General features: G+C 33.8%; 234 protein-coding genes, 12 pseudogenes and 4 other annotated features (2 of these 250 only partly in view). Of the genes and pseudogenes, 67 read left to right on the top strand and 179 right to left on the bottom strand.

What is annotated here, in order from left to right; translation table 11 throughout:
* From AC22L0_RS10230 to AC22L0_RS10270, 9 genes and pseudogenes are all read right to left on the bottom strand, one after another.
* A protein-coding gene (locus tag AC22L0_RS10230) for a class I SAM-dependent methyltransferase (protein WP_487272257.1) crosses the window boundary here: on the bottom strand, nucleotides 1–329 show its start. It extends 379 nt beyond the left edge of the window; 329 of the gene's 708 nt are visible here — the first part of the coding sequence; the start codon lies at nucleotides 327–329; its stop codon lies beyond the left edge, outside the window.
* A 21-nt stretch (nucleotides 330–350) separates the two neighbouring features.
* Nucleotides 351–704, bottom strand: coding sequence for an MmcQ/YjbR family DNA-binding protein (locus AC22L0_RS10235; RefSeq protein WP_000994622.1), 354 nt, complete (start codon nucleotides 702–704; stop codon nucleotides 351–353).
* A 15-nt stretch (nucleotides 705–719) separates the two neighbouring features.
* Nucleotides 720–1,124 carry a GNAT family N-acetyltransferase gene (locus AC22L0_RS10240; RefSeq protein ID WP_000288970.1) on the bottom strand — a complete coding sequence of 135 codons (405 nt, stop codon included), beginning with the start codon at nucleotides 1,122–1,124 and terminating at the stop codon, nucleotides 720–722.
* 35 nt (nucleotides 1,125–1,159) lie between these two features.
* Entirely contained in the window at nucleotides 1,160–1,576 is a 417-nt protein-coding gene (locus AC22L0_RS10245; protein WP_000680418.1) for a GNAT family N-acetyltransferase, read from the bottom strand.
* A gap of 28 nt (nucleotides 1,577–1,604) precedes the next feature.
* A complete protein-coding gene (locus AC22L0_RS10250) occupies nucleotides 1,605–1,976 on the bottom strand; it encodes a hypothetical protein (RefSeq protein WP_000827981.1) in 372 nt (123 codons plus the stop codon).
* A pseudogene (locus AC22L0_RS10255) lies at nucleotides 1,973–2,754 on the bottom strand (serine hydrolase). The gene AC22L0_RS10250 and the pseudogene AC22L0_RS10255 overlap by 4 nt, the downstream one beginning before the upstream one ends.
* A gap of 127 nt (nucleotides 2,755–2,881) precedes the next feature.
* Nucleotides 2,882–3,394 carry a GNAT family N-acetyltransferase gene (locus AC22L0_RS10260; RefSeq protein WP_000617511.1) on the bottom strand — a complete coding sequence of 171 codons (513 nt, stop codon included), beginning with the start codon at nucleotides 3,392–3,394 and terminating at the stop codon, nucleotides 2,882–2,884.
* Nucleotides 3,395–3,474: 80 nt separating this feature from the next.
* Nucleotides 3,475–4,476, bottom strand: coding sequence for an HAAS signaling domain-containing protein (locus AC22L0_RS10265; protein ID WP_487272258.1), 1,002 nt, complete (start codon nucleotides 4,474–4,476; stop codon nucleotides 3,475–3,477).
* On the bottom strand, nucleotides 4,463–4,810 hold the full coding sequence (locus AC22L0_RS10270) for a PadR family transcriptional regulator (protein WP_000380301.1): 348 nt from the start codon (nucleotides 4,808–4,810) through the stop codon (nucleotides 4,463–4,465). Before AC22L0_RS10270 ends, AC22L0_RS10265 begins: the two co-directional genes overlap by 14 nt.
* A gap of 886 nt (nucleotides 4,811–5,696) precedes the next feature.
* Here AC22L0_RS10270 and AC22L0_RS10275 point away from each other — a divergent pair.
* Together AC22L0_RS10275 and AC22L0_RS10280 are read left to right on the top strand one after the other, a co-directional pair.
* Entirely contained in the window at nucleotides 5,697–6,425 is a 729-nt protein-coding gene (locus AC22L0_RS10275) for a hypothetical protein (protein ID WP_000360495.1), read from the top strand.
* Between the two features lie 221 nt (nucleotides 6,426–6,646).
* Nucleotides 6,647–7,207 carry a GNAT family N-acetyltransferase gene (locus AC22L0_RS10280; RefSeq protein ID WP_000337114.1) on the top strand — a complete coding sequence of 187 codons (561 nt, stop codon included), beginning with the start codon at nucleotides 6,647–6,649 and terminating at the stop codon, nucleotides 7,205–7,207.
* Between the two features lie 137 nt (nucleotides 7,208–7,344).
* Here AC22L0_RS10280 and AC22L0_RS10285 read toward each other — a convergent pair whose 3' ends face one another.
* Nucleotides 7,345–9,420, bottom strand: coding sequence for a HelD family protein (locus tag AC22L0_RS10285; protein ID WP_000065177.1), 2,076 nt, complete (start codon nucleotides 9,418–9,420; stop codon nucleotides 7,345–7,347).
* 334 nt (nucleotides 9,421–9,754) lie between these two features.
* Between AC22L0_RS10285 and AC22L0_RS10290 the strand changes: the two are divergent.
* A pseudogene (locus tag AC22L0_RS10290) lies at nucleotides 9,755–10,063 on the top strand (CPBP family intramembrane glutamate endopeptidase); the annotation flags it as partial.
* Nucleotides 10,064–10,117: 54 nt separating this feature from the next.
* On the opposite strand, the gene AC22L0_RS10295 reads toward AC22L0_RS10290, so the two are convergent.
* Together AC22L0_RS10295 and recQ are read right to left on the bottom strand one after the other, a co-directional pair.
* Nucleotides 10,118–10,498 carry a gamma-glutamylcyclotransferase family protein gene (locus AC22L0_RS10295; protein WP_087967022.1) on the bottom strand — a complete coding sequence of 127 codons (381 nt, stop codon included), beginning with the start codon at nucleotides 10,496–10,498 and terminating at the stop codon, nucleotides 10,118–10,120.
* A gap of 25 nt (nucleotides 10,499–10,523) precedes the next feature.
* A complete protein-coding gene (recQ, locus tag AC22L0_RS10300) occupies nucleotides 10,524–12,641 on the bottom strand; it encodes a DNA helicase RecQ (RefSeq protein WP_087967020.1) in 2,118 nt (705 codons plus the stop codon).
* A 1,123-nt stretch (nucleotides 12,642–13,764) separates the two neighbouring features.
* Between recQ and AC22L0_RS10305 the strand changes: the two genes are divergently transcribed.
* From AC22L0_RS10305 to AC22L0_RS10315, 3 genes are all read left to right on the top strand, one after another.
* Nucleotides 13,765–14,388, top strand: coding sequence for a hypothetical protein (locus tag AC22L0_RS10305; RefSeq protein WP_000287725.1), 624 nt, complete (start codon nucleotides 13,765–13,767; stop codon nucleotides 14,386–14,388).
* A 164-nt stretch (nucleotides 14,389–14,552) separates the two neighbouring features.
* The gene (locus AC22L0_RS10310) at nucleotides 14,553–14,909 is read left to right on the top strand and encodes a hypothetical protein (protein ID WP_000606231.1); all 357 of its coding nucleotides are present in this window, start codon (nucleotides 14,553–14,555) and stop codon (nucleotides 14,907–14,909) included.
* A gap of 135 nt (nucleotides 14,910–15,044) precedes the next feature.
* Nucleotides 15,045–15,497: a hypothetical protein gene (locus tag AC22L0_RS10315; protein ID WP_000877571.1), complete on the top strand. Its 453-nt coding sequence runs from the start codon at nucleotides 15,045–15,047 to the stop codon at nucleotides 15,495–15,497.
* On the opposite strand, the gene AC22L0_RS10320 is transcribed toward AC22L0_RS10315, so the two are convergent.
* The 4 genes from AC22L0_RS10320 to AC22L0_RS10335 form a co-directional block, all read right to left on the bottom strand.
* A complete protein-coding gene (locus AC22L0_RS10320) occupies nucleotides 15,498–15,671 on the bottom strand; it encodes a hypothetical protein (RefSeq protein ID WP_000503011.1) in 174 nt (57 codons plus the stop codon).
* A gap of 216 nt (nucleotides 15,672–15,887) precedes the next feature.
* Nucleotides 15,888–16,718, bottom strand: coding sequence for a GH25 family lysozyme (locus AC22L0_RS10325; protein ID WP_000540612.1), 831 nt, complete (start codon nucleotides 16,716–16,718; stop codon nucleotides 15,888–15,890).
* A 428-nt stretch (nucleotides 16,719–17,146) separates the two neighbouring features.
* The gene (locus AC22L0_RS10330; protein ID WP_000135280.1) at nucleotides 17,147–17,881 is read right to left on the bottom strand and encodes an N-acetylmuramoyl-L-alanine amidase; all 735 of its coding nucleotides are present in this window, start codon (nucleotides 17,879–17,881) and stop codon (nucleotides 17,147–17,149) included.
* Between the two features lie 289 nt (nucleotides 17,882–18,170).
* A complete protein-coding gene (locus tag AC22L0_RS10335) occupies nucleotides 18,171–18,620 on the bottom strand; it encodes a DUF6884 domain-containing protein (RefSeq protein ID WP_000824872.1) in 450 nt (149 codons plus the stop codon).
* A 241-nt stretch (nucleotides 18,621–18,861) separates the two neighbouring features.
* Between AC22L0_RS10335 and AC22L0_RS10340 the strand changes: the two genes are divergently transcribed.
* Nucleotides 18,862–19,050 carry a DUF4017 family protein gene (locus AC22L0_RS10340; protein WP_000789486.1) on the top strand — a complete coding sequence of 63 codons (189 nt, stop codon included), beginning with the start codon at nucleotides 18,862–18,864 and terminating at the stop codon, nucleotides 19,048–19,050.
* Between the two features lie 318 nt (nucleotides 19,051–19,368).
* Here AC22L0_RS10340 and ppaC read toward each other — a convergent pair whose 3' ends face one another.
* From ppaC to AC22L0_RS10355, 3 genes are all read right to left on the bottom strand, one after another.
* Nucleotides 19,369–20,298, bottom strand: coding sequence for a manganese-dependent inorganic pyrophosphatase (ppaC, locus tag AC22L0_RS10345; protein ID WP_000416865.1), 930 nt, complete (start codon nucleotides 20,296–20,298; stop codon nucleotides 19,369–19,371).
* A 160-nt stretch (nucleotides 20,299–20,458) separates the two neighbouring features.
* A complete protein-coding gene (locus tag AC22L0_RS10350; protein WP_000742279.1) occupies nucleotides 20,459–21,124 on the bottom strand; it encodes a lytic polysaccharide monooxygenase in 666 nt (221 codons plus the stop codon).
* 246 nt (nucleotides 21,125–21,370) lie between these two features.
* On the bottom strand, nucleotides 21,371–21,874 hold the full coding sequence (locus AC22L0_RS10355; protein WP_001245250.1) for a GNAT family N-acetyltransferase: 504 nt from the start codon (nucleotides 21,872–21,874) through the stop codon (nucleotides 21,371–21,373).
* A gap of 106 nt (nucleotides 21,875–21,980) precedes the next feature.
* Between AC22L0_RS10355 and AC22L0_RS10360 the strand changes: the two genes are divergently transcribed.
* Both AC22L0_RS10360 and AC22L0_RS10365 read left to right on the top strand, forming a co-directional pair.
* Nucleotides 21,981–22,622, top strand: a complete 642-nt coding sequence (locus tag AC22L0_RS10360; RefSeq protein ID WP_000874102.1) for an HD domain-containing protein — start codon at nucleotides 21,981–21,983, stop codon at nucleotides 22,620–22,622.
* 61 nt (nucleotides 22,623–22,683) lie between these two features.
* Nucleotides 22,684–22,980, top strand: coding sequence for a P-loop NTPase family protein (locus AC22L0_RS10365; RefSeq protein WP_000398282.1), 297 nt, complete (start codon nucleotides 22,684–22,686; stop codon nucleotides 22,978–22,980).
* 156 nt (nucleotides 22,981–23,136) lie between these two features.
* On the opposite strand, the gene AC22L0_RS10370 is transcribed toward AC22L0_RS10365, so the two are convergent.
* The 7 genes from AC22L0_RS10370 to AC22L0_RS10400 form a co-directional block, all read right to left on the bottom strand.
* Entirely contained in the window at nucleotides 23,137–23,529 is a 393-nt protein-coding gene (locus AC22L0_RS10370) for a carboxymuconolactone decarboxylase family protein (protein ID WP_002005224.1), read from the bottom strand.
* A gap of 72 nt (nucleotides 23,530–23,601) precedes the next feature.
* On the bottom strand, nucleotides 23,602–25,092 hold the full coding sequence (locus AC22L0_RS10375) for an alanine/glycine:cation symporter family protein (protein ID WP_487272259.1): 1,491 nt from the start codon (nucleotides 25,090–25,092) through the stop codon (nucleotides 23,602–23,604).
* Between the two features lie 131 nt (nucleotides 25,093–25,223).
* Entirely contained in the window at nucleotides 25,224–26,708 is a 1,485-nt protein-coding gene (locus AC22L0_RS10380) for an aldehyde dehydrogenase family protein (RefSeq protein WP_000920982.1), read from the bottom strand.
* Between the two features lie 17 nt (nucleotides 26,709–26,725).
* Nucleotides 26,726–27,622 carry a 4-hydroxy-tetrahydrodipicolinate synthase gene (gene dapA / locus AC22L0_RS10385; RefSeq protein ID WP_001169459.1) on the bottom strand — a complete coding sequence of 299 codons (897 nt, stop codon included), beginning with the start codon at nucleotides 27,620–27,622 and terminating at the stop codon, nucleotides 26,726–26,728.
* Nucleotides 27,623–27,644: 22 nt separating this feature from the next.
* Nucleotides 27,645–28,586 carry a proline racemase family protein gene (locus tag AC22L0_RS10390; RefSeq protein ID WP_016110140.1) on the bottom strand — a complete coding sequence of 314 codons (942 nt, stop codon included), beginning with the start codon at nucleotides 28,584–28,586 and terminating at the stop codon, nucleotides 27,645–27,647.
* Complete coding sequence (locus AC22L0_RS10395; protein WP_001257540.1) at nucleotides 28,583–29,620, bottom strand: proline racemase family protein; 1,038 nt, start codon at nucleotides 29,618–29,620, stop codon at nucleotides 28,583–28,585. The genes AC22L0_RS10390 and AC22L0_RS10395 overlap by 4 nt, the downstream gene beginning before the upstream one ends.
* Nucleotides 29,617–30,792 (bottom strand): NAD(P)/FAD-dependent oxidoreductase, encoded by a 1,176-nt coding sequence (locus AC22L0_RS10400; RefSeq protein ID WP_087967018.1) that lies wholly within the window; start codon nucleotides 30,790–30,792, stop codon nucleotides 29,617–29,619. Before AC22L0_RS10400 ends, AC22L0_RS10395 begins: the two co-directional genes overlap by 4 nt.
* Nucleotides 30,793–30,972: 180 nt before the next feature.
* Here AC22L0_RS10400 and AC22L0_RS10405 point away from each other — a divergent pair, with 180 nt between their 5' ends.
* The 4 genes from AC22L0_RS10405 to AC22L0_RS10420 all read left to right on the top strand — a co-directional run bounded on the left by AC22L0_RS10405 (nucleotide 30,973) and on the right by AC22L0_RS10420 (nucleotide 34,577).
* Nucleotides 30,973–32,634 (top strand): sigma-54 interaction domain-containing protein, encoded by a 1,662-nt coding sequence (locus AC22L0_RS10405; RefSeq protein ID WP_000395824.1) that lies wholly within the window; start codon nucleotides 30,973–30,975, stop codon nucleotides 32,632–32,634.
* A 109-nt stretch (nucleotides 32,635–32,743) separates the two neighbouring features.
* Nucleotides 32,744–33,016 (top strand): (2Fe-2S)-binding protein, encoded by a 273-nt coding sequence (locus tag AC22L0_RS10410; protein WP_000182619.1) that lies wholly within the window; start codon nucleotides 32,744–32,746, stop codon nucleotides 33,014–33,016.
* The gene (locus AC22L0_RS10415) at nucleotides 33,013–33,345 is read left to right on the top strand and encodes a (2Fe-2S)-binding protein (protein ID WP_016110142.1); all 333 of its coding nucleotides are present in this window, start codon (nucleotides 33,013–33,015) and stop codon (nucleotides 33,343–33,345) included. Before AC22L0_RS10410 ends, AC22L0_RS10415 begins: the two co-directional genes overlap by 4 nt.
* Nucleotides 33,342–34,577, top strand: a complete 1,236-nt coding sequence (locus AC22L0_RS10420) for an NAD(P)/FAD-dependent oxidoreductase (protein ID WP_087967016.1) — start codon at nucleotides 33,342–33,344, stop codon at nucleotides 34,575–34,577. The genes AC22L0_RS10415 and AC22L0_RS10420 overlap by 4 nt, the downstream gene beginning before the upstream one ends.
* 24 nt (nucleotides 34,578–34,601) lie before the next feature.
* On the opposite strand, the gene AC22L0_RS10425 is transcribed toward AC22L0_RS10420, so the two are convergent.
* Nucleotides 34,602–34,910: a YxcD family protein gene (locus tag AC22L0_RS10425; RefSeq protein ID WP_000447747.1), complete on the bottom strand. Its 309-nt coding sequence runs from the start codon at nucleotides 34,908–34,910 to the stop codon at nucleotides 34,602–34,604.
* Nucleotides 34,898–35,347 carry a hypothetical protein gene (locus AC22L0_RS10430; protein ID WP_487272260.1) on the bottom strand — a complete coding sequence of 150 codons (450 nt, stop codon included), beginning with the start codon at nucleotides 35,345–35,347 and terminating at the stop codon, nucleotides 34,898–34,900. The genes AC22L0_RS10425 and AC22L0_RS10430 overlap by 13 nt, the downstream gene beginning before the upstream one ends.
* A 258-nt stretch (nucleotides 35,348–35,605) precedes the next feature.
* Between AC22L0_RS10430 and AC22L0_RS10435 the strand changes: the two genes are divergently transcribed.
* The 3 genes and pseudogenes from AC22L0_RS10435 to AC22L0_RS10445 all read left to right on the top strand — a co-directional run bounded on the left by AC22L0_RS10435 (nucleotide 35,606) and on the right by AC22L0_RS10445 (nucleotide 37,590).
* Nucleotides 35,606–36,370: a DUF1836 domain-containing protein gene (locus AC22L0_RS10435; protein ID WP_000447231.1), complete on the top strand. Its 765-nt coding sequence runs from the start codon at nucleotides 35,606–35,608 to the stop codon at nucleotides 36,368–36,370.
* A 233-nt stretch (nucleotides 36,371–36,603) separates the two neighbouring features.
* Nucleotides 36,604–37,209, top strand: coding sequence for an undecaprenyl phosphate transporter UptA (uptA, locus tag AC22L0_RS10440; RefSeq protein ID WP_000952913.1), 606 nt, complete (start codon nucleotides 36,604–36,606; stop codon nucleotides 37,207–37,209).
* Nucleotides 37,210–37,366: 157 nt separating this feature from the next.
* Nucleotides 37,367–37,590: pseudogene (locus AC22L0_RS10445) on the top strand (hypothetical protein).
* Nucleotides 37,591–37,630: 40 nt separating this feature from the next.
* Here AC22L0_RS10445 and dltD read toward each other — a convergent pair.
* The 7 genes from dltD to AC22L0_RS10480 all read right to left on the bottom strand — a co-directional run bounded on the left by dltD (nucleotide 37,631) and on the right by AC22L0_RS10480 (nucleotide 44,639).
* Nucleotides 37,631–38,812, bottom strand: a complete 1,182-nt coding sequence (dltD, locus tag AC22L0_RS10450; RefSeq protein ID WP_000782305.1) for a D-alanyl-lipoteichoic acid biosynthesis protein DltD — start codon at nucleotides 38,810–38,812, stop codon at nucleotides 37,631–37,633.
* A 268-nt stretch (nucleotides 38,813–39,080) separates the two neighbouring features.
* Entirely contained in the window at nucleotides 39,081–39,614 is a 534-nt protein-coding gene (locus tag AC22L0_RS10455) for a GNAT family N-acetyltransferase (RefSeq protein WP_000061613.1), read from the bottom strand.
* Nucleotides 39,615–39,729: 115 nt separating this feature from the next.
* On the bottom strand, nucleotides 39,730–41,352 hold the full coding sequence (locus AC22L0_RS10460) for a peptide ABC transporter substrate-binding protein (RefSeq protein WP_000758258.1): 1,623 nt from the start codon (nucleotides 41,350–41,352) through the stop codon (nucleotides 39,730–39,732).
* Nucleotides 41,353–41,371: 19 nt separating this feature from the next.
* A complete protein-coding gene (locus tag AC22L0_RS10465) occupies nucleotides 41,372–42,373 on the bottom strand; it encodes a C40 family peptidase (RefSeq protein ID WP_000755430.1) in 1,002 nt (333 codons plus the stop codon).
* A 39-nt stretch (nucleotides 42,374–42,412) separates the two neighbouring features.
* Complete coding sequence (locus AC22L0_RS10470; RefSeq protein WP_001038457.1) at nucleotides 42,413–43,474, bottom strand: dipeptide epimerase; 1,062 nt, start codon at nucleotides 43,472–43,474, stop codon at nucleotides 42,413–42,415.
* Nucleotides 43,475–43,660: 186 nt separating this feature from the next.
* A complete protein-coding gene (locus tag AC22L0_RS10475) occupies nucleotides 43,661–43,987 on the bottom strand; it encodes a DUF3870 domain-containing protein (protein WP_000271312.1) in 327 nt (108 codons plus the stop codon).
* Nucleotides 43,988–44,282: 295 nt separating this feature from the next.
* Nucleotides 44,283–44,639 (bottom strand): FtsB family cell division protein, encoded by a 357-nt coding sequence (locus AC22L0_RS10480; protein ID WP_001228371.1) that lies wholly within the window; start codon nucleotides 44,637–44,639, stop codon nucleotides 44,283–44,285.
* 284 nt (nucleotides 44,640–44,923) lie between these two features.
* Here AC22L0_RS10480 and AC22L0_RS10485 point away from each other — a divergent pair, with 284 nt between their 5' ends.
* Nucleotides 44,924–45,850, top strand: a complete 927-nt coding sequence (locus tag AC22L0_RS10485) for an aldo/keto reductase (RefSeq protein ID WP_016110146.1) — start codon at nucleotides 44,924–44,926, stop codon at nucleotides 45,848–45,850.
* A gap of 19 nt (nucleotides 45,851–45,869) precedes the next feature.
* Here AC22L0_RS10485 and AC22L0_RS10490 read toward each other — a convergent pair whose 3' ends face one another.
* From AC22L0_RS10490 to AC22L0_RS10535, 10 genes are all read right to left on the bottom strand, one after another.
* Nucleotides 45,870–46,466, bottom strand: coding sequence for a DJ-1/PfpI family protein (locus AC22L0_RS10490; protein WP_000981432.1), 597 nt, complete (start codon nucleotides 46,464–46,466; stop codon nucleotides 45,870–45,872).
* On the bottom strand, nucleotides 46,463–46,954 hold the full coding sequence (locus AC22L0_RS10495) for an ankyrin repeat domain-containing protein (RefSeq protein WP_000400681.1): 492 nt from the start codon (nucleotides 46,952–46,954) through the stop codon (nucleotides 46,463–46,465). Before AC22L0_RS10495 ends, AC22L0_RS10490 begins: the two co-directional genes overlap by 4 nt.
* Before the next feature lie 537 nt (nucleotides 46,955–47,491).
* Nucleotides 47,492–47,722: a hypothetical protein gene (locus AC22L0_RS10500; protein WP_000789031.1), complete on the bottom strand. Its 231-nt coding sequence runs from the start codon at nucleotides 47,720–47,722 to the stop codon at nucleotides 47,492–47,494.
* Between the two features lie 370 nt (nucleotides 47,723–48,092).
* On the bottom strand, nucleotides 48,093–48,356 hold the full coding sequence (locus AC22L0_RS10505; protein ID WP_000432429.1) for a hypothetical protein: 264 nt from the start codon (nucleotides 48,354–48,356) through the stop codon (nucleotides 48,093–48,095).
* Between the two features lie 143 nt (nucleotides 48,357–48,499).
* Nucleotides 48,500–49,060, bottom strand: coding sequence for an AAA family ATPase (locus AC22L0_RS10510; RefSeq protein WP_000767061.1), 561 nt, complete (start codon nucleotides 49,058–49,060; stop codon nucleotides 48,500–48,502).
* 101 nt (nucleotides 49,061–49,161) lie between these two features.
* Nucleotides 49,162–49,923: a class I SAM-dependent methyltransferase gene (locus AC22L0_RS10515; RefSeq protein ID WP_000490928.1), complete on the bottom strand. Its 762-nt coding sequence runs from the start codon at nucleotides 49,921–49,923 to the stop codon at nucleotides 49,162–49,164.
* A gap of 227 nt (nucleotides 49,924–50,150) precedes the next feature.
* Complete coding sequence (locus AC22L0_RS10520; protein ID WP_000038300.1) at nucleotides 50,151–51,890, bottom strand: Xaa-Pro dipeptidyl-peptidase; 1,740 nt, start codon at nucleotides 51,888–51,890, stop codon at nucleotides 50,151–50,153.
* 321 nt (nucleotides 51,891–52,211) lie between these two features.
* Nucleotides 52,212–53,054 (bottom strand): peptidylprolyl isomerase PrsA, encoded by an 843-nt coding sequence (locus AC22L0_RS10525; RefSeq protein WP_002101055.1) that lies wholly within the window; start codon nucleotides 53,052–53,054, stop codon nucleotides 52,212–52,214.
* A 189-nt stretch (nucleotides 53,055–53,243) separates the two neighbouring features.
* A complete protein-coding gene (locus AC22L0_RS10530) occupies nucleotides 53,244–54,620 on the bottom strand; it encodes a sensor histidine kinase (RefSeq protein WP_053514321.1) in 1,377 nt (458 codons plus the stop codon).
* Nucleotides 54,613–55,260, bottom strand: a complete 648-nt coding sequence (locus AC22L0_RS10535; RefSeq protein ID WP_000865984.1) for a response regulator transcription factor — start codon at nucleotides 55,258–55,260, stop codon at nucleotides 54,613–54,615. The genes AC22L0_RS10530 and AC22L0_RS10535 overlap by 8 nt, the downstream gene beginning before the upstream one ends.
* 121 nt (nucleotides 55,261–55,381) lie before the next feature.
* Between AC22L0_RS10535 and AC22L0_RS10540 the strand changes: the two genes are divergently transcribed.
* The gene (locus tag AC22L0_RS10540; RefSeq protein WP_000591772.1) at nucleotides 55,382–55,798 is read left to right on the top strand and encodes a hypothetical protein; all 417 of its coding nucleotides are present in this window, start codon (nucleotides 55,382–55,384) and stop codon (nucleotides 55,796–55,798) included.
* Nucleotides 55,799–55,994: 196 nt separating this feature from the next.
* On the opposite strand, the gene AC22L0_RS10545 is transcribed toward AC22L0_RS10540, so the two are convergent.
* From AC22L0_RS10545 to AC22L0_RS10595, 11 genes are all read right to left on the bottom strand, one after another.
* Complete coding sequence (locus AC22L0_RS10545) at nucleotides 55,995–56,489, bottom strand: GNAT family N-acetyltransferase (protein ID WP_002103229.1); 495 nt, start codon at nucleotides 56,487–56,489, stop codon at nucleotides 55,995–55,997.
* Nucleotides 56,490–56,777: 288 nt separating this feature from the next.
* Entirely contained in the window at nucleotides 56,778–57,482 is a 705-nt protein-coding gene (locus AC22L0_RS10550) for an alpha/beta hydrolase (protein WP_000594616.1), read from the bottom strand.
* A 52-nt stretch (nucleotides 57,483–57,534) separates the two neighbouring features.
* Nucleotides 57,535–58,194 carry an HAD family hydrolase gene (locus AC22L0_RS10555; protein WP_087967014.1) on the bottom strand — a complete coding sequence of 220 codons (660 nt, stop codon included), beginning with the start codon at nucleotides 58,192–58,194 and terminating at the stop codon, nucleotides 57,535–57,537.
* A gap of 2 nt (nucleotides 58,195–58,196) precedes the next feature.
* Complete coding sequence (locus AC22L0_RS10560; RefSeq protein ID WP_001079723.1) at nucleotides 58,197–58,910, bottom strand: 5'-methylthioadenosine/adenosylhomocysteine nucleosidase; 714 nt, start codon at nucleotides 58,908–58,910, stop codon at nucleotides 58,197–58,199.
* A 20-nt stretch (nucleotides 58,911–58,930) separates the two neighbouring features.
* The gene (locus tag AC22L0_RS10565) at nucleotides 58,931–59,929 is read right to left on the bottom strand and encodes a phosphotransferase (RefSeq protein WP_087967013.1); all 999 of its coding nucleotides are present in this window, start codon (nucleotides 59,927–59,929) and stop codon (nucleotides 58,931–58,933) included.
* A 15-nt stretch (nucleotides 59,930–59,944) separates the two neighbouring features.
* The gene (locus AC22L0_RS10570; RefSeq protein WP_000372652.1) at nucleotides 59,945–60,697 is read right to left on the bottom strand and encodes a WecB/TagA/CpsF family glycosyltransferase; all 753 of its coding nucleotides are present in this window, start codon (nucleotides 60,695–60,697) and stop codon (nucleotides 59,945–59,947) included.
* Nucleotides 60,698–60,709: 12 nt separating this feature from the next.
* On the bottom strand, nucleotides 60,710–62,293 hold the full coding sequence (locus AC22L0_RS10575; RefSeq protein ID WP_001155356.1) for a M3 family metallopeptidase: 1,584 nt from the start codon (nucleotides 62,291–62,293) through the stop codon (nucleotides 60,710–60,712).
* Between the two features lie 287 nt (nucleotides 62,294–62,580).
* Nucleotides 62,581–63,441 carry a DegV family protein gene (locus AC22L0_RS10580; protein ID WP_000111645.1) on the bottom strand — a complete coding sequence of 287 codons (861 nt, stop codon included), beginning with the start codon at nucleotides 63,439–63,441 and terminating at the stop codon, nucleotides 62,581–62,583.
* 478 nt (nucleotides 63,442–63,919) lie between these two features.
* Nucleotides 63,920–64,372, bottom strand: coding sequence for a spore coat protein (locus tag AC22L0_RS10585; protein ID WP_000750486.1), 453 nt, complete (start codon nucleotides 64,370–64,372; stop codon nucleotides 63,920–63,922).
* Nucleotides 64,373–64,386: 14 nt separating this feature from the next.
* Nucleotides 64,387–64,587 (bottom strand): spore coat protein W, encoded by a 201-nt coding sequence (locus AC22L0_RS10590; RefSeq protein WP_000342253.1) that lies wholly within the window; start codon nucleotides 64,585–64,587, stop codon nucleotides 64,387–64,389.
* A 367-nt stretch (nucleotides 64,588–64,954) separates the two neighbouring features.
* Complete coding sequence (locus AC22L0_RS10595) at nucleotides 64,955–65,440, bottom strand: spore coat protein (RefSeq protein ID WP_000332786.1); 486 nt, start codon at nucleotides 65,438–65,440, stop codon at nucleotides 64,955–64,957.
* Between the two features lie 671 nt (nucleotides 65,441–66,111).
* Between AC22L0_RS10595 and AC22L0_RS10600 the strand changes: the two genes are divergently transcribed.
* Nucleotides 66,112–66,543: a GNAT family N-acetyltransferase gene (locus AC22L0_RS10600; protein WP_000027150.1), complete on the top strand. Its 432-nt coding sequence runs from the start codon at nucleotides 66,112–66,114 to the stop codon at nucleotides 66,541–66,543.
* Nucleotides 66,544–66,895: 352 nt separating this feature from the next.
* On the opposite strand, the gene AC22L0_RS10605 is transcribed toward AC22L0_RS10600, so the two are convergent.
* Both AC22L0_RS10605 and AC22L0_RS10610 read right to left on the bottom strand, forming a co-directional pair.
* Nucleotides 66,896–67,666 carry a GNAT family N-acetyltransferase gene (locus tag AC22L0_RS10605; RefSeq protein WP_000638734.1) on the bottom strand — a complete coding sequence of 257 codons (771 nt, stop codon included), beginning with the start codon at nucleotides 67,664–67,666 and terminating at the stop codon, nucleotides 66,896–66,898.
* A gap of 310 nt (nucleotides 67,667–67,976) precedes the next feature.
* A pseudogene (locus tag AC22L0_RS10610) lies at nucleotides 67,977–68,302 on the bottom strand (BC_2878 family exosporium-associated protein); the annotation flags it as partial.
* 261 nt (nucleotides 68,303–68,563) lie between these two features.
* Here AC22L0_RS10610 and AC22L0_RS10615 point away from each other — a divergent pair.
* Nucleotides 68,564–68,884 (top strand): hypothetical protein, encoded by a 321-nt coding sequence (locus AC22L0_RS10615; protein WP_001062727.1) that lies wholly within the window; start codon nucleotides 68,564–68,566, stop codon nucleotides 68,882–68,884.
* Between the two features lie 54 nt (nucleotides 68,885–68,938).
* On the opposite strand, the gene AC22L0_RS10620 is transcribed toward AC22L0_RS10615, so the two are convergent.
* The 5 genes from AC22L0_RS10620 to AC22L0_RS10640 form a co-directional block, all read right to left on the bottom strand.
* Nucleotides 68,939–70,471 (bottom strand): MDR family MFS transporter, encoded by a 1,533-nt coding sequence (locus tag AC22L0_RS10620; protein WP_000229619.1) that lies wholly within the window; start codon nucleotides 70,469–70,471, stop codon nucleotides 68,939–68,941.
* 24 nt (nucleotides 70,472–70,495) lie between these two features.
* Nucleotides 70,496–71,203 carry a hypothetical protein gene (locus AC22L0_RS10625; protein ID WP_000400911.1) on the bottom strand — a complete coding sequence of 236 codons (708 nt, stop codon included), beginning with the start codon at nucleotides 71,201–71,203 and terminating at the stop codon, nucleotides 70,496–70,498.
* An 18-nt stretch (nucleotides 71,204–71,221) separates the two neighbouring features.
* On the bottom strand, nucleotides 71,222–71,932 hold the full coding sequence (locus AC22L0_RS10630; protein WP_001258384.1) for a bactofilin family protein: 711 nt from the start codon (nucleotides 71,930–71,932) through the stop codon (nucleotides 71,222–71,224).
* Nucleotides 71,933–71,945: 13 nt separating this feature from the next.
* Complete coding sequence (locus AC22L0_RS10635) at nucleotides 71,946–72,569, bottom strand: YhbD family protein (RefSeq protein WP_000102238.1); 624 nt, start codon at nucleotides 72,567–72,569, stop codon at nucleotides 71,946–71,948.
* A gap of 159 nt (nucleotides 72,570–72,728) precedes the next feature.
* On the bottom strand, nucleotides 72,729–74,465 hold the full coding sequence (locus AC22L0_RS10640) for an ABC transporter substrate-binding protein (RefSeq protein WP_048567582.1): 1,737 nt from the start codon (nucleotides 74,463–74,465) through the stop codon (nucleotides 72,729–72,731).
* A gap of 101 nt (nucleotides 74,466–74,566) precedes the next feature.
* On the opposite strand from AC22L0_RS10640, the gene AC22L0_RS10645 reads away from it, so the two are divergent.
* On the top strand, nucleotides 74,567–75,781 hold the full coding sequence (locus AC22L0_RS10645) for an MDR family MFS transporter (protein WP_001108454.1): 1,215 nt from the start codon (nucleotides 74,567–74,569) through the stop codon (nucleotides 75,779–75,781).
* Between the two features lie 170 nt (nucleotides 75,782–75,951).
* On the opposite strand, the gene AC22L0_RS10650 is transcribed toward AC22L0_RS10645, so the two are convergent.
* From AC22L0_RS10650 to AC22L0_RS10690, 9 genes and pseudogenes are all read right to left on the bottom strand, one after another.
* Complete coding sequence (locus AC22L0_RS10650) at nucleotides 75,952–76,623, bottom strand: YjgB family protein (RefSeq protein ID WP_002103234.1); 672 nt, start codon at nucleotides 76,621–76,623, stop codon at nucleotides 75,952–75,954.
* A gap of 23 nt (nucleotides 76,624–76,646) precedes the next feature.
* Nucleotides 76,647–76,817, bottom strand: a pseudogene (locus tag AC22L0_RS10655) (aminopeptidase); the annotation flags it as partial.
* Between the two features lie 139 nt (nucleotides 76,818–76,956).
* A complete protein-coding gene (locus AC22L0_RS10660) occupies nucleotides 76,957–77,103 on the bottom strand; it encodes a hypothetical protein (RefSeq protein WP_000959548.1) in 147 nt (48 codons plus the stop codon).
* A 320-nt stretch (nucleotides 77,104–77,423) separates the two neighbouring features.
* Nucleotides 77,424–77,819: a hypothetical protein gene (locus AC22L0_RS10665; RefSeq protein WP_000847587.1), complete on the bottom strand. Its 396-nt coding sequence runs from the start codon at nucleotides 77,817–77,819 to the stop codon at nucleotides 77,424–77,426.
* Nucleotides 77,820–77,896: 77 nt separating this feature from the next.
* Nucleotides 77,897–78,139, bottom strand: coding sequence for a GlsB/YeaQ/YmgE family stress response membrane protein (locus AC22L0_RS10670; RefSeq protein ID WP_000638306.1), 243 nt, complete (start codon nucleotides 78,137–78,139; stop codon nucleotides 77,897–77,899).
* Nucleotides 78,140–78,319: 180 nt separating this feature from the next.
* Nucleotides 78,320–79,285: a nucleoside hydrolase gene (locus AC22L0_RS10675; RefSeq protein ID WP_087967011.1), complete on the bottom strand. Its 966-nt coding sequence runs from the start codon at nucleotides 79,283–79,285 to the stop codon at nucleotides 78,320–78,322.
* A 77-nt stretch (nucleotides 79,286–79,362) separates the two neighbouring features.
* Nucleotides 79,363–79,551, bottom strand: a complete 189-nt coding sequence (locus AC22L0_RS10680) for a DUF3970 family protein (protein WP_000621885.1) — start codon at nucleotides 79,549–79,551, stop codon at nucleotides 79,363–79,365.
* Between the two features lie 69 nt (nucleotides 79,552–79,620).
* Entirely contained in the window at nucleotides 79,621–80,406 is a 786-nt protein-coding gene (locus tag AC22L0_RS10685) for a class I SAM-dependent methyltransferase (protein WP_087967009.1), read from the bottom strand.
* 196 nt (nucleotides 80,407–80,602) lie between these two features.
* On the bottom strand, nucleotides 80,603–80,971 hold the full coding sequence (locus AC22L0_RS10690; RefSeq protein ID WP_000071478.1) for a hypothetical protein: 369 nt from the start codon (nucleotides 80,969–80,971) through the stop codon (nucleotides 80,603–80,605).
* A gap of 477 nt (nucleotides 80,972–81,448) precedes the next feature.
* On the opposite strand from AC22L0_RS10690, the gene AC22L0_RS10695 reads away from it, so the two are divergent.
* The 8 genes from AC22L0_RS10695 (at nucleotide 81,449) to coaW (ending at nucleotide 87,590) form a co-directional block, all read left to right on the top strand.
* Entirely contained in the window at nucleotides 81,449–81,601 is a 153-nt protein-coding gene (locus AC22L0_RS10695) for a YqbF domain-containing protein (protein WP_000291905.1), read from the top strand.
* A gap of 168 nt (nucleotides 81,602–81,769) precedes the next feature.
* Nucleotides 81,770–82,204: an exosporium protein ExsC gene (gene exsC, locus AC22L0_RS10700; protein WP_000148797.1), complete on the top strand. Its 435-nt coding sequence runs from the start codon at nucleotides 81,770–81,772 to the stop codon at nucleotides 82,202–82,204.
* 295 nt (nucleotides 82,205–82,499) lie between these two features.
* Nucleotides 82,500–83,702, top strand: a complete 1,203-nt coding sequence (locus AC22L0_RS10705; RefSeq protein ID WP_000269261.1) for an MFS transporter — start codon at nucleotides 82,500–82,502, stop codon at nucleotides 83,700–83,702.
* Between the two features lie 153 nt (nucleotides 83,703–83,855).
* Nucleotides 83,856–84,155, top strand: coding sequence for a hypothetical protein (locus tag AC22L0_RS10710; protein ID WP_001279464.1), 300 nt, complete (start codon nucleotides 83,856–83,858; stop codon nucleotides 84,153–84,155).
* A gap of 169 nt (nucleotides 84,156–84,324) precedes the next feature.
* Nucleotides 84,325–84,687 (top strand): hypothetical protein, encoded by a 363-nt coding sequence (locus AC22L0_RS10715; RefSeq protein ID WP_087967007.1) that lies wholly within the window; start codon nucleotides 84,325–84,327, stop codon nucleotides 84,685–84,687.
* A gap of 342 nt (nucleotides 84,688–85,029) precedes the next feature.
* Complete coding sequence (locus AC22L0_RS10720) at nucleotides 85,030–86,229, top strand: LL-diaminopimelate aminotransferase (protein ID WP_000222700.1); 1,200 nt, start codon at nucleotides 85,030–85,032, stop codon at nucleotides 86,227–86,229.
* A gap of 56 nt (nucleotides 86,230–86,285) precedes the next feature.
* Entirely contained in the window at nucleotides 86,286–86,684 is a 399-nt protein-coding gene (locus AC22L0_RS10725) for a 3-hydroxyacyl-ACP dehydratase FabZ family protein (RefSeq protein ID WP_000547659.1), read from the top strand.
* 84 nt (nucleotides 86,685–86,768) lie between these two features.
* A complete protein-coding gene (gene coaW / locus AC22L0_RS10730) occupies nucleotides 86,769–87,590 on the top strand; it encodes a type II pantothenate kinase (RefSeq protein WP_000442493.1) in 822 nt (273 codons plus the stop codon).
* A gap of 14 nt (nucleotides 87,591–87,604) precedes the next feature.
* Here coaW and AC22L0_RS10735 read toward each other — a convergent pair whose 3' ends face one another.
* The 7 genes from AC22L0_RS10735 to AC22L0_RS10765 all read right to left on the bottom strand — a co-directional run bounded on the left by AC22L0_RS10735 (nucleotide 87,605) and on the right by AC22L0_RS10765 (nucleotide 91,881).
* Complete coding sequence (locus AC22L0_RS10735) at nucleotides 87,605–88,114, bottom strand: 2'-5' RNA ligase family protein (protein WP_044584563.1); 510 nt, start codon at nucleotides 88,112–88,114, stop codon at nucleotides 87,605–87,607.
* A 117-nt stretch (nucleotides 88,115–88,231) separates the two neighbouring features.
* Nucleotides 88,232–88,711, bottom strand: coding sequence for a CcdC family protein (locus AC22L0_RS10740; RefSeq protein WP_000502975.1), 480 nt, complete (start codon nucleotides 88,709–88,711; stop codon nucleotides 88,232–88,234).
* Between the two features lie 32 nt (nucleotides 88,712–88,743).
* Nucleotides 88,744–89,415, bottom strand: a complete 672-nt coding sequence (locus AC22L0_RS10745; RefSeq protein WP_000178179.1) for a DUF4052 family protein — start codon at nucleotides 89,413–89,415, stop codon at nucleotides 88,744–88,746.
* Nucleotides 89,412–90,284, bottom strand: a complete 873-nt coding sequence (locus tag AC22L0_RS10750) for an ATP-binding cassette domain-containing protein (protein WP_000560916.1) — start codon at nucleotides 90,282–90,284, stop codon at nucleotides 89,412–89,414. Before AC22L0_RS10750 ends, AC22L0_RS10745 begins: the two co-directional genes overlap by 4 nt.
* Nucleotides 90,281–90,661 carry a GntR family transcriptional regulator gene (locus tag AC22L0_RS10755; protein WP_000805199.1) on the bottom strand — a complete coding sequence of 127 codons (381 nt, stop codon included), beginning with the start codon at nucleotides 90,659–90,661 and terminating at the stop codon, nucleotides 90,281–90,283. The genes AC22L0_RS10750 and AC22L0_RS10755 overlap by 4 nt, the downstream gene beginning before the upstream one ends.
* A gap of 124 nt (nucleotides 90,662–90,785) precedes the next feature.
* Nucleotides 90,786–91,274 (bottom strand): hypothetical protein, encoded by a 489-nt coding sequence (locus AC22L0_RS10760; RefSeq protein ID WP_048567574.1) that lies wholly within the window; start codon nucleotides 91,272–91,274, stop codon nucleotides 90,786–90,788.
* A 13-nt stretch (nucleotides 91,275–91,287) separates the two neighbouring features.
* A complete protein-coding gene (locus AC22L0_RS10765) occupies nucleotides 91,288–91,881 on the bottom strand; it encodes a DUF4825 domain-containing protein (protein WP_000876536.1) in 594 nt (197 codons plus the stop codon).
* 440 nt (nucleotides 91,882–92,321) lie between these two features.
* On the opposite strand from AC22L0_RS10765, the gene AC22L0_RS10770 reads away from it, so the two are divergent.
* Genes AC22L0_RS10770 through AC22L0_RS10795 form a run of 6 tightly spaced genes read left to right on the top strand, consistent with a single transcriptional unit; the run spans nucleotide 92,322 to nucleotide 93,332 of the window.
* Complete coding sequence (locus tag AC22L0_RS10770; RefSeq protein WP_000156177.1) at nucleotides 92,322–92,462, top strand: YrzI family small protein; 141 nt, start codon at nucleotides 92,322–92,324, stop codon at nucleotides 92,460–92,462.
* 27 nt (nucleotides 92,463–92,489) lie between these two features.
* Nucleotides 92,490–92,633 (top strand): YrzI family small protein, encoded by a 144-nt coding sequence (locus AC22L0_RS10775; protein ID WP_000142714.1) that lies wholly within the window; start codon nucleotides 92,490–92,492, stop codon nucleotides 92,631–92,633.
* Between the two features lie 28 nt (nucleotides 92,634–92,661).
* Nucleotides 92,662–92,805 carry a YrzI family small protein gene (locus AC22L0_RS10780; RefSeq protein ID WP_000668963.1) on the top strand — a complete coding sequence of 48 codons (144 nt, stop codon included), beginning with the start codon at nucleotides 92,662–92,664 and terminating at the stop codon, nucleotides 92,803–92,805.
* 26 nt (nucleotides 92,806–92,831) lie between these two features.
* Nucleotides 92,832–92,972: a YrzI family small protein gene (locus tag AC22L0_RS10785; protein WP_000669805.1), complete on the top strand. Its 141-nt coding sequence runs from the start codon at nucleotides 92,832–92,834 to the stop codon at nucleotides 92,970–92,972.
* 51 nt (nucleotides 92,973–93,023) lie between these two features.
* The gene (locus AC22L0_RS10790) at nucleotides 93,024–93,164 is read left to right on the top strand and encodes a YrzI family small protein (RefSeq protein ID WP_000669805.1); all 141 of its coding nucleotides are present in this window, start codon (nucleotides 93,024–93,026) and stop codon (nucleotides 93,162–93,164) included.
* Nucleotides 93,165–93,191: 27 nt separating this feature from the next.
* Nucleotides 93,192–93,332, top strand: coding sequence for a YrzI family small protein (locus AC22L0_RS10795; RefSeq protein ID WP_000668497.1), 141 nt, complete (start codon nucleotides 93,192–93,194; stop codon nucleotides 93,330–93,332).
* A 240-nt stretch (nucleotides 93,333–93,572) separates the two neighbouring features.
* Here AC22L0_RS10795 and AC22L0_RS10800 read toward each other — a convergent pair whose 3' ends face one another.
* Nucleotides 93,573–94,658 carry an AI-2E family transporter gene (locus AC22L0_RS10800; RefSeq protein ID WP_000837892.1) on the bottom strand — a complete coding sequence of 362 codons (1,086 nt, stop codon included), beginning with the start codon at nucleotides 94,656–94,658 and terminating at the stop codon, nucleotides 93,573–93,575.
* Nucleotides 94,659–94,807: 149 nt separating this feature from the next.
* Between AC22L0_RS10800 and AC22L0_RS10805 the strand changes: the two genes are divergently transcribed.
* Nucleotides 94,808–95,629, top strand: coding sequence for an HNH endonuclease (locus AC22L0_RS10805; protein WP_000189710.1), 822 nt, complete (start codon nucleotides 94,808–94,810; stop codon nucleotides 95,627–95,629).
* A gap of 228 nt (nucleotides 95,630–95,857) precedes the next feature.
* Here the strand turns inward: AC22L0_RS10805 and AC22L0_RS10810 are convergent, their stop codons facing one another.
* The 20 genes and pseudogenes from AC22L0_RS10810 to AC22L0_RS10905 form a co-directional block, all read right to left on the bottom strand.
* The gene (locus tag AC22L0_RS10810) at nucleotides 95,858–95,950 is read right to left on the bottom strand and encodes a putative holin-like toxin (RefSeq protein ID WP_001289320.1); all 93 of its coding nucleotides are present in this window, start codon (nucleotides 95,948–95,950) and stop codon (nucleotides 95,858–95,860) included.
* A gap of 195 nt (nucleotides 95,951–96,145) precedes the next feature.
* Nucleotides 96,146–97,258, bottom strand: coding sequence for an FMNH2-dependent alkanesulfonate monooxygenase (gene ssuD / locus AC22L0_RS10815; RefSeq protein WP_000422258.1), 1,113 nt, complete (start codon nucleotides 97,256–97,258; stop codon nucleotides 96,146–96,148).
* A 76-nt stretch (nucleotides 97,259–97,334) separates the two neighbouring features.
* A complete protein-coding gene (locus AC22L0_RS10820) occupies nucleotides 97,335–98,183 on the bottom strand; it encodes an ABC transporter permease (RefSeq protein WP_087967005.1) in 849 nt (282 codons plus the stop codon).
* Nucleotides 98,184–98,199: 16 nt separating this feature from the next.
* Complete coding sequence (locus AC22L0_RS10825) at nucleotides 98,200–99,186, bottom strand: aliphatic sulfonate ABC transporter substrate-binding protein (RefSeq protein ID WP_000277087.1); 987 nt, start codon at nucleotides 99,184–99,186, stop codon at nucleotides 98,200–98,202.
* A 17-nt stretch (nucleotides 99,187–99,203) separates the two neighbouring features.
* Nucleotides 99,204–99,959: an ABC transporter ATP-binding protein gene (locus AC22L0_RS10830; protein WP_000218580.1), complete on the bottom strand. Its 756-nt coding sequence runs from the start codon at nucleotides 99,957–99,959 to the stop codon at nucleotides 99,204–99,206.
* Nucleotides 99,960–100,410: 451 nt separating this feature from the next.
* Nucleotides 100,411–100,920 carry a ribonuclease FAU-1 family protein gene (locus AC22L0_RS10835; protein WP_087967004.1) on the bottom strand — a complete coding sequence of 170 codons (510 nt, stop codon included), beginning with the start codon at nucleotides 100,918–100,920 and terminating at the stop codon, nucleotides 100,411–100,413.
* A 205-nt stretch (nucleotides 100,921–101,125) separates the two neighbouring features.
* Nucleotides 101,126–102,181: a hypothetical protein gene (locus AC22L0_RS10840; RefSeq protein WP_000454146.1), complete on the bottom strand. Its 1,056-nt coding sequence runs from the start codon at nucleotides 102,179–102,181 to the stop codon at nucleotides 101,126–101,128.
* Nucleotides 102,182–102,193: 12 nt separating this feature from the next.
* Nucleotides 102,194–102,667 carry a tetratricopeptide repeat protein gene (locus AC22L0_RS10845; RefSeq protein WP_487272262.1) on the bottom strand — a complete coding sequence of 158 codons (474 nt, stop codon included), beginning with the start codon at nucleotides 102,665–102,667 and terminating at the stop codon, nucleotides 102,194–102,196.
* Nucleotides 102,668–102,808: 141 nt separating this feature from the next.
* On the bottom strand, nucleotides 102,809–103,498 hold the full coding sequence (locus AC22L0_RS10850) for a phosphopantothenoylcysteine decarboxylase domain-containing protein (RefSeq protein WP_000676724.1): 690 nt from the start codon (nucleotides 103,496–103,498) through the stop codon (nucleotides 102,809–102,811).
* A gap of 15 nt (nucleotides 103,499–103,513) precedes the next feature.
* On the bottom strand, nucleotides 103,514–104,317 hold the full coding sequence (locus AC22L0_RS10855) for an AAC(3) family N-acetyltransferase (protein WP_000783344.1): 804 nt from the start codon (nucleotides 104,315–104,317) through the stop codon (nucleotides 103,514–103,516).
* Between the two features lie 250 nt (nucleotides 104,318–104,567).
* Nucleotides 104,568–105,815 carry a glutathionylspermidine synthase family protein gene (locus AC22L0_RS10860; protein WP_000287883.1) on the bottom strand — a complete coding sequence of 416 codons (1,248 nt, stop codon included), beginning with the start codon at nucleotides 105,813–105,815 and terminating at the stop codon, nucleotides 104,568–104,570.
* Between the two features lie 20 nt (nucleotides 105,816–105,835).
* Nucleotides 105,836–106,444 (bottom strand): hypothetical protein, encoded by a 609-nt coding sequence (locus tag AC22L0_RS10865; protein WP_487272263.1) that lies wholly within the window; start codon nucleotides 106,442–106,444, stop codon nucleotides 105,836–105,838.
* A 112-nt stretch (nucleotides 106,445–106,556) separates the two neighbouring features.
* Complete coding sequence (locus tag AC22L0_RS10870) at nucleotides 106,557–106,958, bottom strand: GNAT family N-acetyltransferase (RefSeq protein WP_001053321.1); 402 nt, start codon at nucleotides 106,956–106,958, stop codon at nucleotides 106,557–106,559.
* A 57-nt stretch (nucleotides 106,959–107,015) separates the two neighbouring features.
* Nucleotides 107,016–107,954 (bottom strand): DMT family transporter, encoded by a 939-nt coding sequence (locus AC22L0_RS10875; protein ID WP_087967001.1) that lies wholly within the window; start codon nucleotides 107,952–107,954, stop codon nucleotides 107,016–107,018.
* A gap of 402 nt (nucleotides 107,955–108,356) precedes the next feature.
* Nucleotides 108,357–108,503 (bottom strand): annotated as a pseudogene (locus AC22L0_RS10880) (DinB family protein); the annotation flags it as partial.
* Complete coding sequence (locus tag AC22L0_RS10885) at nucleotides 108,500–109,000, bottom strand: GNAT family N-acetyltransferase (RefSeq protein ID WP_000620316.1); 501 nt, start codon at nucleotides 108,998–109,000, stop codon at nucleotides 108,500–108,502. The pseudogene AC22L0_RS10880 and the gene AC22L0_RS10885, both read right to left, overlap by 4 nt.
* A gap of 40 nt (nucleotides 109,001–109,040) precedes the next feature.
* On the bottom strand, nucleotides 109,041–109,577 hold the full coding sequence (locus tag AC22L0_RS10890) for a GNAT family N-acetyltransferase (RefSeq protein WP_001102495.1): 537 nt from the start codon (nucleotides 109,575–109,577) through the stop codon (nucleotides 109,041–109,043).
* Complete coding sequence (locus tag AC22L0_RS10895) at nucleotides 109,534–110,199, bottom strand: nucleotidyltransferase domain-containing protein (protein WP_000643681.1); 666 nt, start codon at nucleotides 110,197–110,199, stop codon at nucleotides 109,534–109,536. Before AC22L0_RS10895 ends, AC22L0_RS10890 begins: the two co-directional genes overlap by 44 nt.
* A 16-nt stretch (nucleotides 110,200–110,215) precedes the next feature.
* Nucleotides 110,216–110,899 (bottom strand): DNA alkylation repair protein, encoded by a 684-nt coding sequence (locus AC22L0_RS10900; protein ID WP_000923455.1) that lies wholly within the window; start codon nucleotides 110,897–110,899, stop codon nucleotides 110,216–110,218.
* 450 nt (nucleotides 110,900–111,349) lie between these two features.
* Nucleotides 111,350–111,739: a VOC family protein gene (locus AC22L0_RS10905; protein WP_000800670.1), complete on the bottom strand. Its 390-nt coding sequence runs from the start codon at nucleotides 111,737–111,739 to the stop codon at nucleotides 111,350–111,352.
* Between the two features lie 582 nt (nucleotides 111,740–112,321).
* On the opposite strand from AC22L0_RS10905, the gene AC22L0_RS10910 reads away from it, so the two are divergent.
* The gene (locus AC22L0_RS10910) at nucleotides 112,322–113,149 is read left to right on the top strand and encodes a peptidoglycan-N-acetylglucosamine deacetylase (protein WP_000551443.1); all 828 of its coding nucleotides are present in this window, start codon (nucleotides 112,322–112,324) and stop codon (nucleotides 113,147–113,149) included.
* Between the two features lie 392 nt (nucleotides 113,150–113,541).
* Nucleotides 113,542–114,216, top strand: a complete 675-nt coding sequence (locus AC22L0_RS10915; RefSeq protein WP_000346944.1) for a TerC family protein — start codon at nucleotides 113,542–113,544, stop codon at nucleotides 114,214–114,216.
* A 56-nt stretch (nucleotides 114,217–114,272) separates the two neighbouring features.
* Here AC22L0_RS10915 and ltaS read toward each other — a convergent pair whose 3' ends face one another.
* From ltaS to AC22L0_RS10970, 11 genes are all read right to left on the bottom strand, one after another.
* The gene (gene ltaS, locus AC22L0_RS10920; RefSeq protein ID WP_000808774.1) at nucleotides 114,273–116,246 is read right to left on the bottom strand and encodes a lipoteichoic acid synthase; all 1,974 of its coding nucleotides are present in this window, start codon (nucleotides 116,244–116,246) and stop codon (nucleotides 114,273–114,275) included.
* A gap of 527 nt (nucleotides 116,247–116,773) precedes the next feature.
* Complete coding sequence (locus AC22L0_RS10925) at nucleotides 116,774–118,399, bottom strand: ABC-F family ATP-binding cassette domain-containing protein (RefSeq protein ID WP_000633864.1); 1,626 nt, start codon at nucleotides 118,397–118,399, stop codon at nucleotides 116,774–116,776.
* Nucleotides 118,400–118,711: 312 nt separating this feature from the next.
* A complete protein-coding gene (locus AC22L0_RS10930) occupies nucleotides 118,712–121,828 on the bottom strand; it encodes an MMPL family transporter (RefSeq protein WP_139894532.1) in 3,117 nt (1,038 codons plus the stop codon).
* Between the two features lie 211 nt (nucleotides 121,829–122,039).
* A complete protein-coding gene (locus AC22L0_RS10935; protein ID WP_061666510.1) occupies nucleotides 122,040–122,606 on the bottom strand; it encodes a TetR/AcrR family transcriptional regulator in 567 nt (188 codons plus the stop codon).
* A gap of 288 nt (nucleotides 122,607–122,894) precedes the next feature.
* The gene (locus AC22L0_RS10940) at nucleotides 122,895–124,055 is read right to left on the bottom strand and encodes a GNAT family N-acetyltransferase (RefSeq protein WP_118414618.1); all 1,161 of its coding nucleotides are present in this window, start codon (nucleotides 124,053–124,055) and stop codon (nucleotides 122,895–122,897) included.
* 125 nt (nucleotides 124,056–124,180) lie between these two features.
* The gene (aroA, locus tag AC22L0_RS10945; protein WP_000664630.1) at nucleotides 124,181–125,470 is read right to left on the bottom strand and encodes a 3-phosphoshikimate 1-carboxyvinyltransferase; all 1,290 of its coding nucleotides are present in this window, start codon (nucleotides 125,468–125,470) and stop codon (nucleotides 124,181–124,183) included.
* Between the two features lie 17 nt (nucleotides 125,471–125,487).
* Nucleotides 125,488–126,588, bottom strand: coding sequence for a prephenate dehydrogenase (gene tyrA, locus AC22L0_RS10950; RefSeq protein WP_087966999.1), 1,101 nt, complete (start codon nucleotides 126,586–126,588; stop codon nucleotides 125,488–125,490).
* Nucleotides 126,581–127,681 carry a histidinol-phosphate transaminase gene (hisC, locus tag AC22L0_RS10955; protein WP_087966997.1) on the bottom strand — a complete coding sequence of 367 codons (1,101 nt, stop codon included), beginning with the start codon at nucleotides 127,679–127,681 and terminating at the stop codon, nucleotides 126,581–126,583. The genes tyrA and hisC overlap by 8 nt, the downstream gene beginning before the upstream one ends.
* 18 nt (nucleotides 127,682–127,699) lie before the next feature.
* Entirely contained in the window at nucleotides 127,700–128,872 is a 1,173-nt protein-coding gene (gene aroC / locus AC22L0_RS10960; RefSeq protein WP_001269429.1) for a chorismate synthase, read from the bottom strand.
* A gap of 53 nt (nucleotides 128,873–128,925) precedes the next feature.
* Nucleotides 128,926–129,145, bottom strand: a binding site (T-box leader).
* Nucleotides 129,146–129,154: 9 nt separating this feature from the next.
* Nucleotides 129,155–130,231, bottom strand: coding sequence for a bifunctional 3-deoxy-7-phosphoheptulonate synthase/chorismate mutase (locus tag AC22L0_RS10965; RefSeq protein ID WP_001273575.1), 1,077 nt, complete (start codon nucleotides 130,229–130,231; stop codon nucleotides 129,155–129,157).
* 194 nt (nucleotides 130,232–130,425) lie between these two features.
* Nucleotides 130,426–130,661 (bottom strand) — a binding site (T-box leader).
* Nucleotides 130,662–130,715: 54 nt separating this feature from the next.
* Nucleotides 130,716–130,951 (bottom strand) — a binding site (T-box leader).
* A gap of 107 nt (nucleotides 130,952–131,058) precedes the next feature.
* A complete protein-coding gene (locus AC22L0_RS10970) occupies nucleotides 131,059–134,541 on the bottom strand; it encodes a DUF4020 domain-containing protein (RefSeq protein ID WP_140160741.1) in 3,483 nt (1,160 codons plus the stop codon).
* A 181-nt stretch (nucleotides 134,542–134,722) separates the two neighbouring features.
* Between AC22L0_RS10970 and AC22L0_RS10975 the strand changes: the two genes are divergently transcribed.
* Complete coding sequence (locus tag AC22L0_RS10975; RefSeq protein WP_000997702.1) at nucleotides 134,723–135,160, top strand: YndM family protein; 438 nt, start codon at nucleotides 134,723–134,725, stop codon at nucleotides 135,158–135,160.
* A gap of 148 nt (nucleotides 135,161–135,308) precedes the next feature.
* On the opposite strand, the gene AC22L0_RS10980 is transcribed toward AC22L0_RS10975, so the two are convergent.
* From AC22L0_RS10980 to AC22L0_RS10995, 4 genes and pseudogenes are all read right to left on the bottom strand, one after another.
* The gene (locus AC22L0_RS10980) at nucleotides 135,309–135,839 is read right to left on the bottom strand and encodes a cysteine hydrolase family protein (protein ID WP_000709540.1); all 531 of its coding nucleotides are present in this window, start codon (nucleotides 135,837–135,839) and stop codon (nucleotides 135,309–135,311) included.
* 34 nt (nucleotides 135,840–135,873) lie between these two features.
* Nucleotides 135,874–136,410, bottom strand: coding sequence for a GNAT family N-acetyltransferase (locus AC22L0_RS10985; RefSeq protein ID WP_000898772.1), 537 nt, complete (start codon nucleotides 136,408–136,410; stop codon nucleotides 135,874–135,876).
* A gap of 12 nt (nucleotides 136,411–136,422) precedes the next feature.
* Nucleotides 136,423–136,641: pseudogene (locus tag AC22L0_RS10990) on the bottom strand (YfzA family protein); the annotation flags it as partial.
* 155 nt (nucleotides 136,642–136,796) lie between these two features.
* A pseudogene (locus AC22L0_RS10995) lies at nucleotides 136,797–136,880 on the bottom strand (YfzA family protein); the annotation flags it as partial.
* Between the two features lie 101 nt (nucleotides 136,881–136,981).
* Here AC22L0_RS10995 and AC22L0_RS11000 point away from each other — a divergent pair.
* Nucleotides 136,982–137,506 (top strand): kinase, encoded by a 525-nt coding sequence (locus tag AC22L0_RS11000; RefSeq protein ID WP_000070079.1) that lies wholly within the window; start codon nucleotides 136,982–136,984, stop codon nucleotides 137,504–137,506.
* Nucleotides 137,507–137,524: 18 nt separating this feature from the next.
* On the opposite strand, the pseudogene AC22L0_RS11005 reads toward AC22L0_RS11000, so the two are convergent.
* The 3 genes and pseudogenes from AC22L0_RS11005 to AC22L0_RS11015 all read right to left on the bottom strand — a co-directional run.
* A pseudogene (locus AC22L0_RS11005) lies at nucleotides 137,525–138,055 on the bottom strand (hypothetical protein); the annotation flags it as partial.
* A 124-nt stretch (nucleotides 138,056–138,179) separates the two neighbouring features.
* Nucleotides 138,180–139,682, bottom strand: coding sequence for a cell wall-binding protein EntB (gene entB / locus AC22L0_RS11010; RefSeq protein ID WP_487272264.1), 1,503 nt, complete (start codon nucleotides 139,680–139,682; stop codon nucleotides 138,180–138,182).
* Nucleotides 139,683–139,895: 213 nt separating this feature from the next.
* On the bottom strand, nucleotides 139,896–140,387 hold the full coding sequence (locus tag AC22L0_RS11015) for a hypothetical protein (protein ID WP_001071234.1): 492 nt from the start codon (nucleotides 140,385–140,387) through the stop codon (nucleotides 139,896–139,898).
* 180 nt (nucleotides 140,388–140,567) lie between these two features.
* Here AC22L0_RS11015 and AC22L0_RS11020 point away from each other — a divergent pair, with 180 nt between their 5' ends.
* The 4 genes from AC22L0_RS11020 (at nucleotide 140,568) to AC22L0_RS11035 (ending at nucleotide 142,605) form a co-directional block, all read left to right on the top strand.
* Nucleotides 140,568–140,948, top strand: a complete 381-nt coding sequence (locus AC22L0_RS11020) for a VOC family protein (protein WP_000687533.1) — start codon at nucleotides 140,568–140,570, stop codon at nucleotides 140,946–140,948.
* A 58-nt stretch (nucleotides 140,949–141,006) separates the two neighbouring features.
* On the top strand, nucleotides 141,007–141,315 hold the full coding sequence (locus AC22L0_RS11025) for a BBE domain-containing protein (protein WP_002196612.1): 309 nt from the start codon (nucleotides 141,007–141,009) through the stop codon (nucleotides 141,313–141,315).
* A gap of 318 nt (nucleotides 141,316–141,633) precedes the next feature.
* Nucleotides 141,634–142,116, top strand: coding sequence for a hypothetical protein (locus AC22L0_RS11030; RefSeq protein WP_070757957.1), 483 nt, complete (start codon nucleotides 141,634–141,636; stop codon nucleotides 142,114–142,116).
* A gap of 138 nt (nucleotides 142,117–142,254) precedes the next feature.
* Nucleotides 142,255–142,605: a hypothetical protein gene (locus AC22L0_RS11035; RefSeq protein ID WP_002152719.1), complete on the top strand. Its 351-nt coding sequence runs from the start codon at nucleotides 142,255–142,257 to the stop codon at nucleotides 142,603–142,605.
* Between the two features lie 133 nt (nucleotides 142,606–142,738).
* Here AC22L0_RS11035 and AC22L0_RS11040 read toward each other — a convergent pair whose 3' ends face one another.
* Nucleotides 142,739–143,785 (bottom strand): DUF2332 domain-containing protein, encoded by a 1,047-nt coding sequence (locus tag AC22L0_RS11040; protein ID WP_087966992.1) that lies wholly within the window; start codon nucleotides 143,783–143,785, stop codon nucleotides 142,739–142,741.
* Nucleotides 143,786–144,165: 380 nt separating this feature from the next.
* Here AC22L0_RS11040 and AC22L0_RS11045 point away from each other — a divergent pair, with 380 nt between their 5' ends.
* Nucleotides 144,166–145,668: a malate:quinone oxidoreductase gene (locus AC22L0_RS11045; protein ID WP_000069138.1), complete on the top strand. Its 1,503-nt coding sequence runs from the start codon at nucleotides 144,166–144,168 to the stop codon at nucleotides 145,666–145,668.
* A 47-nt stretch (nucleotides 145,669–145,715) separates the two neighbouring features.
* On the opposite strand, the gene lsrB is transcribed toward AC22L0_RS11045, so the two are convergent.
* Genes lsrB through AC22L0_RS11065 form a run of 4 tightly spaced genes read right to left on the bottom strand, consistent with a single transcriptional unit; the run spans nucleotide 145,716 to nucleotide 150,173 of the window.
* Nucleotides 145,716–146,759 (bottom strand): autoinducer 2 ABC transporter substrate-binding protein LsrB, encoded by a 1,044-nt coding sequence (gene lsrB, locus AC22L0_RS11050; protein ID WP_087966990.1) that lies wholly within the window; start codon nucleotides 146,757–146,759, stop codon nucleotides 145,716–145,718.
* Complete coding sequence (locus AC22L0_RS11055; protein WP_139894536.1) at nucleotides 146,756–147,745, bottom strand: ABC transporter permease; 990 nt, start codon at nucleotides 147,743–147,745, stop codon at nucleotides 146,756–146,758. Before AC22L0_RS11055 ends, lsrB begins: the two co-directional genes overlap by 4 nt.
* Entirely contained in the window at nucleotides 147,742–148,695 is a 954-nt protein-coding gene (locus tag AC22L0_RS11060; RefSeq protein WP_048656543.1) for an ABC transporter permease subunit, read from the bottom strand. The genes AC22L0_RS11055 and AC22L0_RS11060 overlap by 4 nt, the downstream gene beginning before the upstream one ends.
* Nucleotides 148,692–150,173 carry a sugar ABC transporter ATP-binding protein gene (locus AC22L0_RS11065; protein ID WP_139894537.1) on the bottom strand — a complete coding sequence of 494 codons (1,482 nt, stop codon included), beginning with the start codon at nucleotides 150,171–150,173 and terminating at the stop codon, nucleotides 148,692–148,694. Before AC22L0_RS11065 ends, AC22L0_RS11060 begins: the two co-directional genes overlap by 4 nt.
* A gap of 179 nt (nucleotides 150,174–150,352) precedes the next feature.
* Between AC22L0_RS11065 and AC22L0_RS11070 the strand changes: the two genes are divergently transcribed.
* Genes AC22L0_RS11070 through lsrF form a run of 4 tightly spaced genes read left to right on the top strand, consistent with a single transcriptional unit; the run spans nucleotide 150,353 to nucleotide 154,042 of the window.
* A complete protein-coding gene (locus AC22L0_RS11070) occupies nucleotides 150,353–151,303 on the top strand; it encodes a sugar-binding transcriptional regulator (RefSeq protein WP_134995477.1) in 951 nt (316 codons plus the stop codon).
* Nucleotides 151,303–152,865, top strand: coding sequence for an autoinducer-2 kinase (gene lsrK, locus AC22L0_RS11075; protein ID WP_087966987.1), 1,563 nt, complete (start codon nucleotides 151,303–151,305; stop codon nucleotides 152,863–152,865). Before AC22L0_RS11070 ends, lsrK begins: the two co-directional genes overlap by 1 nt.
* A gap of 25 nt (nucleotides 152,866–152,890) precedes the next feature.
* On the top strand, nucleotides 152,891–153,253 hold the full coding sequence (locus tag AC22L0_RS11080; RefSeq protein WP_000909986.1) for a cupin domain-containing protein: 363 nt from the start codon (nucleotides 152,891–152,893) through the stop codon (nucleotides 153,251–153,253).
* A 6-nt stretch (nucleotides 153,254–153,259) separates the two neighbouring features.
* Nucleotides 153,260–154,042 carry a 3-hydroxy-5-phosphonooxypentane-2,4-dione thiolase gene (lsrF, locus tag AC22L0_RS11085; RefSeq protein WP_000219782.1) on the top strand — a complete coding sequence of 261 codons (783 nt, stop codon included), beginning with the start codon at nucleotides 153,260–153,262 and terminating at the stop codon, nucleotides 154,040–154,042.
* 109 nt (nucleotides 154,043–154,151) lie between these two features.
* Here lsrF and AC22L0_RS11090 read toward each other — a convergent pair whose 3' ends face one another.
* The 4 genes from AC22L0_RS11090 to AC22L0_RS11105 form a co-directional block, all read right to left on the bottom strand.
* Nucleotides 154,152–154,571: a VOC family protein gene (locus AC22L0_RS11090; RefSeq protein ID WP_000773085.1), complete on the bottom strand. Its 420-nt coding sequence runs from the start codon at nucleotides 154,569–154,571 to the stop codon at nucleotides 154,152–154,154.
* A gap of 234 nt (nucleotides 154,572–154,805) precedes the next feature.
* The gene (gene hmoA, locus AC22L0_RS11095) at nucleotides 154,806–155,132 is read right to left on the bottom strand and encodes a heme-degrading monooxygenase HmoA (protein ID WP_000469498.1); all 327 of its coding nucleotides are present in this window, start codon (nucleotides 155,130–155,132) and stop codon (nucleotides 154,806–154,808) included.
* Between the two features lie 96 nt (nucleotides 155,133–155,228).
* Nucleotides 155,229–156,449, bottom strand: coding sequence for an MFS transporter (locus AC22L0_RS11100; RefSeq protein WP_087966984.1), 1,221 nt, complete (start codon nucleotides 156,447–156,449; stop codon nucleotides 155,229–155,231).
* A 51-nt stretch (nucleotides 156,450–156,500) separates the two neighbouring features.
* On the bottom strand, nucleotides 156,501–157,544 hold the full coding sequence (locus tag AC22L0_RS11105; RefSeq protein WP_087966982.1) for an ArsR/SmtB family transcription factor: 1,044 nt from the start codon (nucleotides 157,542–157,544) through the stop codon (nucleotides 156,501–156,503).
* A gap of 258 nt (nucleotides 157,545–157,802) precedes the next feature.
* Between AC22L0_RS11105 and AC22L0_RS11110 the strand changes: the two are divergent.
* Nucleotides 157,803–158,003: pseudogene (locus AC22L0_RS11110) on the top strand (DinB family protein); the annotation flags it as partial.
* A gap of 332 nt (nucleotides 158,004–158,335) precedes the next feature.
* Nucleotides 158,336–159,529 carry a NupC/NupG family nucleoside CNT transporter gene (locus tag AC22L0_RS11115; RefSeq protein WP_000545484.1) on the top strand — a complete coding sequence of 398 codons (1,194 nt, stop codon included), beginning with the start codon at nucleotides 158,336–158,338 and terminating at the stop codon, nucleotides 159,527–159,529.
* A 49-nt stretch (nucleotides 159,530–159,578) separates the two neighbouring features.
* Here the strand turns inward: AC22L0_RS11115 and AC22L0_RS11120 are convergent, their stop codons facing one another.
* Both AC22L0_RS11120 and proB read right to left on the bottom strand, forming a co-directional pair.
* Nucleotides 159,579–160,826, bottom strand: a complete 1,248-nt coding sequence (locus AC22L0_RS11120; protein ID WP_001006620.1) for a glutamate-5-semialdehyde dehydrogenase — start codon at nucleotides 160,824–160,826, stop codon at nucleotides 159,579–159,581.
* 16 nt (nucleotides 160,827–160,842) lie between these two features.
* The gene (gene proB, locus AC22L0_RS11125) at nucleotides 160,843–161,946 is read right to left on the bottom strand and encodes a glutamate 5-kinase (RefSeq protein ID WP_000744736.1); all 1,104 of its coding nucleotides are present in this window, start codon (nucleotides 161,944–161,946) and stop codon (nucleotides 160,843–160,845) included.
* 140 nt (nucleotides 161,947–162,086) lie between these two features.
* Nucleotides 162,087–162,297: a binding site (T-box leader), on the bottom strand.
* A gap of 340 nt (nucleotides 162,298–162,637) precedes the next feature.
* On the opposite strand from proB, the gene proC reads away from it, so the two are divergent.
* Nucleotides 162,638–163,456 carry a pyrroline-5-carboxylate reductase gene (gene proC, locus AC22L0_RS11130; protein WP_000360729.1) on the top strand — a complete coding sequence of 273 codons (819 nt, stop codon included), beginning with the start codon at nucleotides 162,638–162,640 and terminating at the stop codon, nucleotides 163,454–163,456.
* A gap of 179 nt (nucleotides 163,457–163,635) precedes the next feature.
* Here proC and AC22L0_RS11135 read toward each other — a convergent pair whose 3' ends face one another.
* Both AC22L0_RS11135 and AC22L0_RS11140 read right to left on the bottom strand, forming a co-directional pair.
* Nucleotides 163,636–165,300, bottom strand: coding sequence for a M20/M25/M40 family metallo-hydrolase (locus tag AC22L0_RS11135; protein WP_139894539.1), 1,665 nt, complete (start codon nucleotides 165,298–165,300; stop codon nucleotides 163,636–163,638).
* A gap of 51 nt (nucleotides 165,301–165,351) precedes the next feature.
* A complete protein-coding gene (locus AC22L0_RS11140; protein ID WP_087966978.1) occupies nucleotides 165,352–166,101 on the bottom strand; it encodes an IclR family transcriptional regulator in 750 nt (249 codons plus the stop codon).
* A 267-nt stretch (nucleotides 166,102–166,368) separates the two neighbouring features.
* On the opposite strand from AC22L0_RS11140, the gene AC22L0_RS11145 reads away from it, so the two are divergent.
* Nucleotides 166,369–167,793 (top strand): amino acid permease, encoded by a 1,425-nt coding sequence (locus tag AC22L0_RS11145; protein WP_000079967.1) that lies wholly within the window; start codon nucleotides 166,369–166,371, stop codon nucleotides 167,791–167,793.
* A 272-nt stretch (nucleotides 167,794–168,065) separates the two neighbouring features.
* The gene (locus AC22L0_RS11150; RefSeq protein WP_087966976.1) at nucleotides 168,066–168,524 is read left to right on the top strand and encodes a VOC family protein; all 459 of its coding nucleotides are present in this window, start codon (nucleotides 168,066–168,068) and stop codon (nucleotides 168,522–168,524) included.
* A gap of 301 nt (nucleotides 168,525–168,825) precedes the next feature.
* Here the strand turns inward: AC22L0_RS11150 and desA are convergent, their stop codons facing one another.
* From desA to AC22L0_RS11170, 4 genes are all read right to left on the bottom strand, one after another.
* Nucleotides 168,826–169,857 carry a Delta(5) desaturase DesA gene (gene desA, locus AC22L0_RS11155; RefSeq protein WP_000171499.1) on the bottom strand — a complete coding sequence of 344 codons (1,032 nt, stop codon included), beginning with the start codon at nucleotides 169,855–169,857 and terminating at the stop codon, nucleotides 168,826–168,828.
* 306 nt (nucleotides 169,858–170,163) lie between these two features.
* A complete protein-coding gene (locus tag AC22L0_RS11160; protein WP_000727451.1) occupies nucleotides 170,164–172,551 on the bottom strand; it encodes an immune inhibitor A domain-containing protein in 2,388 nt (795 codons plus the stop codon).
* Between the two features lie 290 nt (nucleotides 172,552–172,841).
* The gene (locus tag AC22L0_RS11165) at nucleotides 172,842–173,672 is read right to left on the bottom strand and encodes a VanW family protein (protein ID WP_087966974.1); all 831 of its coding nucleotides are present in this window, start codon (nucleotides 173,670–173,672) and stop codon (nucleotides 172,842–172,844) included.
* 472 nt (nucleotides 173,673–174,144) lie between these two features.
* Nucleotides 174,145–175,818: an alkaline phosphatase gene (locus AC22L0_RS11170; protein ID WP_087966971.1), complete on the bottom strand. Its 1,674-nt coding sequence runs from the start codon at nucleotides 175,816–175,818 to the stop codon at nucleotides 174,145–174,147.
* Between the two features lie 293 nt (nucleotides 175,819–176,111).
* On the opposite strand from AC22L0_RS11170, the gene AC22L0_RS11175 reads away from it, so the two are divergent.
* Both AC22L0_RS11175 and AC22L0_RS11180 read left to right on the top strand, forming a co-directional pair.
* Nucleotides 176,112–176,594: a DUF2975 domain-containing protein gene (locus tag AC22L0_RS11175; protein ID WP_487272265.1), complete on the top strand. Its 483-nt coding sequence runs from the start codon at nucleotides 176,112–176,114 to the stop codon at nucleotides 176,592–176,594.
* 10 nt (nucleotides 176,595–176,604) lie between these two features.
* Entirely contained in the window at nucleotides 176,605–176,820 is a 216-nt protein-coding gene (locus tag AC22L0_RS11180; protein WP_000974619.1) for a helix-turn-helix domain-containing protein, read from the top strand.
* A gap of 40 nt (nucleotides 176,821–176,860) precedes the next feature.
* On the opposite strand, the gene AC22L0_RS11185 is transcribed toward AC22L0_RS11180, so the two are convergent.
* The 5 genes from AC22L0_RS11185 to AC22L0_RS11205 all read right to left on the bottom strand — a co-directional run bounded on the left by AC22L0_RS11185 (nucleotide 176,861) and on the right by AC22L0_RS11205 (nucleotide 179,593).
* A complete protein-coding gene (locus AC22L0_RS11185) occupies nucleotides 176,861–177,172 on the bottom strand; it encodes a hypothetical protein (protein WP_000845560.1) in 312 nt (103 codons plus the stop codon).
* A gap of 297 nt (nucleotides 177,173–177,469) precedes the next feature.
* On the bottom strand, nucleotides 177,470–178,048 hold the full coding sequence (locus AC22L0_RS11190; protein WP_001024221.1) for an HAD-IA family hydrolase: 579 nt from the start codon (nucleotides 178,046–178,048) through the stop codon (nucleotides 177,470–177,472).
* A gap of 23 nt (nucleotides 178,049–178,071) precedes the next feature.
* Nucleotides 178,072–178,653: a kinase gene (locus tag AC22L0_RS11195; RefSeq protein ID WP_000106112.1), complete on the bottom strand. Its 582-nt coding sequence runs from the start codon at nucleotides 178,651–178,653 to the stop codon at nucleotides 178,072–178,074.
* Nucleotides 178,653–179,195, bottom strand: a complete 543-nt coding sequence (locus AC22L0_RS11200) for a GNAT family N-acetyltransferase (RefSeq protein WP_000506676.1) — start codon at nucleotides 179,193–179,195, stop codon at nucleotides 178,653–178,655. Before AC22L0_RS11200 ends, AC22L0_RS11195 begins: the two co-directional genes overlap by 1 nt.
* 14 nt (nucleotides 179,196–179,209) lie before the next feature.
* Nucleotides 179,210–179,593, bottom strand: coding sequence for a VOC family protein (locus AC22L0_RS11205; protein ID WP_001049847.1), 384 nt, complete (start codon nucleotides 179,591–179,593; stop codon nucleotides 179,210–179,212).
* A gap of 281 nt (nucleotides 179,594–179,874) precedes the next feature.
* Between AC22L0_RS11205 and AC22L0_RS11210 the strand changes: the two genes are divergently transcribed.
* A complete protein-coding gene (locus AC22L0_RS11210) occupies nucleotides 179,875–180,120 on the top strand; it encodes a hypothetical protein (protein ID WP_000433609.1) in 246 nt (81 codons plus the stop codon).
* A 386-nt stretch (nucleotides 180,121–180,506) separates the two neighbouring features.
* On the opposite strand, the gene AC22L0_RS11215 is transcribed toward AC22L0_RS11210, so the two are convergent.
* Complete coding sequence (locus AC22L0_RS11215) at nucleotides 180,507–181,043, bottom strand: DUF2812 domain-containing protein (protein WP_000448684.1); 537 nt, start codon at nucleotides 181,041–181,043, stop codon at nucleotides 180,507–180,509.
* A gap of 7 nt (nucleotides 181,044–181,050) precedes the next feature.
* Nucleotides 181,051–181,368 (bottom strand): PadR family transcriptional regulator, encoded by a 318-nt coding sequence (locus tag AC22L0_RS11220; RefSeq protein ID WP_001013435.1) that lies wholly within the window; start codon nucleotides 181,366–181,368, stop codon nucleotides 181,051–181,053.
* 206 nt (nucleotides 181,369–181,574) lie between these two features.
* On the opposite strand from AC22L0_RS11220, the gene AC22L0_RS11225 reads away from it, so the two are divergent.
* From AC22L0_RS11225 to AC22L0_RS11235, 3 genes are read left to right on the top strand one after another with little or no spacing between them, the layout of a single operon-like run.
* Nucleotides 181,575–182,504, top strand: a complete 930-nt coding sequence (locus AC22L0_RS11225) for an AAA family ATPase (protein ID WP_047386390.1) — start codon at nucleotides 181,575–181,577, stop codon at nucleotides 182,502–182,504.
* Entirely contained in the window at nucleotides 182,501–183,667 is a 1,167-nt protein-coding gene (locus AC22L0_RS11230) for a DUF58 domain-containing protein (RefSeq protein ID WP_087947752.1), read from the top strand. Before AC22L0_RS11225 ends, AC22L0_RS11230 begins: the two co-directional genes overlap by 4 nt.
* Entirely contained in the window at nucleotides 183,639–184,748 is a 1,110-nt protein-coding gene (locus AC22L0_RS11235; RefSeq protein ID WP_087966969.1) for a DUF4018 domain-containing protein, read from the top strand. Before AC22L0_RS11230 ends, AC22L0_RS11235 begins: the two co-directional genes overlap by 29 nt.
* A gap of 56 nt (nucleotides 184,749–184,804) precedes the next feature.
* Here AC22L0_RS11235 and AC22L0_RS11240 read toward each other — a convergent pair whose 3' ends face one another.
* A complete protein-coding gene (locus tag AC22L0_RS11240; protein ID WP_001186925.1) occupies nucleotides 184,805–186,262 on the bottom strand; it encodes an MFS transporter in 1,458 nt (485 codons plus the stop codon).
* Nucleotides 186,263–186,665: 403 nt separating this feature from the next.
* Here AC22L0_RS11240 and AC22L0_RS11245 point away from each other — a divergent pair, with 403 nt between their 5' ends.
* The gene (locus AC22L0_RS11245) at nucleotides 186,666–186,926 is read left to right on the top strand and encodes a hypothetical protein (RefSeq protein ID WP_087966966.1); all 261 of its coding nucleotides are present in this window, start codon (nucleotides 186,666–186,668) and stop codon (nucleotides 186,924–186,926) included.
* 83 nt (nucleotides 186,927–187,009) lie between these two features.
* Nucleotides 187,010–188,497: a glycosyltransferase family 2 protein gene (locus AC22L0_RS11250; RefSeq protein WP_087966964.1), complete on the top strand. Its 1,488-nt coding sequence runs from the start codon at nucleotides 187,010–187,012 to the stop codon at nucleotides 188,495–188,497.
* A 152-nt stretch (nucleotides 188,498–188,649) separates the two neighbouring features.
* On the opposite strand, the gene AC22L0_RS11255 is transcribed toward AC22L0_RS11250, so the two are convergent.
* From AC22L0_RS11255 to AC22L0_RS11280, 6 genes are all read right to left on the bottom strand, one after another.
* Nucleotides 188,650–188,892, bottom strand: coding sequence for a hypothetical protein (locus tag AC22L0_RS11255; protein WP_000752474.1), 243 nt, complete (start codon nucleotides 188,890–188,892; stop codon nucleotides 188,650–188,652).
* A 110-nt stretch (nucleotides 188,893–189,002) separates the two neighbouring features.
* Nucleotides 189,003–189,203 carry a hypothetical protein gene (locus AC22L0_RS11260; protein ID WP_002098269.1) on the bottom strand — a complete coding sequence of 67 codons (201 nt, stop codon included), beginning with the start codon at nucleotides 189,201–189,203 and terminating at the stop codon, nucleotides 189,003–189,005.
* A 299-nt stretch (nucleotides 189,204–189,502) separates the two neighbouring features.
* Nucleotides 189,503–191,824, bottom strand: coding sequence for a glycosyltransferase family 2 protein (locus tag AC22L0_RS11265; protein WP_142319668.1), 2,322 nt, complete (start codon nucleotides 191,822–191,824; stop codon nucleotides 189,503–189,505).
* Between the two features lie 52 nt (nucleotides 191,825–191,876).
* A complete protein-coding gene (locus AC22L0_RS11270; protein WP_000839300.1) occupies nucleotides 191,877–193,394 on the bottom strand; it encodes a glycosyltransferase family 2 protein in 1,518 nt (505 codons plus the stop codon).
* Nucleotides 193,395–193,617: 223 nt separating this feature from the next.
* Nucleotides 193,618–194,640: a hypothetical protein gene (locus tag AC22L0_RS11275; RefSeq protein WP_000429612.1), complete on the bottom strand. Its 1,023-nt coding sequence runs from the start codon at nucleotides 194,638–194,640 to the stop codon at nucleotides 193,618–193,620.
* A gap of 272 nt (nucleotides 194,641–194,912) precedes the next feature.
* Nucleotides 194,913–196,130 carry an aspartate aminotransferase family protein gene (locus AC22L0_RS11280; protein WP_087966960.1) on the bottom strand — a complete coding sequence of 406 codons (1,218 nt, stop codon included), beginning with the start codon at nucleotides 196,128–196,130 and terminating at the stop codon, nucleotides 194,913–194,915.
* A 264-nt stretch (nucleotides 196,131–196,394) separates the two neighbouring features.
* Here AC22L0_RS11280 and AC22L0_RS11285 point away from each other — a divergent pair, with 264 nt between their 5' ends.
* Entirely contained in the window at nucleotides 196,395–197,774 is a 1,380-nt protein-coding gene (locus AC22L0_RS11285; RefSeq protein WP_044797309.1) for a catalase, read from the top strand.
* 218 nt (nucleotides 197,775–197,992) lie between these two features.
* On the opposite strand, the gene colA is transcribed toward AC22L0_RS11285, so the two are convergent.
* The 21 genes and pseudogenes from colA to AC22L0_RS11390 form a co-directional block, all read right to left on the bottom strand.
* Nucleotides 197,993–200,629 carry a collagenase ColA gene (gene colA, locus AC22L0_RS11290; protein WP_087966958.1) on the bottom strand — a complete coding sequence of 879 codons (2,637 nt, stop codon included), beginning with the start codon at nucleotides 200,627–200,629 and terminating at the stop codon, nucleotides 197,993–197,995.
* Between the two features lie 502 nt (nucleotides 200,630–201,131).
* Complete coding sequence (locus AC22L0_RS11295) at nucleotides 201,132–201,644, bottom strand: hypothetical protein (RefSeq protein ID WP_000719378.1); 513 nt, start codon at nucleotides 201,642–201,644, stop codon at nucleotides 201,132–201,134.
* 113 nt (nucleotides 201,645–201,757) lie between these two features.
* Nucleotides 201,758–203,512: an adenine deaminase gene (locus tag AC22L0_RS11300; protein ID WP_087966956.1), complete on the bottom strand. Its 1,755-nt coding sequence runs from the start codon at nucleotides 203,510–203,512 to the stop codon at nucleotides 201,758–201,760.
* 356 nt (nucleotides 203,513–203,868) lie between these two features.
* A complete protein-coding gene (locus AC22L0_RS11305) occupies nucleotides 203,869–205,035 on the bottom strand; it encodes a serine hydrolase domain-containing protein (RefSeq protein WP_000710638.1) in 1,167 nt (388 codons plus the stop codon).
* A 258-nt stretch (nucleotides 205,036–205,293) separates the two neighbouring features.
* Complete coding sequence (locus AC22L0_RS11310; protein ID WP_087947757.1) at nucleotides 205,294–205,800, bottom strand: DUF3902 family protein; 507 nt, start codon at nucleotides 205,798–205,800, stop codon at nucleotides 205,294–205,296.
* Between the two features lie 182 nt (nucleotides 205,801–205,982).
* Nucleotides 205,983–206,723, bottom strand: coding sequence for a hypothetical protein (locus AC22L0_RS11315; RefSeq protein WP_087966952.1), 741 nt, complete (start codon nucleotides 206,721–206,723; stop codon nucleotides 205,983–205,985).
* 15 nt (nucleotides 206,724–206,738) lie between these two features.
* Entirely contained in the window at nucleotides 206,739–207,848 is a 1,110-nt protein-coding gene (locus AC22L0_RS11320) for a DUF58 domain-containing protein (RefSeq protein WP_087966951.1), read from the bottom strand.
* Nucleotides 207,845–208,777: an AAA family ATPase gene (locus AC22L0_RS11325; RefSeq protein ID WP_087966949.1), complete on the bottom strand. Its 933-nt coding sequence runs from the start codon at nucleotides 208,775–208,777 to the stop codon at nucleotides 207,845–207,847. Before AC22L0_RS11325 ends, AC22L0_RS11320 begins: the two co-directional genes overlap by 4 nt.
* A gap of 299 nt (nucleotides 208,778–209,076) precedes the next feature.
* Entirely contained in the window at nucleotides 209,077–210,324 is a 1,248-nt protein-coding gene (locus AC22L0_RS11330) for a PoNi-like cognate immunity protein (protein ID WP_487272266.1), read from the bottom strand.
* A 28-nt stretch (nucleotides 210,325–210,352) separates the two neighbouring features.
* Nucleotides 210,353–211,114, bottom strand: a pseudogene (locus tag AC22L0_RS11335) (hypothetical protein); the annotation flags it as partial.
* A gap of 319 nt (nucleotides 211,115–211,433) precedes the next feature.
* The gene (gene cdiI / locus AC22L0_RS11340) at nucleotides 211,434–211,823 is read right to left on the bottom strand and encodes a ribonuclease toxin immunity protein CdiI (RefSeq protein WP_001087574.1); all 390 of its coding nucleotides are present in this window, start codon (nucleotides 211,821–211,823) and stop codon (nucleotides 211,434–211,436) included.
* A gap of 34 nt (nucleotides 211,824–211,857) precedes the next feature.
* Nucleotides 211,858–212,322 (bottom strand): annotated as a pseudogene (locus AC22L0_RS11345) (CdiA family toxin C-terminal domain-containing protein); the annotation flags it as partial.
* Between the two features lie 54 nt (nucleotides 212,323–212,376).
* Entirely contained in the window at nucleotides 212,377–213,612 is a 1,236-nt protein-coding gene (locus AC22L0_RS11350; protein ID WP_087947762.1) for an IS110 family RNA-guided transposase, read from the bottom strand.
* A gap of 158 nt (nucleotides 213,613–213,770) precedes the next feature.
* On the bottom strand, nucleotides 213,771–214,553 hold the full coding sequence (locus AC22L0_RS11355) for a recombinase family protein (RefSeq protein WP_048547715.1): 783 nt from the start codon (nucleotides 214,551–214,553) through the stop codon (nucleotides 213,771–213,773).
* Between the two features lie 583 nt (nucleotides 214,554–215,136).
* The gene (locus AC22L0_RS11360; RefSeq protein ID WP_000427919.1) at nucleotides 215,137–215,634 is read right to left on the bottom strand and encodes an SMI1/KNR4 family protein; all 498 of its coding nucleotides are present in this window, start codon (nucleotides 215,632–215,634) and stop codon (nucleotides 215,137–215,139) included.
* Between the two features lie 5 nt (nucleotides 215,635–215,639).
* Nucleotides 215,640–217,112: a T7SS effector LXG polymorphic toxin gene (locus tag AC22L0_RS11365; protein ID WP_087947765.1), complete on the bottom strand. Its 1,473-nt coding sequence runs from the start codon at nucleotides 217,110–217,112 to the stop codon at nucleotides 215,640–215,642.
* Nucleotides 217,109–217,471, bottom strand: coding sequence for a DUF3958 family protein (locus tag AC22L0_RS11370; protein WP_000076595.1), 363 nt, complete (start codon nucleotides 217,469–217,471; stop codon nucleotides 217,109–217,111). The genes AC22L0_RS11365 and AC22L0_RS11370 overlap by 4 nt, the downstream gene beginning before the upstream one ends.
* A gap of 40 nt (nucleotides 217,472–217,511) precedes the next feature.
* Nucleotides 217,512–217,787 carry a TIGR04197 family type VII secretion effector gene (locus AC22L0_RS11375; protein ID WP_000503641.1) on the bottom strand — a complete coding sequence of 92 codons (276 nt, stop codon included), beginning with the start codon at nucleotides 217,785–217,787 and terminating at the stop codon, nucleotides 217,512–217,514.
* Between the two features lie 212 nt (nucleotides 217,788–217,999).
* Nucleotides 218,000–218,293, bottom strand: a complete 294-nt coding sequence (locus AC22L0_RS11380) for a putative quinol monooxygenase (RefSeq protein ID WP_000583805.1) — start codon at nucleotides 218,291–218,293, stop codon at nucleotides 218,000–218,002.
* A 46-nt stretch (nucleotides 218,294–218,339) separates the two neighbouring features.
* Nucleotides 218,340–218,978: a nitroreductase family protein gene (locus AC22L0_RS11385; protein WP_000185390.1), complete on the bottom strand. Its 639-nt coding sequence runs from the start codon at nucleotides 218,976–218,978 to the stop codon at nucleotides 218,340–218,342.
* Nucleotides 218,979–218,996: 18 nt separating this feature from the next.
* Entirely contained in the window at nucleotides 218,997–219,425 is a 429-nt protein-coding gene (locus AC22L0_RS11390; protein WP_000204172.1) for a MarR family winged helix-turn-helix transcriptional regulator, read from the bottom strand.
* Between the two features lie 265 nt (nucleotides 219,426–219,690).
* On the opposite strand from AC22L0_RS11390, the gene AC22L0_RS11395 reads away from it, so the two are divergent.
* Nucleotides 219,691–221,634: an elongation factor G gene (locus AC22L0_RS11395; RefSeq protein ID WP_087966943.1), complete on the top strand. Its 1,944-nt coding sequence runs from the start codon at nucleotides 219,691–219,693 to the stop codon at nucleotides 221,632–221,634.
* Nucleotides 221,635–221,679: 45 nt separating this feature from the next.
* Here the strand turns inward: AC22L0_RS11395 and AC22L0_RS11400 are convergent, their stop codons facing one another.
* The 4 genes from AC22L0_RS11400 to AC22L0_RS11415 form a co-directional block, all read right to left on the bottom strand.
* Nucleotides 221,680–222,345, bottom strand: a complete 666-nt coding sequence (locus AC22L0_RS11400; RefSeq protein ID WP_139894545.1) for an alpha/beta hydrolase — start codon at nucleotides 222,343–222,345, stop codon at nucleotides 221,680–221,682.
* Nucleotides 222,346–222,813 carry an NUDIX hydrolase gene (locus tag AC22L0_RS11405; RefSeq protein ID WP_000366230.1) on the bottom strand — a complete coding sequence of 156 codons (468 nt, stop codon included), beginning with the start codon at nucleotides 222,811–222,813 and terminating at the stop codon, nucleotides 222,346–222,348.
* Nucleotides 222,814–223,026: 213 nt separating this feature from the next.
* Nucleotides 223,027–223,458 carry an SMI1/KNR4 family protein gene (locus tag AC22L0_RS11410; RefSeq protein ID WP_139894546.1) on the bottom strand — a complete coding sequence of 144 codons (432 nt, stop codon included), beginning with the start codon at nucleotides 223,456–223,458 and terminating at the stop codon, nucleotides 223,027–223,029.
* A gap of 52 nt (nucleotides 223,459–223,510) precedes the next feature.
* On the bottom strand, nucleotides 223,511–224,536 hold the full coding sequence (locus AC22L0_RS11415; RefSeq protein WP_139894547.1) for an SDR family oxidoreductase: 1,026 nt from the start codon (nucleotides 224,534–224,536) through the stop codon (nucleotides 223,511–223,513).
* A gap of 169 nt (nucleotides 224,537–224,705) precedes the next feature.
* Between AC22L0_RS11415 and AC22L0_RS11420 the strand changes: the two genes are divergently transcribed.
* Nucleotides 224,706–225,470: a CPBP family intramembrane glutamic endopeptidase gene (locus AC22L0_RS11420; protein WP_087966936.1), complete on the top strand. Its 765-nt coding sequence runs from the start codon at nucleotides 224,706–224,708 to the stop codon at nucleotides 225,468–225,470.
* A 162-nt stretch (nucleotides 225,471–225,632) separates the two neighbouring features.
* On the opposite strand, the gene AC22L0_RS11425 is transcribed toward AC22L0_RS11420, so the two are convergent.
* From AC22L0_RS11425 to AC22L0_RS11440, 4 genes are read right to left on the bottom strand one after another with little or no spacing between them, the layout of a single operon-like run.
* Complete coding sequence (locus AC22L0_RS11425; RefSeq protein ID WP_087966934.1) at nucleotides 225,633–226,574, bottom strand: serine hydrolase domain-containing protein; 942 nt, start codon at nucleotides 226,572–226,574, stop codon at nucleotides 225,633–225,635.
* A 24-nt stretch (nucleotides 226,575–226,598) separates the two neighbouring features.
* Entirely contained in the window at nucleotides 226,599–227,489 is an 891-nt protein-coding gene (locus AC22L0_RS11430) for an AraC family transcriptional regulator (protein ID WP_087966932.1), read from the bottom strand.
* A 48-nt stretch (nucleotides 227,490–227,537) separates the two neighbouring features.
* Entirely contained in the window at nucleotides 227,538–228,008 is a 471-nt protein-coding gene (locus tag AC22L0_RS11435; protein WP_087966930.1) for a GNAT family N-acetyltransferase, read from the bottom strand.
* Nucleotides 228,009–228,025: 17 nt separating this feature from the next.
* Entirely contained in the window at nucleotides 228,026–228,433 is a 408-nt protein-coding gene (locus AC22L0_RS11440; protein WP_087966928.1) for a DUF3980 domain-containing protein, read from the bottom strand.
* A gap of 96 nt (nucleotides 228,434–228,529) precedes the next feature.
* On the opposite strand from AC22L0_RS11440, the gene AC22L0_RS11445 reads away from it, so the two are divergent.
* A complete protein-coding gene (locus AC22L0_RS11445) occupies nucleotides 228,530–228,997 on the top strand; it encodes an NUDIX hydrolase (protein ID WP_087966926.1) in 468 nt (155 codons plus the stop codon).
* An 18-nt stretch (nucleotides 228,998–229,015) separates the two neighbouring features.
* On the opposite strand, the gene AC22L0_RS11450 is transcribed toward AC22L0_RS11445, so the two are convergent.
* Complete coding sequence (locus AC22L0_RS11450; RefSeq protein ID WP_088096842.1) at nucleotides 229,016–229,927, bottom strand: DMT family transporter; 912 nt, start codon at nucleotides 229,925–229,927, stop codon at nucleotides 229,016–229,018.
* 124 nt (nucleotides 229,928–230,051) lie between these two features.
* Here AC22L0_RS11450 and pdxR point away from each other — a divergent pair, with 124 nt between their 5' ends.
* Nucleotides 230,052–230,686: the beginning of a MocR-like pyridoxine biosynthesis transcription factor PdxR gene (gene pdxR, locus AC22L0_RS11455; RefSeq protein ID WP_087966922.1), read on the top strand. The gene runs 808 nt beyond the window's last position; only the first 635 of its 1,443 coding nucleotides appear in the window; it begins with the start codon at nucleotides 230,052–230,054; its stop codon lies off the right edge, out of view.

A 230,686-nucleotide genomic window follows, 5' to 3' on the forward strand; every position in this document is an offset into this window, starting at 1 on the left:
ACATCATACGTATTATCTTCAAATGGCAATGTTTCTTGCAGATCATGACAAAGGAACGTCGCTTCTTCTCCTATATTTTCTTTTGCTGCTTTTACCATTTCAGGACTTACATCAATTGCTGTAACATTTGCTCCTCTTCCTATGAATTGAGAAGTATACCATCCAGCTGCACATCCAGCATCTAATATCTTTTTTCCTTCTAGTTCCTTTGGAATAAGCTCCATCATCGCCGGTCTTTCATAATAACTGTTATATGGATTTGCGAAAACTAGATTTTCTTTATATGTACTCGCTAATTTATCATACGTATCTTTAATCGAATCTTTCATTACACACACTCCTAATACATATTAATCCATTAACTCCTGCTGCTTTTTCTTTGAAAATGATTGTAGTACTAAATCATACGACCAATCAATCATTTTATTAATTTGCTCCTGCTCTATACCCTTATGAATATAAACGGTATTCCAATGTTTTTTATTCATATGATACCCTGGAATAATTGTTTCTGGATAATCTTCTCTTATTCTTAATGCGACTTCTGGATCACACTTCAATGTAATCGCAGCCTTTTCACCTTCTTCATGATTTACTATCGCAAATATTTTATTATTAAGCCTCATACATGTTGCACTCCAGCCATCTGGAGAATCTTCTGTCGCTTTTCTTTTCGATAAACAGTACGCTCTTGTTGCATTCATTTTAATTGGCACCTCTTATTCTTTCCCTGTTTGATTACGATGCATCACAATTTGCTTCGTTGCTTGAAATTGCTGCTCACCGTAAAACTTTATTAGCTTCTCTCCGCAAAATAGACTAACAATATTAATATGAGATATTTCTCGAAGTAATATTGTAAGCATTTTCTCTCCAATACCTTTATTTCTTACATTCTCATGTACGACAACATCTTCAATGTATGCTCGAAAAACACCATCAGAAACGACTCTAGCAAATCCAACTAATTCATTTTCTTCCCATACTCCAATGGCTATACTATTCTTTAACATTTTTTCAATATCGACTTCTTTTCTTTCTGGCCACCAGCCGACAGAATCATAAAGCTTCTTAATTTTTTCTGCACAGATTGGTTGTTCTTGTTGCAATTTATACGTGTACATATGCTTTTTCCCATCAATCAGTATACATAATATTATTATAATCTCTTTTCAAAAAAGTGCTGACTATGACCTTTTGGATGATCTTCAACGATACCATACTCTCGGTAACCGTGCTTTTTATAAAATTCTGGCGCTTGAAAACTAAATGAATCTAGCAATATTAATCTGCACCCTTTTTCCTTCGCAATTTCTTCAATTTTATGTAACAGTTGACTACCATAACCGTCATGACGAACTGATTTATCAACCCATAAAAAGTCGATATGAAGATGATAAAAATACATCGTACCTGTTACACCACCAAATATTTTTCCTTCTTCATTTTTTACTACGAGGCTTACTTTTTCCATCGGCTGTTTTACTTCATCTGTTAAGATGGACATATTATATTGAATGACTTTATTTTTAATGTATTCTCCTTCAATACGTGTACCGTTCTCTATATGTTTCATATACATTGCTTCCTTTCAACTTAGTAAGCTACATTTTATTTTTCCCCTTTAAAATACTAATCAAAACGAATCCACCATATGTAACAAAGCATGAAAAGCCAATTATCCCTGGTACAGAGACATAGCCTACCCTTATGTAATTTATAACTGCAAAACAAGCGATAGACAATAAAATAGATGGCCAAAATATAACAGCTATTTTTCTTCGCCCTCGTTTCGATGTACTTTCTTTCTCTTCAGAAACACGTGTGCCAAAAAGCAATACAATACAAATAAGGATCGCTGCAAAGTAAATTGTATCTAATGACAAATTGTGATCATATAGGGCGATTCCAACTTCAAGAGCAATAATCGTTAAAATTAAAATAATGATTGTTAAAGTCTTTAAGTTTCTTTTCAATCGCTCACTCCTAGCATGCTTTCACTATATTCTTTGTATATGTACTTTAAAACTACTGCAAAAGCTTCATCTACCTCTTTATTTTCACGGCGATTCGGTAAATCTTTTCCCCCAATTACATAAAGAAGTGGAAATTCGTTAAACATTCCTATAATACCAATATTTATTGTAGCTGTGAGTAATCCACCTGTCATATGAGTTATATGATAATATGGAATTTCTTCATACTCTCCTTGCTGTCTTACCATGCCGCTAATAATTGGTTCCCATAATTCTGGTTCTGATTTATAACCTTGAAAGGTTTGTATGAAAAGGGCAAGAACTTCACTTAATTCTCCAACATTTTTCTCATCTCTAGCATTCTCTTGTATATGAATTTTTGAAAAGTACGTTTGTGCGTACATTTTCACAGCATCCCATCCACCACAGTGCATTACAACTGACTGTGCAACGTAACTATCATGACAAGCAATCATTACCTCTACCGCTTGACTAAGTGTTAAAGAAGTTCTTCCTTGTAAATGCGGATATAACTGCGCACTATCTTCATGTGGATTAAATTTAATGTAATGAAGTATATCATTCCAATTATGTTTATTTTCCTTCACCATTTGCGTTACTACAAATCCAATGACTAATTTTGCTGCTGATGCTAACGGAATATTTAATTCACTATTATACGAAGCAACTATACGATTATTTTTTGTAGAATAAATTGCCATTCCCACATAATTAGATTGTACCTCTTTTATTTTATTTTATTTATAACAGTTTCCATTTCTATCCCTCTTTTTATATCGTTATATTAACTTCTAATATTTCAACATTGAATGTAAAAAACCTTTTCATTAGCTATTAAAATAAGAAAAAGGTAGCATGAATTTTTTCTTGCTACCGAAAAATATTTATTCTTCTATAGGATTTTCAGGACCGTTAAGTTCCAGCTGATAAAAAGCTAAATCTAGCCATTTATTAAACTTATAACCAGCTTTTTTTATTGTTCCTGCATGAACAAATCCATAGTTTTGATGCAAGGCAATACTTTTCTCATTCTCTGCATCAATTCCAGCAATTAAGGTCATATACTCTCTTTCCTTTGCAATTTTGATTAATTCTTTCATTAATGAAGACCCAATGCCATTTTTTCTATATGCCTTATCTACATACACAGAATGTTCAACTGAATATTTATAAGCAGGCCACGCTCTAAATGGGCCGAATGTCGCAAATCCTACTACTTTATTATCTAATTCATATACGATAATTGGATACTCTTCAGCCTTTTTTTGTTCATACCAATCTATTCTATTTTCAAGGGTTACAGGTTTATACGCATATACAGCTGTTGTATAAAGTATCGCATCGTTATAAATATCTAAAATGTATGCTAAATCTTTTTTCGTTGCTTCCCTTATCATTATTTTCTTCCTTTCATCATGTTCACCTTATTTTACTATCTTTTTAATAGTTTTATTTTATCGAAATTTCCGATTTTTATCTACATACGAATACTAGCTTTTCGGAAACCATCAAATATATTTATTGCAGCAGATAACATGTAGAAGAAAATTCCTCCCCCAATGAGCCACGTTTTAAACTCCTCTGAGGAAATAGTAAATGCATTTGCCAAATACGTAATAAACCCTGCGTTAAATACATGTGGATTTACTACAATTACAATGAATACTATCGTCCCAGCTATTTGAAGAATAGCATTCCCAATCGCCAATCTTTGCGTCCATTGTCCCTGCACTAATTTATAAAGGGATATACATATTTCAAAAACGATCATAATTACAACGATTGGCCAGTACTGCAATAAAACATCTTGATTAAAAGTTGGCGAGACAAACTTCAGTCCATTTGCCGTACCGTTATATACGCCAACAAGATAATTCGCATAAAAGTAAAGTGTAGCCCAAACTGCTGTCCACATTAAACCTCCAAAAACTTCAAACTTCGAGATTGCTTTTTTCTTTGGGATATACGAGATGTTTTTCAAATCATCTGGTGTCCATTTTTTTAAACTTGTCGTCAACGGCTCGATACCTTTGTCTTTATCTGTTCTTTCTAAAATAACAAACACAAGTGTCAACCAGAAAAATACATGGAGGCCCACTTCAAAAATCCCCCCAATGCCTTTACCTATCAATTGTAAAATAACATTTAATACCGCTTGATCACCACTATAGCCTATAAAATTTTCTACAACCATTGATATGAGTGCAATGACAGCTGCGATTGGTATAATCATTTTTAACAACGTTGTATATACATCAAAATAACGTGGTCCAATTAAATGCATCGGTCTATCCAAATAACCATTAGCCAATGAAACCGGACTCCCCAATTTTTCGAGAACGCTCTTTACATCTTTCTCATTATAATCTTCAGGTAACATATCATCTATAGTTGACCTTAGTTCAAGTGTAATATCTTCACGATTTTTTTCAGGTAATCTCTTCACAACCTCTTGGATATAGAGATCAATTAAATTCATTCTCTTCCTCCTCCTTTAATAAGTTATAAAGTTCTTTCGAATCCTTTATCCATTCTTTTTTCAACTGCAAAAATATTTCTAATCCATAATCACTTAAAACATAATACTTACGAGGTCTACTCTCCGTTTTATCCCAACTACTCGTCACTAATTCCTGCTTTTCTAATCGGCGAAGTAGTGGATATAAAGTACTTTGATCAATTGTAACCCCTGATTGCTCTAATAACTGGACAAGTGAATATCCGTACTGCGGCGTTCTTAATTGACTTAAAACAGCTAACGTTAATGTCCCTCTTCTTAACTCAGTAATTAACGAATTTAATAAAGTATCCATTCACTCACCTCATTTCCATTACTATATGTCATACAGTATGTGTTTTATACTATGTATCGTACAGTATTAATGTGACAAAAACTATAATTTTTTACCAAAAAACAGATAATGAACAGCGCAAATTATATGATTTGTGCTTTTTTAGCTAAGTTATATATAACACTCTATAAGGTAACAACCTTAACTACTAATTTTGAAGTTCCAGTAATGCTATATTAAGTTACAAATATCGTATACATATGATGTGAACATAACATCTCACTATAGGAAGCTATAAAAACGGTGAATTACCATGCTTGAATAATTCCCGTTTTCAGCACCTAATCAACGTTATTTCCTTCATAAACTTCATCTTGTTCAAAATCTTTATTTTTGTTTGGTTTATTAGAGAAAAATAAAAAAACAATTAAATTAGGTTAATTGTTTTTCAAATACAAAATCTTTATTTTTTTAAATAACCTATGATATTCGAAAAGACAAATTCTCCAAATGCAAGTGGTATATAAATAAACCATAACTTTAATATTGCCTTTGTTTCTTTGTGATCAGAATCCCCCATTAAAACCAACCCTATCCTTTTTCTTCTAATATTTTCATTTTAATTCCAATAACAAGGAAATTATACCATTTATTAATGTTTTAGTCTATTTTTTCTGAAAATTAAATAAATAAAATTCTTGTATTCCCTCAATATTCAGATAAACATAATAACTTTTTTACGTTTCATCTTCAAAGTCAATAATGACTCCTGTTAGAACCGCTACATTACCAATCGATTGGATCCCGTGACCAATAAAATCCACCTTAAATTCTTCCTACTTTAATTTATGTAATGATATAATAACACTAAATTTTCAACACGTGCTTAATAGATTGGGGACTTATAATGGATAAACCTCTCACTGCATTACAAACTATTATTATACATATGAATACAACTGAGCATTGGCATGATTTTATTTGTTACTGTCAGCATCGCGAAGCGGGACTTCGAAAATTAGCTTTTAAACATTTAGAGACATTTATTACAAATGCAAAGAAATGGGAATCAAAAGATCAAGAAGAGTTTGCCATTTCGCTGTTTACTATTTTAGATGTATTAAACGAAAAAGATGAGGTCTTAACTTTCTCACTAAATAGTTTTCTAATTGACATTCTATATAGATGGACAGAAAACAACCCATTTGATTCAAGACCTTTTAGATGGATAGGAATTTATATGGACTCTAGCAATAAAGAAGACGATTTAGAAAAATCCCTTCGAAAAGCGATTGAATTAGGTGGTGATACCGAACAAGAAGCCATGATATACCTAGTTTCTAATTACATCAATACTTTAGAATTTGGTACACATGAATTCCCTTCAGGTTATTGCGGAGATTTAAGTGAATGTATAGAAAAACTTCCCTATATGCTTCAATTAATTGATAGAATTCAGAATAAGAACATAAAGGAGCAAAACATTGGGCAAATACAAGAACAACTACACCTTATTCTAGATTGGTTAAAACATACACAAATTCCAGTAGATGCCGTTCGTGTACGGGAAAAAGAACAAACTAAGGAATTAGAAAAGGTCATTGTATATTATTTACACAACAGCTCAAGTCGTTAATTCATCGTGTACAGAGATAATAAAGTTGTTTAAAAAACGCCAGTCATGTTATTCAACAATCGGGCTATATAACGGAATAAATCCTTGTAAAAATTAAAAATATTTGAAATAATCGTCATTAAGTTGAAGTAGAGCGATTGCAGAAAAAGGTGATACGACTTTTTCTTACTTAATAATTGCACGATAGTTAAAAAATTCAACTAATTATATTCCGAAAGGGTGTGTGTAGTATCTTATCAACTAATGTTTTTACTTATAAATCTAAGGATGGAAAAACAATAATAATTAGAGAAGCTAAAGAACGGGATGCAGAAAGAATACTAGATTCTGCTTCAAAAGCTTTAATAAACGCTCCATACATGCTAAGTACGGTTGAGGATGTAAAAAAGGTGCGTATCGATGCTATTCAAAAAACGTTAAAAGCTTATCATGAAAATCCAAATTATGTACAGTTTATTGCTGAAGTTGATGGTAAGTTAGTCGGTGCAATAGATTTTAAGAACGGAAACAAAGAAAAAATTAGTCATCAAGGGGCTTTTGCGATGACCATACTACCCGAATATCGAAATTATGGTATTGGAAGAGCTCTTCTAGAAACGTTAATCAATTGGGCTAAAAATAACAGTAAGATTGAAAAAGTTTGTCTTGAGGTAATGGAAGATAATCTAGGTGCAATCCAGTTATATAAGAATCTAGGCTTCTTTGAAGAGGGTAGAAAAGCAAAGGGTGTAAAATTGGATGGTAGCTATCAAGATTTAATATTAATGGCTTTATTCGTTTAAAATTGAACATTAATTTCAATATAAAAAGAGGGTCTTCATAGTCATCTCCCTGTTAAGTAGACAGTAATAGAAACCCTCTTTTTATATTTATCCCACATTAGCTTGCAGTAAAACTCCCCACTGATTATAGTTTCACTTTATTTTAATCCTTTAATTAAAGGTGACGCTTCCCCACTATGGAAAATCCATAGGTCATGAAGTGATCTCGTACATCCAACATATAGTAACTTTGCATCATGTTTTGTGTCTTTGTAATGTTCTTCATCCACATCAATTAAAAGCACCGCATCAAATTCTAAACCTTTCGCTAAATAGACAGGTACTACTGATATACCACCTTCATATTTACTTTGGTTTGCTTCAATTACGTTTACCGTTAATCCTGCATTTGTTAATTCCACATATATATCACGGCATTCATCTTCTGTTCTTCCGATTACCGCAATTGTTTTCACATCTGCATTTTGCAAATGTTTTACCGTCTTCACAATTTCAGTAAATTGATTTTCCGCATGAATTACTTTCACATCTTCTCCACTGCGGAAGACTGGTGTTGCGAGTCCTACTGGGATTTCTGCATTTTTAATTATTTCATTTGCAAATTCAATAATTTCTTTTGTAGAACGATAACTTCTTGTCAATTCATAATAACCGGTTTCTTGGAATACTTCCTTAAAAGCATTCCAATCTTCAATTCCTTGGTAATCATAAATCGCTTGCGATAAATCACCTAATATAGTGAAAGAATTACCTAATGTAATTTCTTTTAATACATAAACTTGGAAAGGCGAAAAATCTTGCGCTTCATCAATAACAACGTGATGAAACTTCTGCCCGATTTCAATCCCTGTTATACGATGATGTATGTATATTAAAGCTGGTAAATCTTCTACATACACTTCTTTTTTACGACAACTCTTTTCTGTTTCTTTAACAAGTTCTTCAGGTAATACCTCGAGTATTTCTTTACTTTTTACTATTGAACTATACAGTGAAAGAGCACTCATTTTCGGCCAAAACTTCATATATGCGTTCAGTCTCTTAGTCGCTTCTTTTTTAAGTAATTTTTTCTCGTTTGTTTCCCCGAATTTTTTAAGTTCAATTTCAATCCAGCGCTTCATTCGTCCTACTAATCGTTCTCTTCTTTTCTGTAAAGGATAATGTTTATATTCAACTTGCATCCATTTTTTAATATCTTCTACTGGAATAATCGCTCTATCCCACGCCTCAAAATCTTTTGTCGGAACTAACTCATTTTCAAATTGGATCATTCTCTCTTCAATAAACGTCTTAAATTCCAACGTACCCTTTAATTTACCTAGCATTATCTTCTTTTCATCACGATTAATTGAAAATGCTTCTTTCAATTTTTCTTCTGTCTGCTTTAGTTTCACTGAATCATCTAACGTACGTAATGCCCAATCCAGAAACGTTGTTTGACTAATATTCCCTACACCTAATTCAGGAAGTACACTCGAAATGTAGTCTAAAAACAGACTATTCGGCGCAAATACGATCATTCTTTCTGCTTCTAGTTGTTCACGATATTCATAAATTAAAAAAGCAAGGCGATGTAAAGCAATTGTTGTCTTTCCGCTCCCTGCAACCCCTTGAATAAGTAATGGTAAATTTCTTTCCGCTCGAATAATATCATTTTGTTCCGATTGAATCGTTGAAACAATATCCTTTAGCTTATTATCTTTATTCTCACCTAATCGATATAGAAGAAAATCATCGGCATGCGATACATCTTCATTTCCTTTTACATATGTATCAACAACACGTTCAAGTTCTCTTTTTCGAATGGAAATGTTTCGTTTTAAATACACATCACCTTCTACTAAGCCATCTGGTGATTGATAAAATGCTAATTCTTCTCCACCGGTAAATGAATAAAACATACTTGCGACAGGCGCCCGCCAATCAATAATGATTGGCTTCATCGTGTCCATATCCGAAACCCCTACTTTTCCGATATAAATCGGCATAACTTCTTCTTTTCCATCTTCCTGAAAATCTAACCTTCCAAAGTACGGCTCTTGCACACCAATACGTAAGTTTTGTCTATTAGACTCCCTCATACTTTCAAGAATTTGCTCTTTAAAATCTTCTCCATAATAAACCGGGGTTTTTTCAAGCTTATCCAATTGCTCATCCATCGTATGTAAAGTATCCTTCATTTTTTGTAACTCATCTTCAAATATGTTGCTCATTTCGACGATTCCCTCCTGTCCGTTCTAATTTTTCAGTCGAAGTATCATTGTATTAAAAACCCAATCATAAAGTCAATAGTTTTCGTTTAAATTTTCCGAAAAAACTTACTTTTCATCTTTCTAATTTAAAAAGAATATGCAACATCAAAATCACACAAATACACATATAGTATAGTGATGCATACAAAAGATACTACTTTCTATTTGTCTCCTATTTAATTTATCTATTAACAAATATTGTAAAAATTAAAGACTTTAATCAATGGGCGTTTTACTGCCCACAAATAGTAGGATAAATAAAAGTAAAGGAGGCTCTTCGAATGAATATTTTTAACATTTTGAATCCATCTCAAGATTAAATATGCTTTTATCTGGCTGTATCCTTATGGTTTGTTGGTCAATTATGTATGTTGAAATATATAGACTTACAAAATCCGTCTGGCCATGTGTTATCATGCATGCGATCGAGGATGCTGTTTCTACTGTTTTAGTTACAATAACAGGGATTATTACTCTTACAAACAGTAGTGATTTTTGGTTAAATCCTACTAGCGGGGTCGCTGCTACTGTTTTATTTCTCGGAATTGGAATCGTACTAAGAACTATAAGAATAGAAAGAGAACGACAATTATTCACACAATAAAAAGCAGATAATGAATTCGTCATTATCTGCTTTCCAATTTTTAAAACTACCTTATTATATTTTTTGATACATAAGCCAGTCACCAGAGTCTATCACTTTCTTTAACATCTTTTTATTCTGAGCGATATACACATATGCCTCAATTTCCCTATCAGCAATATATACTGTTTGCGTGATTCGATCATATAAATCAGTCTCCGCATTACCTGTATATTCTTCTAGTTCATCTAACTTACACAATATCTCATCATTTACTACATAAACTTCTCCATACACCTGTTCTTCAATCGAATAAGTCATGGCCGGATATCCTTCATTCGTATCAAATAATTTTCCATATGTCCAAGCTCTGTCTGCGATGCATGTTGCACCTTGCATATAATGAGCATTCGTTTGTCCTCTTCTTAATGTGCCATAAACGAACACATGATACATAAATTCTTATCCCCTTTATATGTCTCTACTTTCTTATTTGTAAATAAGCACGAATCATAAAGTAACTCACTTCATTCGGAAGCTGTTCTTTAATAGATTTCAGCCCACCCTCTGCATTTTGAACGGCAGTTTCAATAAGAGATTCATACTCTGCTGGAACAAAGCTTTGCCAATCTACTTCCATTCCATCCTCATAGCAGCGAATTAAATGGTTTTCAATTGTTTGTCTTGATAAGTTACGTTCTTTTGCAATCTCATTCAAATCAATACCTTGTTTATACATTTCATATGTTTCTAAATGAGAATTTGCGGATGCTTTTCCTGACTTTTTACGCTCTGAAACTACTTCTGTCTTAATCGTTTCAGCATAATTTGGATTTTCCTCAATAAAATGCTGAACTGCTTGTAAGAAGTGCGAGCCATATTTCACAAGTTTGTGTTCTCCGATACCTTTTACCGTCAACAATTCAGAATCATTTTGCGGCATTTTCACACACATATCTTTTAATGTTTGGTCAGAGAAAATAACGAACGGAGGTACACCTTCTCCTTGTGCAATTTCTTTACGTACTTCACGAAGCACTTCAAATAAAGGATGGTCTTGAACAATTTGTCTTGTCTCTACTCGTTCTTTTCGTAAAACATTCTCTTTACCAAGTAATACTTCTTTCCCTTTTTCAGTTACTTTTAACGTCGGATAAGTGCCATGTTCAACTGCAATTAACTCGTCTGAAATTAAAAACTCAATAAACTCACTGACCTCTTTTACACTACGGTTCGATAAAAGCCCATACGTTGGTAAAGTATGAAAATTAAATTCAATAACTTTCTTATTCTTCGACCCAGTTAATACTTGCGCTATCATTTGCTTTCCAAAGCGTTGGTTCGTTCTAATCATGCATGATAAAACCATTTGTGATTCTCTTGTCACATCGATGCTCTCGCGATTGTCTGTACAATTACCACAGCGTCCACAATCTTCTTTCGGTTCTTCTCCAAAGTATTGCAAAATGAATGATTGTAAACATTGTTCTGTATGACAGTAATCGGTCATATTTTGCAATTTTTCAAGTTCATTTGAAAAACGTGATTCTCCAGTTGATTGATCAATTAAAAAACGCTGTACTTGTACATCTTGAGAAGAATATAACAATATACATGTACTATCTAATCCGTCACGACCAGCACGTCCTGCTTCTTGATAGTAACTTTCCATATTTTTTGGAAGCTGATAATGAATTACGTAACGAATATTCGATTTATCAATACCCATCCCGAATGCAGATGTTGCTACCATTACACTTACTTCATCTCGTAAAAAGAGTTCTTGTTGCTCATTTCGATCACTATCACTCATACCAGCATGATATTTTGATACAGAAACACCTGCCTTCATCAAATCTTCATATAACTGATCGACTACTTTTCTAGTAGCTGCATATATAATCCCGGATTCCTTTTGATTTTGACGAATATAATCCGCCAAATATGCATTTCGATCTTGCCCTTTAATGACAGAAAACGATAAGTTCTCACGCTCAAACGTTGTCATAATTGTATTTTCTTGATTAATTTCAAGTGTGTTACAAATATCATCACGTACTTGCGGTGTTGCTGTTGCTGTTAATGCTAATACGAGCGGCTTTTCTGGAAGATAATCTAATATGCGATGTATATGTAAATAACTTGGACGGAAATCATGTCCCCACTGTGAAATACAGTGTGCTTCATCAATCGCAATCATAGGGATTTTCATATCAATAAGTTGATCAACAAACTCCATCGAATCAAGACGCTCAGGCGCCACATAAAGTAACTTGTAATGTCCTTGTTTCGCTAATTGAATTCGCTGATTTGCTTCTGCAATAGATATAGAACTATTAATATATGTAGCTGAAATGCCATTCTGTACCAATGTATCTACTTGATCCTTCATAAGTGATATTAGAGGCGATATAACCAACGTCGTTCCTTCAAATACTAATGCCGGAATTTGATAACAAATCGACTTACCGCCACCCGTTGGCATAATACAAACCGTATCTTTCCCATCTAGTACATTTTTAATTGTTTCATCTTGTCCTCTTCGAAACGAAAAATAACCAAAGTAGGACGCTAAAAGTTCTTGTGCTTTAGTAAACAAAAAAGAGTCACCCGCTTTTCTTTATCTTTCATCTACTTCTATTATATCAATCACTTATGCGACTTGAAAGGGATGATTAGATGCTTATTGTTTTTTCATTATTCTATGTTTCTTCACTTATTTAATATGAATTAGCATCATTATTTTATATGTTTTACAACATTTATAACGTAAATCCAGTACACAAGAAGAAAGAGTTTCAATTTAAATGTTCATTTTATTTCCCTTTCTTGAATACTACTAATCGTATACATATAAATTCAGGAGGTTACTATATGAAACATCGTAATATGAGTTCCATCAAGGCAAAAACGAAAACACAAAAACTCCAATTCTCTAATAATGATGCGTGGAAATATGAATCATACTATAAGTACCAGCCATTATTCTCTTATAAAAAGCTTTTTAATTTTCTTTCTCAACTTTTTAGACGTTAATATATGTGCAAAAAATATATCATTCACAGAATTTTTCTCAATATTAAATGTATAGACTTACTACAATTCAGTTGTTACCATATATAATAATCTGTTGGATAAACCCCTTAAGTTGACCTGCTTATATTAGCAGGTCTTTTTCATGATTACATACTTCTGTGTACCTCGATCTCACTTCCAAGTCTTTTCTCCATTTTATAACCATATTTAGATCCCAACAATTAATGATAATCATAAATTGTTGGGATTTAAATTGTTCACATATAATTATGCAATTCTTCTTTCTCAATACACAAAACACATTTTACTTGTTACTATAAAAGTACTCCAGATGAGTTTTTTGCTCATCGACATTATCTAGTTATTGGGGCCTGCCGCGGGAAGCAGGTCCCTTTGACTGTATGAAGGTCCCAATTTCATTTGGACACATTTACCAGGTTTTTTCAAAAGAATTTTATGATAACATTACGTAGTCGAGTCCGACATCTCGGCAATACCCTTTTGAGGGTCTGCAACTTCCCTTACAGACCCTCTTTTACTTTATATTCAATTTATTCATATATACCACAACACCATTCATTGAATTTCTCCATTTCAAATTCCCTAAAAATAATCTAGGACACGTAACTAAAAATAAATCTTCATCATACTTTGAGTTATACATGTTCAAAGGAGTGTTACTATTTATGTATTCTTATTGGCAATCGTATTACTCCCCCTACCATAACCCTTATGTAAACTATGATTTATCCGTACGGAACTACCGAATTAGTAAAAATGAGAATTTTTTAAAAGGGTATATGCGTTCTTTATGGGAACAACACGTCGCTTGGACGAGATTGGCTATTATAAGTATAGTATTTAATTTACCAGATGTTAATGTTACTGTTGGACGACTTCTACAAAACGCAACACATATGGGACTATCACTTGAACCATTTTACGGTGAGGATGCAGTGAAAAAATATAGTGCATTAATTAAAGATCACTTAGTAATTGCAGCGGATCTTGTTAAAGCCGCAAAAGCTGGTAATCAAAATGCAGCGGCCGCTATAGAGAAAAAATGGTACGCTAATGGTGACGCAATTATTGAATTCCTTAACAGAATCAACCCATATATAGATAAAGAAGAATTTAGAAAAATGTTTTATGAACATTTAGCACTAACGAAAGCAGAAGCACTTGCCTTCCTAAATAAAGATTATGAAGCAGGAGTAAAACTTTACGATAAAATTGAAAAAGAAGCATTAGAAATGGCTGACATGATAACAAACGCAATCGTAAAACAATTCCCGCAAGTATTTCAATAAAGTGAAACTTTAATCAGTGAGGGGTTTGTTCATCCCCCACTGATTATCAGCTCTCACCAATCGGCTTATTTAGTTTTCTCTCCATGATATTTCACCTCTCCTCTTTACATTTAGCTTATATCGATATATTTTATTAATATCCGTTTTTTATAGGAGGAAATAGTTTGATTAACGCGATTGGTCTCGTTTTTATACTTACAAATAAACACGAGAAAAAAAAGAAAGTTTACTTAAATGAAAAATTTGCACTAATAGATATTATTGATTCTAAAGAAGTATTTGATGATGAAGGGAATCCTTTAGTAGAACTAACATGTAAATACAGTATATATTTAGATGAAAAATATTACTGTAAATCTCTCGATGATTATACCGGACAAGTCTTTCCTTTCTTAAGTGCAAAAATAGGAAAAGGTCTTCTAAGAAACTTAAACTATTACTTTTCTTACGTTGATGCCTATGATAAGAAACCACCAGTTAAAGAAATAAGACCACTTATGAAACAAGTAACTAACAGATAGCCAAAAATACCAAAAAAAGAAAGCATCTAACCCTGGATGTTTTCTTTTTTATTAAAAACTCATTAACTTTCATCCTCTTCTAAAAGTATGTATCCAAGCATATTTTAAATTAAAAACATTGGAGGATTAGAGTGAATGAAATACTCAGAAACAATTATAAGCAAACGACTTCGAATACTTAAAATGACGGGTATGTTTTTCATGCTAGTGTTAATAGCATGGATTGGCTATACAAAATTACTTTATGAAAACGGCTTTCTTCAAGAAAAAAAGAATTCAGTAGAAGTAATGAACACTAGCATTACAGGAGAAATAGAGCAGCTTTTTCATATAAACTTGCAAGGTTATCGAAAAACAAGCCTTGATGCTGTTATAGAAGCCAGTAAAACCGATCCAAGTGAACTATCCTTAATTGAACTAGTCAACAAATCCTGCTCGCGAGATTGCATAGGTGAACCAGTTACATATGTAAACTCAAACAATGGATATATCTTTTATAAGGAATCTAATGGAACTAATGTAGCTATAACGGTTAAAAAGAAAGACAAATGGGTAATTGTAAAGAAATCTGTTCAAGATGGAATATAATCACCCAAAAAAAGAGTACGCATCGTACTCTTTTTTATTATTAATACCCTTCCTCTTCATGCCTACAATGGCATTTCGCTTTTGTTTTACAATGACATTTTTCACACTCACACTTCGGTTTCTCTTTGCAACAACACTCGTGAAAATCATTGCGCTTACATCTACATCTCCCAAACATTAAATCATCCCAAAATTTATTACAATCTTGAAAATGTCCACAATGACAAGTATTTCTCATAAATATGCTTCCTCCTTGATAGAATTCATCATATTCTATGTTTGAAAGTATACAAAGGCTTGTTTATTAGTCTATTTTCTCCATATTATAAGTAGAGTTAAAAGATTAAATAAAAATAAAAACCGTCACATGACGGCTCTTATTTTTGCAAACTACTCTTTTGTATAAAAATATTTAATTCCTTTCATATCTAACCAAGCAGTTGCTTTATCCAGTTCGTTCCCTTGACGATAATCTGTTTCGAAATACACAAGCCCTTGGTTATCTCCACGAGATATTATTTTAGAAGTATATCCAAGCTTATCCATCATTTGAATCATGTCAGAAATTAAATTTACACCAAATTCATAAGTAACTACTTTGCTATATTTATTCACTATAATTCCAACCCCTTCTTGTTTTTTTATCGGCTCAACAATTTGATTTGTAAACCAAGCTAACGGCTTATTTCCAATCAGCTTATTTAAATCACACTTGCCGATACCAGCCACATTGCCTGTCTCTGTGTATTGCCAAATATCACATGGATACGCCGGTTTGTTACCACCATAACGAGGAATCCATACAAAATCACAATTGACATTTTCCATTTCAAATGGAGCATACATATGATGAGCAATATATAAACCGACTTTCTTAGCTCCTAATCTGCGTAATTCATCAATAAAAGCTTGTGCACCCGCTCTCATATCGTTCATTGTTCTTACTTCTACGTCAGCTACCCAAACTGTTGCATTTTTATCACCACGGTTCCAAAAGTCTCTTGCTTCTATCCGTGCATCCTCTACTGAAACGAAACGACAGAACGCATAATTACCAAACGGAATATTCCTTGCTTTCATTGCTTGTACATAATTTTTATATAAAGGATCTACATAGTTTGAACCATCTTGCACACGTGCAATTACGAAATCTAATTGTGGTGCTGCGATATCCCAGTTAATGTCGCCATTCCATTTCGAAATATCTACAATATAACCCATTATTTAACATCTCCTTTTTCATTATTATATTCAAAGCTTGTTTTTTTGTTATTATCAACTAATAAATAGTATGAGAGGTATTATATTATTGGGTAATAATTTAAAATTCGGCTTATGTATTGAGAAAACAAAATATTATTACGGGTTTAATAAGTAAAGATTTACAAAACTCTAAACTATATAAAGTGAAACGATAATTAGTAGGAGGCTACGAGCAGTGTAATTCCCACCTAATTTCTTAGCTTCATCCGAATTTTGAGGTGAGAATTTTACTTCCCGCAAATAGCTTGATAAATAAAACCACCTTTCTGACAGGTGGTTTTGTGTACTAATTTACATATAAATTGTCCATATTTTTATAGTTACTTAATATACTTGTTAACTAAAAATAAGACAATTTTTAGTTTTTAATCAAACCAATTTTCGTTTTATCTCACGTACTCATAGTACCATTTACGTGCATCTAACCAAGCTGTAAATTTATCGATATTCCCGGACGGATAGCCATTCGTTATAGCATAACCAATGCCATCTTTTTGAACGACAATTTGTCCATCAATACCCGCATCAACCATAGCTTGAGCCAAATCTTGTAAATTACTAAATGCTACACCACCAGTTTTTACTTTGAGCAAATTCGCTGCACCTCCTCCAGTTTGTCCTGTAAGAGCAAATACAATAGAATTAGCGATTTTATCAACATTCCATTTTGCCATGTCGGATTCATTATCAATAAACCCTAATTCAATAAGAATAGCCGGTGCCTTCGTTCCATTTAATACTGCTAAATCTGTACGTTGTTTCGCACCTCGATCACGCCATCCAATATCTTTTGCTAGTTGAGCTGAGATTTTAGCCGCCAAATCTTTCTGATCATAATATAAAACCTCAACACCCTGTCCATTTCCATCACTTGCATTAAGATGAAAAGAAATAACTAAATCCACAGCATGGGAATTGCTATTCCGAATGATATTATTTAAATTTTGTGATTGAGTTGCCCCTACCTCGTCCGTATCGTCATAAACCGTGTGTCCTAGGGCTCTTAACTTAGCCGCCACGGCATCTTTAACTTGCCTATCTAGAACGTGTTCTTTCCGATTCCCGAAATTAGCACCTTGAACAATACTATTGTGTCCTCCGTGCAAACTATATCTAGCCATTATTCATCAACATCTCCTTTCTTAATATCTTATTCAAAACTTGTCTTATTGCTATTCCCACTTACAATCTTAACTGTGCCCATACGTCCTATATTTTCTAAAAGTTATGCAATTTGTTTTCGATATAAAAAAGCTATCGCTTCATAAATCGAATGATTTATTCTCTAAATTACTTTTACATGAATGACGACACGAACAAAAAAGCATCACCCTTTCGGCGATGCCTAAAAACTCTATTTTACTTTTCAGCTCCCTAAATAAATAGAGTTTAAAATCACTGAAACTACACCTATATTTCCTCCCCTTCCTTCACAGCTTCTTTCAACCTCTGCAACATATACCCAATTCCTTTACACCCCTCTAGCGGATATGTAATCATTTCTTCTGGATATAACTTTGTCACTACTTTTTTATGCTTCTTCCCTGCTAGTAAGACGATTTCGTCAAACTGTAGTAAACTTTTATCTACCATCTGTTTTTGTAATTGCTCTATACTTATTACCTCATCGCTTTTTGAATCAAATGCAAGATCATAGTTTTCTAATACAATATCACTTGGTCTTAAAAATCCATGTTTCGCTGATAATATAACCCAGTTTTCGAAAAACATAGTTGCGTACGCCTGACATGCTTTTCCGAACGGACTAATATATACATCTTTTGCTTCCATCGGTCCGTAGTCTGAATGTTTATCCCAAATTTTCTTTTTTCCGCATGGAATTATACATAGCCTTTTCATATATATTTCTACTCCCTTTACTTTGGTAAATAAAATTCGTTATTTTGTACATTTTTTTCTCGAGATACTATATAATAATTCTGAAAGTTAAAATTACACATTTTACCATATGCGTACTATAGATTACTCTCATTGCAAATATTATAATACCATAAAAAATTTTTCATTTTTTCTTCAAAATAATGAAACTAAATTATAATGCAAGTATGTATTAATAAAACAATAAAGGAGGTTCATAAAAATGAAAAATATTATTCCTGCACTATTAGTCTATTTTATCGTTTGCGTTATTTCCGTTATCATCCCAGCATCTGAAGGCTATAATTATGTCGGCTGGAAGTTATTTGTTGGGCAAGTGTATGCGATACCTATTTTCTTCATTACTACGATAATCACATTTTATATAAACAAGAAAAAATCTTACGAATAAACGATTATAAGGATAGCTAACGCTATCCTTATTTTAATTCGTTAATCAAAACTTTATATCCTTTCTTCTAAAAAGTTAAACGCAACATCTGTATTTCAGCGTTTAAACGCAGTTCCTCCGAAATCCAGCTCTCTAATTTTGAAACAGATGCAATATTTTTTCAAAAAGCCCCTGTAATTTACTTTTCAATACTTCCATATCATTAAGCATACACAATGCGACTGTTTAAAAGTTAAAAATTTCTGCTTATTATAAATAAAAAAGGACAAATAGCCAATCTGACTACTTGTCCTTACTGTTCATCTGTACGCAATACGATTAAGCTTGGAATGCTTCTGTTAATACTGGTACGATTTGTTTTTTACGAGATACAACACCTTTTAAAGTAGCTGTATTGTTTTCTAGTGATACGTTGTATGCTTTCTCAACAACGTTTGCTGCTTTACCGATCGCAAGACCGACAGAATCGTTAGTTAAGATATCAGTTACAACGAATAAGAATAGGTCTAAACCTTTTTCTTCTACTACTGCAGAAATTACTTTTTCAAGTTCCGCTTGGTGTACAAGAACGTCGTTTGTATCAACAGCGTTTACTTGTGCGATTTCAACTTTCGCATTACCCATTTGGAATTCTTTAGCATCAAGAGAGATTAATTGCTCCATTGTTTTTCCGCTTAAGTCAGCACCAGCTTTTAACATTTCTAAGCCGTAGTTATCTGCATCTACACCAGCGATTTCCGCTAATTCACGAGCAGCTGCTACATCTTGTTCTGTGCAAGTTGGAGATTTGAATAGTAAAGAATCTGAAATGATTGCAGATAACATTAAACCTGCAACTTCTTTACGAATTGTTACGCCATTTTCTTTGTACATTTTGTTTAAGATTGTAGCTGTACAGCCAACTGGCTCACAACGATAGTATATAGGATCGCTTGTTTCAAAGTTAGCAATACGGTGATGGTCAATAACTTCTAACACACGAACTGATTCGATATCGTTAGCACTTTGTTGACGCTCGTTATGGTCAACTAAAATAACGTTGTCCACTTCGCTTGCTACTGTCTCAACAAAACGCGGTCCTTCTACTTTAAAATAGTCTAACGCAAATTGAGTTTCACCGCTGATTTCGCCTAAACGTACAGGCTCAGCATTCATTCCTAATTCTTTTTTCAATTCTGCATAAGCAATTGCAGAACAAATTGCATCTGTATCTGGGTTTTTATGCCCGAAAACTAGTACTTTTTCCATGTTTTCCACCTCTTCATGAAAAGGATATCTTAAAGAAGCAAATATGACAATATTTAAAGCATATTTTTTTATAAATAATTGCACTTTCTTCTATATTTTTCATCATTTTCATAAAAAAAATCATCTAAAATGAATTAGATGATCGAAATGTATGTTTCAATTAAAATAGTGTAGGAGCTTGCACTACATTGTTAAAAGCAAAATTTGAGGATAAGCCATTATTCAAAAGGTTTACATCTATAACTTGATAAAACGCATTTCCAGTGTCTGCAATTTCCCAAACAGCTAAAATAAGATGGTATCCACTACGGTCAGTTGGTACATTTGCTTCGTGCGTTACTGTTGTCCCTGGTCTAGCTCCACCGTCATTTTTTACATAGAATGGCACTAAATCTAAATCTGATCGCGTCAAAGGTTTATTTGGATTCCAACCTTTTTTCGTAATATAATATTTCCACTCTTTCGTACTATGAGGAGCCGTTAGTTTCCACTTGAATGTATTCGTCCCGCCATTTAACGTAACTTTCTTCCACCTATCTACAGTTTGAACATCTAAAGCGGGAAAATGACCAGCCCCTGCAATTTGTCCATCAGAAGGTCCTAGTTGTGGAAATCCACCTATCCCTTCTACACTTTGTGGTTCATATTGAATTGGTCCACAATTTACATTTACACCTTGCTTACATAAATAAGATCGGCTCGCTGGTGATTCTACATATCCATGAGCTGAAGCCTTTTCTGAAAACCCAAATGTTAATAATCCCGTAAGTAATACGCCACCACTTAAAATAACTTTCTTCATCTTTTGTAAACTATTCTTTTTCATTCTTTCATCCCCTTCCCATAATAAAGCGAAAATAACTATAGTCGGCTAGTCATCTTCTCTACATTTATTATAAGACGAGAATCATTACTAAAAGAACCCTCTAAAAACTTTCTCAAATTCATTTAGTGCGTTAATTAGATTATAATTAACTATTTTAACACCGCCAGAAAAATATAGACGGTGTTAAAAATAGTCGTTTATTATTCACTTACTAATAATTAAGCACTCTCCCCGTTTGATTATAACTTAAATGTTTTTATAATAAAGAACCGTAGCATCTAACTTTCCATTCGGAGAAATTGCATACCCTGGTATTGTTCCAACTTCTTGGTAGTCTAGTGATTTGTACAATTTATTGGAAGGATCTCCTTCTCTAGTATCTAATACTAAAAGAGACCTGTTTTCTTGCTTTGCTCGTTCCTCTGCTTTTTGCATAAGCGATCGTCCAATACCGTTTCGTCTAAAGTTTGGATGAGTCATTAATTTGCAAATCTCAGCTCTATGAATTCCGTTAGGCTTAGTAACTAATTGTAATTGAATACTCCCTGCTACTTCGTTGTTTATTTTAGCCACATACAATATCACTTCTGGCGCTAATACTGTTTGCCAATACTTTGTTGCATCTTTTTGTTCCAGTGGAGGCAAAAAACCAATTGATGCCCCATCATTTACAACCATTTTCAAAAGTTTCGAAAGTTCTTCTATATCATTTTCTAGTTTCTTAATTTCTTCAATTACTAAATTTCGCATTACTTTTCCCCCTTTTGTTTCATTGTAACAATTTTTAAAGAAGGAATAATGAAATAATAAGAGGAATTTATAGTTAAGATATGATTTTTTGTGAAAGGATAACGATATGAAATATATATTAGATAGAATGTACGCAAAAGAATTACTCGAATGGGCATATGAACAAAACCCGGGCCCTTGGTTTGAACATTCACTACATGTTGCTCATGCAACTGAAAACATAATTATAGAACTTATAAAAAAAGGGTACAAGCTAGATGCTGACATAGCATATAACGCTGCCCTTTTGCATGATATCGGAAGATACAAAGGTTTTACCAAATCGGTCATTCATTCCTATGATGGTTATATGTATATGAATGATTTAGGGTATACAGGAAACGCTGTTATTTGTGTGACACACTCATTCCCATGCAAAAATGAACATATAGATATCGCAGCAGAATGGAGTCTCGTTCCTGACCATATGAGAAGCCGATTAGTTGAAATATTAAATGAACATTGTAACTACGACTTATACAATAAAGTAATTACTCTTTGTGACGCTCTTGCTGATGCGGATGGCTTTACTACGCTGGAAAGAAGATTAATTTCTGTTGGTTTGCGTCATGGTACAACATCTCATACATCTTTACATTGGAAAGGGTTTTATGCGATTAAGAAAGAATTAGAAGCTTTAATCGGTAAGAGTATATACACAGTTCTTCCTGATGTAGAAAAATCTATTTATGAAGATATAGAATATTAAAGTGAATACAAATTGAAAACGATAAAATTTGTATGTATGTTTCTAAAAGACTCTTTCAAAAGTGGAGGGATTTCTTATTAGTAAAATAGGATTTGACTTGATAAACCTTGAGAGGAATTTTGATTTTGGCTATGAAGATATAAAAGAGATTTCTATGAGATGTAAATTTTCTAACTGTTCACATACAAATGAACCAAACTGCGCGGTTAAAAGAGCTATATCTGACGGTGCTCTTTCTGAAGAAGTAGTTAACAGTTACTATAGAGATTTTAATGAGGCACATTATGTTTCTAAACAGAAAAACAAAACAAAAGCTATTGATTATATGAAACAATTGAAGCTTTTTACAAAACCTTAAAACTAAATAAATAGTTTTTATTTCTCATTCCTACTAAATTTAAAATTCTCCATTATTGTATAACCATAAATTGAACCCATCCTAGATAATTTTTATACTTAAATTTAATTTCACATAAAAAACGTTTTAAACATAAAGTTTAAAACGTTTTTTTATTCAATGCTTTTGATTTTTCAATTCTGTTAAACACTCTTGCACTAAAGTTACCGCTTGACTCATCGCAGCTCCGCCAGCAAATGCTGCTGAAACACCACATGCTTCCAGAATCTCTTTATCCGAACATCCTTGATCAAGACAACCTTTTGTATGATAAATTGTACAATACTCATCTTGCGTTGCTAAACTAATTCCTAATGCAATAAGTTGTTTTTCTCTTTTTGTTAAAGAACCCTCTTGAAAACAAGCTTGCGTGAACGCATTATATGTCTCAGCGATTTCAGGAATTTGATTTGTAAAACTACCTATACCTTCTTTATAATGATGTAGAATATCATTTATCGAACTATGTTGCTCATGTTCCATCTTATTCCCTCCAGTCATATTATCCATACTTATTGTAGTATGTGATGAAATGGAGGCAATATACCTTCTTTTAAATTAAGAATTTTCAATTAATTTGAGTTATAATTTTAAATTATCATCGACAATAACTTTTTCTCTAGAACTTTTTCTTTCAACCTCTTTACTTCTTTCTTCCCAAAATGTTAATCCTTCAATCCCCACATTTTTAGGATTAAATACTGGATCTTTCCCTTCTTTTTTCTGCGTTTCATAATCTTTTAACACTTTTAATGCGGTTTTACTTAAAAGTAAGATTGCGATTAAGTTTAACCATGCCATACTACCGATTCCTAAATCTCCAAGATTCCATAAAAGCGACGCTGATTCAACGCTACCGATGTAAACCATAATTAAAAATCCAAATTTCAAAACTGGTTTTAACCAGCCATACTTCAGTTGACGATCTAAATAAGTAAGTGTCGTTTCAGCGATATAGTAATAAGCGAGTAACGTTGTAAATGCAAAAAAGAAAATCGCAATTGAAATAAATATTGGACCAAACCCTGTTATCACAGTTTCAACTGCTTGTTGTGTATAAATTGGACCAGCTTCCACATTTTCTATGTTTTGTACAATGGCGGTTTTCCCTTCAGGTATAACATTATACATACCTGTTATTAAAATCATAAGAGCTGTCGCTGTACATACGACAATTGTATCGATATATACGGAAAACGCTTGAACTAATCCTTGTTTTGCGGGATGCGATACTTCAGCAGCCGCCGAACTATACGTCGCTTCTCCGACACCAGCAACGTTTGAAAATACAGCGCGTTTTACGCCCCATGCAATAGCTGCACCAACAATTCCACCAAACATTTCATTTACACCAAATGCGCTAGAGAAAATTAAAGCAAACATACTTGGAATCTCCGTTACATTCGCAATTAATATGATACATGTAACAATTACATAACCAATTGCCATAAATGGAACAAGCATTTGAGAAACGCCAGCAATTCTCTTTACACCACCAAAAATAATTGCTGCTAGTAACACGACTAAAAATATACCAGTTATATATTTGCTAATACCATTAGAGTTTTCAAATCCAACTGCGATACTACTAGATTGAATACCTGGTAATAACACGCCATATGAAAGTGTTACAACTACTGCTACAATGACTGCAAACCATTTCATTTTCAAACCTTTCTCAATGAAATATGGAGTACCGCCGCGATATTCATTCCCTACTTTACTTTTGTATACTTGAGATAATGTTGATTCTACAAACGCGCTCGCTGCCCCTAACAAAGCCATTACCCACATCCAAAATACAGCTCCAGGACCGCCGAAAGCAATTGCTGTCGCTACCCCTGCAATATTACCAATTCCAACTCTTCCTGATAAGGCTAAACAAAATGCCTGAAAAGATGATATTCCCGTCTCTGAACTCTTTCCTTCAAATAATAGTTTAATCATCTCTTTAAAATAACGGATTTGCAAAAAGCGTGTTGCAATCGTGAAATATACGCCTGCCCCTAATGCAAAAACAACTAAACCGATACTCCACACTTGCCCTACTAACCATTCTACTAAATTCTCCATCCAAATCCCCCTTATCATTCTTTGGAAAAGCAATTTTGTATATAAAAAAAACGGACAACTATTATCAAACTTTCTAGTTGTCCGCATCTTTCATTATTTCATCCCTCAATTTTTATCAGTAAAACGCCCTATTACTTTATATTTACCCAAACACTTTTCACTTCTGTATAATTATCAAGCGCATATGAACCTAATTCGCGGCCAATACCAGATTGTTTATATCCACCAAATGGTGTAGCTGCATTTTCTAAGTTATAATCATTAATCCACACTGTTCCTGCTTTTAATTTATTTGCTACTTGATGACCCGTTTTGATATTTTGCGTCCATACACCCGCAGCAAGGCCATAGGATGAGTTGTTCGCTCGTTCAATTACTTCTTCTGTCGAATCAAATGGAAGTACGACAACAACTGGTCCAAATATTTCTTCCTTAACGATTGTCATATCGTCTGTAACATCTGTGAATATAGTTGGCTTAACGAAATAACCTTTTTCAAGCGCACGTTCGCCACCAGCCGCAACTGTAGCACCTTCTTTCTTCCCTTGCTCAATGTAATTTAACACACGCTCTTGTTGTTTCTTAGATACGAGTGGACCCATTTCCGTTCCTTTCTCCATACCTGCTCCAAGTTTTACGTTGTTCGCCATTTTCACAAGTGCATCTACTACAGTTTCATAATGTTTACGATGAACAAATACACGTGATCCTGCGCTACAATTTTGACCGTGATTATACATAATACCTTGGAATGCACCATTTATCGCTTCTTCCAAGTCCGCATCTTCTAAAATGATATTTGGTGATTTTCCGCCAAGCTCTAACGTTACATGCTTAATCATTTCTGCAGATTGACGCATAATATACTTTCCTGTAACAGTAGATCCTGTAAAAGCAACTTTATCAATGTCATGATGATTTACAATTGCAGCCCCTGCTTCAGGACCAAAGCCTGATACAAAGTTTACAACGCCGTTTGGAAATCCAGCCTCTTTAAAGAGTTTCGCTGTATATAGTAAAGATAAAGGCGTTTGCTCTGCTGGCTTTAATACAATCGTACAACCTGTCGCCAGTGCAGCTCCCATTTTCCAAGAAGACATAACAAGCGGAAAATTCCACGGAATAATTTGTCCTACAACACCAACAGGTTCATGTCTCGTATAATTCAAGTAATCTTTTGAAATCGGGATTGTTTGCCCAATAATTTTTGTAGCCCATCCTGCGTAATAACGATAATTTTCTACAGTCGCTGAAATATCATCATCAAGTGCTACTTGATATGGCTTTCCATTATCTAAAGCTTCTAGTTGCGCTAATTCTTCTCTATGTTCTTCAATTAAATCTGCTAATTTATAAATAAGATGCGCTCTTTCAGCAGTAGCCATTTCTGCCCACGGGCCAGATTCAAATGCAGATCTTGCCGCTTTTACTGCAGCATCAATATCCTCTTCTTGCGCTTCACATACGACTGCTAGAACCTCTTCTGTTGCTGGATTGTACGTTTCAAACGTCTTTCCGCCAATAGCAGAAACAAATTCGCCATTAATAAACATTTTAATTTCTTCATTTAAAAACGCTTCCACTTTTGGTTTCAGCTCAATATTTGTCTTTAACATTATGTTCTCCTCCTTATTTAAACAGCTGCATGAGCTGCAATATTTGATAAAATCGTTTGAAGCTTTTGATCTTCTTCTACAGTTAACCCTAGTCTTGGATAGCGAGAAGGTCCTCCCGCTTGCCCATGTAATTCCATAGAACGTTTAACGATTTGAACATATTTCCCTGATCCTTCAAGAAACTCGCAAAGTGGTAAAATAGCATCGTTTATTTCCCACGCCTTTTCTAATTCACCATTTTGAAAATGCTCATACATTTTTGTAACGAGACCGGGAACGATATTTCCTGCTACTGAAACCCATCCCGAGGCACCAACTAAATATGATTCCATAACTAAATCTTCAGAACCACAGAAGACTTGGAAAGCCCCTTCACTTTGTCTTACTAAATCTCTCGCTTTTCGAATATCTCCGCTAGATTCTTTAATATGTGTAACATTTTCACACTCTTTTCCAATACGGAGCATTAGCTCTGTACTCATATCAACACCAGAAGTAAATGGATTATTGTATAACATAATTGGTATATTTACAGAGTTTGAGATTTCTTTAAAATGAAAATAAATCTCCTCTTCCTTCGGTTTACAATAGTAAGAGTTTATAATTAATGCACAATCCGCTCCGTGCGCTTCTGCATGTTTCGTATATTCAATTGTTTCTTTCGTCGTCTCTGCTGCAGTTCCAACAATAACTGGAATACGGCCATCAATTTCTTTCAACACGGTTGCTACCATTTTAAATCGTTCTTCTTTTGATAAACTTACAAATTCTCCTGTACTTCCATTAATGATGATACCTGCAACGTTTTGTTCGATAAAGTAATTTACATTTTGCTTTACCCCATCCCAATTAATTTCCTGAAATTCATCCATCGGTGTTATTAATACTGGAAATGCCCCTTTAATTTTTTGCATATTTATCTCTCCTTATCACATTTTATTTTAATAAGAAACCTGCCGGAAACGGATCCGTAGGGTCTAATAGAAACGTCTGCATCCCTGTAATAAACCCTCTACTTTCAAAACGGAAAATGTATCCTAGTTCCTCCTTCTTCACTTTCTCCACAGTTATAAAACTATTAAATATACTTTCATTTTTAAAAGGTTTATCCGCCATATAATCATTTTTAAATAACGCATGAACATAGGAAACAATAGTAGAAACAAAACCTGGCGAATGTACGATAAAGTTATCTTCATGAAATGTAATCGATTTTATATGGTTCTTTTCTTTTTGCGAAGGATCTACTAAAATAAGCCTTTTTATTAGCGACTGTTTTTGTATAGTCTGTAGTGTAGCTTCTCCCCATCTTTTCAATTCAGAAATGTTTTCCATGCGAATTTCTGGCGAATACGCACCTTTCTCTACAACTGCATATACTTTATCTGCTTGTATGAGAGAATAACTTACATTACCAACCTGTAAATTTTCCTCAATCATATAGCATAGTTTGCTTTCAAACGAAACCGATATAACTTCATCATTCTCTACATACGCATGAACTAAAAATATTCCAGATAACGTTTCAATTTTGTATTGATTGGACTCTCTCTTTTTTAAATACCCACTTTCGAGTAACATCGTTATTACTGCAACAATGCCTCCATAATGAAGCGGAACCGAACCTTCATGATTAAAAAATAATACAGCTGCATCCACTTCGTTATAGATAGATGGAACGACAATACACCCATTCAAACCGATAAAACCACGTGGTTCATTTAATAAAAGCTTCATCTCTTCTGCTAATTCACCTGAAAATTGTTCATTTAATTGCTCCAAACTGTAGTAGTATTTGCATGGTACGTCTTTCATTACACGAAATGCCTCGCCATTTACATGTACGTCTACTGCTGTATACATTTTTTGAATGTTCATTTTATATCCTCCGTTTCATGTTCCATCGGCGGAATTAGCAAAAATCCTTCTTTAAGTGGATCCATTTCATTGTAAAAAAATCTATGCATACCCATAAGCCAAGCTGATCCCGTAATTTTCGTTATGACAGCTTCAATATTTTCAACATGTGTCGTATTCATGACATATCCTTTAAATAAAGAACCAACGATACTCTCATGAATGAACTCTTCACCAATTTCGATTTCTTTCTGAGCGTATAATACAGCTAGCTTCGCAGATGTTCCTGTACCGCATGGAGATCGATCTATTCCGCCTGGTGGTACAACAACTGTATTTTTCACATGCGCACATTCATGAGTAGGATCTGTATAAAATTCAACATGTGTTAATCCTCTTATAAACGAATACTCTGGATGAGTGATTTCAAACTTCTCATTAATTGTGTTTCTTATATGAATCGCCTTATCGATGATTGTAGATGCATTTTCTGGTACTAATTCTAGATCTACTGATTTCGCATCAATAATGGCATAAAAATTCCCTCCATACGCAATATCAGCCTCTATAGTCCCAATGTCTTTCACTTGTACAGTAATATTTTTCAATAAAAAAGCTGGTATGTTACAGAAAGATACTTCTTTTGCTTTTCCATCTTGAACAGCAATATCTACTTCAACTAAGCCAGCCGGTGTATCTAGTTTTAAAGAAGTAATCGGTTCAACTACCGGAATTAAACCTGATTCAACTAACGCTGTACATACACCGATTGTATCGTGACCACACATCGGTAAATATCCACCTGTCTCTATGTATATAACACCTATATCAGCCTCAGGATGACATGGGTCTGTTAATAATGCTCCTGACATTACATCATGACCACGCGGTTCATTCATTAACAATTTTCGAATCCAATCATACTCCTTTTTCATATGTAACATCTTCTCTGCCATCGTCTCTCCAATCAACTTTGGAAGTCCACTAATTAATGTCCTCGTTGGATTCCCACCTGTGTGTGTATCAATCGTCGTAAAGACTCTTTGTGACCTCATCCGTTTAACACCCTTTCTGTAAAACGACTCAAACGAAGTGGTTCAATAGGAATAATTGTCTCTTTTTCATTTAATAACTCTTCAATTACTTTTCCAGTAACTGCTGCAAGACTAATCCCATCACCTTCATGTCCAGCGGCAATGAAATAATTCGGAATATGTTCCACTCGTGAAATAATCGGTAAATGATCTTCTGTCCACGGACGTAAACCAGCGTAAAAACGAATTACCATCATATCTGCCATTTTCGGATAAAAGCGAATTGCTCTATTTGCGATACATTTAATGACTTCATTATTTATCCTCGTATGAAATCCTACAAATTCACGACTACTACCAATTAAGAAATTTTGACTTTCAGTAGGCTCAAATACGAGCGCAACCCCGTATTTTTCAGTTAAAGCATCCACTTTTCGTTTTCCGCCAAATTTAGAAATTAAATAACCGAATTCCATTACTTTACGGCATCCTACGTGTTGTTGCCTTGAAGCTACAATAATATGCCCTTTTCTCGGTTCAATTGGTATATTTATATTTAACATCTGACCAATCTTAGGAGCCCACACACCGGCTGCATTTACAACTTGTTTTGCTGTAAAAGTTCCATTCGTAGTTTCTACAACAAATGAACCATCCGTCTCTATTTCCATACTCTTTACTTCCGTCTGCTTAAAAGCTTTTGCGCCAAACTTTTGTGCCTCTGACAGAAGCGAGAAAGCAAGGAGATATGGATTCACAGTTGAATCCGTCGCACATTCTAAACCGCCTAATAAATCATCAGCAAAAAAAGGCGACTCTTCCCTTATATCTTGCCTATCAAGCATTCGAAACGGTAATCCAGCTTCTTGTTGCCGATTTACCCATTGCTGCGCAGCTTCCATCTCTTCGTCTGACTCACATACGAGAATACTTCCTGGTGCCCTATATTCAAATGAATGCTCTAATTCTTCACTTAAATCAGTTACTAATTTTTGACTTACTAAAGACATTTGACTATCAAATCCCGGGTCTTTATCAATGGCCAAAATATTCCCATCACACCGTGAAGACGTCCCGCTGACAAATTCCCCTTTTTCAATGATTGTTACGTCTCTTCCGTATTTTGAAGTGTAATAAGCGATAGAACACCCTATTATTCCACCACCTATAATTAAAACGTCGCAGTGCCTCACAATATACTCCTCCTTTCCTAGCCCTCTCACTTTCTTTTTATGCAATTGACGTGCCAATTCTGTACATATACAATTTTTATAAAAAATATTTTTATTTGTAAAAATATTTTAAATTCATAGTAAATAGGTGTATTATTTTTTTATCACTGTCAAAATTTTTATACATAACAGGAGGACATTATGGAATTCTCATTTCCGACTATACAAGAATTTTTGGAAAGCGTTTTAATCAATCATACATGTAGCCTTGATCGCATTAAGAAAATAAACGAAAGGTTTTATTACCTCCCTTCTACTACAGAAGAATATAATTGCGCAATTATTTATGTAGATGACTCATTCACTGCATTAATTGACGCTTTTTCTTATGAATTAGCTGTTATCATCCTTAACGAAAACGATGAGCCGATATGCTGTATAACTTCTCAGCAAATGATTCCATTTCTTTATAAGTCCTACAATGAACTACAGTCATTTTATGACACTGTAATACAAACAACTGACTCTTCTGTTACAGTAATTGATAGTAAAGAATGCGTTCGAACTTGGACAGATGGTGCTGAAAAAATATTTTCAGTCAACCATAATGAGATTATTGGGCAACCGATTACTCGTTTTTTTGATTATAAAGACTTGGAAATTTTACAATCTTTACATGATGGAAAAAGCATAGTCGCTCAGTTCCATCAGCCTCGCCCCGATTTATTCGTATTAATTAATTCAAATCCAGTTTATTGTAATGATGAAATTATAGGAGCAGTCGTTTCAGAAACAGATGTTACAAATCAAGTCGCTTTAAATGAAAAACTATTTAATATGTCACATGAAATGCACCGTTTAGAACAAGAAGTGGCAAAGTATAAAGATGAATCCGATCCATTCCTTGCGATGAATGGAAAAAGTCCTGTTATACAAAGAACGATACAATTAGCTAGAAAAGTTTGTTCGGTGAAATCAACTGTTTTAATACTTGGGGAAAGCGGAGTTGGAAAAGAAGTATTTGCGAAAGCAATTCATGAAGCAAGTGAAGCAGCGAAGGCGCCTTTCATTTCGATTAACTGCGGGGCAATTCCAGAAGCATTATTTGAAAGTGAATTATTCGGTTACGAGCGTGGGGCGTTTTCTGGAGCAAATAGTAAAGGAAAAAAAGGTAAAATTGAACTCGCGCAAGGCGGTACTTTATTTCTTGATGAAATAGGTGAAATGCCACTTGATATGCAAGTAAAACTGTTACGTGTACTGCAAGAGCGAAAGTATTACCGAGTTGGTGGTGAAAAAGAAATTAATATTGATTTCCGTATTATCGCTGCTACAAATCGTGATTTACAAGAAGAAATGAGAAAAGGAACTTTCCGAGAAGATTTATATTACCGCTTAAATGTAGTTAGCTTGCAGATTCCACCGCTGCGCGAAAGACGCGAGGATATTATTGAATTAACCTATTCTTTCTTAAACGATTTTTCAATCAACTATAACAGACCAATTCGTGACTTACCTTCAAGCATTATGCATGAACTGCTTCATTACAATTGGCCAGGTAATATTCGCGAACTTCGAAACGTTGTTGAACGGCTTGTGGTATTCGCAACAGACGGAATTATAAAACAAGAATATTTACCATTTCATACGACTGAAACTTTAGACAACCATACAGCCCATTCCCTATTACTCAGCAACAATAATACAATCCTTTCTTTACAAGAAGAGATGGATGAGCATGAGAAAAAAGTTATTGAAAGGGCTTTACGAATTTTAAATGGGAATAAATTAGAATGCGCAAAACAACTTGGTGTAACAAGGGCTACTTTATATAACCGTTTAAAGAAACTTGGACTTCAATAAAGAAGCAGTATGCACCGATCAGGCATTTACAGATAGCCCTCTCCTCCTCTATATTGGCATGATTTTTGCATATATAATTTGTGAAAACCGAACTAGAGGAGGAATACACATGACAAATAAAAACAACTTAATCGTTTGTCGTTGTGAAGAGGTTACATATGGGCAACTTCAATCGACAATTGCTGAATATAACTGCTCGGCAAGAGAATTAAAACTAAGAACACGTGCTGGCATGGGATTTTGCGGTGGTCGCACATGCAGAATAATGATAGATCGAATGATTGAAAATGCGAATCCTGACGTAACTCTTAATGAACTACCGTTAAAATATCAACCACCAATACGTGCAGTTACTTTTGGATCGGTAGGTGAAAGTAAATGAGTAGAATTACACATCACCCTATTTTAGGCACTTTACAAAGTAGTAAGCGTATTACCTTTCAATTTAACGGTCATCAATACGAAGCATATGAACATGAAACGATAGCTGCTGCCCTGTTAGCAAATGGAATTAGGACAGTAAGAGTTCATGAAGATAGCGGAACACCGCGAGGTATTTATTGTAATATCGGGCACTGTTCCGAATGCCGCATGACAGTAAATAATCAAACAAATGTACGCGCATGCTTAACTGTTGTAGAAGAAAACATGGTTGTTGAAAGCGGGAAACAGCATCCGAATATCGTGAGAGAGATGGTGAAAAAACGATGAGTGATGTAATTATTATTGGTGCAGGGCCAGCGGGATTATCTGCTTCTATTTCTTGTGCTCGTTTCGGAATAAAAGTGCTCGTTATTGATGAATTTATGAAGCCGGGCGGGAGATTGTTAGGACAGTTGCATCAAGAGCCTACTGGAGAATGGTGGAACGGAATAAAAGAATCGAAGCGACTTCATGAAGAAGCAGCATCACTTTCAGTACATATCAGGTGCGGTGTTTCGGTCTATAATTTAGATAGAGATGAAAACAATTGGTTTGTACATACTAATATCGGTACGTTAGAAGCACCTTTCGTACTACTTGCTACTGGAGCTGCGGAATATTCTATCCCCCTTCCTGGCTGGACACTTCCAGGAGTGATGTCAATTGGAGCAGCTCAAGTTATGACAAATGTTCATCGCGTGCAAGTTGGAAAAAAAGGAATTATTATTGGTGCTAACATTTTGTCTTTCGCCATTTTAAGTGAATTGCAATTAGCGGGAATTACAGTGGATCATATTGTACTCCCTGAGAAAAGCGAGTTAAGTCAAAAAGCTGGTGAACCTGAAGAAGTTTTAAACTCTCTTTTAAATGCAGCACATCTCGCTCCTTCTGCTATTTTGCGAATAGGTAGCCACTTTATGAAATATGATTGGGTTCGAAAAGCTGGATTAACATTCTATCCAAACAGCGGAATGAAAATAAACGGAACGCCACTTCACCTTCGGAAAGCAGCTCTTGAAATTATCGGAACAGATCAAGTTGAAGGTGTACGTGTTGCTAATATTGACTCTAAAGGAAATGTTATTAATGGATCAGAGAAAATATATGAAGCAGATTTTGTTTGTATTGCCGGGGGATTATACCCACTTGCCGAACTTGCAGCTGTAGCTGGTTGTCCCTTCCATTACATTTCAGAATTAGGTGGACACGTTCCTCTCCATTCCGAAACAATGGAAACTCCTCTTCCTGGTTTATTTGTAGCTGGCAATATTACAGGCATTGAAAGCGGAAAAATTGCGATGGCGCAAGGAACAGTTGCAGGTCTATCTATTGCTAAATATGCAAGCAAAAAACGTGATATAGTCGACCAACAATTATCTCACGCCATTCAAAACGTTCACTTTGTTCGTCAGAAATCTGCAATTCAGTTTAATCCGATGGTAGATATCGGTAGACGAAAGATGAATGAAATTTGGCGTGATTACTCATCTACATATGCACATACTAAAAAGAGCTGCTGAGATTATTCTCAACAGCTCTCTTCTCTACTCATCTGAGTTATTAAATTTCGCTAATGCGTAAATGCCTTCTTCATCATCTAATTCAAGTTGTAATCTCGCTGCGAATGGATTGACATTATATTCTCTGTCAAGCAATAAGCGTAAAGCTTCGATTAAGTTTGCTTGAATTAAAATTTGCTGGCGACCATTTACCTCTACTTCCGCAGAGAAACCGTAGTCGTCATCATACATGAGTTCAACTAATACTTCTTCTGGACCCACTTGTCTTTTTTCAGCGATATATATACAAAGCGCATTTATAAGCTCTTGTTCAGAAATTTTTATTGTTTCCATGCTACTTCATCTGCCTTCTTCTTACGTTGGTCTTTGAAGTATTTAAATGCACGAACTGCTAACATTACGATACCAGCCATTACTAACATATTTACCATAAATGCTAATACAGAACCAAGAGCTCCCATATTTGCAAATAAGCTACCCATTAGTAAACCACCAAGACCACCTAGTAATAAACCTTTCATAAAGCTTCCTTTATTACTTTTTGGTGCCGTGTTTGTTGCTTTCGTTTTTGAATCTGGAGTCGTTTTTTGAGAATTTACATTTGAGTCTTTTTTGTTTAAATCAACTTTTGGCTTTTGACCTGAACTTGGTGTAAATGATTTTTTACCAGATTTGTAACTTTTCGCTGCTGCATGATCTACGAACATAAAGCTGCTAGCCCCAAAGATAACCATGAATGCTGTCATTACTGCTACAAGTTTTTTCAACATATTATATCCATTCTCCTTTTATATAGATATATGTGAAATCTATCTTTCTAGTAAATTCAGAATGATAGATTTGTTTTTAAGAACATTTTAAAGGTTCTTATGAACTTATTATATGAACTTTTATCGAAATATGCAAGTATTATTTACTTTCAACAGTTTGGTCACAAAGGAAAAATTAAGCAAAACAGAATTGACTTTAAATGAAACAAAACATATTATAAGTTCATAAGAACTTTTTATTATTTTGGAGGTGAAAAGATGGAAACATTTCATCTCACACGAAACGAAATGGCTACCCTTCTTCTATCACTAAGAGGATGGAATACGAAAAAGCCTCTCGGTATTTTACAAGAAGCTTGGGCAAAGTCACATAAAAAAGATATTGAAAGCGGACAAAGCGTTACAGCTTTTATTACTACCGCACTTTCACCTATTTTTGAAAAGCTGATTAAAATTGACGATACTGATGTCGGTTTTTCTTTAAATGAAATAGTTGCGCTTGGCAATCAGATTGAAAACACAAGTTTCTCTGTAACTGCTATGCAAAACTGGGTGAAACGAGATATAAAAGAAATGATTGGCTCTCCTCAAAAAGGGAAAAAATATTCAATTGAACAAGCAGCCTTACTATTTATTGTCGAAGATTTAAAAACAGCACTTGATTTTGAATCCATTCGTAAGCTATTACGCCTTATTGTAAATGACCCAGCCGATCGAAGTGATGATTTAATCAATCCTGTTCATTTATATGTAGCATACTCTTCTTTATTTGAAGAACTCAATCAAGGGAATTGCTTACAATTAAATGCAACAGATACCGTTCATACAATTGAAAACATCGTAAAAGAAAAAGCTGATAAAATCGCAAGTAAGTTCGATCAAATTAATAACGAACAACGCGAAGCAATTCGTAACGCTATTATTATTGCGACCCTTTCTGTACATACCGCTTATGTACAAATGTTAGCAAAGCGTTACGTAACAGCAACTTTATTTTTACAGAACTTAGATGTCAAGCCTTAAAAAATAGGAGCAGAAATGCTTCTATTTTTTATGAGAAATTTTTAATAATCTTTTCATTAACCCTTCATGAAAACGTGGCTTATATACTTTACTATAATACTTATGAGAGACATAAAAGAATTGAAATAGCAATCCCCTATGCAAATAAGGTATAATCTACATATGGTGAACCTTTTATGCGATTAAATAAAAGGTTCTTATAATCAAAAATTCATAAACTAGAAGGTGCAACAATGTTAAGTAGTTTTATTCATTCAGTATTAACGTTTTTTGAAGGATTAGGTTATTGGGGCATTATGCTTGGACTTATGATTGAGATTATCCCAAGTGAAATTGTCCTTGCTTATGCAGGATACTTAGTATTCAATGGAAGTATCTCATTTATAGGCGCAGTTGTATTCGGTACAATTGGCGGTGTTATTGCCCAAATCTTTATTTATTGGCTTGGACGATATGGTGGACGCCCTATATTAGAACGTTATGGAAAATATATTTTCATACATAAAAAGCAAATAGACGCTGCAGAAGATTGGTTTAATCGTTACGGAACTGGTGTCATTTTTACAGCACGCTTCATTCCAGTAGTGCGTCATGCGATTTCAATTCCTGCTGGTATTACAAAAATGCCTTTACTACGTTTCACTACACTAACAGCACTTGCGATTATCCCTTGGTCTATTATTTTCATTTATTTAGGTGAAAAACTAGGTGAAAATTGGGAAAATATTAACGATATTGCTGGTCCGTATGTGAAATCATTCGCAATTGGTGGCGTCGTACTTATACTTTTATACTTCGTTATAAAAAAATGGACAAAAAAGCGTAAAAATCTTGCTTAAGAATATAAAAAAGCCGCTATAAATTCAGAATTATAGCGGTTTTTTATTTATATTAATCTTCAGGAATTATATAACACCTTTCCATCTACATTTATATGGATAAGCAACCATTCAATCATTTCTTTCGTATATTATCTCAAAAAGGAGTGATTCCCCTATGCATTGGCAGCAAAAAATACAATACTTAATCGGACGTCCTATCGGCATTTCTTTCATGAACGGGCAAGGAACTTCTGGTGTATTATGTTCAGCGCATGATGATCAATTATATGTGTATGAATACCTTATCAAGCCCAGTTCGCAATGAAACATTATGATTATAGACAGATTCAAGATATACATGCATTCCCAAATTGTCCTCACCAAAATCCTCTATACTAAAAAAATCGGAACGGCTCATAGCCATTCCGATTTCTATACTTTATTTCTCAGAATTAAATTTTTGCACTGCTTCATCAAAATAAATCCAACCTTTCCAGCCTAAATGAATCGTATCTTTTAAGAAATACTTATCATATTCATGACCAGAGAAATCAACTACTGGATATCCTGCTTTCTCAACCTGCTCTCGAACTTTTTTATAATACACTTCACGGCGTTCTTTCGGGAAGCCAGTATAATCATACCAAGGCCCATTTACAGGTACAGAAATAAAGAGTGGTTTGACATTTTTCTCTTTAAATAAATCTAAAATAATTTGTAAATCATCGTATTCTGGTGATTCATCATATGTTTCATTTGCTCTAAAGTTTTTTAAACCTTTTAGTTTTTTCTTCAGATTATTTTTATGATAATACGGATTTTCAATTCCGAATGTATTTGTAGTAGACTCTGCTTTCCCTTCTTGTTCTGCGTGTTTACGTGCGTCTTCCCAAGAAATTGAACGAAGTCCGATATTTGTTTTCTCTTTCATCGGTTCGATTTTAAATAAAGAGTTAAATAAATCTCTATGATCTAAAATATTTCGATGCATATAAGCAAGTGGTTTAACTAAACCTGCTTTTATGTTATGTTTCGTATCATTATATACAATACCTTCTAATGAATTTTTTAATATATCATCTTCTTGAACAACTTTATAATCTAATAGCCGTTTCGCGATTTGCTTCTTCATTCCTGGATTTATCTCATCATTAAAAATAAAATGATATGCTTGTTGTTTGGAGAAATTATTAGTGAAATCCCCTTGTGATACACCAGTCTTTGTAAACCATTGTGGTGAAAGAACAAACACTACTTTTTTACCTTCTAATTCATCCATAGTAGATGTCATATTTAAAATATGAGCTAAACTTTGTGTACCACCAGTTCCAATTAAAAACGGTGTAAAACCAGCTGGATTTACTTTGAAATAATTAGACGGATGATATGCATCCATTCGTAAAAATTCTGATGAACCGTACATCGGTAAATACTGTGAATTCTCTAACATTTTTTGCTGTAAGAAAACACTTTGTAATTTCTCTTTTTGTAAAGAAGTTGCCGCATCTTCTACCTTCTTATCACTAATAAGCGATACTAAACTTTTCGATGGGATTAGAATGATAATGAAAAAAAGCACACACGCTAAAATTATAGGACCAAAAGCATGCTTCATTTTCATCTTCTGTCCCTCTTTCTATCGTTATTAAATTGTAACCCTTGTTTTTGACACGTCATCTTTTCTCTCCTTTGTCTCTATACATGTTCCATTCTATTTATCTATTATATACATGTATGTATTTCCTTCCTTGTTCTATTAAGCCCTATATAAATAGCGCAAGAAAATGTTTCCATAGAAACATGTTAATTATACAAGATTCTACATAAATTTCACACTGGAATTTTAGTAATAATTTTATTTTTTAACAATGAAAAAATATATGAAATGTCTAGAATTCTTTGGATGATGTATGGAGTTCAAAATATGATAATAAGCGCCCGCTATGATCAACTTCATGAGTATATATAAACCCGAGCTTTCGTAAAAGTTTTTTCGAGCTCTCATTTGCTACTTTAACTCTAGCAATTATTCTTGTTACATTCAAAGTCTCTATTGCATATTTAATGGAAGCCTCTGCTGCTTCTAATGCATACCCATTCCTCCAATGTTCTGGGTCAAGAAGATACATAATTTCTATTTCACCTGTTTCATCTACCTTTCTTAAACCACAATGTCCTAAAAGCTTTCCTGTTTCACTATTAAATAACAACCATACCCCGAAGTCATACTGTTCCCAATGTAAGATAAGTTGCCCAATATAATCATTTGTTTCTTCCTTCGACATTCCTCTTGATTTAGCCAGCCATTTGCCAACAGTATCTTTTTTTAATATGTTATAAAACTGATCAATATCTTCTACAATTGGTTTCCTCATAAATAATCTTTTTGTATAAATTACTTTCTCTTCTTCAAACATAGACATCATTTTCCCTCCAAATACTGTTTACAGACTAATAAATTATACCATGAACTATTTTTCTAACTTTAAATAAGAAAAAACAGACTATCACATACGTGAAGTCTGTTTCCCCATTCTTTTATTTTTGTAAATCTGCCCATTTTAAACTTGTAGCTGGACCAAATTGATGTACATATAAATCTTTCACATATGGTTTTTGTAAGTAAGATAATCCACGCTGGAATACCGGTGCAATTACTGCATCATCAAGTAGCATTTTTTCAGCATCTTGCATTGCTTTCCAGCGAGCCTTTTCATCATTACCTAATTCTGTTTTAATCTTCTTAATTAATGCATCATATTCTGGATTTGCATATTCTGTATTATTAACACTGCTTCCAGAAAGGAATACTTCTAAGTAAGTCATTGGATCTGGATAATCTGGTAACCAGCGTGATAACGACATTTCATATTCTTTCTTCTTCTCAAGTGCTAATTTTTGCGTATGCGGCTGTAATTTCACATTCACTTTTAATCCTGGTAAGTTTTTCTCAAGCTGCTCTTTAATGTACTCTCCAACTTTTTTAAAGTTTTCTAAGTCATAATTTAATAATTCTAAAGTCACTTCATTTGTACCTGTCTCTTGTTTTGCTTTCTCCCAATATTCCTTCGCCTGTTTTACATTTGTCTTATTAAACTCACCAGACGTACTTCTAAAATCTTTCTTATCTGGGCCCTTTAAAAATCCTTTTGGTACGTAATAGTTCGCTGCAACCGATCCATCATTTAAAAATGAATCTGCGAGTCCCTTCTTATCAAAAACTGTACTTAGCGCAAGACGTGCATTTTTATTTTTAAGAATCGGTACATTTTCATTAAATCGGAAGAAGTACATAACTGGATCTGTATATTGTTTTAGCTCTTTATTATTTTTATATTTATCTACGAATTCTGTAGAAATAACAGCTCTATCAACTTTATCTGTTTCATATAAATTTACCGCAGTTGAAATTTCTTTTACAATTTGATAGTTTACTTCATCTAACTTCACTTCTTTTTTATCCCAATACTTATCGTTTTTCTTCATTGTAAAGCTAGCTTCATGCTTCCACTCTGATAATGTAAACGGTCCATTATATACCGCTTTATTTGCTTCTAATCCATATTTATCACCTTGCTCTTTCGCATATTTTTCGTTAATTGGATAGAAGGATGGTAAAATTAATAATTTCGTAAAATACGGTACAGGATGTTCTAGCTCTACGACGAATGTTTTATCATCCTTCGCTTTTACTCCTAATTCATCTAGACCTAGTTGTTTTTTATTTATCTTCTCAGCATTTTTTACATCGTACGCAATGTATGCATATTGAGAAGCTGTATCTGGATTAATCAATTGCTTCCAAGCGTATACGTAATCATGGGCGGTTACTGGATCTCCGTTAGACCATTTCGCATCATGCAATTGGAATGTATATGTCTTTCCATCTTTACTCACTTCATATTTTTGTGCGCCGGCTTCAATTACTTCATCATTTTTCGATAGACGAAATAGTCCTTCCATTACGTTATTCAAAACGTTAAACGAGACTGCATCTGTTACTTTCCCTGAATTTAACGACGGAATTTCACCCGTTTCTAGTAACTGTAATACTTTCTTCTCATCTTTGGGCTTTGTTGCAGTTTTTTCTTTTGCGCAGCCAACTAAAAATGAAGAAACTAATAGAGTACTAACTAATGAGTAACGAACAACTTTTTTCATTTAAAAACCCCCTCTATTTTTAAGGTAAGTAACGACGAGCACCAGCGTATTCTTCTATATATCCTGGTGTATTTAGCGGTATAATCTCTACCGATCTTTCAGCTCTTGGTGAGTGAATCATATTGCCATCACCAATATACATTGCGACGTGATGGACACTACCTTTCCCTTGATCATGTGCAAAGAAAATTAAATCTCCTTTTTGTAGATTTTCTTTATCAACTGCAACTCCTGCTCTTGATTGCGGTCCAGAATCTCGGGGAATTGTAATGCCGTGCGATTTATAGATCGTATGCGTGAAGCCAGAGCAATCAAATCCAAAACCACTTGTACCAGCCCATATATACGGTAATCCTAAAAACATTTTCCCTGTGTTAATTAAATCATCGGCCGCCGGAGTTGGAATATCAGTTTGAGATTGGTAAACTGTTCCATCATTTTTACGTATCCATGCTTTTTGCCCATTTGGCAACAATACACGGTATGAAATTGTGTCTTCACTTAATAGCGGCAGTCTTGTATTATAACTGACTTCAAGCGATTTATGTTTTTCAGAAGGGTTTATATATAAAATCGCTGTTGGTTTGGTTATTAAGACAAAAGGTTCATTTGTTTTATCTGCAAATTCTTGATTATATGTTAATTGTTTTTCAGGCATCCAGCCCGGATAACCTTCTTCATTTCGGGGTGTTGGCTGTCCATGCACTAATACCTTCACCCATTCGCCTTTCTTATCAATAACAGTTACTTCTTGACCGAGTAACGCTTGTGTTTCTAATTTATTTGCATTTGTTAACCATAGTTTCTCGTCAAGTGTCATTGATTTCGTCCATTTCCATAGATCCACTGGATTTGTTGTACTCGGTGTATCGATTGGCCTTAATGAATCAGGTACTGTCCATAACGTTGCAGCAGATACATCTATAAATGCTTTATTATCCTTCTTTTCTTCAGCATTTGCCGATGTAAACGATGAAAATATAAATAAAGTTGTTAAAAATGCAGTTCCTACTTTTTTCATATTTATCCCCCTTAAAAGATAGTTTACTAGTCTCTTCTCCTAAGACTTACTATTCACTGTCGATTGAAGGTTTACCTTTGATCCAGAATAAGTCATTCCTTCTGGCTCTTCCATTAACCAAAGCGGTGCATCAAGATCAAAATAATGAATATTAGGATGCGCTGCCGCTAAATGCGCAACAGCACTAACGGAAAGTGAAGATTCCATCATGCTGCCCACCATACACTTCACACCAGCTGTTTCTGCGATATCTGCAATACGCCATGCTTCACGTATACCACCACATTTCATTAATTTAATATTAATGAAGTCTGCATATCTTCCTTGAACGAGCTTTAATGCGTCACTTGCTGAAAATATACTTTCATCGGCCATAATTGGCGTTTGCACACGATCTTTGACATACTTTAACCCATCCCAATCTTTCGCGTGTACTGGTTGTTCAATAAATTCTATATTTAAATTACGATTTTCCATCTCTTGAATAATAGAGACCGCTTCTTTTGGACTCCAACCTTGATTCGCATCTAAACGTAATATCGTATTTCTTGGTACCACATTTCGAATTGCCTCAATACGTTCCAAATCTAAATGCGCCTCTTTACCCACTTTAATCTTTAATGTTTGAAATCCTTTTTCTATATGTTTCTTCGCTTCTTTTGCCATTAATACAGGCTCATCCACACTCACTGTAATATCGGTATGAATTTCTTTCTTCCCGCCTAACAATGCATATAACGGCACATTTTGATATTCGCAATATACATCATATAAAGCGATATCTACCGCTGCTTTGGCACTTGAATTTCCAATACAACTCATTTGAATGCCCTGTAGTAACTGCTGAAACTGAATGATATTTTGACCAATTAAACATGAACGCATCGGTCCTAAAATCGCTTCTTCCATTCCGCTGGTGAAATCCCCCGTAATAACTGGCGTTGCGGCTGCAGCCCCCTTACCAATCACTCCTTCGTCTGTATGAATATAAACATCTATACTTTCAATTTCTGTTACAGTACGAAGCGCGGTTTTAAACGGTGTATGCAGTTTTACACGTCTACGATTTACTTTTACATCTGTAATTTTCATTTTGTTCATCCTTTCATTCTCCAATGAAGTGAAATTTTAATCCACCGGAGATTTATACCCACGGATTATTAGGTAAACCTATTGGGCATTTACTCTTCTATCTCTCTACTTTGTTTTCGTTCACTTTTGATGTAGGACGATAATGTGAAATAAAAAAATCCAGCCATAAGAATGATTCTTACGGCTGGATTTTGTCTATGATTGAGTAGACAAAGCAGCAATCTGATTATATTTTTTCTGTGCATCTTTTAGCGCTACAAGTAACGCTTTTTGAGAAGAACCGAAATATCGGTTCTTTACTTCCATTACTAACGCCGGGTCATTTATATTTTTATGTAGAAATAAATATTTAACAAATTGAGATGTTAATGCAATTGTCGCTGAGCAGTCTGCATCTACAATTTCCCCTGTATCCTTAACAAGTATAAATGCTACGAAATAGCTTTTAAACTTTTCAGTAATGGGATTATTTTGAGGTGCTTTCGCATCCCCTACGATATAAATTGTATTTGAGGCGTACACAGCTATCTTCCTTTCTTATACGAGGATAACGGGTTTCTTAATAGTCGTATGAGCGAGGAACTCAACGTTGATTAAAAAATGTATCCGCTTACCTTGTATTATAATATAATTGACAGAATTTTAACAACATTTATTTTAGTGCATATTCCATATTTATGAAAATAGCTTAAACTCTTCATTTCTACAATATGTGATTGTTCCTTGTACCATGACATTCATACATAAAAAACTGCACCCCCAATTGTTAGACGGTGTCTAACAATTGGGGGTGCAGTTCAATGGCTAACTGTTTTTATTACTTTGGCATCACAAATATAGTTTCATTTGACTTAGAAAATTGATACTCTTTTCTCGCTAACTTCAAAATTTCTTCCTCATCGTCTGTTAAATTTTCTATGTTAGTCTTTAAAGAATCTTTATCTTTCTTTAAAGATACTAATTGCTTCTTTTGATCCGTAATCGTATCTTTCTTTTTATCAATTACTTCTTGTTGTTTCGTTAAAATATATTGAACATATAGAGTAGTTGCCGCAATAAAAAGGACCATTAAAATAAGTCGCCTTAACTTCTTTTTATTTATCCTACGCTTGTCACTAGGTTGTGATAATTGCTCTGGTATATTAGGAACATTTACTCGCTCGAGTTTCCTCATTCAAATCCCCCTAACCCATATTTTTCACTACCATCGGCACGTTTTCTTACTAAACTAAATTCTATTCTTATAAAATAAACTCCTTCACAAAAATATCCCATAAATTAACCAATTAAAGATAGCATTCGACGACATTTCCATATTTACACCGATTTTTTTTATACATGCTGCTATAAAATAGTAGTTTCTGTAATTCTTTTTCTACTATTGTAGAAGAGTTTTTTCACACACAAAATTCCTTCCCCACATATCCATGTTATAACATGCTTACAAGGAGGGGGAATATGCATTACCGCACATTAGGTAAAACTGGAATAACTGTTTCTGAAATAGGTTTTGGCGCATGGGCAATCGGTGGTGATGAATGGGGACCTGTTAACGATAAACAATCTATAACCGCTATAAAAAAAGCAATTGAGTGTGGTGTGAATTTTATTGATACTGCGGATGTGTATGGTTTAGGACATAGTGAAAAGTTGGTAGCTACCGCGATTAAAGGACATCGTAATGATATTATCCTATCAACGAAAGGTGGTTTAATCGGACATCACTACGACCCTAATGGAGTTCCTGTATATGATACTCCCGAAAAAATCATCGCCGTATTCGAAACAAGTTTACAACGTCTTCAAACAGATTATATTGATCTTTATTTTTGTCATATTTGGTGGCATAATCGTAGAGAAACAGAAGCATTTCTACGTGCATTTGACATATTAAAACGTGATGGCAAAGTAAGAGCAGTCGGTGTTTCGACTCATGATTTACAATACATTCATCATTTCAATAACAACAACGAAATTGATATCGTACAACTTGATTACAATATATTAAATCGAAAACCAGAAAAAGATATATTACCATTCTTACAAGAGAAAAATCTAGGAGCTGTTATTCGTGGTCCATTAAAAATGGGCATTTTAACTGGAAAATTCACAAATAAAACAATTTTTCCAGATGGAGATTTACGCAAAGATTGGCCAAATGAAATTTGGTTTCAAGAAGACTTACAAACCGTAGAGAAACTTCGGCTGCTCTCAAATAAAAATCAGACCCTAGGGCAACTTGCACTTCGCTATGTACTCTCTCATCCGGCAGTAAGTGTTGTAATTCCTGGTGCAAAAACAGGAACACAAGCACAAGAAAATGCAAATGCATCTGTTCGCCCTATTTTGAGTGATGAAGAGCTTAACTATATTCATTCAATATAAAAAGCCCAATCCGGGCTTTTTAATTTGGCAAACTAATATCATACTCCATTCGCTTCGCTGTGTCCTCCGCAACATGCACACCTAACAAGTTTTTCACAATATGAAATGCCATATTAATTCCAGCTGAAATTCCGGCAGATGTTATAATATGTCCTTCATCTACAAACTTTACATTTTCTATAACTTCAACATTTTGAAACTCATTTTTAAACTTTTCAATACTAGCCCAATGTGTTGTTGCTTTTAAACCTTCCAGTAAACCTGCTTTCGCCAGTAATAGCGCTCCTGTACAAACTGAAGTCATCAGCTTTACTTCTTTCATTTGTTGGCGAATCCATTTTATTACTATTTCATTTTTTATTTCATATTTTCTAGCACCTAGCCCACCCGGAATTATTAAAATATCCACTGGTGGTAAATTTTCAATACTATAATCTGGCTGTACCTTCAATCCATTCCTTGCTGTAATCATTTCCCCATTCTCGCTAACTGTATAAACAGTAAATGTTTTTTCTTCATTCACCTCAGTTACAGAAAAAACTTCAAATGGCCCTGCAAAGTCTAACACTTCTACTTCATTAAATAAAAATATACCAACACTCCATTTATTCATCATAAGTTCACTTCCTGTTTCAAATGATGTAAAAGGTGATTATATCCTTTTTCTAATGCAATATCATACGCTGTTTTCCCATCATTTTTCTTAATCATCTTATTAGCTCCATTTTTAAGGAGCAACATAATTATTTCTTCATTTCCTAATAATGCTGCTTCGTGGAGTCCTGTCCAGCCACCACTTTGCATAATATTTACATCTGATCCTTTTTCAATTAAGAAAGCGACAAGTTCACTTTGCTTGTTCGCAATTGCCGCTTGCAAAGGTGTATTTTCATTTTCATTTTTCGCTCTACTATGTATATCTGCACCGCTTTCTAAAAGAAAACTCGCTATTTCTTTCTGTCCAAAATAAGCTGCTAAATGAAGTGGTGTCCAGCCATCTTCACTACATTCGTTAACAATGCTTGGACTCGCCTTTATAAACTTCACTACTTTTTCCTTATTACCACTTATAACAGCTTGTGCTATTGATTGTAAATGCTCCATAATAATCTCCCATCCTTCAAAATATTTAAGCATCTCCTTCTACATGTTCTATTAATTATTATATTTTCCTTTTAAAATCTTAAGTTTACATAATAATATTATATATATTACTTTTTTGTGCTTAATGCTGAATAGCAATAATGTTAAAAATACTGCCTTTAAACAATGAAGACCATAATTTCATTAGAGTTACTGAAAAAGCAAGCAAAAAACTATACACATAGTTTTCATCATATTTGTTCATTTGCATAAAATAAAACAGGTAATGTCTATTCTGCTATTCATGCTTTCAACATATCAAATAATATTATTCCAATAAAAAAACAATCCCTTTTTAAAATGGATTGTTTTTTTATTTCTTTTTTATACTGTTTATTTCATTTTTGTATTTTCAATGATGAAATAATTACATTTACAAAAATGAAACGCTACTATCTTAACCCCTCTTATAGTAATTTTTTCGTTTGAAAACAAAAAACACACTTCCACCTTACGATTGAAAAAACATATGTAAAAGTCTCTAAAACAGCTGCCTTATCATACTAATCTATAGCAGTTCTGTCTTCTTCCCTTACCCGTTTCCTTTAACACATACGATTTTAAAACTAGCGCCGTTAATGAATCTGTTAATGTTTTATATGATAAATTTGATAATGCCAATAGATCGTTCGTATATAGCATTCTATGCTTCTCTAATAATAATAGTACTAATCGTTCAGACGGTTTTAATGCCTCATCACTTTCTAGTATAAAGTCTATATTTTTCATTTCTCTAATTATTACTCCTTATATCAAAAAATACTTTAGACGCTTATTTAATATAAAAATAATACATAACAAAATTATAAATATATTAAAATAGCACCATCTAAAAACACTATTATACTATAACATAGAAGTAGTGTTTCCCCAAATAGGAAATGCTTTTTTATATCGCTTATAAGATTCTTGCAAACCTACATAATATTTTGTACCATTACCCACCAAGTTTTCTTCTAATTTCGCTGCTCATCCTGATGTATTTGTAATCAATGAAGTTCTTCTAAATTTATAAACAAATAAAAAACGGTTCGTCTATCATGCCCTAAACATGAATGACAACCGTTTTCCAGCTTCTTCTTAATTAACATGTTCTATCTTAAATATTTCTTGCAATATGCGGCTTACTGTAATGACTTGTTCCACCGCCACCAACTACTACTTTACCGCCTTTTTCGAAAATTAATAATTTACTTGAACCATCTGCAAGAAGCACTATTACTTCAGCATTATTACTTGTTGCTACATAAATTACATAACCACTCTTTGATATACAAGTTTCCCAATTCGAATCAAATTCTGATCTTACTACACGATTTGAATACACTTGATTTTCAATTCTATCTTGTTCTACGTTTTCCAAATTGATTCCTCCCACTTCACTAAAATAGCATTTATAGGAAAATAACAGCCCTATATAAAATAGTAGCCGACTTTAACATAAATAGTATATGTAATTAGTAGGAGAATGCTTGGACAACGAAAACGAAATAGACTTCAAAAATTTCACAATTGAAACTTCTCTTTAATCATTTCCGCTACTTCTTTTGCACTCAAATACGTGTTATTAATTTTTATATACTCTTCTTTTTCAATTTCACCATGAAGAGAGTTTAATCTATGCTTTTTCATCGTTTCTTTCAAATTATTTTCAGACCACTCAATATCTCTTTTTTTCGGTTTATGTTCTAATCTATTCGGGCTTTTATTTCGTTCTAATCTTTCATCTAATTCCGCTTCCAGCTCTACAAAATGCACTGTCCCACCTTTTGATTCAAAAATACTTTCTACATGATGTATATAATCCCAATCCGCTTGGAGGTCAAATGCCCATATATACGTAAAAATCATTCCAGATAAATCACTTTTAGATACTTCTTCAAATATTTCATTACGAAATAAACTTACTAGTCTTTTTGCTTCTTTCGTACTGTAATCAAAAATTGGACTTACTAAATCAATTGTCATGTGGTTATGAAAAAGTTTTAAACCGGTTAATGTTGCTAATTCTTGCCCCACTGTCATTTTTCCAACTGCTTGTGGGCCAAATATTAATATAAGTTTCATTTATTTCCCTCCAATCTTTCTCTATAAACCATTACATAAAATAAAAAATAAGGCAGCCGATTTTAAATCGATTGCCTTATTTTTTATTCATAGTTTTAGTTCTATTCTTTTCGCACAGCTTCAAAAGTAATCATTTGATTTGCATTTGACGGTTCTTTTTCATAATCATATTCAGCAGAGCACGTAATATTAGAGAAACCTATACTTTCTAAAAGAAGTTTAAACTCTTCTATTCCATACCAGCGCAGCGCAAAGCGTTGTAGTTCTGTTTGTACTAACTGTCCTTTACTCCACTTTTCATATTTCAAATATGATACAGTAACTTGGTTCAGCCAATCTATTTCAATTGATTTATTTTCTAATGTGATTCCGTCTCCACTCGGCAAAGAGAAAGTCGATGTATGAATTTCCCCAGTCTTCCAGTCATACGGAAGCATAATATCTACGATTAATCGTCCATCTGGATTAAGATGTTCATAAAAACATTTCAATGCATTTATAGAATCCACACGATTTTCAATTAAACAAAAAGATCCAGTAGGAATGATAATTGCGTCATATTTATGCGGAAGTGAAAATTGTTGCAAGCTTCCTTCATATAAATTAGGATGTAAGCCTCTCTCTTTACAGCGCTTACGGCAAGAATCTAGCATTTCAGGTGAATAATCTATCCCATCCACTTTAAAACCAGCCTCTAGAAGCGGAATAATGACACGTCCTGAACCTACTGCGGCTTCGAGGATTCTTCCTCTACAATCTTTTAACCGTTTTTTGTAATACTCAATATCACCATTTAAAGAATAACCGACTGGTTTTGTGTAATCATACAGTTCTGTACAAAGTGTACTATAAAAGCTAAACATTTATTTTCTCCTCCGTTTTTACGTACGGAAGATTTCAATTCAACTAATCTTCCTGCACCTCTGATTTTAATGATATTTCGAAAGAGCTGACTGTCATAATATATCACTCACTTTCCATAGAATATAATGATATTGTATTACATAACCTTCCAATTTGAAATATAAAAATTAAAAATTCAGACTACAAATTAAAGAGCTTACTTTAGTAAGCTCTTTAGAAAAAATATTTATTTCACAATCGGCAATGTCACTTCACTTAATTTCACTGTAAGTTTCGTGCCAGCTTTCGGCCTAATTGTATAATCATAATCACTTGCAATTAAAACAACTCCGATTTGATGCCCCGCTTTAAATACATAATCATCTGGCTGCATGTCCCATGTAAATGTATAATCTTTGCCCGGTTGAATCGCTGTTGAATTTTCTATACTCTTTAAGTTTTGTGGATCCATCCAGCCTCTCGTTACGATTTCCGGCTTCGCTCCTCCATAGTCAACAAGTAATGCTGTTAAATTTGATACAGATCGATCAATATTTCCTGTAATTGAAATCTTTGGTGTACCACTTATACGCGTATCTTTTTGCAGTACAGGCATTGTATATACTAATCGATTTGCTACTTCTAATTCTGGGTTTGCTACTAATTGGTTTGATTTCATTTGTGCATCATCTAAGAATGAGAAAACTTTATTAGCCGCTCCCATACTTAATGGTAAATTGACTGATTTATTACTTAAATACATACGGATTTTTGAAGGTACAGCCGCTGGATCTGGCCAATTTTTTATCTTTTGCCACGTTTTATTTTCTCGTTGCACATCAACCATTGGTTCATCCATAATTCCATTTTCAATTCCGTACAACCAATAATCTAACCATTTATTTTGTGTTTGCTGCCAGTTATTACTTGATGTCCCACCATGACCACCTTGGTGTAGCCACATTTTACGCGGAACATTATTTTCTCCAAGTGCTTCCCACCATTGCGCGAACTGTTTTGTTTTAACATTCCAATCGTTTAAACCATGAACAACAAATACACTCGCTTTTACATTTTTAGCATCTTTTACATAGTTACGTTTATCCCAAAAATCATTATAATTACCTGTTTTTCGGTCTTGTCCAGCCGTTAACTCTTTTATAACTTGTCCGCAAACTTCAGGGTTTTCCCTTGTCAGTACTGCTTCTGCCATATTATCTGTATCTTCCCCTTGATATCCGCCTGGAGCAATGACTGCACCATTTGCACGATAATAATCATACCAACTACTAATTGCTGCGATTGGAATAATTGTTTTTAAACCTTCGACTCCAGTAGTCGCAACAGCATTTGGTAAAGTACCATTATAGGAAACTCCAGTCATACCTACATTTCCTGTAGACCAATTTGCCTGAACTTCCTCACCCTGTTCTGTAAATGCTTTCGCGCGACCGTTTACCCAATCAATAACAGATTTTGTCCCGAGTATCTCTTGTTCATCTCCAGTTGTAGGGCATCCATCTGATTTTCCAGTACCGATACTTTCGCCTAGAATAACTGCATAACCTCTTGGCACGTAATAGTTCCCATACGAACCAAGATTAACCGCTCCATACGGTTTTCCTTCATACGCATACAATTCTTCATCTACATTATATACAGGAACATCTTTTAATCCAGATCGATATGGACTCATTTCATAAATAACAGGAACTTTCACATTCGGATCTGTCTTTGGACGCATAACTTTTATCGATACTCTGTCTTTCTTACCGTCTCGATCACTATCAACTTCTGTCTCTACATATAAATTTTCGATAATAGCTTCATCGAGAGAATAAATCGGTTTTGTCATCCCATTTTCTAATTCAATTTTTGTACTTTTAGTCTCTTCCTTCTTCTCTGCATGCACATCCATAGTAAAGCTAGGTATAATTGTTGCAGATAGCATTGCTGACAGTGTAATTGCCATTTTCTTTTTACTCAAAATGTTCCCTCCCCTTATTCGTTCTCTTTTACTATATAACAAAATAACTGAAAATTCAGTTTTATTTTATATAAAAGTTGAGAAACTCAAAGATTTCTTATTAAGTAAAATTTAATGCAGGTATGAAAGTATTTTCCCACTTCCTCCTTCTTTATAAAGTGAAACTTTAATCAGCCCTCACCAATTGGGCGTTTACGATCAGCAGGGCCACTTCTTTGCTTTCGCTGAATTTTGAGGTGGGGTCTTACTGCCCGGCAAATAGCGGGATAAATAGAGAAAAAGACAACCGATATTTCTATCGCTTGCCTTACATTCCATTTATTATTTTTCTAACTCTTTAAAGGTATCTTTCAAGTCTTTATCAGATACCTTTATATCTGCATTTTTAAGCAGTTCTCTAGTAACTTGTTGATGGAATTGAGGATCTTGTATACGTTGCTGTTCTAATTCTTTACGAATATTCTCTTTCTCTTCCTCATACGGTTTAAGCTCTTTTTTATCCGTTAGCTTAATAATATGATATCCGAAAGAAGATTTAACAGGTTCACTCAATTGACCAACTTCTAACTTATACGCAGCATCCTCAAATTCTTTCACCATCATACCAGGTCCAAATTCAGATAGTTCCCCACCTTTTTCTTTAGAACCTGGATCCTCTGAATATTGTTTAGCCACTGCCGCGAAATCTTCGCCACTATTTAATTTTTCTTTAATTTCTTTTGCTGTCTTTTCATCTTTTACTAAAATATGGCTAACTTGAAGCTTTGGCTTATAATGATCTTTAATATCTTTTTCCGTTACGGTTGCTTTAATAGCTTTTTCAAAAGCAAAAGTAAGCTTTAATTTCTCTTTCAACTGATCTTCATTTTTCACACCATTAGATTCCATATATGTATTAAAATTATCGCCCATCTTGTCTTTTAATTCTTTTAGTTGTTTCGTTACCTCTTCATCCGTAACTTTATATTTATCATTTAATACTTTTTCTACTACCATTTCAGATAAATTCTGTTTACCGTAGTTTTCTTTTAATTTTTTGTTAAAATCACTTTCTGAAATGCTTCCTGATTTTGTCGTTACAATATTATCTGATGAACCACATGCAGATAAAGATAACGTCATCCCCATTAAAATGCTACCAATTACTAATTTCTTTCTTTTCAAATCTGAATACCTCACTTCATTAAATTCAAATATAACTATGTAAATATAACGTTTTCCTGTGAACTTCACGTGAATTTAATGAAAGTAGAACATTTGCTAATTCTCCATTTAATACATCAATTTTGAAAATTATGGTGATTCATCCTGTATCGCTAATCTCTAAAGCTGCAAAAAGGACTAATATTTTCATTAGTCCTTTTTCACATTTATATAAAATTGAATTTCTCCATCTATAGAGGAAACTCCATATTCAAAACCATGCCTTTCTAAAATACTTTTCACTATCGCTAGACCTAATCCTGTACCTGATTTTTCTTTACTACGAGAAGATTCTAGTACGTAAAAAGGCTCCCAAATTTTCTCGATATCCTTAATTTTATCCGTAGGAATGCCATTTTTTATTTGGAAATATATACTTTTATTTCTATCTTCTAATGTAATTATTATGTTTTGATTTGCTGTATATTTTATCGCATTAGAAATTAAATTTTGAAACACCATTCTCATTTTATTTAAATCTGCATAAACGATTGTATCGCCCGTATTACAATTTACTTGCAAGTTAATTTCTTTCGAATCCAGTTCAATCTGATGCTTATCTAATATACTCTGGACCAGTGGTTCAATGGGGAATTCTTCTTTTTGTAAAATATCTCTTTCTAGTTTAGAAAATCGTAATAGTTCTTCAATTAAGTTTGATATTTGATCTGTTTGTTTAATAATTGTATCTACATAAGTCCCATCATCTAATCCATCTTTAATCCCCATAGAGTATGCTTTTACTAATGCGATCGGTGTCTTTAATTCATGCGTTACATCACCCATAAATCGTTTTAAATGTTCATTACGATCAGTTAAGTCTTGATGTGCTTCATGTAGTTTTTCACTCATGATATTAATACTATTGGCCAACTCTCCTATTTCATCATTCGTTTTCACTTTCGTTCTTTTAAACTGCAAATGTGAAATATCCTGAGCCACATCACTTAACTCTTTCAGTGGTGTCGTTATTATTTTTGAAAGTATCCACACAAGTAAAATAATAAGAAGGAGCGAGAAACATAGGATATATAAGTAAAATGTATTTAACGTATTTATAATTTCATTTGAATTCGCAATAGAAGTCCCAATTAAAATTATCGTATCATCTTTCGCAATATATTTAGCAAAAAAACTCGCTTTTACCTTTCCTTGATCGTACAGTTTATTCGATTGCCCTTCCGTCTTCACTTTCATAACTTCGTCTTTCGTAATCCAAAGCTTATTTAACGTTACTTTCTTTTTCGTAAGTTGCATGCGTAACGCGTCGTTCATAGCATCTTCTGACTGATTAATTGGCGTATACGCAATTGTAACATTATTTTCACTTTCAATTGTATGAATAACATCTTCTAAATCATTGACTGGCGCATTTTGTATTTGAGTTGTAAATTCATTTAAGTTTTCACGTGTTTTATAAATATTATATTTCGGCAGGAGAAAGTTAATTAATAATAAAGAAATTGTAAATATAAGAATAACGGTTAAAGAAATGCTGAGAAATAGCTTTTTCCCAAGTTTATTCACTTTGTTCCTCCAAACTATAACCCAGCCCACGATGCGTCTTAATAATATTTTCTCCAATTTTTTTACGCAGCCTTCTTACATGTGTATCAACCGTTCTCTCTTCTCCAAAATAGTCAAATCCCCATACAATGTCTAACAATTTTTTACGAGTTAAAATAGTTCCTTTATGATTTAAAAAGCATTTTATTAATTCGAGCTCTGTTTTTGTAATTTCTAACTCTATATCATTTTTATATACTTTATTTTTGGCGAAATTTATCTTTACATCTTGTACTTGAATAATATCATCATGCTGAATAAGTTTTTTCGCTCGCGTAATTAGTACTCCTGGATGAAATGGTTTTTTCACGTACTCATCTGCCCCGCTTTGAAGCGCAGCTAATTCATCTTCACTTTCACTTTTCGCCGTAAGCATTAATACTTTTACGCTTGAATTCTTTTTTATTTCCTGACAGACAGTAATACCACTATGTTTCGGCATCATCCAATCCAAAATTGCTAAATCAATTTTTTCATCATAAAACATTTGAAGTGCTTCCTCTCCGTCTTTCGCTAATAAAACTTCGAAGCCTTCTTTTTCAAAATAAGCTTTTAAAATTCTTAACATATCTTGTTCGTCATCTGCAATTAAAACTTTCATATTTTTTCCTCCATTGCTTTTAAACAAAAACCAATTGTATCATACAACATCTTTGTTACATGAATGTGACAGAAAAATATTTAAAGCTTTTGAGGGGATAGTAATGGTGAGGTGTTGTACTATGATAAAAAAAATCGGGGTCATTTCTCTTCTTCTATTTCTATTATCAACAAATGCGTTCGCAAATACAAATCAACAAATTGAAGTATTTGATTGTCAAAAAGAAATGGTCATTCAAAAACAATCTTTAGATCCAGTAATCCAAAAAGAAGCAGTTCAATACGCTAAATCAATTACTGGTCCATTTAAAAACTTAAATGTCGTTCCAAAAGATGGCTATATGATAAAAATCCCTTTATCTAAGCCGGTTTCTATTACTAATCAATGGTTACACACTACAATAGACGAAGTACTTATACTACTCCCACTAAAAGAAAAGCCTTATATTATGCTTTATGATGATGAAAATAATCCGCATTTTTATTATGTAAAAGGTAAACCAGGATTATTATTGAAACAAATGAAGGTTAAAACATAATTGACTGAAAAGGAGTCACCTTATAAGCTAAATTTTAAAAGCTAAGGTGCTCTTTTTTATAATAACAATTTAGTAAATGAAATTATAAAAGTTGTCTTTTAATATAAGGATCGCAACTTCATATATCAGCGATTTTTAAGATATATCGATTTACCAACAAAAAACCTGTTCGTAGCTATTATTTGGATAGCAATCTCTATAATAGTTTGTAGTGACTCGATCCCTTATATAATCCCCCTTTTACAAATCCATTCGCAGTATAAAACACATCCCCTTGCTTCGTGTCAGTATGTAAAACAATCACTTCAAAATATTTTTCCGCATGACATAATAGTTGGTTTAATAATAAGTTCCCTAACCCTATACGCCGATAATCCCTTGAAATATAAAATCTCCTTAACCGCCCAATCTTATTGTCTTTTGTGTACGGATCCTCATTTAAACCTCCAACTCCAATTAACATATCACCTTGGAAAACACCATATAAACATTCTCCAGTTTTATTGAATACATTTATTTTGTTTTTATATTCATTTATTAGCCTTATAAGGAAACTAAAACCTTCTTCTTCACTTTCTTGAACGAGATGACTGAATTCATATTCCATTAAATTTTCTATTTGTTGAATATGTATATCTTTCAAGTCCATTCCCCCTAAGTATGAAAATACATAAAAATGCTCGAGAATCATTTATTCTGAGCATTTTTATGCTTATTACTTTATTTAATTCATAGTATGCATATACTTCACTTCATATGTAAATCGATAATACAGTTGATTAATTTTATTATGAAAATATAAGAGCCTTGTTACAATCTAGTGTGTCGTAAGGCTCTTTAAAGTTTTTTAATTCTTATTGAACTAAAGCATCTGTTTGTTTAAGTGTATACATTCACCATTTATAAATTCTCTCAAATATACTATAAGTTTATATATTTCTCATTCTTCTCTAACAGGTTCAAAATAAATTGTAATTTGTTAATCGATATGTTTGTGTAACCACTGTTCAAATATCTTTAACTGTTCTTCAGTATGAAAGTAATGTTCACCCGTCTCCATAACTTCTAATTCACAACGATGTTTTTTTGTAAAATAGTTAATAGTTTCAAATTCGCACAGTTCATCCTTGGCTCCGTACATAATATATGTATCTATATTCCATATATTAATAGGATGTTCTTTTACATAGCATAAATAATCCCAATGTAACTTTTGACCAATAGGTGTCTCTATAGTCATTTCTTTTTGCAAAAGCTCTGGTGTTACATTAAACCATTTCATCATATTTTCGATAATTCGTTCCATATTAACTACTGGTGATAAAAATAATGCCTTTTCTACCACATCATTTTGATAAGCTAAAAGGCTAAAATACGCTCCCATACTACATGCAAACACGTTTATTTCTTTCCAATGTTCTTTTGCATAATTCATAATTATAGATAATTCACTAACACAAATCTGTACTTTGCAAGGCGTATTATCATCTTTTCTTTCTCCATGCTCAGGTAAATCAAAGCTTAATACTTGATAACCTTTTTGTTTGGCTTCTTCAGCTAATATTTGAATAATTGTATCTTCCTTATTTGACATATTTCCATGTACTGCAATAAAAATTTTATCACTCTTATCTCCCCATAAAACCGCAGGAATATTACTAATTTTAAAATTATTTTTAATCATACTCCCTCCATAAAATAAGACATATAGGACTTGGAAAAAATGCACACACTTTTTATCTCTGTACAGCAGGCAGTATCCGCTTTAACTCTATTAAATCATCTATTACTACATCAGCCTGAGCAAGTTCATCTTCTTGCGCAAAATCAAAATTGCACCCAATTGCAAGTAAACCGTTGTCTTTCGCTGCATTTATATCAGATAGCCGGTCACCAACTACCGCTGCCTCTTTTATATCATATTTGTTCATAATACTTTTAACTAAGTCACCTTTATTTAGCGATTGTATTTGTTCAATACTAAACGTTTCAATCACCCACTTATCTAAAGCATAATAAGTTACGATTGCTCGTAAATATTCTTTCAAACCATTACTAGCAATGTAAATGGAACAATTATTTTCTTTTATATATGTAAATATTTCTTTTACATTTGGATATAAAGCGCCTTTTCCGCTTTTTATGTTTTCAATAAGTCTATCTAAAAAATATGCATCTGTTTGTTCTCTTATTTCAATAGAATGGTCCGGTAATAAAGCTTCCCAAACTTTCGGTAACGGCACACCCATAATTTCTCTATATTTATCAATTGGTGTTACTGTATCCCATAATTGTAATGATCTTAAGTGATCAAAAGTATCATCTAATGATAATTCTAAAATTTTATCTGTTTGAAATAACGTACCATCCATATCAAAAATTAATGCTTGTAACATTCCTATCTCTCCTTTTGGACTATGGTTTTACCAGATATATTTTTAAGCATCTCAATAATAATTTCTGAGCAATAATTCGCAGCAGTTTTCGCGAAGTCATCATAAGAAATTTGAGCTTCATCATTTGCGCTGTCAGAAATACATCTTATAATGAGAAACGGTATATCATTTATATAGGCAACATGTCCAATTGCTGCCCCTTCCATTTCTGTACAATGAGGTGCGTATTCGTCTATTAATTTCGCCTTTAACTTTGAATCTTCAACAAAACATTCACCGCTGACAATTCTTCCTTCATGAACTGCAATCTGTAAACTACTACTAATACAAGCTTTACGTGCTAACTCTACCAATTCCTTACTTGCAATAAATTCTTCTTGGAACGGAAATAAGTTTTTCATTTGAGTTTTACTTACATCATGATGAGTAACATTCGTTGAAATAACTATATCGCCGACTTTTACATCTGAATGTAATCCACCAGCAACGCCCGTATTAATGATAGAGTCTACATCAAATTTATGAATTAATGTTTGCGCGCATGCAGCTGCATTTACTTTCCCTACACCAGAACGTGTAATAATTACTTCTGTTCCCATGAATTCTCCAATATAAAAAGGCATTCCCGCTATTGTCTGTTCCTCTTGTATAACTAGTTTTTCTAAAAGTAAATCTATTTCAATTTGCATTGCTCCAATAATGCCGATTCTGTTCATGTATGTAGTCTCCTCTTTATTTATAAGTCAGCCAATATATTATGTAATACACCATAATTTTCAGCTATCCAATTCATTTCATCTGCAAAGCGTGAAGGTGGTACACTATGCTGATCCATATTGGCATGGATCCACCAAGTACTCTCCATGTACCAAAGCATTTGAATTGCCCGAACAATATTCCCTACTGGAAAGTCTACTTCATTGCGGTACCCTTCTAAAAATGATGCAACAAGACTCTTATTTAATACTCCGTCACTTAATGCGCACGATATAACTACACGGCCAATATCTAACTCTACATAATCGTAATCCATGCGATCAAAATCAAGAATCGCTGATACTTTATCATTAAGAAACAAGAAATTATCTACCCATAAATCACGGTGCACCCATCCCCTTTGGCTATTATGAAATTGTTCTGTATTTACCAATTGTGTTGCTTCTTGTTGTAATTTTATATAAGGGAGAATGTGCTCTTTTCCTAGTTTCTCTACTTCTCTCCTTTTATCTTCCCAATGTTTCAATCTCGCCTCTTTAGTAGGTGGAACAAATTTAGGATTTTCTCCTTTTATTAAAGAGCCATCATTTAACAAGTTATGCATATAGCCTATCGTCTGACCAAGAGAGTGAATTTCCTTTTGATTCACTTTTCCTGGTGAAACTAAGCTACCTTCCTTATGTTCTAATACTATAAATCTTTCATCACTTTTTGATATATGCATTACATTATTTTTATAAATTAATACTTTTGGACAACTTACACCATTATTATGTAATCTTTGCTGTTGTTGTAATGCTTGTATTAAAAGGTCTGAGTTATACATTTTGTACCGTTCTTGATTATATTGCTTTAATACAAAATCCCCTGCATCCGTTTCGAGTTTCCACTTCAAATTTAGCCAACCACGATGAATAGGTATTGCATTTCGAATTTTAAATTCAAATAAAGTTTCACATTCTACTTTCAACTCTTGAAAAATCATTGTAGCTTTTTCATTAGATAACGGCACTATCATCTTACTTGTCCTTTCTTAACTTGGCATTCCTTTCACTCTCTCTAACATAACCGATAATAAAAATTTCGGAAGTACAAGTTGTCTCTTTAATCTTTTCGGCTGTGAGAGTAACCTATACAGCCATTCAGTTCCAGTATCCCTCATTATTTTTGGTGCTCTTTTTACAGTACCAGATATTATATCAATCATGCCTCCGATACCAATAGATAGCGGAACGTTTAATGTTTGTATGTTTTCATAGATGAACTCTTCTTGTTTTGGTGAACCTAGTCCTACGAGTAGTAAATGCGGCTTGAACTGCTTAATTTTCATTTTTATTTCCTCTATTTCTTCACCATTTACAAATCCATGCTGTCCTTTAAATTGTGCTCCTGGGAACTGCTCATTTAATTTTTCTAATGCCTTTTTATTACTTTCTGGCGCAGCTCCAAAAAGAAAGACACGATATTCATTGTCGTTACAATATTTTATTAAATCGTGAGTTAAATCCGCCCCAGTAACACGTTCTTTCAAACTTCCTTTTAATATTTTCGAGCCAATTATGACACCAATCCCATCCGCTGTTATTAAATCCGCAGATAGTAACATCTTTTTAAATTCCTTTGATTTTTCCGTATTTTCCTTTGCAGACATAACAATTTCAGGATTTGCAGTTACTACAAACCTTGGTTTCTCTTGTTGTTCATGTAGCCAACCTTTTAATAAACTTATAGCTTTTGCATATTCTAAAGTTGAAAAAGGTATACCTTTTATAAACTGCTGATCCACTGTACTCTCCCCTTACATAAGCTGCAAATATTCATCAATGTCTTTAGAAATTTGAATAAAAGCTTTATTCCAAAATTCATAATTTCTTATATCTATTTCAAAATGTTTTTTCATAAGCTCCTCTACTGGAGCCTTTCCTGTTTCTCGTAAGAACTCTTTATATTTCGAATGAAAAGTACTTTTACCTTCTTGAGCTATTTCTAATAAGCTAAAACTTACTAAATATCCAAATGTGTATGGATAATTGTAAAAAGAAACATCTGCTATATAAAATTGAATATATTTCATCCATACAAACGGCTGGTATTCACTTAAAGCTTTTCCATAAGCTTCTTTTTGTGCAATTATAGATAATTTCTCAATTTCATCAGCACTTAAAGGACCCTCTTTACATTTTTCATAAAATGTTTTTTCAAACTGATACGATGCTCGTATTGCCATTACATAATTAAAACTATTTCTTATTTTCCAGCTAAGTAATGACTTTTTCATATCTTTACTATCCGTTGTTTCAATTAGATAATTTAAGAGTACCGTTTCAAAGAAAATAGATGCTGATTCAGCCGTACTCATTGGCAAATAATCATCTAAAAAAGATGTAGATTGTTCAAAACTCATATTATAAAAATGCCAAGCATGTCCTAATTCATGAGCGAGCACTCTTACACTATCTATACTCCCATCATAACGAATGGAAATTCGCGATTCTTTCTCACTGAAAAATGGAGCACAAAACCCACCTGGTGGTTTATTCTCTCTCGGTTCAGCATCTACCCAACCACTTTCTATCGCATTACGTGCAAATTCTGCTAATTCTTCATCAATATTCTTACATGCATCATAAACGTTTTGTATTGCTACTGAAAAAGGAATCATGATCTCATTACTTTCCTTTACCGTCATAAGTTCATGCCATGTAATTGAAGCTTTTCCTTTCTTATACACGTTTAAAGCACTTACTAATTTATCAAGGTTTTCTTCTGTCGCATTCCACATTTGGAATAATACAGTTTCTGAAATGCCATTCGCATGAAAAGATTGTGTTAAAATCTCTCTATCTTCTATTTCATTACTCTTTGCATTACGCAATCTCCCTATTTGATTTAATACAGTAGCAAAGATTTCTTTTTCCTTATGTAAAGTACTTGTAAGTAACTCGAATACTTCTAATCTTTCCTTTTCATTATCACTATTCATTGCAATAGTATTTGCTTGTCCAAAGGATAATTGTTTATTATTGTGCTCTATTTCTATCCTATCCCGTAATTGTATGTACATATTTTCCCAAGCATTAAGCTCATCTTTTATTAACTTAGTATTATCTGAAGTTTCCACTTCATTATGTTTTATTACTTGCTGTAATTCATTTTTTAGTTCCTTCACTTTCACGGTCAATTTAGTAAGGTCAGATGGTACACTTTCTTCAACTGATCTACAGTACAAATAGTATTCTGTTTTCTCAATAGCTTGTATTAGCTTTGAAAGAACCTCTACATCTTTTGTTACAAAATATTTCTCTTTCAACTCCAAAATTGGAAATAGAATATCCTCATTCAAATACAAGCGATTTAAATCCCATCTAGCAATTTCTTGCATTTTTATAGTCGCCTCCTATTTTTACAAATAGTTACAGATATTTCTCCCCACACAATTATATATGAAATGGCAAAATTTTGATATCTTCAAATATTTAAATTCCTACAAATACATTCTTATTTATACTCTTTTCTTCTACCATTAAGTATCATTCCACATATAAAAAATACTCCCTCTACAAGAGAGCAATTCATATAGGAAAACTTCAAAGATTTTATCTTCACCAATACCATATCGACCGGTAATCACAGATTAAAGAAAAAAGGATTGATCAAATGATCAATCCTTTACTCTACTTCATTTAAGAAAAATAACGTTATAACGCCAGGTCCTGTATGTGCTCCGATTGCTGCACCAATTGTATTTACGATAAATACTTCACAACCGAATCTTTCCGTAATTAATGATTTTAATGCTTCCGCTGTTTCTAAGTCATCACCATGAGTGATACCGATTGTTTGACCTTTAAGGTCTTTACCACGCTCTTCCATAATATCAACAATTCGGCTTAATACTTTCTTTTTCCCTCTTACCTTTTCAAGTGGTACAAGTTTTCCTTCTTCCACGTTTAAGATAGGCTTAATGTTTAGTAAACCACCGATAAAACCAGCTACTTTACTTAAACGTCCACCTCTAACAAGGTACTGTAAGTCAGCTACAGTGAAGATGTGCTCCATATGGTTCATTAGAAAAGCGACACGGTTTAAAATATCTTCTTTTGATGCGCCGTCTTTTGCCATTTTAGCAGCTTCTAAAACGACAAGACCTTGACCAAGCGAAGCACATTTTGTATCAATAATTTCTAAATCTAAATCTGCATATGTTTCTTTTACTTCCTCTTTAATGACAACTGATGATTGATATGTACCAGACAGTTCAGATGAAAAAGCTAAATATATACAAGGATTACCTTCTTTTGCATAAGAAACAAATTTTTCTTGGAAAGTTTCAAGTGAAGGCAATGATGTTCTATAAACAGCGCCTTCTCTCATTTTTTGTAATAATGTAACTGACTCTAATGTTACTCCATCTAAATACTCTGTTTCTGCTTCATCATATACACGGAGTGGAATTAAATCAATATCATATGCTTGCAGCAATTCTACTGGTAAATCCGCCGCACTATCCGTAATGATTTTAACACTCATTTTTAAACCTCTATTCTGTTATAAATATAAAATAATAAAATAAAAATAGTACTTTTAAATTATATACGTAAAACTTAAATGAAGAAAGGAAAACACTTTATATTGTATGCACTATTCTTCAAAACTTGAACTATTAATGAAAATGATTCTATTTTAAACACCTTTTTCTTATTATTTTTCTATAACACGAGTAATTTTATAAGTATTTTGTATCCGTATATTTTACTTCTTTAACTTAATATTAACTTTTCAAATTCATACTGTTTAAAATTGAAAAGCCAAATCCAATAAAGGAAATGGCTTTTCAATTTTCATAAAATAACCAAACTTTATTTTCCATCACATTGTTTGTTTACATTCATACTTTGGTGATGTTGAATATTAGTCCAGTTATGATAAATATTTATAGCCTGTACTATAATTAAAACAGTGAATATTTACCTGTAAGATGCACTATATCTAAATAAGGTTAAACATTTTATAAAATATTTAATTTTACTAGTAAAGCTAATAAAATTTGGAGAAGAATTTGAACATTTACTGCTATGTCTGTATCTGTAGTCGTAACTGTAACATTTCTAGAATTTCTAATAACAGTTTCTTGTTTATTAATTTGTTTAATAGATGATTTTTGAAACAATTCTTGTGCTACACGGTCAGCTTTTTCACTATCTGCTATAGAAATACTTATTATAACCACGATAGCTGCTTGTAATGCAGCTTGAATAGATAACGCAGCTTTTGTATCTGTAGTAGTAACTTCTACATCTGCTGAATCAACTATTGTAATAGATTCTTCAGAAATTTGGTAAGTTTTACTTTCTTGTGCTGCAGCTTCTGAAACGGTAGCATTTTTAAAAGATGGATGAGGATTTGAGGAGTCTAATGCACTCCACCTTTTATTTTCATCTGAATGACATGTTTTTTTCATACATTCACCCCCTTTCAATCTAAATAATTATTAACTTGTGATTGTATTTCAGAAACAATACTTTTAATTTGCTGCTTTTTTTCTGGCGATAAATTTTTTAGTTTTTCTTCATTTATCCCATGCCTATTAAAAATATCTGAGAGTAAAAGGTCTATAATTATATTCTTTTGATCCTTATCAAACTTAAAGGAAGAAAATTTATTTAAATCATCCATTTACAATATTCACTCCTATCAGTTTTCTATAAAAATTTAGATTAACTACCAGCATTATATGTATTTAAATAAAAAATGCTTGGACAAGTAACTTAATCTTTTATTTTCACGGCTTTTTACTAATAAAATCAAAAAGCTGTCTTCTAATACGAAGACAGCTTTCCTTTACTTCACATATATAAGTTTTATTCACTGTTAAATAATAGGTTCACCTTTGTTATTGTGTAGTTTTCCACACTTAATTTCCCATCAATCTTGAATATTAATTCAGTCATAATGAGAAAGTCCAAGCTTGTACCACATATTACAACAAAAAATATTTACTTAGAGTGAACCCTTATAGCTAAATATAAATAGGATAGACACTTTATAAAATGTTTAGTTTAACTAGTAACGCTAATAAAATTTGAAGAAGAATTTGAATATTCACTGCAATATCTGTATCAGTAGTTGTTACGGTTACGTTTCTGGAATTTTTAATAAATGTTTTTTGTCTATTAATTTGTTTAATAGATGATTTTTGAAACAATTCTTGTGTTATTTTATCTGCCTTTTCACTATCTGCTATAGAAATACTTACTACAACCACAATAGCTGCTTGTAACGCGGCTTGGATAGATAGTGCAGCTTTTGTATCTGTAGTAGTAACTTGTACATCTGCTGAATCTACTATTTCAATATATTCCTCAGAAACTTGATCGATTTCATCTGTTTGTATAGCTTCTTCTAAAAAATTTGCATTTTTACTAAATGAATAAGAATTTACTGATTCGGAATCCTGTTTTTTTGGTTCAGAACCCCGATTTAATGGATCACGTTTTTTCTTTCTTCTACAAACTTCACAATCACACATAAAATCACCCCTTTTAGTCTAAAAAATTAGCAATATAAAAATATTGGCTAACTACTAGCATTTTATGTATTTTTAAAAAAATTGTTTGGACAAGTAACTGAATTTATATTTTATTTCTAATTCTTTTTTGTAATAACAAAAAGCTGCCTTCTAATAAGAAGACAACCCTCTTTTATTTCACATTTATATAAAAGACCCATACTTAAATACATTTAACTTCATATGATATATTGCATCCTTTCTTTTTAGAATGAGTAGTCGTTACTGAAGGGCACTTTTCGAAGTGCTCTTATCTTTAATCCCCCTCTTTTTCAGGAAGAATTTTTTTTACTAAATCCTAATATGATTTGTATCACTAGGGCTGGCGATTACCACATTTCCTTAATAGCTTCAATGAATACAGTAGCTACTAATTAAAATAACCCTATGATTTTCTCTACACTTAAACAATCGTGCGTTACCGAACACATAAACTAATTTTTATTTTGACTATGTAACACTAAATTTACAAGATTATTATCCTATGTTTGGTGAAGCCATCATTTCAATGCCAGCAATCCCACACTTTTAACTAATAACTTAAACAAATGTGCTATCTCAAGGTTCTTTTGATATAGTATCTTATGTTCTATATAATGAAGAGAGCGCTAGTATTCCGAAGGAGGATGTATATGAGTATTCAATTGGCCACATCTAACGATTTAGAATGGATTAATAACCAATATGACTCAATAGGATTTGTACGGAGTGATTTAAAGAGAGATAAAGTTGCAATTATTACATATAACAACGAGTATGCAGGCGTTGGCCGATTAGTCCAAATAGATGAAGATACTTTAGAAATGGGCGGAATTTTTATTCTGCCTCAATTTAGAGGGCTACAATTAGCTGGTGAGCTTGTTTTATTTTTAGTAGAAACTGCAAAAAAATCACAAATACAAAATGTATATTGTCTTCCTTTTGAGGAATTAGAAAACTTTTATAAGAAATATGGATATACTGAAGTCAATACTACGAAAGAAGCAGTCCATCCAATTATTCTAAAAAAATATAATTGGTGTTTGGAGAATTACGATAAACACGTTCTACTCTTCAAATTGTAAATGTAATAAAAAAATATATTCTCAATCGTTTTTCTATCAGTACTCCTAATCGGAGCTAAGGATTAATCAAAGATATTTTATCTCTCCTTTTATAAATGGCTGATTAAAACTCAATGTTCTGTCAATACTATAGGTAACATGATTGTATTTCTCCATTCCCCCTTGGAGAAGAGCAGTTAGCTTTTGCTAACTGCTCTTTTATTTTTTCAAAAAGTCACATAAATATCTTTAATTCCAAACATTCAAAAGATAAAATGTGATAAAATTGTTATGAAGATATTTACCAACTAATACATGCGCCCTAGACTTACGTACTAGGGCGCATGTATTTTTTAGTATGTAACTCCTTCACTCATCTATTATCTACAAAATAAGTATCATATGCCTTATCAAATTCATATCCTAACTTTTCTGCTAGTTTAGCAGATGTAGTATTCGCTGCGTCCCAGTTTGGATACTTTCCATTTTCTAAGCAATCCAATATAATAGCTGCACTAACTACAGTTGCCAAGCCCTCTCTTCTATGATTGTGATCAGTCGCAACTTCAATTTCAATCCCATCATTATAAATACTATAGGAGGATGCACCGCATACAACTTCTCCATTATATAAAATGCTATAACCTATACCACGGTTTATATAATCTTCTATCGAATGAAATTGACTTGTAAAATCTTCAGATATCTTATGTAATTTGGGGCTATTTGCGATATGCTCATCTATTCTTCTTAACTCATATTCTTTTGGAAGTGCTGATATAAAAGATTGTAATTTTGAACGATTAAAAACTTCTGGATTTCGTTTGAATTTATAACGTAAAAACTTATCTATTTTTCTTTCATGGAATGTTTCTAAGCGTTGTTTCCACTCTTCACTATTTACGATAACTAAAATTCTTTCTGGAATATTACGTAATAACTCTTCTGTTTCTTTCGTATTTGGGTCTCCAGCGTAAAATGTAAAAATTCCTACCGTAACTTGTGCTACTGTTGGATTTTCAAGATCATTTACCCAAGCAGTACCCATATGCCCTTGTAAATAAGAAAGTAAAACAACGTTATTGAAATCCTCAAACATAGAAACTAGTTTTTTTCTTGTATGTATATTCGCTTCATATATCATTTACATTCCCGCCTTCTTTAGAATCAACCACTCTTAACATTTTCATGAGCGCTCCATAATTCGTATTCATATACACACCCACCTGTTCATCATAAAAGCAATTGACTATTAAATTGAAACTTCGAATATTTATAAAATATCAGTAAACATAAAATGATTATAACATCTACTTACTATGAAATGATCAACCTATAAAATAAGTCAACAATAAATATATTTCTTACTCGTTAACAAATGGCTTAAAGGATCAACATAATTAATTATGTAACAACCCTCAACAATAGTTTGAGGGTGCATTTAAATACATGTATTATAACTCATTTTTATAAATAAAAGATTCCGTCTCACCGTTCTTATATACTTTAGTCAATTTAACAACTGACTTGTACGTATTATCGTCATCCTCTATCATTTTTTCATCTCTTCTATTTCGGCATCACCAGTTCCGCCCTCTATTTTTAAACAGTTCGAAATGGCAAGGTATCCGCTTGATGCCAATATAAAAATAAAAATCGTATCAGGAAAATTAATAAATAATAATCCGTAGTTTAAAGGGTCTCCAGCTGGATGTGATAAAAGTAATCGAAAACCTACCAGTTCAGGTACTTGAACAAAATCTCTAGAAACTCTCGGTTCACAACCCACTTACACTCCATCCCTTCTCTATATAGAATTGCTACTACATACATATAGGAAGAAAATAAGAAAAGCTTGGACAATATAACTTTAACGTAACATTATCGTTACCTACTCGTACATTTATATGGAAATCACACCAATTTTGAGTAAGAACACATAATTTTTACTATAAATACATATAACAATTTCATCTTTCATAAAAAAAACGTTATAATGAGGTGTAGCCTCTACGATTACGTTATAAAGGAGATTAAAATTATGGCTAAAATTAAAGTGTACCAAGCAAAAGAAGAAAATATGGATGCAGTAAAAAATATCATTGATGTTGAGGAACAAAACCCAACTGCTGAAAATTTACAAAATCTATATGCGTGTGTATTAGATACTGAAGATATGGCATTGCCTGAATCATATATTGAAGAAGATATCTTAATTGATTCTATTGAAGTTATGGTTAACGCTTCTCAAAGCAAAGTAAGAGACTTAGGCGCATACGATGTAATCGAAGTTCAAAACAAAGGCAAGAAAACGCAAATTTTATTACTTGCAGACGAAGAATACGAAATTATCGAAGGCTAATCTAACACCGTACATACGAAAAAGCTCCTTTCCAATTGGAAAGGAGCTTTTTCATTACGCTTTTGATGTTTCACTCTTTTTATTCATTTGTTCTTTCTTAATTACCATACGCTCATTTCCCATAAAGAAAATGAACATGAATGCTAATCCAGCTGGTACCAATGCCCACATGAATGTTTGAACAATTGAACTAGAAAGAGCGTCAATAATCTTATCTAATATTTGCGGAGGGATTTGAGATCTTGCCGATTCTGATAAAATGGCTCTTGAATCCCCTAATTTTGTATTCATTCCCCCGCTCATCCCTTTAAATGCTTCTTCTAATTGATCTTGGAAACCTGTTCTTTGGATCATTCCGAAGATTGTAATACCTAGTGTCATTCCTAATGAACGAATGAAGTTACTCGTTGAAGTTGCAGATCCACGCTGTTCCATACCGAAGTTATGAATTGAAGCCATACTTAGTACAGAGAATGAGAAACCTACTCCAAATCCGATAATAATCATATAAACCGTTAATAATGCACGACTTGTTTCTGGCGTTAATGTACTTAATAAGAATAATCCGATTAACATAATAACAGCAGAAATAATCATAATGTTTCGGTAGCTCAGCTTAGTCGTTAAAAATCCACCTAACTGCGCTGTTACGACTGATCCTAGCATCATAGGTAAAAGTAATAATCCTGAGTTTGTTGCAGTCCCGCCGTATACACCTTGAATGAATAACGGAATGTAAACAGTTGCTGACATAAATGCAGCACCGTAACATAATGCAATAATTGTACTCATTCCGAATAAGCGCTGCTTAAACATCTCAAATGAAATAATTGGTTCTTCTACTTTTCGTTCAATAAAAATGAATGCGATGATTAAAATAGCGAATCCACCAAATAAACTTAAAATAAAGCTAGAATCCCAATCATATTTTTGTCCGCCTAGTTCAAGCGCAAACATTAAAGAAACTACTGCACCAACTAAAGTAATTGCGCCAAACCAATCAATCTTTTGCTTTCTATGAACGCGTGATTCTTTATAAAAGAATGTAATAAAAATAAGTGCTAAAATGCCAAGTGGTAAGTTAATATAAAATACCCAGTGCCAGCTAATGTAATCGGTAATATATGCGCCAAGTAATGGCCCGAAAATACTAGATAATCCAAATACAGCTCCGAATAAACCACCCATTTTCCCGCGTTTTTCAGGTGGAAAAATATCAAAAACGATAGTAAACGCGATCGGCACTAATGCCCCGCCGCCAATACCTTGAATGGCACGATAAATACCTAACTGTGTAATATTTTCAGCAGTACCACAAAGTGCCGAACCAATCATAAAGACAATTAAACCGAAAATAAAGAATCTCTTTCTACCATACATATCTGATAGCTTACCGAAAATAGGCATGCCTGCCATTTCTGCGACCATATAGGCAGAAACGACCCATACAAAGTTTTCGAGGCCTCCTAAGTCACCAACGATTGTTCCCATCGCCGTTACGACAATGGTATTATCCATCGATGCCATTAAAATACCTAGCAATAAGCCCGCCACAACAAAGCCGAGCTTATTATTCTTCTCAACCATATCTCTTGCTCTCCCTCATACTACTTATATTTGTTTATGTTCTTTTACGACTGCATTACCTTTTTGATTAAAACTAGTATGATATTCTACAACACTAATTTCACATCCAGGACCAATTGTGACGTTGTTGCCTCTTACAACTTCAGCAATCGTATGTTCTAAATAGATATCATCTCCTTCAACAATTGAAGTTTGGAGGTTTCCAGCATGACTAGTAAAAGGAATAAATCTCGCTTTTTTACGAACGGTAATTTTTTTACCACCAATTTCTCTTACCTTACTGCCTTCATAACGAAGTGAGATTTGAATATTTTCAGCATTAAGTAATCCATCACTTTCAAGACCACCAGTTAATGATAAATCTTCTACTTCAATATCTCCCTTTACATTTAAAGCACCTTTTACATCTACGAAATCACCTGAAAACTTTCCTTCAATATTTATCATACCTCTAACTTTTGTTTTTTCAATATGAGCATCACCATGAATTTGTGTATTACCATATACTTTTACATATTCCGCATCTACATTTCCTTGTACTTCGTTATCTCCATACACGACATAGTTTTTCACTTTCACATTACCGCGTACATCACTCGTTCCGTACGTTTTAAACTCATTGCAACTCATATCATTCGTAATTGTTCCTTCACCGCGAATCTTCACTTTATTATAATCTCCGCCTGCTGAATTACCAGAACCATTTACTGTGAGACTATGTGGATGTTCCATACTGATTTCTCCCTTCCGTTAAACCTGCTTAATTTCTTTTACATTTGCATTTTTATCAACAGTAAGAACACCGGTATATTCAATCAGTTCAATCTCACAGTTTGCTCCTACTGTAACATTGTTTCCTCTTACCGTTCTTATGTGAGCATAATCAATATCGATATTGTCACCTTCTAATAGTTCAGCTTCTAACTGCAAGCCAAATACTGTTTTAAATAGCCTACTAAATGTACCTGATCTATGTCTTACTTTAATCGTTTGACCACCAATTTCTTTCGCTCGACATGTACCGTGAATATTTATATTAATTTCATCTGCGCTTAATAAACCACCGATTGTAAATTGTCCTTCTGAAGAAAAAGTATCCACTTCACAATTACCGTCAATTGTAGCTTGACCATTGACTTTAAATTCTTCACCAGTGACATTTCCACCTATCGTACCTTTTCCTGCAATTTTTAAACTGTTTGCTTTTACATTTTGCGTAATTGTTGCTTTTCCATCAATTCGCATCGTTTCAGCATGAACTGTGCCATCAACTTTACCAGATCCGCTAATTCGTGCACTGCTACTTTTCAAATCGCCAGTAACTGCACCGTAACCGTTACATTCAAATTGCTCACATTCAACATTTCCATTCACAGTTCCTTTTCCGTTTAATTGCACTTTATGAAACTCGCCACCATTCGATGAACCGTAACCATTTATAATCAAATTATCTGTACGCATACTTTCTCCTCCACTACAACAATTTAGTTTTTAATGCTTCGGTATATTTCATAATCGCTTCGCGTAAAACGATTTTGGTGCCTTTTTCAAAAATTAAATCGTCCACGTTTGAAACCAATAAACATGTAGAAATACCTAACTTTCGGACAATAATTAAGTCACAAGTTTTATGTTTAATTGCTTCATAATTTTCACGTAAAACTTGCAAGACCATTTTTCCTTCTTCTAAACTAATCTCTCCTGATTGTAGTAATTCTTCTAACATGTACACATAAAGAATATCTACAAATTGAAACTCTGCTCTTTTATTCGTTTGTTCTATGAAAAATTGTAAAACTGGTTCTGATGCAATCCCCTTGCATAAAATGTCTTCCTTTGTTAAAAGAATTTCTCTCACACTCGGCGAAAACATGTTCGCTAGTTCATCAAGTGATAAATCCTCTTTCATCGTTTGGATTTTATCGATACGCTCTAATATCTTTTCTTTCGGAAAAAATGTCTCTTGACCTGTAAACGTTGATTTTCGTACAAACCAATCTTCCGGAATTAAATTTTTTCTTTTCCACCTATATAACTGTCCGTATGAAATACCAGTTAGTTCTAATAAATCTTTTTTTGAAATTAAATCTGTACTCAACTGTATAACACTCCTTCCTGATAACAATGTAACATAACACTGTTACGCTGTAAATAGACTTTTATCACAAGTAGCGTAACAATGTGTAAAACAAACCTATTCCTACATACAAAAAAGGCTCTTACACACCTTATGAAAATGTGCAAAAGCCCTTATATATCAAGACTTAAACCAAATATTATAAAAATCAATCCAACCTTGTGAATTAATCATTATATTTTGAACTTTTTCATGTGTACTTACCTCTTGTTTATTACGATATAAAGGAATAATATGAATTTGACGTAACAAAGTATCCTCGATATCGCGTAACAGTGTAACTCTTTTCTCTAATTCTTCTTGTCTAAAATAAGGAGACAACTTTTCATGAAAGTCCATGCTGCTTTGTCCATGAATAAAACTATTTTTTGTAAGAAACATATATAATAGACTATCTTCTATTCGTTCACTAATTGTAGCACTATCATGCATCATATCGGCCTTTTGTATCGTACTTACTTCCAATAGCTCTTCTATATCAAGAAAATTATTTTCTACACGAATCCCGTATTTCGCACACTCTTTTTGTATCCACTGTGCATCTTCAACATGATCTCGTCCTGTAAATGTGTAGAGTTGTAGCACTTCATTATGATAAGTACTCCTTTTAATTAAACTTTCTACATCTTCCTCAATCTCTACAATGCTTTCACCTGCTAATATTAGTTTTTTTGCCACTTCTCCACGTTCTCCGCCGAGTTCTTGAACGATTGTATAACCATGAATGATGTTATATAACGCTTTCCGAAATAACTCATCTTGCATTGGTCCTTCTTTCGTAAGATTACATGTTATATATGTCACGTTCGACTCAAGCCGAGACAATTCTTTATTATGTTTTTCTTTATCTTTATACTGCGCCTTTACTAAAACATCGTATGTACCTACACCTTGTTCTACATTCCACAACTCAACACGATCTAAAAAAGGTCTTTCACGAAAATATAAAGGATGTCCTTCTAAAATGAACAGATTTTCATTACTTTTATATAATTGAAAAGGCCCGGTTCCAATTAGCCCTCCTGCTTCATCTTCATTCACGATAGAACACTGTTCTGCACTTAGCATATGTAAAAACATTCGATTTTCTGTATGTAATTGAATTTCGAAAACGTAGTCATCCACTGAACGGATACTTTCAACGTGTTGTAACATCCATGTGTGTGCATTATTTTCCAGCTTTATAAATCGATTCAACGAGTATATAACATCATGTGCAGTAAGTTGTTTTCCATTATGAAAGTGAACTCCTTTTCGTAAGTAAAACGTCCATATTTTTTCAGCGTCATTATATTCCCAGTGAAATGCAAGTCTTGGCTCTATAATGTTTGTATTACCGTCTACATACACGAGTGTGTCGAATATATGTTTTACCATATGGCATTCTGAGCGCATTGTAGCGTATACAGGATCTAATGTGATATCTAAATTCATTTGTACTTGCAACCGGAGTACATCTCTTCTCCCTTCAGATGTCATTTCAACCTTATGACCAAATATTGAATCCACCCAGGAATGATATTCTCCCTTTACTGATGGAAAATGTGAGCTATAGCGTTCCACAAATATACTTCCGCTTTTCACATCCCCTTTTTTCGTTATTTCTTTTCCTCTATCTAAAATTAAAGACATCGGGTGCTTTTGAAATATTAATTTAGAACGATTTCCTCTGCCGCGACCTGGAAACCACTTAATCCAATTTAACTCATCTAATTTTTTTATAATTAATTTACTATTACGCTCTGTACAAAATAGTGTTCCAGATATATTTTGCACTGTTACTTCCAATCGTTCTCCCTCTTTTTTCCCTTTTCCATAAGCAATCCATAGTTCAATGTATTGATCTAAAATAAACATCATACTCCCCCTAAAAGGTGAAAAATACTCCCTATTGTTTCTACCCTTTTTCCAACTCTCCTTTCATCTTATCATTTCAATATAGAAAGGAGGAATTAATATTGAATTATCTCTTACTTCGTTACAATAAACCTATTTTTATTAGACTGTGCGGTGAATTATTAACCCGAACGACTGAATCTATGTTAGCTCTCATTATGATTATTTACATCAATAAAATGTTAAACGGCAATGTAATTATAACTATGCTGATTTTCGGATTACAGCCACTTTCAGACATTTTATTTACACTTATTGCTGGAGGAATTACTGATAAATATGGCCGAAAAAAAATTATGTTACTCGGATTATTACTACAAGGTGTTGCAATCGGTAGTTTCGTTTTCGCTCAATCCGTTTTTATATTTGCACTGTTATATGTCATTAATGGTATTGGCCGTTCCTTATACATTCCAGCTCAGCGTGCACAAATTGCTGATTTAACAAAACAAGAGCAGCAAGCAGAAGTTTTTGCTCTCCTACAAACGATGGGAGCAATTGGATCCGTAGTCGGCCCTTTAATAGGTGCAAGTTTTTATAATACTCACCCAGAATATTTATTTATCGTGCAAAGTGTAACCCTTACGATATATGCCGTTGTTGTTTGGACCCAGCTCCCAGAAACCGTTCCACCTATGAGTAAGTCGAAACAAACAGTTGAGGCAAGTTCACCAAAGCAATTCATTTTTAAACATTATGCCATATTCGGTCTTATGGTTTCTACACTTCCTATTAGCTTTTTTTATGCACAAACTGAGACGAATTATCGTATTTTTGCAGAACATGTATTTCCTAATCTCGTATTCATACTCGCATTTATTTCAACATGCAAAGCCATTTTGGAAATCATTCTACAAATCTTCCTCGTAAAATGGTCTGAACGATTTTCTATGGCGAAAATCATCCTTATTTCTTACGCCTGCTATACAATAGCTGCAGTTGGCTTTAGTTATTCAACGACGATATTCTCGTTGTTCTTCACCTTACTCTTTTTAGTCATTGGAGAAAGTATTGCTCTAAACCATTTATTACGATTCGTTTCAGAAATTGCACCTCACAATAAACGTGGTTTATATTTTTCAATTTACGGTATACACTGGGATATATCTCGAACATGCGGACCAGTTATTGGTGCAGTTTTATTAAGTAAGTTAAATGGAAGTATGCTGTTTTATATTTGTGCTAGTTTCTTATTAATTGGAGGTATTGTTCAAGCACTGTTTGTTCAAAATTTAGAACGTAAAAAAATCATGAACCAGCCTACACATAATTTATAGGTTACTACTTTTTCAGTAGATCAATATTTCTTATTGGATGAATATTAAAAAACAAAAGTGAAGTATTTCGCGTATGAAAGTATGTTTTATTTGGCAGGAGACGTTCCTTATTTACAACTAAAAACACCTCACTTAAGGAAAGTGAGGTGTTTTTGAAATCACTTAATTTCTTATCCTGCCATTTTATTAATACTATCCTCTGGTGAAAATACAGAAATATGATCTACCTTACCAGTCGATTTTGGAATGACAAATTTCAGCTCATACTGGTTATTTACTTTGTATACATATATTTTATCTTCACCATTCTCTTTAACTGAAGATGGTTTTCCTAATGCTTTTTCAATTTCTTGTAATGTAATCAATTTTAGTTCTGCATGATATGAGCGTACATCAAAAACTTGTGACCCTTTATTAAATCCGAAAACAACATTTTTATTTGTAAAAATTGCGTACATTCCGTTCCCTGCATATTCGGTTTTATTTGCTTTCCCCCACACTTTTTCAATTTCTTCAATATCCCCTGTATGGGCTCCAAATGGTACATTAGGTACTTTTCCTTCTTTTGCGAGTTCAAACAAATCTTTAACGTGGTTAATTGATTTTTGATTAAGTGTTCTATTTTTCGAATCTGGGTCAGGCGATGGTTTTGTTGTTTTTTCATTGCTTGGTTTTGCTTCAGGATTTTTCTGTTCTTCTGAAAAATTACTTTGTTCATTTTTATTATTTTCCGAGGTTGGATTTGTTTCCTTTTTTTCGTCTGTCTCTTTACATGCGGCTAGCGCAAACATACATGTAAACACCAAAAATAACATAACTATTTTTAAATATATTTTCATCATTTTTACCCCCTATTGCATCTTATTCATTTCGTTAACCAACCCATTACACTACTTTTCAAATTATGTTTGTTCCAAAAAGTCACTGCTTCATTCTCTCCAAAAGCTTGTACAAAATATATTACAAAAGCTGTTTCTAAAAAGTAACCAAGTCTGTTATATCCGATGTAACTACCTCCTGATAAACGAAACCATTTTCATATCCTTATTTAAACCTTCTCTTCTCAATGATAATATCCTCTATCTATAACTTAAAACATGCTCTCACAACAGCTCCTTGAAACAGAAAAAAACCAGTAGGAAGTGATTACTCTTTTCCTACTGGTTGAAATAAAATTATACGGTAAATCTTAGCTTCTTAAAAAATGTAGCGATAGTATTTTTTACAGTTTCAAAATTATAAGCAAACGTGTTATCTCCACTTAATGATGAAATACATGTTAAACCTGCAGCTTTAATAAAAGCTTTTACATCTACAAGCATAGAATTAGCCTCCATGAATTTAATTACAATCATTATAACAGGTGTTTTACGATGCTAACATGAAAGTAATAAATAAATTTCTATTATTAATTTATCCCGCTATTTGCCGGGCAGTAAGATCCCCACCTCAAAATTCAGCGGAAACAAAGAAGTTAGGTGGGGGCCCTGCTGTCCGTAAAAGCCCGATTGGTGAGGGCTGATAATCAGTGGGGATGAACAAAACCCCCACTGATTAAAGTTTCACTTTATTTAGCTCACAGTACACCATTCCAATGTCATATAAAAAAGCTGCCCAAAAAGGGCAGCTTCAAATATGTATATTACACTTCGATTGATTTACCATCTTCAACAATATGATAAAGTAAATGCGCTAAATGATGAATTGGACCGTATTCTTCCTCTTCCTCATCTGTTTCACCTTGGAACTCAAGATCGTTTAAGTACAGTGCTAAAAATTGATAGTATAGTTTTAAATCAAATCCGTAGCACGCAGTTGGCTCTTCATGATCACCTTCGTATTGTAACATTAAGTATTGATCGTTTCCTTCTGCATCTTCTGCGTCAAAGAATACGAAGAATCCAACGTTTGTATCTAAATCAAATAGATGACGAGTGCCTTTTTCTGTTGCTTTGTTGAAGTCCTCTTCACTTAATTTATGTACTGTTGTCGCTTTAGCATTATCTTCTTGATGGAAATTTACTGTAAATGTTTTCAATGCTGACACCTCCTGATTGTATAATACTAGCATAACATATAAAAAGGACTGCTTACAAATGTAAACAGCCCTTACATTCATTTTCGCATTGCTCGTAATAAGAAGCTTACGATGAAAATCAAAATGATCGCACCGATTAAAGCTGGAATAATTGCATATCCGCCAATGACTGGACCAAAACTACCAAGTAATTTCGAACCAACCCAAGAACCGATAATACCAGCAATAATATTACCAATTACACCACCAGGTACGTCCTTTCCAGTAATTAAGCTCGCAAGCCATCCTAATATACCACCGACGATTAAAGACCAAATCATATAATAACCTCCTTTGCATTTCACCAATCAAAATATAATTAGAAACAATTGCTTACCATTAGTTATGTGACATTTTTCATAAGTTATTCATGTTGTTCAACTTTAAGATTTTTGAGAATAATACACACAAATTAAACCTTTTTTTGAACTAACGATTTATCCGACTTGTTATTACACACATTAAGGACAATCTGGCTTCAATATTGTTCGCATAAACTCTTCTTTAAAAGCTGCATAGTTAAAACCAACAGCAATTCTTTGAATCGGCCGATTATCAAACCTTGTTGGCTCAGCTATTTTTCTAAAGTCTGCTACACTTTGGCCCCTAGTCACATCATTTGTCGTACTAATCCACACTGCCGATTTTTTATATTCGAAAATACTGTCATCTATAAACGAGATAAACGGTAGTAAATCGTGTATAGGACTTCCACCAATACCCGGATATTCTTTTTTATAGAAGTTCTCATAATAAAAATCAATCATTGGTTTAATGAGTTTCGCCTGTCCAGTTCCTTGTTTATCTATTATATTGGCCATTTCAGGCGTAATAAGCGCGCCCTGTGTTACATTTAACGGGTATATGCTAGCGTTTTTCCCATATTTCATAACAATATTTGCTGCAATTGGATCACCATAAAAATTCGCTTCAGATACTGGTGTAACATTACCTGGAAATAGGAAAGCGCCGCCCATTATATAATACGAACAAATACGATCCATTATATTTGGATACAATAAAAATAACGTAGCAAGCGTCGTTAGTCTCCCTGTCGCCACAATTATAATATCTTCTGGACAAGGTTCGATTAATTTGATTAATTCACAAAAATTTTCTCGTTTACAAATTCTCATCTCAGGTGGAATAATAGGACCTAAACCGTGATCCCCGTGGATTTCAGGGAAAAACAAAGGCTCTTCAGCTGTCATCGGTCTACTCGCACCTTCAATAATTTTCACTTGTGTAGCATAGTACCTTTCTAAAAAATAAACATTTTCCGTAACGATATCTCGTGATACATTCCCGTACTCAGCAACAATACCTAGAATATCTAATTTACATGTTTTATTTGCATAAATTAACGCTACGGCGTCATCAATACCAAAGTCTCCAAAAAAGATAATTTTCTTATTAACTATTCTCACCCCTCTTCAGCATAATCTACTATTATTATTATGTGAAAAAGACAAGGCGGTGAAACAGCGCAAACTAAAAAAGCCGCCTATTTATTGGCGACTTCAATCTTTTTATAAGACAAATATGCAAGTACATTTTTACTTGAATCGTATTTCGGGTTATTTCCTTTTCTCGGCTCTCTCATATGTGTCTTTTCAAATCCAGGAATGTCTGGCATTTTCCCCATAAATTCAAGCATTTCTTCCTCAGTACCTTCAATGCGTACACGAATCATTATAACTATTCCTCAATTCTCAGTTTCTCTGTACTAAGTATATCGTACTTCAGAAAGACTGCAACACATTTATCTTTTTAACGTTATACTTTTTTTACATATAAACATAGCCATTTCAGTATAGAACGATTCTACTTTATTATTTTTAAATTGAATATTAAAATATTCCTTCATTTCGTTTGGTGCTTTCATCATACATTCTGTTAATTTTTCACGCTTTTGTAAAGGGACATCCATCATATTACACCACCAGTCAAAATTAAACTTCTTATCAAAAGTAAGACATGACTGCATTTGCAAACCATTTTTTTCTAATAAAGTAAGCCATTCTGTCTTTTTTAGAGCTCGTTCATGACTTGGGTCACGCTTTTTTTCTATAAAATTATAAAATGTATCATATTCATTATTTTCTGGCGAAACATTATCTATTAAGATGAATAATCCATTATCCTCCAACGTACGATTTACTTCATAAATAAATTGAGCCGGACTCGTAAAATGATGGGCTGCAATCCGGCATGTAATTGTATCAAAAAAATGGTCTGCAAATGGTAAATTCTCTGCATTTCCTGCTACAAAAGATACATTTTCATGACCATTCTGCTTTATAAAAACTTTTGCTTTTTCTAACATCTGTTCTGTTAAATCAAGTGCAACTACTTCTTCAAACATAGGTGCTAACATATTTGCCACATGCCCGCCACCAGTAGCAACATCAAGAAGACGATTATTATGACGAGACTCAACTTGTTGAACTACATATTGTAAATCCAGTCCTTTAGCATGTATTTTACTATTTACATATTTATCTGCATTGCTGCCAAACTGTTTTTTCACAAGCTCTTCTTTACTCATATTATCATCTTCTTTCTATTGTTATTTACATATACGACTCATATAATTATTACAATTCTCTTAATGTATTTTCAAATCCTCTTTTCATCTCACTTCTTATCATATTTACCTTTCATTAAAATAATATAATTTTGCATTTTATTATTAAACAAAAAAAGGCTATGGGAACTTCCCCCCTAACCTGAATAAATATTTACTACATTTTTATTTCTTCGTATATATCTATATAATATAAATCCTCTTTCAACTTCATAATAACATCTACTTCGTTATAAGTAGCCTCACGAGCATGTAAACCAAATTGATCCATACCAATCCATATCCACCCAGGTGTAAGATATAAAACATCTATATTAAAATAATCTAACTTAGTAAGCTCCGATGTAATAAATTTATCTTTATTAGCGATTTGTTTATCTATTAAACCGTATTCTTTCCCATTTTCAAATAGCGATATAAATTTCCCTACAATCGGATGTTCACGAACAATAAAATGATATTCTTTTTCCTCTATATTTACCACAATCAAACGAGAAACAGATAAATCAGGCCCTGAATTCGACATATTTGTTTATTCACCTCCTTATATAGGCTTCTTAAATATGATAACAAATGAATATTCAAATTAAGTTAATATAATGTAAAAAATAAAAAAGCTGATTTCCCTTTAGAAATCAGCCTTTATAATTTGATCAACTTTATTCTTTTACAAATTATTATAATGTTTCTTTTTCCTCATCATTTCCAGAAACTAAATTTCCTATAGCATCTGCTGTTACTTCCACTACAAATTCACAAATACCAGCCACAACTTCTCCAATTATTTCATCCATCTTTTTACCCCCTTATTTTATGTAACCTATTTGCATTATAGAAGAAACTGGTAAATACAAACTATCGAAAAAGGTGACATAAACCTTACAGAATTGTAAGCTCTTTCATTTCTTTACTTATCCCCTTTGAAACTCCAAGTATTTTTAGCAGACATATAGGCCATCATAATATGAAGCAAGTAATAATCTAGTGTCAGGAGGCGTTTAATATGTATTACGTAAAATTAATTAAAGGTCAATCTTTCTACGCTTTTGATCATCGTTTCTTAGTGTCTGAAGAAGAAGAGGTTTCAGAGAAAATTTATAATTACTTGCGACGTAATGAATTTTTTGAAGTACGTAAAGAAGAATATTCTGCTTAATTACAAAAAGCATTAAGAAAAATATCATCTTATTGTGATATATTCTTAATGCTTTTATGTGAATTTCTTCTTTTCAATAATTATTGTTGACTCTATTAAATAATCCAGTATTTGTCCAAGCTAATTCTTCACTATTTTCATATTCTAGTATATGAGGAGGTGAAGAATATGACTCATATCATTGATTACCAAGCTACTCAGCCTATAAGTAAAACTGGTGAAACAACTTTTGCAATCCCAGCTTCTCCAAATAAAGCAATTTTAGCAAATTTAAAATTGAGAATTTCAAGTAGAGATTCACGAAATAATCGAGTAGAATTAATCGCTACAATTGGTGTAGAAGGTATAACTGAGACTTCACAAGTTTTATTCCGAATTTTCCGTGATAACATTGAAATTTTTAATGCACAAGTAGGTATTGAATCTACAGATTCTGAACAATTCTACGTACAAACATTTCAAGCTATAGATCAAAACGTTAGCAGTGGAACACACGAATATTCATTAACTGTAGAAAACCTTACTAGTGGTGCAAGCGCAGAAGTTGTTGGCCCATTATCTTTTAGCGCTTTAGCTATTGGACAAGAGCGTAAATGTTGCTAAGTGAATCTAATATTTAATTTTGTACTTGAGAAAAGCGAGGCGTAGTTATACGTTCTTGCTTTTTTATATGTATCCTTACTTTCTATTAGCTTTAATCATAAATTTTTTACGTTTTGATTCACTTATTTCATCAATTAACACATCAAATTTTTGACAAATCAAAAAGATTGAAATCCAATTATGAAACACGTAATATAGACTCTGACTCTAAAAAAGTTCGTATGAAAATAGTGCATAAATAAGGAGGTTTTATATACGAGTTTTTCATTTTTAAAAGACGGAGAGGTTTTATGTTATGTGGCGTAATAAAAACGTTTGGATTGTTCTAATTGGGGAGTTTATTGCAGGTCTAGGATTATGGCTTGGTATTCTTGGCAACCTTGAATTTATGCAAAAATATGTCCCTTCTGATTTCATGAAATCAGTTATATTATTTATCGGACTATTAGCCGGTGTTCTAGTTGGACCTATGGCTGGCCGTGTCATCGATCAGTATGAAAAGAAAAAAGTTCTTCTTTACGCTGGGTTTGGTCGAGTTTTAAGTGTTATTTTCATGTTTTTTGCTATTCAATTTGAAAGTATCGCATTTATGATCGCATTTATGGTTGCTCTTCAAATTTCAGCAGCATTTTATTTCCCTGCATTACAATCTGTAATTCCACTCATCGTACGTGAGCATGAGTTATTACAAATGAACGGTGTACATATGAATGTTGGTACAATTGCTCGTATTGCAGGCACTTCACTAGGTGGAATTCTTTTAGTTGTGATGAGTTTACAGTACATGTATGCCTTCTCAATGGCAGCATACGCCTTATTATTCCTCTCGACTTTCTTCCTACAATTCGAAGACAAGAAATCAACAACACCAAGTAAACAAGCTGCAAAAGATAATAGCTTTATGGAAGTATTTCGTATTTTAAAAGGAATTCCTATTGCTTTTACAGCACTTATATTAAGTATCATCCCTCTATTATTTATAGCTGGGTTTAATTTAATGGTTATTAACATTAGCGAAATGCAACATGATCCTACGATTAAAGGGTTCATATATACAATTGAAGGTGTCGCATTTATGTTAGGTGCCTTCGTAATTAAACGTCTATCTGATCATTTCAAACCTGAAAAATTACTATATTTCTTCGCAGTTTGTACTGCTTTTGCACATCTGTCATTGTTCTTTAGCGATATAAAATGGATGGCTCTTACATCATTTGGTTTGTTTGGGTTTAGTGTTGGCTGCTTCTTCCCTATTATGTCGACGATTTTCCAAACGAAAGTGGAAAAAAGTTATCACGGTCGCCTCTTCTCATTCCGTAATATGTTTGAGAGGGTTATGTTCCAAATCGTCTTACTTGGCACAGGCTTCTTCTTAGATACAATTGGGTTACAATATATGGTTCTCATCTTTGGAGTCGTTTCATTATTGATTATTTCTATTTCCCTTTCTAAGCAGAAACATTATGAAAAACAGCATTCGCAATCTGCAAATTTATAAAATAAACAAAGAAGTATGGGTCTAATATTGAATCCATACTTCTTTGTTTTATAATACGCCTATTTATTACGTTTATTGAAATTACCTAAAGGAGTATCAACCTTTTATTTCGAATAGATTATAAAAAGTACTCTTTATAAAAGGAGTGGTAAAATGTCTGATGGCATCGAAGTATTTATTGTCCTGCTCTTTGCAATTGCTCTGTTTAGCATCCTAAACTTTTTAGCCATTTCCTTATCTGGACATAGTTTTAAAAAAAGAATCGTGGCAGGTTTCATATTTTTACTACTGACTCCCATTATCTTTTTGACTATCGCAACATTTGCTTCTATATTCGATAAAGCAGGATTTGGCGCAGGTACGTTAGCCTTTATGACCGCAAGCGTATATATATTAAATGGAATAGTGATTCTGCTTTCCTCTTTATTTATCCTCAAAAAAGACATAACATAGGCTATAGTACTAGCATGAATCTGACTTTACACTAGATTCATGCTTATTTAATTTCTCCTAAATTTTTATATGAAATTAAATAATTCTTTAAAAAAATTTAAACTTTATTTATTATAATATCCCTATCGTATTCGCACGTTTATTCAAATTTAAAAGAAAGGAGCACAAAATGAAAAAGGTTCTACTTACAATTCCTATACTAATCATCCTACTTAGTGGATGCAGCAGTAACGATATATACGGTTCTTGGGAAGTCGTTGACAATAAAAAAGGGGAATGCCCTGTATATTATAAATTTGAAACAGTTATCAAAAAAGAAAATAAAGAGGAAATTGTGCAAAATTTAGTAGAAATGCAAACAACAAAGAATAAAGACGATTTATATAAAGGCTCATTTGTCAAAAATTCTAATATATATCACATTGATTATGGTAATTCATTTACATCGGACCAAACTTTAAAAGTTGCCGACGGTACATTAAATGTATACTTTTTGACAGCCGAAAAATTATGCACATATAAAAAGAAATGATTACATTTCAGAGGAGACGCAGAAAATATTTTCTGCGTTATTTCACTTTAGAAATCGTCCACAAAAATAGCCCTTGTTTTCGTATTCTTTTTCATTCAAAACATGAGAAATATACTTAATAAAAACTAGAAAATATCTTAAGTTATATAAAATGAATCCTATAATAGACATTTCAATTAACACATCTACGCTATTTACATCGTTACTTTTCAAAATAGGCTAATCCTCCCTCTAAATTTGTCAATCGTTTTAATTTTCATAAAAAAATGATAAAATGTAAACATGTGTTTTCAGAATAATTAAAAACGCAGAATGAAAGCACTGTTTTTAGGAGGGGTTTTGATGACTTACACGTTAGCAACTAGAATGAAAGCATTCCAATCTTCTATATTTAGTGAATTAGGAGCCTATAAAAAAGAAAAAATTGCAGCAGGTCATAACATGATTGATTTGAGCATCGGAAATCCTGATATGCCGCCCGCTGATTTTGTAAGAGAAACAATGGTACATACAGCGAGTGAAAAAGAGAGCTATGGGTATACATTATCAGGTATTCAAGAATTTCACGAAGCTGTAACTGAATATTACAACAACACTCATAACGTTTTATTAAATGCGGATAAAGAAGTTTTATTATTAATGGGTTCACAAGACGGGCTCGTTCATTTACCTATGGTTTATGCAAATCCAGGTGATATTATATTAGTTCCTGATCCAGGATATACAGCTTATGAAACAGGTATTCAAATGGCTGGTGCAACATCTTACTACATGCCTTTAAAGAAAGAGAATGATTTCTTACCAGACTTAGAAGTCATCCCTGAAGAAATTGCCGATCAAGCGAAGATGATGATTTTAAACTTCCCAGGGAATCCCGTTCCAGCAATGGCTCATGAAGATTTCTTTAAAGAAGTAATCGCATTCGCGAAAAAGCATAATATTATCGTTGTCCATGATTTTGCTTATGCTGAATTTTATTTCGATGGTAATAAGCCAATTAGCTTTCTCTCTGTACCTGGTGCTAAAGAAGTTGGTGTAGAAATCAATTCTTTGTCAAAAAGTTATAGTTTAGCAGGTAGCCGTATTGGATATATGATTGGAAACGAAGAAATTGTTCGTGCACTTACTCAATTTAAATCTAATACCGATTACGGTGTATTTTTACCAATTCAAAAAGCGGCATCTGTAGCACTAAGAAATGGCGCTGCATTTTGTGAGAAAAACCGCGATATTTATCAAGAACGGAGAGATACTTTAGTCGATGGATTCCGAACATTTGGCTGGAATGTCGATAAGCCAGCTGGTAGTATGTTTGTCTGGGCTGAAATTCCACAAGGATGGACTTCTCTAGACTTCGCTTATGCATTAATGGATCGTGCGAATGTCGTTGTTACACCTGGTCATGCATTTGGACCTCATGGAGAAGGCTTCGTACGTATTGCACTCGTTCAAGATAAAGAAGTATTGCAACAAGTTGTTGAAAATATTAGAAATAGCGGCATTTTCGTCCTTGAAAAAGTAGATGAATTAGTTAAAAATTAGTTCCCACTCCCCTGCTTAACTTTAGCAGGGGTATTATTAATTGGAGGTACTTTCATATGCATATTAAAGACACTCTTCCCCATCGTTATCCATTTTTAATGATTGATAAAGTAACAAATGTAAAACAAGGTGAATCCGTTACAGGATATAAACTCATTACAAATAACGAATGGTTTATAAATGATAGTCAAAAACATATGCCTCATATGTTAATTGTAGAATCACTTGCCCAGCTTAGTGCATTTGTACATACAAGTGATTCTGAAGGACTAGGATTTCTCTCCTCTTTAGATGGAGTTGAATTCCACGGAAAAGCATATCCCGGTGATAAACTTGATTTACATTATGAGCTAACGCGCAATCGCCGAGGTTTTATTCTTGGTAAAGGTATTGCAACTGTAAACGACCAGCCTATTGTAACTATAGAAAAACTATTAATATATCAAGCAGATTAAAGTGTTCCTTATATCAGTTGGAAATATCTATTCTCAACCAATTAAGTAAATAGGAAAACATATTACGTAGTTAGGAGCAGGAAAATGGAACGTACTATCGGTATCGATGCTGGAGGCACATTAACGAAAATAGCTTATTTTAACGAAAAAAAGCTATTAACTTTTGAAAAATTTTATTCACATGAACAACATAAAATAATAGATTGGATTAAAAACAACAATGGCATAAAACAAATATGTATTACGGGTGGTAAATCGAAACTATTACAGCATCTGCTTACAGGTTCATATAAAATAATAGAGCTAAACGAATTTGAATCTACTCTTGCAGGTGTCCAATACATATTAAAAGAAGAAAAACACACTATAAACAATTTTATTTTAACCAATATCGGTACAGGTACTTCTATCCATTATGTTTATAATGAACAATATATTCGCGCTGGTGGAACCGGAGTTGGCGGTGGGACTATTATGGGACTTTCAAAATTGTTAACAAATATAGATCATTTTGAAGATGTAATTCCTCTAACAAAAGTAGGATCTAGAAAAGAACTAGATATTACGGTTGGAGATATTTATGGTGGTATTCTCTCACCTATTGATAATAGCTTAACTGCTAGCAATTTTGGTAAAGCCGCTATTTCAGAATCGAAATATAATAGCTCAGACATACTTGCTACTATACAAGGACTTGTCGGTGAAGTCGTTACTGCATTAAGCCTTCAATTCGCTGAAACAAAAAACATTAAACATATTATTTATATTGGTTCGACTTTATGTAATAACGTACAACTTCAACATATTATAAGTAGCTACACCGAATATCAAAATAAAACACCAATCTTTTTACAAGATGGTGGTAATAGCGGTGCAATTGGTGCATTACTTCATGCTACGAAATAAAAAGCTGACTTTTGTCAGCTTTTTAAAAATGGCACTTCAAATTCAATAATTGATTCCCCGTTCTCTTCAATTCGCTCCACGCTTATTCTATCAATCACACAATTTAACTTCCCATGAAAACTAGGAATCTCCTTCACTACTTCAGCAGCTAATTTGGCACTTTCTTTTCTTCCGACTGTTACATGCGGGATGTACGGAATGTCTTCTTTCAAAAATTGTAATAAAGGTCCTGTATACAGCCTATCATGTAGTTCTTCTATTTGTTTTCTTCCTCTATCAACTTCTAAAAACAAATAGTTTCCTACGCTAGTGATACGATTTGCAAACTCAATTTCAATTTTGCCTCCCCCTTTTGATACATTAAAAATATGAGATTTTAATTCATCATTTGAAATATTACTCTTAAACGGGAATACGATTGTTATATGCGGTGGAATTAATCCAAATAAAGGATCATGTTTATGTCTAATGTTCTCTATTTTATCGATGGACATGTTGTTTAGAAAAAGTAAAATTGTACGCATTTTTATCCCCTCAACTTTTCCTCATTATAATATGTATCATATTCTATGACAGCCTGCCCTTCAACAACTTGTTTTGCTTACCTATAAAAATAAAAAAACTTCTCAAATGAGAAGTTTTCATATAGCATGATTATTATTTTCCCGCCAAACTTTCCTAAACTTTATATAACAAGCAATTCTCCATGGAATAATATACGAGACAGCAACAACGTAAAATAATAAACCAATCGTTTGTTGATCTAAATCAACGATAAATTGTCTTGAACCATATCTTAAAACGACAAGTGCAATAAAAGTAATTAAAAAAGCTGCACTTTTTTTCGTATAAATATTCCCATCATCTCTTCGCTCATAATTTGTTAGTGCTATAAGTGGTACAGAGAAAAGAATCCCAATAAATGCTGCTATAGCCACTTGTAGTACAGCTGGATGTACGGGACCTAAAAACCATACAATACCTGGTGTTAAAAATAGTAATGGCCATAAAATACGTTTTCCCGATCCCTTTATTGGCTTATACATGGAGCGATAACGACGCCAAAATATTAGTAGTGCAATGCATAAAAAAACGGTTATTAATGAAGAAGTATCTCCCATTCACTCTTCCTTCTCCCCTAAAATAATTGTATTTAAATTGTATCTTCAAACGAAACCTTACGAATAAATAGAGCGCTAATTACAATATATATGCAAATAAGAACTATCGAAACTAATATGAAATTAGGTATTTCTAGTAACATTTTACTATTAATAAACACCAACTCTTTTATACCTATCCCTGCATACATTGTACTCGCCAATCCGAATAAAACTATTATACTAAAGGCCAATCCGAACCAATTAAATCTTTTCTGAACAATAGTTGTTGATTGGAATAAACAAGCTAATGTACTATAAAATATGAATTGTACAAAGAATTGTTCAATTGCAGATGCTCCTAAATTTACATGTTCTGTTTTATAAAATGTATCCTGTAAAAACAAAGCTTGAAGACATGAAAACAATGCTGATTGCAATAAATTAAAACATATTGAACCAATCAAAAATTGCAACCTAGTGACACCAAACGAGACGACTGTAGGAAAAATATCAAGTTGAATAAGAAACACGCTTATCACAATAAACATTACGATTACAATTGATGAATTATTGAAAATATCATGTAAAAATGCTACCTTTATTCCCTTTAAATCAGTTGCAGTCATTGTCCCTTTTATAAGTAATGCCACAGTCCAAAAGATAAGAATGGCTTTATACTGATATTTTATATGTAACTTCAACTGCTTCATTAACATCGTCATTTTATTTCACCCCCAGTTATATGAATAAATAGTTTTTGTAATGTAATTCTATCAATTGATAACCCTTCTTTTTCAAGAGAGTAATAATCTTCATTAGAAAGTTCTTCCCATATAACAGAAATCCTCTTATTTCCATAAACTTCTCGATTTATTACTTTTTTATTGATTGAAAACTCATCCACTTTATCTTTTTTTCCTGAAATAATATGACCTTGTCGTAATAAATCTTCCACTGATGATTGAACAACAAGTGCCCCTTCTTTTATGATGATTACATCTTCAATAACATGAGTTACTTCTTCTACTAAATGTGTTGATAATATAATTGTTCGTGGATGCTCACCGTAATCTTCTAGTAGTAGACTATAAAATAATTCACGGTGTGCTGCGTCTAAACCTGTAGTTGGTTCATCAAAAATAGTAATAGGTGCTCTACTTGCTAATCCTTGAATGATTCCGACAACAGTTTGCATTCCGTGTGATAATTTATGATATTTTTCTTTCAAATTAAGTTGAAATTTCCTAGCAAGTTCTTCAGCAAACTTTTGATCCCAGTTTTTATAAAACATGTTACATAAATTAAAAATCTCTTTAACTTTATTATTTAGATATGCAGCTTCTTTCACTTTAACAAAACAAATATTTTGCATCGCTTTACTATTCTCAAAAACATGTTCACCAAATATTGATATGCTTCCACTACTTGAAGTAATTTGACCTGCAAGTAAATTTAATAGTGTCGTTTTCCCTGCTCCGTTCCTTCCAAGCAAACCATATATTTTATGCTCTTCCAATGAAATCGTTACTTCATTTACAGCTATTTTCTTTTTATATTTTTTCGTTACATCTTTCGTTTCAAGTGCAATCATCCCTCTTTCCCCTCCTTCGTAATCTTTTGAATCATATCCATCAATTCATTTTTTGATATTTCTAGTACTTTCGCTTCTTCCCACACTTTAGGTAAATATTCAGTCATAAAAGTATTTTGTCTTTTTTTTAGTACGACTTCTTTCGCTCCCTTTGCAACAAACATTCCGATCCCTCTCTTTTTATATAAAATCCCCTCATCTACTAATACATTCACCCCTTTAGCTGCAGTAGCCGGATTTATTTGTAACATCTTCGCAAATTGATTTGTCGATGGAACTTGTTCTTCTTCAAGCAATATGTCTTTTAAAATATCAGATTCAATCGTTTCTGCAATTTGTAAGTATATTAATTTATTTTGCTCCAGAGTAGGTTTCACACTTTCACCACCTTAGGTTCATAGGTTCATTACTTATGTAATTAACCATATCACATAAAAATGTTTTTTTCCATAAATTTCTTTTACAAAAAAGAGAATCATTCGTTTAAGAATGACTCTCTTTCTAAAATTTCGAAGTTTCAACTCTTGTTCTCAAATTCTTTTCATTTATACCATTTTGACAAAAGTTAAATTGTTGTCCCTTTATTGACTTTGTACGATCTACTATTTGCCCTAAATGATAACTTGTATGCTCCACTAAATGTAATAAACTATGAAGATCAATATGCCTTTTTTCTTCCCATACTTGTATATATACTTTTCCCCACTCATCAAATATTTCTTCAACAGTTTTTAACAAAGTTTCGGAGCTTAAATGTTTTATTGGAAAATATTCTTCAATTCCATTTTCAAAAACTATATTGGGACCCTTATAACGCCTTGTATTTCTCTGTAAATGTTCACAAATATGTAGTACGATTCCACCAATTGAATTAACAGCGGTCTCTTGTTTCCACAAATCTTCTTCACTAACGAGCCTAATTGCCTGTACTAACTTAGGTAAATAATGATCCTGCATTCTATGATAAGAAATTTTGTATACTAACTCCATCTTCTCCCCTCCATTATTTCAACTGGCTCACTGGATATTTAGCAAATAAAGATTTCCGAAAATCTTTATCTTCCACAAGCATTTTAATTTTTTCTTCATTGCCGTTAAAGAACTTTATAACTTTATTTTTATCCCATATATCTTTTTCTTTTGGAAAATCATCGAATATTCTATGCAAAATTGATAACATTTCTTCCCTCGTTATCTTAAAGTTTTTATTCTCTACCTGAAACTCATAACTTTTTGCATTTGGCACTAAAATCACTAAATATATAGCATTAAAGAAAAAATTCTTCTTCATCGTATCCTTCTCATCAAACCAATACGTCTCAATCATTTCTTCTGTAAGAGCCCCACTTTCTTTTGCGCCATAGTTCACTTTTATATTTTCATTTTCTAAACTTATACTTTGAACTGTTCCACCACCGGGTAAATGATTAACAATTGCAACCACATCTGAATTATTACCAACGTATGTCCCAGTATATTTCTTAAAATCATCTGACCTAATATCATATATATCTTTTATTCTTTCTCCATTAGAACAAGCCGCAATGAATAAAAAAATTGTTAGCATAACGATCATGTTATGATGCATATATTTCATTTAGCATCCCCCATTTTTATCGATATTTCGTTAATTACAATATTTACTTTCAAATCCCTTTTAAATATACGCATTTTAATCAAAATTAAAAATTTTCATTTTTTATGTTTACAATTATCCATTAATTGTATATACTTACTAACGTAAGAAAAAAATTCTAAAAGGAGGTCGAAGGAAATGATGAAATTACAATTACATGCATTAACTTTAGCGTTAACTGCACCTGTGTTTTCTGGACAATTAAATATGAATTCGACCACCCTAATGGAGAATTGAAAATCGTACTTTATTTCATTTAATTCATAAATTCGCCACAGGAGGCCGTATACTTTCCTGTGGCTTTTTCACGCCCAGCCATAGGAGAACTGTATCTTCCTGTGGTTTTTTTGCGCGATTTTTTAGTCTCTTACATTATTTTTCTAAGAAAGGAGCAACATTCAATGACTATTAGCGTATTGTTTTTAAGTATTACGATTCAAAGAAATATAATTTCCAAAGATGAAATTCTTCATAATGAGCAAATTGAAAAAGCTATGAATGATGTTAAGGAGCGCCAAGCACTTTACTGTGATCGCCTGTAATTCCTTTTCGAAAGGAGGAATTCATTTATGACTTTTCATATTTTCTTTTTTACGACTGTACTTCAAAAAAATATTTTATCTGAAACTGAAATCAATCGTAAACAACAGTTAAAACAACTGACTGATAAAATAACTGACATTAAAAGTTCATACTACACTCAAATGTATTAAAAATATATTTTAAAGGGGTAATATATTCATGAAATTTAAAGCATTCTTTTTAACAATCACCATTCAAAAACGTAAACTTTCACAGAAAGAGATTTTACGTGAGCAACACATCCAAAATATTATGGACGAAGTAAAAGAACGCCAATCTTCTTATTACACTCGTCTTTTCTAAAACACTTATAAAGGGGCAATTATTTTATGAAATTTAAAGTATTCTTTTTAACCATTACCATTCAAAAAAATAAATTTTCCGAGTCTGAAATGCTTCATGAGCGACAAATTAATCAGGCTATGGATTCTGTAAAAGAAAGACAAAGTCATTACTGTAGTCACCTGTAATTTCTTATTACACCCGTTTTTTCTAAATCACTATAAAGGGGCAATTATTTTATGAAATTTAAAGTATTCTTTTTAACCATTACCATTCAAAAAAATAAATTTTCTGAGTCTGAAATGCTTCATGAACGACAAATTAATCAGGCTATGGATTCTGTAAAAGAAAGACAAAGTCATTACTGTAGTCATCTGTAATTCCAATTCGAAAGGAGGAATTCACATATGAAGTTTCACCTATTCTTTTTAACGATTACGATTCAAAAAGAAACAATATCTCAAAATGAATTAAAACAAGAAAGACAATATAAACAAGTTATTGATGAAATTCGAGATCGTAGAAGCAAATACTACACTCACCTTTAATCGTTTAACTATATAGAATTGAAAGGAGTCGATTATGATGATGATAGCACGCTGTAAGGAAATGATTTGGATAGTTCAGAGGGATTCCACATAGTTTTATAGAGCTTATGTCACACAAGTTCATCGCTGAATTTGATGTATAAAAAATATATAATAAAATCAAATCAACCCGCTTTTAATTATTTTTTTATAAACAAAAGATACACCACTTAAAAAGAGGTGTATCTTTCTCAGGTTTTACTATTTCCGATTACTTCTCTTCGTTTTAAACAATCTCACTAAGTTTGAAACAACTGTTTTTGTTACTGCATAAACTGGTACTGCTAAAATCATTCCGATGATTCCAGCAAAGTTACCTACCCCTAAAATTAGGATAATAATTGTTAATGGGTGGATGTTTAATTTCGAGCTCATAATACGTGGTGAAATAATATTACTTTCAAACTGTTGTACAATTGTTACGATAATAATTACGTATAAGGCTTGCATCGGAGATACGAACAGTCCTACAATAACAGCTGGTGCTGCTCCGATAAATGGACCTAAGTTAGGAATGATGTTTGTAAATGCTGCAATAATTCCTAAAACGAAAGCGTACGGTAAATCGATAATTAAATAACCGATAAAAGTAAACGCACCTACAAATATACAAACGAGCGCTTGCCCTTGAATATATGCAGATAATGTTTCGTTCGTTTCCTTAATGATACGAAGCCCCTCTTCACGGTAAGACTCTGGTAATAAACTTACCGCTTTCCCTGGAAAGGCATGTCCATCTTTAAACATGTAAAATAAAATGAACGGTACAGTAAATACAACTAATGCAACGTTCGTGATAATACCAAATAAAGCCGTTGCACTCGACGTAATTGTATTTGGTATATCTTTTAAGTATTCAATCGCATTTTTTTCAATTGTTTCAATGGAAACGTAGTTTTGTGTAGATAACCATTCAAACAACCTATGATGTGATAATTCTTGTATGTATACTTTTCCTTCTTTTATGTAGCCTGGCATATTTTTTACTAAGTCCATTAGCTGTTGTGAAATCGTAGGAACAACTACTCCAACGCCAACTGCAGTTAATGTTATGATAAAAAGATATAACAGCAATATCGCTAAATTTCTAGGTACTTTTTTATTCTCCAAAAAGATTAATACAGGATTAAATATGAAGTATAAAAAAAGCGCGATTAAGATTGGGAAAAATAATGTTGATATGAAGATACCAATCGGTTGAAATAAAAATGATATTTTTGTGCAAATAAATATGATTCCTACAACCATTAGCACTTCTAATGTCCAAAAGTGCACTTTTGATTTCAAAAAAATGGCCTCCTTTAAACTAGCACTTCTCTTCATTGTACCAAAATAAGTATGAATTTCACATAATATTTTCCTTTACAATATTCCAAAATACCAATAAATGCACTACAATGAGATTACATACAAATTTGCAGGTAAAGGTGATAAAAATGACACAATGCATCATTTGCAGAAAAGATACGAAAGAACTTAGTGAACAATATGTCATTCCAGAAATATTATGTGGATATTATTTCACAAACTCAATTTGTGATACTTGTCATGAACAAATGACAACAAATATTGATCGTCCTTTAATTAGGCATAAATTGAGTCAATTTAAGATTGAACAAATGAAAAGACAAATTGATTCCCCACTCTATACGAATGAGCACGGTGAGGAACTTGCAGCTGCTGAGACTGATGTTGTCGAAGTAAGCGACGAAATTCTTTATTCTAATGCATTAATTATGAAACTATGTAAAAAGCACGATATTTCCTTACATAATGAAATTTGGAAAGAGGAACGTGTAACGAAAGTAGCCAGTTCTATTCAACGTGAATTGCTATTGGATAACCGTAAATATAAAATGAGTATATTAAAAATGGCTTATACATTCGCTGTACAAACAGTTGATGGCTACTTTGAAGATCAAGATGCGATTGATATCTCTACCATTCTCTCAAATGCAGATTTCGTGGAACTAAAAGAAAAAAGCATTGTACGTGATTTAAGCAAAAGTTCTTTATGGAATACGCTAAATACAAGTAGTGAAAATCATTACTTTATTTTACTTAGCGATAAAGACGGTTTGTTTTGCTTTATTCGTTTGTTTGACATTTTTGATGTTGTCGTTCATTTATCAGAAAAAAGATTTGACCTTCCATCACCCATTGTCGGTGTAAATAATGTGAATACGCAGAAATTTTATGTCCAAAGTTTAAAACAGTATATGGATGGGCTGTTTAAAGAAAAAGCACCTACTATATAACAGGAACCAGAACATACGGTCTCCTTTCTTGATGAAAAGACACTGTGTTATAATGAGTATGAAAAGAACAATACAATCACATAAACCAATTATAAATTGTATATAAATAAAAAAGACTAGTGTGCGGCTACACACTAGTCCACGTAACTTAGCAGATTGGATTGTTCATTTATCCTATTTGTTTCTTATGAACAAAACAACCCACATTCTATAAGCATAGGTGGGTTGTTATTTTTTGAGCTTGTCTATTAAAACGACGACGAACGTTAACAATGCAACGAGAAACAGCCCACCTTGCAGTAGCAACGCTATTTCACTCACGTATTATCACCCCCCTCCTACTCGGAGAAGTGATAATTGAACAACCAACCGCACCTTAAGTTACCCTTTAATTTTACCATATTTTCTAATAATTTACGATGAAAACCCGCAAGCGAATAACTTGCGGGTTTTTTATCCCGTGTTAACAGGCAGTAAACAAAATGGAGCAATAAATAAGTGAAACTTTATTTCTCACTATTTTTTTAATGCATATGCATCAGCAATCATTTCACCAACAATTTTATTTTCTTCTTTCTTCTCGTCTTTCAATAATGGGAATAACAATTCTGCCACTTCATACGCTTCTTCTAAATGCGGATATCCTGATAAAACAAACGTATCAATTCCTAACGATTCATATTCTTTTATCCTTTCTGCTACTGTATGCGGATTGCCTACAAGTGCAGTACCTGCCCCACCTCTTACAAGTCCGATTCCAGCCCATAAATTAGGGCTTATCTCTAACGACTCTCTCGTACCTTTATTTAAATGGGTCATCCGTTTTTGACCAACCGAATCATATCTTGCAAATGTCTTTTGAGCAAGCTCAATTGTTTCATTATCCACATATTGAATTAAACGTTCTGCCTCTTCCCATGCTTCTTCTTCTGTTTCTCTTACAATTACGTGTAATCTAATGCCAAATCGCACTGTACGCCCCTTCTCTTCTGCAAGTTTTCTTACTTCTTCTATTTTCTCTTTCACTTGCTCTGGCGGCTCTCCCCACGTTAAATATACATCACTATGTTCAGCTGCTACTTCTTTTCCAGCAGCTGACGATCCTCCGAAATATATAGGAGGATATGGTATTTGAACTGGTGGGAATACAACTTTACTATCTGTAACTTTAATATGTTTTCCTTCTAAAGAGATCGTTTCACCTTGCAATGTCGATTTCCAAACTTTTAAAAATTCATCCGCTGCTTCATATCTTTCATCATGATCAAGATATAATCCATCTCCTTGTAGTTCAACTGGATCTCCTCCAGCTACTACATTAATAAGCAGCCTCCCATGTGAAATTCTATCAAATGTAGATGCCATCCTCGCTGCAACTGTAGGGGACATTAGTCCTGGTCTCACTGCTACTAAAAATTTTAGTTTTTCTGTTTCAGCAGCAAGAGCTGAAGCTAACACCCAAGGGTCTTCACATCCTTGACCAGTTGGAAGTAAAACACCCGTATATCCTAAATAATCAGCTGCCGCAGCAACTTGCTTATAATAACCATATTCAGCTGCTCTTCCTCGTTTTGTCGTTCCTAAATATCGACCATCTCCATAAGCCGGAATAAACCATAATAATTCCATACCTTTACACACCCCTTATTTATTTTGAATCGTATACTAACACATTCTATATAAATTACCCCTAATAATTTATATGTTAATTCCCTGTCTCACCTTTAAAGTTATCTCGCCATCTTAAAAACTTCACTTCTAGTAAACGTACTAGAGAGTCAGAAAACTTCCCAACAAATGAAAATATAATTATGCCGACAAATACGATATCTGTATTTGAAAATTGCCTTGCATCCATAATCATATAGCCAATACCTTCTGTAGACCCCATAAGTTCTGCTACTACTAAACTCACCCACGCAACACCTAACGATAACCTTGCTCCTAGTAAAAGGTTAGGCAATGCAGCTGGTAAAATTAGTTTCGTGATTAATTTTCTTTTACTAAACTCTAACACTCTCGCAACATCAAATAACTTTGAATCCACACCTCTAATACCTAAAAATGCGTTTACGTATAAAGGAAAAAATGCACCATCTGCAATTAATAACACTTTTGATGTTTCACCAAAACCGAACCATAATACGAAAAGCGGCGCAACAGCTAAATGAGGTACAGTTCTTAACATTTGCACAGATGGGTCTAAATATTGCTCACTTCTCGTTGAAAATCCAACAATCGTTCCTAAAATGATTCCTAAGCCCCCACCAATAAAGAAACCACCCGCAGCCCTGAATACACTAATACTTAAATGGCCGAATAACTCTCCTGTTTTAATAAGCTCTTGGAAAGCTAGAAAAATATCTAATGGTGTTGGTAAAACTGTTTTAGAAACAAGACCGAATACGCCAGCCAACTGCCAAATTATTAATATAATAACCGGTATAGTAATCGCCCTTACTAAAACTTTTACATTTAACTTTCGTACCTTCTTTATGCCATTTTTCTTAATCGTTATACTCGCTGGTTTCATAACAGCTTTCGTATTTTCCACTTTACAAAACCTCTTTTCACTTCGCTTTCAATGCTTTTTCTACGAAAGAATTATCTACAACTTTTTCCGTCTTAATTTCTTTCTTTATAGAACCGAGCTTATATTGAAAATCCGCAGTCTTTTGTTGTTCTGCTATTATTTCCTTAGTTACCGGAACTAAAATTGGTTTGTCGTGATTAAACACTTCTTTTACAATCTCTGCATCTATCTTTTTTACAGAAGTGTATACTTTTATTGCTTCATCTAAGTTAGCATCTTGCCATACACGTGCTTTCTCATAAACTTTGAGGAATTTCTCAACTAATTCTGGATGTTCTTTCGCAAATTTTGTCCTCGTAATTAAAAATTCTGGTGAAGAGACATTTAATGTTTCACCGTCTGCAATCACCTTCGCACCTTTATTTAACGTATGTAATGATATGAAAGGGTCCCAAATCGCCCATGCATCTACTGATCCTGATTCGAATGCAGGCTGCGCTTCATCTGGTTGTAATTGAATGACATTTACATCTTTTGCATCAATACCTTCTTTATCAAGTGCTCGATATAATAAATTAAAGGCACTACTTCCTTTTGCTACTGCAATTTTTTTACCTTTTAAATCTTTTACACTCGCAATCTTACTATCTTTTTGAACGAGAATTCCAGTTCCTTTTCTCGCATAACTTGTATTGGCGATTTCGGTAAATCCAATACCTGCTGCTTGCGCTGAAATGACTGGAGAATTCCCTACTTCACCAAAGTCTAACCGGTTTGATGCGATTGCTTCAAAATAAGGAGGTCCACTTTGGAACTCTGTCCATTTCACTTTAACTCCTTCTTTTTTAAACTCCTCTTCAAACCATCCCTTTTTCTTTGCTAGTAATAGCGGGCTTAATCCTTGTTGTATACCAATTTGTATTGTTACATCTTCTTTCTTACTACTTGCTGTACTTTTTTCACATCCTAACAAACATACTGATATAGCTAAAGCAAAAGAAAGAATTTTTAATTTTTTATACATATAAAATCACCCTTTTCCTATATACTTGTTTGAATCAACCCTCCATATTCAAACTGCTGTAATACTTTCGTTCGAAGTTGTTGGAACGATTGAGAAGTTTTATTTCGCGGATAAGGCAAATTATTTTCAATCACTTTATGTATTTTCCCTGGTTTTGCACTCATAATGATGATTCGGTTTGAAAGATATATCGCTTCGTCTATATCATGTGTAACGAATATCATTGTTGTTTTCTTCTGCTCCCAAATATTTAGCAATACTTCTTGTAAATGACTTCGAGTAAAAGCATCCAGCGCTCCAAAAGGTTCATCAAGTAATAATACATTCGGATCTCTTAATAACGCTCTCGCTATCGCAACACGTTGTGACATCCCGCCTGAAATCTCTTTCGGATACGATTTTTCAAAGCTATCTAACCGAACGATTTCAACCCATTCTCTCACCTTATCTTTCACATACTTATCTTTTAACGACAAATCTGCCGCTATATTTTCTTCAACTGTTAACCATGGAAAAAGCCTATGTTCTTGAAAAATAAAACCTTGTTTCTTACTCGGTTTTAAGATAGGATCCCCGTCAATAACAACTTCCCCTTCAAAATCATTATCTAGACCGGCAACAATTTTTAGTAATGTACTTTTTCCGCACCCACTCGGACCAATTACTGTAACAAAATCCCCTTTCTCTAATTGAAAATTAATATTCTCTAATACTTGAACAGTACCAGTTTGTTTCAAAAAATATTTTGATACCCCATCAATTGAAACAGTCATTTCTTCTCCTCCTTAAAATGATTCATATAAATGAACAGATTCAGTATTTGTGCAATAAAAAAACCAAAGGCATTTTATCAACAGATAAAATGCCTTTGGTTTCTCCAATCAGCAATACGTTATGGAATTAAGTACATATTATAAAAATATTTCCGATAAGTCAACTAGGTTTTATCAAAACATACATATGATTCGTTTGAATATTTTTACTGTTGTTTATTTGAACGATATCATTTACTTACTATTTTTTCTGATTTTTAATCCACTGTAACCAATAAGAAAACTCACACGCTAAATGCATTTGATGGGATTTAATAACTAAGCGACGAAATTTCTACAAAAAAAAGAGTAATTTCAAGAAATATGCTACTAACCTTAGATTTATTAAAAAAGTTAGATCATATAACTTGAGACTACTCATTCCCATTCAAAATATTTATGTAATTAAATTTTATTTCCTCTGCACCCTGGCTGTCTCCAAAACTATTGGTGGCAGCTCTTTTTGAATGATTTCTTTTAATCCATAAAGAGCTTTCCTCACATACCCACCTTCGAAATTTCCTAATGGTTCTGGTAATTCATCTTCATCCAATATGAAGTATTCTCCATTTGGAAGTACCATAATATCGATGATTAACTCTTCAAAGGAAACCACTTCATCTTTTATTTGTGTGTTTTTTACGATATTAAAATAGGAACCTAAATACTTTCCTTTTATATCTCTCCATACGTATAAATTGTACGGACGATCTTTCCAGTAATATGCGATTGTATAACTTCCTTTTGGGATTGTTAACTTAGTATCATTTGCAGTCATTGTAAATGAATACTGCACCTCGTGAAATAAAACGATACTTTGTGATTGCTTTTCAAGTAATAAGCAATTGTGATCTACTATTGTTGAGTTATACCGGATTTTTCTTTCTATAATTTCAATTTTCGATGTAAGTAACTTATTCATTATTTTGTTTCCCCTTATGCTAGTTCTATCCTCAATTATATCCATTTATGTAGTGATAAAGAAGTGTATAGTTTTTTATATAATGATTTATAAAAGTACATAATAAAAACTCCTTCTTATTTAGAAAGAGTTTTTCACTATCCATGTTTCATATTTTTTCACTTCTAACGGAAGCTCATTTGTTTTTATGTAACTAACAGCACTATTACTCATGTTTTAACTTTTCCTTAACCGCATCATAAAATTTTCGTTCTTCATCAACATTTAAGTAAACACGACTTACTGTTTTAGAAAAGCCGTATAACAACTGCGCTTTCACTGGCTCTTTTAATGTTATTTTAAAAGTAGCAGGTTCTTTTATGAACTCCATAACAGTTGCATCCAATACCTGTTTCCTTTCTTTTGCCGTTAGCAATTCACCCTTGTAGAACGCAATATTATCAATTTGTGTAAATGGCATAACAATTTTCTTTCCTAATCCGATTTGAATGACTACTTGTTCTTCTGTTACGACAAGGGGATTTTTGCGCATCGCTTGTATTTCAGCTATAAAATAAATCATCGCGTATACATTTAAAATAAGTAAAATCCATGCTATTACTGGATTCCACTGATGTAGTAAATAATGAAAACCAATGCTTTCAATTATTGTTGCATGAATAATCATGATATACACACCTATAGCACCAGTCTTTTTATGATATGAGTATACAGATTTACCTGTTGGTACTTTTTCACGCCACGATAAAAACGCATAATAGATTAACTTACACTCTGTTAGAATGACATCTACTAACTTACTTCTTTTCATAGTGGCGTCAAACGCTGCATCAATTGCATAAGAAAAGGAATAATTTTCTCTTCTATATTCTTTATATTTTTTTATTATTTTAGGAAGCACTCTAACAATTTTATAGAGAAGGAATAATTCTAGACCTACAAATGCAATTTCAGCCGCAACAATAATATAAGAGATGAATGAAAAAGCTTGTAAATAGTCACTTGGAATAATAAATCTTGCAAAAATATAACCAGCTATTACAACAGGAACTATATACGTTAACGAGTATCTTTTTCGAATAATGAAGAAATACGTGATGATTGGAATGACAAACATGCAATCTAATAATGACCCAAGCACAACTTCTTTCGGCGCAACTGGTACAATTGGAAGGGCATACAATAAATAGTTTGGTAGCATAATTAAAAAGACGAGTCCAATCCAAACACCTTTTCGCCTTCGTGATAGTGTAACCTCCATACGTTCACTCCTTTATTTAAAAACCTCATTTAAATGGTCTTTATAAAATGAAATGGCACGTTCAAATTCTTTTACTTCCTCTACTTTCACGACAGTTTCAAGTAATAATTTCATCGCTGATTCGTGATCGTTTACGTTATATTTTACTAATGATAAAAATACTTTCATCGGAGCGTTCTCTGGGAATTTTTTCACCCCAGCTTCTAATACTGTAATTGCCTTTTCATATTCCCCTATACAACGATATGTACTTCCTAAACCAATATAAGCACCGCAAAGCGATTCGCCATCGAGTCCATTTGCGATTGCCTGCTCATAATACGGAACTGCTTCTGTTTCTAGCCCCATTACATCATGTATCCACGCACACTGATACAGTACTTCTGCATCCTTTGTAAAGTTTGTTAATCCTATAAGCATCTCTTTAGACTGCGCATATTTCTTTTCGTTTCTAAGTTTAATAGCTTGCTTTAATAAATGTTCCATAGAATCCACTCCTCACCAATTATTCTGTGTATAGCTCTTGATTGGTATACGCTTCACATTCGTGTAAAAGTAAAATTCCCACCAATTAAAGTTTCGCTTACTTATTACTATGCGGATTCATTCTCATCTAAAAACTTAATTTTAAAAAGCAGTGACACGATTACATAATAACTCTAAGCTTTTGACAATTTCTTTCGCTGTTTCATCTTTCCCATTACACAACTTCCCTTTACCATCCTGTCCAATTACATAATGCACAGCTCCGCGCGAATATAAAGAATGTGGTGAATTCGCAATCATTACATTCGCCCTTGCTTCTTTCATTCTATTTTTTGCTCTTTCAAACAGTTCTTCTTCATTTAAATCACTTTCAAGTTTAAAACCAACAAGTACTGTTTCTGGGTCCCATTCTTTTATTTGTTTTAATACTTTTGGAGCCTTTTGAAAGTGAATAATCGGTGCTATATCACTTGAAATTTTTCCGTTCATATTAAGAACATTACCATCTTGATCACAAATTTTCTCCACAATCCAATCTGATCCAGCCGCTGCCATAATGACTGCATCAATCTTTTCATGTGATATGATACTTTTCATTTTATCTTGTAAATCAACGATTCCTTCAAATGGATGTAATTCTAACCCTCTATGTACATCACTCGGTTTCTCCGCAAAATAACCGTGTAAATATATAACATGTGCCCCTTTAGCTAGAAGTTCTTCTGCGATTATCCTTCCGATTGTACCTTTGGCCATATTCGTATGCCCGCGTACTTGATCCCATTTTTCTAGACAACCACCGCTCGTAATTAATACCTTTTTCCCCTTCATTGTAACCATCCCTTACTAATTTTTCTTACGAAACCATTCTGTTCCAAAGTCAACTATATCACGCTGTTTCATTAGACGACACGTTGCATTCCCTATCTTCCCATTTTTTACAGTTCCTTTTCGCTCAAACTCCACACCAATTTCTACAAACTTCTCAGATTCGTAATCCATTTCAAAAAACTCTTTCCACACTCTTTCACCGTTTTCTATAATAGGTGCTCCTACTTGTATTAACTCACATGCACCAGAACGCACCTCGGATAAATGAACAGACGTATTGGAATCATATCCAACACCAATTAATAATACGTACCCGTCTAAATCATATATTTTTCTTAATGGAGATTCTTCTCCAAAGCTCATTGATAACGAATGGTTCATTGTTATTTCTACTGCATGTTTTCCCCATGCAGCAAAACTTCCTAACGGATGATTACTACGTACTACATTCGGATATGTACGAAAACATTCAACTATTTCACCCATTCCCCTTGTTGGGGTTATACGTGAATCAAATGCTGGGACGTTATCTCGGATAATTTGCCACCAGTCTTCCGGTACAGGTGGTCTTGACCAATGTTTCGGATCGGACAAATCCGAAGATTGCGTTGGCATTATTATCGTTCCTTCTTCCGTAACAACTTTCATTAATGCTTCTACTACAGCAACCGCACCACCAGATATCCACCCGATAGAACTTAGTGATGAATGAACGATAATTGTCATTCCTTTTTCGACTCCTAATGCTTTTAAATCTTTTGTTATTGTTTCGATTGTATTTGGAAATTGTGTACTTGCTACTATTTCATTCATTTTCATATTGGTTCCCCCACTAGCTACGTAAATTTAAACTTTTATATAAATATATTATCATATTTTTCTTAATTTTTAACTTAATCATTTTTCATATCTATAAAAAATGGTAATATTATTACACAAAAAATTTTTAAATTATAATATCCAGATTTAAAACACAAAAAGAAAGTGAAGTTTTTACATCCCCACCATAAAAAGCTGTTTTATACATAGACGAAAGAGCTCATCACAAATGATGAGCTCTTTGTTTACTTTATCCTTCAATTGTAACCCCAGTAAACATTGATAAGTTTCCCGTTATTTTCTCACCTACACGTAAAAATAAGCCTGCTGCTCTTCCGCTTATACAGTGAGAGCCAATTAATAGTTTACCAGTATATGGACCATCCCATGTGTCAATGGTATAGTCAGGCATTTCTATGTATTGCTGGTATATCTTCCTTTGTTCAAAGTAATACTCTGTTTTATCTTCAGCTAATAATTCATCATTTTCGTATATAGATACTCCGCCACCTTCACGACCAAATACAGGTTTGGAAACGTATGATTCATGTCTTTCTAGAAATCGCTTATTTGAAAAATATGTTGGTAGAAAGTATTTATAAATAATGTCTTGCTCTTCTTCTGTAAAGAAAACACTTTCTTCATAAAGCTTCCAAATTAGTGCGAGTACACTTTTGTTTTGCATAACAAATGCGGCTGGCGGATTAATAATTTTCACTCTTTCTTGCGCAATATGATCTAAAAATTGTAAACCAATCCTTTTTCCATTCTTATCAACGTCCGTTACTAAATACTCTATTGGATACAGTCTATATAAATATTTTATTTTTTCTCCACTCGGCGTATATATACCATCTTCCGCAACGACAATGTCTTGTATTCCTACATAGTCCGTTGACTGATTTAAGCAATACGTTCTTAAAAACTGAACCGTTTGACTATCTTCATCGTGCCAATCATAACTAGTAAAATATATCGTCTCTTCAGGGCCTATATGATAGTCATGTTTAATTTGTTCCCATGCCTGCACAATATGCTCTTCTATATGGTTTGGGTGATTTACATCATGATAACGGCATAACACTTCATTTGCGACAGACGGTTCTAAATAGCCTGTTGGCGTATCACAATTTACTTCTATTAATTTTATATCGTCACCATTTACGATAAAATCAAACCTTGTAAAATATGAAAATAAACCATTATGTTTCATTCTCGCCATTTCCCACGCTTCAGCTGGGAATCCAAGTTTTTGAAAATCTTCTGTCGTATTTACAATATATTGATACGTTCTATATAACACATACATGATTTCTTCTGTCGCTTTTGAGATAGCAGTATAAGTTTTTGCTGGCATGCGATACATCCCTGTTGCCATATATTGATTCCATTCTTCATTCTCTAACAGACTAGGCCAAGTGAAACCATTCCTACTAGCCTCTTCTGCAAGTGAAAACCATACTTTCATATACTCTTCTTGCTCTCGTTCTGTATACATTACTCCATTACCCTTTCGTTTTAGGATCCTGCTGGCGCTTTTGCGTTTCCAATTCCACTTGAACCAGAGTTTACTTTCGGTGTTTGCGTAGTAGATGATTTTGGCGTATTTGTATCTGGTGTTACTTTATTGGATGGATTTGGCTGCTGTTTATTTAAATCTACTTTATTGGAAGTATTATTGTTACCGTTAGAACCACCAGTATAACCACCGCTACTACCGCCACCTGTTCTACGCTCATCTTTTTCACGATATGGAATAACATTATTTGCATACGGTTTCTTCATTAAATTTGGTTTTGCTGTATAATTCATATTTGAAGTTCTACTCGCTAATAAATATCCTGCTACAAATGGAAGTATCGGTAAATGAGAGTTTTCATGATAAGATGAAAATGACAGATTATTTTCCTTGCATAACTCATCTTTCTCTACATTTTCATTGGTTGGGGCTTTATCATCACAATTTAATGTTTCTTGTTCATTTCTTTGTTTTGCACCATCTGTTTTAACAGCTGTACTTTCTTGCTGAGCAGTTTTTTCTTCATAATCACCACAACCTGTTAATAAAAAAGATGACACCCCTATTGAAGTAGCTATTTTTATAAACTTACTTTTCTCCATTCTCACGTGTTATACACCTATCTTCTTTTATCTATATTTTTCCAGATACCTATATTATATAATGAAATTATTATTTTTTTCAAACTATATTCAATATGTACAATTATATATTTTCATGCTATTTTTCCATGTAACAATGAAATCTTTCTATCCCTGGATATTTTTCTCCTAAACTTTTAACTTGAAAACCAATTCTTTTATAAAATTCTACCGCCCCATCGTCTGTCTCTGCTTCTATATAAGTCAATTGGTATACTCTTACAATCTCTTTAATCATTTGTAGTGCAATTCCTTTTTGACGATAATCTGGCGCCACTGCTATATGACATACTCGTGCTTTAGTTGCTCCGATTACTTCAATACCTAGACAAGCTTTTTCTTCATATTTGTACAAAGTCCCTTTATTACTTTGATAAAATAATACTGCTTTCTTTAAGCTTATTTCATTTGGACCGACGGCATATTGTAGCACATTTAATATTGAATCTTTTTCAATTTGTTCAACACGCTGTAAATTCATATTTTCATCCCTTTCTATGAAAAAAAGACTAACTCTTAATAAAAAGAGCTAATCTCATTACGCCGTTATTTTTTCTTCTTTTTTTACAACGACAGCCACATAACTATGAAGTATCATTCCAATAATAACGAGACTCATACCAATCCAAGATAATGATGACGGAATTGGTGCAGATAACCAGATCAGCTCTCCTACTAGCGCAAATAAAACTTCACCAGACTGCGTCGCTTCCACTGTTGCTAATTTTTGCGGATCATCTTTCACAAGATCTGTTGCAAAGAAAAATAATACTGTCGCGATTAACCCAGAGCTAACTGCTACAATAAAACATTGAAAAATTTGGCTACTTGACGGTAATCCGCCTGTTGATAATTCGTAACCAGATAATAAAAACCAAAATGGTAAACTTGCTAATGTCATACCGAGTACTCGCTGAAATACATCTAATTCCCCTTTACAAACTTGCATCATTTTTCTATTTCCAAGAGGATACGCAAATGCTGCAATAAGTACAGGAACTACACATAAAACGGTTTCACGAATACCTAATGAAGAAGCATGTTCTACTTGCATGAGAACAACACCGAATAAAATAATGCCCGACATAACTAATTCCTTCATCGGAAGTTTTTTATGTAGTGGATTCACCGCAAAAAATGGTGTTAACAAAATCCCTGCAACGATTGTAATTTGCCATGTTGATGCAACAAGCCAACCTGGTCCGAACGCTCCAGCAAAACTAAGCGGCGCATAAAAGAGACCAAATCCAACGATACTCCACACTAACCATTCTTTCGGATTGTTTTTCATATATTGAAAGAGTTGCTTTAAGTTCCCTCTATACATAACAATAAGTAATAACATTGGAACCATAAAATAGTACCGTAATGATGCACTCCAAATCCAGCTTCCACCTTCTAAGTCCATTGCCCTGTTTAAAACAAAAGTAAAGGCAAAGAAAAATGATGCCAGTATCCCTATAACAATTGCTTTCATTGTAAAACCCCTTGTATTTAATTTTTTATCTCTATGACATATATTTTAGTATACGCGATGAAAAATCTACATACAAACTTACATTTCACTTTGGGATGATGAAGGAATTGTAGTAGATTTACATGGGAATAAAGTGCATTGGTATGAAATCGAGGCCATTACATATCAAAATTTTCAAGGGTCAAAATCTACTTTAATCTCGACCCACTATACTCACCATGAAAATATACACATCCGCTATAAAAGATGGCTACCAACTATTGCACATTCAATTTACTGGTTTTCTATTGAGAAACCAAAAGATTATCATAAAAATTTAATGATAGCTTGGGAAGAAAAGCGAACGAATAAAAACAAACGCCTCCTTTAATTATTATTTAGGGGCGTTCGTTCATTCAAAAATTAAAGAATGTGTAGTTTATATTCTCTGTATAATTTCCTCAAACGACTGATATGAGCTTGATGATACCGATTATGATCTGCTATATGCCATATTCCCCATCTTATTGTCGCAGTTTCGCCTTTTTCATACAAAACTTCCTCTCTTAAAAGAACAACACCATATGTTCATCATCATTATACACACCATTCATTTTTATAGCCCTTTTTTCAATTCCGTATGTTTTAAATCCCATTGATTCATATAATCGTTTGGCTGGTTCGTTCGTTGAAACAACCCCTAAATTCAATTGCTCTAGCTTCATCTCTTTTGCCCTTTCAATTGCTTTACGTATTAAATCACGTGCAAGACCACTTCTTCGATTTTCAGTATCTACATACATTGCAACGATATGTCCTTTATGCTTATATGCGTCTTTTTCTTCTGTTAATAAAGTAACAACCCCAACTAAACGATTTTCATTATTAAAAGCACCAAATGTAAAACTACTATTGGATGAAAGATTACTAGCAACTCGTTCAAGAGGATTTTCTTGACGTACTGCTTCTTCATAAGTCGTTATAAATGCTTCTGGATTTACTTGTAATGCTTGTAAACGTAACTCCCAATATTGTTTTGCATCCGCTTTTGTAAGTAATCGAATCATTTTATCTTCCCCTTTTTAATTTACATAATATTTTTATAGGCTACTTTTTTGATTCATACTCTTCTTTTAATATACTGTAACGATTGCGATGAATGAACTTCCCCTGTCTCAATCGATCATTTCTCATTAACCCTTCGCATACAAATCCGGCACTTTCATAACTCTTTTTAGCTTTTGTATTATCTTCATCTACACGTAACCAAATTTTCTCCAATTCAAACTGAGAAAAACCTATTTGTAACATGCTGTTTAGAGCTGCCATTCCAAATCCTTTACCCCAATAGTCTTTATTTCCAATCGCAATTCCTAGTTCAGCATTTTTATTTGTTTTATCAAAATTTTTAAGGTCTACCCATCCAATATGTATACCTGCCTCAGTAACGATTGCCCTTTGTTCATAACCATTTTTTCGGCTTATACAAGCTTCAATCCAGTTTCTCGTATCTCCACGAGTGAACGGAGGATATTGATCTGGTACGACTAAATGCTTTGTTACATCTCTATCTAATGACCATTGATAGCGATCTTCTACATCATCTAGTGTCAATTCTCTTAATTGAACATATGGTACATTCATTTTTCTCTCCCGTTTTATAAAAATGATCAAAAGCGGCTACAAATTTGTTTGCATATTGCTCATCATATCTTCTTAGCACTCTAATAAACCATTTTGAACTCCCAAGCCACTTACCATTTACTCTTAATACATATTCATGTACTAAATCCGCTAATAAATTAGCGATAAACAATTCTTCTTCTCTTTTTGTTGCACCAATAAAGTCATCTAAAGTATCCGTAATAAAATATCGCTTCTGCTTAATCGTTTCTTCGGTCCATTTAGCTGGTCCTTTATGTAGTAAATCATTCGCTTCTTTTTTTAATTTCTCAACAATTTCCTTTTCCCCTTTTAATGCAATCCCTTCTGAAACTAATTGTGGTAACGACGGTCTCCCTCGATCACAATCCATTTTGAAAAAGGTTTTATATGTTTCAAAATTATGAACAAACACCTCAACAGGCCATCCATTACTATAGAAAGATTCCCTATAGCAAGAAGTTAAACTTTGGTCAACTATTACAATATCAAGGTCAGATGTTTTCGTCGCTTCTCCTCGTGCAACGCTTCCGCCGAGTAAAGCTACATCACAATTCGAAAATTGTAATGTAATTATGTTTTGTGCTGCGTCAATTGCTTTCATAACCGATCCTCTTTTCTTATTTCACTTTCTTTTTTTCAGCTCTTTCTCTCGCTTTTTTTATATAGCTTTCTGCATCTGGTGTTTTACATGATGTTGCACCGTGATCAACCTCTACTTTTCCAATTTCACGTGCAATTTCAATCGCTTGTCGCTCTAAGTCTTCATTACGAATTCCTATTGCGATTAAAGCACTATTCATCGCTTCTTTTTTTCTATTTTTTTCATTATGTATATTTTCTTTAATCTCTTCTAAGTACGGAGAGAAGAAATCATCATGTAACGTTTTATTTTTAATCGCTATATTTGCTAATAAAGACCAGCCAGCTCTTCCAATCCATTCATCATTAGACTTTGTCCACTCTTCCATTCTTTCTATTGCAATTGGCGAAGTACATATAGATGTCATAAGAACATCCATCAAACAGTAATAATCAACATCCTGAATCCAACTATTAAGCTGTTCTGTCGTTATTTTTTTCGGATCTAAAATATAAGTTGCTAATGTCATTGCGTCCATATTTTTCGTTTCCCACAATCCAACTGCTAAATCATGATCTTTTTTTATCTTCTTTTTTAACAATTTTAAATTCGCAAAACTAACTCCAAATAACGGCTCTTTCGCTCCGTGGTTTTTATACGTTTTTCGATTTTGTTCTGTTCCATATTCCTCTAGTTGCTGCATTACTTCCTCAAGTAACATATACCCACCTCTTTATCTTTTATGTTGACTGTATATATGTATGTACGATATATTCTACATTACTTTTTGGTTTTCCTATATTTATTTTTAAAATACGGTATGTGAAATTTTTAAACATTGCACAGCTACACCATCAAAAAACTATACATGTTAAACATACAGTTTTTTGATGGTATCAATTTTCCGTAGAATAAGATATAAACTACGAAAGAACTTTTAATGAGATGTGTATTTCCAACATGTTTAGAAAACTCTTTAAAATGGTTTACTATCATACTTTTATACCTCCTTCATAAATTATGTTTACTACATTTATTCTTAGCCAAAATACTTTCTACATTTTAATAACTCTCTCAATAAGATTTTCTTATATAAAAATCCCTACAAACGCTGTAGGGATTTATGTCTAAATCATTTTGCTACACTCTATTTCATATGAAAATAGTTTCCTTATTCAGATGCATTCATAAGCACAATTCTCCAACCATCTGGATCCTCTATTGTGGTTCCTTTCTCTATCCAATACGGGTTTTCTGGTTCCACCTCATGATAGCCCATATTACTTAATCGATTCACTATCTTTTCAATTTCATCTTTATTAGGCATATAAAAAACTAGTAAATTATCTTTTGTCGGTGCCGGACATGGACTTCCATTAACATGTGTAGTAAACTCCAAATGATACTCTTCATCTGGTAATCCAAACATAACCCCGTCATATCCTTCGTGATTGTGAAATTCCCCTATACGTTTTAATCCTAATCCTGTTTCATAAAAACTGATCACTTCTTCAAATTTATCTGTTGGTCTTGCAATTCTAAATTGAACCCAATTCTTCATGCAATTCTCCTCCTTTTCATTTTTCAAAGCTTTATAGTAATTAGTATAGGTTACATATATTCCCTTTAACATCCCTCATTAGTGTGAGCTTCCTAAGTTGAAAGACCTATTAGTTAATAAACAATAGGACTTTAGTATAAATTGCTATTTTGCATTGTTTCTAATGTTATCCATGACTGCCCAATTGGATTAACATATGGCCTTTCCTCATTACAAATTTTACAGTGAGAAGGTGCTTCTTCATTTTCGGGATACTGTACTCCACATGTAGTGCAAATATAATTATTCATATTCCCGCTCCTTTTTTCATATAATTGTTTCTTTACCAATATTTTAATAAAAATCAAAAATATTCGAATCAATATTTGGAACGAAAACGAAGTGATACGAAAGTATGATTTGGTGATTGAAAGTTTAAATAATAAAGGTTAAATTCATTCTATTTTTCAAAACTGCAATTGATATAAAATCTTGCATACTTTTGGGTAAACTTTTTTACAAGTGTAAAAAAGTTTCTTTGCATTTCCCTACCTATAATTGCTAATATAGTAGAGTAGAACTTTTATAGAGAGAAGGAAAATTATGCACAATGGAATTCGAATGACAACTTTAGTAAAAAGGGCTATGTTAGTTTGTGCGGGAGTATTATTCACATACGAAGCGGCTTTTGGATCAGTACATACTGCTTTAGCTAGTACAGAGGATGAAGCAAAATCTGTTCAACTTGTAAGTGAGATTCAAACATCTCTTGCTCCGAAAGAAGCTCCAAAACATTATAACGGGCAAGTTAGAAAAGTCGCTTATTTAACATTTGATGACGGTCCTGGAAAATACACAGCTGAGCTTTTAGATATGTTAAAGAAAGAAAATGCAAAAGCAACATTTTTCCTAATTGGTTCAAACGTAAAAGCTTTCCCTGATCTTGTAAAACGCGAAGATGCTGAAGGCCACTACGTTGGGATGCACAGTATGACTCATAACTACAAGAAACTTTACACTGAAGGTCATTACGTAGATGAAATGAAGGAAGACCAAGGCTTAATCGCTGGTGTTTTAGGTAAATCACCAGTATTAACTCGTCCAGCTTACGGCTCTATGCCAGGATTAAACGAAGCTCTTCGCAACAAAGTTGTAGACAATGGCTTAAAAGTTTGGGATTGGACAATTGACTCTTTAGACTGGAAATATAACAAAATGCAAGTTGATGCTGCATCAGCTAAAATTGTAGAAAACGTTCTAGCTCATTCTACAAATCCAACAGAAGTTATCCTTATGCATGATATTCATCCACAATCAGTAAAAGCAGTACCTGGAATTATTAAAGGACTGAAAGAAAAAGGATATGAATTAGAAGCATATAATGAGAACGAACACTTCCCATTAAACTTCTGGCATGATAATCGTATGTAATGAAAAGACTTGATCCCCTCTAGTAGGTTATCAAGTCTTTTTTATCGTTTTTAGAATTTCCTTATAGAGAAAACCTATACACGCTTGCACCATATCAACATTATACGTCCCTTCCCTTTTATCAAATAAATTTAACTTTGAAATATCACATGCTATCTTTAACCTAGTTTAAATAAGTAGATGTTATATAATCGTATTTATAGTGCAAACTGAAGAAACTTGGAATCAATTTAAGAAAGAAACGCGATAAGTAAAAAACTACAAAAGCGACTTATTCAAAATAAAAACATACATATCAGAATACAGTCAAAAAAGGATTGAATATACAATTTCAATCCTTTTTTATATTATCAACACTTTAGCACATATTACTCTTAAGGAGTGATATGTATATGGATTTTCTTTCACCTGAATATTTGTCTGCCTTGCTTGCCATTATTGTAATCGATTTAGTGTTAGCCGGAGATAATGCCATCGTAATTGGATTAGCAGCAAGAAGATTACCGAAAGACCAACAAAAGAAAGTTATCATTTGGGGAACCATTGGAGCAATCGCTATTAGGGCTCTCGCTACCTTAGTTGTCGTTTGGTTATTAAAAATACCTGGATTACTCCTAATTGGTGGTGTACTTCTTATTTGGATCGCTTACAAGCTGATCGCTGAGGGCAAAAATCATGATATTAAAGCCGAAGAAGGATTTTGGTCTGCTATTAAAACCATTATTATTGCTGATGCGTTAATGGGCATTGATAATGTACTCGCTGTTGCAGGAGCTGCCCATGGTAACTTTTCTTTAGTAATCATCGGACTATTAGTGTCTATTCCAGTAGTCGTATGGGGCAGCACATTAATTTTAAAATGGGTGGATCGTTTTCCTGTCATCATTACGATCGGAGCAGCCGTTTTAGCTTATACTGCCGCGAAAATGATTGTAGATGAGAAATGGTTCGCTGGATTTTTCGAAAGTAACCCTTTCGTTAAATGGGCATTTATCATTATTATCATCGTCGGTGTAGTTTTCTTCGGAAAGGCAAAACAAAAAGCAACAGCTGGTTTTGTCTCATAATGATGGTATATTTACAAATAAAAGGCGCTATTCATATGAATAGCGCCTTCTATTATTTATTTAGCTTCCCCTTCCGGAGTCGTTTTTACCTTCGTTTTGTTTTTATCACGGTTGTTATAGTTATACTTCGAACGATCTACTGGAGTGAATCCTTCCGGTGTGTAGAATCGTAATAAGTCACCATTTACGACTTGGTCAGAGTATTTTAGTGAGTTTTGAACCATTTGTTCATTTTTCTTTATTTCATCTGTAAATTCTACAGGTTTTCCAGTAGTTGTATCATAGTATTTGCCGTTTAGTGCAGTAACTGTTGGGCTTACGTAGTTACCGTTACGGAACGCAACGACTTGTTTATGATCTGGTGATAATAAATCAGAACCGAATTGAACATAATTCTTTGTATCTGTACCTAGTAAGTGTAATAGCGTTGGAAGAACGTCAATTTCACCACCGTATTGATGTTGTACGCCACCTTTCACTCCTGGTACACGAACGATTAATGGTACACGTTGTAACTGTGCATTTTCAAATGAGTTCATTTCTTTACCCATTACTTTTGACATTGCTGCATTATGATTATCTGAAATACCGTAATGGTCTCCGTACATAACAATAATTGAGTTATCATATAAACCAGATTGTTTCAAGTAATCGATGAAGCCTTTTACAGATTCATCTAAATAGCGTGCTGTTTGGAAGTACGTATCTACTGATGAATCACCTGTTGTTGCTGGTTCAATCGTTGCTTCTGCCTTATCGATTGGATAAGGGAAATGGTTCGATAACGTAATAAACTTTGTATAGAACGGTTGTTTCAACGTTTGTAATAACGGAATAGATTCATTAAAGAACGGTTTATCTTTTAATCCGTAGTTTACTACGTCTTTTTCATTCATATCGTAGTATGACGCATCAAAGAATTTATTAAAACCAAATGATTTATAAATATCGTCACGGTTCCAGAATGTTTTGTAGTTACCGTGGAATACTGCTGATGTGTATCCTTGTTGTCCTAAAATAGCTGGTGCTGATTGATACGTATTATGAGATTTCGTTGTAAAGACAGAACCTTGCGGTAAGCCAAACATTGAATTCTCTAACATAAACTCCGCATCAGATGTTTTCCCTTGTCCTGTTTGATGGAAGAAGTTATCAAAGTATAGTGTATTCGCATCTTTTGTAAATGAGTTTAAGAACGGTGTAACTTCTTGACCATTTAATTTGTAATCAATTAAGAAGTTTTGGAATGACTCTAAATGAATGTAAATTACGTTCATTCCCTTTCCTTTACCGAAATACTCAGGATTTGGACTTGCATAAGTTGATGTTAAATAATTTCGTACTTCTGTCATATTATCGCCATCCGCTAATGCTCGTTCTGTTGATGCTTTCGCACTTTGAATTCCATCATAAATTGTGTAGTTGTATGCACCTAAATATTTCACAATATAATTACGGTCAAACGTTCTTGTTAATAATTCAGGACGGTCAGACTCTGCAAGACCTAAGTTAACACTGAATAATAAAATACCTACTACAAATACTAGAGATAATTTATGCTTCGCAACACGAATTGGTTTTGGATTTGCAAATTTTGTTGCGACTAACACAATTAATATAATCGTGTCTAAGAAGTATAATGGATCATAAAGATGTAGCAACGCAAGAATACTACCACCTAAATCTCCAAAGTTATTCGTTTGTGTTAATGTCGGGAACGTAATAAAGTCACTGAAAAAGCGATAGTATACTACGTTTGCGTATAAAAGAATCGACAATAACAAATTAATGATAATTAACCAAATATAAGATCGTTTCCCTTTTGCAAATAATGCAAGTCCTAAAAATAGAACTGCTGAACTAAGCGGGTTAAAAAACAGCAAGAATTTTTGGATTGTGTTTGAAATTCCTAAATTGAATTCCGTTACATAAGCTGCATATGTTTTGAGCCACAATAAAATAACGGCAAACAGAAAGAATCCAAAATGATTGCTTAACACACTTTTGCTCTTTAATAAGAACTGTTTCATTTCTCCACCTCTTTTGATCATCCAAGGCTTATTTTTTATAAGTCTGTCTCTCTATTCAAATTTTCTTCTTCAAATAGATTATCTTTATTTAACTATATGAAGAATATTAGTAATTATAATTTGAAGCTAGTATTTATTCAACTATTTCTTTCTAGACATTTTGACCTTGGTTTCTATTTAACAAAATAAATTTGTAACATTTCCTGTTTTCTCCCAAGATTCATCCACTAATTATGACACCCCATACTATATACCTTTATAAACTCATTCGCAAACTATTCTATCTCCAAATTTGGTACATATTTCACATGACAAAATAATACGATTTGATTATATTACTCCACTTACATTTCCCTTCTTCAACTAACTCTTTAAATCTTAAAGTCATTACATCCCTTCCATACATGAAAGAATTCTCCTGTTCATTAATATTATATTTGAATAATTATTCATTTGACCGACCAGCGATGTTACGTTTTCTCGACAAAAAAACTCGCTCTAAAAAGAACGAGTTTTTTCATTATATATTATTGACCTTTGTACATTGCATCTACTTGTTTTTGAAGTTCCTCATTTTCTAAGAACTCATCATAAGTAGCCTCTTTATCGATTACACCGTTTGGTGTTACTTCGATAATGCGGTTTGCAATTGTTTGCACGAACTGATGGTCATGAGATGTGAATAAGATTGTACCTTTGAATGCAATTAAACCGTTGTTTAATGCTGTGATTGACTCAAGGTCTAAGTGGTTCGTTGGATCGTCAAGTGTGATTACGTTCGCACCACTTAACATCATTTTAGATAACATACAACGAACTTTTTCGCCTCCAGATAATACAGAAACGTTCTTCTTAACTTCTTCACCTGAGAATAACATACGGCCTAAGAAACCACGTAAGAAGCTTTCAGACTCATCTTGTGGAGAGAATTGACGTAACCATTCAACTAAGTTGTAATCACTGTTCTCAAAGTACTTAGAGTTATCTCTTGGGAAGTAAGATTGAGAGGTTGTAACACCCCATTTGAATGAACCGCTATCCGGCTCCATTTCACCCATAAGAATTTTAAATAATGTTGTCATCGCAATATCGTTACGGCCGATAAATGCAACTTTATCACCTTTATTTAAAGTGAAGTACACATTATCTAACACTTTTTCACCATCAATTGTTTTAGAAAGACCTTCAACAGTTAATAAGTCATTTCCTACTTCACGCTCAGGTGTGAAGCCAACGAATGGGTAACGACGTGATGACGGTCTAATATCGTCTAATGTAATTTTGTCTAATAATTTTTTACGAGAAGTTGCTTGTTTCGCTTTAGAAGCGTTTGAACTAAAGCGTGCAATGAAGTTTTGTAACTCTTTTACTTTCTCTTCTTTTTTCTTATTAGCATCTTGTGTTAATTTTAAAGCTAATTGGCTTGACTCATACCAGAAGTCATAGTTACCAACATAAAGTTGAATTTTACCGAAATCAAGGTCAGCCATGTGCGTACATACTTTATTTAAGAAGTGACGGTCATGGGATACTACGATAACTGTGTTTTCAAAGTTCATTAAGAAGTTTTCTAACCATTGAATCGCTTTTAAGTCCAAGTGGTTGGTAGGCTCATCTAATAATAGAATATCAGGTTGACCGAATAAAGCTTGAGCAAGTAATACTTTTACTTTCTCTGCCCCAGTTAATTCTGACAATTTCTTATCATGAAGATCTTCACCAATACCTAAACCTTTAAGAAGAATTGCAGCTTCTGACTCAGCTTCCCAACCGTTAAGCTCAGCGAACTCACCTTCAAGTTCAGCAGCGCGCATTCCATCTTCATCACTAAAGTCTTCTTTCATGTAAATAGCATTTTTCTCTTGCATTACTTTGTAAAGTTGCGTGTGACCCATAATTACTGTTTCTAATACTGGGAACTCTTCATATTCGAAGTGGTTCTGTTTTAATACTGCTAGACGCTCACCTGGCGTAATATGTATGTCACCTGTTGATGGTTCAATTTCTCCAGATAAAATCTTTAGAAATGTAGATTTACCAGCACCGTTTGCTCCGATCAAACCGTAGCAGTTACCTGGCGTGAATTTTATGTTAACATCTTCAAATAATTTGCGATCCGCGAAACGCAAACTAACGTTACTTACTGTAATCATTTGTGTCCTCCTACTAATACCGCTTATTTCAGCGTTTTCTCACCGATTGTCTTAAAAAATCGCATATTACGACTCAATTATTGTAGACTATAGCTATTATATAGTAGAAGCTGGATGAATAGCAACGGTTGATTACCTTTCTACAATGAAATCGGATAGTTTTTGTCCATTCCCCTAGCTATTGTATGTATATCATCGACCTCTTTCTCATATAACCTTTCACTGCTCATTCTGTAATATATCGGATTCATTTTCATCTGAAATATTATATACCGAAAAAACTGTAGAGAAATCATTCCCTACAGTCTCTTCTTATTTCGTATTTATTATTTTCTCTTTGTAACTCTTCATTTTACTCGTTAACCCTATTAACGCCGGTAATAATATCGGCATCACAATTAAAGCTAATAGAAGAAGTGCAACGCCAACTACTGATGCAACTTGTATAAGTGTTAATACACCTGATGGAATTAATGCTGCAAATGTCCCGCCTAAAATTAGCGCAGCTGATAATACAACTCCTCCTATATGACGAGATGCAGTTACAATTTTCGTTACCGAATCCCCTTCTATCTCGTTATAGCGCATCATTACGAAAATACTATAATCCACTCCTAAAGCGACAATCATAATGAAGCTAAAGAATGGAACATTCCAGCTTAATGAATCTACATGTAATACATGTGCACTAATTTGTTCGCTTATACCGAGTGATGCGAAGTACGCTAATAGTAATGAGCCAATAATAAATATTGTGTTTAGTAATGAGCGTGTAATTACGATTAATACAATCGCAATTACAATTAACATAATTGTAGCTGTACATAAGAAATCTTGCCCTGTTACTTCTTTTAAATCAACGTTTCTAGCTGTTGTTCCGCCAATTGCTGTTTTCGCATCATGTAATTCCGTTCCCTTTACAGTGCCATCGATTGTTTTATTGATTTCTTGAATAATTGGCATCGCTTCTTTTGAATACGGATTTACATCTAAAATGATAGTCATTTTAGCAATTTTTCTATCCTGTGACATGTACGTGTTCAATGCTTTTTGGAAATCCTCTCCCTCTAGCACTTCTTTTGGAATATAAAACTTCGCAGAGCTCTTCGATTCATTGAGCTCCCCTAAATATTTTTGTGCGTCATGCAGGCCATTACTTACTTTTCCAAGCCCTTCTGTACTTTTAGATAAACCGGATTGTAATTGCCCCATCTTTTCTTGCAGGTCTTTAAGGCCCGTTAAAAGTTGTCCTTGCCCATCGTTTATTTTCGTTAATCCAGATTGTAACTCAACTGATTTATTTGCAATTTGTTTTGAACCTGAAGAACCTTCATTTAATCCATTTTTAAGATCGGCTGCTCCCTTTTGTAACTTATTAACTCCATTGCTCATTTCTTTTAAGCCTTTATCCACTTTCAGTAACGATTGATTCGCTTCTTTAAATGAACTCATCGCCGTTTTGTGCTGTGTTGCTAATTGATTTAATTCATTTGAAAGTACGCTTAATTTCTTTTGAGCCTCTTTAGCAATTCCTATCGTTTGTTGTATGTTTGGATCATTCGCTAATTCTGGTTTCGTTTGAACGAAATTGGTCATTAACATTTCAATTTGTTCATATCCCTTTTTCGCACCATCAATCGCTTGAGAAATACTTCCGAAGTATTGATCGTAAGAGTTTAAACCTTTTTCTAACTGTGCATAACCAGCATGCAGCTGCGACGTTGCATTAGATAGAACATTTATATTTTCGTTTACTGAAGCTAAACCACTCTCAATTTGCTGTGCTCCTTGTGCACCGTCGTTTATGCCATTTGATAATTGATGTAAAGCTGTTCCTAATGCTGATACCCCGTTTTTCGCCTCGTTCGTTCCATCAATTAATTTTTGAACATTCGCAAGACTATTTGAATCATTACTTCCCATTTTATTTTTCGCATCTGTTAATCCATCATTAATTTCCTTTATGCCACCATCGGCATCTCCTAATCCTGTATTCAATTCTCCCGCTTGCTTATTTAAATATAATTCTTTTATCTTCTCACCAGTTGGACGTGTTGGTGCATATACTTCTGACACACCTTTAACTTTCGAAATTTTATCAGTTAATTCGTCTAAAATTTGTAGAGAAGTTCCTTCATCCAGCTTTTTATCAGATTGAATGACTAATGTACTCGGTGAAGAGAAACCAGGCGGAAAATGATCCTCTATTACGTTAATACCCATCTTGGATTCATATTTATTATCCACTTCAAATAAATCATTGTAATTAAGTGTATTAGAGTATTTTAATACGAAAGGAATCGATATTACGAATACGATGATTAAAGCGACAAATGGCCTTGCTACTGAGTTTTTCGCAAAGAATCCCCATAAGCGACTATCCTCATGACCTTTAAATGTTTTAACTGGATAAAACATTCCTTTTCCTAAAAGCACCATGAAAAATGGATTTAAAGTCGTTAATACGAGTAATAATACTAAAACACCAATTGCTACCGCTGAAGTAGATTGATATAATTTAAAACTTGCTAAAGCAAGTGATGCAAAACCAATTAGCACCGCTATTCCGCTATATAATACAGTTTTACCTGCTGATTTGAATGTTTCTTTCGTAACTAAAAATGCATTTTCTTGTTTACTTAATTCTTCTTTAAACCTCGTATATAATAAAATGTTATAATCTGTTCCTACCCCAAACAGGACGACGACTACGAACACTTGTGTAAAGTTTGAGAATGGAAAATTAAATTGATCTACAAGCTGGGCAATAATCCCCATTGAAACTAAATACGATATACCAACTGTAAGAAGAGAAACAATTGGAACAACTGGTGAACGGAATACGAGGATTAATACTACAAGAATGAAAATGATTGAAATAACTTCTGTCTTTTTCACTCCCTCTTGAGAGGATTTAAGAAAATCACCCGCTATTAAGTCACTTCCTGTTAAATACGTTTTTACCCCTTTCGTTTGCACTTTTTCATGAATATTATTTGAAACTTTTGATATTTCACCATGTTTTTTATCTATCGATATTTGCGTTAAAATAGTCGTATTATCTTTAGAAACTAATTGTTTCTCCAAGTCTTTATTGTCTAAATGTGAAACAACTTCCTTAATTCCTAATTGCTCTTTTTCAGTTTGCAGGGCGTTGATTGTTTTTGTTATTTCCTTTTTTTGTTCATCTGTTAAAGCTGCCTTATTGCCACTATTAAAAACGGCTATAATTTCATACTTTTCAACCCCTTCTTTATCCATCTCTTTCATCATCTTGTCAGCAATACTGCTTTGCTTTGTATTAGGGATTGTAATTTTCCCTTTTTCTTTCACTAATTGATCCATATTAGGCATCGTTACGACCATTGTAATAGTAATAACTATCCATAATAGAAAAGATAAACTTCTCCAACTTTTTAACTTGCTCATTTGAATCATCTCCCGTTTTGAAAGTTTCACGTTAGTAACGGAATGAACGTTCATTCCTATTATTCTATTACATTATTTTGTAAATCCTATTAAACTAGTCTTTCCGGAATGAATGTTCATTCCCTTAGTTACGCAAATCCCCTCTCCTACTCTCATTTTTTAAATCTATTTAGGAATGAATATTCATTCCTTTCCTTATAAAGCTATAGAATCAAATGATTCTAATAGCATTCCAAGAGCTTTCTTCTAATTCTTTTACTAACTCTTTCGAGTATTCTAATTGCCCTGTTGCAATTACTTTCGTTAATTTTTCTAGCGGTTGATATACAATAATAATTAAAGCAACTGGAGGCAATGGACGAAGAAAACCTTTTGCGATTCCATCTTCAATAATATTCATAAAGAAGCCTATAAAATCATCAAATATTTTCTTACTCTGTTCATCAAGAAAATAACTATCACAGTGAGAATTTGTAAATAAAAAAGCATCTACATTGTTTCTCGCAAATTCAAATAAACGGTTGTACGTATGACTAAACTGTTCACGAATATTTGCTTCAACAGGAAAATCCGTTTTTATCATTTCAGAAAGCTCTAACATACTTTTTGAAAATAATGAGTTAACAAGTGCCTCTTTATTTTCAAAATAGCGATAAATAGTACCCGCACCGACTTTTGCCTTTTCAGCGATCATTGGAATTGTCGTACCATCGTAACCACGCTCTGCAAAAAGTTGCATCGCAGCATCAAAAATATCCTCTTGTTTGTTTTTAGCCATTTTTTCCACCTCTATTTCCAGGAATGAAAATTCATTCCGTTTTTAATTATAAATTACATGGATTAAAAGTCAAGTGCGTGACAAAGTATAGTTACGTTTTAGTGAAAAAATTATATCAACGATTATTAGAATATATCAGCGCAAGTCTAATTATATCAGCGATTTTCAGAATATATCGGCGCATCTCCAATTATATCAGCGATTTTCAGGATATATCGACTTACCGACAACCAAAGAGAAAGCTGTCCCAAAAATTGTTTTTGGGCAGCCCAATTTTCTATTGAAAACTTAAAAGAAATCATAAATAAATGCTTCTCGTACCGGAACTATTTTCTCAAACGCTTGTATTTCCTCTTCACTTCCGCTAATTAATTCTAATTCATTCAGTTGTAACGGACGTTTATAGCCGAACATTATTGTAGATAACTCGTTTATATCCAGTTTGATGCCTTTATCTATTGTTTTTTCTTTTATTATTGTTATTTCATGATTTGCAAGTCTCACTGTTATGTTATTCCACGGAGCAAATGCGTCTGTAATGTTTAGGATCACTTCTTGCTGTACATTGCTCCAATTCAACTCATATTGTTTTAAGAACTGCTCTACATCTACAATTCTTCCCATAAAATATGGTTTTATTTCTGTCTTCACGCGCGGCTCTTGCAATGAATATAATAACGGTTCGCTTTCACTTACTGTCATTTCAATTTCTTTAATCATAGAATCATGCTGACAAATAAAGTTCCACAGACCATTTCGTGCTTCATTATGCAGTGGTACAAATTCTTCTACTGTCATTTTATAGTTTTCTATTTTGTATAACATGTAACCTGCTGCCTTTTTATTTTCATCATAGTAAATCGCTAATGTTAAATCATCATAAACCGCTTGTAACCACCAGTTCTTCTCTCGAACTAACATACATGAAAAACGTTCTGCAAATGCTTCATAGAGCTTCTCGACTTCTTCTGGATGATTTTCTTTATTAAAACGTTTCACAGTACCATTTACTTGTTTTTTCATCACTAAATCGCTCTTACTTATATGACATTTGAGTAGATTCGCACAAAGTTCCCAGCCGTATTTACGATAAAATGAAACAGCAAATGGATGTAACATAGAGACTGTATAGCCATCTTTTTTCATTGTTTGAAGTGAATGTTGAAGTAGCTCTTTTACATACCCACTTCTTCTGTACTCTGGATACGTCGCTACTCCTGCAACGCCACCCATTTTAAATTTTTCTTTACCTATGTAAATATGAAACGGAATGAGGTGTAGTTTTGCAGCTAAGTCTTCCCCTTCCATAATGACGTATATTTCATGACTTTCCTTCATCTTTGTAAGTTGCTGCTGTAATCGTTCCTCATCTACTTTATATTGAAAAGCGTATTCTGATAAACGTAATGCTTCTCTGAACTTATCTTCTTTTAATTGTATGACATTCATATAATTCTCCTCCATTCCCTGTTTGAATTGTATCATAATTCTTACTATTATAGTTCGGTAAGTGAAACTACAAGGACGTTTTAACAAAAAAAGCAGATACATCACGTATCTGCTTTCCATCCTTTTTATTTAGCTAATTTTTGAAGTTCGTCAAAGAATGTAGGATATGATACACCTACTGCTTCTGCATCTTCAATAATTGTTTTTCCTTCTGCCAGGCAACCAGCAATTGCAAGCATCATTCCGATACGGTGATCACCATAACTATTTACTGTATTGCCTTTTAGAGCTGATTTTCCGTAAATGATCATACCGTCATCAGTTGCTTCTATGCGAGCTCCTAGTTTCGTTAATTCAGCAACGACTGTATCAATACGGTTTGTTTCTTTTACTTTCAATTCATGTGCATCTTTAATTACTGTAATTCCTTCTGCTTGCGTTGCCGCTAATGCGATTACAGGAATCTCATCGATTAATCTAGGGATAATATCTCCGCCAATTTCAATTCCTTTTAATGAAGATGTTTCGATTGTAATATTTGCAGCTGGTTCCGATGCCCCTTCGTTAATTAGATCTACAGTGAACGTAGCACCCATTTTTTCTAAAACATCAATAATACCTGTACGGGTTGGATTCATTCCTACATTTTGTAATACTAGTTTACTATTTGGGATGATTGCACCTGCTACTAAGAAAAACGCTGCTGATGATACGTCACCTGGCACTTGAATGTCTGTTGCTGTTAATTTTTGTCCACCTGACAGCTTCACTGTTTTCCCTTCGCGAGTTACTTTAACACCAAATGCTTCAAGCATTCTTTCCGTATGGTCGCGTGAAATATGTGGTTCTGTAACAGCTGTTACACCTTCTGCACGAAGACCTGCAAGTAAAATAGCCGACTTTACTTGTGCACTTGCAACAGGAGAAATATATTCAATTGCTTTTAAATCTCCGCCACGTATTGTTAACGGTGTAAATGTTCCTTCTTCTCGGCCGTCTATGTTTGCGCCCATTTGTTTTAATGGGTTTGTTACACGCTTCATCGGTCTTTTTGCGATAGATTCATCACCTTGTACGCAAGAGAAAAATGGTGTGTTAGCTAATATACCTGACATTAATCGGATTGTTGTACCAGAATTACCAACATCTAATACAGCTTTCGGTTCTTGTAAACCTTCTAATCCTTTACCAACTACAGTAACCTCATCACCGTTTTGCGTAATTTCTACTCCCATTTCTTTAAAACATGAAATCGTACTTAAACAGTCTGCACCGGGCAAGAAACCTTTAATTGTTGTTTTCCCTTCTGCAATAGAACCGAACATAACAGCACGGTGTGAAATGGATTTATCACCTGGGATTGTAATATTACCATTCAATCCGTTATTAACGGGTTGTATTGTTCTTTCTTTCACGTTTTTCACCTTCTCATTTAAATTGTTTCATAAGTTTGGTATTCTTCTTCTCCAAGCGCTAGCTTTGCTTTCATACGATCTTCTTCCCTTTGGAAGCTAATACGTAATACCCCAAGCAGTCCTTCACGCGCTTCTAATATTTGCAAGTTTGTAATACTAATTTCCTCGCGCGCTAAAATACTCGTAATATGAGCCAATGCCCCCACCTTATCTAATACATCGACGTATAAGTCGTGATAGGCAGGAATTGCCCCTCTCTTTCTTACTGGTAAAGAATCACGGTATTCTTTCGCACCTGCAAAATAGTTTTGAATCTCGCCTGCATCTCCGGTAGAAACTGTTTTATATAAATCTTCCATTTCAGAGATCCACTCTTTTAATAATACCATTAAATGCTCTCGATTTTGCTTTACAATATCACTCCACATTTTTGGACTACTAGATGCGATACGTGTAATGTCTTTGAAACCTCCAGCAGCTAGTTGATAAATGAGCGGATTATCTCCTGCATGTTTCTCAACTTGCTTTACTAAACCTGCTGCGATAAGGTGCGGAAAATGACTAACGATCCCTGTTACATAATCATGTTCTTCCGTATTTAAAACAAGAAAATGTGACCCTGTTCCTTTTAACCATACTTTAAGGTCTTCCACTTGTTTATTTGGCACGTGATTCATTGGTGTTAAAATGTAAAATGCATTTTCAAATAAATGTGCCTTTGCACTTTCAACTCCCGTTTTATGAGAACCCGCCATCGGATGTCCACCAATGAAAGAAACATCCTTTGAAAATAAAGCTTCCGCTTCGTTCATAATAGACCCTTTTGTACTACCAACATCAGTCACTATAACATCTTCTCGTAAACGGAATGACGCAAGTTTGTGTAATAGCTTCTTCGTTTCTTCAACTGGAGAAGCAAAAACAATTAAATGTGCCTCTTCACATGCACGCTGTAAATCAACTCCTATTTCATCTACTACGTGTAATTCTTTTGCACGCTCTACTTGCTCTTTAAATATATCGTACCCTGTTATCGTTACATCGTGCTCTTTCTTAATTGCTAATGCGAGAGAGCCTCCTATTAAACCTGTTCCAATTAATACTACCTTTTTACGCATTTGCCTCATCTCGAGACTTATTTTTTTTATTTTCAAAGTGTTGTTTTAACACTGAAATCACCCCTTCATTTTGCTCCCTTGTTCCAACTGTAATACGGACACCATTCGGGAACGGACGAATAATAAATCCTGCATGTGCACAAGCTTCATAAATCTCTCCAGCATTATCTACCGGTAAGAAGATGAAATTAGTTTGTGACGAATAAAATGGTATACCGTTTTCCTTACAGAAACTCTCGTATTGCTGTAATCCTTCTGTATTCATGTGAACTATTTCTTTAATAAACTCGTCATCACCAAAAGCAATCGTCGCTGCTTTTTGCGCTAATGAAGATACGTTAAATGGTAAACGTACGACATTTAATTTCTCAATTAGCTCTTCCTGTCCGATCGCATATCCAACGCGGAAAGAAGCTAATCCGTATGCTTTAGAAAACGTTCTAAGTACAAGAATGTTTTTATGTTTTTCTAAAAGCGGTAATGTCTTAGGGAAATCTTTTGCTGTTACGTATTCATAGTACGCTTCATCAATGACAATTAACGTATTTTCACTAATGCCTTCAATAAATTGAGTTAATTTTTGCTCATTCACATATGTGCCCGTCGGGTTGTTTGGATTACAAATCCATACGATTTTCGTATTATTATTTACCGCTGACGAAATTTCGTCTAAATCGTATACACCTTTATTTAAAGGAATTTCTTTCACTTCACACCCTTCAATAATCGCATGATGGCGGTACTGCGGGAATGTTGCACCTGCTGTTACAATGTTATCTCCCGCTCGTAATACGGCGCGGCTTATCATTTGAATGATTTCATCTAAACCACTACCACAAAGTACTTGTTCCATTTGCACATGCAACTTATCTGCGATTGTTTGACGGAGCGTTGTAGCACCTCCGTCAGGATATAAAGCATGTTCCAACCAAGAGTTTTGCAACTCTTCTAAAACTCTCGGTGAACAACCAAATGGATTTTCATTCGATGCTAATTTCACAAACAAATGATCTCCGTACACTTCTTTCATTTGTTCTGGTGATTTACCTGGTTTATATGGTTGTAATGATGATAGTTGATCTTTTACTTGCACGTTAAACCCACCTTTTTATTAAAATTCTTTTGCGTAGTTATTGTGTTGCATAATGTTTTGTTTTAATAATTCCATACGATCTTTTCCGAATTGTTCGACTAGTGCATCTGCAAGTTCCCATGCCACAACAGATTCAGCTACTACACCCGCTGCTGGTACAGCGCAACTATCAGATCTTTCAATACTCGCTTGGAATGCTTCTTTCGTATCAATATCAACGCTTGCTAACGGTTTGTATAAAGTAGGAATTGGCTTCATCACGCCTCTTACGATAATTGGCATACCTGTTGTCATACCACCTTCTAAACCGCCGGCATTATTCGTTTTTCTCGTGTATCCTTTTTTTTCATCCCACAGAATTTCATCATGCACTTTGCTTCCTGGTTGTCGTGCCGCTTCAAAACCTACGCCGATTTCAGCACCTTTAAATGCATTTATACTCATAATTGCACCAGCAAGTTTTGCATCTAATTTACGATCGTAATGAACGTAACTACCAACGCCAATCGGCATACCTTCTGCAATGACTTCCACAATACCACCGATTGAATCTCCACTACTTTTTGCGTTGTCAATCGCATTCATCATTTCTTGCTCTACTTCTTTATCTAAACATCGAACTGGTGAGTTTTCAGTAATTGTTTGAATTTCTTCAATTGATAAGTTTGAAATATGTTTTGCTTTTACTCCACCAATTTCAAGAACATGTCCTGCAATTCCCACGCCTAATTCGCTTAAAATTTGTTTTGCAACTGCACCAGCAGCTACACGAACTGTCGTTTCTCTTGCAGATGACCGCTCTAATACGTTTCTTATATCACGATGACCATATTTAATTGCTCCATTTAAATCTGCATGTCCGGGACGTGGTTTTGTAATTGTACGTTTCATGTCTTTACTTTCTTTTTCCGAAATTGGCTCTGCACCCATTACTTTCGTCCAATGTTTGAAATCATCATTTTTTACAATTAACGTAATCGGTGATCCAAGTGTCATCCCGTGACGAACACCACTTACAATTTCAACTGTATCTGTTTCAATTTGCATACGTCTTCCGCGTCCATGACCTTTTTGTCTTCTTAATAATTCTTTATTAATATGTTCCGCCGTAAGTGTCAAACCTGCTGGTACACCTTCTAAAATAACTGTTAACTGCGGTCCATGTGATTCTCCAGCTGTAATGTATCTCATTTCTCTTGCCCCTTTACTATTTTTTTGTACAAAAAAGTCCCTACTGAGCGCTCAGTAGGGACGATGTTTATCGCGGTACCACCCTAGTTGTAGACTTCTTTCGTCTACCTCTCTTCTTCTTTAACGATCGTTCGACCGTCTTACCCTCCAAAAGTTGTCGGGAAAGATGCTCCAAGGCTGTAATTCATGCTTACCTTTGTACTGATTCACACCGACCATCAGCTCTCTTTAACAGTGAGATAAGCACTACTGTTTCCTCTTCAATGCATATATGATATGGAATTAAGATAATTTATTTTTGAAACCTTTTAACTCATCCATGAATCTATGGAATTCTGGAATGTCCATTTGTTGTGCAGAATCTGATAATGCAACTGCTGGATCTGGATGAACTTCAGCCATTACTGCATCTGCGCCAATTGCAAGTGCCGCTTTCGCTGTTGGTAATAATAAATCTCTGCGTCCAGTTGAATGTGTTACATCAACGATAACTGGTAAATGTGTTTCTTTCTTTAAAATTGGTACTGCAGAAATGTCTAATGTGTTACGTGTTGCTCTTTCGTATGTGCGGATACCGCGCTCACAAAGAATAATTTGATCGTTACCTTGCGCAATGATGTATTCCGCTGCGTTAATGAACTCATCAATTGTTGCTGCTAATCCACGTTTTAATAATACTGGTTTGTTAACTTTACCTACAGCTCGTAATAAATCGAAGTTTTGCATGTTACGTGCGCCAACTTGAATTACATCAACGTAGTCTAATGCCATTTCAACATCGTTCGGATTTAAAATTTCACTAATAATTGCTAAGTCAAACTCGTCTGCTACTTGACGTAAAATTTGAAGTCCTTCTACTCCTAAACCTTGGAAATCATATGGAGAAGTTCTCGGTTTGAATGCACCACCGCGCATTAATTTTAAGCCTTGGTCTTTCATCGCTTGCCCCACTTGACGAACTTGTTCTAAACTTTCTACTGCACAAGGTCCCATGATGAACGTTTGTGTTCCGTTTCCAATCAATTCACCTTTTACATCAACAATTGTATTTTCTTGTTTCTTTTTACGTGATACTAGTAACGCTTTACGGTTATCATCTTCTTGTAACTCTAAGCTTGCTTTGAAAATCGTTTTGAAAATATGTTGAACTGTTGATGTTTCGAATGGTCCTTCGTTATGCTCTGCAATCATATCAAGTACTTCACGCTCACGTACTGGATCAAAGCGTTTCGTACCTTGTACTTGCTTTTGCTCTCCAATTTTTTGAACAATTTCACCACGTTTGTTTAAAAGGTGTAATAGTTGTAAGTTAATTTCATCTACCTGTTTACGTAATTGATCTAATTCATGATTTGCCATTTGGAAATCCTCCTCTAATGTTTTAAAAGTATAGTAAGAGAATAAAAAATTCTCTATTTTCTGAACTGACTAATTATACAAATTTATAGTGGAATCGATACCTCTTCTTATTTTAAACTAATAATTCATACAAAGACATGAACTACTAGTTAAAAACCCACTTTTTTGTACAAAAAAGCCCTACTGATTCAATCAGTAGGGACGATATTTATCGCGGTACCACCCTAGTTGTAGACTTCTTTCGTCTACCTCTCTTCATTGTTAACGATCATCTGACCGTCTTTCCCTTCATAAAGACAATACTATCTTTACTACGAAAAAGATGCTCCAGGACTGTAATTCGCTCTTGTTTATGTACTGGTTTGCACCAACCACCAGCTCTCTGTTACAGGGAAACAACAACTACTGCTTTTCCTTTCAATGCATGACTATTTAATTTTCAAGTTGAACCACTAAAATACAAAAAGTCCCTACTGAATAAATCAGTAGGGACGATATTTATCGCGGTACCACCCTAGTTGTAGACTAACTTTCCGTCTACCTCTCTTCACTGTTAACGATCAATTGACCGCTTTTTCCTCATAAAGACAAACTATCTTTATTACGAAAAAGATGCTCCAAGACTGTAATTCATGATTATCCCTGTACTGGTTCACACCAACCACCAGCTCTCTGTTACAGTAAGACTAACCACTACTGTGATCTCTTCATTGCACTTTGTTTATTCAAATGTTTTTGAAATTGAATAAGTATGATTCGTATTATAGAACGCTTTTCAAAACACTGTCAACAACTTTTTATATATTTTTTTAAATTCCACTTTCGTCCTATAATTCTTTTTGTAAATCACCCATTACAATTCCTATGCGAATTATTTCATTTTCTAGTAAATGTAAAACATATTCCTCTACTTCATACTGAACTAATAATTCTTTTATTTGTATGATTTCTTTTTCAAATAAAACGGCTTCGTGACATGTTTGTAGTAAAATAAAAAACACATTTGCAAACATTTCTTTATGCGCTTTCATACTTTCTTTTTTATGAAGCATTTCAATCAATAACCGCTTCATTTCCTCACCTGTACATTTACCATGTACACTTGAAAATGCACGAGACATAATACATAATCCTTTTTCTAATATTTCATCCATGTATAAAATAATACGTAAAAGCATCACATATTCTCTCGCAGTTATCTCACCCATTTTTGGTCGTTCTCGCAAAAATACACTGAGCCAAGCTGTCCAAAACTTTTGTTGTTCTTTTACACTTAATGTTTTGACGTAATAGCATAAAAACTGCATAAACTTAATTTTATTTTCTTCATTTTCTAGTATGAGTAACGGGTATAACCAATTTGTTTTTTGCTCCCAATATAGTACACATTTAATAAATACAAAGCTAAGCCACTTCAAGAAAGCTTCTCTCGTATGCGGATGTAATACTTCCAAATGTTCTATCGCATACTTAATAAATCGCTTCATTTCTGTAAATAAAGGTAAATTTATTTGCGTGTAACATAAGCCGGCCCATGCATATTCCGTAATCTCATTTTGTTTTTTTAAATCTAAGTATGGTAACAAATATTTTCGGCACCATTGTTTTTCAATATGATATAGAAATGTAATATCTGCTATTAAACGAGCAAACATAAAGTTTGTTCGTTCCGAATTAACTCTTACTTGTTCTTCAAATAAAAATAAATATTCATATACATTACGATCGTATAAATGATCATATGATAACAACTTTAATAATACAGCCGTCATTTTTCCAACTGGATGCTGAATTGATTCATTATAAAAATCTTGTTTCCCAAGCTTAAAGTCTGTATCACTCTTCATAACTTGAGGGAACACTGAAAAAGCAAATCGTTTTACAACACGTATACTATTCTCTTCTAACTCTTCTAGTCGATTACTAATTTCATATAGAAAACTACTAATTAACCAATGAAAAGCAGTATTTCTAACAAATTTCTGCAATAGCGGAATAATTTTTTGGATTTGCTCATTCGTCAATCCTCGATTATTTCGCCATTCTCTAATACAAACAAACCATACTTCATTACTTATTTCTTGCACTCCTACTAATTGGTATGCAAATGAAATACTCCACTCTGTGTTTAATTTACATGCTTTTGATAACATCTCTAAAAAATGGCGTTGTTCAAAAACACCATCTTGCGAAAATTGCTGAACTTGCTTCATAATTTCAACATCTTTCAGCTGCAATAATCCGTCAGCAGTTACATTACAAGTAATGCTTTCTGCTGTATCTTCTTTCTTTTGTACACTGTATCGTTCAGAATGAAAATGAGGATGCTTTTGCTTCATTAACTCATACCCATTTGCCGTAGATGGGCTATTCGAATCACACTTGAATAATAAGTCTAATACGAGACATGCATCAAATACCCTCTCTTCTGTAAGATGCTTTATTACAGTTCGAGTGACTTCTTCTTTTGTTTTTTCTAAACAATATGCATAATGCCTTTTTAAAAGTTGAAAAACTTCGTGTTTATAAGTAAAATCTAAAAGAAGTCCTTCATGTAACAACCATTTCATTTTGTCATCTACACGAACAAAAATATTTTTATTCATCGCATCAATTGCAATTCGCTTTTGAAGTACACTATTTGCTTCTATCATTTCTGTAATATAATAATCCGCTTTTTTTTCATTGTTTTCGCATAAATAAGTTAGACACTCTTTTACAATTCGTATTAAAAATGCAAGATCATTTTGATGAAACTCTTTCTCTACATTTTCCTTATTTCTTTTTTTCAGTGCCGTTTGTCTTAACGACAACATTCTCAATTTTTCTAATCCAATCATCATAATTGGAACAGCATAATAAGCGATATATGGCCTCATCTTTTCGTTCCAAATTTGCTCCACATGAGAAAATGTAGATACTGGTAAGCGACTCGATTCCTCGAGTTCTATTGATTCTTGCGTATCATTCCCCCATTTTCTTACACGTTTCAACTTCAGTTTTCCGTCTAAAATAAAAGTTAGTAACAATAAGGCAATTTCTTTATGCTCAGGAAAAGAACATTTTTGCAGTAACTTAGAAATCTTTTCTATAGAGCTACTATCTTTTTCAGCTGTTTCTAATAAAAGGAGTGTCCACCTTGCAAACAACAGCGGGTCCATCTTACTCTTCGTTTCGTTTAAGTAGTTACAAATTGTTCTCCATAATAACGGTGATATTTTAGAATAGTTTTTATAAATTAATTGAAATAATTCTTTCTGATGACTAAAAAGAAATTGTTCCACTAACCATTCTGCAAGTAATTCATCTACTTCATTATAGTTTGGCGTAAGCATAAACAAATTTTGTAATTTACCTTCTGCTTCTAACCATTCGACCCATTCATAATCATGAGCAAATTCCACAAAGTAACGTACTGTTTCAATTTTTTTAATCGATTGCTTTATGTATGATAATTGTTCCTGTTCTACTGACGGGGGAACTGTTACAATATCCCGAATACGCATTCTTTTCGTAATATAATTATCACCCATTAATTCAGCCCAGCGTTTTACTGCTTTTACGAGGGATTGATGATTATTCACCTTATTCGGATACACAATTGGTCTTATCCCTAAATGTTCCCAATGGTACGTATTTTCTCCTTGTGCGACAAAAGCAAATCGTCTTGTACTTGGTGGTAAACCAGTTGCTAAATATTTCATTACTGGGTCATTATGACTATATCCAATGAATAAAACGGTGTAATTTGAGAATAGATCAACTAAAAATCTTCTCGCCCACCCTTCCGTTAAGTAAGCCCTTCCAAAATCACCATCTGTTAAAATTAAAGCCTCTTTCTCCTGTTCTACATTACCATGTATATAAGCAAGACCTTTAAAAGCTCTCCCAGTCGGTAAAGCTGGAGCGTAATAAACATTGATATCTCTATTTATTTCTTTAATTGCTGTTGTAAAATGTTGATCAAAATTTGTTGTTACAATGCGGATATCTGTATCTAAAGGAAATAGCCTTGGAATTGCATAATGCAATGGATTCGGTTTTGATTTCTCTATATGAACAAGATCTCTTGCGACTTGATGTACATCTTTTGTTTTCGCAATTTTACCAAGATAATAATCATGTGGTTCTGTTATTTCACGTTTTTCGACATATAACGTTTTTGCAATTTCATCAACTAAATCATCAAAATTCGGTAAGTTTGATTTCCCTTTCATAGAAACTCCCGCTCCAACAAATAATACTAACTTTCCTTGCTCAAGGTGATCAATTAACTCATCTGGAATTTCTACTTCTGAAGTAATCCACATCCTGGATTCCCCCTTACCTAAAAATGTCATACACTCTCATTTTACTATAACATTTTTTTATTGTTTTTATAATATTTAGACTAAATTCCGAACATGAAAAAGTTTTATGTAAATAAATCCGTTACAATGTATGAACTCCAGAATTTATTGAAAAACTATGTATAAATCGGAGGTGTAAATTTTGAATGATTTCACAGTAGTGCTTATCAAGTTTATATCGTGCATTATCGCATTTAGCATTGGGCTTGCTTTATTTTTCCCTGCAACGTTTGTTCAAATTATTTCATTCAGTCTCTTTGTTACAATCGTATCCTACATGTTCGTTGATAAAATCATTTTAAATCGAATTGGCAATACTGGTGCCATTATGTCGGATTTCTTATTAACATATTTAAGCGTATGGATTTTCGGTAATATTTTATTAGACAACTATATGCAAATTGCATGGGGCAGTATCCTTTCTGCCATCGTCTTCACTTTATCTGAAGTAATCGTTCATCGCTTCTCTAACTCTCATACAAGGCACAACAATGATAACATTCGTATTAATCGCCGCTTTGCATATGGTACAGAGTTTGCTGAAGAACAAAATATATTGGATAAAGATAAAAAAAAGTAACGTTTTAATGCAGGAGCGCCCTTTTTAATTATGTGGTGCTCCTTTTTGTATTTTTTCATTATGGTACGTGAAATTATATAATTGATTATTTCAAAATACCGACCTACTAACAATATTTGACGCTATTTTTTCTAATGAAAACTGCCTCTTATTTAGAGGCAGCCACTTTTAAGTCTTTTACTTCAACAACATCCGCAAACGCTCCCAATACTGCGTTATGATGTTTCACAATATCTTCAGCACGTAACACTTCTGTATTAAATGTACTATGTGCATCACTCACTAACGTTACTTTATATCCTTCACTACATGCTCTGCGCGTTGTCGTATCTACACAATACTCTGTTTGCATTCCCGAAAGAATAACGTGTTCAATTCCTTTCTCTTGTAACACTTCGCTTAAGTTTGTATTATGGAATGAATCTGGAGTCGTCTTTTCAACTATATTATCTCCTTCTTGCGGAGCGATGGCCGCATGGATTCGCCATCCATCCGTACCTTTTTCTAACGGATGATCTTTAGGACCGTTATGTTGGATATAAATAACTGGAATATCATTTGAACGACATTCCCTAATAAGCTCTTGCAATGTTTGTAAAAACTTTCCCCCATTATGTACTGGCATTCCAGCTGTATACATACCCGCTTGCACATCAATTACGATTAATGCTTTTTTCATTTCACACATCCCCCTTTGTTTGTATAAGCCATTATTATTGTTTATATTCCATCATCCAACAATCTTCTAATTTCCCCTCATGCAACTCATGTTCCTTTAAAATCTTTACTTTTTTAAATCCACTTTTTTCATAACACTTTATTGCTCGTTCATTATTTACTTTCGGATCCATTGCAATTGCTTCTGCTCCCATTTCACCCATAATATATGTAATTGCTGCCTGAACAAGTTTTGTTCCAATTCCCTTTCCCCAATAGGCTGGTTCACCGATAAATTGGTCCATACCCCATACATTTTGTGATTCTTTATAGCCATATAACGCTTTCCACTCTGAATCCACTGGATACATTTGTATGTAACCAATCGGAATGGTATCAAATTCTATTAAACATCTTTTTTCATTACTGTTTGGACTATGTATAAAATGATCAAGCACCTTTTCTACAGATTGCGGATTATCTCGTCCTTCGTAATACCGCAGGACTGCTGGGTCCGTTAACCATTTAGAAATGATAGATGCATCATCTTCCATTACGTATCTAATCAATAAACCTTCTTTTTGAAAAAGCATATTATACCTCTATTATTCCTTTATATTTTTTCTTGCTGTTACATCTTTCATTGCACCTACTAATGCATATGGTAGTAATGTAATCGCAAAAAATGCTGTAAATACGTTAAATTGCGGGATTGTATAGAGTGTGAACCATTCAGTGAAAAATTGAGAATTTAATATTCTATTAAAAAACTCTCCGCCTGGCCTAAAGTTTGGCGCCCACGCAGTGATTTCACACAAAATAAAGTGAAACTTTAATCAGTGGGGGTTTTGTTCATCCACCACTGATTATTAGTTGAACCAATCGGGCTTTTACGGACAGTTGATCCCCCACCTAACTTCTTCGCTTTCGCTGAATTTTGAGGTGGGCGTCTTACTGCCCGTTAATGCGGGATAAACAGTAACTGAACAATAAAAAATGCCCCTAGATAACGAAACCAAGTCCGTTTCCATATAGGTTGTGCATTTTTTAATATATCCCCCATCTTACCCCCTCCTTAAATATCCATCATATTGATTATACACTTTCCTCACTTTATTTGTTAAAATTTTCTATATAATTAATGCTGTTTGGGGGGAATACATTATGTCTAATCCTATATTTACATCCACTTTAATCATTCTTAGAGGAAACTCCGCAAGTGGTAAAACAACGATTGCAAAACAACTACAAGAACATTTCGGACAAGGGACACTTTTAGTATCACAGGATATTGTACGTAGAGATATGCTTAGAGTACACGACACAATGGGTAATTTATCACATGATTTACTATTTGAAATTACGAAGTACGGAAAAGGAAAATGTGAATTTGTTATTTTAGAAGGTATATTGAACAGTCATAGGTATGGTGAGATGTTAAAAGAATTAATTCGTTATTTTGATGAAAATGCATTTGCATATTACTTTGATTTATCATTAGAGGAAACTATTAGACGACATAACACAAGGGACAAACGACACGAATTTGGTGAAGATTCCCTACAAAAATGGTATAATCCGCACGATACTATTAAGGTTGCCAGAGAAACTATTTTTACAGATAACTTTACGCAAAAAGATATATTTGATGCAATTCTTAATGATGTTGCGATCAAAAAACAAGCCTAACATAATATGTTAGGCTTGTTATGTATTTTGTATTTCAGTTTTTATAATTAAACAATCTATACATAAATAATAGTATATATTCATTTCCCCAAACTGGAAATTAACTACTGAAATAAGTCCACGTTCCTCAATATCTTGAGTAATTGTAGCAACATATTTCATCTCTTTCGCACAAGTTGGACACGCCAAATCCTTTGGAAGATCATCATATAACGGTACCCCTAATAATCTACATACATATTCAGAACCGAACAAGTCAAAAGCTTCCCAGTAACTATCTTCATCTATAGGTATATCTTCATTTTTCATATTTATAAGCTTTACCGTTGTTTTTGGTAATGAAACTGGTAACTTATATTCCTCTTCCATTATCCATTCTTCTATATTTTGCTGCTGTATGATTTGAACTGTTTTACCTCCATCACTTAACTGAAAATATTGCGGTTCCCACACCATCGCGCAGTTCAAGCATGAAACGAATGGTAAAATATTTAGTTCATTACTTTTAAGTTCAGCAAGTCTCCCATCTTTTAAATCAAAACAGAGAATTAATTTTTATGTTTTATTACAGATTTAGTAATAAGCCATTTAAAAATCCTATTATCCTTCTACTAAAAAAATAAAAGCCAGCCTCAATAAAGAGAACTGACTTCTATTTGGATAATTATTGTTATTATAAAATTTTCACTTTAACAGTTTGTCTTCCCCAATTCATAGCTTTACTTTTTGAACCCATTAAAACATCAATACGATTACCTTTAATTGCACTTCCAGTATCACCAGCGATAGCTTCTCCATAACCTTCTACCCATACTTTAGATCCTAATGGGATTACTTTCGGGTCAACTGCGATAATTCTCATATTCGGATTTGCCGTTAAATCATGCCCCATCGCAGTTAAAACGCGTCCACCATATGTACCATTTTCACTTGGATCAGCAGTATACGCTGTCGCTACTACCGTTAATTCACGTTTAGCAGACTGTATGTTGTTTTTAGATGCTTCTTTCGCTCTCTCTTCTTCTTTCGCTCTCTCTTCTTCTTTCGCTTTTGCTATTTCTCTTGCTTTTTCTTCTTCTTTAGCTTTTGCTATTTCTCTTGCTTTTTCTTCTTCTTTAGCTTTTGCTATTTCTCTTGCCTTCTCTTCTTCTTTAGCTTTTGCTATTTCTCTTGCCTTCTCTTCTTCTTTAGCTTTTGCTATTTCTCTTGCTTTTTCTTCTTCTTTAGCTTTTGCTATTTCTCTTGCTTTTTCTTCTTCTTTAGCTTTTGCTATTTCTCTTGCTTTTTCTTCTTCTTTAGCTTTTACTATTTCTTGCGCTTTCGGTTCTTCTTTGACTTTTGCCTCTTCTTTAGGCTTTACTATTTCTTGCGCTTTCGGTTCTTCTTTGACTTTTGCCTCTTCTTTAGGCTTTACTATTTCTTGCGCTTTTACTTCTTCTTTGACTTTTGCTTCTTCTTTAGGCTTTACTATTTCTTGCACTTTCGGTTCTTCTTTAACTTTTACTTCTTCTTTGACTTTTACCTCTTCTTTAGGCTTTACTATTTCTTGCGCTTTCTCTTCTTTTTTAACTTTTACTTCTTCTTTGACTTTTAACTCTTCTTTAGGCTTTACTATTTCTTGTGCTTTCGTTGTTTCTTTCGCTTTTGCTACTTTCTGCGTCTTTACTTCTTTCTTTTCTTTAACTGATTTTTGTACTTTCGCTACTTGCTTCGTTTTCTCTTCAGTTTTCTTTTCAGTTGGTGCTGTACTTGATAGGAAAGAAACGTTTGCATAAGCAGTTTTTCCTTTATACTCAAATTGCAGCCATCCGTCTTTTACTTGATGCGTTGATTCAATTACATCATCTTTTTTTAGTCTGCCAAGAATTTCTGAATCCGTGTTTGCTTCAGTGCGTACATTTAACAAATTCGCCGTTACATGATATACATCTTTTGTAAACTCCGAACTTACAAACACTTCTTTACCATTCAACTCAATTTTTGACCAGCCATCTTCGGTATTTATGACTTTTAACTCTTGCCCATTCTTTACTTTTTCGACCACTTTTGATTCTGTAGTCGGTTTTTCACGTACGTTAAGTACATCTGCTGTTACAATTGTTTCTGCGGTAGCAGTTGTGGTAAACGCTCCCAATCCAAAAACAGTTGCTGTTGCTGCGCCAATTACTTTTTTCATATTAACCTCCATTAAATTTTTTTGAATTTTATCAAATGCCTCCGTAAAATTGTATAATTTTACATAATATCAAAACATTTGCAACAGTATATTAATATTGTTTAATATACTGTTATTAAAACTCCTTACTCCAATACTATCAAATTCTCATTTCTAATTCTATATATTATAAATCTCCTTATCTTTTATAAAAGCTCCATACCCTTCTTCACACTAAATAGTTGTGGCAATTCCCGCCAAAAATAAACTTACGATTGCTAAAATTTGAGTAGCAACAATAGCCCCTCTTAAATGAAACTTATAATCTTTATATCCTTTCATACCTTCCGTACTAGGAATCACAACAAACCTTGGAGTAATCCAGCAAAAAATTAGCCAATCAATTATAAGTAAATCTACTAAATTGAAAATCATTAAAATACCAAAAGTGTGTAAATAGGCATCCATATACATTAATTTTTCATGCTTATGTAGTATATATGTAGAAATGAAAGGAGTACCGAAAAGAATAGTATTATATAAAATATTAAAATAAATGGTTTGCTTTTTTTCATGAATCGATTTTGGAAAAACTACTTTTTGAATATCTTTCGGATAATCAGTTAATGAAAGTCGAGGATTATAATATAAGGACCCTAAAATCATTACAGATAGTACAATAGACATGATGACACCAACGTACATCATTTGCTCAAATTGATTCATATACTGTATTCACCCTTTTCTGTAATTACTATGATGGTCATTCACTTAATTACATATTGTATGTACGTACATAATCAAAAATTAACAACTAGCTTTAATAGCAAAGCAAAATTGTTGCAATGCAAATGCAAATTTAATACAGTGGAAGCCTAATTGATACAGATAGGATTGGTGAAACCTATGAAAATTGAACATATCGCAATTTGGGTAAATGACTTAGAATGTATGCGTGATTTTTATATAAAATACTTTAATGGTAAAGCAAACTCGTTATACCATAATGAAATGAAACAATTTGAATCTTATTTTATTACGTTCGAATCTGGAGCAAGGCTTGAACTTATGCGTAAAAAAGGGGTTGAAAATAAGCCTAATTTAAACATAACTGGCTATGCTCATATGGCTTTTTCTGTCGGTAGTGAAGAACGAGTGAATGAACTGACAAAGGTGATAAAAGATGCTGGTTATCCTTTATTAAATGGACCACGTTTTACTGGAGATGGCTATTATGAAAGTGTAATAGGTGATCCAGAAGGCAATCAAATAGAAATTACGATTTAACTTACCCTTTTTTATCACCTCCATATTTTCCCACGGATTAGGCGGTGCTGTTGCTGAGGTGCCAAATGAGGCAACTGCTTACTTTTACCGAAAAGCACTATCAAACATGTCAATATTCGCTACTTGGGAGCAACCAGAAGGTGCCGCTGGAAGTATTCGATGGGTTGAAGACTTCCGCTTAGCGATGCTTCCATTTACAAAAGGTGTCTACGTTAATACGCCTGACCTATCCATTAAAAATTGGCCAGATGCATACTTCAGTTGCAACTTTGACCGATTAATGGAAGTAAAAGCGAAATATGATCCGAAAAATATTTTTAACTTTCCGCAAAGTATTCCGCTTTTTCAAACTATATATTACACCTAATATATTAAAATATAAAACATCCATTTTTTAAATGGGTGTTTTATAAATAAAGTTTACATAATATAATTATTGGTTAATTCTTTTACTAAATATCTATTCAACAATCCAAAGTAACACTTTCTCAAACTCTTTTTTGGACAACATACTTTCGTTTATATAGCCATTCTTTTAATTGTACTTCATCCAAAGCTCCGTTCCCCTCTCATGATCCTTCACACTATATTCGCTCGTTTTTCACAAAAGGTTCATTTTACATGAAAATTTATTTATTACAATAAAAATATAAGGTATATTTTTATGAAAAGGAGGAATTCAAGAATGAATACAGAGGATAAAATTTACGCTGAAAAAGTGTTAAAAAATCTCTTTATCGGATCACAAGTTGATGGATTACAATTTGGTATTTCTTCAGGCGCTATAAAGATTCAATTTACAAACTTTCACGACTCCGTTGATTATGACGAGCAATTATATATCAATATCGAATCAAAATGGTGTTTATTTAATAAACCTCAAAAAAGATACCCATTAAATGAAGATGAATTTGAAGTTTATTCTGAGGAAGAAGAATATGAAAGAATATTTAAGATAAGAAGACAAAAAGTTACCGATATACAACTTGGCTTAGAAAGCCCTCATTTAATTATTACATTAGATAGTGGACAAATTATTTTTTTAAATGGTTTTCATGATTATTATGAATGTTGGCATGCTGGTGTCCTATGTGAGCAATGGCTTGTAGTCGCTGCACCTGGGAATGAAATCGCCACTTGGGCTCCTGATGCGTTTATCGATAAGTAAACTGTCTTCACGAAGAAGAAACGAAGATATTTTATGAAGTACTATACTAATGAACTACATAATCATTTCTATTACACGTAAACAAAATGACCATTTTGCTTTAATAGAACTCACTTTATTAAAGTTGAAAGGATGATAATGATGGCATGTGTCCATGATTTTGGAATAATTGACGAATTTAATTCTCAAAAAAGTTACAATGATTATACACCAGAGAAATATCATTGTATTTCTGTTAATGATGATATTATCAGTAGTTTAAATCAAAATTTATCAATTATGAAAACTTACTTTCATACAGTCAAAAATCAGGAATACGGTTTAGCTTATTGTGGTATTACAATTATCCCTCCTGAATCTTTAGCAATTTTCTATGAAACAGTTACATCTTCAAAGTTCTTCAGAAAATCTGATGAGCTGAATGAGTTAGCTTCAAAAATTGTACAAGCTGCAGCAGAACAGAAGTACATGATCCATTATGGGGTTTAAATGTAATTCAAAAAATGCTTAGGATTTCTCCGAAGCATTTTTTGTATGTTACTAATACATTTATTCCTTAACCATTTAGTCAATGCTTGAGCCTATGGTCCCTTCTTTTACAAGTGAGGGCGCCCCTATTAATCTAAATAAGCGTCTCATTTCCAATCTTCCAGCTAAACCATCTCCCATGCCCTTCTGTTTCTCCAACCGTTTCACGATATTCGTTTCCGTTAATATAATAATCAATATGAAGGTCACGATCCCACATGTTGTTATACAGGTGGAATACATCACGTTTTGCGCCAATTTCTTGTATTTGTTTTTCTAACTTATGTTTTACTTGTTCTGGTATTTGATTTGCGACGTGTGTATGGAAAATACAAATAACAGCTTCTTCACTTATTTGTTCAATAATAGATGATAATAGCTCTACACCGTCTCCTTCTATTAATTGGACAGATTCATTTTTCACTAAAGATGCAGCTTGATCAAACATCTCAAGCCTTTCTTTATGTTCTGGCCAAATTAAAGCACGTAACCATAAATAATCTTCCTCATTATGTAAATCATTCACATGTAAGTCCAGTCCGATTCTTTCTACGACAGATGGGCTTTCTTTTAGAAAATGCGGCACATTCTCCCCTCTTATTTCAGAAGTTACATGCACATTTGAATCTATATTTCCGTACATTTCATCCGTCCCGTACGAATAACGATATTGGTCCCAGAACAGTTGCAACCCAGAACTTGTCCCAATTTCAATTAACGCTAACGGCTTCTTCACTTTGTTAAATATGTAGCAGAAACTTGGGTATAAGTATGCGCACCGTCTTACTTCATTTGTTTGAACGAGTTTCGTTTGTAACAAAGTAATGATTTCTTCTCGGTACTCTTTACAGAAATCTTTAAAATGATTAAAAGCTTTATCTAAATTTGTATCAGCATTTTCAACTAAACTACTATAATACGTTTTTAAATGATGTTCTTTCCCTGCTAGCAATAAATAATGTACTGCACCTAATAGTAAGTTTGGGACTGGTTGACCTACCTGAGCATAGGACGATAGTGTAAGTACTTCCTCATCTTCAGCAATTTTCATTGATAAATATTCATATAAATCACTTGACCCTTTACATTCCTTTATTGAAAAGTTTCGAAATAAGTTTGAAATTTGTTCTTTTGTACACATTAGAGTCCCTCCTTTTTATTTTTCAGAATAATCTTACCATTACAGAAAGAATAATCCCATAAAAAGGTACTCGATTTAGTCACTTAAGGATACGTAAGCTTTTTCGAGATAATTTCAAACTGTAATTTTTTTCTATTTACCACCTTAAAAGAGCTTGTTAAATAAGATTTTTAGCGAATAAAACGTTAAATAGTTTAAAATTATCAGATAACACTAGATATTTTAGTCTATTAATTATTATAATAGAGTATGAGATGGTTATATAATTGAGACAAAAAAGGTATACACCTAGGTGGGGCCTAGGCGGTGTTTCTCTTTTACGGCTTAGACATAGAAAACACCTACACTTTTTTGCCAATATAGGGGATGGAGAGATTATCATGAGCAACATGCAGCAAAAAACAGACGTTATCTTAATTGGTGCAGGAATTATGAGTGCAACGTTAGGCTCATTACTAAAAGAATTAGCACCAGAATGGGAAATTAAAGTTTTTGAAAAACTCGCAAGTGCCGGGGAAGAAAGCTCTAACGAATGGAATAATGCAGGTACAGGGCATTCTGCGCTATGCGAACTGAACTATACTTCCGAAAAAGCTGACGGATCTATAGATATTAGTAAGGCTGTAAAAGTGAATGAGCAATTCCAGCTTTCAAGACAATTTTGGGCATATCTTGTAAAGAGCAAATTAATTCGTAATCCACAAGATTTTATTATGCCACTACCTCATATGAGTTTAGTACAAGGGGAAAAAAATGTTGAGTTTCTAAAAAACCGTTTTGAAGCGCTTTCAAAAAATCCACTGTTTCAAGGAATGGAATTTTCTGATGCTCCTGAAACATTAAAAAAATGGCTTCCACTCATTATGGAAGGTCGCACATCTAATGAACCGATGGCGGCAACGAAGATTGACTCTGGAACAGATGTTAACTTCGGTGCATTAACACGTATGTTGTTTGATTACTTAAAAACAAAAAATGTCGAGCTAAACTACAAGCATAGTGTCGAAAATATTAAGCGCACGAAAAATGGTTTGTGGGAAGTAAAAGTACACGATATGAATAGTGGTAAAATTGAGCATCATACTGCTAAATTCGTCTTTATTGGCGGCGGTGGCGGTAGCCTACCTCTTCTTCAAAAGACTGGTATCCCTGAATCAAAGCATATCGGTGGCTTCCCAGTAAGTGGACTATTTATGGTATGTAAAAACCAAAAAGTTGTAGAGCAGCATCATGCGAAAGTGTACGGTAAAGCTAAAGTTGGCGCTCCGCCAATGTCTGTACCTCATCTAGATACGAGATATATAGACAATAAAAAAGCTTTACTGTTTGGACCATTCGCAGGCTTCTCACCTAAATTCTTAAAAACTGGCTCAAATCTTGACTTAATCGGTTCTGTAAAACCGAATAATGTCTTAACGATGTTAGCCGCTGGTGTAAAAGAAATGGGACTTACAAAATACTTAATTCAGCAAGTTATGTTATCACATGAAAAACGTATGGAAGAATTACGCGAATTCATTCCGAACGCGAAAAGTGAAGATTGGGATATTGTAGTTGCTGGACAACGTGTACAAGTAATTAAAGATACTGATGCTGGCGGTAAAGGAACACTTCAATTTGGTACAGAAGTAGTAAGTGCAGCTGACGGCTCAATCGCCGCATTACTAGGCGCATCACCAGGTGCTTCTACTGCTGTTCACGTCATGCTTGAAGTATTAGAAAAATGTTTCCCAAGCCGCATGGTAGAATGGGAAGAAAAAATAAAAGAAATGATTCCTTCATATGGCATTTCACTAACTGAAAATCCAAGATTGTTCCAAGATCTTCACACTTCTACTGGTCGTACACTTGGATTAAACGAAAAAGAAACTGTTCATAATTAATGCAGAAATAAAAAAACGTCCGATATATTCGGACGTTTTTTTGTCTACTAAAAATTATACTTATCAATATTATCTTTCGTAAATACAACTCGTTCTGGTAATACGATAATTCCGTTCCCTTCTGCCTCATAATCATATCCTTGAATGGAGTTTGGCTCTACTTTCACTTTTCCAATTCCTTTTACTTCGAAGCTATCCCCTACTTTTAACTTCTTCCCTTTTACAACAATTTCATTTGCTACATACGTTGCGAGAGCACCTTGTTGTTTTACATCCCATAAACCAAATTGTTGTACTGTTCCTCGTTTTACATAATCACGCATAACGTTCGGTGTAGAAAATCCAGTTACCACTACTTTTTTATCCATTTTTAAGTTTTCAGCTGCCTGCGCCATTGCTGGGAGTGCTGTTGCATCTGGACAAATAACTGCGTTAATATCTGGATACGTTTTTAATATGTTCTCCCCTACGGATAAAGATTTTTGTGCATTATTTTCACCGTACTGCGTCGTTACAATTTCCCAGTTCGGATATTTCTTTTTAATAATTTCTTTCGCTTTCGTTACCCATTGGTTTTGATCCGTTACTGTCGGGCTAGAATAAAAGAATGCTACTTTTCCTTTATCTCCAATTTGCTTAGAAGTCATTTCTATTAATAAGTTAGCAAGTTGGTCTGGTGTTCCTTGGCTTATATAAAAAGAACGATCTTTCGGATTCACATCAGAATCCCATGTTAAGACGGTCATTCCTTTTTTCTTAGCACGTTGTAGTGATTGCGATAAACCATCAACTGATGTAGAGGAAACCATAAGTGCATCATAGTTTTGGTTAATAAAATTATTTATATACTTTACTTGCCCTGATACACTCGCTTCAGACGGCCCATCATATTTCACTTGTACGCCTAGCTTCTCTCCCATCTCCTTTGCTCCTTCACCTCCCGATGTGAAGAAACCAACTCCTGTTAATTTCGGAATAAATGCAAATTTCACATCATCAGCCTTTTTCTTATCTGCCTTTTGGCTAGAACACGCAATTAAACCGATTAAACAAATACATACAATCAATACAATCCCTAGTTTTCTCTTCATGACATTTCCCCCTTATGCAAACTCTGTCTTTTCCCCGCTAAAAATTGATGTAATTTGAAATGTCTCATAATAACTGAAAGAATAAGGATAATACCTATTACTACATTGGATTGTTCATTTGTTAAACCCGCCATTTGCAAGCCATACTGCATGAGCCCAATGAAAATACTCGCCAGTACAGTACCGATAATGCTTCCTTTTCCGCCTGTAATAAGTGTACCGCCTAAGACGACTGCTGTAATGATTGGTAATATTGTTTCGCTTCCTATATCAGCACGTGCAGAACCGAAATATGCAGTTAAGAAAGCTCCTCCTAATCCACCTCCTAACCCAGAAAGTATGTAAGCAATGATTACTACTTTCTTCGTCTTAATCCCGGTGTATTTTGCTGCATTTTCATTCGCGCCTGTTAATTGTACGTGGCGCCCATATATCGTTCGGTGAAACAAAATCGTGCATACAATTGTTAATGAAATAAGTAGCCATAATAAATTGGGTATTCCTATAAAACTACCATTTGCTAGTTGTACATAAGTATCAGGTAAACCGCTTATCCCTTCATATCCAGAAGCACCCGCCCCTCCTGAAACGACAAGCGCAATTCCTCCGTATAAAAACATCGTTCCGAGTGTAACGACTAGTGGTTCTACATCTGTCATTTTTATAATGAGTCCATTTAAAGCTCCTGCTAAGCAACTGACTATAAGTGCCATTATTACTGCTAGTAAAATATGAATCCCATTCATCCAAAACACACCAATTAAAATCGAGGTTAGCCCCATAATTGATCCTACAGATACATCAATTCCTCCTGTTACTATAACAAAAGTCATTGGTATCGCCGCAATTGCGATAAATAGGAAATCATTTGTACTAAAAAGGAGATTACTAATATTTAAGAAATCGCTATTTATAAAACTAAAGAGAATGAATTCTATAAGAAGTAATATGATTAACACACCTTCCCATCTGTAAAAATACTTCATAGATTCATCCTCCTTTCTGCTTTCCACCTCTTCATGACGCTATCTAATATAATAATAAGTAATAGTAAAAAACCTGAAATAGCATTATTCCAAAATGCTGGTATTTTTAAAAAGACGAGTGAGCTACTTATTGTTTCTAAAAATAACGCTCCTAATGCAGCTCCAAATAAAGATCCTGTTCCTCCTTTTAAATGAATTCCTCCTAGTACAGCGGCTGCGATTACTTGTAATTCTAATCCTGTACCTGTTTGATTTGGGACGAACCCGATATTCATAACAAATATGCAACCAGCGAGCGCAGCGCTTATGCCTGAAATCATAAACGCATATATCTTCACTTTATTAACAGGTATACCAATAAGCCTCGCGCCATCTTCATTATCACCTACCGCATAAAAGTATCTTCCCAATGGCACTTTTCTTAAAAAGAAGTATAGTAGTAGTAAAATAATAAGAACGAACCATACAGTTATAGGTAAACCAAGAATGATGATAGATGACAGCTGCTTAAAATCGTTTGGAATATCTTCAATCCACTTCCCGCCTGTGAAGATTAACATTGCACCCCTAACAATTCCTAGCATCCCTAATGTCATAATAATGGCTGGTATCCGAAACTTTGCAACTCCAATACCATTTACGAAACCGATAATGGCCCCAAGTATAATAGCTACAAATATCGACAAGAATGCACTATACCCATTCGTTAACATCATTCCGCAAACTGCTGCACTTAATCCCATGCTTGAACCAACTGATACGTCTATATTTTTCGTAAATAAAACGAACGATTGGCCAATTGCTAGAACGACTAAAATAACGCTTGATTTCATCAGTAAAGATAACGAGTTAAATTGAATAAAACTAGGATTTATTATACCGACAATGGCTATATAAATTAGTAGTAACAGTATGATAGACGTTTCGTGCCTTTTATACATACGTTTCATTCCGTTACACCTCCGTATGCAAGGCGTGTAACTTCATTCACACTCAGTTGTTCTTTTTCCATATGAGAAACAAATCGCCCATTTCTCATTACATATACACGGTTTACTAATTGGACAATCTCTTCAACATCCGAAGAGATTAATAAAATTGCGAGTCCTTCCCTTTTCATTTTTTTTATCGTCTCATACACTTCAAGCCTTGCTTTCGCATCAATTCCGCGAGTCGGCTCATCAAGAATAATAATTTTAGGATTACATGCAAGATACTTCGCAAGCACGACCTTCTGCTGATTACCTCCTGATAAAGATGCCAGTTCTTTATTCATATTCTGTACAACAATTCGGAATTGTTCTATAAACGAATTAACTAAAGCGCTTTCTTTTTCTTGATTTATAAAAAAGCGATTATTTTGATATAAACTTGCCGCTGCAATATTTTCTTTAACAGAAGCAATTGAGAAAATTCCATTCCTCGCCCTATCCTCTGGCACATAAACTAGTCCTTCATCTAGCCTTTTATGCAAAGAACACGTATCAATTGATTTTCCACCCAATAAGATAGACCCTGATTTTATAGTTTTCAATCCAAATATCGCTTCTGCTAATTCCGTTCTGCCAGATCCTATAATGCCAGCAACACCTACAACCTCACCCGCATGTACAGTGAATGATATATTTTCGAATGCGTGACCATTTATATCAACCACTTCTAATATTTTTTTCGTCTTTACTGTCTCTTGAACTACTTCTATTTTCTCTTTCTGTTTATATCCTTTTGGCAATAGTCCCTCCATCAGCATGTCATATGTATAGTCACATACATCACCTTGGCTTACAACCATTCCATCACGTAGTATTGCTACTTTGTTGGCAATTTCAAAGATTTCTGGAAAACGATGCGTAATATAAATCATCCCAATTCCTTTTTCTTGTAAACTTTTCATCAACACAAAAAGACTCTTAATTTCGTGTGTTGTTAATGTCGATGTTGGCTCATCTAGAATAAGAATCTCAGCTTCTCTTATTAATCCTCTAACGATTTCTACTAACTGTTGTTGCGCAATAGATAACGATTCTCCCTGTTCATTAAGATCAATATCCCAACTTAAACTGTCAATTAATTGCTGAACTTTTACTTTAAGCTTCTTTCTATTCCCCTTTAATCCAATACATATATTTTCTTCAATGGTCATATGCGGAAAAATGAGCGGTTCTTGTGGTATTAAATAAATCCCTTCTTGGTGTGCTTCTTTTGGATTTGCAAACTGCTGTCTCTTTCCTTTCACATACATTTCTCCACTATCATACGAATATAACCCCGTTAATATTTTCATTAATGTCGATTTCCCGGCGCCATTTCCACCAACTAAAGCGTATATATCACCATGCTCTACTTGTAAGTTCACTTCCTTTAGCACAAGTTGATTCGAAAACGCCTTACTCATTTTCTTCACTTGTAATAAGGGCACATTCTCCACATGATGTCACCTGCCTTTACCCAGAACATTTTTTGAGAAAATGATTATTTGTTCTACTTGTTTTGTAGCATTGTATATTCCTTTTTTCATATCTAGAACACTTTTTTCAATGTACTATTAATCGTTTCAACTGGAATAAACAAAATATGTGACACATATGTTTAAGCATTGGTCAATTGTTGAAAGGGATGAAGAGTATGTCACAGCTGAACTTTGAAGAAAATTTATTAACTAAAGTAGCCTGGTACTATTATAAAGATCAATTAACACAACAAGAGATTGCTTCACTTCTTCATATTTCAAGAAATAAAGTCGTCCGGTTATTAGATAAGGCACGCAGTGAAGGTATCGTTACATTTCACGTAAAAGGAACCGGTTTGCATTGCTTGAGCATTGAACGTGACTTAATGAAAAAGTTCCACTTAAAAGATGCTTTCATTATCCCTACTCCAATAAACAATTATGCTACTTCTCTCGGAAAAGCCGCTGCACAATATTTAGAGACTCATCTCCAACAAGGTGATTTACTCGGCATCGGCTGGGGTGAAACGATAAGTAAAATGCTAGAAAACATTCATTTTGAAAGTTCTATTAATCTTTCATTCGTAACGCTAACAGGCGGAGTAAACCACTATCTCCCAAGAAAACAAAACTATTTACACTACATGCAAGGCGAACTTCATATTATTCCTACTCCTTTTCTAGCATCTTCTACTGAAATGGCACGAAGTATTTTATCAGAACCAAGTGTGAAAGATATGCTTCATGTCGCTTCACTTGCACATACAGCAGTTGTCGGTATTGGCGGGTTATCTCAAGACGCTACAATTGTAAAAGAAGAAAAATTAACGCTACGTGAAATGACATATATTCGAAGTCAAAACGGGGCGGGCGATATTTTAGGACAGTTTTATAATACGAATGGTGAGTTATTAGAGCTCTCGCATCATAATCGTCTAATTGGCACACCACTTACGATTCTTCGCAACATGAAGCATGTCATTGGTGTGGCTGGAGGTACTCAAAAGATAGATGCCATTTATGGGGCTTTAAAAGGGAATTTTATTCATACATTAATTACTGATGAAGAAACTGCGCTCTCCTTATTAAGAAAGGAAGGTGATTCTTAATGTCTACTTTATTAGCTTTCGATGCTGGTACAGGAAGCATTCGAGCTGTTCTTTTTGATTTACATGGCAATCAAATTGCAGTAAGCCAAAAGGAATGGGTTCATAAAACTGATCCTCGTTACCCCGGTTCTATGAATTTTGATGTAAAAGAAAACTGGCAACTTGTACAACAGTGTACGAAAGAAGTTCTGCAAAAAAGTAATATACTTCCCTCTTCTATTCAAGCTATTAGCGCTACAAGTATGCGAGAAGGTTTTGTTTTATATGATAAACATGGGCAAGAAATATGGGCATGTGCAAATGTTGATGGCCGTGCATCCGTCGAAGTTAGTGAATTAAAAGAAATTCGGTCACATCTTGAAAAAGATTTATATACAAAGTCTGGTCAAACTTTTTCATTAGGTGCTTTACCACGCCTACTCTGGATAAAAAAACATGAACCCGACGTCTATAATAATATTTACTCTTTTACAATGTTAAACGATTGGATTTTATATAAACTAAGCGGCGTACTACAAATTGATCCCTCAAACGGATGCACGTCAGGTATTTTTGACTTACAAAATAGATTGTGGGATAACGATGTCGCTAAGGAGTGCGGTCTATCTTTGCCATTTTCACCAACAGTAAATGAAGCTGGTACAGTAATTGGCAACGTTACAAAAGAGTGTGCAGCATTAACTGGATTACGTGAAGGGATTCCTGTCGTCGCCGGGGGTGGAGATGCTCAAATGGCATCGCTCGGAACAGGAATCGTGAAACCGAATCAAACGTTAATATGCGGGGGTAGCTTTTGGCAACAAGAAGTGAATGTTACTGAGCCAATAACAGATCCACATGCTGCGATTCGAGTAAATTGTCACGTCGTTCCGAACCTATGGCAATATGAAACAATCGCCTTTTTCCCAGGTCTCGTTATGCGCTGGTTTCGAGACGCTTTTTGCCAAGAAGAAAAGAAACTTGCTGATAAACTCGGTGTAGATGCTTATGAATTACTAGAAGAACAAGCGAAAGACGTACCTGTCGGTTCACATGGCATTATCCCTACTTTTTCAAACGTTATGAACTACATTTCTTGGCGTCATGCCGCACCTTCTTTTTTAAATTTAAGTTTAGACGCTGACAAATGCGGAAAAAAAGAACTGTTTCGTGCTATTGAAGAAAATGCAGCCTTCATTACACTTGGAAACTTAAAATTAATAAAAAATCTAACTGGCACATTCCCTTCTGAAGTTATTTTTGCTGGCGGTGCCGCTAAAGGAAAACTATGGCCACAAATTCTATCAGACGTACTCGGTATTCCTGTAAAAGTACCTGTTGTGAAAGAAGCAGCTGCTTTAGGAACTGCGATTGCTGCTGGAGTTGGTGCTGGCATATATTCATCTATGGAAGAAACTGCCGAAGAGTTTGTACAGTGGGAGCAAACATTCGAACCAGTTACTGAAAATCACGAACTATATAAAGAGTTCTATGAAACATGGAAAACTGTATATGACAGTCAGCTCGCTTTAGCTGATAAAGGGCTCACCTCACATATGTGGATTGCGCCTGGTGCACTGTAACACATTACATAAAGGAGTGAACTGTATGTTAAAAGCGAATGAAAATGACTTCTCCTATCGCTTCGGTGATAACGGGCCGAAATATTTAATACAAGGTCCAAATATTGATCTTGGCCTTGTTGTCATTCAACCGGGCCAGGAGTTTCAAAACCATTATCATACGACGTGCGAAGAGGTCTTTTATGCATTAGAAGGTGAAATAGATTTCTATGTGAATAATGAAAGAGTTCCAATTAAACAAGGTGATGTCCTGCAAGTTCGTCCTCATGAATCTCACTATCTTATTAACCATTCTGACAAACCTTTTAAAGCTGTTTTTATTAAGTCACCACATTTACCAAATAAAGATACTGTACAAACGGAAAATCCAACATTAACGAAGGAGTGATTTGGAATGACTTGGGGATTTAAAAATCGATTAAATACAATTTTACCTGATGGCAGAGCGGTAATGTTAGCAATAGATCACGGTTATTTCTTAGGACCAATTCACGGACTAGAACAACCACTTGAAACAGTTAAAAACTTACTTCCTTACACGGATTCTCTCTTTTTAACGCGTGGTGTACTTAGCTCCTGTATTCCTGAAAACTGCAGCACACCGATGGTTATGCGTGTATCTGGCGGTGCTACTGTCGTCGGTAAAGATTTAGCGAATGAAACAATTGTTACACCTGTAAAAGAAGCAGTGAAGCAAAACGCAATTGGCGTTGGCGTTTCTGTTTTTGTCGGATCAGACTATGAAACACAAACTGTTACAAATCTCGCAAATGTAGTCTCTGAAGCTCACGATTACGGCCTACCTGTACTCGGCATTACCGCAGTCGCAAAAGAATTACAAAAACGTGAAGCTCGCTTTCTAGCACTTGCTTCCCGCGTATGTGTTGAAATGGGTGCTGATATTATTAAAACGTATTACTGTGAAGGATTCGAAAAAATAACGAGCACATGCCCTGCCCCAGTCGTCATCGCGGGTGGCCCAAAACTAGATTCAATTGAAGACGCATTAAACATTACGTACAATGCGCTGCAAGAAGGCGCAATTGGAGTAGATATGGGCCGAAACATATGGCAATCCGAGCACCCAGCTGCGATGATTCAAGCGATACATGGCATTGTGAAAAATGGATTGAATGTGAAAGAGGCACTTGAACTTTATGATGATGTGAAGAATTAATGTGAAAAGACAGACTATTTATTAGTCTGTCTTTTTTACTTTACAGTGAAACTTTCTTAATCCGTCTTCTAATATGATACATACTTAAATTCTATACACCTTCAAATGATTACTCTAGATGATTACTATTAAGCTTTGAAACTTTCTTACCTTCTCTATAATCAAGACAAGACACTTCAATTAATAAGCCATTAAATACTGTAAAATAAAAACCATAACTACTACCTCGCATCAAATAAGGTTCCTTGTCTATTTCAATGCCGCCGGCTACTAAACGATTATACGCTTGATCCACTTCACTTGATGTATCCACTAAAAAACCAATATGAAAAGCTTCCGGATACGTAACTTCCTTATTCCCTTTAAATGCTTTTGGATCACTTAGTACAAGTATAAAACCACTCTCATCACTCATGACTACAAGTGCTTTCCCTTTTTGCTCCAAAAATTGAAAATCAAAAAATGTTTCAAAGAAATGTCTCGCTTCTGATAAATCATCAACACATAAATTTAAATGATTCAGCTTCATGTACTCATCTCCTTTTAAACAGAAGGTATATAGACTCATTTCCATAACACTTAAATATGTAAGGGAAAATATTCAAGCGTTCCGTCTAAGACTATGCTTTATAAGTCTAATATTTTTTTCTATAGCCTAGAACGTTTTTTAAATGAATGAAAGATTTCCTATCATTCCCATCCCCCCAGTAATAAAAAAGAGGATACATGTTTGCTTCTACAACATGTATCCTCTGCTTGTATATTACGACTGTTGATAAGCCGATTTCGATGATTTCACATAATAAACCGCATGATCCACATTAATAATATGATCTGGTTTTGGTTTACCACGGCCCGCTCTATGTCCAGCTAAGTGTTCTTCACTTGTTTCCCAGTTTTTCCATGCTTCTTCCGATTCCCAGCGAATCATTACGACAACTTCTTCGTCACCGCGTCTTACTTTTTTAACGAGAACACTTAAATCGATGAAGCCTTCAAATTTTTCAATTATGCCTTCTCCAGTAAAACGTTCTACAACTATATTTGATGTACCTTCTTTTACTGTAAATGTTTTCGTTTCGATAAACATATATTCCACTCCCTCTTTGTTATACGAATACTAGTATTCTTCTATTATAATTGATTATGATAATTATTTTCAATTGTAAAGTTTTAATTTTTTGAATTATGCTGATTTCTTTTCTATCGCCTCATCTAAAAATTTGAAATATGGAAGTAACATCCCTATTAAAGATGTAACACATATAATTGCACCGATAATTACATATAGCGCTCTTACTCCCCACATTTCACTCAATATTCCCCCTACTAACACACCTAATGGCATAGCGGATCGTATAAAAAATAAACGCACTGAAAATACTTGTCCTATCATATTATTTGGGACGATTTGTTGACATATTGTTGTGTTATGAACATTGAAAAATGCAATACAAATCCCTGCTATTACTTCAATTAGTATTGCAATGATAATACTATGATTGAATCCTAATGAAATGTATGTGATTCCCCCTATAAACAATCCTCCAAGCATAAGTATACGCCGGCTTTTATATGTTACTTTTCCGACTAATACTGAGCCAATTACGTAGCCAAGTGGAAAACCTGCCATAAAATAGCCGTACTCTGCATATCCCGCTAACAGCTCGTCTTTTATATAAGGAAGATTTATGACCATCGTTACCCCTACTCCAAACTGCACGAAAGTAAGAAATATACCGAGCCAAACGATGATTGGTTTTGTAAAAAAATATGTAAAACCTTGAAGAAATTGTTCTAGCCACGTTTTTCGTATATCTGTTGTAGTTCTCTTTTCTTTTATATAAAGTAAGAAAGCACCACTAACAAATAGACAAATACATACGAAAGATAATGTAAGTTCTGTTCCAATGAAATGAATGACTACTCCGCCCAATACTGGCGCAAGAAACATCATGAGACGAGTCATTCCATCAATATACGCATTTGCGTCTTGAAGTTGTCCTTGACTTACAATGCTCGGTGTAATTGCTTGACTTGCAGGTGTATAAAGAGGTGTAATAAGTCCCACTACAATTTGAACAACATAAATGTGCCAAACTTCTATACTACCTGTAACTAGCATCACCAAAGGTAATAAGAATACGGACGCCCGTATCCATTGTGAAAAAATCATAATCCACTTCCGGCTCCATTTATCAATAAATGGGCCACTTATTAATTGCAGTATGAGTGATGGGATGAAATATAATAGCCACATACTACTTAAAGCCATTTCCGATCCTGTTAACTCATATACTAGAATTGAATTACATAACGTTCCGAAAGCCCCTCCTAATTCAGAGATTGCACTACCAATCCACATAAAAAAGAACGAACGATTTTTCAATATATTTTTCAATTTCACACACCAACTTTTCTTTTATATTCCTCCCTTTATGTACATTCTCGTTGTTAATTATCTATTCAAAAACATATCTAATTCTTTCGCTAAAGACTGTACTGCTTTCTTTCTTAATACATATTTTCCGTCATGTATATCAACTAACTTCGCTGCACGTAACAATTTCAAATGATGGTGTACAGTCGATTTACCAAGCTGTAATCTTTCCGTTATTTCCTGTAATGTACGTTCTTTTTCAAATAACATTTTTACAATTCGCAATCTCGCCTCATCCCCAAGAGCCTTATGTTTTTGAACTAAAAAATAATTCGGTTCATACGGATCTTCAGGATGAATGCTTTCATTCGCAACTGGATAATGAAATACTTTCGTATCATCAATATCCGCTTCAATATTCCACGGTCTGTATGTCATTTGCGGAATAAGAAGTACGTGATGAACACTTGGCTCTGGCATATAGTTCACTCCGCCAGTCGCCCACTCGACAAACTCTTCCGGCTTCATCTTTTTATTCATTTCATTTTTCGCTTCATAATCTCGTTTTAATATAGAAAGTATTTGTTCTTCCTCTCTTTTAATAACACTCTCATACCAACCTGTCATAACAGCGATTAAATGCGATTTCAGCACTTGTACATCTACATTACATATAAAGCTAATATAAGTAGAAAAAAACTGATGATTATCTGTTAGTTCCTTTAGTTCGTGTATTGCACATACAACTCCCGTTGCAGCTAAACGTCTTTTCTCTTCATACTTCTCTCCTAAAAACGGTAAACATATAAATTTCAAATCTTCTTCTGAAAATGAATCAATTTTAAAATTAAACTGCGATAAATCTTGAAAATCCTCTTCATACAATAACTGGAGTAATGCTTTCCACGTATTATGTTCTTCTACAAACTGTAAGTGTTCTCTCATTTCTTCTGTTAATGCTTTCTTAATTTCTTCCCATTCACTTTGAGTCTTTTCAAGAGTATCAATTAACCTTTTATGAGTAATCGCTGCAATGCCAAGTGCACATTCGAAAAGTATCGAATATTTCACCTGAATGTTGTATGTTTCCCTTTTTCTGCTCGTTATGTGATAGACCTCCATTTTTATCCCCTCCTTGTTTGCTATATAACATATTCTATTTTTATCGAATTTTACCTTCTATATTTTTAGAACCGTTTTGCAACTTTAAAAAAACTTTAATCAATGAGCAAACAGAAAAAGGTTTATACTCTTTTCATTCTGACTCAATGAAAGCCTTGATTATTAAATATCATATTAAAAATGAGATTTTTTAATGGCTCAATTATACGTTGTATTTCACTCTCTTGTTCAACTATAGAGAAGGTTTATTGAAGAGAAAAGCGAACGCTTCAAGTACATGATGCCTTACAATCTTCATTAACCGCCCTTCAAGAAGCAGAACTAGATCAACTAAGTCCTTCTCTACCAGTTTGGCAACAATATATGAATATCCTTTTGCATGATGCTTATCATACAGGACAAATTATACAGCTTCGGAAACTTCAAGGTTCATGGCCAACTCACCGTTCTTATTTATAAAGTGAAATTTTAATCAGCTCTTACCAATCGGGATTTTGCGGGCAGCCCATCCCCACTTCACTTCTTTGCTTTCCCTGAATTTTGAGGTAAAAGTCTTACTGCCCGTTAATCCGGGATAAACGATGTTTAAAATCGCATACGTTTAATATCTAACAAAACAATTGAAAACAACTAATTGTTCGATAATTACTGCGATTGCTCAAAATAAAGCAAATTAAAATACATTGATTCCTAACATAACTTACATGCTTCATAACTTCTAATCATAATCCAAATTTGGAAGAATAGATGCTTTTTTATATAGAAATAATAAGCCTCAAGGAGTTGTTGACATGCATTTCATATTGAATATGTTAGGGATTTTCGTTGTCATATTAATCGTTTTCTTATGTTCGCCTAATAAAAAACATATAAAATGGAGACCAATTGTAATTCTCATCCTATTGGAGCTTTTTATTACATGGTTTATGTTAGGCACAAAGCTCGGCAGTATTATCATTAATAAAATTGCGTCATTTTTCAGTTGGCTACTAGCATGTGCGAATGAAGGTATTCGATTTGCATTTCCTTCAGCTATGGAAAGTCAGCACATTGATTTCTTCTTTAGTGCGTTACTTCCTATCATTTTTGTTATTACTTTTTTCGATATTCTATCTTATTTCGGAATCTTAACTTGGATTATTGATAAAGTAGGTGCAGTTATTTCAAAGATTTCTCGTTTACCAAAATTAGAAAGTTTCTTTTCGATTCAAATGATGTTTTTAGGAAACACCGAAGCACTTGCGGTTGTTCGTGATCAATTATCTGTGTTAAAAGAAAATCGATTATTAACTTTTGGAATTATGAGTATGAGTAGCGTTAGCGGATCCATTCTTGGCGCTTATTTATCAATGGTGCCAGCAACATATATTTTCAGCGCCATTCCATTAAATTGTATTAACGCATTAATTTTAGCCAATGTATTAAATCCTGTGGAAGTTTCGAAAGAAGAAGACGTTGTTTACACACCTTCAAAACATGAAAAAAAGGATTTCTTTTCTACTATTTCAAACAGTATGTTAGTTGGGATGAATATGGTTATCGTTATTTTAGCTATGGTAATTGGTTATGTAGCTTTAACAGCATGTTTAAATGGGATTTTAGGATTTTTTGTAACGGGGTTAACAATTCAAAAAATCTTCTCCATTATCTTTAGTCCTTTTGCATTTTTACTCGGTTTATCAGGCAGTGATGCTATGTATGTAGCTGAATTAATGGGGATCAAAATAACGACGAATGAATTTGTTGCAATGATGGATTTAAAATCAAACTTAAAGTCGTTACAACCGCATACGGTTGCGGTTGCAACGACATTTCTAGCTTCTTTTGCTAACTTTAGTACAGTAGGTATGATTTACGGAACTTACAATTCATTATTTGGCGGAGAAAAATCATCAGTCATCGGTAAAAATGTTTGGAAGCTTCTTGTTAGCGGGATGGCTGTTTCTTTATTAAGTGCTATGCTCGTTGGGCTATTTGTATGGTAAATAATTTTTATAATAAAAGACACCCAAGCCAATTGAGTGTCTTTTATTATTATTTTCGAATTTGCCCATTTCCACGAATCACATATTTTGTAGAAGTTAATGCTGGAAGCCCCATTGGTCCTCTTACGTGTAACTTTTGTGTACTGATACCAATTTCCGCTCCGAATCCAAATTCGGATCCATCTGTAAAACGAGTCGATGCATTATGATAAAGTGCCGCGGCATCTACAGAAGTAAAAAACTTGCTGACGTTTTCCTCGTTTTCAGTAATAATCGCTTCAGAATGCATAGATCCATACGTATTTATATGATGAATCGCTTCTTCAACAGTGGAAACCACTTTCACTGCTAGTGTGAGAGATAAAAACTCAGTTTCCCAGTCTTCTTCTGTCGCAAGTAAGATAGAAGGATCAATCGCCACTGCTTTATTATCACCACGTAGCTCCACTCCTCTTTCCTTCAAGGAAGAAAACAACTCGCTACCATATTGCTCTGCCCAATTCTCATGAAGTACAATCGTCTCAATTGCATTACATACAGATGGACGCTGCGTTTTTGCGTTTATAATAATATTAAACGCCATTTGTTTATCTGCTGTTTCATCAATGAATATATGACAATTTCCCGCACCTGTTTCAAGTACTGGAACAGACGCTTCTCTCACTACTGTATCAATTAATTGTTTACCGCCTCTTGGTATAAGAACATCCAAGTACTCGTTCAATGTAAACAACTGTTTTGCACTATCTCTCGTTGTATCTTCTATGAGCTGTACACTTTCTGAAGGCAAGCTAGTTTGCTTAAGCGCCCGGTGAATAACGCTAACGATAGCTTTGTTAGAATGTATAGCAGAAGAACTACCACGTAGTATTACTGCGTTTCCTGTTTTTAAACAAATTGTAGCAGCATCAACAGTTACATTCGGTCTTGCCTCATAAATCATTCCGACAACACCAAGTGGTACGCGCATCTCCTGAATAGATAGTCCATTTGGTCGTTCCCATGCACTTACACATTCTCCAATAGGATCACGTAATTCAATTAACTGCTTAATACCCTCTGTCATATCAACAATTCGTTGTTCATTCAGCAAAAGGCGATCAAGGAGTGAATGAGAAAATCCTTTCTCCTTACCTTCTTCAATATCCCGTTTGTTTTCTTCTAAAATATAAGCTGTTTCTACTATCAGCTGATTAGCAATTGCAGCAAGTGCTTCATTTTTTTGATCTGTAGTTTTAAGCACAAGTTCTCTAGCAACCTCTTTTGCTTTTATCCCCTTTGCTAACACTTCATTCATTTTTATTTCCTCCTTTTTAAAGTGAAACCCAATGATCCCTATGGATGACTTCATAACTATGTCTCTCGCCTCTTACTTGAATATCTTGGCTTTGCATACCTTTTACATCTCTTAGTTCCTCTGCACTATATGTGCATTGTCCTTTTCCTATTACGCGCCCTTGTTGCGTTACAACCTCTACAACTTCACCCACTTGGAAAAATCCTGATACATTCGTAACACCAGCTGGAAGTAAACTCTTCCCATGCTGAATGATGGCAGTAGCTGCCCCAGCATCTACTTCAATTTGTCCGCTAACAAGCGAATGCAAGGCAATCCATTGCTTGTTCATCTTCATTTCTTTTTGAGGAGCATTACCAACATACGTTCCATCACCCTTACCCTTCAAAACATCTACAAACTTTTCCTGTCCACGTCCTGTTCCGATAAATACACTCACACCAAGAGAGAGTGCTGTCTTTGCAGCATCGATTTTTGATTTCATACCGCCAGTCCCAAGTTTTGAGCCTGCATCTCCTGCAAGAGAAGAAATTTCTTCCGTAACTTCAGGAAGAAAATAATATTTTTTTGCATCCGCATTTTTCTGAGGATTTTTGTCATATAACCCGTTCACATCCGTAAAGATCATAAGCATATCCGCCGAAACAAGCCCGCTTACTAAAGCTGACAGCATATCATTATCACCGAACGTTAGCTCCTCTAAAGAGATGGAATCATTTTCATTAATAATTGGAAGAGCGGAACGGTTTAATAATTCTCCTAACGTAGCGTAAGCATTACTATATTGTTCTTTTCTAGAAAAATCACTTCTCGTCAGCAAAAGTTGCGCAGTAACGATGCCATATTTACGGAATTCCTCCGTGTACGCCTGCATTAACAAACTTTGTCCGACAGCTGCTGCAGCCTGTTTCCCTTTAATCGTTACAGGTCTGCTAGGATATCCTAGCGCTGAAAAACCTGCAGCGACGGCTCCAGATGTAATTAACACAACCTCGTGCCCATCTTCTTTCAACCGAGCCAATGCGGCAACGTGATCTGAAAGCTGTTCTGTAGAGATGCCTCCATGACTATCTGCCAAGGAACTACTCCCAATCTTTACAACAATTCGTTGTTTTTTCACTTTTTTATCCCCCAAGTCTAAAATCAAAGTTTTTTTATAAATTACACTTCATTCACTTTGTAACTATATCTATTCTCATCAATGCTGCACTGAAGTATTTAAGAGCAAAATAAAAATGACCGCTTCGCCCTTAATAAAATAAAAAGGACGAAACGGTCATTGTTCCGCGGTACCACCTTAATTGATATACATAGATATCCACTTGGTGCCTATAACGCAGGCGAACGCCTAAACTTTCATTTAAGACTCAGGGATAGGTTCGATATATTCTATACGAGGAATCTTTCAGCCGGTGAATTCCACTCTCTTTCGCAAGAAGACATATGTACTAATTCCCTTCAACGATTTTCAATCTAATTTTTTTATATTATGCGATATAGTTCGATTCGGTGTCAAGAGGTATTTTTAAAAATAAATAGAGCCACAAGTTATTTGTATGAAATTATCGCCCTACTGAATGAAAATACAAAATGATATAAGTTTAACTCATATTCATAAACATAAAACCTTACATTATAGTGTATATATTTACATAATGTCGAATATAATTAATTTTTGTCTTTTAGTGTTGCAAAAAGGAATATATTCTCTTAGAATGTTTCTTTATATTGCACAGGGATGTTATTCTTATTCTAAGAAAATAATATCAAACCGATATAATTGATTATAAAAGGAGCAAGATTGAGTTATTATGGATAAACAAATTGGATTCATCGGTTGCGGAAATATGGGAATGGCTATGATTGGCGGAATGATAAACAAAAATATAGTGTCTTCAAATCAAATTATTTGTTCAGATTTAAACACTGCTAATTTAAAAAATGCTAGTGAAAAATATGGGCTAACTACAACTACCGACAACAATAAAGTAGCTAAAAATGCTGATATTTTAATTTTATCAATCAAACCAGACCTATATTCATCAATAATTAATGAAATAAAAGAAGTAATCAAAAACGATGCTATCATCGTTACGATCGCTGCTGGAAAAAGTATTGAAAGTACTGAAAATGCCTTTAATAAAAAAGTAAAGGTTGTAAGAGTAATGCCTAATACTCCTGCTCTTGTTGGAGAAGGAATGTCTGCATTATGCCCTAATGAAATGGTGACAGAAAAAGATTTAGAAGATGTACTAAACATTTTCAATAGTTTTGGTCAAACAGAGATCGTAAGTGAAAAATTAATGGATGTTGTCACATCCGTAAGTGGTTCTTCACCAGCTTATGTATATATGATTATAGAAGCGATGGCAGATGCTGCTGTACTAGATGGTATGCCAAGAAATCAAGCATATAAATTCGCTGCTCAAGCTGTGTTAGGCTCTGCAAAAATGGTACTAGAAACAGGAATACATCCAGGTGAATTGAAAGATATGGTTTGTTCTCCTGGCGGAACGACAATAGAAGCTGTAGCAACATTAGAGGAAAAAGGATTACGAACAGCGATTATTTCAGCTATGCAGCGTTGTACGCAAAAGTCTGTTGAACTATCTGGTCAAACTAAAAAATAAAACTATAAAAGAGATTACGTTAGCTATGAATTCACATAATTTTAATTAAAAATTCACTACATGATAAACGGCCAAACTCATATAAAATTGAGCTTGGCCGTTCTACTTTTTAATTATATTAAAATAATTTGATTTGACTCTTCTTTAAAGGTTCTGTTTTATCCCTTACCTATTCCCTACTATGATTGTGTAATTTTATTAGAAACTAATAATTTTTCAATGCATTTCGGTAACATATCTAATAGTGTTTCAAATGCGTAGTTTACATCTAGACGTTCTGTCCATTGATGTGCATCTTTTCCTACCGGTCCCATATTTAATACTGGAACATCAAACTCTTCTAATTCCTGAAGCGGAATTGAATAGCCTCTATCCCATAATGGCATATTGTCTACAAGCGAACTCATTGAATCCAGTGGATACTGCAAGCCTACATAGCTTAAATCTGAAATCCCCCCAAAATAATTTTGGTTTTCAAATGTAATTTTATGATTGTAATGTGCGTACTTTTCCATTTCTACAACTACCTCTTTTATTAAAGGATTGTTGCGTGAACTCACAGCTGGATAGTACGGCGGAGCGAAGAAAAGTACAATCATCGGTGCCTTTTCTTTACATAAAATCGCTAATTTATCTACTAAATCAATCGTTACCGCACGATCATCTTTATCTCCTCTATTTTTTATAATATTAGATTGAATATGATCTATTTTTTCTCGTCCATGTTGCTCAATTGCATATGTGATAAGCTCTTCATAAGTTAATACATTTACTTTGAGATTAGGTGGTATAAATGGATTATATTTAGAAAAACGATATGCATGTTTTTCATACGACTCTTCTATTTTCTCTGCTACTTTTGTTACTTTTTGACGTAACAATGAAACTACATCTGTCATTGATTTTTCTAATAAAAACAAATTAAATAATGTGACTGCACGATGCGGAATTTGTACAGAATAATCCTCTTTTAAGTCCCTTTGAAGTAAGTTAGTTGGCGGCGGACTCGCTTCCCCTTCTACAATATCACAAAGGTCTGTGTTTAACTCTAAGTCTGCTGTTATTAATGAAGCCATATAAATCCCATTTAACCCTGCAAAAGGTTCACCTACATGTGTCTCTTTTCCGTAGCAAAGAAAACCAGGTAACACTTTACCAATAGAGCCAGTGTAAATATACTTATTTTGGTCACCAGGATGTCTTGAAAACATAGGCTCTGAGTTTAAGACCGTTTTATAATCTAAATTATGCTCTCTTGCTAAATCTAATAGTCTCGGAACAGCGGCCCTCATCCCTACAGAATTCACTTCTTCATCTGGTACAGCCAATAAAAGAACATTCCCATCGAATCTTCCTTCACATGCTTGTTCAATCATTGCCATTTGTAATGCGAGGCCGCATTTCATGTCCATTGTTCCTCTACCAAACAGCCAATCTCCATGTTCTATATCTTCACGTACATGGTCTGGAAGTTCATCTTTATGAGAATAAAACATAGATGTTAACTTTTTAGGATTAAATGCATCTTCTTTCCACACTCCGTAATCTTGTACATCTACAACATCAAAGTGACTTACTAGAATTACAGTATTTTTTGTACTATCGCTTTTCTTTACTAGTGCTGTAACAAAATATCGTCCGTCCCCCGTCGGATTTTTTTGCACATGGTGCGGGTTTTCTTTGAAGTACTGTAAATCAGATAATTGCTCCACAACAAAGTCTGGCAATATCACTTCAGCCTCTGTACCTGTAATACTAGGAATTTCAACAAGACTGCTTAATAATTGAATCAATTGTTCTTTTGATTGCCACTTTGACATATAAATCCCCCTATTTTTCCGCATTATGAAAACGAATTCCAATATATGAATAAAAAATGACGACAGCTATCAAAATTATAGTTCTGATGTACTGCCGATTTTTATTGATATTTCATGAGCTGCTTGTTTTACCTTGCTAATAAGAAAAGATAGTCGATCATCATTAATACGATGACTAATTAACCCAACACTTAATGCTCCTACTACTTTATGATTAAATCCGATAATAGGTGCAGCTACTGAAGCTGTCCCTTCTGTTTTTTCACCATAACTGACAGCATATCCTTCATTTTTTATTTGCTTTATTTGATTAAGAAGAATTTGCATTTGTTCTGGTAATGAAGGAAGTAAATACTCTACAATATGTTCCATTTCATTCGTTTTCATATTGGCAAGCATCGTTTTATTTGCAGCACCAATTGAAAGTGGAATTTGTTCTCCTAGATTATCGATAACCCGAATTTTTAAAGGACTATCAATTCTTTCAATGATAATAGAATGCGTTCCGTTTGGAATATTCAAATAGACACTTTCTTCCACTTCAGCAGCCAAACGTTTCATCACTTCTCTTGCAACAGATCTGTAGTCTACCTTCTCCAATTGACGCAACCCTATTTCCATCCACATTGGTCCAATTTTGTACTGTTTTGTCTCTGTAATTTGTGTAACTAACCCATGCTCCATTAGAGAGTTAAGTAATCTATGTACTGTACTAACCGGGAGATGTGTTCCATCAGCTATATCAGAAATAGCCCAATACTCTTTTTCATTTGTAGAATTCAATAATTTAATAATACTTATCGCTCGATCAATGGACTGTACCATAACTCGCCTCAACTTTACTCGTAATATGTTAGTATGCTTAATTAACTATCAATTTAGCAAACATTCGAAATGAAATCAATCTATTTATTTAATTTTCTAACAATAAAAATATATCACTAACAACGAATTGAAAACGCAAACAAAAAAATATTGACTTTTCTTTTTAATTATCTGAAAATTATAACAAGATTTCACATCACGGAATACATTCCATAATACGGAAAAACATCAAACTTTATTCTATCAACTACGAAAGTGAGGAAAACAATGGCGCAAGTAAACAATACAAACAATGAATTAAAACGTACGATGAAAAGTAGACACTTATTTATGATTGCACTCGGTGGTGTGATTGGAACGGGGTTATTTAACGGATCTGGCTTTATTATAAGTCAAGCTGGACCTGGTGGATCCGTACTTGCCTTTATGGCCGGTGGATTATTAATGTATTTCGTTATGCTATGTCTTGGTGAACTCGCTGTAGCCATGCCTGTTTCGGGTTCTTTCCAGGAATATGCCACTAAATTCATCAATCCTGCAACTGGCTTTACAATCGGATGGTTGTATTGGTTAAGCTGGGCGAATACGACCGGTCTTGAATTTACAACTGCCGGTATTACAATGCAGCGCTGGTTTCCTGATATTCCTGTTTGGGTTTGGTGTTTAATATTTGGCGTTACAATCTTTACTATTAACGCATTATCTGCTCGTAGTTATGCAGAAACAGAATTTTGGTTTTCAAGTATAAAAGTATCTGCCATTATAGCTTTTATAATTCTTGGTGGCGCCGCTATGTTCGGCTTTATTGATTTAAAAGGCGACGAACCAGCTCCACTTCTTTCAAATTTCGTAAATCATGGTGGTTTATTTCCGAATGGACTTGCAGCTATTCTATTAACAATGGTTACAGTCAATTATTCCTTCCAAGGTACAGAGCTTGTCGGAATCGCAGCAGGTGAAAGTGAAGATCCAGCAAAAACTTTACCTCGTTCTATTAGAAATATTATATGGCGCACAATGTTTTTCTTCGTCTTAGCAATCTTTGTTCTTGTTGCTTTAATTCCTTGGGAAGAAGCAGGACTCACAAAGAGCCCATTCGTTGCTGTTTTTGATAATATCGGTATTCCATATGCAGCTGATATTATGAACTTTGTTATTCTTACTGCTGTTCTTTCTGTTGCAAACTCAGGACTATACGCTGCTACTCGAATGCTTTGGTCTTTATCAAAAAACGAAATGGCTCCAGCATTTTTAAAGAAATTATCATCACGTGGGATTCCTCTCAACGCTTTAATCATGACAATAGCTATTTCTGCTTTTTCTCTTTTAACAAGCGTCGTAGCTGCTGAAACGGTTTACTTATGGTTAATTTCCATTTCTGGAGTCATAACAATTATTGTTTGGATGTCAATTTGTGTTTCTCAATTCTTTTTCCGCAAACACTATTTAGCTGAAGGTGGAAAATTAGACGACTTGAAGTTCAGAACTCCACTCTATCCCCTTGTACCAATTCTTGGTTTTGGATTGTATGGCATTATATTAGTAAGTCTTATCTTTATCCCAGATCAAAGACTAGGCATTTATTGTACTGTACCATTTATCATCTTTTGCTATACTTACTATCACTTTAAAGTTAAGAAAAGAATTGCAACTAACACTCAAAGTGAAACTAAAATTAGCGAAACTTCGTAATATTGTACGATACAAAAAAGACAACACGTGGCGTTTCACTTCATGTGTTGTCTTTTTTTATTATTTAAATATGAGTTCACCTGAATTTAATGGATTTTTCTCTTCTCCTACAAAAGTAGTAAAATTTTCATTTGAACTTGCTACCTCAGTTGGATTTATCGTATTTCAATTTCGATATAATAATAAATAGGTATATCAGATATAGCTGTACATTATTAGAATTACATTCATTACTCAACTGGTAGTTACCAAGAAAGAAAGGAATGATCATAATGATACAGAACATATACGAGACTCATTTACATGTAAGAAATTTAGAAAAAGCGATAAATTTCTATCAAAACAAGCTAGGATTAACGTTAGCAAGAAAACTCTCCAAAAGAAGAGTGGCTTTCTTTTGGGTCGGAGAAAATAAAAAACAAATGCTTGGACTATGGGAAGTAAATAATATCGAAGACTTTAAGCTGAGACATTTTGCTTTTGGTGTAAATTTAGAGTTTTTAATGACTTCTAAAGCGTGGTTAGAGGAGCGTGGAATAGAAGTGATAGGAAGTCAAGGAAAAGGAAATCAAGAGCCAATTGTCCAAAGGTGGATGCCCGCTGCAAGTGTATACTTTCTAGATTGTGATAGAAATAAATTAGAATTCATTTCTATGTTACATGACAATCCAGATGAATTAGAATATGCATCCTATTTAAGTGTATGGAATGCGGAACACCAAGAAAAATGAATGAAATTTCCGTTCAAGTCTTTTCTAATTTTTTAGATATACTGTTGTACGATCCCCCTTTTGCTATTAATTTTCGTCGGATTTATGAACAGTTATCGTAATGGAACATTCATGATAACTCCACTTGTTAACATAATGCATTTATTGTCATCTTGTATTTGTACTTACGTACTAGCAATTCCTAATCTGCTTCCATTACAATTTGAAACATTTAATTTTTCTTCTTATCTGGCATCTAATCTTTAAACAAAAACTCCCCTTAAATCGAAAATGATTAAGGGGAATTTTATATACGATGCAATTATAGTTCAGATTTCACCCGAACAGAAACATTATTTTTAATTATATTTTTGACATCTTTAAAGCTAACAAAATTGTTACTTTTCTCATCCCAAAGACGGAAACGGAGTGAACGCAAGCTTGTAGCAAGCGTAATTGTTGGTACATTTTTTAAAGGAAGAGTATTGTTGTGTGCCTCTTCTAGTTTATAGTTAGGTACTCTTGGACTTAAATGGTGAACATGATGAAATCCAATATTACCCGTTAGAAATTGCAAAATTTTTGGAAGTTTATAAAAAGAACTTCCCTCCACTGCCGCTTTCACATATTCCCATTCTTTATCTTCTTCAAAATAAGAATCCTCGAATGTGTGCTGTACGTAAAACAGCCAAATCCCTATTGAACCTGCTATTAAAAATATAGAACCATGTACTAAAAGAAACGATTGCCATCCAATTGCCCAGCAAAGCATTCCTACAATAGCAACGATTAAAATATTCGTTAAATAAGTGTTCATACGTTCTTTTTTTCTAGCACCTTTTCGGTTAAATCTATTTTTAAGCAAGAAAACATAAATCGGGCCTAACCCAAACATAACGAATGGATTGCGATATAAACGATATGCTAAACGGAGTCTAAATGGTGCTGCTACATATTCATCTACTGTAAGCGTCCAAATATCCCCTGTACCCCTCTTATCCAAATTACCACTCGTAGCGTGGTGAATAGAATGCTCATGCCCCCACTGATCAAATGGGAATAATGTTAAAACACCCATACACGTTCCAACTATTCTATTTGCACGTCGACTTTTAAAGAATGAATAATGGGTACAATCATGAAAAATAATGAAAATCCTTGTCATAAATCCAGCGGCTAACAGTGCTGGAACTAATGTTAACCAATAAGAAACTGACAAACTTTTATAAGCAAGGTACCATAAAATAATAAATGGCACGATTGTGTTGATCAGTTGCCAAACACTTTTTTTAATCGTTGATTTTTCAAAAGGAGCAACTTGTTTTTTTAAATTTTTAGTATTTTCTAAGGTCATTGTTCTAATTCCTTTCCTTTTTGTTGCTAATTCATATTATAGCACACTATTAGTATCAGGTGTTAAAAGTAGCTATAATAAATATTTTATACTATGAAAATCTCTTTTTTCTTACTCATTACTTACAAATTTCTTACGTCCAAAATAGCTTCTATAATTGGACAGACGGAGCATTTTATGTATCAAAGAAACTTCATATTTTTCCAATAAATACATAAAAAACAGCGAGTTTTTTCACAAGAAGAAAAAAGCTGCAATCAGTCAGTTTCACCGACTTATCGCAGCTTCTCTTCTTTTTACCTTATTTTATCGATGAAGCCAAACTGCACCTGCAGACTTGTCTTCAGCTTGGCCTACCACTTCAAACTTCAGTCCTAGCTTCGGTAACTTACGTCCTGCATCAGGAATAACGCTGTTGATGTATTGCTTAGAATCATCAAATTTTGCCACTCCTGGTAATCCTTTATAATCAAAGATACCGCGTGTTGGTGAATTTACTTTCCATGCTGGTGTTTGATCAAATGAGAATGCCGCATCGGCAATTTGATAACGCGTACTGCTCTTCACAGTAGGTTGTCCGTTTAATGTCCCTACAATTGCCTCTGGATGAGAATCTACTACTCCTAAGAACCCTTCACCTGGATGAACGCCTACCCAGTTATCTGTAAAGCTTTGATCCGCATACCATACAACCATTCCTGTATTAAATACTGGGCCACGTGCATATTGTAACGCAGTGTCAGAACCAGCGTAATTTCTCCACTCTACATAGTAATTATGTTTTTTCTGTTCAAATCCGTTAGACACAGTAAAGCCTTTTAACGTCATTGCAGGCTGACCTTCTGCATCATCAGAGAAAACAACTTTTCCATCTACAGTTAAGGCTGCATTATCTAACGCAAATCCTTTATAAGCTACTGCAATATCTGTTAAGTACTCAAATTGCAGTTTTACTTTTTTTCCTTTGAATTGGCTTAAATCGTATGATTTATCAACCCACTTACCATCAGTTGTATCCGCGCCGCCTTTTATATCTTTTTCGCCCATTCTATCAATGCGTGTCTTCGTTCCATCTTCTGCAATCGCATATACGTCAAGGAAATCATACTTCGCTTCAAGTTCGTAAAATGCCTTATAATCGAACTTAGCATCCTTTGCATTTGTTAAGTCAAATACTGGTGTCTCAAGTGTTGTATGAATGTCATTTCCTTTTGTACTGTAATAGAACTTCTTACCAAACGCTGATTCGATATTTTTTATATCTTTGTCCGGCAAGTTAACACGAACAATTCCAGGTCGTTTAGATTTTGTAGTACTTTGATCTACATATGTTGCAACACCGATTCCTTTGCTAAGTTTGTCATAATCTACTTCAAGAATATTCGCCCAGTTCCCCTTCATATTCTTTTGGAAAAACTCTTTATTTTGTGGCGAGAAACTCGTTGGCTCTGTTCCTGCAATTTTTCCAGCCCAGCTACCACCACTCATAATAGACCATGACTCAACAGGTTCACCTTGTCCTGAGTACTTTGTATCATATTCATCTGGTAAGCCTAAATCATGGCCATACTCATGTGCAAACACACCAACTGCTCCGTCTTCAGGCTCGATTGTATAATCATATGCAGCCATCTTTCCGCCCCAGTTCGAAACAGAAGATTTCGTGCCATCAATTGCATATGGTTTTGAACCTAATTTTGAACGATGTGACCAAATCGCATCATCTTTCAATTTACCGCCGCCAGCTTCTTGACCAACACCAGCATGTACAACCATTAAATGATCAATAATGCCGTCTGGCTCGTTTTTATTTCCATTACCATTTTGATCGTACTGATCATATTGATCAAAGTCTGCTAAATTTATCCCTTTTGCTACCGCTGCTTTTAATGCTTCTTTCACAAGATCTTTTGGTCCTAAAGGTCCCTTGTTATCATGACCAGTACCCGCATCAGCACCATAATCTGATGCTTTTCCTGGAACAGTAAGCCATTCTGTTACAGTCCCATCAACTGTATAGCTACCACCAGATTGTTCTTCATAATATTGCTTAAATGTGTTAATCTTCGATCCATCAAATAAAGTAAATGGTTCATCACCAAATAACATTTTTTGATAATGTTCACGATTAAAGTCCTTAGAATACATGTATCCTGGCTCTTGATCAATATTGTTATGTTTAAAATCGCTAAATTCTACAAGTAAAACAAGTACTTTATCTTTTCGAACAGCTCCATTGTATTCTTCTTGCTTCGCTGATGTAGTAGGTACTTTTCCATTTAATTTCCCAGGGTTCAATGCTGCACCTTGTCCAGCTACTGGGCCTACTTCAGGCTGCTGCGCCTGTTCATTTTCCCTCATTTTTGCATCTTTTACTTTTTTCATAAAGTCAGAGGCTTCTTGCGTAAGACTATCTCCTGTTAAGATTTCTTTCCCAGGGTTTTCCCCTTTCTTTTTCTCAACATATTTTTCGACAGCCTTTGAAGTCTCAGCTTGTGATGCAGATTGATCAATTACCCCCCGTTGTTTTAGCGCTTCAGCCAAACGCTCCTCCGGTATTAAGTGCTCATCTATTGGTAGAGATGATGTTGGTGTCTCAGCATACGCTGCGTGACCTCCAAAAGCAAACGTACTACTTAGTACTGCTGCTGTTGTTAATACCGCTAATGGTTTTAATTTCTTTTTCTTTTTCAATGTATTTCCTCCCCAGTGTCTGCAAATTATCGTTTTTTGCCGATAACAACATAATATTCGTTATAATACGAATATTCAATCTTTTTTCAACAAATAAAATGTTGAGAAATATTTTTTTATGCAGGGTGAAATACATAAGATATAAAAACAAACAGACTCTCCTATAAATAACAGTGAACTTTTATATGTTCTTAGTTACAATCAAAATCCAGTAAATCTGGGATTCATGCTTTTTTAATAAAAATAAGAATTAAATATTTTCTATACTATTTAATCTATGGATTACCATATTACTCACTATTCTCATTATTACAAGCTAATAGTGGTTCGTACATCATTATAGCGTGATTCTCTGTTACATATTGATCTTCTATTAACTGTTTCTGTTGATTATATACTTTACGTTGAATCACATTATGTCGTATATAACCGCCCCAGTATGCAGGTTGAATTGAGTGTTCTTTCTCATACACTTCATATTGATAAAGTTGCGGATAGACTGTTCTCCATTCACCAACTAAATGTTCATCTGTCATATAAAGGTGAAGTTGATACGGTTGGTCCGTTTCATTTTTAATTTGTAAATCCAAATAGTTATAGGAACAAGTCGCCCCACTCCCAAACGGTTGAGTGCGCCTAGAGTCAGGAAAGACATCAAAGCTATGACGATATCGTTCTGTTACTGTCAGTGGTGTATGTAAAGTCATCCAATATATTAAATTCGAAAGCTGACAAAGACCTCCTCCAATACCTGTTTGAAAAGATCCGTAATGTAATACCATACCTTCTACATACCCTTTTTTCCTCGTTGGCTTACCTATTAAACGCCAGTAAGAAAATGTTTCTCCCGGTCTAATGACGATACCATTTAGTTTTTTAACAGCAATTTTCAAATTAACAACCTTATTCTGTTGATACCACATATCTACATTTTTGAGCCTACGAAGTAATATCGTTCGGTGCTGAATTGCTGTACAAGGTAGCTTTTCTTGTTGGAACCTTTTTGCATATGTTTTTCCGTCTGCCAACCACTGAATGTACCTCTTTGTAGAGTAATACCACTTCCCTAGCATAATGCGATACTTAGACCGCTGTTTAGGACGTAAGTGCACTATATTCATTTTATTCCCTCTCTCTTTCTTCAAGTAAATTCTAATATATTTCTAATTCAATAAACTACAGTTTTCTTAGCTGCATAATAATTTCCGCAAAAAAACAATAAATTTACTCTAGTGGAGATTTTATTTTGATGATTGCTTTATAATTATATAAAACTGAGCTTCAATACAATAAATTGAAATAAACATATTATAAATATAACGGATAACCTTAAATAAAAAATAATGAACATTAAAGAAATTCTAAAGTATTAATATATTTTTCGTAAATATTAATTGATAACTCATTAGACTTTACTATATGTATAACTTCTTATTCTACAAAACGAAATTTTTTAATGTAAGAAAAAAATATAATTTCCCTTTAACATTTATACAAGCCTCATATGGAAAAATTCACAAAACAATTCGAACACTTATATTTAGAATAAACACAAAAAATTGCCACCAGTTAACTTAACTGGTTGGCAATTTTTTAACGAGAATGCTTTACAAATAGTTGAATTGCTTCTTCTGGTACATAGCACTTTCCATTACTCTCTACAATAATACTTCTTAATTCATACCCTTTACCATTGATACGAATTATATTTTTGTTACCAAATAATTGTGCTTCTACTTTATTATGTTTTACTACGAGTAACGGGTTTGCTCCTTCGGTTTTGTCGGCTGTTACAGTTGCACCGATTTTCTTAAAGCCTTGTTCACTCTCTAAAAATATTTTATTCGTTACTTCTTCTAAGTTAAAGCCCATCGCTTTCGCCATCGTCTTCGCAATGTCTGTATTTTGGATTAAGCCTTCTGGTTTTTGAGGTCCATAAGAATGTAAGAATACATCCTCACCTGTATGTCCTCCTGTCGTAAAGCCGATATTTGCACGATTAGCCAATAATGTAGTAAAAATTCGTCCTACATCCATTTTCTTTTTTGCCACTTTTAATTGTTCTTTTTCATCATGAGTTAGATTATCCAAACCGTATAGTTTAGCTACATCTTCTACATTTGATAAATCAGATTTCAGTTTATTTATAGTTCCTTCAAGTGTCATTTTCGCCTTTTTCAATGGATCGATGTATACAGAAACCGGTGTAGTATTGTATCCTTTTGTCGTATTCCTATTCCCTATAGAGATGCCGCTGTTACCATGATCAGTTAAAGCGATGAGCATCGTATCCCCATCTTTCTTCGCAAATTGTAACGCCTTTGCTACCGCTTCATCAAATGCTAATACATCACTAATCATCCCAATTGGATCATTAGCATGAGCTGCCCAATCAGGCTTACTACCTTCTACGAATAAAAAGAAGCCATCTTTATCTTTTGATAATGTTTGAATTGCTTTTTCTGTCATTTGAGAAAGTGTTGGTTGTTCTGGATTTGTTGCTATACGATCCATATCAAACGCAAGAGCATGATGTGAGAAAGAGCCCCAAATTTTATTAGATTTGGAGTTCAATAACGCATCTTTCGTTTCAACGAAATCGTATCCTTTGTCTTGAATCACCTTTACTAAATTTTCACCATCTTTTCGGATTCCATTACTTTTCATAGGTAACAGCGCCGCTTTTCCCCCGCCTAATACGACATCTATATTTTGATATACTTGCTGCTTCGCAATTACGTCAAAATGTTTGCGATTGACATGGTGAGCAGAGAATCCGGCCGGAGTAGCATGCTGAATTTCAGATGTAGCAACAATGCCAGTTGCACGACCAGTACATTTTGCGCCTTCTAATACGTTTGCGACCGGCCGTAACTTTTCTTCTTCTTTTATTGGCTGTAAGCTAGGCGAACTTACAATAGAAGGTAATATACCTACATATCCTGAATTCGATTTATTTCCAGTTGCTAAAGCTGTTGCTGCTGGCGCTGAGTCTGTAATAGCTGATTCCGCCGAAAACGTACGAACACCTCCTGTTACAATTTGATCTAACGTAAGCGGTGCCCCTTTATACCAGCGAGCCAATGTTGTCGCCGTTGAACTCGTTCCGTCCATAACCATCATAATTATATTTTTAGGCTGGTGTTCTACTTTTTTCACCTTAGCTTTGGCCGCATGATAATTCATCATACTTTCCGTACTTAATACGCTTACTATTATAGCTCCCACTAATAGTAACTTTTTCATCTTCACACCATAATTCAACATGATTGTTCCTCCATAAACTTTGCATTCATTTCAATACACCTTATTTCCTTTTCCATACCAAAACCTACATATGTTTTATTAGTTCCCAATTCTCATAAAGCTAACAATAGTTACTTTCTCTTTCTTTAATTAAATATCGATATGTATCATTTATCTTATAAAAAAGATTTAACATCCTTTTCATTAATTACTTGTTTAACAATAAATCCTCGATTAAAAGAAATAAAATTTTATTGTTAAACAATAAATTTCATGTTAAATTAATAAGATATTAAATAAATGAGGTGCTTTTTATGAAACAAGGATCCACACTCTTTTTAAAGACCGTTGTAATTCTAATCGGAATCCCCGTTCTTGCTATGTGCATTTTTTTAGTCCCTAAAATAGGAAATTTTGCCGCAGAATTATATCCATATATTGCATATATTAAATATCTTGTATTTATCAATTTATACGCAACAGCAATACCTTATTACTTCGCACTGTACCAAACATTTAAGCTTTTAAACTATATTGATAAAAATAACGCATTCTCAGAGCTATCTGTTCAAGCTTTAAAAAATATTAAGTACAGCGCATTGGCAATTAGTGTATTATATGTATTAGGTATGCCACTTTTTTATCTCGTGGCAGAGAGAGATGATGCCCCTGGCATTATTATTATCGGAATGATTATGATTTTTTCTTCAATGGTAATCGCGGTCTTTGCTGCCGTTCTCCAAAGACTATTAAAAGATGCTATAGATATAAAATCAGAAAATGATTTAACGGTCTGAGGTGAATAATATGGCAATTATTATTAATATTGATGTAATGTTAGCAAAAAGAAAAATGAGTGTAACAGAACTTTCGGAGAAGGTTGGAATTACAATGGCTAACCTTTCTATCTTGAAAAATGGAAAAGCAAAAGCAGTCCGTTTTTCAACTTTAGAAGCAATATGTAAAGCATTAGAATGCCAACCGGGTGATATTTTAGAATATCAACCTGAAGATACCGAGTAAAAAGAGTCCTTCATACGAGAAGGACTCTTTTTATTACACATTACGGCGCAAAACTAATTTGACCAGTAAACAATAGGATAATTGCTATGATCCAAAATATAAAAAATGATGAGGACAGTATTAATGAAAGAATAGCAATTCCCTTCTTCTCTGTTCTTTTCGTCATTGTGATTATTGAAAGCATGATACCTACACCTGTAAGGGCAATTGTAATATAATCCCCAACTATATTACCTGCATTGGCTATCCTTGTTGGCGTTATAAAAACGAATAGAAAACACAGAATGCCGATGAGTAAAGATACATAGCTTATTATACTGTACTTCTTTTTAGGAACTATTTCAGTTTTCATACTAACCCCACCCCTTCTATATAGCTATGAGTTCATATTAACATGAATAACCATAATTTAGTTAAAATAAACTGGCCACTTCCTTAATAAAGATGGACGATTATCCTTTAATCTCTAGTAATTATTATATACAGAAAATAAAGTGAAACTTTAATCAGTGGAGGTTTTGTTCACCCTCCACTGATTATTAGTTGAAGCAATCAGGCTGCCCGTTAATGCGGAATAAAATGAAAGAGTTCTAAAAAATAAAGACTGTACCTTTAAAATAAAAGATTCAGTCTTTATTAATAACTTCTTTTATAAAGAAAACTCTCTATCACTCACTACCTTAAAAAACTCCGAGTAATGTGATAAAGAATAATCCGCTACATCACAATTACCTTGAAACATACATGTTGAAATACCTAATTCTTTTGCAGGTAATAAATCTAATTCTCTATCTCCAATAGCTAAATCAATATTATGCTTTTTATGTAAATGATTATAAGCTAAAGAGTTGGGCTTTCGGGGAAAGCCATCGTCAATTGTAACCATATCTACAAAGTATTTTTCCCAGCCGTAATATTTTAAAATGTCCATAACTCCTGCCCTATGTTTATGGGTCATAATCACATTTTTATCTGCAAATTTCAAAACCTCTTCGACACCTGCAAAAGGTTTCATATCTTTTGGCGTGAATTTTCCCTTCAAAACTTTAATCTTTTCTTCCTGCTCGCATGAAATATTATAATACTGAATTGCATGAGAGTATGATATTTTTAAGTTTTTGTATATTTCTTGTTTTTCTACTGAGTCACCTAATATTTCAGAAAGCATTATTGTATATGCAGGATACGTATCAAATAACGTCCCATCAAAATCCCATAAAATATTCATTCTATTCACCTTCTATTTTCAAATCATTGGATGACTAAATCCGCCCTATCCCTCGGCAATTCCGTTTCTAAGTAATAATCCTCTGCTTTCCAATACCTATTTTCAAACTTTGAAAGGTTCTTCTGTGTCTCCTCACTCTCACGTAGAAACCTTGTCTCTCTTGGACAGTCCAAATAGACCATATAATGAAAGAAATCTCTCCATTCTTTTCGCTGCAGAAAAACTCCTTCAATAACAATTACGCCTACAATAGGAATCTGTACTTTTTCCATTTCACATATATCTGTTTCTTCATGAAAAAAAGGTAATTTCAATTTTGTTTCGTGTTGTAGCTTTTGAAAAAATTTCTGCCTTAGCCATTCAATGTCCCATTGTAAATAATAATACTCGTACCATTCTTCATATCCAGTATGATATCGTTTATTACGCTCCACTATATGATCATCAATATGGAAAATATGAAACGGAATGCCTTCTTGTTTCATATTTTCTTTTAAATTGGCTACAAATGTTGTTTTTCCAGATCGACTTAAACCATCTATACCTAAAATGAATCTATTTTCCCTATGCTTCTTCATAATCGTTATAAGTTCGTTTGTACTCATTACTTCTTCCACTCTTCTTTTAATAAAGAATATAAAATGGTATCATGAGCAACTCCATTTTGAATCATATGTTTTCGAAGTAATCCTTCTTCTTGAAATCCTGCTTTACTTAATAATTTTTGAGAAGCTTTATTTTCTACATATACAACAGCAGCAACTCTAATAAGTTGCAATGTTTCAAACCCGTAAGTTAAAATTGCCTGTAATGCTTCCGTTGCATACCCTTGTCCCCAATATGTATCGTCTAATTCATAACCAATTTCAGCTCGTTTATGATGATTATTAATTAAATGAAATCCGCACGTTCCGATTAATTGGCCCGTCCCTTTTTTCTCGATTCCCCAGCGAAATACACTGCCCTCTTCATAACGATTTTTAAACGTTTGAATCGTTGTTTTCGCTTGCTCAATATTTTCAAAAGAATCCATTCCGAAATAACGTATAACTGATTCTTTCGAGAAATATTGGAACAGCGTTTCTGCATCTAATAGTGTAAGTTCTCTTAGTCGTAAACGTTCTGTTTCTAGTTTCGGAAATCCCATCTCTCTTTCTCCCTCTATTCTAATGAACTGCAAATTTCAATATAATTTCCATCTGGATCAGCAATGTAGGCAATTGTTTGTCCCCACGGTTTTACAATAGGTTCAACTAAAATCTTGATTCCTTGTTCTCTAAATTGCTCAATCGTTTCTTGTACATTCTCAACAACGAATCCTAATTCGAAATGAGAAGACTGTAATTCACCTTCTGTAAGCGGTAGTCCTGTTAATTCTTTCACATCTTGCCGCGTATTCATCGCTAAAATGGTAGTTCCAGTATTAAATTCAATATATGTTCCGTGCTCTGCTTTTATAGGTAACTGTAAAATATCTTTATAGAACCTTAAACATGCTTCAAACTTTTCTACATATAAAATGATGTACTTCATTTTCAAATTCATTTTACATCCCCCTTTGTATCTATTCCTAAAATTTCGACAAAAGTCTCATAAAAACCTTGTTCCTTGTAGTAATGAGCAAAAAAAATGAGGCCGATTTCTCGGCCCCCCAGCTTATTGGCATAAAACAGGAGATTTGGTTTGGACATAACCAGTTCGTACTTTTATTATATTTTATTTTTTCTGAATTTTAAATACATTAAACACCTATTTATATTGAGAAAGTTTTTTGCTTGCATAAAATTAAAGATTTTAAGAAATGATACAAATGGAGGTGTATACATATGGAACCAATGCTATGTCCAAGTTGTAAAACAAACCGTACCCGCTTTAATATTCTTGAGCAACAAGTAAAACCAGTCAAATTAAATCCACAAACTGGTCAAGTAGAAGAAGAATACACAAATGAAACGATGAATGCTTTTCATATGGCCTATCAAGGACCTACTTATCGCGTCCAATGCGCTGTATGTGGGCTTGTTGAAAATCCAGAACAATTTATTAAACCTGCTCAAAATCAGTCTTTCTAATAAAAACATGATTATCCCTTATAGAAATAGATTTTTCTATAAGGGATTTTTTCGTTTAATAAGTTAATTAAAAATGGATTTCTTCCTTATTATATGTTAAACTTCGCACTATTTTGCTAATATTCAAAAAAGGGCAATACATCAAGTAATATTAATATTTAGGATTTCGGATCATTTTAACTAGTGGTTTATTATTAAGAATCATTTCTTATTCATTTATGATTTTTATTTGGTTATAAGATTTTAATACTTAACTAGTAGTTCTACACCTTAATTGCATAGTTTTTATTATGTAAAAAAGAGTGAGCAAATTACGTTTATATAGAAACAAAAGAAGTTGACCTCGGTTTTCCCTCTCATCAACTTCTTTTAAACTCCACTCTTTATTATAATATTTCACTTTTTAATTTTTTGATTTTCCAAGAGAGTCTTATAAAAAAGTACATCCACATACAACCTGAAAGACCTGTCGTAACTTTCGCCCACATTGGCAATCTTGATTCCATCGGGCTTAAAAATAGGTTATACATTGATGGTAATATACTTGCTGATATAATAACAAGGAATAGCAATAATTCATTTAGTTTTTGTATCCTCGTCTCTTTTTCTGAGTAAATATCAGGCAATTCATTAACCTCTTCTACCTCTTTACAAAAATAATTCCATCTTGTGAAACTTGTTACGCGTTTCCAACCTGACATTTCGTATATTTCGAAATACTCTTGTTGTTGTTCTTTCGAATCTCTATAAACCAATCTAAAATCAGCTTTGTATATTACATCTTTTGGCTCAGTTTTCTGAAACGTATACATTAAATTATATTTTTGTAATGCCCAACCTTGCTGATGCATCTTTCGTAAAAAAGCTTCTTCTTTTTCTAAATTCCATGCCGTAAAAAATTTAAATACCCTTTTTGTCTCCATCTTCCATTCACTCCCCTAATATACTATTTCCATTCCTTACAGATCTCTGCAATCTGTTATATTCTAGCTCTAACACTTCTCTCCCAAACGGCGTTAACTCATAGCACTTCTTTCTATCTGTAGAGGCAACTTCAACAATTAATTTTTCTTTAAGTAATTTCGTCGTATTCCCGTATAAAGTACCAGGACCGAGCTTTACTTCCCCATTTGTCATCTCTTCTACCATTTGCATAATTCCATATCCGTGCATTGGTTTCACTAGTGATAACAATATGTAATATGTCGCCTCAGTTAACGGAATATATTTTTGCGCCTTCCCATTCATTATAACTACCTCCGATACATCGCCTTATGATATATCGACTCACGATACATCGTATATCGATATTGTATAATCATATTCCAAAATATGCAAGAGTAATTTAATAATTAAATATCCATTTCTTTGAATTAAAAAACCATACAAATTTTCTGAATAATTTGTTAAAATATAGAAATATTAGCTCTTTTATAATGAAAGGAATGGTACATATGATAAATAAATTGAAAGAAAACATCGGATCTGTGTTTGTTGGGAAAGAAAATGTTATTGATCTACTGCTCGTTTCACTTCTTGCTGATGGACATGCACTACTCGAAGACGTGCCTGGTACTGGGAAAACGTTACTGGCGAAAACCATTTCCAAAAGTATTGGTGGTAGTTTTTCTCGCGTTCAATTCACCCCCGATGTACTTCCAAGTGATATAACAGGTATTGAATACTTCAACCCAAAAACAAGCGAATTCGAATTAAGAATTGGACCAGTTATGACAAACATTTTGCTGGCAGATGAAATTAACCGTGCAATGCCGAGAACGCAGTCGAGTTTGTTAGAAGCGATGGAAGAACGACAAGTGACGCTCGAAAAACAATCTACGCCTCTGCCGAAACCGTTCTTTGTTATTGCGACGCAAAACCCAATTGAATCACAAGGGACTTTCCCTCTTCCAGATGCACAGCTTGATCGCTTTTTAATGACGATTTCAATCGGTTATCCTACTCCTGAAGATGAGCTACAAATGATGCGACGTTTTCGGAACGATTTACCATTAGAAAGTGTCACATCTGTCATCTCATTAGAAGATATTTTAGAATCTCAAAAACGAGTAAAAGAAATATTTGTTTCGGAACCGTTAGAACATTACATTATTAAACTTGCTCATGCTACAAGAAATCATGATTATATCGCTAACGGTGTAAGCCCACGTGCTACATTAGCTTTAGTACGTGCTGTTCAAGCTTTAGCCTTTTTACGCGGGAGAGAATATTGCACACCAGAAGATATACAATTGTTAGTTCCTTCTGTTTGGAATCACCGTATCGTCTTATCAATGGAAGGTGCATTACGTACGACAAAAAATGATATTATGAAAAGTATTTTAAAAGAAGTTGACGTACCTGTGGAGATTGAGCAAGCATGAATGGACAGCGTGTTGTAACTGTGCCTTTATTTTTTCAACTCCATATTATTCAACTAACCGTTCCAATCGCGTTACTTTTCACATTCTTTTTCCCGCAACGAATGCTTATGTTTCTCTTTTTCTTCTATTATATATTTGCGATTTTTATTTATAAATATGTCGCTTTCATAGAGAAGAAGTTTCAAATCATAAATGAGAAACAAACTACACGGCTTTTTCCTGAGGAATCTGGACAGTTTTTTATTCATTTAAAAAATGGAGCCAGCATACCGCTCGTTAATGGTGTTTGTTACTTTCATTTAAATTCGTCCCTTATACCGCATAAAGAGCAAGGCATTGAACAAATATCAAAAACATTATTCTCTTTCCTATTTTCACAACCTGCAAATTCGGCACAAAAATGGGGTTTAACATTAACCGCAACGAAGCGTGGTGTGTTTCAAATTGAACAGTTTGAATGTGTATTAAAAGATCCATTTCATCTATTAACTGTACATTTACCTGTTTTTGATAAATTAAGGACTGAAATTATTGTGTATCCTTCTCCTAAAGAAGTAGCAGGTTTGCAAGAACTTCAGCAACTTTTGAATGGATTTTATCGAACGAATTTTTCTTTTTACAATGATGAAACATCTATTATCGGTGTAAAGCGATATGAGCGTGAGTCTTTCCGCTCTATTCATTGGAAGGCATCTGCTAAAATGCAACAATTACAAGCGAAGCAATATGAACCTGTAAAAAATTATAGTTGGACGATTTGTCTTTCTTTAGCTGCCGATCGTGGATTTGGTTGGAAAGATAATGTAGAAGAACTTATTTCATATGCAACATACATTTTCCAGTACACAACGAAGCACCACATTCCGTTTGAATTGTTTATTAGTGTATTAGCAGAAGGCGGTGCATTACATGTACCGTTAAATGAAGGACAAACACAATATGCAAAAGCTTTAGAAGAATTAGCCCGTATTTCAGATGATAGTACGTTACTTCCGAAACAAGGATTCCTTCATTATGTAAAGAGAAAGAGAGAACGATCGTCTACAATGATATACATTGGTTTACAAAGAAATGAACTCCCTCTTCTCTCGCAGCCAACGTTTCTCATTACTAGTGAAGGGATGGTGGAACCAGTTGAAAACTTGGCTATATCACATTCATGATTTCATTCTGCTCCTCCTGCTTTCATTATTAACAGAAAGAGATGAACTAATTAGTATTGCAATATTTTTAACAACAGGCTATATTGGAGTATTTCTTATTCATAAATTTATGCAGAAAAAAACAACAGGATTTGTAATACTTTTAGTTCTTCAAATCGTTCTTTTCTCTTTATTTTTACCTTTTTCTCTTTTTGGCACAATCATATTACCACTATTTTTCTTTATCGTACATGTGGTCGGACCTGGATATCCAGTTCAAAAATCTTTAGGTGGTATTGTATGGTTTGTCGTTTCAGCTATATTTTATGCACCCTTTCCACCGTTGTGGAAACTATTAATGTTAGCCTTGCATCTTATGATTACATTTTGGTTAACCGGGGCAAATCGCAAACAACAACTATTACGTTTTGCTTCTATCATTACGATTGGCTTAATGAGTATATTAATTGTTCAAGTATTTCCTTTCATTCGACTTATTTTTGGTTTTATAACGGAAGTAGTCGCATTAGGCGTCGGCTATGCTTTAATGCCATTAATTAAAGCAGCGGAATTAAAAGATACTGAAGATGTTTGGGCAAATAAAGGACATCTCTTAAAACCCAAAATTGAAGACGGAAAAAAAATTCCTGATTTTGATCCAATACTCATAAATAGCGCTACAATAATAGTCTGTACAGCTATCGCTATTTACGTCGTTTGGAAAATAGTAAAAAAACGAAAACATTTAAGTTTACCAAATATGCCCGCCTTCGAATCTACTATCATTACTGATAAAGAAGGAATAAGCCAAAATCGTTTTAAACGAAATAAACCGCCACATAACGAAATTCGGAAGGAAATTTTCAAGCTAGAGAGTAAGTTAACCCCTCCTTTAAATAGAAAACGGGGAGAAACTGTTGAGGCTTGGCTAGAAAGAATAAACGATGAAGAAGATGTAAATATTCAAAGTGATATTATTATAGATGCTTATAATACGGTGCGTTATTCAAATGGTGCAAACACTGTACTTCTACATGAATTTAAGGAAGAGATTCATAAGCTTTATGCATATCAAAAAAGTTTGAAGAAACGAAAGAAATAACGTAACAAAAAGACTCCTATATTCATAGGAGTCTTTTTATACTTCTACGTTGCTTTTTAAATTGAAGCATTCTTCCCTGCTTCAATTTCTAATGACTCTTCATGCCACCAAAGTGTTTCTTCAGGGTCTTCTTTAGCGATTAGGTGTGCTTCTTTTTTCGTTTCTACTGTAGGATATGAACCTTTTAGCGCACGCCCTGAAGTCGTAACGAATAGTACACTAAATACAACTAATCCAATAATACTTACACCTGCTAAATAAAATGCCGGTGCGAGCGGGTTACCAGTTGCATGAACTAAGTATGAACATACGAGCGGTGTTGTTCCACCGAATATCGATACAGAAATATTAAATGAGATCGAAAGTGCTCGATAACGTACATCAGTGAAAAAGAGTGATGGTAATAATGAAGGTAATGTTCCTTCATATACACTTAAGAAGAAACCTAGTACGAAAATACCTGCAAATATAGCTGCAATATGTCCGTTACCTATTAGTAAAAATGCTGGAATTGCAAATACAGTTAAACCAAGTAAACCAATTTGCACAACGCGTTTATTACCAATTTTATCACTTAATTTACCGAAATATAGTGCTAGTGGAATCATAAGTGCCATCGTAATAGAAATAATTAATAAGCCTGTTGTTTCTTCGACTTTAAGTACTTGAGTTAGATAAGAAGGAATATACGAAAGAATCATATAATTTGTAATATTAAAGAAGGCGACAATTACTGTGCTTAATAAGAAGTCTTTTTTGTGATATTTAATAATATCCATAAATGAAAATTGTTCATTGTCTTCAGATTCCTCTTGTGCTTTTTCCATCTCTTCAAAGATTGGAGATTCATCTAGATGACGGCGTAAGTATAAACCGACCAAACCAATTGGTGCAGCTATTAAGAACGGAATACGCCATCCCCAGCTGAGCATTTGCTCATCTGTTAACAATAACGTCAAAATGGTAACAATTACCGATGCAGCAATGTAACCTGAGAGTGTTCCAATTTCAAGACCACTACCGAGTATACCACGCTTTTTATCTGGAGAAGATTCTGCGATATAAACCATTGCTCCTGAATATTCGCCGCCTGTAGAGAAGCCTTGAATCATTCGGGCAACTAAAAGTAGTATTGGTGCCCATACACCAATTTGTTCATAGGTTGGTAGTAATGCGATGAATAATGTAGAAAGTGCCATTAAAATAATAGTAGTACTTAACACGATTTTTCGGCCGTACTTATCTCCTATTCTACCAAAGAATACACCTCCGATTGGTCGAACGAGAAAGGCTGCTGCAAATGTACCGAATGTAAGTACAAGTTGCAATCCACTATTATCAACACCTGAGAAGAATAATTGACTTAAAATTACCGCTAAATACGCGTATAATCCGAAGTCAAACCACTCCATTGCGTTCCCTATACCAGTAGCAATTACTGCTTTCCTGGCTTGTTTAGGATTGACAATATTAACGTCTTGAGGTTCAAAATTTAAATCATTATTTTGTTGCATATAATAAAACAGCTCCTTATTTAATTTAACTTCTTTAAGCACACCTTCTCTTATTGAATAAAATTAATTCGAAGCACTTAAGGAAAAACAACGTCTCCTTATCTGTTATTATTATTTCACATAATTAATTATTTGTCCAATTAAATGCTCTTTTTATATAAAATTAAACCCTGTTTAACTTGTTATAAAATGACGTTTAGCTTATATAATATATACCTTTACACTACAAATGAAACTTTCATTTATTTATATTTATAACGTTTCTATAATTGCTTCCTCTAACTTAGAAATCAGTAACTTTTACTTAAGATTTGCATATATTTAAAAAGTGAACTCATTAACTCGAATTCTGTTTTATTACATTTAACTATAATATTATTATAGTTTTAAAGGAGGCTCTTTTATGTTGGAAATAATACTTTTACTTACTACTGTTTCTTTTCTCTTCATTATTTCTGGATTTTTCATTACCTTAAAACAATATAAAGAAATAAAAAATATAAAGACTATATTAACTACAAAAAAAGAAAATGAGAAAACTACATCCGAAAACTCAATCCCTATGCAATTAGACCTTAGCGTTCTCAATAATTTACTCGCGTCTGGAATAAATAAAGGTCCCAATTCAAGTAATGAAAATTCTAAGTCTGATAAAACTAAATAGTCGTTACGTATATAATAAAATATATATCTCCTATTTTATCTAACCTTATTAATAACTACCTCTGATTAAAAAGGAGACTACTTATGTGTAAAAATCCAATTTCTATTATTATTCGTATACAGCATAACATAAAAGTTTTACCTGAAATTTTGAAAGCCTGTGAACAACTACAGCCTTTAGAAATTATCCTTACTATTAACGGATGTATCGATGATTCCATTGATATTGCACAATCTTACAATTGTAAAATTATCACATTAGAAGAACCGACAGAATCAAATAATTGTTATGTAATTGGTGCCAAAAAAGCAAAAGGTAAGTACCTCTTATTTTTAGATGCAAATTACAATATCCCCCCTTCCTTACTTAAACAATTTCTTCAACCATTACTAGATAAATCAGCTGACTTAGTATTAAACAATTTAGATGATTTTTTTTATCAAAAGCAAAAGCCAACTATAGAAATGATTTGGCAGCAAGTTACGAATCATTTCTTTCATCGTCCAGATTTACATGTTAACTCACTATTATTTCCTCCCTACGCGGTAACAAAGAAAATTCTTGAAGCAATTACTCCAGAAAGTTTATTAAATCCGATATTAGCACAAATGAAAATTATTAAAAATAATTTTCGCATTAGCAATCATTTTAAAATTTCTATACCGCAAATTCCCTCCTTCCCCTCAAAACAACTCATTCGTTATCACCTAGAAGCAATTGAAAATTGGGTAAATATATTACAAGATTCAAGAGGAAACCATACTGATAATAATCGAAGGCGGGATATTATTTTAGAACTTCAAAACGGCGAACAAAGAGCTATATCCAAAATAATTACAGGTAAAGAGTTTTATTCAAATACTTATGGAAATAAACAATTATCCATCATTATCCCTGTTCAAAATGAAGAAAAAACGATAGAATCTATCATTTTTGAGGTGCAGAAATTAAAACCTTTAGAAATCATCATTATTGTTAATGGATCAACAGATAAAACAGAGGAATTGGCGAAGAATTGCGGTGCAACAGTTATTACTTACAAAGAAGCACTCGGCATTGATACCGGACGTGCCGTTGGTGCATATTTTGCAAAAGGTGATATATTATTATTTATTGATGGTGATTTCTTAATTCCTAGTTCTGATTTATTACCATTTGTACAATCTGTTCAAAATGGAACCGATTTAGCTTTAAATAAATTAGAGCACTACTACATGTATCGTGTTCCTTATACTATCGTAACTGCATGTAAGCATGTTGTTAATTTAGCATGTAATCGAAAAGATTTAGGTATGGGCTCCACAACTGCTGTCCCTCATGCTTTTAGTCGAAAATGCATTGATACAATTGGGTTTGCTTCTCTTCTTTCACCAACCTTAAGTCAAGTTAAAACAATTTTAGCAGGATTGCATGTACAAAATGTTCATTCTATCGACGTTGACAAGATAAATCGAGTTCGACCAGAAAAACACTTCTCGCAGGAAGGCTACCTTTCATTAGCAACGCAACAAATCATTGGTGATCATATAGAAGCAATTTCTTACCTCATCGAACAAAAAAAGAAACACTGAATGCTTTTAATTGTATATTCTTACCACCAAATAATATATGAATTTATTTTAAATATATAGCAAAATAAAAAAGATGGTTGTAACCATCTTTTTTATTTTTACATTAGATCAAAAGAGAAGTAGCAGGCAGGCTTTTCATTTCTGTATCTTTCTTAAGAAGTTTGAAAATAGAGGCTTGTTAATGAAGAGTCAACACTTAAATCATCTTTTAGTGCAATTGAGAAACATGCAACTAATGGTAAAGTAATAACAATTGATCCACTAGGACTAATTACAATAGTAGGACTTGTCCCACATGTGCCTCCACAATCGACTACTGCATCAATTCCACTACCAGGGGTAATTGTAATTTTAAGACACACATCTAAACAAACATTATTCGTAGTACATGCCATAACTCTCCCTCCTTTCTTTTAACAATATATGCAGTTAATCAAATTCGGACACGACTCTCTTACTAAGTCTTGTAAATTAGATGCTATTTTACTATTCGTTTTATAGGCAATTAACGTTTGATTAAACTATCTAAATTAACTAAGAAACTCAAATCATCTTTCACTGCAATAGAAATACATGCGATAAATGGTATTACATTAAAATTAGACAAACTTTCATCATTGCACCTTACGAATATTTCTGCGCCACCATTTGGATTGACTTTAGTTTCTAAAGAAATATTAAAACAACTTTTATTGATGCAAGACAAAATATTCCCTTCTTTCTTATATCTAATATCGATTTATCCAAAAATAAAAATACAACTTTATTTACCCTTTACCTTCCATACTTAAAATAAAAAAGATAAAAGCTTCTTCATATATATAAAGAAGCCTTTACCTTTTAGTTACTTGTTCATTTACTATCAGTCAGTGAAACATGCTCTTCACTTGTACCTGAGCTAAAAATAATAAAAATTTTTGATTTTAGTTTCATTGCAATACTAAATATCGTCAAGTTGCATAAATGAAATGTTTAAGTTACTCATTCAATAGACAAATTTACCTTTTAAAATAAATCTTTAAAATCCTTATTCTTCAATAAATATGAAAGTCCTTCTAAATGATCCCCAGTAATTCTCAATACAGCTGGTGGATGTCCTATCGTCGCAAAATGCTCTTGTGGCCGAATACGATTTGGTTTCATTACATCTACAAAATGGACACATCCGACTTTATACCCTTCTAATATTGCCTTTACTTGTGCAACACACGCTGTGTGAAGAGTGTCCCAGCCAATTCCCTCTAAACATTTTCTACTAATAGCATGGGGAACAGCAATTGTAGATCCTACCCCTAAATCTTTACGGTTACAAGCAATATTCAAAATATATTTATATAAACTTACAATATATAGAGGAAATCTAAGATTTAAATTTAAATCATTTAAAACCATATCAACACCATCCGCAACAGCTTGCGTTAACGGATGAAGATCTTTTGCTGGAATAGCAAAATCAGCATCAATAAAGAGAAGTATATCCCCTGTAGCTTCTTGTGCACCAATTGCCCGTCCTACATCATGCCCTAATCTTTCTTCATAAACAATTACTGTTGCCCCTGATTGCTTAGCGATTACTTCTGTCTGATCTGTTGACCCATTAATGACAACAATTATTTCTTTCGGTTCAATTTTTCTTGCCTCAAGAATAACTTCTTTAATCGTTGATTCTTCATTTTGTGCTGGTATAATAATTGATAACTGTTTTCCATTATAAATTGATGAATTCATTCCCCATCCTTTATGGAAACGTGAATAATTCTTTTGTTTTTTTAACTGCTCTATAATTTCTCTTTTTCTTCCTCCATCTGTATAGTTACCTCTATCATCTTTTCGTTGTAACCAACTCTCCAAAGCTTTTATATTTTCTTTAATCTCATATACTTCTAATTTAGTTAATTCATTTTTATAGAAAGAGGTTTCGTTTGCGGGCATATTATTCAAGGAGGTGTTAGTGATGGCTGACGAGGATTGTAGTCGCCACCCTTTCTCAATAAGAGTGACTTGGGACAGAATAGGGTTCTGCAAGATATCATATCCCATGTCTTCAATTGCTTTTTTAGTAATAGCATATGGCATAGATAACATCGAATCATATTTTAAATCCATACGCCCCAATACATCGTTTACTATTTTTCTATACACCATAGCAATACTTGGCCATTCTACTCTCATCTTTTCAAAACATACGGAGTCTATGTTATTTAAGATTACATCCTGTTCCTTTTTCAGTATCGGTTCTATAAATCGCTCTAATTCTACCGAAAAAATAACATCTTCCCCATCTAAAAATAAGACTACATCACCATTGGCGATTTTTGCCCCATGAACTGGTGCTTTCCGTTTACTTTTCTCCTCAATCACAACAACGTTACTTTCAACAAATGTTGGTATAGATTGTATCGCACTCATTCTATCATCAGCTACAATAATAATTTCTATTGGTTTTATATGCTGCACTTTATTTAAAATTTGATTCAATTTTGATTTTTCTTCTCCTAAAACTATAACGACTGATAGGTCCACTTCTTTTTGTTCTTCTTTTACAGTCTGATTAGGTTTTACTTTTTTTATATATTCAATTGTTTCACTCTTCCCTACAGCTGCATGCCCTGCTTTTTTATCAAAATATAAGTCAATTATAATTTGATTTACTTCCGTGTCTTTATCAAGTTGCTCTAATTCAGAAATAAATGGTAGTAAATGATTTTGCACATCAAATTCACACGCGAAATTTTGTAAAAAATAAATATTCGGTACATATTTAATGTGATTAAAAAATTTCACAACATTAATTCTTTCGCCAAATTTCTCCTCAATTTCTTCTCTTGATAAATTTGGATAAGACAAATCGAAAACTAGATTTATTGGTACAGGTATCCATTTTAATAAATTTGTTTGAGGATTATTAATTAAAGCTGTGGAGCCCTTAACGAATCCAGCTAAAATTAAAGACATAAATCCTCCCCCGGAACTGCCATAAAACAACACATTTTTCGAATCAACTTTTAACTTTACAAATACTATTTCTAAAATATTTGCTATATCTTGTAAATAAAATCTATTTAACTCTCCCTGTCCCCAGCCTAAAGATAATTTTCCAAGATATAACGTAGGGTCATTATAATATATAACAGTATCTTCAAATTCATCCATCCAAGAATGTCGATGAAAAATAGGTGGACCAATTGGCTGTTCTTGAAACCCACCTGCTCCGGATCCAAAAACAATAGTGTTAGAAGCATCGGGCTTAATACGAATTAAAAATTCATACGTTACTTTATCCCAATCAACCTTGAGTATAAATGGTTCTGTAATTTGAAAATCCATTTGCCATAATTGTTCATATGAAATGTTAATTTTTTTGTACTGGTCTAACAGTTTAATCACCCTTTCCATCTATTTCAAGATGTTCTATTAAGTAAGAGAGAGCTTCAACGTGATCACCAATTATTCTTAATACTGCTGGAGGATGTCCATTGTGACTTACATTCTCCATTAAACGAATTCTATTCGGTTTTACAACATCAACGTAATGTACACATTCTACTCTATACCCTTGTAATATAGCTTTTACTTGTGCAAGACTAGGGCATAGTAAGCTTTCCCAGCCTATTGCATCTAAACATGATCTACTCATAGCATGTGGAATTGCTACTAATGAGCCATTGCTTAATTCTGGACGATTATATGCTAAATTAAGCATATATTTTACGACGTCTACAACATAAAACGGAGGATGTAACATCGGATTCAAATCATTTAATGCTATGTCTACACCAGCTGAAACTGCTTTTGTAAAATGATGCAAATTACTTCCTGAAACACTAAAATCACCATCAATAAATAAAAGAATATCTCCTGTAGCTTCAAGCGCTCCAATAGCACGTCCAACATTATGACCAAGTCGTTCGTTATATTCAATAATAGTAACACCAAGTCTTTTAGCAATATTAGCCGTTTGATCTGTCGAACCATTTACAACGACAATTATTTCTAGTGGTTCTATTTTTCTCGCCTCAAGTATTACTTGTTCTATAGTCTCTTCTTCATTTTGTACTGGTATAATGACAGAAAGTTGTTTCCCGTTATAAATTGAAGAATGCATTCCCCAGCCTCGATGATACGAAGGATACTGCTTGCTTTCACCTAATCTTTGAATAATATCTCTTCTTTTTCCTGCATCAGTAAAACCTACTCTTCTTCCCTTTTTCTCTATCCATTTGGATATACCAATTAAATATTTTTCCACTTTCTCTTTTTCATTTTCTAATAATTCTTTTTTAAATAAATACCCTTCTTCTTCGAACATTTCATCTTTAGATAACGTTCTTATTGCACATTGATCGTTAATCCGCCACCCCTGATTCACAATCTTCATATAAGATAGAACGATATCTTCCATATAATTAAAGCCGATGTTTCCCACTACTTCCTTCGTAAGCGCATATGGTAACGAAAGTATTGAATTGCTTTTTAAATCTGGTCGACTTAAAATTTCATTTAACATTTTTCTCCATACAATATCCATATTTGGACATTTATCAACTTCTATAAATTTATCTATTTTGTTTAATACTACATCAGCCTGATTTGTAACGACTGGCTCAATAAAATTCTTCATTTCATTTGAAGATAATAAAAAATTACTATCTACAAATAACAATACATCTCCTTTTGCTGCCTTTACAGAAGCTTCATACCCATCATAATACGTACTATATTTATCCATCAAAACAATATGGCATTTATGTTTCTTTGCTATTTCATACAAATTACTTCTATCGTTAGGAACGAAAATTATAATTTCAAGAGGATTTAGCTTCCATATAGATTGAATTGACTCTTCTAATATTTGCTCTCTTTCACTATACAAAATAATAACCGTTAACGATTTCATTACACGCCCCCTTTACACATCATGTGACATAAAATATTAAGTATTACCATTTCCTGTGAATTCGCTACTTTATTAACATATTCAAAAGTGAATTATACTGTGTAAAAACAACCGTCTATTTTTGAAAATATAAGTTCTACACTTACCTCTTTTCTCTTATCATTGTTTGTTACAACTCTCACCATTTAAAAATAAAAAAAGTCCTAATTTCTTTAGGACTCTTTTAAATAAACTTATCAATATTATTAATTTTATATACTACCTTTTTCCATGTTATACCGCGATCTTTTGTAGTAAATATTTCTTTTTTATTACACGCCCAACCTTTACGCCGATTAAAAAAATGCAAACAAAATACATTTTTTAATAATGGATTACTTGATACTTTGATCCATTTTGATCCTTTTTTTATTATTTGATATACACTTCCATTTTCACTATTTATAACCCAGCCATAATAGGAACTAAAAAACGAAACAGCCACTTTACTAGTATTTATTGTTTTATTTGAAATATGCCACGAATTCCCCTTATCAAATGAGTAATTCATTAAAAATACATCATCATTCTTTTTAGTTGGTATTACTAATAATTTATTTTTATAGATTGCTTTATAAGCCATAGCAGTCCCATTATTAATTCCTTCAAGACTTGGAATATCTTTTATAGGATGCCAACTTTCCCCACCATTTATTGTTTTAAATACCGTTGATGTTTCATAATGTTTTTGTAGTGAAATAAACCCAATTAGATCGTTTATAAATGTTATCCCTGAAATACTATCACTAATACTTATATTTTTTATTACTTTCCAAACTTTCCCTTTCGTTTTCAAATAGTATAAATTATGTTCAAATTTATTTGATGCAAGCTTTCTAGATAATACAATCCATATACTATCCATATTCGTAGCATGCAATTGTACTTGAACATCAGTCGATTTCTCCCAATCTTCTTCAACCGGTAAAATAAACTCACTCCATCTTTCTCCTCTATTAACTGTATAAAATATAGCTGGCAATAAATCGTCATTCTTTTTTGTTAAACCATATGCCCAAGAGCTTCGAGCGTTTATTGGATACCCAAATAATACAATTGAATTAAGAGGATTGACAATATCCCATTCTACTCCTCCGTTTCGAGTATATAAGATAGCCTGCTTTTTATTTGTATATTGAATACTAGCCCAACCATATTTATCCGTTCTCATTTGTAAAGAAGTAAATTGAATATCATTATTTTCCAATATATCACCTCATTCTTATTATTTATATATTCGTATGCTATTATTTTCAAAACGTTCTATCATTAGTTATTTAAACCACCCGCTTTATCTACTATCTTTATACTTACTTTCCCTTTTCTTCACCACTCAAATATAACGAAATTCCTTCTATTTTTCCGTTATCATATACAAACGACTATATTTTACAAAATTCAACTATAAAAAATGCACCCCAATTGTAAACTATCCCCAACAATTAGAGTGCACTTTATATAAAATATAGCTTTTAATTTTTAAGCACTTACTACAGTAGCAACCTTATCCATACAAGTAATAAATTGAGTAATAAATGTATCAATTTCTTCTTTTGTAATTATATATGGAGGAAGTAAACGGATAATATTCCCTTGTGTTACGTCAACTAATATCCCTTTTTCCATTAGCTCTACCTGTAATTTCTTCACATTTTCATTTGTATCATTTAAACTAATTCCAAACATCATACCAGCATGACGTACTTCCTGAATATAATAAGAGTTTTCTTTCTGAATTTCTTGTAATTTATCATTTAAATATAGTGACGTTTCATACGCTTCGTGCATTAAACCATCTTCAATCAATGTGTTTAATACCGTTAACCCTAAAGCCGTTCCCATTGATGAATGAGCAAACGTTGTCCCGTGATCTCCTGGTGAAAATACATCACATAACTTTTTGCCTACAATAATTCCTCCTAGCGGTATCCCGCCTCCTGCTCCTTTACCAATTTGAATAATATCTGGTGTAATATTAAAATTTTGATAAGCAAATAGTTTTCCCGTTCTACCCATACCACTTTGAACTTCATCAACGACAAGAAGTACATTATATTTTTCACATAAATATTGAACACCATGTAAATATTCACTTGATAAAGGATAAATTCCTCCACTTCCTAAAACAGGCTCTAGCATAATCGCAATTGGTTTTTCTTTAATAATAGTCTCCTCTAATTGGTCTATATTTTCGCGCTCTACTTCATATACAGGAATCGATGTTTTAGGGAAATTTTGATATACACTTTCTTGTCTCGTAAAATGAAGTGCCCCTAACGTACGCCCATGGAAACTATTCTTCAGCACTACAATTCCTTCACGTTCTTCATTCGTATTAGCTCTATATTTATCAATTAATTTCAAAGTTGTTTCTGTCGCTTCCGTACCAGAGTTTACAAAAAAGACCTTTCCGTTTTTTAATGAGCAATCCACTAATTTCTTTGCATATTCAATCGCAACTGGATTTAAAAAATGAAACGGCAGATGCAACGATTTTGTAACTTGCTCCATTGTCGTTTGTACAATTTTAGGATGATTGTATCCTAATACATTTACTCCTACGCCAGAAAATAAATCTAAATACTCTTTACCATCTACATCATATAGTTTACATCCTTCTCCTCTTTCTATCGCAACCTTCGTACGACAATACGTAGACATCATATATTCTTTATCTAATTGAAACCAATCCGACATGTTAAATTCCTCCTATTTATTTTCCCTGTTTATTTCTGTTCATTCTCTATAAACTCATGTATAAATTCATTTTTCAGATTAAAATTTTAATAGTAATTTTCTTCACGATATTCATTTTTCCATAATTTCTTCTATTTCAACAGGTCCACTACATACACGTTTTTTTCATCTAGCGGTCTGTTACTACTTTGCATATCATACATAATCAAGATTATAAAATCATATTTAGTAACAATAGACGAAATAAATTTGGAGGCTATATCGATGAATGAAAACTATGATAAACAGGGGCAATCTTTACTAGGGAATCACTTTAATAAAAAAGGCGAACGTAATGAACAAGCTACCCTTCACTCACAAACAGTTGGTTCACGTGGACCTGTTCTAGAGCAAGATAGTGTACTTCACGAGACGTTACAAGAATTTATTCATGAAAAAATTTTAGAAAGACCTGTTCATGTAAAAGGATTTGGTGCGTTCGGTTATTTTCAAACGATATATTCGATGTCTGAACATACTAAATTAAGTTTTTTACAAAATTCTAATGAGAAAGTTCCTGTTATGGTGCGATTTTCGTTAGCTGTTAGTACGAAAGGAACACCGGATACTGCTAGAAATGTACGCGGTTTTTCTACAAAATTTTATACAAAAGAAGGCATTTTTGACCTTTTATGTAATCACATTCCTGTTTTTTCTGTCCGTGATCCGATGCGTTTCCCTGAAACGATTCAAGCATTATTGCCTTCACCTAAAAATAACTTAATAGACCCTAATAGATTTTGGAGTTTTGTCGCTAAAGCACCTGAATCTATTCATTTTGTTGTCCGTTTATACTCTAATAATGGTACGGCCAAAAGTCTTCGCCACATTCCAGGACATAGTGTTAATACATATGTATGGAGAAATGCGGAAGGTAATCGAAAGTATGTAAAGTATCATTGGTACCCGTTTGAAGGTGTACAGTACATTACTAGTAAAGAAGCAATTAAACTAGCTGCCGAAAATCCTGATTATAGCGGGAAAGATTTATATGATGCTATTGAAAATGGCAAACCAGTGGAGTATGGTTTATACGTCCAGCTCATGGATCCGAAAGATGAAGCGCACCTTTCTTATGATCCTTTAGATGACACAAAAGTATGGGATGAACAGACGTATCCTCTCATACCAGTCGGGAAAATGGTATTAAATAAAAATCCTGAAAATTTTATGGAACAAGTAGAAAAAGTCGCATTCTCTCCTTCTAATTTACTGGATGGTGCAGAACTATCAGATGATAAAATGCTGCAAGGGCGCGCTAACATTTACAGTGATTCACAAAGAAGAAGAATTGGTCCAGAATTTCGCAAATTAACGATTAACCAGCAGCAAGATTGGACACCTGCTAATCAAATTACAACCGGTGAAGGAAGGTACGTTGAAGGTAAACTTGAAAGAGCTTCTATAACGAAACAGGATGACTTTACACAAGCTGGTGAATTTTATACGAAGTTACAGCCAATAGAAAAAGAACATCTCGCCGAAAACTTAGCTAGTGATTTGAAAGTTATATCCGATGATATTAGGGAGATCGTTTTGGGGTATTTCAATCAAGTATCAACTGATTTGAAAACAAGCATTGAGACAAAAATGAAAGAGCATTAAGAAGATTAAAACATGCTTTACGAATGAGAATTCAGATCTATATTAATTATTTTCTTATCAAAATCCAATGAGGTTATTTAATTTAAAAATATAAAGCCAACATATCCCTGTTCTATAATTAGAACAGGGATATGTTGAATTAGTTTAATGTTTAACATTAAATACTTTATTTCGCTAAAAAATGTAATAAGTAGCCTTTCAAAACAAACTATAGTAAACTATTTTACTTGTACCGTATAATTCCCTGTTCCACCACCATACTTATATACACTTAAGTAATATTTCCCTGGCTTTGCATTATAATTTCCAAGCAATTTGTTCCCATCACGTTTTGTTGCATAAGCTACATAATTATTTAAATCTGATTCAGAATATAATACCCAGTTCAATCCAAGATTTTGTTCGTTCGTAACAGAAATTTGTAAATCTTTTTGATCCTTTACATCAATAACAAATTTATCCCCCTGATCTTGATCGCTCAAGGTTCCTCTTAACAAAATATTCAAAGATAGTGGGTTTGCTGTTTCAAATGAATTATTCGGTTCTTTTTCTACAGCCGTACCTTCTTCCGTATTCACTCCGCTAAACACAACATCATATTCAAATTGCCCAGCATTATTTACACGGTAATTTACAAAATAAGCAGTCAATGTTTTATATCCAGTCCACTCTTTTCCTGAAAGACGTTTCAACATATCATTCGTTGCTTCATTCATCACTTTCCAGTCCTCAACTTCTCCTTTAGCCGCACTTCCTGTATATGTCCCCTGTAGTGTAAATGTATTAAAGAATTGTGATTTATTCTTTGTTACTTTCACATCTTTTAATTTCGCTTCATTCGTAATATCTGACGTAACGTCCGAAAGCGATTTTGGATCATGCTGAGTTAAATACTCATCTGATACTTGTGGAATTGTATACTTATCACGATTATCAATAAGCATTTGCATATAAGATTGATATTCTTCATTTAACTTATTATCTTTGCTTAATGTAGCACGGTATTCATCGTAACTTGAAACATCATTTGCGCGAATTAAATCATGTACTTTATCGAACATTTCTGGGCGCTTATTATACATATATGATTGCAGTGCAAACGAATAATTATAAAAATCCCACGTTCCATATTTCGCATTTAATGTTTGTGATGCTGTATAACGTTTTGCAGGATCATTAGATAACCCACCAATTATACTTTTTCGTGGTACTACACTATCTAATCGCGTTGCACCTGCAAAGAACTCTGCATTCCCTTCTTCAAACCATGTTAAACGTTCATTTTGATACATTTCCCCTTGGCCCCATAATCCCTGAACTTCGTACCTTCCCTGTAAGTAGTGCGTAAATTCATGGCGGAACAATTCTTCCAGACTATAAATACTTTGCTCTGGTGTACGTTCATATGTAAAGAAAGTCCCTGTCCCCTCAATATAAATCCCACCATTATTCGTTTCATATCCGTACAGTTGACGATTAAATTGATACTCATCTGGGCTATTATAAATAACCATCGTTAACACATCATCAGCATGTCCACTTTCAAGTGGTTTATCGCTACCAACTGTACGATAAAATTGAGAACGCACCTCTTTTGCCGCCCAGTATAGACGTTTAATTTTCTCTTCGCTAACTTTATCCCCAGCTTTAAAGACAATTGCACCATCATCAAACGTATACGTTTTCGGTAAATATTTCTTTTTACCCTCTTCTCGAATTTGATCTAAATTTACAGTTTTTCCATTCGCATCTATTCCTCCATAATTTGTAGTAATTTGTTCTGCCGCAACAAAGTATTGCTCTCCTAAATATGGATAAATTCGCATTGCATCTGTAACAACTTGTTGTCCTTTTGTGGGCGTGCTATGAAGCTTGCCCAATCGGCCAGCATAGTAAATTCCATTATTAATTAACCATCCGTTTTTATTTGTTACTGTACCAAGTAGTGCAAAACGATTTATTTCATTAATAAAGTTATCAATATTTCGAAACCACATCGTATCTTTTGGCTCTTTTCCAGTCGTGTACATATCCGTCTGAATATCAAAGTCAATTCCCTTCATCAACTCATATATAGCGTCTCCTTTTGTTCGGTCTTCAATGAAAGTTGCAAGATTATCGTTATATTGTTTAAAAATTTCACCTGCATATAAAACCGTTTCAACATCTGCTGATGCATTTCCAATTAATTTTCCATATGATGCAATTACTTTATTTTGTTCTGATGTACCAAGTTTGAAATTTGGATTTTTTGCAATTGTTTTTAAAGCTGGTAAACATTTATCATGGTAGCTACGCTCATTTAGTTTGCTTAATTCATCATGGTAAAAACCTAAATAAAACGCTGCACGTAGAGCTTCTACTAATGTTTCAATCCCTTTTGAATCATCTTGCGTATAAGCTTGTCCTTGTTCTGCTAGTTTATTAATAATCGCTTGCATTCGGCTATCATCTTGATAGAATTTAAGACTATCACTATTAAACTGAAATAATTCCGGAATTTGATACCATTTAATTGTCACAAGAAGATCAGTTAATTGTTTATTATTTAATTGATTTAACTCAGCCATCGAATACTTTTTTTCTTCAGCTAACGGCTTAATATTATCGGTTGGTGCTAGTGGACGCTGCGATAAATCCGCTAATTTTAACCGTTTTGTAAAAGATGCATTTTCTTGTACTTTTGAAGGGTGCGCCAATTCATTAACAGATTTCTGTATTCCTACCGGCTCCATTTGTAATACGTTCTTCACGTTTTTCTCTTTTGTCTCTGCTTGAATTTGCAAACCATTACATGTTATTGTCACTAATCCAACACCAAGAATCCACTTAGAAATTTTCGAATATTTAACCATACCATTGCCCCCTAATAATTTAAAAGAAAATTCAGAATTCCAAAACCAAAAACCCACTTATTTGTATGTATTTACAGTTCCGCTATAAATACAACTATGATTAATAATGCAATAGTAGCTTGTTTTATACTATTACGAGTACAGATTCCTTACATACAATCTCCCTTCCTTACATGTAATACAAGCAAAAACCGTGCCAATCATATTTCTTATGAATAGCCAACATTCTTTTATAAATACTGTAGAATAAAATATACATAGGTGTTTCGGCAATGTATAAATCATTTGACACAAAATCTAATGTTTATGAAGAACAAATTCATTGAATGCTATAAGCTCATTAGCCAGTAAATAAATTTCAACTAACAACATCCCCAATTTTTAAATCTCTCAAACAAAGGTAAACAAACATATTCCATAAAGCTAATATGTTCGTTTACCTTTGTTATTTCATATCAACAGCAAACTATCGTTGAATAAAATAGCATGAATAAGTATTTTGTTATTCATTTCTCTTTTTCATATAATCTTTTTCACATTGCAACGGCTTAAATTTCACTTTTTTCCCTTTCTTCTTTTTCGTTTTTATAACGAGCCATTCCCCTTTTTCAACGTCTAGTTTTAGGCGTTTCATTACATTGATATTATCTTTTTCTTTATAAAGTAAAAATGCTTCTTGCGCCCTCACAAATAGGCTGGGCTGTTCGCTAAATCCACCACTGTCATAAATTTTAGTTAGCGAAGTATAATAAGAATCATTTTCCTTTCCACCATACATCAAATGAGCAGCCTCCAGATCTCTTTTACTTACTTCCCAAAAACTATGTTCATCAATATTTAAATTAAATGTGGATTTAATGTCCTGTATTATATTCTTCACATACTTTTCATCTCTAACTTTTCTTTCTTCGAGACAATCCGAAGATAACTCTGGTGCATCTGATTGGGAATGTACAACGTGTTGTATCGATACACACAGAATAAATACGCTTAAAATGTAAAATATTTTTTTCATATTTACATATCACCTCAAATGATTTAGATACTATATCATTTGAGGCTTACAATATTCTTATGCTAATAATAAGAAAGATCCTATAAAATAAAATTTTTATAGGATCTTTCCTTTTAATATTGCTTTATCAAATTCACGGGCGGGGCAATTACCTTACTACTTTTCACATCATATAATCCTATAGGTGTTACTCGTATAAAAGGCAAGTGCGTCGCAGAAAAGAATAAAATTGTAAATGCTGGATCATCATACGCGTAGCCACGCTCTTGTAGTAATTTCACCATCTGTTTCTCTTCCTGTATTAATTCTCTCATTTTTAAATTAGACATAATCCCGAGCAATGGTAATGCTATTTCGTGTAACACTTCATTGTTTTCTACTATGACCATTCCACCACCGAGCTCTTTTACTCTACGAAAAGCTGTAAGCATATCTTCTTTTCTTTTTCCGATAAGAATGATGTCACCTGTACCAGAATAAGAGCTAGCAAGCCCACCTAGTTCTTTTGCAAAACCTTTGACAGCTATATTCACTTGCCAACTGCCATCACGAGCAATCATCATAAGGAAACATTCATCATGATCTGTGGACAATTCATCACAGTCTATATTGATTTCACTAGTGTATGGTTTTGTAATAACGTTATTTAATAAGTGTATCCCCGTTTTATTAGAGAAAATCATATCCTCTTTTTCTATTGACCAATCTAATGATAATGGAGTTACTTTATGTTTACTCCAGTCTATATGTAATGCCTCATGTGTATTTACACCGTCACGCTTCACCCATTTCCCCTTTGCAAGGACACTAATTGGTACTGGGTTTTCTTTACTTTCTAAAATATTGATATTAGCAATTCTACCTGTCGCAATCGAACCATGTACATGTTCCATATTATAATAACGAGCAATATTATAACTTGCCATATCGTATGCATCTATTACTGGCACTCCTTGTTTTATCGCGGTAGAAATCATAACGTTTGTCATTCCATTCTCATAAAACGAAGGATGTGAGCCGTCTGTTGTAAAAAAGAATCTATCAAACTGCTTTACGCCTAGTTCCAACAATTCTTTCAGTAAAACTTCTAAATCTGGGCGGATTGAAGAATTTCTTAGGGAAACAGTGTAACCTTGCATAAGACGAGTGAAAGCTTCCTGCCCTGTCATCGCTTCATGATCACAATCTGTACCTAACAGTTTTAACTTCGCTAAAGTCGTTTCAGATGCACCTGGAAAATGTCCTTCTACTTTCTTCTGCAATCGCTTCGTTTCCTGCATCCAAGTTAACATTTCATCATCGCCATGTAATAGTTTTGGCCATGCTGTTAGCTCGCCGCCTTGAAGAACTGCTTTATGCTTAAGCCATTCTATTATTTCTTCACGATTAAATAAAGTTTCCCCGTTTTGCAATTCAGTCTGTCCATCAAAACGGCACCACCAATACATACTTGCTGGAATCTTATTGAATTCATCTAATAAACGAAATGCTTCTTCACGCTTTAATGTGAAAAATAAAGTTAAATTATCATTAATAAAAGTTGTTGTCCCAAACTGCATCGCATGATTCGCTAAAGTTTCAGGATTATATAATTGATATGGATGTGCATGAGGTTCTATGTAACTTGGAACTACATACTTTCCATCACAATCAATGACTTCACATTCATGCAGTTGCACTGGCAGTTTTTCCCCTACATAAACAATCCGGTCATCATAGATCCAAATATTTGCTTGCATCCACTCGCGCATATAGGAATTTAAATAAGTTGCGTTCTTACATAAAATGTGCGGACTTCTTTTACCATCTATTACTTCAACATGCTCTCGTAATTGTTTATTACTCCATTTATAATGATTTTCCCCCATTGTATTCAACTCCAAATCAACTCATAATTATTTTGATTAAAACGAGAAATACTTAACTAACTAAAGTATTTTCCATTCATAACTCCCCAATTGGCGCCCCTATATCCTTCATTATATTTAATAATTTTTAAAATAACAATTTTCAGAACTACATACATACCTTTTTTATCCAAAATAAAAAGAATGTCATGTAACTGACATCCTTTTTATTTTTATCGTAAGCATTAAGATTGATTTTCACTTTGAAATACACTTGATGCCATATCATAAATGCAACTACTGTCCATAGTTGCGAACTTAAAAAAGCACCTCTTTTAAATATAACTATAACAAAATTCCATTCACTTTCTTTTCATCTATTTATTAAATTCAATTTGCATCATTTTATTAAACTGCGGAACAATATCGACCCCACCTATAGAGTTGAGACTGATAGCCAATGTATGTTTGCCTCCAATTACTCCCCCAGCAAAAGTTGTAAATCCAGGAATTCCACCTCCATGCCCCCAAACTGAAACACCGTTTGGAAGTTTAGTCTCATAGATTCCAAGACCGTATGCGTCACCAACCCCTTTTCCTTCTATAGGAACTGTAGTAAGCATTTCTTTTAGCTCGCGTTCCTTCAGTAACTTACCACCGAGTAAAGATGAAAAGAACTTATTTAAATCATCCGCATTAGAAATCATATCTCCAGCTGCATTAGCTAAACTTGGATTATAATACGTAATATCTTTCAACTCGCCTGTTCCTTCCATTTTCACATATCCACGAGCATGATTCTTTCCTGGGATGACGGGTGAATTTCCTGGTAAAAACGTATTTGATAGGTCCAAAGGTTCAATAATTCGCTTTTCGATTTCTTCCGCATAACTATTTCCGGTTATTTTTTCAATAAGCATTCCTAGTATTACGTATCCTGTGTTTGAATACAACCAGTCTTTACCCGGCGAGAAATCTGGAGGCAGCGAAAGGCCTATTTTCACTATTTCTTCTGCTGTATACGTTTTTTTCGAATTCATTATGTCCGCGTCTTTTGACTTTAAGTATTCAGCGATACCACTCGTATGATTCAAAAGTTGTCGTATCGTAATTTGATTACCATCATACCCATTTCCTTGCACGAGACCCGGTAGCCACTTTTCAATTGGATCGTCAAGTTGTAAGCGATTTTCTCCTACTAATTGAAGAATAGTCGTGGCAGTAAACGACTTCGTCACACTACCAATCCGAAAGCGATAATCCGAATTCACCGGTTTCTTTGTACTTAAGTCCGCCACGCCAGCAGTAAAACTACTAGTTTTTCCGTTATTAGACGTCTTAGCTAATATTCCTACAGCACCAAGCTGTACTGTTTCCTGCATTACTTGTTTCCAGCCATTACGATTCTTTTGATCATGTACTTGTGACGAACTAGAAATATTTTGAGTTGACTCTGCAGTCACAGTAAAACCAGGTGTAAATAGAGCAGTACCCGCTAATAAAACTGCAAAACTTGCTAACTTAATTGAATTACATTTTTTCATAAGGCTTTCTCTCCTCCATTAATATCGGATTGATTCAAGCTATACTTTCATCCTATATGATAAATCTCTCTTTTTTCTTATCCATTCCTTACGAAATACTTACGTTTAAATTTAAATACGGTAAACTGAGGAAGAGTTATGCATGCAAATAAAAAGAGAACATGTTTTCATTTTTTATGTAAACATGTTCTCTTAAACATTTAAAATACTATATCAACTTTTCATCCTATTCTTTACACAACTAATTTATATTCCTTTTTACCAGCCCGCACTAGCATTCATACCATTTCCAATAATAGAAAGTAATAGCGGCCATAATACTGGTCCTAGTGTAAGAAATACATTTAGAAGTATGAGCATTCTATATCTAACGGTGAAATTGTGATTTTTACGATTAACAAATACTAAACTGATTAATGATATTATAGTTGTTAAAAATAATACTAACATTAGCAACCAATACCACACCATTAAACTAAGACTCCATGGTGTTAATAGCTCATGTATGATACAAAATGAGATTCCTAATACAGAAAAACTAAAACTAGTCACCGCTGTTTTTATAAGCCATTTATTTATTTTTTTATCGTATGTATTTTTACAATATAAATCTATTAAAGTATATAAAGATAAATATGCCATTAATACGCCTATCCAAGACAATAACCAGTCTCCGTCCCCTTTGAATAATAAGAACAGCAACCAACACATACCTACTGCAGAAAAAACAAAGGAAATAAGTATGCTTTTTAATACCGATTTCATTACATTTTCACACCCTTAAAAAACCAAAAATTAATTATTATTTATAAAAATTAAGTATAGGTTAACATGTAATGAAGTATAAGTAAATAAAGTTAATTTTGTTTACCTATTTGAATACGGTTTCATATAAGAAAATAATTCATGTTAATCAAATTTCCATATAAAAAAGAAAAGGTGAATATTTATGTATCCACCTTCCCATCTCCCTCTACCCACTTCATTATTTCTTCCACATCTAAATCCGTATACGTCTTTTCACCATAACGAACAGACTCATATAACAAGATAATATCCCTTGTTCTACAAATTCTTTTTAACCATTGTTGCATCGTTTCATAGGACCTTCTCTGTTCATGAAATGGTAATGTTCTTTCCCATTCAACTAACGTTTTTCTTATCTTATCTGTCGGTAACGGCTGTTCTAACTGATGAATGACTTTTTCATTCTTTATGCTTCTTACCGCAGTTTGCTTTGTAATCAATTCTTTCTCCTGTACTATTTCTGTTTTCGTCAATTTTTTCCTAATATACTTGTAGATGGCATATATAATTGATATTGCAATTATCACATAAAAAGCTATAGTAATCCATATATTTGAAAGAACAGAAAGCACGTCACTCCATAGACTTTCTCTTTCGAAAGGTTGAAATTTTTTACCCGTTTTCGTTCTTATACCTGTATCTTCTACTTCTTCATATTCATCTTCATCTATTTTGGAATCATCGAAATTTTCACCTATACTAGTAAAGTCATAATTTCTTTCCGATATTGTCTTAGTCTTACTGAAAAAACGCTCTTTTACTATGTCCTGTACATACACAACACCTTGTGATAACGTTATCGCACTAATCGCAAAGAAAAGTATGATTAAAGTTCTTACACTCCATAACTTCACTTTCATATGCCGCTTCTTATTCACCATGACATAAGCCCCTTCTTATTCTTTCATTACAATCCATTTATTCGTTCTACTGTATTTCTTTGGTGAAGTACCAATAATTAAAGGAACCGCATCCAGTTCCTTTCGACGAAAGCCTGCTGTGTAAAAGTAAGAAGAAGATATAGGCGTATCTTGGTCTGATATCGAGGCAAGTACCTTTAATACATTTTGCAAATGTTTCCGATTATCCCCATTTTTTATGTGTAGCAAACCGTTATCTTTTACACTATTGATCCATACTTCAAACGAACAGTTTTGCATAAGAAGTTGTTTGCATATACCTGCTGTTAATTCAATTAGTTCCTCTATATCATTTCGCAAAGAAACACCACTTTTATTTTGCAAGTTGAGATAAATCGCGTATTTATCACATTGTGTTCGCTCATACTTTTTCGCAGTTAGCGTCCCTGTTTTCGCTGTTGCACTCCAGTGGATGGAACGAAAATCTTCATTTTCATAAGACTTTACTCCCATTACTTTCGTTTCATCATATAAGGGTGAAGACATCGCTTTTCGAAATCCTCGTGACCATTCTTGTAATTCAGGAACTTGTATTTTCGGAACAGCTGGTAAGACTAAATAAGAGGGCGTATCAACTTGTTTATATGTTATATGGTTCGTTATAAATCCAAAGAGATCAGTAATAACAATTTCAACTTCTTCCCATTTCGCGATGCCTCTTTTTAACGCTACAGCTTGCAAATCAAATAAAACTGACTCCCTTCCTTTTAAATTAAAATTCATATAATAATTTGAACCTGTACTATAATTTTTGTTTATTTCATCATGATTCCAAGTTAGCTTATTTTCACATTTAAATCGAAATACGATATTAAGAATAGGAAATATCGACTTGTTTGAAATTTTCATTTTGCACATATTCGTTTCACCTATAAAAACATTCGAATTCCCTTGACTGTATTCCCATTCAACACGAGATACTTTACGTATATATACATGCATAGCACCTATTAAAATTACATATAAAAATACGAGAGATAAAAACAGTAGATTACTTGAAAATACACTTAAAATAACGGCTACAACTGACATAACCCCCATTACGAAAGGCTCCGCTAAAGGTGTATACGCAAGCTGTTGATTCATCGTACATTCTCCACTGGCACACTAATCGTATGAAGAATTTCTTTCATAATTTGTTCTTTCGTCGTTTTCATCTCTCCCTCAATCGTTAACGTTAAACGATGAGCACAAACGGATGCAGCGAGCGTCTTAATATCATCTGGCGTACAGTAATCTCTTTCATTTAATATTGCCCGTGCTTGAATTGCTCTCATAAATGCCAACGTTCCCCGAGGGCTTACACCAATTTCAATTAACTCATGGTTACGAGTTGCTTCAATAATTTCAAGGAGATAATCTTGCACATCATTCCCTACTAACACTTCTCTTGCACGCTTTTGCATCGTAATAATTTCTTCACTTGAAATAATAGAATGTAACGTTTCTAATGGATCATTCATTTGAAACCGATTCATCATTTCCTTTTCAGCTTCTCTCGTAGGATAACCTTGGCGTATTGTGAGTAAAAACCGGTCTAACTGAGCATCTGGTAACGGAAATGTGCCCGCTGATTCGAGTGGATTTTGCGTTGCTATAACTAAAAAAGGTTCTGGTAATGAATGTGTCTGTTTCGCAATTGTAACAGTACGCTCTTCCATAACCTCAAGTAACGAAGATTGTGTTCTCGGTACAGCTCGATTAATTTCATCCACTAATACGATATTTGCAAAAATCGGTCCTAACCTTGTTTTAAAATTCGATTCCTTTACATGAAAATATTCAAGACCAATAACATCTCCAGGCAAAGTATCCGCTGTAAATTGTATTCTTTGAAATTTAGCGTCCACACTTTTAGCCAAACTTTTCGCTAACGTTGTTTTTCCTGTTCCAGGTACATCTTCTAATAAAATATGTCCCCTTGCTATAAGAGCTATAGCTGCCAGTTCAATCGATTCATCTTTTCCTATAATAACTTTCGAAATATTGTTAGTAATTTTCTTTAATGTACTCATATAGTAATCTACCACCTTTTAATTTTCTAAAAATTAAAAATATATTTTTTCCAAATTATAACATTTATTTCAAAGATGAAATATAGTGAAAATGAATCTTTTATTTTTTCTTCATTGTACGCAAAAAGCACCTATTGTCGTATATTGACAATGAGGTGCTTAACTCAATCCAACAGCCTTCTTTCCCTGTACTTTTTAGTAACAATACACCCTTTTTCTGCCACGCATGCATTATTTTCAATTAACTAGTAAAATGCATTCTAATATTACATATAATGAAAACCATTTCTATTTTATCGTTATAGAACTTCCTCTACATCGACACTCTCTATCCTCACTTCATACATATTTGGGATGTTTGCTTCTTTTGGTACCCATGCATAATAATTTTGATCATTCTCTAACATAAATTGAATTAACTTTGTTTCTGATCCATTCCAGAAATTTTTAAGATTATCAATGTAGTCCTCTAAATCCTCTTTATAATCCAATTGTAATATATAATCTCTTACCGTCAGGGCAAACACAATTAAACTTCCTAATAGATTTTTTTGCTTATTTTCTTCTTCATACTCTTGTGGTAAGAACCACACTTGACCTATTCCTATCGTTTTTTTGTATTTTTCATAAAAACTACTATCATCCATATTCTCATAGTCATGAATCAATTCATTGACCAATGAATGCCATTTTGGCGGAATAATATTTTCCAGTGCAGGATTATGTTCAATTCCTTCTACTATATCCTCGATTTCTTCTGTCTCATCTTCATAGTGATATTCACTTAGGTCTATATGTTTGAATTTCATTTCATTTTTATAATGTGCCAAATCATATGGATAATGATTATTATCTTTTAAACTTGTATCATCAAGTCCGAGTATCTTTACTATTGCAGCTGTCTCAAAGCTCCAATACCCTACATATCCAGGTTCTTTATGCGCATTTTTCCATTCATAATCATAATGGCCTTTAAACCATTCTTTCTCCATATACGTTTGCAATCTTTTAGACGCTTCTTTTTTATCTGTTTGTGCAAGTTCTATAATCTCTCTCGTTTTTGCATATGGATTTTCTTTATAATATCTGTTCGTCATTTTTGTGTATCCGATATCACTAGCGCATAAGAGGAAATCGATTACTGCGTCGTTCATATTTTCCTTCTCAACTAGCTTGGCTAAACTTACAAGATTCTTTTTCTCCGTCTCTAATAAAATCCCTAGAGATATCATCCAAATTAGATTTAAATATCCAACTTCATTTTCCCCTATATGCCTCAAATCAATAAGAGCGTTGTCAAAATCTCCTTCTATTGTATGGATAGCTTCTCCTAGGGAATATTTTGCGTTAATATCCTCTAACTCATAATTAAAATTTAATAGATACCTTCCTTCTATAAGACTTTTATTATCTTTAGCCTTTCTTTGAATACCATTCCTTTCATCTTCTTCAAAACTTTTAATCTCCTCTCTATTTTCCTCAATAAACTCTTTATTATATTCTATTCCTTCTCTACATTTTTCTTCTATACATAAAGGATCTCTCATACTATTCAATTCCTCCTAGTGCCTTAAATTATGGCCATTCTCCAATTATGTCTCCCTTTGCATCTATTCTAAATGTTTTCACATTTCCACTACTATCAACCCTTGATAACACTCTCTCAACTTCCTGATCTTGTAATGCTTTCGTAATCTTTGATGCTAATTTTGCATCTCCATCAACTGCCTTCAATATTCTACTTTTTCGCGTCTTCGCACCATTCAACCAATCATTTGACATTTGTCGTCCATCTTTAGTTTTCCCCAATTGTGAACTACCAAACTTAGCTTCATCTATAACATATTTGATCTTTGACTCTGCATTTGCATTTTCGTATAATCCATCAATTCCTTTTACTATTTTATCATTTATGCCTGATGGTGCACTTTTTCCGACTGGCTTTAAATCAAATCCAGCTTCTTTTAAACTTTGATTATTCAATAAATTGTCACTAGATTTTATTTCACCATAATTACCTTTTTGCTTATTTGTAGCTGTTTTTGCATCAAAATTATCTACAGTTGTATTTTTGTTACTGCTAGGTTTACCGTTAGCCGCACCTCCACCAGAAGACCGGATTTTTTGAATAGTATCCTTAGTATTTTGAATCGATTTATTCCAAACAAATCCACCATGTACAAAAAGACTTGCCCCAGTAGCTGTTGCTGCTATATCTAATGGAATAACAATTGGTGACGCTAATCCGCCAGTTCCTACTTCTGCCATGATAGTTAAGAAATTAGATCCGCCTATGAGCGAGATACCTTCAAACATTTCTACAATGGACCCGGCTATTTAATAATTTTGCCCTGTTTTTTTTAATGTTTTTTGACATTGAAAAACATACTATATAGCATCAATTGAAGCCTATGTGCCTGTGAAATGTGAGGTACGAAAGTGCATTCGCTCAAATAATAATTTTCAATTGAAATCAACAAAAGAGACCTCAAATGTGAAGTCTCTTTTGTTGAGTCTTTTTCATCTATAACTTCCTCTTTACTTATTCAATATCAGACAATCTTCCTTATTGAAATATAATAAAATCCTAATAAAAACGCGTTCTTCAAAAAGTTCTTTTTCTGCCCTACGAATCTAGTAAAATGGCTATAAGATATTACAAATTTAAGCTACGCTTAACTTGCACTAATAAATCCATTAATCCATTTCTTTCTGGATTTTTTTCCACTTCTTTTTTCACATGTTCTTCCAAATAATTATAAAAAGTTTCAAAGTCCAAATACACTTGTTGTTCAGACTCAACAGCTGGAGAATCTAATTCAACTAACACATGCTTATCATCTAAAGGTGTAGGTAGCTGTGACATATCAAATTCATCTAAATCAGACTGAAAATGAACGAATACTATTTCTTGTCCAAACCCCTCTTTTTTTACAAAAAAACTCAAAGCTCTTTCCAAGTACTTACCGTTTATAAAGTTAAAATATATTGACATCAATTCATCATTTTTCTCTTTATCTTCAATAAATTCAAAATTACTATTCATTTTATCCTCCTATAAATATTGTATCTTGATAATATCAGTCTAGAATTTGGAAAAAGTTAGTTATCTCCCCAGCATCATTTAAATAACCTCTGAACTTCAATCCATTTGAAGCAGTACCTTCAACAAGCCTACCATTTATTATTCCCTTTTGCATCGCTTCTTTTCCCCACTGATATATCTTATCATCACTAATCATTGCTGGATCGTATATTGTTTTAGGCTCCTTAATATTTTTATACGAAACGGGTTCTGCAATATTTCCAGCCATATCTTTTCTAGGTATTTTGTATTCTATCTCATAAATCCCTTCAATTGAAGAATGTGATTTTTTAGATATAATTAATTCTTCTACATCAACACCCTGATTTTTTAAAGGATTGTAAAATTCATCCATGTTATGTCCACCACTAACCCCTTTCTTAGTGCTTATATTCTCAACATTTTTTAAATGATTTTTAGCATTATCTCCAAATTTAAAGTTATTAGCTTTACCCGTACCCTATGTTGTAATCTTAAACTCTCACAATAAAAAAACAAACCATATAAAACCTTATTAAACTACTTCCTTCTCTTGTACTACCGGCAACTCATATGCCGTTTTATGTTTCATCATGCCATATATAATGTTCACCAGTCTTCTCATAATACATACTAATGCCTGTCCTTTTGTTTTTCCCTCTTTTAATTTCTTTTGATAGTATGCATAAAACACTGGACTTCTAGCTAACTTACTTCCTTTCGCCACTTGCACTTGCTGTACTGCTAAATTATAAAATAAAGCGTGTAACGCCCTGTTTCCTTGTTTGCTTTTATGTGTCTTACCTTTTCCGCCAGAACCAAAGTAAACAGGCGCAATCCCCGCGAATCGTGCTAATTTGTTGGCATTTGGAAATTGCCTTACATCCCCAATTTCTGCAATTAATGCTGATGCCGTCACAAGTTCTATTCCCGGCATCGTCTCTAATTGATAATCTAGTAGATTTACTAACCGTTTTAATTCTCTTTCAATGTATTTCATTTCCTTCTTTTTAAACTCAATATCCCGTACAATACTTCTTACTAAAAAGTCTCGTGTTTCTTGATACTCTTTCATTGTTTGTCCATCTTCTTTTACAAGTTTTAATATTTCGCTTGCTTTCTTTACTGAACATGTATTGTTGCTAACATCTAATAAAAAAGCTGTTAATTGCTTTATATTCGCCTCCTCTAAACAAGAGGATAATGGATATTGCTGCCAAAACGCTAATGCTGTTTTCCCATCTAATTCTGAGAAAAACTTTTTATAACTTGGATAATGATGGTTTAATTGAATATGTAGTTGGTTCTTTAATGCACTTTGTGCTTTTACTAATGCATTCCTTCTTGATACTAGTTGTTGTATCGACCAAAATAAATCGTTTGGCTTTGCATCTGGCAATTGATTAAATTTGTTTACCAATATGCGTGCTACACATTCCGCATCCCAACTATCACTTTTTTGTGTCGTCACATGGCTTTTTCGCTCTAAAAATGATAAAGCTGGATTTACTTCTTTCACTACTTGTTTATGATCTACTAAATATTTCGCTAACGCTCTTCCATAACCACCAACATCCTCTAAACCAAATACAACTGATAAACCATCACTCACATATGTCTCTACTTCTAATAAAAACTTCGAAAATGCAGATGGTTTATTATCAAATTGTATTTCTCCTAATTTTTCTTGCCAACAATTAATAATAACAGCCGTATGCTGCTCTTTATGTAAATCTACTCCTACATACAAATAATTCTGCCTATTATGCATAACTCATCCCTCTATTCAATGATTTAGTCATATATAAAAACGTCGGCAACCTTAGTTCGAGCGTTCATCTCCCGATGCGCATAGGTACGCAAGCCTATCCATTTTCATAACTTCATAAGTACATATAGTAAAATGAGCGATTTTTTTAAGTACGACTGTTATATAATTGCTGAATGTTTACCGTTTGTTTGTATTTGCCCGTATGTATATACCCCTCGATAAAAACTCTCTCGGTCTAACATGCGTTTTACTTGTACTTTCGTAAATTGTTTTCCTTTCTCTGTATGATAACCTTCCCTATTCAGTCGTTCTGCCAATTGAGTCAGCGACCAATGTTTAAAAAAGTGTCTTAATTCAAATAGTCTACGCACAACCACTGCTTTCTCCGTATCTACTTCTAACACTTTTTGTCCTTTCTTTACTCTATAACCAAACATCACACCACCACCTGCATATCCACCTTGTTCCGCTTTTTTCTTTCTGCCTCTACTTAGCTTCAATGCAATCTCGAGACGTTGATATTGGTCTAATAGCTCTAACATGCCATTTACTAAAAAATCATTTGGGTCATGTGTGTATATACTGTAATTGGGTTGTTCAATTGCTTTCACATCTACCTTGTATTTCTTTAGCTCTCGTTGTATTAACACTTTTGCCATATCAGAGCGCCATAACCGAGATGTATTGAGTACAATCACGTGCTTCACTTGTTGATATGCCATATCTGACAATAGTTCTTGTAAGCCTTCACGTTCAACTGTTAATCCATTTTCATCAACAGTTGCGCCACTTAGTCCTCTATCTTCATATACATGAAGCAATTGTAAGTTGTTTTCCATACAGTAACGTTCGATTTCTTCTACTTGATACGCTAAGCTGTATCCGTCACGTACTTGTCCTTCTGTTGAAACTCGTACATAACCCACTACTTTCTCTTCCATATTGAGTCCTCTCCCGTTACAGTAATTACAATCTCTGTAACGTTTGCCTGTTTTTTGCGGATAACGTGTGCATAACGTCCATCCGCAAAAAACGTACTTTACGATGACTTCAAAACATAACACAATCCTTTATTTTTTCCTCTACTATCGTCATACCCTGTTCATAGCCATTACAATCTATAAAAATTTAATACTTAGCACACTTATAAAATTATAATGTGTCTAATCATTTCTATCCTAAAACGCCAAAAAGCACTTGTTGCCTTTAATTGACAATCAAGTGCTTTAAGTTCATATGTTTTTAAGTAGCATAAATTTGTAAGTTTTGTAGTAACAGTATGACACCTTTTATATGTGGTAACAACTACTACGTTAAAACTTACGAGTTTGTACGAGTTCGTTAGTTTAATATATATTCCATGTGTTTATATTCAGCACCCAGTAAAATGTCATCTCGCCAAAGCTCGTACCTCGTTTTCTTATTCTATCATTGCACATAGTACTCCATGATGGTACAACCATCATAGAGTACATACTTTCAAAAACTCTTTCACTTTCTTATCCCACTTAAAGGCTCTCTTTTTCACTCTTGATCATCATAAGCATCTCCAAGTGATTCAAATTCACTCTTTAGCCAATACCAATATTGTCCATTATTCTTAATAAGTTTTTCAAGTAAGTCAGTGAATGAAGTTGCGATAATTTGCGACTCCCCAACTATTCCATGTCGATCAAAGAAACTATCATAACATCTACCTAGTCTTTCTTCACTAAGATCTATTGTTAAATATTCATCCTTACCATCATTGCATATAATATACCAATTTGATGAAATATCTTCTTCACATAACTCTCCTACAATTACGGGATTAGCCAAAATAAACTCCTCTGGGGTAACAATATGAATAGGATATTCCTCATTTTCAAATAAAGTTAGACCACCACAAAGACTATAAAATTCTTTTAAATCACCTGGTAGCATATGCTTATTCTTATCAATTATCGGTAATTCTGTAGGCTCCTGAACTCGACAATTAGGTAATGATTTTACTTTTTTAATCAACTGATTAATATTTTCCATCTAAATTACTCCCTAAAATTATATTGATTAAAGGCCCTATAATACTCTTGTCTAGCTAAACGTGGTACATTCGCAGCATCAAACATTTTTTCCGTCAATTCTTGTATTTCTTTTGGTGAAACAGATTTCCAATCTACTTTACCTCCAACCTTTTTCCCTGTTTTTTCAAAGAGCCATTGTCTATAAACAGCTTTAGTAGCATTGTGTTGCTCTTTAGTTAAAGCTATAGTTGGAGTATTCGCCCCTCTACTAACATAATCGGGGACATTATGTTTAGCCCATACATCCATAACGCCATGATGATTTTCTAGTGGTGAATTGCTTGGCCTATACGGTACTACATCGTATGGTTCTGTAGTCTTACCCGTACCCTTAGCAACCCCCGCACTCCCAGACGTTGCTTTCTTCACATCTCCAACCTTTTTTAAATCATGAAGTTTATCAACTATTTTTACACCTTTCCCATATGGAGTCATCATCCCAACTGCTAGGAGTTTTTCACCATAGGTAGCTTCTGGGTCAAAGAGTGTGAAAAGATCACCAAAGAGAAAATCGAATCCAAACTTCGCCACACCGATTAAAAAAGGATTGAGTACTGGCCTTCTACCACCGACTGGCTGGCCAAAAATGTTATGCTCCATTTCATAATCATCGGTTTCAACTTGGAAATCCTCACCTATATTCCCTTTTATTGTACCATTTTTAATTCCTTCAAGGTATTTTTGTGTCGCTTGTATCTCTTCTTTTGTAAATCTATTATTGATAGATTGATTTTCGCTGCTTATTCCTTCAATGTCGTTATACACATTGTGCTCTAAGTCTACACTTTTTCCAATACCATTATCAGATTTCCGTATTTTCTCTTCTATAATTATTTGAATTTGCTTTGCCCATTCCATATTTAACTTTTCACTATGAAACGTACCACTCACAGGACTAAATCCTTTCCCACTTTGCACTTCAGCGAGTCCGGCTGTGATGCTAGCTGCTAATTGGAGAGCGGTGCTGTAGTTGTTGCTGGATGAATGATTGAATTCATATAAATGCTCTAGTTTTTCTTCCAGTTTTTTTCTCATTGCACCTAATACCGTTACAATTGCACCTACTCCGGGCATTGGTGTAAGTACTTCTATTGCTTCTATACTTGTAATCGATTGATTAATTCCCCTTATTTGTTCTCTTATTTCTTGTTCAATCACATCTGTCGAAGCAACTTTCGCTTGGAACTCATTTGGAAATGCTTCATTTTGGCGAATTAATTCTTCACATAAGCATATGATTCCTTGCGCTAATGGCCGAAATGTTTGGACAAGGTAGGCTTTTGCACTACTGTATGTTTGTCCTTGTAATACTGTGTCTATCGCAAATGCATCAATAGATTGAATGGCTTGTTCCATACTTTGAATCGTAGCATTACATATAGCGTTCATACTTTGAGTTTGACTTTGTACTTCTCCCAAATACATGTTTAAACTCATGTATTGGCCTCCCTTTGTAGTTGCTGCTGTTCATAGGAAAGGTCGTTTTCTTTCTCACTGAGATGCCGTTTTTCTTTAAGCAACGTCTCTTTTTCATTTTCTAATTCGAATGTAAGTTTTCTTTCATACTGTCCGATTTCTTGCCGCATATTCGTAAAAAGGTGAAACACTTCTTTGTCGCCGTGCCAAGTTTCTAGTATTCGGTTAAATAAACGATTACTTCTATTTTTCCATTCATGAAAACTAACCTCAGCTCGTTCTTGATTTTGCAGCGCAATTCGGTTTTCATTTTGTTCTTCAAATATAATTCGTAATTTTTGATTACATTGACTGATTCTCGTTTCAATTTCTTGACTCATCTTTTCTCCCTACCTTTTCCCCTTTACGTAGGTTGTTACATTATTGAAAAGTCTTTTGAAGTCCTGTATCCATTTTCTCAAATTCATTTGCTACGGAATGGATATTATCAATTGTTTGTTGAAAAGCAGTACAAAATTGTTTCGTGATCTGTAAATTTTGTTGATTTGCCTCTTGTGCTTGGAAGTTCACAGATAGTGTCGTACGCGTTGCCTTATTTATAGAGCGACTAGTAGCACTTTGCATTCTATCTGAAGCATTTCTCATTTTCGTTGCAAGTTGCGTTGCCGTATGCAAATTACTTTGAAATTCTCCCATTACTTACTCCCCTCTACCTTTTATTTACAAGAAAATTATACCACGGAAAAATATCCCAATAAACCGAATGTTCGAATTTAACATACAATTCAGCACTGTTACTGAGGATGCGAGCAACGCTTATCTATCAACATAACTGAGTCCAAAATGGATTCTACTTATACAAAAAAGATGACTTCAGCCATATGCTAAAGTCATCTTTTTCTACCTTATTATTTTACTAATTCTCCATTATAAGCTTTTATATTAAGCGGAGCAGTTAAAAATTGTGCTGCTTTACTAACGAAAGATGTGAAGTGTTCACTCGTATTATGGCTCGCAACTGCTGCTTCATCTTTCCATACTTCTACCATCGTATAAACACTTTCTTTTTCTGTATCTTTATATAAGTCATAAGATACATTTCCACTTTCTTCTCTTGAACCATGAATGAGTGGCTGAATTTCTTCTAAAAATGCTTGTTGTTTTGCTGGGTCTACTTGAAATATTGCGTGAATAATAATCATGGTGTTTCCCCTTTCATATTCCATATATTTCTATGACCTAATTAGATTACTTCCACTCAGCAACTTTGTCAATTGGAAGACGTACTGATTGGTAACCACTGTCAGCAGCTTTCCCGATTGAAATTAGCATTACTGGTACGTAGCGTTCTTTATCTAGTCCAAACGCTTCTGCGATTTGGTCTTTTTCAAATCCACCAATTGGACAAGTGTCATAACCGTGCGCACGAGCTGCTAGCATAAATTGCATCGCTACAAGACCACCGTCAATTAATACTGTATCTTTCATTACTTCTGGTGTAACCATAGAGAAGTAAGCTGAAAGTTTTTTCATTTGATCTTCTTTTACTTCTGCTGGCATAAGTCCACGCTCTACTGCTGTACCATAAATTTCTTCTGCGTTATCAAAGTTGTTTAAGTCACCAAATAAAGCGATCATTGCTGAAGATGTTTCTACTTGAGATTGATTGAATTTTGCAAGTGGCGCAAGTGTTGCTTTCGCTTCGTCACTTTCAATCACTACGAATCTCCATGGTTGCATGTTTACTGAAGATGGTGCAAGTGTTGCTTCTGTAAGAATTTCTGTCATTTCTTCTTTGCTAATTTTCACTGAAGGGTCGTACTTACGAATTGAACGACGTCCTGTTAAAATTTCGTTAAAATCATTTGTTTTTACTGAGTTAGTCATAGTTGTATTCTCCCTTTTTTATAATTCTTTTATATTTTCTTGAATGTGATTTAACATATTTAAAAGATTATCGCGTTCTTCCTCACTTAATCCTTTAAATGCAGATGCTGCAAAACGTTCTTTTTCCTCTTGAAATGCTTGAATTTTATTTCGTCCCTCTTCAGTAAGAGAAACTAACGTAATTCTGTTATCATCTGGATTTTTACGTCTTACAATCATTTCATTGGCCTCAAGCTGCTTTAAATGCCTTGTTATCGCAGCATTATCAATATTCACTTCTTGTTGAAGTGCTTTTTGACTAATTTCACCTACTTCATATAACTGAAGTATAAGCTCTAATCGAGACTGGCTCATACCCGTACACCCTTCAAATTTCGAACTTACTTCTTTATTTAGAAAGTGTAATTTATATAAAATAATCGCTTCTTTTGAGCATGAACTTGTCAAATTAACCCTCCTTTACAATCAAAATAAAAACATTTGATGTATCAATAGTTGATATGTCAATTAATATAATCTATATCGATTTAGAATGCAAGCATTTTGTTTTCATTTTATTTTTTTCAAATTAAGGCGCTTTGTAGCGTTACAAATAATGTTAATTGCACTATAATAATACTAATTTAAAGAACTGGAGAGTGATTGATAATGCGGCAATATACAAATAGAAATGAGGAATTGAAAATGGAAAATGAAATGAGGATATTCACAAATGACAACAATAAATATAGGGATTGTCGCGCACGTAGACGCTGGCAAGACGAGTTTGACTGAGCGTATTCTTTATGAAACGAATGTGATTAAAGAAATTGGCCGAGTAGATAGTGGTAATACACAAACTGACTCAATGGAATTAGAAAGACAACGCGGAATTACGATTAAAGCATCTGTCGTTTCTTTCTTTATTGATGCTGTAAAAGTAAATGTCATTGATACACCTGGACACGCTGATTTTATCGCTGAAGTGGAGCGATCATTCCGCGTTCTAGACGGTGCGATTTTAGTTATCTCTGCCGTTGAAGGTGTGCAAGCACAAACAAAAATTTTAATGCGAACATTACAGAAACTAAACATACCGACTATTTTATTCGTTAATAAAATTGATCGTAGTGGCGCAAACACTGAAAAAGTTATGAAACAAATAAAAGAGGTTCTTTCAAATGAAGCATTCCCCTTCTACTCTGTTCTAAACGAAGGAACGAAAGAAGCCCGGATCATTGAATACAAATCATATGACGATTGTATGGAACTGTTAGCACCATTTAATGAATCGTTACTTGAATCATATGTAAATAACGAAATAATACCGGACGCACTATTAAGAGAAAAACTAGAACAGCAAATACAGCAAGCGAATGTGTATCCAATCTTTTTCGGTTCAGCAATGACTGGTATGAGCGTAACAGAACTTCTTGAAAAACTTCCGGCTCTCATTCCAGCTCTTACATCGGCACAAGAGGAACCATTATCCGGTGTTGTTTTTAAAATTGAACGTGAACCTTCTGGAGAAAAGGTTGCTTATATAAGAGTTTTTTCAGGTAGCTTACATGTTAGAAAATATGTTAATATACAGCGCAGTAAGTCTCTATTCCATAAAGAAAAGATAAAAAAAATGTGCCTATTTCATAATGGAGATACCGTTCAAACTTCTACCGTTCCTAGCGGTGAGTTTTGTAAAGTGTGGGGGCTGAATGATATTAAAATTGGTGATATTATCGGTGAACGTACGGATTATATAAAAGATATTCACTTTGCCGAACCACAAATGGAAGCTGCCATTGATGCGGTACCTAAAGAGCAAATTCATAATTTATACGCTGTTCTTATGGAACTCTGTGAAGAAGATCCGCTCATTAAAGTTTGGAAAGACGATGTTCATAATGAACTATATATTCGCCTTTTCGGTGAGGTACAAAAAGAAGTAATTGAAACAACACTTTATGAGAAATATAATTTGCAGGTTAATTTTTCAAATACGCGAGTTGTATGTATCGAGAAACCAATTGGCGTAGGCAATTCTGTTGAAGTAATGGGTGAAAAAGAGAATCCATTTTACGCAACAATCGGATTCAAAGTTGAACGTGGTGAACTTAATTGCGGTATAACATATAAATTAGGTGTTGAGCTCGGCTCACTACCTTTAGCATTTCATAAAGCGATTGAAGATACGGTATTTCAAACGTTAAAACAAGGATTATATGGGTGGGAAGTTACAGATATTATCGTCACGTTAACACATACTGGTTATGCTAGTCCTGTTACAACAGCGAGTGACTTTAGAAACTTAACACCGCTCGTTTTAATGGATGCTTTAAAACAAGCTGCAACATATGTATATGAACCAGTTAATGCGTTTGAATTAACTGTACCGGAGCAAGCAATTAGTACCGCAATGTATAAGCTCGCTGCCGTTCCAGCAACTTTTGCAGAGCCTATATTATATAATAATTCTTACCAATTAACAGGATCATTACCTGTTGCGAAAACAGAGAATTTTAAACGCATGCTTCATTCATTTACAGAAGGAGAAGGCATATTTACAACGAAGCCAGCTGGTTTCACAAAGCTTATGGCTCCCTTCCCTACTCGAAAACGTGTTGATTATAATCCGCTGAATCGTAAGGATTATTTACTTCATGTTTTGAAGGCTTATTAAAGTAAAAGAGGTGCAATTCGCACCTCTTTTGCATGTATTAATAGGTTAGTTTGTCCTAACAACTTCTTTAAGTTTTCCTACTATTTTCGCTATAGCCTCAATTGAATTTTCCGTTTCATATCCCCCAACATTTACAGAATGATTTGCATTTTTGACAACTTCAATCTGTAAATTCGTTTTATATAACTGATCAATTTGATCTGCATTGTATTGGTGATCTTTATCCCCAATAACTAAAAACCCTTCGTGTCGACTATGTAAGATAGAATCAAAAATTGTATCAAACGTCAGTAAAGGTGTAAGTAGTATCATTTTTGACTGCGCGAATTCTTCTCTCTTCATTAAATCATTTGCAATCGGAATTGTTCCGAGTGACTTCCCTAAAAACATAGTCTCGTTGTATTGCTCATCTTTTAATACTTCATTTATTACAGGATTAATATCATCCATCATTACTTTCGTTACTTCTTCCATTGGTTTATTCATTAATTGTCCATCATAAGAATAATGAATATGTACAACATCTATTTTATGTTCAAGCATTAACATCGTTGCGTAATAAAATAACGGCTTATCATAATTGTATCCTGAACCTGAAAACATAAAACAAACCGTACTAGAACCTTTTTCGATAAGTGTGTAATAAATTACTTTGTCATTTATATGTACCTCTTTTTTAGTTCCCTTCACCATTTTCCCCTCCGAATACATTTACTTTTGTAATACGATATGTTCTGTGTGAACTGATACATCCTTTACTTTCTCTTTTATAAATGCAGGCTGTAAGTTATATGTATGCAGTTCTTCTACTGGCACCCATCTAAACAAATACGTTCTACCCTCTTCTTCCAAAATATATTGATCCGCTCCACTCGCAGGTAACTCATGTAGCTCTACTTCATAATAAAAACTAATTTCATGAAACTTTCGCTCAGAAAGTGTAAAGAAATTTTCTACTGACCATATTAACCTTTTCCTTTTAATAGGAACACCTATCTCTTCCGCAAGCTCTCGTTTTAATGCATCTTCACTATTCTCTAGCATTTTTACTCTACCGCCGGGTACATACCAAAAATCTTCACCGTCACCTTGCAGAATGAGTATTTTATTATCATGTTTACAAATTGCTCCAACGCGGTAATTAAAACATGTTTCCTCAACTTTGAACGTAAGATCCACAACGATTACCTCCTATATTTCATTTAAAAATCGCTATAAAACTATTATTTATCGTACAAATAAGATTACTAAATTTCCCTAGTTTGTTCAATGTTTTTTCAATTTTACGAATCTTTTCATCAGTAACAATACATATACATATATTACAATAATAGTACATGCGAAAAACGCCTTGTTTCTTTAATAACAAAGCGTTTTTTCTTGATACTATATTTAAATTGTTATCTTCCCACTCTCCCACCACTCCATGAAAGTTTTTAAAGAAGGAGCAACCCACGTTCTACTATCATTTTCATGGTTCCATACATATATATCATCTCTTTGCACTATTCCATTCAAAATGGAATAACCAAACAAATCACCATTTCCACCATCAGCGAAAAATAATAAACAGTCAAAAGGCATGTATAAATCCTTAAAATCAACTATATTTCTCATACTCATATTTTCAGTTTTAATTTTTGAAGCAGACCATATAAAGTCACCGTATTCACCTTCTATACCGTTTGTTTCCTGTAATAATTGATATAAATCATTCGGTAACTCCACATGTAAACATTTTTGTATATCAGTAAGTTCATCCTTCGTAGCTGGGTTTTTCAAGCTTAAATTTGATGAGATACTGTGAATGGTGTCTTTCCACATCACCTTTTCCTCCTTATGTGCAATCAAGCATATTCAAAGAACTCCGCTAAATTTATTGATACCATCTTTCTAACAATTCCTTCTCCCTCTCGCCTGAAATACCTGCTTTTAATTCCCATTCTTCCGTACTCTCCATCCACTCATACACATCTGTAACTGTCTCGTCTATTCTTCTAAAAGTAAGCCCTTCATTAACCGCACTTTCGATACAAATAGAAAACCCGCCTCTCCACGGCTTCGTCCCACCATCTAATGGGAAAGTTTCTGGAATCCACAAAGGCATTTCTGTCCAAGGCTGCACATTGTGTTCACTCATAAACGATTCGTCTACCCAAACAAATTCAGCATCGCTATTCGTAACTTTTTTACACGTATTTAATAGCTCTTCCATCGTCAATTCATCATTCGGACCTGTTATATTGAATGTACCTGCTTTATTATTTTCTGCCATGTTGAGTCCAAATCTCGCGACATCTTTTATATCAACTATCTGCACTGGACGATTTTTTCTTCCTGGAACTAACACGTTACCTCCTTTTGCTACACGCTGAATCCAGTATGGAAGTCGATCTGTATAATCGAACATTCCTGAAAGAAGTCCTGCTCTTACGTGTAAAACACGCCCCGGCCAATACTTCTCTGCTTCTTTTTCGCATAATACTTTCAGCGCACCATAATGCTCATAAGGAGATATTTCACCATTCTCTACAGCCTTTATTTGCTCTTCCGTCGGTTCAGGTTGTAATATATAGTCTTCTTTTATGTCATGCGGAATCCAATCTTTATATACGGAAAGGCTTGAGATGAATATATAGTGTTCAATATTATCTTTAAGCACTTCTCCAACATTCCTAATATGATGTGGAGAAAATCCACATGTGTCTATGACAACATCCCACGTTCGATTTTTTAAACTTGATACATCGTTATTTCTGTCACCGGTTAACTGCTCCACATTAGAAAAAATTTCTTTGTTTGTTCCTCGGTTAAATAACGTAATTTCATGCCCTCTCTGTAAAGCCTCTTCTACAAAAGCTCTTCCTAAAAATCGCGTACCACCTAGAATTAAAATTTTCATTGTTCTCCCCCATTCTTGATTGAAAATCGTTTCTTTTGTTAAACGATTTTTTGTTGTGGAAAGTTACGGGGTTGGTCTGATTTTTTCTGCAAGTTCAACATATGTAATTTCCATTTCATATATAATTAAAATATCGGATATTTGATTAAGCACTTATACATGTAAGTAGGTGAAAAATATGAATAGAAACATAGTTTATCATTCAACATTATGTATTTATTTTCTCACATCGCTTGTATATATCATCTTACTGAACATAGAAAATGGTCGTAATTATTTAGGGTTTACTATGGTTATTCCGCTTTTAGCTGCTGTTTTATATCAGAAATTATATAAGAAACAAAAAATAGTTCATACATTTGGAATTTCACGTCCAAAAATAAGAACATTAATTTTCTCCATTTTATTCCCAATACTTCTAGGTCTATGTCTGCATTTCTATTTCTATTTTTATATTTATAATATAAAATTCTTATTTCATCATTGTAATGAATTAGGATTTCTCCTACTCATTGGTCTTACAATTGCTGCTTTGTCTGCATTTTTAGAAGAAATCATATGGCGGGGAAATTTTCATTACCATTTACGAAAAAAATATTCATTAAAACAAACAGCAATCATTACTGCATTGCTTTGGTCTTTATGGCATTTACCAGTATCAATCTTTTATAAAAATTATCAGTTTCAGCTTGTAGGAATATTAAGCTATCTCTCATTATTATTTATATTATCTATAATTTTGACGTATACGAGAGAGTATAGCCATTCTATGATAACACCCGCAATTTTACATGGTATGTTTAATGTATTTTATTTAACAGATGGAGTAGAAACAAGATGGGATATTAGCCTAATGGAATTAATTAAATTTATCTTGCTGGCAATTGTGTTTTGCATGATGTATCTAATGCATCGAAGAGTTAAAAGTACCTAAACAAATTATAAAGTACTTCAACGCCTATTCAATAATCGTATAGGTGTTGAAATTTTCTAATCTTAGGTGCTTAACTTAGTTAATACATCACTTTTTTCTACCATAGAGAATAAAACAAGTTTAACTAAACCTTTCATTCTTATTTTTATAAAAATAACCATATTAATCTTTTAAATAAGGAAGTATGAATTCTTTAATTAGCTTCCATCTATCCCCTGCATTCGGTATGACTTCAGAAGCAATCACTACCACCAGTTCCTTCTCTGGTACGCAGCAAATCATATTCCCACCATCGCCCATTGCACAGTATGAAAAGATTCCATCCTCTTCTCGTAACCACCATAAGTAACCGTAATGATTTTGGTTCATTGCTATTGATTCTTTTACCCATGATTTTGAAAGAATTTGTTCTCCATTATAAATACCTTCATGCAAATACAGCTGTCCAAACTTAGCCATATCTCTAGCTGTCAACGTTAGTCCCCATCCGCCCGTCGAAATACCATTTGGATCATGAACCCATCCCTTTACATCTTTTCCGAATAAGTCATCAAACCCAAATGCTTTCATATTGTAGTTTAGAATTTCTCTCATGCCGAGCGGCTGAAATAAGTGTTCATTCGCAAAGTCACGCGCACTTTTTCCTGTTACCCTCGTTATGATTGCCGATAGTAAATGAACTCCTGCAGATGAATATTTAAAAATCCCAATTTCTCCGCCTTCTCCTATCTTATTTAACGTATACTGTACCCAATCTCGTTGCGTACATAGCTCTTCTAACGGTTCCTGCCAGTCTACGAAAGGATGTGGAGCCGTCATTGTAAGAAGATGCCGCACTGTTATTTCAGATGAATGAACGTTATATTCCGGGAAAAATTCTATTACTTTTTGATCAACACTTTTTATATAGTCTTTATCTACACATATCCCAATTAACGTAGAGATAATTGTTTTTGTAACTGACGCTATATGAAACGCATCAGTTGGGCCGTGACCATTATAATAGTTTTCAAAAATAACATTACCTTTCTGTACTACTAACATACCATTCATATTTTTGTATTCTTCTTTTATAATCTGATCTAACTTTTCAGCAGTTTTCATTATTCATTCCCCTTTAATCCATGATTAAAAAGGTTCGATAGGTACATATATATCAACTATATGTTTATTTTCCGGGTGTTGCCTTGGGTCATTTTTATACGTTTCAAAAGGATACGAATCTCTCGGCTTATATCCGCTATTGGGAAGCCACTCACCATATAAGAAACCCCACGCTCCTTTATATTCATCTTGGAATATTTCAAAATGACCTACCGCATACTTTCCAGAAGGTATTACCATTATTCCAATGTCGCTCGTTTCTACTGCGGATTCATTCGGAATTGTTATACAAAGACTCGTTCTTAAATGATTGTCTTCTGTAAATTCATGATGATCATGATAAATGGTTAATACTTTCGTATCCTCGAATACATGGTAGTTTTGCTTCGATGCGTAATGAAATAATTTCTCTATCATTTTTAGAAAAGCTATCGTTAACTCTTCATATGTACCGATATGTCTTATGTATGCGACGTTTATATCGTCCGCTGATACAATTTCAACATTTCCTCGAACCTTCTTACATTCATTGTATTGAGAAGGATTACTTACGTCTTTGCAATTCTTGCTATTGTCGTTTCGATATTGCGAGGGACTTACACCGTAATAATTTTTAAATGTTCGGGAGAAAACTGCTGAATCTGTGAATCCGAAGTGATACGCAATATCTGTAATTGTCATATCCAAACGGTATGTAAGTAAATTTGTTGCTCTTTCTAATTTTAATCGGTTTACATAGCGTGATAATGGCTCGTCTACTATCCCCTTAAAAATACGATGAAAATGAAACTTTGAAAATCCTGCTACATCCGCTAACTCTTCAATTGAAAGTGAATCATCTATATGTGATTCTATATAATCTTGCACTTTATAAATGCGTCGTAAGTACTCATTTCTACTTTGTTTACTCTCCATACTTTTATCTCCTCACAACAAAAAGGCTAACGTTAAGCTAGCCTAATTTTACACATTTTTCAAAAATAATACTCTACTACCGCCGTTCCCATCATAATTTGTATGTACAGATACACCCTCTACCTCATCATCCCCAGCCTCAATTCGAAAACCAATTTCTTGATGAAACTGTATCGACTTTTTATTAGTTGGTGACGTAATTGCTTTTACAACTTTACGATTATTTGCACGAGCGACATCAAAGAAATATGAATACAATGTCGATGCGATTCCTCTTCTTCTATACTTCGGATTTACACCGATAAAATGAACATATGCTTCATCTTTATGCGTTTGCGAAAAGAATCCGCATAAGAACCCTAACGTTTCTCCTTCTTCTTCAATGATAAAACTCGTTTCTTGAAAGTGAACGAAAAACAATTTTGGCAACATGGCAACCATGTCTCTCCCGCCCCACCAATCATTTAAAACTGAATGAATCTTTACATAATCTTCCCCTTGGATGTTTCTTACTCGCATATGTTTCTCCCTCTCACTCACTTCATTTTTTCATAAATTTTAATGACGGTTTCTACTAATAGAATGAATACCCATATCCCGCAAAATACAAGAACAGACTGGAATATAGAAGCTAGCATAACAATACTTATTAAACCTAATTCTGATCCTAAAATTGACATTTCATTAAATCCCATATTATGTATAAATGGACCAGTTGAAAAAGCCATTAAAATTGATCCTATTAAATAAATCACACTCATTATTTTTAATATTCTTATAGAAAGATACGAAGTTTTTTCTTGCTTCACTTGTGATAATTCGATCTCCCCGTTCTCAATTCCTTTTTGCAAACAGTCTTCACATAGAAATTCTTCCTTAATTTTTTTACCACCGTGCAACGTACCTGTTATTTCTTTACATCTTGAACATTTTCGATTTATCATGGTGTTATCACTCCAATCTATTCAGATTATACTTATATAATTCTGCATTTACCTTTATATTCCTTTTATGTGTTTTATAGAGAAAGGGCGTGTTTTATGATTTCAAAACTTACGTTTGGCCTGAAAAAATCTACCGCTCATTATGTATTAAGACCTAGTTGTTATGCGATTATTTTCCATTCATCTTCTTTAATGATTGCTGTTATCCAAAAAGGTGACCGTTATTTTTTACCTGGTGGCGGTATGGAAGGTAATGAAACAAAAGAAGAATGTTTGCACCGTGAACTACTAGAGGAATTAGGATGGTCAATTGAAATTGATCAATATATCGGTAATGCGGCACGATATTTTTATGCAGAGAAAGAAGATACATATTATTTAAACGATGGGTTCTTTTATATTGCGAATATGGTGCAGAAAAAAACTGAAAACTGTGAGGATGATCATGTTTTACGCTGGATGTCTCCATTACTTGCTGTTAAGCTTCTCATTCACGATCATCAAAAATGGGCCGTTGAACAAGCGCTTTTATTACAAAAACAAAAAGGATCTCCTTCTATATGAAAGAGATCCTTTTTACTGTTAACTTACTTTTTTCAAATTGAGAGCTGGCTTTTTGATTCCACCTTTTTTTACAACATATAAACCGATGAAGATAATAAGCCCGCCAACTAGTTGCATCATATTGATTTGTTCCCCAATTGTTACTGCCGCAAAGATAACTGCGAACAATGGTACGAGATACATATAAACCATTACTTTCGTTGAGCCTATTTGACTAATGCCGACATACCACATTGCTAGTCCGAAGATGGTCGCGAAGATGATTGAATATGCTAGTGATCCCCAGCTTGGTGTATCTACTGGCCATGTTAATGAATTTACGTTGAATAAACAGTATATAACTAGCGGTACAATTCCAATTAAAGTAGACCATGACGTGACTCTCATTGCGGAGTATTTTGTGATAAGAGGTTGCGCTAATATTGGATACCATCCCCACGCAATTGCTGCGACTAATCCAATTACATTTCCGAGCCACGCATACTCGTAAGTAGCTCCTCCTGTATGCCCTGTTAATAAAACGAATGCTGCACCAATAAACGCTACTATTGAACCAATTTGTACTTTCATCGAAAAACGTTCTTGTTTGTGTAATACTGCTAATATCCCTGTAAAAATAGGTGACATTGCAATTAATAATGAGGCGTTCGTTGCTGAAGTATATTTCACAGATAGCATAAACATCGTTTGATACATTGCCGTACCAACGATACCGACTGCTACTAATCGTAACCAATCTTTTCTTTCAATACGTAATGAGCGTTCCATCATAAATGTAATAAGTAATAATACCGGTGATGCTACTAAAAATCGTAAACTATTAAATTGAATGGATGACATATATGCCACGCCATACTTTCCTATTGTATAATTTGCTCCCCATACTAATGCAACAGATACTAGGAGCCATTCCATTTGCCATCGTTTCATCCAAATCTCCCCTTCCATATTTAGCATAGTAAAATTGGCTGGATATAACACCGTCCAATTGGCTGTTTTTTTACCCAGCCAATTTGTTATACTGAATGTATATAAGAGATGCGGAGGCGTTTGTATGGAATGGAAGCTAGATAACGACAGTAAAATCCCCATTTATCAGCAAGTTGTTGACTTTATTGAAAAACGTATTACATACGGAGAACTTCCTCCAGGAAGCTTCCTACCTTCCGAACGAAAATTAGCTACACAGTTAAATGTAAACCGAAGTACAGTAACGACTGCTTATAACGAACTACGTGCTATGGGAATTGTAGAAAGTACGACTGGTAAAGGTACACGTGTAAGTACACATATGTGGGGCGTTTCTCCAACATTAACGCCGAACTGGAGAAATTTCGTAGAAGGCGGTACATTCTTACCAAACTTACCGTTACTTCGCCATATTCGGGCAGAAGTACAACAAAATGAAAATATTATTGATTTCGCAAACGGAGAACTCGGTTGTAATCTCTACCCACACGATCAACTACAAACAATTTTACGAGAACAACCGTTAACACATTCATTAAGTTACGATCATCCACAAGGCTATCTCCCGCTGAGACAAGCGGTCGTAAAATATATGAAGGAATATTTAAAAGTGGAAGCAACTGAACAATCCATTATGATTACATCTGGCGCACAGCAAGCCTTACACCTTATCGTGCAATGTTTATTAAATCCAGGTGATGCAGTCGCTTTCGAAAGTCC

The sequence above is a fragment of the Bacillus sp. LQ01 genome (assembly GCF_057624735.1).

What these genes read in the sequence shown, in the direction of transcription:
- AC22L0_RS10235 (WP_000994622.1), bottom strand. Translation starts at nt 704, where the DNA reads ATGAATGCAACAAGAGCGTACTGTTTATCGAAAAGAAAAGCGACAGAA.
- AC22L0_RS10240 (WP_000288970.1), bottom strand. Translation starts at nt 1,124, where the DNA reads ATGTACACGTATAAATTGCAACAAGAACAACCAATCTGTGCAGAAAAA.
- AC22L0_RS10245 (WP_000680418.1), bottom strand. Translation starts at nt 1,576, where the DNA reads ATGAAACATATAGAGAACGGTACACGTATTGAAGGAGAATACATTAAA.
- AC22L0_RS10260 (WP_000617511.1), bottom strand. Translation starts at nt 3,394, where the DNA reads ATGATAAGGGAAGCAACGAAAAAAGATTTAGCATACATTTTAGATATT.
- AC22L0_RS10265 (WP_487272258.1), bottom strand. Translation starts at nt 4,476, where the DNA reads ATGAATTTAATTGATCTCTATATCCAAGAGGTTGTGAAGAGATTACCT.
- AC22L0_RS10270 (WP_000380301.1), bottom strand. Translation starts at nt 4,810, where the DNA reads ATGGATACTTTATTAAATTCGTTAATTACTGAGTTAAGAAGAGGGACA.
- AC22L0_RS10275 (WP_000360495.1), top strand. Translation starts at nt 5,697, where the DNA reads ATGGATAAACCTCTCACTGCATTACAAACTATTATTATACATATGAAT.
- AC22L0_RS10285 (WP_000065177.1), bottom strand. Translation starts at nt 9,420, where the DNA reads ATGAGCAACATATTTGAAGATGAGTTACAAAAAATGAAGGATACTTTA.
- AC22L0_RS10295 (WP_087967022.1), bottom strand. Translation starts at nt 10,498, where the DNA reads ATGTATCATGTGTTCGTTTATGGCACATTAAGAAGAGGACAAACGAAT.
- AC22L0_RS10305 (WP_000287725.1), top strand. Translation starts at nt 13,765, where the DNA reads ATGTATTCTTATTGGCAATCGTATTACTCCCCCTACCATAACCCTTAT.
- AC22L0_RS10315 (WP_000877571.1), top strand. Translation starts at nt 15,045, where the DNA reads ATGAAATACTCAGAAACAATTATAAGCAAACGACTTCGAATACTTAAA.
- AC22L0_RS10325 (WP_000540612.1), bottom strand. Translation starts at nt 16,718, where the DNA reads ATGGGTTATATTGTAGATATTTCGAAATGGAATGGCGACATTAACTGG.
- AC22L0_RS10330 (WP_000135280.1), bottom strand. Translation starts at nt 17,881, where the DNA reads ATGGCTAGATATAGTTTGCACGGAGGACACAATAGTATTGTTCAAGGT.
- AC22L0_RS10335 (WP_000824872.1), bottom strand. Translation starts at nt 18,620, where the DNA reads ATGAAAAGGCTATGTATAATTCCATGCGGAAAAAAGAAAATTTGGGAT.
- AC22L0_RS10340 (WP_000789486.1), top strand. Translation starts at nt 18,862, where the DNA reads ATGAAAAATATTATTCCTGCACTATTAGTCTATTTTATCGTTTGCGTT.
- ppaC (WP_000416865.1), bottom strand. Translation starts at nt 20,298, where the DNA reads ATGGAAAAAGTACTAGTTTTCGGGCATAAAAACCCAGATACAGATGCA.
- AC22L0_RS10350 (WP_000742279.1), bottom strand. Translation starts at nt 21,124, where the DNA reads ATGAAAAAGAATAGTTTACAAAAGATGAAGAAAGTTATTTTAAGTGGT.
- AC22L0_RS10355 (WP_001245250.1), bottom strand. Translation starts at nt 21,874, where the DNA reads ATGCGAAATTTAGTAATTGAAGAAATTAAGAAACTAGAAAATGATATA.
- AC22L0_RS10360 (WP_000874102.1), top strand. Translation starts at nt 21,981, where the DNA reads ATGAAATATATATTAGATAGAATGTACGCAAAAGAATTACTCGAATGG.
- AC22L0_RS10370 (WP_002005224.1), bottom strand. Translation starts at nt 23,529, where the DNA reads ATGGATAATATGACTGGAGGGAATAAGATGGAACATGAGCAACATAGT.
- AC22L0_RS10375 (WP_487272259.1), bottom strand. Translation starts at nt 25,092, where the DNA reads ATGGAGAATTTAGTAGAATGGTTAGTAGGGCAAGTGTGGAGTATCGGT.
- AC22L0_RS10380 (WP_000920982.1), bottom strand. Translation starts at nt 26,708, where the DNA reads ATGTTAAAGACAAATATTGAGCTGAAACCAAAAGTGGAAGCGTTTTTA.
- dapA (WP_001169459.1), bottom strand. Translation starts at nt 27,622, where the DNA reads ATGCAAAAAATTAAAGGGGCATTTCCAGTATTAATAACACCGATGGAT.
- AC22L0_RS10390 (WP_016110140.1), bottom strand. Translation starts at nt 28,586, where the DNA reads ATGAACATTCAAAAAATGTATACAGCAGTAGACGTACATGTAAATGGC.
- AC22L0_RS10395 (WP_001257540.1), bottom strand. Translation starts at nt 29,620, where the DNA reads ATGAGGTCACAAAGAGTCTTTACGACGATTGATACACACACAGGTGGG.
- AC22L0_RS10405 (WP_000395824.1), top strand. Translation starts at nt 30,973, where the DNA reads ATGGAATTCTCATTTCCGACTATACAAGAATTTTTGGAAAGCGTTTTA.
- AC22L0_RS10410 (WP_000182619.1), top strand. Translation starts at nt 32,744, where the DNA reads ATGACAAATAAAAACAACTTAATCGTTTGTCGTTGTGAAGAGGTTACA.
- AC22L0_RS10415 (WP_016110142.1), top strand. Translation starts at nt 33,013, where the DNA reads ATGAGTAGAATTACACATCACCCTATTTTAGGCACTTTACAAAGTAGT.
- AC22L0_RS10420 (WP_087967016.1), top strand. Translation starts at nt 33,342, where the DNA reads ATGAGTGATGTAATTATTATTGGTGCAGGGCCAGCGGGATTATCTGCT.
- AC22L0_RS10425 (WP_000447747.1), bottom strand. Translation starts at nt 34,910, where the DNA reads ATGGAAACAATAAAAATTTCTGAACAAGAGCTTATAAATGCGCTTTGT.
- AC22L0_RS10430 (WP_487272260.1), bottom strand. Translation starts at nt 35,347, where the DNA reads ATGTTGAAAAAACTTGTAGCAGTAATGACAGCATTCATGGTTATCTTT.
- AC22L0_RS10435 (WP_000447231.1), top strand. Translation starts at nt 35,606, where the DNA reads ATGGAAACATTTCATCTCACACGAAACGAAATGGCTACCCTTCTTCTA.
- uptA (WP_000952913.1), top strand. Translation starts at nt 36,604, where the DNA reads ATGTTAAGTAGTTTTATTCATTCAGTATTAACGTTTTTTGAAGGATTA.
- dltD (WP_000782305.1), bottom strand. Translation starts at nt 38,812, where the DNA reads ATGAAAATGAAGCATGCTTTTGGTCCTATAATTTTAGCGTGTGTGCTT.
- AC22L0_RS10455 (WP_000061613.1), bottom strand. Translation starts at nt 39,614, where the DNA reads ATGTCTATGTTTGAAGAAGAGAAAGTAATTTATACAAAAAGATTATTT.
- AC22L0_RS10460 (WP_000758258.1), bottom strand. Translation starts at nt 41,352, where the DNA reads ATGAAAAAAGTTGTTCGTTACTCATTAGTTAGTACTCTATTAGTTTCT.
- AC22L0_RS10465 (WP_000755430.1), bottom strand. Translation starts at nt 42,373, where the DNA reads ATGAAAAAAGTAGGAACTGCATTTTTAACAACTTTATTTATATTTTCA.
- AC22L0_RS10470 (WP_001038457.1), bottom strand. Translation starts at nt 43,474, where the DNA reads ATGAACAAAATGAAAATTACAGATGTAAAAGTAAATCGTAGACGTGTA.
- AC22L0_RS10480 (WP_001228371.1), bottom strand. Translation starts at nt 44,639, where the DNA reads ATGAGGAAACTCGAGCGAGTAAATGTTCCTAATATACCAGAGCAATTA.
- AC22L0_RS10485 (WP_016110146.1), top strand. Translation starts at nt 44,924, where the DNA reads ATGCATTACCGCACATTAGGTAAAACTGGAATAACTGTTTCTGAAATA.
- AC22L0_RS10490 (WP_000981432.1), bottom strand. Translation starts at nt 46,466, where the DNA reads ATGATGAATAAATGGAGTGTTGGTATATTTTTATTTAATGAAGTAGAA.
- AC22L0_RS10495 (WP_000400681.1), bottom strand. Translation starts at nt 46,954, where the DNA reads ATGGAGCATTTACAATCAATAGCACAAGCTGTTATAAGTGGTAATAAG.
- AC22L0_RS10500 (WP_000789031.1), bottom strand. Translation starts at nt 47,722, where the DNA reads ATGAAAAATATAGACTTTATACTAGAAAGTGATGAGGCATTAAAACCG.
- AC22L0_RS10510 (WP_000767061.1), bottom strand. Translation starts at nt 49,060, where the DNA reads ATGAAACTTATATTAATATTTGGCCCACAAGCAGTTGGAAAAATGACA.
- AC22L0_RS10515 (WP_000490928.1), bottom strand. Translation starts at nt 49,923, where the DNA reads ATGTTTAGCTTTTATAGTACACTTTGTACAGAACTGTATGATTACACA.
- AC22L0_RS10535 (WP_000865984.1), bottom strand. Translation starts at nt 55,260, where the DNA reads ATGAAAGTTTTAATTGCAGATGACGAACAAGATATGTTAAGAATTTTA.
- AC22L0_RS10540 (WP_000591772.1), top strand. Translation starts at nt 55,382, where the DNA reads ATGATAAAAAAAATCGGGGTCATTTCTCTTCTTCTATTTCTATTATCA.
- AC22L0_RS10545 (WP_002103229.1), bottom strand. Translation starts at nt 56,489, where the DNA reads ATGATTCTCGAGCATTTTTATGTATTTTCATACTTAGGGGGAATGGAC.
- AC22L0_RS10550 (WP_000594616.1), bottom strand. Translation starts at nt 57,482, where the DNA reads ATGATTAAAAATAATTTTAAAATTAGTAATATTCCTGCGGTTTTATGG.
- AC22L0_RS10555 (WP_087967014.1), bottom strand. Translation starts at nt 58,194, where the DNA reads ATGTTACAAGCATTAATTTTTGATATGGATGGTACGTTATTTCAAACA.
- AC22L0_RS10560 (WP_001079723.1), bottom strand. Translation starts at nt 58,910, where the DNA reads ATGAACAGAATCGGCATTATTGGAGCAATGCAAATTGAAATAGATTTA.
- AC22L0_RS10565 (WP_087967013.1), bottom strand. Translation starts at nt 59,929, where the DNA reads ATGATAGTGCCGTTATCTAATGAAAAAGCTACAATGATTTTTCAAGAG.
- AC22L0_RS10575 (WP_001155356.1), bottom strand. Translation starts at nt 62,293, where the DNA reads ATGCAAGAAATTGCTAGATGGGATTTAAATCGCTTGTATTTGAATGAG.
- AC22L0_RS10580 (WP_000111645.1), bottom strand. Translation starts at nt 63,441, where the DNA reads ATGAGTGTTAAAATCATTACGGATAGTGCGGCGGATTTACCAGTAGAA.
- AC22L0_RS10585 (WP_000750486.1), bottom strand. Translation starts at nt 64,372, where the DNA reads ATGAAAAAAACATGTCATTCAGATGAAAATAAAAGGTGGAGTGCATTA.
- AC22L0_RS10590 (WP_000342253.1), bottom strand. Translation starts at nt 64,587, where the DNA reads ATGGATGATTTAAATAAATTTTCTTCCTTTAAGTTTGATAAGGATCAA.
- AC22L0_RS10595 (WP_000332786.1), bottom strand. Translation starts at nt 65,440, where the DNA reads ATGTGTGATTGTGAAGTTTGTAGAAGAAAGAAAAAACGTGATCCATTA.
- AC22L0_RS10600 (WP_000027150.1), top strand. Translation starts at nt 66,112, where the DNA reads ATGAGTATTCAATTGGCCACATCTAACGATTTAGAATGGATTAATAAC.
- AC22L0_RS10605 (WP_000638734.1), bottom strand. Translation starts at nt 67,666, where the DNA reads ATGATATATGAAGCGAATATACATACAAGAAAAAAACTAGTTTCTATG.
- AC22L0_RS10615 (WP_001062727.1), top strand. Translation starts at nt 68,564, where the DNA reads ATGGCTAAAATTAAAGTGTACCAAGCAAAAGAAGAAAATATGGATGCA.
- AC22L0_RS10620 (WP_000229619.1), bottom strand. Translation starts at nt 70,471, where the DNA reads ATGGTTGAGAAGAATAATAAGCTCGGCTTTGTTGTGGCGGGCTTATTG.
- AC22L0_RS10625 (WP_000400911.1), bottom strand. Translation starts at nt 71,203, where the DNA reads ATGGAACATCCACATAGTCTCACAGTAAATGGTTCTGGTAATTCAGCA.
- AC22L0_RS10630 (WP_001258384.1), bottom strand. Translation starts at nt 71,932, where the DNA reads ATGCGTACAGATAATTTGATTATAAATGGTTACGGTTCATCGAATGGT.
- AC22L0_RS10640 (WP_048567582.1), bottom strand. Translation starts at nt 74,465, where the DNA reads ATGTTTATTTTAGATCAATACATTGAACTATGGATTGCTTATGGAAAA.
- AC22L0_RS10650 (WP_002103234.1), bottom strand. Translation starts at nt 76,623, where the DNA reads ATGATGAAAATATATTTAAAAATAGTTATGTTATTTTTGGTGTTTACA.
- AC22L0_RS10660 (WP_000959548.1), bottom strand. Translation starts at nt 77,103, where the DNA reads ATGCTTGTAGATGTAAAAGCTTTTATTAAAGCTGCAGGTTTAACATGT.
- AC22L0_RS10670 (WP_000638306.1), bottom strand. Translation starts at nt 78,139, where the DNA reads ATGATTTGGTCTTTAATCGTCGGTGGTATATTAGGATGGCTTGCGAGC.
- AC22L0_RS10680 (WP_000621885.1), bottom strand. Translation starts at nt 79,551, where the DNA reads ATGATTCGTGTACGCATTGAAGGTACTGAGGAAGAAATGCTTGAATTT.
- AC22L0_RS10685 (WP_087967009.1), bottom strand. Translation starts at nt 80,406, where the DNA reads ATGAGTAAAGAAGAGCTTGTGAAAAAACAGTTTGGCAGCAATGCAGAT.
- AC22L0_RS10690 (WP_000071478.1), bottom strand. Translation starts at nt 80,971, where the DNA reads ATGTCGAATTCAGGGCCTGATTTATCTGTTTCTCGTTTGATTGTGGTA.
- AC22L0_RS10695 (WP_000291905.1), top strand. Translation starts at nt 81,449, where the DNA reads ATGTATTACGTAAAATTAATTAAAGGTCAATCTTTCTACGCTTTTGAT.
- exsC (WP_000148797.1), top strand. Translation starts at nt 81,770, where the DNA reads ATGACTCATATCATTGATTACCAAGCTACTCAGCCTATAAGTAAAACT.
- AC22L0_RS10705 (WP_000269261.1), top strand. Translation starts at nt 82,500, where the DNA reads ATGTGGCGTAATAAAAACGTTTGGATTGTTCTAATTGGGGAGTTTATT.
- AC22L0_RS10710 (WP_001279464.1), top strand. Translation starts at nt 83,856, where the DNA reads ATGTCTGATGGCATCGAAGTATTTATTGTCCTGCTCTTTGCAATTGCT.
- AC22L0_RS10715 (WP_087967007.1), top strand. Translation starts at nt 84,325, where the DNA reads ATGAAAAAGGTTCTACTTACAATTCCTATACTAATCATCCTACTTAGT.
- AC22L0_RS10720 (WP_000222700.1), top strand. Translation starts at nt 85,030, where the DNA reads ATGACTTACACGTTAGCAACTAGAATGAAAGCATTCCAATCTTCTATA.
- AC22L0_RS10725 (WP_000547659.1), top strand. Translation starts at nt 86,286, where the DNA reads ATGCATATTAAAGACACTCTTCCCCATCGTTATCCATTTTTAATGATT.
- coaW (WP_000442493.1), top strand. Translation starts at nt 86,769, where the DNA reads ATGGAACGTACTATCGGTATCGATGCTGGAGGCACATTAACGAAAATA.
- AC22L0_RS10735 (WP_044584563.1), bottom strand. Translation starts at nt 88,114, where the DNA reads ATGCGTACAATTTTACTTTTTCTAAACAACATGTCCATCGATAAAATA.
- AC22L0_RS10740 (WP_000502975.1), bottom strand. Translation starts at nt 88,711, where the DNA reads ATGGGAGATACTTCTTCATTAATAACCGTTTTTTTATGCATTGCACTA.
- AC22L0_RS10745 (WP_000178179.1), bottom strand. Translation starts at nt 89,415, where the DNA reads ATGACGATGTTAATGAAGCAGTTGAAGTTACATATAAAATATCAGTAT.
- AC22L0_RS10750 (WP_000560916.1), bottom strand. Translation starts at nt 90,284, where the DNA reads ATGATTGCACTTGAAACGAAAGATGTAACGAAAAAATATAAAAAGAAA.
- AC22L0_RS10760 (WP_048567574.1), bottom strand. Translation starts at nt 91,274, where the DNA reads ATGGAGTTAGTATACAAAATTTCTTATCATAGAATGCAGGATCATTAT.
- AC22L0_RS10765 (WP_000876536.1), bottom strand. Translation starts at nt 91,881, where the DNA reads ATGAAATATATGCATCATAACATGATCGTTATGCTAACAATTTTTTTA.
- AC22L0_RS10770 (WP_000156177.1), top strand. Translation starts at nt 92,322, where the DNA reads ATGACTATTAGCGTATTGTTTTTAAGTATTACGATTCAAAGAAATATA.
- AC22L0_RS10775 (WP_000142714.1), top strand. Translation starts at nt 92,490, where the DNA reads ATGACTTTTCATATTTTCTTTTTTACGACTGTACTTCAAAAAAATATT.
- AC22L0_RS10780 (WP_000668963.1), top strand. Translation starts at nt 92,662, where the DNA reads ATGAAATTTAAAGCATTCTTTTTAACAATCACCATTCAAAAACGTAAA.
- AC22L0_RS10785 (WP_000669805.1), top strand. Translation starts at nt 92,832, where the DNA reads ATGAAATTTAAAGTATTCTTTTTAACCATTACCATTCAAAAAAATAAA.
- AC22L0_RS10790 (WP_000669805.1), top strand. Translation starts at nt 93,024, where the DNA reads ATGAAATTTAAAGTATTCTTTTTAACCATTACCATTCAAAAAAATAAA.
- AC22L0_RS10795 (WP_000668497.1), top strand. Translation starts at nt 93,192, where the DNA reads ATGAAGTTTCACCTATTCTTTTTAACGATTACGATTCAAAAAGAAACA.
- AC22L0_RS10805 (WP_000189710.1), top strand. Translation starts at nt 94,808, where the DNA reads ATGACACAATGCATCATTTGCAGAAAAGATACGAAAGAACTTAGTGAA.
- ssuD (WP_000422258.1), bottom strand. Translation starts at nt 97,258, where the DNA reads ATGGAATTATTATGGTTTATTCCGGCTTATGGAGATGGTCGATATTTA.
- AC22L0_RS10825 (WP_000277087.1), bottom strand. Translation starts at nt 99,186, where the DNA reads ATGTATAAAAAATTAAAAATTCTTTCTTTTGCTTTAGCTATATCAGTA.
- AC22L0_RS10830 (WP_000218580.1), bottom strand. Translation starts at nt 99,959, where the DNA reads ATGACTGTTTCAATTGATGGGGTATCAAAATATTTTTTGAAACAAACT.
- AC22L0_RS10835 (WP_087967004.1), bottom strand. Translation starts at nt 100,920, where the DNA reads ATGAATAAGTTACTTACATCGAAAATTGAAATTATAGAAAGAAAAATC.
- AC22L0_RS10840 (WP_000454146.1), bottom strand. Translation starts at nt 102,181, where the DNA reads ATGGAGGTTACACTATCACGAAGGCGAAAAGGTGTTTGGATTGGACTC.
- AC22L0_RS10845 (WP_487272262.1), bottom strand. Translation starts at nt 102,667, where the DNA reads ATGGAACATTTATTAAAGCAAGCTATTAAACTTAGAAACGAAAAGAAA.
- AC22L0_RS10850 (WP_000676724.1), bottom strand. Translation starts at nt 103,498, where the DNA reads ATGAAGGGGAAAAAGGTATTAATTACGAGCGGTGGTTGTCTAGAAAAA.
- AC22L0_RS10855 (WP_000783344.1), bottom strand. Translation starts at nt 104,317, where the DNA reads ATGAAAATGAATGAAATAGTAGCAAGTACACAATTTCCAAATACAATC.
- AC22L0_RS10860 (WP_000287883.1), bottom strand. Translation starts at nt 105,815, where the DNA reads ATGTATACAGAACGAGAGCAAGAAGAGTATATGAAAGTATGGTTTTCA.
- AC22L0_RS10870 (WP_001053321.1), bottom strand. Translation starts at nt 106,958, where the DNA reads ATGAATTTACAGCGTGTTGAACAAATTGAAAAAGATTCAATATTAAAT.
- AC22L0_RS10875 (WP_087967001.1), bottom strand. Translation starts at nt 107,954, where the DNA reads ATGAAAGCAATTGTTATAGGGATACTGGCATCATTTTTCTTTGCCTTT.
- AC22L0_RS10885 (WP_000620316.1), bottom strand. Translation starts at nt 109,000, where the DNA reads ATGATTCGATTACTTACAAAAGCGGATGCAAAACAATATTGGGAGTTA.
- AC22L0_RS10890 (WP_001102495.1), bottom strand. Translation starts at nt 109,577, where the DNA reads ATGAATGTACCATATGTTCAATTAAGAGAATTGACACTAGATGATGTA.
- AC22L0_RS10895 (WP_000643681.1), bottom strand. Translation starts at nt 110,199, where the DNA reads ATGAAAGCAATTGACGCAGCACAAAACATAATTACATTACAATTTTCG.
- AC22L0_RS10900 (WP_000923455.1), bottom strand. Translation starts at nt 110,899, where the DNA reads ATGTTACTTGAGGAAGTAATGCAGCAACTAGAGGAATATGGAACAGAA.
- AC22L0_RS10905 (WP_000800670.1), bottom strand. Translation starts at nt 111,739, where the DNA reads ATGAAGAATTGGGTTCAATTTAGAATTGCAAGACCAACAGATAAATTT.
- AC22L0_RS10910 (WP_000551443.1), top strand. Translation starts at nt 112,322, where the DNA reads ATGCACAATGGAATTCGAATGACAACTTTAGTAAAAAGGGCTATGTTA.
- AC22L0_RS10915 (WP_000346944.1), top strand. Translation starts at nt 113,542, where the DNA reads ATGGATTTTCTTTCACCTGAATATTTGTCTGCCTTGCTTGCCATTATT.
- ltaS (WP_000808774.1), bottom strand. Translation starts at nt 116,246, where the DNA reads ATGAAACAGTTCTTATTAAAGAGCAAAAGTGTGTTAAGCAATCATTTT.
- AC22L0_RS10925 (WP_000633864.1), bottom strand. Translation starts at nt 118,399, where the DNA reads ATGATTACAGTAAGTAACGTTAGTTTGCGTTTCGCGGATCGCAAATTA.
- AC22L0_RS10930 (WP_139894532.1), bottom strand. Translation starts at nt 121,828, where the DNA reads ATGAGCAAGTTAAAAAGTTGGAGAAGTTTATCTTTTCTATTATGGATA.
- AC22L0_RS10935 (WP_061666510.1), bottom strand. Translation starts at nt 122,606, where the DNA reads ATGGCTAAAAACAAACAAGAGGATATTTTTGATGCTGCGATGCAACTT.
- AC22L0_RS10940 (WP_118414618.1), bottom strand. Translation starts at nt 124,055, where the DNA reads ATGAATGTCATACAATTAAAAGAAGATAAGTTCAGAGAAGCATTACGT.
- tyrA (WP_087966999.1), bottom strand. Translation starts at nt 126,588, where the DNA reads ATGCGTAAAAAGGTAGTATTAATTGGAACAGGTTTAATAGGAGGCTCT.
- aroC (WP_001269429.1), bottom strand. Translation starts at nt 128,872, where the DNA reads ATGAGATACATTACAGCTGGAGAATCACATGGACCGCAGTTAACAGTT.
- AC22L0_RS10965 (WP_001273575.1), bottom strand. Translation starts at nt 130,231, where the DNA reads ATGGCAAATCATGAATTAGATCAATTACGTAAACAGGTAGATGAAATT.
- AC22L0_RS10970 (WP_140160741.1), bottom strand. Translation starts at nt 134,541, where the DNA reads ATGTGGATTACTTCAGAAGTAGAAATTCCAGATGAGTTAATTGATCAC.
- AC22L0_RS10980 (WP_000709540.1), bottom strand. Translation starts at nt 135,839, where the DNA reads ATGAAAAAAGCATTAATCGTAATTGATGTGCAAGCGGGTATGTATACA.
- AC22L0_RS10985 (WP_000898772.1), bottom strand. Translation starts at nt 136,410, where the DNA reads ATGCTTTTTCAAAAAGAAGGTTTATTGATTAGATACGTAATGGAAGAT.
- AC22L0_RS11000 (WP_000070079.1), top strand. Translation starts at nt 136,982, where the DNA reads ATGTCTAATCCTATATTTACATCCACTTTAATCATTCTTAGAGGAAAC.
- entB (WP_487272264.1), bottom strand. Translation starts at nt 139,682, where the DNA reads ATGAAAAAAGTAATTGGCGCAGCAACAGCAACTGTTTTTGGATTGGGA.
- AC22L0_RS11015 (WP_001071234.1), bottom strand. Translation starts at nt 140,387, where the DNA reads ATGAATCAATTTGAGCAAATGATGTACGTTGGTGTCATCATGTCTATT.
- AC22L0_RS11020 (WP_000687533.1), top strand. Translation starts at nt 140,568, where the DNA reads ATGAAAATTGAACATATCGCAATTTGGGTAAATGACTTAGAATGTATG.
- AC22L0_RS11030 (WP_070757957.1), top strand. Translation starts at nt 141,634, where the DNA reads ATGAATACAGAGGATAAAATTTACGCTGAAAAAGTGTTAAAAAATCTC.
- AC22L0_RS11035 (WP_002152719.1), top strand. Translation starts at nt 142,255, where the DNA reads ATGATGGCATGTGTCCATGATTTTGGAATAATTGACGAATTTAATTCT.
- AC22L0_RS11040 (WP_087966992.1), bottom strand. Translation starts at nt 143,785, where the DNA reads ATGTGTACAAAAGAACAAATTTCAAACTTATTTCGAAACTTTTCAATA.
- AC22L0_RS11045 (WP_000069138.1), top strand. Translation starts at nt 144,166, where the DNA reads ATGAGCAACATGCAGCAAAAAACAGACGTTATCTTAATTGGTGCAGGA.
- lsrB (WP_087966990.1), bottom strand. Translation starts at nt 146,759, where the DNA reads ATGAAGAGAAAACTAGGGATTGTATTGATTGTATGTATTTGTTTAATC.
- AC22L0_RS11055 (WP_139894536.1), bottom strand. Translation starts at nt 147,745, where the DNA reads ATGAAGTATTTTTACAGATGGGAAGGTGTGTTAATCATATTACTTCTT.
- AC22L0_RS11060 (WP_048656543.1), bottom strand. Translation starts at nt 148,695, where the DNA reads ATGAAACGTATGTATAAAAGGCACGAAACGTCTATCATACTGTTACTA.
- lsrK (WP_087966987.1), top strand. Translation starts at nt 151,303, where the DNA reads ATGTCTACTTTATTAGCTTTCGATGCTGGTACAGGAAGCATTCGAGCT.
- AC22L0_RS11080 (WP_000909986.1), top strand. Translation starts at nt 152,891, where the DNA reads ATGTTAAAAGCGAATGAAAATGACTTCTCCTATCGCTTCGGTGATAAC.
- lsrF (WP_000219782.1), top strand. Translation starts at nt 153,260, where the DNA reads ATGACTTGGGGATTTAAAAATCGATTAAATACAATTTTACCTGATGGC.
- AC22L0_RS11090 (WP_000773085.1), bottom strand. Translation starts at nt 154,571, where the DNA reads ATGAAGCTGAATCATTTAAATTTATGTGTTGATGATTTATCAGAAGCG.
- hmoA (WP_000469498.1), bottom strand. Translation starts at nt 155,132, where the DNA reads ATGTTTATCGAAACGAAAACATTTACAGTAAAAGAAGGTACATCAAAT.
- AC22L0_RS11105 (WP_087966982.1), bottom strand. Translation starts at nt 157,544, where the DNA reads ATGGAGGTCTATCACATAACGAGCAGAAAAAGGGAAACATACAACATT.
- AC22L0_RS11115 (WP_000545484.1), top strand. Translation starts at nt 158,336, where the DNA reads ATGCATTTCATATTGAATATGTTAGGGATTTTCGTTGTCATATTAATC.
- AC22L0_RS11120 (WP_001006620.1), bottom strand. Translation starts at nt 160,826, where the DNA reads ATGAATGAAGTGTTAGCAAAGGGGATAAAAGCAAAAGAGGTTGCTAGA.
- proC (WP_000360729.1), top strand. Translation starts at nt 162,638, where the DNA reads ATGGATAAACAAATTGGATTCATCGGTTGCGGAAATATGGGAATGGCT.
- AC22L0_RS11135 (WP_139894539.1), bottom strand. Translation starts at nt 165,300, where the DNA reads ATGCGGAAAAATAGGGGGATTTATATGTCAAAGTGGCAATCAAAAGAA.
- AC22L0_RS11140 (WP_087966978.1), bottom strand. Translation starts at nt 166,101, where the DNA reads ATGGTACAGTCCATTGATCGAGCGATAAGTATTATTAAATTATTGAAT.
- AC22L0_RS11145 (WP_000079967.1), top strand. Translation starts at nt 166,369, where the DNA reads ATGGCGCAAGTAAACAATACAAACAATGAATTAAAACGTACGATGAAA.
- AC22L0_RS11150 (WP_087966976.1), top strand. Translation starts at nt 168,066, where the DNA reads ATGATACAGAACATATACGAGACTCATTTACATGTAAGAAATTTAGAA.
- desA (WP_000171499.1), bottom strand. Translation starts at nt 169,857, where the DNA reads ATGACCTTAGAAAATACTAAAAATTTAAAAAAACAAGTTGCTCCTTTT.
- AC22L0_RS11165 (WP_087966974.1), bottom strand. Translation starts at nt 173,672, where the DNA reads ATGAATATAGTGCACTTACGTCCTAAACAGCGGTCTAAGTATCGCATT.
- AC22L0_RS11170 (WP_087966971.1), bottom strand. Translation starts at nt 175,818, where the DNA reads ATGTTGAATTATGGTGTGAAGATGAAAAAGTTACTATTAGTGGGAGCT.
- AC22L0_RS11175 (WP_487272265.1), top strand. Translation starts at nt 176,112, where the DNA reads ATGAAACAAGGATCCACACTCTTTTTAAAGACCGTTGTAATTCTAATC.
- AC22L0_RS11180 (WP_000974619.1), top strand. Translation starts at nt 176,605, where the DNA reads ATGGCAATTATTATTAATATTGATGTAATGTTAGCAAAAAGAAAAATG.
- AC22L0_RS11185 (WP_000845560.1), bottom strand. Translation starts at nt 177,172, where the DNA reads ATGAAAACTGAAATAGTTCCTAAAAAGAAGTACAGTATAATAAGCTAT.
- AC22L0_RS11190 (WP_001024221.1), bottom strand. Translation starts at nt 178,048, where the DNA reads ATGAATATTTTATGGGATTTTGATGGGACGTTATTTGATACGTATCCT.
- AC22L0_RS11195 (WP_000106112.1), bottom strand. Translation starts at nt 178,653, where the DNA reads ATGAGTACAAACGAACTTATAACGATTATGAAGAAGCATAGGGAAAAT.
- AC22L0_RS11200 (WP_000506676.1), bottom strand. Translation starts at nt 179,195, where the DNA reads ATGGGATTTCCGAAACTAGAAACAGAACGTTTACGACTAAGAGAACTT.
- AC22L0_RS11205 (WP_001049847.1), bottom strand. Translation starts at nt 179,593, where the DNA reads ATGAATTTGAAAATGAAGTACATCATTTTATATGTAGAAAAGTTTGAA.
- AC22L0_RS11210 (WP_000433609.1), top strand. Translation starts at nt 179,875, where the DNA reads ATGGAACCAATGCTATGTCCAAGTTGTAAAACAAACCGTACCCGCTTT.
- AC22L0_RS11215 (WP_000448684.1), bottom strand. Translation starts at nt 181,043, where the DNA reads ATGGAGACAAAAAGGGTATTTAAATTTTTTACGGCATGGAATTTAGAA.
- AC22L0_RS11220 (WP_001013435.1), bottom strand. Translation starts at nt 181,368, where the DNA reads ATGAATGGGAAGGCGCAAAAATATATTCCGTTAACTGAGGCGACATAT.
- AC22L0_RS11225 (WP_047386390.1), top strand. Translation starts at nt 181,575, where the DNA reads ATGATAAATAAATTGAAAGAAAACATCGGATCTGTGTTTGTTGGGAAA.
- AC22L0_RS11230 (WP_087947752.1), top strand. Translation starts at nt 182,501, where the DNA reads ATGAATGGACAGCGTGTTGTAACTGTGCCTTTATTTTTTCAACTCCAT.
- AC22L0_RS11240 (WP_001186925.1), bottom strand. Translation starts at nt 186,262, where the DNA reads ATGCAACAAAATAATGATTTAAATTTTGAACCTCAAGACGTTAATATT.
- AC22L0_RS11245 (WP_087966966.1), top strand. Translation starts at nt 186,666, where the DNA reads ATGTTGGAAATAATACTTTTACTTACTACTGTTTCTTTTCTCTTCATT.
- AC22L0_RS11250 (WP_087966964.1), top strand. Translation starts at nt 187,010, where the DNA reads ATGTGTAAAAATCCAATTTCTATTATTATTCGTATACAGCATAACATA.
- AC22L0_RS11255 (WP_000752474.1), bottom strand. Translation starts at nt 188,892, where the DNA reads ATGGCATGTACTACGAATAATGTTTGTTTAGATGTGTGTCTTAAAATT.
- AC22L0_RS11265 (WP_142319668.1), bottom strand. Translation starts at nt 191,824, where the DNA reads ATGGATTTTCAAATTACAGAACCATTTATACTCAAGGTTGATTGGGAT.
- AC22L0_RS11270 (WP_000839300.1), bottom strand. Translation starts at nt 193,394, where the DNA reads ATGAAATCGTTAACGGTTATTATTTTGTATAGTGAAAGAGAGCAAATA.
- AC22L0_RS11280 (WP_087966960.1), bottom strand. Translation starts at nt 196,130, where the DNA reads ATGTCGGATTGGTTTCAATTAGATAAAGAATATATGATGTCTACGTAT.
- AC22L0_RS11285 (WP_044797309.1), top strand. Translation starts at nt 196,395, where the DNA reads ATGAATGAAAACTATGATAAACAGGGGCAATCTTTACTAGGGAATCAC.
- colA (WP_087966958.1), bottom strand. Translation starts at nt 200,629, where the DNA reads ATGGTTAAATATTCGAAAATTTCTAAGTGGATTCTTGGTGTTGGATTA.
- AC22L0_RS11295 (WP_000719378.1), bottom strand. Translation starts at nt 201,644, where the DNA reads ATGAAAAAAATATTTTACATTTTAAGCGTATTTATTCTGTGTGTATCG.
- AC22L0_RS11300 (WP_087966956.1), bottom strand. Translation starts at nt 203,512, where the DNA reads ATGGGGGAAAATCATTATAAATGGAGTAATAAACAATTACGAGAGCAT.
- AC22L0_RS11305 (WP_000710638.1), bottom strand. Translation starts at nt 205,035, where the DNA reads ATGAAAAAATGTAATTCAATTAAGTTAGCAAGTTTTGCAGTTTTATTA.
- AC22L0_RS11310 (WP_087947757.1), bottom strand. Translation starts at nt 205,800, where the DNA reads ATGAAATCGGTATTAAAAAGCATACTTATTTCCTTTGTTTTTTCTGCA.
- AC22L0_RS11315 (WP_087966952.1), bottom strand. Translation starts at nt 206,723, where the DNA reads ATGGTGAATAAGAAGCGGCATATGAAAGTGAAGTTATGGAGTGTAAGA.
- AC22L0_RS11320 (WP_087966951.1), bottom strand. Translation starts at nt 207,848, where the DNA reads ATGAATCAACAGCTTGCGTATACACCTTTAGCGGAGCCTTTCGTAATG.
- AC22L0_RS11325 (WP_087966949.1), bottom strand. Translation starts at nt 208,777, where the DNA reads ATGAGTACATTAAAGAAAATTACTAACAATATTTCGAAAGTTATTATA.
- AC22L0_RS11330 (WP_487272266.1), bottom strand. Translation starts at nt 210,324, where the DNA reads ATGAGAGATCCTTTATGTATAGAAGAAAAATGTAGAGAAGGAATAGAA.
- cdiI (WP_001087574.1), bottom strand. Translation starts at nt 211,823, where the DNA reads ATGAATAGTAATTTTGAATTTATTGAAGATAAAGAGAAAAATGATGAA.
- AC22L0_RS11350 (WP_087947762.1), bottom strand. Translation starts at nt 213,612, where the DNA reads ATGCATAATAGGCAGAATTATTTGTATGTAGGAGTAGATTTACATAAA.
- AC22L0_RS11355 (WP_048547715.1), bottom strand. Translation starts at nt 214,553, where the DNA reads ATGGAAGAGAAAGTAGTGGGTTATGTACGAGTTTCAACAGAAGGACAA.
- AC22L0_RS11360 (WP_000427919.1), bottom strand. Translation starts at nt 215,634, where the DNA reads ATGGAAAATATTAATCAGTTGATTAAAAAAGTAAAATCATTACCTAAT.
- AC22L0_RS11365 (WP_087947765.1), bottom strand. Translation starts at nt 217,112, where the DNA reads ATGAGTTTAAACATGTATTTGGGAGAAGTACAAAGTCAAACTCAAAGT.
- AC22L0_RS11370 (WP_000076595.1), bottom strand. Translation starts at nt 217,471, where the DNA reads ATGAGTCAAGAAATTGAAACGAGAATCAGTCAATGTAATCAAAAATTA.
- AC22L0_RS11375 (WP_000503641.1), bottom strand. Translation starts at nt 217,787, where the DNA reads ATGGGAGAATTTCAAAGTAATTTGCATACGGCAACGCAACTTGCAACG.
- AC22L0_RS11380 (WP_000583805.1), bottom strand. Translation starts at nt 218,293, where the DNA reads ATGATTATTATTCACGCAATATTTCAAGTAGACCCAGCAAAACAACAA.
- AC22L0_RS11385 (WP_000185390.1), bottom strand. Translation starts at nt 218,978, where the DNA reads ATGACTAACTCAGTAAAAACAAATGATTTTAACGAAATTTTAACAGGA.
- AC22L0_RS11395 (WP_087966943.1), top strand. Translation starts at nt 219,691, where the DNA reads ATGACAACAATAAATATAGGGATTGTCGCGCACGTAGACGCTGGCAAG.
- AC22L0_RS11400 (WP_139894545.1), bottom strand. Translation starts at nt 222,345, where the DNA reads ATGTATTCGGAGGGGAAAATGGTGAAGGGAACTAAAAAAGAGGTACAT.
- AC22L0_RS11410 (WP_139894546.1), bottom strand. Translation starts at nt 223,458, where the DNA reads ATGTGGAAAGACACCATTCACAGTATCTCATCAAATTTAAGCTTGAAA.
- AC22L0_RS11415 (WP_139894547.1), bottom strand. Translation starts at nt 224,536, where the DNA reads ATGAAAATTTTAATTCTAGGTGGTACGCGATTTTTAGGAAGAGCTTTT.
- AC22L0_RS11425 (WP_087966934.1), bottom strand. Translation starts at nt 226,574, where the DNA reads ATGAAAACTGCTGAAAAGTTAGATCAGATTATAAAAGAAGAATACAAA.
- AC22L0_RS11430 (WP_087966932.1), bottom strand. Translation starts at nt 227,489, where the DNA reads ATGGAGAGTAAACAAAGTAGAAATGAGTACTTACGACGCATTTATAAA.
- AC22L0_RS11435 (WP_087966930.1), bottom strand. Translation starts at nt 228,008, where the DNA reads ATGCGAGTAAGAAACATCCAAGGGGAAGATTATGTAAAGATTCATTCA.
- AC22L0_RS11440 (WP_087966928.1), bottom strand. Translation starts at nt 228,433, where the DNA reads ATGATAAATCGAAAATGTTCAAGATGTAAAGAAATAACAGGTACGTTG.
- AC22L0_RS11445 (WP_087966926.1), top strand. Translation starts at nt 228,530, where the DNA reads ATGATTTCAAAACTTACGTTTGGCCTGAAAAAATCTACCGCTCATTAT.
- AC22L0_RS11450 (WP_088096842.1), bottom strand. Translation starts at nt 229,927, where the DNA reads ATGAAACGATGGCAAATGGAATGGCTCCTAGTATCTGTTGCATTAGTA.